Genomic DNA, 230,686 nt, shown 5'->3' with positions numbered 1-230,686 from the left:
CCGTCCTTATCGAGCATCTTCGCCTTGGTGGCAACACCGATCAGCGTGCCCAGAGTATCGAAAATATCGACGAACAGGAACGAGAAGATGACAACGATAAAGTTTACGATGCCGACCGCGCTGAAATCCACGTTGAAGCACTGGCCGAAGGTCAGACCCAGCTTGGAGAAGTCGGTCATGCCCCAGCTCGGGAACAGGGAATAGAAGCCTGCGTCCGGCGTCGGAACGTAAAGGCCGGTCACCTGACAGAGCATGCCGAGGATCCAGGTCAGCAGGATGCCGTACAGGATAGCGCCCTTCATCTTGCGGGTATAGAATACTGCGGTGAAGAACAGACCGATCAGGGTCAGCAGTGCGCAGATGCCTGCGGTGTGGAAATTCTCCGGGAAGCTGATGATGCCGACCAGCGTAGCGGAGTCTACGCACAGACCGGAGTTCTGCAGACCGATGAAGGCAATGAACAGACCGATACCAACCGAAACGCCCTTTTTGAGCGTCAGCGGAATGGCATTGAAGATGGCCTCACGCACATTGGTCAGCGACAGGACGATGAAGAGCAGGCCCTCAATGAATACGGCCAGCAGCGCAACCTGCCAGCTGTAGCCATAGCCTGCAACAACGGTGTACGCCATGAAGGCGTTCAGACCCATGCCGGCAGAGAGCGCGAACGGCAGGTTTGCCATAAACGCCATGCACAGCGTGCCCAGGCAGGATGCCAGGGCGGTTGCCAGCAATACCGCGGTGGTATCCATACCGGTGGAGCCGAGTACGCTCGGGTTTACGGCAAGGATGTACGCCATGGTCATAAAGGTAGTGATACCGGCCATGACCTCGGTCTTGACTGTGGTTTTGTGTTCCGATAGCTTGAATACACGTTCAAACATCGAATAACCCCCTTTTTAATTTTCAGGCTTTCGCCTTGATTACTGTGAAATGTCTTGGGCAACACCGCAAAATTCACTTGCAAATCACTCTTGTTCAATTATGCGGTATTGCCCTTGCTTACTTCCCCTCGTAAGCGACAACCGTCTCCGCCGGACAGGTTTTGATGCGGTCGCGTCCGTGCAGACCCTTGAGCTCCAGCAGGCAGACAACCTTGACGACCTTTGCGCCGAGCTGCTCCAACAGGTGAACAGCCGCCTCAAGCGTACCGCCGGTAGCGATCAGGTCATCGACAACGACGATCTTCATCCCCGGCTTGATGTCATCGCGGTGTACCTCGATGGTCTCCATGCCGTACTCCAGCTCGTAGGACATGCGGGACGTTGCACGCGGCAGCTTGCCCTGCTTGCGGATCGGAATGAATGCCTTATGCAGATTATACGCCATCGGTGCACCGAACAGGAATCCGCGGGATTCCAGACCGGCGATCGCGTCAAACTCCACTCCGTCCAGCAGCGCAGTCATCTCGTCCACCGCCAGATGGAAGCCGTCCGCGTCACCGAGCACGGTGGTAATATCGCGGAAGATAATGCCTTCCTTCGGAAAATCCGGAATGCTGGTGATATACTGCTCAACCTTACTCATGAAACCTCAATTTCCTCCTTGTCCCTGCCGCCCGGCAGAGAATCAATTATTCTGTTTTGTCATTTGGCAAGCAAAACAGCAATACACTTTATATATTATCAAATCGTGTCGTTTGTGACAAGAGATTGATTGTACGAAATGTAGATTTTTTAACATGAAGATTATTGCAACTATACAAATCCTCACCAAATTGTCCACTATCGGATATGGAGCGGGCGCCGTCCGGACGACTGGGCGGTTCGCCGCACCCGCGTCAGCGGGCAACTCGTTGGCCCAGTGGTTACGGACGGCACCTGAGAGTTTTATCTTTAGTACCTCTTACCTTTTATATAACCGCTATTTACTGTAACCATCTGCATCACATTTATTGCGTTCTTCCTATCGCTGTGCTATGCTGTGTATATACCGACTAACCTCGTTTATGATGGGAGGCTACTGTGATGAATCGAAAAAGCGTTATCAATATTCTCTGTGCCCTGTCGGCCATGATTGCTGTCGGAATTGCGGTTTAGATCACTCTGACTGCCCACACACCGCACACGATGGACGATTATATCAACCATCAATACCTGATTGGTGTTTCCAGCGGAATCGCACTCATACTATGTATTATCCGCAGCTATATGCCAAAATAGCAGAAGAGACGCAACTGCGTCTCTTTTTTATTCTATGGAGAGCGGTAAACCGCAAGTCTCTCTTCACTCTCACTCTAATTCTCAATTTTCCATTTCTCTCCTCATCCAGCTCATCAGCATTCCAACGATATAGACCTGCTGCTCCGCCGAAAGCAGCACGCCCTGCGGGATGCCATGCCATTTCGCCAGACAGCCGCGGCAGCAGCAGGCGGTCGCGTGCTGCGCGATGAACACCGGATGCCCGCGCATGGGTGTCTGCTTGCCGTCGTTTTTCGGCGCAGCCGGTGCAAGCCGTTTGGAGACGAAGTCTGCCGCATGGTCAGCAATCGTATTCCATCCCTTATCGCGGATGTACTGCTTGTCCTGCGCCTTCAAATGAAAGCGGCTGCGGAAATTCGAGCGCGAAAGCCGCACGAGCATCTGCGCATAGGTTTCCTGCCGCTGTTGTTCGGTCATAACGGTTCACCTCGCTCTTATTTTACACACGATCCCCTGTCTTAGTCAACGAAAAAAGAACATTTGTTCCGCTCCATATAATATGGTATACTATCTGTGTATCTTCAAACGAAACGAGGAAAACTATGGAACCGACCAAATTTGATATGAAATATGCCGCTGTCCGGCGTGCGATCATCGAACAGCGCTTTTCCAAGTTAAACGACAAGCAGCGCGAGGCTGTCTATCAGACCGAGGGTCCGCTGCTCATCCTGGCGGGTGCAGGCAGCGGCAAGACGACCGTGCTCATCAACCGCATCATCAACATTCTCAAGTTCGGCGACGGACTGGAAAGTGAATTTGCGCCCGACTGGGCGACCGAAGACGATCTTCTGTTCCTGACCGAATACCTGACCGATCCCAAGCCGGAAAACCGCGCCCGCGCGGAGCACCTGTGCGCGATGAATCCCGCCCGCCCGTGGCAGGTGATTGCGATCACGTTCACCAACAAGGCCGCGCGTGAGCTGCGCGAGCGTCTGGAATTTGCCCTCGGTGACGAGGAAGCCGCGTCCGCTGTCTGGGCGTACACCTTCCATACCGCCTGCCTGCGCATTCTGCGCAAGCATGTTGATCTGCTCGGCTTTGAGAGCGCGTTCACCATCTACGATGAGGACGACAAGAAGCGCGTCATTCTCAACGTAATGAAAAAGCTCGATCTCGACCCCAAGGATTTCGATCCGCGAACCGTGATGGGCATGATCTCCCGCGCGAAGGACAAGCTGATGACCCCGCGTCAGTTCAGCGCGGATGCTGCCGGTGACTACTTCCGTGAAAAGGTCGCAGACGTCTACCGCGATTACGAAAAGGCCATGAAAAAGGCCTGTGCACTGGATTTCGACGATATTATCATGAAAACCGTGCTGCTGCTGCAGAACAACCCCGAGGTGCTGGAATACTATCAGCGCCAGTTCCGCTATGTTCTCGTGGACGAGTATCAGGATACCAACTACGCGCAGTATGTGCTCACCAGCCTGCTGGCAGGTTATTATGAGAACATCTGCGTGGTCGGTGATGACGACCAGAGTATCTACAAGTTCCGCGGTGCAACGATCACGAATATTCTGGAGTTTGAAAAGCAGTTCAAGGACGCGAAAACCATCCGTCTGGAACAGAATTACCGCTCGACCGGCAACATTCTGAATGCCGCAAACGAGGTTATCCGCAACAACGTCGGCCGCAAGGGCAAGGAGTTGTGGACCGACCACGGTGACGGTGCAAAGATTCGTCTGCATCGCTCGGACAGCCAGGAGGGCGAAGCCGCCTACATCGCGGATACTATCCGCGATGGCGTGGAGCAGGGCCGGAAATGGGGAGATTTTGCCGTTCTGTACCGCAACAACGTGCTTTCAGACAACATTGCCGCAGCATTCATCCGCGCGGGCATTCCGTACCGCGTGTACAAGGGCCGCGACTTCTTCTCGCGCGCCGAGGTCAAGGACATGTTCGCCTACCTGTGGGTGATCGAAAATCCGGCGGACGAGCTGCGTCTGCGCCGTATTATCAACACGCCTGCCCGCAAGATTGGCGATAAATCGGTCGAAACCGCCATGCAGCTTGCCGTTGAGTACGGCACGACGCTGTATGATGTGGTATGCCATGCCTCTCAGTACCCAGCCCTGTCCCGCGGCGCCGCGGCAATGGAGAAGTTCGGCGAGATGATCGAAAATCTTCGCAAGCTGCGGGAATTTGTTTCGCTTTCCGAGCTGTACGATGAACTGATGGACAAAAGCGGCTACATCCGTGCGCTGCAGCTCAAGGGCGGTGTAGAAGAGGAAAACCGCATTGAGCATATCGAAGAGTTAAAATCTTATATTGTCGATTACGAGGACAAGACCGAAACGCCGTCGCTCGGTGATTTTCTCGAGAACATGGCGCTGTACACGGATGCCGACCAGTCCGGCGAGGACGATGACGCGGTTATCATGATGACCATGCATGCCGCCAAGGGTCTGGAGTTCCCTGTCGTGTTCCTCGCGGGCATGGAAGACGGGCTGTTCCCCGGCTTCCGCGCAATGGAGAAGGACGAGGACATGGAGGAGGAACGCCGCCTGTGCTACGTTGCCGTCACCCGCGCAAAGGAGCAGCTGTATCTCACCTGTGCGGAGCGCCGCCTGCTGTATGGCCGCACGCAGTATTCGCATCCGTCGCGCTTTGTTGATGAGATGCCGGAGGAGCTGCTTGAGAGCAATATCACCGAAAGCCGCCGGTTCTCAAACGCAACTGCACCCGATCCAACGCTTTCCCGTCCGCAGGTGGCGCGCGCGCGGTATGTCTCTGCTGCAAATACTGCGCCGAGCGCGTCGCTGGCCTCGGCAGCTAAAAGCAAGCCGCTGCCGAACTTTGCCGCCGGTGACCGCGTGTTCCATAAGGCCTTCGGCGATGGACTGATCGTATCGGTAAAGCCGATGGGCGGCGATGCCCTGCTCGAAATCGCCTTCGACCAGAAAGGCACCAAGCGGCTGATGGCCAAGTCGGCCGGACAGTTTATGCACAAATTATGACCAAACGACAGGAATTCTGCCTGGCGCTGCACCATCTCGCGCTCACGTTTTTCGTGATATGTGCGCTCCCGCTGTGGTATCTCACGGGGATTTTATCCGATGTTCCACCGGATGTCAGTGCAGGCGCACTGCATGCAGGCCGCCGCCAGCTCGCGATTCTGTTTGCGGTATTTACCGTTATTTTTCTTATCGGTATGATTGTATTCCGATTGGGGCGACTGCCGCGCAGTAAATTTCAGATTGCGGCGCTGATCGTGCTTCTGACACTCGTCAGCTTTCCGTTTCTGCTGTACTGCTCGATTGCAGCTGAATTACGGCTCGGCCGAGTGATACTTGCGGTTTATACAGCGTATCTGGTTGAAATCTGTGTGATGATGGGGCAGATTTTACTGGCGAAAGCAGGTTGATAAGGCTGCCCTCAGCCCGCCGTTTGTAAATCATTTGCAGATGTGTAACCGTAGGGGCGCACAGTGTGCGCCCACAGCATTGTCAACCGAGCGCGGGAGCACACTGTGCTCCCCTACGATTACATCCATTCTCCATCCTCCATTTTCAATTCTCCATTTATCATACCGATATGCACATGCAAAAAGGAGTTCTCTCACGAGAACTCCTTTTTCACTCTCTCAGCATTTCCCTCAGCTTCTCTATGGCGCGTTTTTCGATGCGCGAGACCTGCACCTGCGACACACCGACGATGCGGCTGACTTGCTGCTGCGTCAAATCACGCGAATAGCGCAGACTGAGCACCTGCCGGTCGCGCTCGGGCAAGTCCTGCAGTGCGTCATGCAGCGACAGATGCAGGCAGGTTCTCTCCTCCATTCCCTCGTCACCGACCAGATCACCTAAGCGTCCGCCGCCGGACAGCTCCCGCTCGAACGAGTCCACCGACACGTCCGCCTGCTCGCAGGCCGCTACTTCCTCGACCGTCAATCCGGCGGCCTGTGCCAGTTCTGATACAGTCGGTGACCGTCCGTTCCGGCTCTCCCAGTCGCTTTGCAGGCGGCGCACACGAACCGCGCGTTCCTTGACCGCCCGGCTGACCTTGACCGCACCGTCGTCCCGCAGAAACCGCCGAATCTCACCCGCGATTTTGGGCACCGCATAGGTAGAAAACTCGTTGCCGAGCGACACATCGAAACCGCGCACGGCCTTGATGAAGCCGACACACGCCAGCTGATACAGATCGTCCGGCTCGGTGCCACGCCCGTAATACCGCCGCGTGATCGACCAGATTAAACCGCTGTTGTCCTCGATCAGCCGCGCTTCCGCATCCCTGTCGCCCGAAGCCGCCTGCTCGAGCAGCGTGCGCATTTCTCCGGTCACGTCTGCCGCTCCTTCAGCACCTTGACCATCGCAACCAGCGTTCCCTTCCCCGGCGTGGAGCGCACGCGCATTTTGTCCGTGAATGTCTCCATGATGGTAAATCCCATGCCGCTGCGCGTGTCGTCGCCCGTGGTGAACATGGGCTGGCGCGCCTGCTCGACATTCTCAATGCCGCATCCGGCGTCCTTTACTTTCAGTTCTAGGGCTCGTCCCTCGAACAGCCGCACCGTGACCGTGATAAATCCACATTTGTCCGCGTAGCCGTGCACAATGGCATTCGTCACCGCCTCGGAGACCACGGTTTTGATGTCGCCAAGTTCCTCCATCGTTGGGTCCAGCTGCGCAACAAACGCGCCGACCGCCTGCCGCGCAAACGCCTCGTTGACCGAATGGCTCTCGAATTTCAGGCTCATTTTGTTGATGACCGCCCGCATTATTCCTTCCCCCTTTCAAAAACCATCACCTGCGGCAGACCGGCCGCCTCAAACACCCGCATCGGCTGCGGCGGTGTGCCGCGCACCGCAAATTCGCGTCCGCTGCGGGCACAGGTGCGGTACAGGTGCAGGACGACCGCCAGACCGGAGCTGTCCATAAACGTCAGCTCGGACAGGTCGAGCACCAGCTTTTCGCATGGAAACAGCACCAGCAGATCCTCGGTCTGCTCGATCGCCGCCCGTGCTGCATGATGGTCCAGTTCACCGGTGTACACCGCGATCAACGTGCCCTCCTGCCTTCTCTGCGTGATTTGCAGCATATATGTCACCTCGAAATCAGCAAAATATTACCTCTTATTTCGCATGGTACCCCGCCCTGCGATATACCAAACAATATACCTATTGAAAACAACTGACACAAAAATAAAAGGCTTGTACTTTCAAAGTACAAGCCTTATTTTACCTGTTTATTCCATTTTAATCTGTCGCTTTCGGTCGCCCGCGCAAAATCTTCTCGCACTCACCGATGAGGTACAGCGAACCGCAGATAAGAATACAGTCGTTCATCTTCGCATGCTCCAGCGCAAGCTCAATGGCGTGCTCGGCGGATTCGCATTCGTACACGCGCTTGCACGACTGCCGCGCCAGCTCTGCAATCGTGTGTGCATCCAGCGAACGCTCACCCGCATCCGGCACACAGGCGTAAAAGTCGTCCGCGCGGCTGGCTACCTCGTGAACACAGGTTTCGTAGTCCTTGTCGCGCACCATGCCCATCACAACGTGCAGCCGCTTCATCTTGAGCAGCTCATCCACCGCGTGACACAGGGCATCCGCGCCTGCGGCATTGTGTGCGCCGTCGAGCAGGATGAGCGGCTGATCGACCACGCGTTCCAGCCGGCCTGCGATACGCGCCCGCGCCAGACCGCGCACGGCGGCTTCGGTCGGAATGCTCCAGCCGCGCTCACGCAGTGCGTTCAGCGCCCGCAGAGCCGTCCGCGCATTCTGCAGCTGATGCCGTCCGGGCATGGCAATGGTGTAGCCCTGCGCCTCGTACACGAACGCCGAACCGCCGATGTCACACCGCAGTACGCGGCAGTCCTCCGCTCCGCCGAACCAGACAGCGCCCGCCGCGTCGCAGGCACGGCGCAGCACCCGCTGTACATCGTTCGGCTGACCGTCCGCGCAGACAACCGCCGTACCCGGCTTGAAAATACCTGCCTTCTCGGCCGCAATGACCGCCGTTGTGTTGCCAAGCACCGCCATATGGTCGAGCGAAATCGGCGTAATAACGCAGACCTCCGCATTTTTGATGACATTTGTCGCATCACAGCGGCCGCCCAGACCGGTTTCGAGAACCACAATGTCGCATTCCTGCTCAACAAAGAAGAGGAACGCCAGTGCGGTCGTAAACTCAAACTCGCCGATAGTCTCACCCTCGGGCAGTGTAAGCGATTCACACGCCACCGTTACCCGTTCACACAGGCGCGTCAGATCGTCGTCCGAGATCATCACACCGTCCACGCGGATGCGCTCGTAAAACTGCACCAGATACGGCGAGGTATACAGTCCGGTGCGCAGTCCGGCCGCCTGCAGTGCCGAGGCGATCATGCACGCGGTCGAGCCCTTGCCGTTCGTGCCCGCAAGATGAACAAACTTCAGCCTGTCCTGCGGGTTTCCCAGCGCCTCGCACAGCGCCTTGATGCGGTGCAGACCCGGCTTGCCGGAAAATCTGCCGAGAGAGTGTATGTATTCGATTGCCGTTTTCGGATTTTCGGTATCCATAATAGCTTCTTTCCTTATATTATAATGATACATTTGATTATAACACAGTTTCATCAAATTGAGAATGGAGAATGAAAAATGGAGAATTACCTTTCCGCAAAAGGAGCGGCACTCGCTTCATCTTAACAATCATTTTCTATTCTCCATCCTCAATTCTCCATTAAAACCATAAAAACCACCGAAATTCGGTGGTTTTTATAGTTTTACTTGATCTCCTCGACCGGAATCTGCTTGAGCAGCTCGCTCGGACCGCAGCCGGAGCACTTGGCACAGTCGTGCATGCATGCCATCGGATCGTCCGGATCTTCCTCACGGCCGATCTCGAGGATGGTCGGGTCACCCTGCTTTTCACCGACGAGGAACTTTGCAACCGATTCCTCCGCCGAGCCTTCGCAGCCGGGCACGAGCAGCACGCCGAGCATCTCGAGTGCGTTGCGCGTTGCCAGACCGAGCGAACCGCAGATGAGCACGTCGATCTGCTCCAGACCGGCGAACTTGATCAGGTCGGTCGCGGATGTGCCGGCAATCCCGGCAATGCGCTTGCCGACCGGTTCCCGGCCCTCGGTGGTGATAATGAGCACCTCACGGCAGTCGCCCAGATTCTTGGCGATCCGGCCGTTTTCATATGCTACGCCAATGTTCATAACAGACCCTCCACGGTCTTAAGCGCACCGGAAAGCTCGTCCGGCAGCTTTGCATCCTCGATCTTGCCTGCGTCAACCGCCGCAGCCAGCTTCGGGTCGATCGGCAGCTTGGCCAGAACCGGCAGCTCATAGTGCGCGGCTACCTCGTCAATGTGGCTCTCACCGAACACCGAAATGTGCTTGCCGCAGTCCGGGCACGCCAGATAGCTGTAGTTCTCCACGATGCCGAGCACCGGAATGTTCATCATCTTCGCCATCTTAACCGCCTTGCCGACGATCATGGAGACCAGATCCTGCGGCGAGGTGACAACGATGATGCCGTCCACCGGCAGGGACTGGAATACCGTCAGCGGTACATCGCCCGTTCCGGGAGGCATATCGACAAACAGGAAGTCTACGTCGTCCCATACAACGTCCGACCAGAACTGCTTGACGGTCTCCGCGATGATCGGACCGCGGTAAATAACCGGATCGTCCTCATGCGGCAGCACCAGATTGATCGAGATCATCTGTACGCCGCCTTCGCTGCGTGCCGGAAGAATGCCCTCCTCGCAGCCCTCGAGCTGACCGTGTACGCCGAAAGTCTTGGGGATAGACGGACCGGTGATGTCGGCATCCAGCACACCGCAGGAATAACCCTTGCGCGTCATGCCGACCGCCATCATCGAGGTGAGCAGGCTCTTGCCTACGCCGCCCTTACCGGAAACAACGCCGATAACCTTTTTAACAGAGGCCGCCGGATTGGCTGCAACCTTGAGGCTCTTTTCGCCGCCGCAGTTAGACGAGCAGCTATCGCAATTATGCGAGCAACCCATAAAAAACAACTCCTTACCTATATATCTTGCCTAAAAAACAGTATACCCTAAAAAAGCGTTTTCCGCAAGCATAGCACCGGCTTATTTATTGACAAATGCCAAAAACAGAAAAGCACCGCTGTTTCGTGGGGGAACGAAACAGCGGTGCTTTCGGTTAATAACACAAATTGAAAAAAGGGAAAAAGAGAAATGAAAAAAATCGGATGACGTCAATGCGGGATTTGCGGCTCTCCCTCACTGACAAGTACAGTATACCGTCTTTTTATGCCGAATGTGTGAACGAAATTTGAATATGCTGTGAAGGATATGAAAAGAAAACAGCATATCGTCCAAACCGCAGTTTGGCAGCCAAAAGAGAAACGCCCTGTTTCCCGGGGGAAGGAAACAGGGCGTTCTCGTTGATGCAAATGAAAAGAGTTTAAGAAAAGGTGATAAAATCAAAGAAAAGAGGTTGTCAGCTTGAGAAAAGGGGGAACTCTTACTGACACCTATAGTATATCGCGCAGACACCCTTTAATTGTGAACAAATCGTGAACAGACCTTGAAATATTTTTAACAATGTAAACAAGTACCCTGCTTAACCATTTCAAAGATACTCCGAGACAGGAAAACACCCCGGCTCCGTGGGGGAAACGGAACCGAGGTGTTTTCGATCATTTCACAAAATAAAGGGGGTAAAAGAGAAATAAAAGATTGTAGATGACTATCGATTGGGGATTGCGGCTTCCCTTATCGACAATGTTAGTATACCGCACTTTGCTTCAAAATGTGTGAACGAATTTTGAACAGAATTTGAAAGGTTTGTGTACTGCCGAAAGCCCGGTTTCGGACAGGAAAACACCCTGCCTCCGAGGGGGAACGGAAACAGGGTGTTTTCGGTCATTTCACAAAATAAAGGGGGTAAAAGAGAAATAAAAAAAATCAGTAGGCTGTGTCGTTCGGGATTGCGGCTTCCCTCATCGACAATGTTAGTATACCGCACTTTGCCGCAAAATGTGTGAACGAATTTTGAACAGAATTTGAAAGGTTTGTTTCTAAGGCAACACCGCATAATTGAACAAGAGAGATTTGCGAGTAAATTTTGCGTACTGACAAGACGCGGTGTTGCCTAAAGTTCATAATTTGCCGCTTGATTCCCGTTTTACCGTGTTACAGCTGTGCGACCATGGTTTTCAGGGCATCCGGGTTCATGGCAGGCGTGTCCTTCAGCGGAAACTCCAGACCGAGCCGTTCATATTTTTCCATGCACAGCTTGTGGAACGGCAGAAACTCCAGCTTTTCAAAGTTGGGATAGCTTTCCGCCTTGGCTTTGACGCGGTGTAAATGGTCCATACCATCGGTCAGACCGGGCACGACCACATGCCGAATCCACAGCGGCACGTTTTTCATCGCGGTCAGCTGCAGGAAACGCTCAATCTGGTCGAAATCCGCGCGGCAGTTCTTGAGATAATCCGCTTTAGTGAGGAATTTCAGGTCGCACAGAACCAAATCCGTGTGCGCGAGCACCTTTTCCGCTTTGGAGAGATTGCCCACGCCGGAGGTATCGAGCGCGGTGTGTACGCCGTGCTCATGCAGCTTGGCGAAAAACTCCTCAACAAATTCGGCCTGCAGGAGCGGTTCGCCGCCGGTGACGGTTACGCCGCCGCCATTCTTCCAGTACGGACGAAACCGGAGAGCCTTGCGGACCAGCTCGTCCACGTCGGTCGGTGTGCCGCCTTCGGTCAGCCAAGTATCGGGATTATGGCAATAGACGCACCGCAGCGGGCAGCCCTGCATAAATACGACGTATCGCACGCCGGGGCCGTCCACCGCGCCGAGGGACTGAATGGAATGAATGTTTCCGATCATATTGCCACTTTCCTTTCTATTCGGGAAAAATAAATGGCTCCGTGGCTTTGCCGCGGAACCATACCTCTGCCCGCGCCGCGGCGGCGCGTCCTCGTCCGCTGTGCGGGCGAGAGGGGGTTATCCCAAACGGTTTCGCAAGGAACCGGTTGGGTATCTAAGGGGGACAGCGTCCCCCTTAGAGGTTAAATCGCCTCGTGGAAGGTACGCGAAATAACCTCACGCTGCTGCTCGCGGCTCAGCTTGTAGAAGTTGACCGCGTAGCCGGAAACACGAATGGTCAGGTTCGGGTACTGCTCCGGATGCTCGTAAGCCGCCATCAGGGTTTCACGATTGAGCACGTTTACGTTCAGGTGATGCGCGTTCTGCGCGAAGTAGCCGCCCATGATGGCAACAAGGTTGTTCACCTGCTCCTCATCGGTCTTGCCGAGCGCACCCGGCGTGATGGAGAACGTGTTGGAGATACCATCGCGGCAGTAGGTGTAGCTCAGCTTTGCAACCGAGTTGAGCGATGCCAGTGCGCCGGAAACATCACGGCCGCTCATCGGGTTTGCGCCCGGTGCCAGCGGTTCGCCGTGACGGCGACCGTCCGGCGTGTTGCCGGTCTTTTTGCCGTACATTACGTTGGAGGTGATGGTCAGGATGGACAGCGTATGAATTGCGCCGCGGTACAGCGGGAACTGCGTCAGTGCCTGATAGAACTTCTCGACCTGCTCACACGCGATGCTGTCCACGCGGTCATCATCGTTGCCGAACTTCGGGAAATCGCCCTCGATCTCAAAATCCACGATAATGCCGTTCTCCGGATTACGGATGGGCTTTACCTTGGCATACTTGATCGCGGAAAGCGAATCTGCCATGCAGCTCATGCCCGCAATGCCGAACGCCATCAGGCGGCGAACCTCGGTGTCATGCAGCGCCATCTGGCTCTTCTCGTAGGCATACTTGTCGTGCATATAGTGGATGGTGTTCATCGCGGAAACGTAGGTCTTAGCCAGCCACGGACGGTAGAAGTCCATGCGGCGCAGAACCTCCTCATAATCCAGCACATCGCCGTCCATGACCGGCATCTCCGGGCCGACCTGCTCGAACTTGTTCTCGTCACGGCCGCCATTGATCGCCATCATCATCAGCTTTGCGATGTTGGCACGCGCACCGAAGAACTGCATGTCCTTGCCGACGCGCATCGCGGATACGCAGCACGCGATGGCGTAATCATCGCCGTAGTACGGACGCATAACGTCGTCATTCTCGTACTGCAGGGCATCCGTGTCGATGGATACCTTTGCGATGAACTTCTTCCAGTTCTCCGGCAGGTTTTCGCTCCACAGAACGGTCAGATTCGGCTCTGCGGCAGCGTTCAGGTTGTACAGGGTGTTGAGCATGCGGTAGCTGTTCTTCGTAACCATGTGACGGCCGTCCTCACCGATGCCGCCGACTGCCTCGGTAATCCACATCGGGTCGCCGCCGAACAGCTCGTTGTACTCCGGCGTACGCAGGTGACGCGCCATACGCAGGTGCAGAACGAAGTCGTCCATGATCTCCTGCGCCTCGGACTCGGTCATGAGACCTGCCTTGATATCGCGCTCAAAGTAGATATCGAGGAAGGTGGAGGTGCGGCCAAGGCTCATTGCGGCGCCGTTCTGCTCCTTGATGCCGGCCAGATAGCCGAAGTACAGCCACTGAACGGCCTCCTTTGCGTTCTCCGCCGGACGGGTGATATCAAAGCCGTAGGACGCCGCCATTGCGATCATGTCCTTGAGGGCCTTGATCTGGTCGCTCAGCTCCTCAGCGCAGCGGATTTCCTTCTCGGTGGTCGGCACATCGCCAAGCGCATCCTTGTCTTTCTGCTTCTCCTCGATCAGACGGTTCACGCCGTACAGTGCCACGCGGCGGTAGTCACCGATGATGCGGCCGCGGCCGTAAGCATCCGGCAGGCCGGTCAGCAGACCAACGTGACGCGCTTCACGAACGTCCTTGGTGTATGCGGAGAATACGCCGTCGTTGTGGGTCTTGTGGTACTTGAACTCCTCTTCGATCTTGGGAGAAACCTCATAGCCGTACTGCTTGCACGCATCACGGACCATGCGCATGCCGCCGAACGGATTGCATGCACGCTTGAGCGGCTCATCGGTCTGCAGGCCGACAATTACCTCGTTGTCCTTGTCGAGATAGCCCGGGCCGAACGCCGTGATGGTGATAACGGTCTCGGTGTCGATATTGCGGACACCGCCCTTTTCGCGCTCCTCCGCGAGCAGTGCATCGAACTTCTCACGCAGCGCAGTCGTGCGTGCGGTAGCCGGAGCCAGAAAAGCGCCGTCACCATCATACGGGGTGTAATTCTTCTGGATAAAATCGCGGACGTTGATCTCGTTTTCCCAGTTGCCGCCATTAAAGTTGTTCCATGCGTTCATGTTCTTTTCCTCCTGTTTGTGCTGTCTGCTGTCCTTTTTTATGGTAACAAAAAAGGACAGCATCGCGTATTACTTGCGACACTGCCCAGACGGTCGGCATTGAGATACACTTCACGGTGCATCTGATTACGGAACTCCCTGCTCCCCGGTGGTTTGCGCTCCACCTGTGTCCGTCAGTTGCAGGGAATCTGTCTGGCATTAGCATAACACATCTGCCGCTCAATATGCAACTGCCGAAAGTCACAAAAAATCCATGTGAAAAAACGGTGGAATCTGTGTAAAGTATCTTTTCAATTTACACAAAATAGGGTATAGTAAAAAATATGATACTGCGCATTGTACACATATAGAGTGCGGAAAACAGAGTCAGGAGGCAGACGAGTATGTTGAAGATTGGTATGCTGACCAGCGGCGGCGACTGTCAGGGTCTGAACGCGGCACTGCGCGGTGTAGCGAAAACACTGTATAACGAACTGGGAGATAAAGTAACCATCTATGGTATTCGGGACGGCTACCGCGGTTTGATCGAGGGCGATTACCACGAAATGCTGCCCGAGGATTTTTCGGATATTCTAACCGTCGGCGGCACCATTCTCGGTACATCGCGCCAGCCGTTCAAGGAAATGCGCAAGACCATCGAGGACAGCGAGGAGACCAAGCTGGATAAAATGCTGCACACGGTGAAAAAGGCGGGCTTTGACTGCCTTGTCATCCTCGGCGGCAACGGCACGCACAAGACCGCAAACCTGCTGAGCATGAAGGGTGTCAACGTAGTAACGCTGCCCAAGACGATCGACAACGATCTGTGGGGCACCGAGTTGACGTTCGGTTTCCAGTCCGCGATTGATATTGCGTCCACGGTTATTGATTCCATCCATTCCACCGCATTTTCGCACTCGCGTGTGTTCATCGTAGAGGTTATGGGACATAAAGCCGGCTGGCTGACGCTGTACGCAGGCATTGCCTCCGGCGCGGATGTCATCGTCATTCCGGAGATTCCCTACTCCGCAAAAAAGATTGCCGCAGCGATCGAAAAGCGTGCCAAGGCGGGCAAACGATTCTCGATCATCGCGGTCGCGGAGGGTGCCATCAGTCAAGACGAGGCGAAAATGAGCAAAAAGGAATTCAAGGCGGCGCGCGAGGCGATGACCTATCCGTCCATCTCCTACCGCATTGCGGACGAACTCAAGGAGCTGACCGGTCAGGAAATTCGCGTTACCATTCCGGGCCATTACCAGCGCGGCGGCGCTCCCTGCCCGGCCGACCGTGTGCTGACAAGCCGGTTCGGCGTAGCGGCAGCGCAGCTTATCACGCAGAAAAAATTCGGCTATATGGTCGCGCTGCAGGATAACCATATCGTGCCGGTTCCGCTGACCGAGGTCGCAGGCAAGCTGAAAACCGTTCCGCCCGATGGCGAACTGGTTAAGCAGGCAAGAGCGCTCGGACTGTCGATGGGCGACTGATTGCCGAATTGAGAATTGAAAATGGAGAATGGAGAATGAACGCAGCTATTTAATCCGTTCCAAAAAGGACGCATAATATGCGTCCTTTTTTCGTGCGAAAGCACATATAAAATTCCGGTTTGCTTGCAAACCGCAACTACATGACAGGATTTCGTTCAGAAATCTGAGTCATTGTCCCGTGCCGTGCACGACCGCCGTTTCACGGCGGCATTCAATCGCGTTTGCCGTGCAAATGCAAAAAAACGCAGGACATGCGCGCGCAGCGCGGACATAGCCGCGCAAGGATAGCGCCTGCGTTTTTTTACAAGAAAAAAGGGATTTTGTGTGCCCGCCAAGGCGGACGCGCAAAATCCCTTATAGGACGTATCCGAGCCATTGGCTCGGTACGTCCCTCTCGTCCGAAAGCGTGGTTTCGGACGAATTATTTGATGGTCATAACCTGATCACGAGCAGGGCCTACGCCAAGCATGGTAATCGGGCACTCGATGATGCGCTCCAGTTCCTTGATGTAGGACTGCACGGTTGCCGGCAGTTCCTCGAAGGAACGGCAGTCCGTGATATCCTCGGTAAAGCCGTCGAACTCCTCGTAAACCGGCTCACAGCCTACCAGATCCATGAAGTTTGCCGGGAACTCGGTAACGGTCTCGCCGTTCTTCAGCTTGTATGCAACGCAGACCTTGAGCTTCGGCAGGCCGCGCAGCGGGTCGATCTTGTTGATGACAACATCGGTCAGACCGTTTACACGAACCGCATAGCGTGCAACGACTGCGTCGAACCAACCGGTACGGCGCGGACGGCCGGTAACGGTACCGAACTCGCCGCCTGCATTGCGGATGTAGTCACCGGTTTCATCGAACAGCTCGGTCGGGAACGGACCCTCGCCCACACGGGTGGTGTAGGACTTGAAGATACCCATGATCTCGTTGATGGCAGTCGGGCCGACACCGGAACCGATGCAGCAGCCGCCTGCTACCGGATGAGACGAGGTAACATACGGATAGGTGCCCATGTCGAGGTCGAGCAGCGTGCCCTGTGCACCCTCGAACAGCACTTCCTTGCCGGACTTGATAGCATCATAGGTCATAACGGTGGTGTCGCGCACCATCGGACGCAGACGGTCTGCGTAAACCTTGTACTCTGCAATAACGGCGTCCGCGTCGATCGGCTCGCCGCCGTAAACGCCGGTGATCACGCGGTTCTTGCGGGCACAGGTCTCGCGGATAACCTCCTCGAAACGCTCTGCGTCTACAAAATCGTGCATGCGGATGCCGCTACGCTCGGACTTGTCCATGTAGGTCGGGCCGATGCCCTTCTTGGTGGTACCGATCGCGGTGCCTTCCTTGGCCTTCTCTGCCTCGCTGAGCGCATCCAGCTCAAGGTGCCACGGCATGATGCAGTGGCAGCGTGCGTCGATGAACAGCTTGTCGGTGGAAACGCCCTTCTCGTGCAGGCCGTCGATCTCGCCGAGGACAGCCTTCGGATTGACAACAACACCCGGGCCGATGACGTTGACGCACTCCGGATACAGGATGCCGGACGGAATCAGCTGCAGCTTGTACTTCTCACCGCCGGCTACAACGGTGTGACCGGCATTGTTGCCGCCCTGGCTGCGGACAACCAGATCCGCCTTGCCTGCGAAAATATCAATAAACTTACCCTTGCCTTCGTCGCCCCACTGAGCGCCGAGAATTACCTTACCTGGCATTAGGATTTCCTCCCTTTCTATCTGCAACGTGCTCTTGTCACGCAGTATACTTATAATAGGTAACAGCCATACCCTTAAAATTATAGCATACCCTTTTCTACTTTTCAATGCCGTTTTGCACGTTTTTGTCTTGTAAAAGGCGGCCCGCCGTTGTAAAATATTTTATAATAGCGGGAAGTATGGCCGCACGGCGGTCTGCCCCGATGAAGGAGTTCGTTTTTCTATGCATTATCTTGATAACGCAGCGACGACCCGCGTGCTGCCCGAAGCAGCCGAAGCGGCCGTTCACGCGATGTGCGAGGAGTTCGGCAATCCGTCCAGCCTGCACCGCATGGGTCTGGAGGCCTCGCATCTGCTCGAGGACAGCCGCAGGACGGTCGCGTCTGCGCTCGGCTGTCTGCCCGAGGAAGTATATTTCACCGCCTGCGGCACGGAGAGCACCAACATCAGCCTGCGCGGTACCGCTCACCTCAACCGACATAAAAAGGGCCGTATCATCACGACCGAGATCGAGCACGCGGCAACCGTCAACACCGCAAAGCAGCTTGCTGCGGACGGCTTCGACGTGGTTTTTCTTGCACCGGATGCAACCGGTCACATCACGCCCGAGGTGCTGAGCGAAGCACTGACCGAGGACACCATTCTTCTCTCCTGCCAGCTGGTCAACAACGAGATCGGCACGGTGCAGCCGGTCGAACAGCTCGGAAAGCTGCTCAAGGCCAAGGCACCCAAGGCACTGTTCCACATTGATGCCGTGCAGGGTCTTTGCCGTGTACGCCTGACACCGAAAAAATGGAACTGTGACCTGATGAGCGTTTCCGGCCACAAGATCGGCGCACCCAAGGGCATCGGTGCACTGTATGTCAAGAAGGGTCTGCGTCTGCCGCCGCTGACCTTCGGCGGCGGTCAGGAGCGCGGCATGCGTCCGGGCACCGAAGCCGTGCCGAATATCGCAGCATTTGCCAAGGCGTGCGAGATCCGCATGGCGCATTTTGAAGAGGATTACACCCATGTGCAGGAGCTCGCCGACTACCTCAAGCAGCAGGTCAGCGCCGAGCTGCCGGACGCTGTGATTAACGGCGAAGGCGATATCCCGCATGTTGTCAATCTTTCCATGCCCGGCTGCAAGAGCGAGGTCATGCTGCATGTACTCGAGGGGGACGAGGTTTACATTTCCAGCGGCTCAGCCTGCTCCAAGGGCAAGCAGAGCGGTGTGCTCAAGGCACTCGGTCTGCCGAAGGCGCGCACGGACAGCGCGCTGCGCGTTTCGTTTGCACCGTTCAACACAAAGGAAGATGTGGATGCGTTTGTTGCTGCGGTCAAAAAGGGCGTGAAAATGTTCAGACGTTAACCGTTAGAAACGTGGACGGAGGTGCGAGTTATGAAGAAATCGTATGTTTTCAACACCCTCATCTGCTGCGGCTGCACCGCACTGATTTTCCTGCTGCACTTTATTGTGTATGGCGGCGTGCTGCTGAAAAGTCCGGGCTATACCGGGCTGTTCTGCGCCGTCTGGATCGCGCAGGCCGCCGGCTATTCCGTCACGCTGGAGCCGAAGATTCGTCCGCATACCGCTGTGCGCGTTCGTCTGTGGCAGCTGCTATACTGCATCCTTTTAGGCAACGCTCTGTTCGCCACCATCGTGGACCCGTATAACGTTCTGTGCTGGTTCTGCGTGGTATACGGCGTGGTTTACGTCATTTTCTTCCTGCGCAAAGGAGATAACGGCGCGGAACCGTGGACTGCGACGTTCATGATGCTCTGGATGCTGCTCACACTCGGCGCGTTTCTACTGATCGTGCATCCGATCACGGTGTCGCAGGCACGCAATCTGGTCGAGCAGGCCGGTTACACTGACCTGTACCGTTTTCAGTCCGTTGACTGGGACGCGATCCGGTTCGCGCAGGTGATAAACAATGATACGGAGATTATCGGCTGCACCATGCCGGAGGAAAAAGATCCGCTCGGCTGGTACGGTTTCCGCGCCTTCAAAGACGGAGAAAGATACTGCGTGGTCGTTTCGGCGGCACGCGGACAGATTGAAGTACAGGAAAAACAAGGAGAATAACATGGAATACAAAACCATCACCCGGCCGGACGGCTCGGAGCAGCAGCTCGCCGTATATGACGGAAAATGCCGCTTCTGGATGGAGGGCATTTACGACAGCCTGCCGGACACTGCCGAAAAGCGTGCGGAGGAATGCAGTCTGCCGGTCAAGATTGACCGCCGGGAGGACGGCACGGTCAGCGTCGGCACGCAGTCGCTCGTACCGTGGGAGACCGATTACGGCAAGCTGGAAATCATGGCGGACGTTTACTTAAACTATCTGGCACAGGTGTTCAACCTGCCGGATGATGATTACGTCAAGACCCGCTTGGAGTTCGGCTCGGACAGCGCCGACCGCGACAGCCTGATGACCGCCGAGGAGAAGGAAATCATCAGCGCAAACAAATAAATTTACCATCAAGGAGACAATAAATGAAAGAAGTATTACTGCTCAAGTGCGGTGAGATCGTCCTCAAGGGACTCAACCGCAAAACCTTTGAGGATCGTCTGCTGAAAAACCTCAAGCGCCGCATGGCGCACGTTGCAGACTGCGAGATCACCATGCGCCAGTCGGTCGTTTATGTGGAGATTCCGGACGATACGGACGCAGATGCAGTTATGGAGTGCGCAAGCCGTGTGTTCGGCTTTGCGACCATCTCCCGTGCAGCGGTCTGCCCAGAAAAGACGCTCGAGAGTGTCATTGCGACCGCAAAGGACTATCTGGCACCCAATTTTGCGGCGGCTAAGACCTTTAAGGTCGAGTCCAAGCGCGGCGACAAGAAATTTCCGATGACCTCCACCGAAATCAGCCAGCACGTCGGCGGCGAGCTTGCTGATCTGTTCCCGGATGTTCGTCCGGACATGCACCATCCCGACCTGACCGTACACGTTGAGATGCGCGAGAAGTACGCCTTCGTTCATGCCGGTCCGGTTCCGGGTGCAGGCGGCATGCCGATCGGCTCGAACGGCCGTGCAGCGCTGTTGCTCTCCGGCGGCATCGACTCCCCTGTTGCCGGCTGGATGATGGCCAAGCGCGGTCTGGAGCTGTGCGGCATCCACTTTTTCAGCTATCCGTATACGTCCGAGCGCGCCAAGGAGAAGGTGCTTGAGCTGGGCCGCAAGCTGACCGCATGGTGCGGCCGCATGAGCGTTATGGTCGTGCCGTTCACCCACATTCAGGAGGAGATCCGCGACAAGTGCCACGAGGAGCTGTTCACGCTCATCATGCGCCGCTTTATGATGCGCATTGCCGAGCGCGTAGCTGTTGAGTACGGCTGCGGTGCGCTCATCACCGGTGAGTCGCTCGGTCAGGTTGCCAGCCAGACCATGCCCGCCATGGCCGTTACCGGCGCGGTGTGCGACCTGCCGGTGTTCCGTCCCTGCATCGGCATGGATAAGGAGGAAATTGTGACGATCGCCCGTAAGATCGACACCTTCGAGACCTCTATCCTCCCCTACGAGGACTGCTGCACCGTATTCACCCCGAAGCACCCGAATACCAAGCCGAAGATGCCGAAAATCCTCGAGGCGGAGAGCCACCTCGACGTTGAAGCACTCGTGGACGAGGCGGTTAAGGGTGTGGAGATTATTCATCTGCCGTAAACACAGGTATTCGCTATGCCGCAGGGCGGGGACATCCCGCCCTGCAATATAACCTCTATCACGTTTTCCAAAGGAGGAAAATCCATTGAACGCAGAACTTATCGCAGTCGGCACAGAGATCCTGCTGGGCGACATCGTAAACACCGATGCACAGCTCATCTCGCAGGGTCTGTCCGAGCTGGGCATCAATGTATTCTACCAGACTGTTGTCGGTGACAATCCGGCGCGTCTCGAGCGCGTAGTCCGCGAGGCAAAGGACCGTGCTGACATCATCATCACCACCGGCGGCCTTGGCCCAACCCTTGACGATCTGACCAAGGAGACGCTGGCGACCGTTTTCGACAAAAAGATGGTACTGCATCAGCCGTCCATGGACCGTCTGACCGACTTTTTCAAGACCATCGGCCGCGAAATGACCAAGAACAACGAAAAGCAGGCATGGCTGCCGGAGGGCTGCACCGTATTCACCAACCTGTGGGGCACGGCACCCGGCTGTGCGTTTGAGGCCGACGGCAAGCACGTTCTCATGCTGCCCGGCCCTCCGCGCGAGTGCAACCCGATGTGGAAGGAATGTGCAATGCCGTATCTGTACAAGCTGGCAGGCGGCTGCATCGTATCCCGCAACATCCGCGTATTCGGTCTCGGTGAGAGCAACATGGAGAATATCCTGCATGACATGATGGAAAAAAGCGCAAACCCGACCATCGCGCCGTATGCCCGTACCTCGGAGTGCTTCGCGCGCGTTACCGCCAAGGCGGACACCCCGGCAGAATGCGAGAAGATGCTCGATCCGGTCGTTGACGAAATCCTGAAGCTGCTCGGAGACGATGTTTACGGCGTAGATGTTGACTCTCTCGAGCAGGTAGTCGGCGACGGCCTGCGCGAGCGCAAGCTGACCCTCGCAGTAGCCGAAAGCTGCACCGGCGGTCTGCTGTCCAAGCGTCTGACCGACATCCCAGGCGCATCCGATTACTACCTCGGCGGTGTGTGCTCGTACAGCAACAGTGTCAAGGAAAAGGTGCTCGGCGTGAAGAAGGAGACCCTCGACACGGTCGGCGCGGTATCTCCCGAAACCGCAGAGCAGATGGCTGTCGGCGTTGCAAATGCGCTTGGCTCAGACATCGGCGTCGGCATCACCGGCATTGCCGGCCCGGGCGGCGGCACCGAGGACAAGCCGACCGGTCTGGTCTATATCAGCGTTTGGTACGACGGCAAGTTCTTTACCCGCAAAATGCAGTCCTCGCTCGGCCGCGACCGTGTGCGCATGCAGGCCGCTTCTACGGCGCTTGATCTCATCCGCCGCCACATTTTCTGAACAAATTTATATCGAATTGTACGTTATTTTGTCATTTCCACTCAAATGATGTGGAAAGCAAACAAAATTTCTGTAAAGAAAGTCCAGTAATTGTGCTAAATTGCTGGACTTTTCTATTTATGTGATGTATACTATATCTAACTAAAGTGAGGGTATTCCGCCAAAATTCTGTCGAAGTACACAAACTGTTGGAAAATATTCGTATTTTCCTTCATTTGGCGGCTGTAAAGGGAGAGATGCTGTATGAAGAAAAAATCCGCAGCACCCGCCGTGGAAAAGCGAAGCGAGCTTTTCTATTCTGGCCGGGATTGTCGCGCATTCGATTACATGGGAGCCCACCCTTTCGTGCAGGATGGTGAACAGGGTTATCTGTTCCGTGTTTATGCACCGGAGGCCGAAAAGGTTTCCGTCATGGGTGAGTTCAACGACTGGAACCGCAACGCCGATTATATGACGCGTGATGAACAGGGTATCTGGGAGAAATTTATTCCGAATATTCCGGAATATGCCGCATACAAGTATAGTGTATGGGCCAAGTCCGGCGATGTGTTTGACAAGTCCGACCCGTACGGCTTCCATTTCGAGACCCGTCCGGGCAACGCCACCAAGGCGTATGACCTCGACGGCTACGAATGGGGCGACGCCTCGTGGCTGGACTGGCGCAAAAAGCACCTGCCGTATTCCAATCCGGTCAACATCTACGAATGCCACCTCGGCTCGTGGAAGATGCACGAGGACGGCAACTTCTACTCCTACCGCCAGCTGGCGGACGAGCTTGTGCCGTATGTCAAGGAAATGGGCTACACCCACATCGAGTTTATGCCGCTGACCGAGTATCCGTTCGACGGCTCGTGGGGCTATCAGGTAATCGGCTACTTTGCCGCCACCAGCCGCTACGGCACGCCGAAGGATCTGATGTACCTGATCGACAAGGCGCATCAGGCCGGTCTGGGCATTATCATGGACTGGGTTCCGGCGCACTTCCCGAAGGACGGCTGCGGACTGGTCGAGTTTGACGGCTCGCACCTGTACGAATACGCCGATCCGCTCAAGATGGAGCACAAGGAATGGGGCACGCGCGTATTCGACTACGGCAAGGTCTCCACGAGAAACCTGCTGTTCTCCTCCGCGATGTTCTGGATCGAGAAATTCCACATGGACGGCCTGCGTGTGGACGCGGTCGCTTCCATGCTGTATCTGGACTACAACCGGCAGGGCGAATGGCGGCCGAACGTCCACGGCGGCCGTGAGAACCTCGAGGCCGTTGACTTCCTGCGGCTGCTCAACGAGTACATTCTGACCGATCATCCGGACGTTATGATGATCGCCGAGGAGTCCACCGCATGGCCGATGGTGACCAAGCCGGGTTATGACGGCGGTCTGGGCTTCAACTTCAAGTGGAACATGGGCTGGATGAACGACATGCTGTGCTACTGCTCGGCGGACCCGTTCTTCCGCAAGGACATGCACGACAAGATCACCTTCTCGTTCATGTACGCCTTTTCCGAAAACTACATTCTGCCGCTCTCGCACGATGAGGTCGTGCACGGCAAGTGCTCGCTCATCAGCAAGATGCCGCCTCCGTATGAAAATCAGTTCGGCGGTCTGCGCGCGCTGTACGGCTATATGGCCGCACACCCGGGCAAGAAGATGCTGTTCATGGGCGGCGAGTTTGCACAGTTCTCCGAATGGGCGTACCAGCGCGGACTGGACTGGATGCTGCTGGATTATCCGGCGCACCGCCAGATGCAGGCGTACGTCAAGGCGCTCAATCACTTCTACCTTGCTACTCCGCAACTGTGGGAGCAGGATACCGACTGGCGCGGCTTTGAGTGGATCAGCCATGAGGACAACCGCAACAATATCATCGCCTTCCGCCGTATGGCGAAGGACGGCTCGGATATCGTAGTCGTTGTCAACTTCTCTCCGGAGGAGCAGCAGGAATACCGCATCGGCGTTCCGATCACCGGCACTTATGAAGAGATATTCACCTCGGACAAGACCGAGTTCGGCGGCAGCGGCATGGCAAACGGCAAGCTCAAGACCGAAAACAAGCCCATGCACGGTCAGGAACAGTCCATTGTTCTGAAGATTCCGCGCTTCGGCGTGCTGTTCCTCAAGGGCAAGGCAAGAGCCAAGCGCCGCACCAAGGCAGAGATCGAGGCCGCAAAAGCCGCGGCTGCCAAGAAACCGGTAAAGCGCACCCGCTCGACTAAGGCGGTTGCGAAATCCGGCACCAAGGCCGTTGCCCGCACAACCGAGAAGGCCGTAGCCAAGACCGGCTCCAAATCCGTTGCAAAGACCACTGAAAAGGCGGTGGCACGCACCGGCACCAAGGCAGTTGCGAAAACCACCGAAAAAGCGGTGGCACGCACCGGAACCAAGGCAGTTGCGAAAACCACCGAAAAGGCGGTTTCCGTACCGACAGACAAGGCAGTAACCGCAACCGGCGGTTCTAAATAAGCAAGCGCAAGTTTGCTGCAAAAGAGATACACAGAGGGGATACGCCAGACGGCGTATAGATTGCAGCGATGCAAACTGTGAAAAGGAGAATTTACATGTATCGGAAAAAAGAATGCGTAGCCATGCTGCTCGCAGGTGGCCGCGGCAGCCGTTTGTATGTGCTGACCAAAAAGGTCGCTAAGCCTGCCGTACCGTTCGGCGGTAAGTACCGTATTATCGACTTCCCGCTTTCCAACTGCGTCAACTCCGGCATTGATACTGTCGGCGTGCTGACCCAGTACGAGCCGCATGTGCTCAACGCTTACATTGGTTCCGGCCAGACGTGGGACCTCGACCGCCTGCGCGGCGGCGTCTATGTTCTGCCGCCGTACGAGAGCAAAAAGACCGAGTGGTACAAGGGCACCGCAAACGCCATCTACCAGAACATTCAGTTCCTGGAGGATTACGATCCCGAGTACGTCCTCATTCTCTCGGGCGACCACATCTACAAGATGGACTACAACAAGATGCTCCAGCAGCACAAGGAGACCGGCGCTGACGCGACCATCGCGGTGCTGGACGTTCCGCTTTCCGAGGCTTCCCGTTTCGGCATCATGAACTGCAAGCCGGACGGCACCATCTACGAATTCGAGGAGAAGCCGAAGGAGCCGAAGTCCACGCTGGCTTCCATGGGCATCTACATCTTCACCTGGAAGAAGCTGAAGGAATACCTCATCAATGATGAGGCCAACGAACAGTCCTCCAACGACTTCGGCAAGGACATCATTCCGGCGATGCTGAATAACGGCGAAAAGCTGGTTTCCTACCGCTTCAAGGGCTACTGGAAGGACGTAGGCACCATCGAGAGCCTGTGGGAAGCAAACATGGATCTGCTCTCTCCGAACTCCGGCCTGCAGCTTTCCGATGACAGCTGGAAGATCTACGGCCGCACCACCGGTTCGCCTCCGCATTTCACCTCCAAGCAGGCTAAGGTTACCCATACCCTGCTCTCCGAGGGCTGTGAGATCTACGGCGACGTTTCCGAGTCCGTCCTGTTCTCGGATGTTAAGATTGGCAAGGGTGCCAAGGTGGAATATTCCATCCTGATGCCGGGTGCTGTGGTTGAGGAAGGCGCGACCGTGCGCTACTCCATCGTAGCCGAAAAGGCCGTTATCGCCAAGGGCGCGGAAGTCGGCGGCAGCCCGTCCGACAGCGACGTAGACAACTGGGGCGTTGCGGTAGTAGCCGAAGGCGTTCGCATCGGCAGCGGCGCAAAGCTGGCCGCTAAGGAAATGGCAGACAAGGATCTGCCGGACGTAAAGTAAGGGGGCGGCACAAACATGAACAGCGTTTTAGGCATGATCATTGCATTTGATACCGACAGCGATCTCCGTGAGATCACCGAGCACCGCACGGTCGGTGCGGTACAGTGGGGCGGTCGGTATCGCATTATCGACTTTATGCTTTCCAATATGGTAAACAGCGGCATTTACCGCGTGGGCGTACTGATGAAGGACAAGTACCAGTCCCTTATCGACCACATCGGCAACGCCAAGGACTGGGATCTTTCCCGTAAGAACGGCGGCGTAACCATGCTGCCGCCGTATTCCTACTCCAAGAAGGCGTCTCCGCTGGTAACCGGCGAGTACCGCGGCAAGATCGACGCACTGGCCGGTGCGGTTGACTTCCTGCAGAAGAACCGTGCAGACTATGTAGTCGTAGCGGACGGCGACATTGTTGCCAATGTACCGCTCGACGACGTTATCGACCGCCACATCAAGTCCGGCGCAGACCTGACCATGGTATGCACCAAGAAGCAGAAGGATTCCCCATTTACCACCTATGTGGAGCTGAACCGCAAAAAGGAAGCCGTTGACATCCGCGTTGGAGACTGCAACGAGGGCAAGTGCAAGCATGCGGCACTCGGCATTTACGTCATGAGCCGCCAGTACCTTATCCACATGCTGTCCGACTGCGTAACCCATAACTGCATCCACTTCGAGCGCGAGTTCCTCACCCGTGCCCTGATGGACGGCACGGTAGCCGGCTACCTGTTCAACGAGTACGCCGTCAAGGTCGAGGACACCTTCGACTACTACCGCTCCAACATGGACATGCTCGACAAGGATGTCCGCAACGAGGTATTCAAGCGCACCCGTCCGATCCTGACCCGCATCAAGGACGAGGCTCCGACCTACTACGGCGATGAAGCCGACGTAGAGGACTGCCTCATCGCCGACGGCTGCCGCATCGAGGGCAAGGTAAAGAACTCCGTTCTGTTCCGCGACGTTGTGATTGAAAAGGGCGCCGAGGTCAATAACTGCATCATCATGGAAGGCGGACGCATTATGACCGAGGCTTCGCTCCGTCATGTCATCACCGACCGCAATGTTATTATCCGTGATGGCCGCACCATGATGGGACACGAAAATTATCCGATCACCATCGCAAAAAACGCAACCGTTTGATCCTTTTCTGTTAAATCCGCATAAACTTCTGTTTAGAAGTTTCTATCACAGCAAAAACGCATTTTCCGCAGCGCAAATGTTCGTGAAATATTGCTATATTACATTCAGACAGAAACGAGTATAATAAAATTACAACGGGTGCGGAAACGGTCAGCGCTGTTTCCGCACTCTCTGTTGGGGAGGCTCGGCTTTATGAAAATCATGTATGTTACCAGCGAATGCGCTCCGTTCATCAAAACCGGCGGATTGGGCGATGTAGCAGGTTCGCTCCCGCAGGCACTCGCTGCCAAGGGACATGACGTGCGTGTATTCTGCCCGCTGTATTCTGCGATCGACCAGAGTATGCGCGAAAAGTTCTATTACATCAAAAACGCTTACGTCCGTCTGGGCTGGCGCAACCAGTACTGCGGTATCTTCCGCTATGAGGCAGACGGCGTTACCTATTATTTCATCGATAATGAGTATTACTTCGCACGCGGCCAGATCTACGGCGAGTACGACGACGCAGAGCGCTTCGCGTACTACTCCAAGGCGGTACTCGAGGTACTGCCCGATCTGGAGTGGAAGCCGGATGTGATCAACTGCAACGACTGGCAGACCGCCCTCGTTCCGGTTTACTACAACCTGATGTTCGCTTCCCGTCCGTTCTACGAGAACATCAAGACCGTGTTCACCATCCACAACATCCAGTATCAGGGCCGCTACGGCCGTGAGATCCTGGAGTATGTGCTCGGCATTGACGATGCACACTTCCGCTCCGGCTTTATGGCGATGGACGGCGACGTCAACCTGATGAAGGCTGCTATTGTAGCTTCCACGGCTGTCACCACGGTTTCACCGACCTATGCCAACGAAATTCAGACCGAATACTACGGCTACCGTCTGGATTCCGTGCTGCGCATGAACAGCTACAAGCTGCACGGCATCCTGAACGGCATCAACATGGATGCCTTCAATCCGGAGACCGACAGCAAGATCTTCAAGAAATACGGCCCGAACAATCCGCAGGATAAGCAGGTCAATAAGGCCGAACTGCTCAAGCTCTGCGGCCTCGAGGGCGATGCAAACACGCCTGTCATCGGCATCGTTACCCGCTTTGTTGACCAGAAGGGACTTGACCTCGTCGAAGCAGTCCTGCCGGATATTCTGGCGGATGATGTTCGTCTGATCGTGCTCGGCACCGGCGACTACCGCTATGAGCAGATGTTCATCGAGGCCAAGCGCCGCTGGCCGGATAAGGTTTCCGCGTCCATCATGTTCTCCGGCGATCTGGCAAACCGCATTTATGCAGGCGCCGATATGTTCCTGATGCCGTCCAAGTTTGAGCCGTGCGGCCTGGCACAGATGATCGCACTGCGCTACGGCACTATTCCGATCGTCCGCGAGACCGGCGGCCTCAAGGACACCGTTCACGCCTTTGTCGATTACGCCGGCACGGGCAACGGCTTCACCTTTGCAAGCTACAACGCGCACGACATGCTGCACGTTATCCGCGAGGCCTGCGGCGTATTCCGCTTTAACAAGCCTGCGTGGAGCAAGCTGATTATGCAGGGTATGCAGAGCGACTTCAGCTGGGGCAGCTCTGCCGATAAATATATCGAGGTTTACAAGACCGCGATGGGTCAGTAACCGACCTGTCAGCCCGACCCGTCACCCGATTTGAGGGAGTACGGTGACGGTAACCGGTGATTCCGTAATTTTCATCCCATTGAAATCTACGGCACCCTTAGAGGTGCTGACGAGTAATGCGGCAGCCGCATCGCTCAGCAGTACCTCCAAGGCAGTCCCGCGCGGTTCAGCGGCGAGGGATTGTCGAGCAAATTTTGCGTCCTGACGAGGCGCGGGTTTGCAGCAATACTTTGTGTATTGCAAAAAGCCGCAACGAAATCAGGGCACAAAATTTCCGACAAGCACCGCCGATGCAACCGCGTGGGACTGCCTACCAAAATTATGTGAGGAGATAAGAAAGACCATGCCAAAGACCCAGTACACAAAGACCGCTTTGAAAGAAGCCATTGCAGGTAAACTGCAGCGACATTTCGCCTGCGAGGTAGAGGACGCTACCAAGGATCAGGTATACGAGGCTTGTGCCCTCGTAGTGCGCGATGCACTGACAGAGCACATGATCGAAACCCAGAATGAGGTAGAGCGCGACGGAGAGCGTCAGGTGCATTATCTGTGCATGGAATTTCTTGTCGGCCGCAGCCTGCGCAACAACGCCTACAACCTCGGTATGCTGGATGCACTGACCGCAGCCCTCAAGGATATGGGCTTCGAGATGGCAGACATCTTCGAGGAAGAAGCCGATCCCGGTCTGGGCAACGGCGGCCTCGGCCGTCTGGCTGCCTGCTACATGGACGGCATGGCGACCGACGGCGTGCGCGGCACCGGCTACTCCATCCGCTACGAGCACGGCATCTTCAAGCAGAAGATCGTAGAAGGCCAGCAGGTCGAGCTGCCGGATTCCTGGCTGTCTACCGGCGAGGTTTGGCAGATTCCGGCAATGGATGAGACCCGCGAGGTCAAAATCGGCGGCACGGTTGACACCTACTTCGATGATAACGGCAAGCTGATCGTCAACTACCACGATTACACGCCGGTTCTGGCAGTTCCGTATGATATGCCGATCTCCGGCTACGGCACCAACAACATCGCGCGTCTGCGCCTGTGGAAGGCACAGAGCCCGATCGCACTGGACATGAAGCTGTTCTCCTCCGGTGAGTATCTGAAGGCACTGGAGAAGCACGCACTGGCAGAGACCATCTCCATGGTCCTCTATCCGGAGGATAACCACCGCGAGGGTCAGTCCCTGCGTCTCAAGCAGCAGTACTTCCTGGTTTCCGCAACCCTGCAGGACATCTGTGCAAAGCACAAGGCCAAGTACGGCACGCTCGAAAACTTCGCGCACAAGCACGTCCTGCACATCAACGATACCCATCCGACCCTGGTTATTCCGGAGCTGATGCGCATCCTGATGGACGAGAACGACATGAGCTGGGAGCAGGCCTGGAACATCACCAGCCAGTCTGTTGCTTACACCAACCACACCGTTATGCCTGAGGCCCTCGAGTGCTGGCCGGTATCGCTCGTTCAGGAGCTGATGCCGCGTGTTATGCAGATCATCTACGAAATCAACGAGCGCTTCTGCAAGGAGCTGTGGAACTACTTCCCGAACGACTTCCAGAAGATCTCCAAGCTGGCTATCGTTGCCGACGATACCGTCCGCATGGCGCATCTGGCTATCGCAGGCTCGTTCTCCATCAACGGCGTATCCGCGCTGCACTCCGAGATCCTCAAGGAGCGTGTATTCACCGATTTCTACAAGATTTACTCCTCCAAGTTCTGCAACGTCACCAACGGCATTGCACACCGCCGCTGGCTGTGTGAGGCCAACCCGGAGCTGGCTGAGCTGATTGAGAGCAAGATCGGCACCGGCTACCGCACCCATCCGTCCGAGCTGCAGGTTCTGAACAACTATGCGGACGACAAGGAGCTGCTCAACAAGCTGGGCGAGATCAAGCGCCACAACAAGCAGCGTCTGGCGGACTATATCAAGGAGCACAACGGCATCGAAGTCAACATGGACTCCATCTTCGACGTACAGGTTAAGCGTCTGCACGAGTACAAGCGCCAGATGCTGAACATTCTGCACATTATCAGCCTGTACCACAAGCTGAAGGACAATCCGGATATGGATTTCGTTCCGCGCACCTTTATCTTCGGCTCCAAGGCCGCACCGGGCTACGCAGTTGCGAAAAAGACCATCCAGCTGATCAACTCCATCTCCAAGATGATCGACAACGATCCGGCAGTACGCGACAAGCTGAAGGTCGTATTCCTCGAGGACTACAAGGTATCGCTGGCTGAGATCATCATGCCGGCTGCCGAGGTTTCCGAGCAGATTTCCATCGCCGGCAAGGAAGCGTCCGGTACCGGCAACATGAAGTTCATGATGAACGGTGCTCTGACCATCGGCACGATGGACGGCGCAAACGTCGAGATCTGCGAGGCAGTCGGCAAGGAGAACATCTTCATCTTCGGTATGGAGACGCCCGAGGCTGAGGCACTGGCCGCTTCCGGCAGCTATGAGCCGATGGTCATCTACCAGAACGATCCGGTGATCCGCCGCGTGCTCGATCAGATGATCCACGGCTTCGGTGACGGCGTGGACTACACCGATATTGCCAACCTGCTGCTGCACGGCGGCAACGGCGGTCCGGCTGACCGCTATATGAGCCTGAAGGACTTCGCATCCTACGCAGCCGCTCAGGAGCGCGTAAGCGAGGTTTACCGCGATCAGGATCAGTGGAACCGCATGGCGCTGATCAACATTGCAAACTCCGGCCGCTTCGCAGCGGACCGCTCGATCGCTGAGTATGCACAGAATATCTGGAGAGTTAAGACCAACTTCGCATTCTAAGGCTTCGCCTTCGATAGAAAGGACGTAACCGTCCTTTCTATCGAGAAACACCCTTGCCAGACAAGCCTGTAAGGGCTATTGCAGAGAAATCCCCCGAAAACTTCCCGGTTTTCGGGGGATTTCTCTGTTTGTTAAAAAGTCAGGTACATGTCCTGACTTTTTTGTCGCGCTGCGCGCTCCATTTTATATGCGAACATAGTTCGCAATCTTCCCATTTTCCATTCTCTTCACTCTCCACTCTCCAATCTCAACTCTGTATTCGGGTAGTAATGCGCAAGTATCTCGGTATAATCATATCCCTGCTCCGCCATATATTTCGCACCGTACTGCGACAGACCAACACCGTGTCCGTATCCGATGGTGTGAAACGTAATACTGTCCTCGGTGGTTGTGATGGTAAAATTCGTGGACTGCAGGCCAAACAGCGCCCGCACTGCGGTTCCCTCGACGGTCACGCCGCCGAGCTTCACGGTTTTCACGCCGCCAGCCGCCGAGCGCACCGAGGACGCAAACCAGCGGTCGGGCTTGCCGCTCACATCCGCTTTGGGCAGAGTCTGCGCGACCTTTTCGCGGAACGCATCCGCCGTTAGTGTCACCGCGCTCTCGTATCCGGCGTACTGCGTGCCGCCCGGACTGACCACGCTCTGCAGATACGGAATATCCTCGCCCCAGACATCGGCGGCAGACTCGGTCTTCGGACCGCTGACGCAGTGGAACACAGCCGCAATCGGTGCACCGTCGCAGGTCAGGATCTGCCCTGCCGTGTCCTTGACGGCCTTGCGTATCCGCGAATAGCCGACACTGAACGTCTTGACCGCGTCCGGCTGGTATGCCGCACAATGGCTGTAATCGTCGCAGACGTCCGCATCCGGATGCTCTGCCGGCCGTCCTCTCGACTGCTTATACACCGCGTACGTCCGCGCTGCGACTGCCTGTGCGCGGATGGCTTCAACCGGAAAATCGTCCGCAATCTCTGCCGCCGTCACGCCTTCCACATAGGTCTCCAGCGGCATTTCCTGCGCCTTTCCGTTCACCAGAACCGTGATGTCCGAACCGCCTGTCGCTGCCGCTGTGACGCTTTCTGAGGGTGTCTGCGGCTCTGTCTTGTCCGTTTCCGATGGGTAAAATACCGGCAGCAAATACAGCACCAGCACCAGCCCGACACCGGTCAGCAGCAGTCTGTGCATGGTATCTCCTCCTTCCCTCTCTACCACAGTGTATGATGCGAATTTTAGGAATATAACACAAAATATAGTTTTTCATTGACAACTCATACTTTATGTTGTATTATAAGGGACATAAAGAATCGAACATTTGTTCGTATATCGTAAGGAGGGGCCGCCATGAAATTGTGTGAGATGGCGCAGGAATACCGTGTAAATGTCGCTCTGCTGGAGCTGCGTATCAAGCAGCTTCAGGCGGCACAGAAGCGTACGCGTCAGCCGGAGGTGCGCTACCGGCTCAAGCAGCGTGCAAAATTCCTACAGACGCTGATCAACGAGAGCCGTCAGACCGTATTCCTGATGGAGCACTACCACGACCACAGCGAAGAAGGTGACGCGCATGCGGACTGTCGCGCTGTCTGAGCACACAGCGACACGGCTGGCCTACCGGCAGTATCTCGGTCTGCTCGCGGAGGACGACCGCGGCTTCCGGCAGGCATTCCGCACGGCCTTCTTCCGGGCCATGCGCGAGCAGCTGACACCGCGGCAGTACGAGGTGCTGTGGATGATCGAGGTGGAGGGATTATCCTGCAAGCAGTGCGCCGAACGGCTCGGGATCAGTCCATCGGCGGTATCGCGGCACTGCTCCCGCGGCAAAAAGCGGCTGCGGACGCTGCTTGCGTACAATCTGGAGCTGAGACATCAGTATTTTTCTTAGCTGCAAGCGAAAACCGGCACATACAGAGGTTTTTCTCCTTATGTGCCGGTTTTGTTTGTTTGATTGCCGAATCGAGATCGAACACTTGCGAAGCAAACGGAATCCTGCCTGCAAGGCGCGATTTTTCTTCAGAATTCGACCGAAAGCGTGGTTTTGATCGAGAGGCGGCTCGAAAAACGTTAGTTTTTCGACAGCTTCAAAAAAGAGCGGTCTCCCGACCGCTCTTTTTCATTCCGAAGCATCAGCATGCGCCCTTTTCCGAGCAGAATTTGACTTCTTTGCCCTCAAGAATCATATTTGTGGTACGCACGGCGCACATTTTACCACACATCGAGCAAGTATGACGCTCGGTCGGCGGAACCTGATTATAGAAGCGCTCGGCCTTTTCCGGGTCGAGTGCCAGCGCGAACTGCGCGGGCCAGTCCAGCTTATGACGCGCGTCCGCCATTGCGTTATCGCGGTCACGTGCACCGGGCAAACCGAGTGCGATATCGGCGGCATGGGCCGCGATCTTGCTGGCAACGATGCCCTCGCGCACGTCATTTTCATCCGGCAGGCGCAGGTGCTCCGCCGGTGTAACGTAGCACAGGAAGTTCGCGCCGGCCTGTGCGGCGATGGCGCCGCCGATGGCCGAGGTGATATGGTCGTAACCCGGTGCAATGTCGGTAACGAGCGGCCCGAGGACATAGAAAGGCGCTCCATGGCAAAGGCGCTTTTCCATCTGCATATTGGCCGCAATCTCGTTCATCGCCATATGGCCGGGGCCCTCGATCATAACCTGCACGTCCTTCGCCCACGCACGCTGTGCAAGATTGCCCAGCTCGATCAGCTCGCTGATCTGACCCGCGTCGGACGCATCATCAATGCAGCCCGGACGCAGTGCGTCACCCAGCGAAATGGTAACGTCGTAGCGGCGGAGAATGTCCAGCACCTCGTCGTAATACTCGAAGAACGGATTCTCATTGCCGGTCATCTTCATCCACGCGAACAGCAGCGAGCCGCCGCGGGAGACGATATTCATTTTGCGGCCCTCACGTATAAAGGCTTCGACCGCACAGCGATTGATACCCGCATGAATGGTCATGAAGTCCACACCCTCCTTGGCGTGCGCCTCAACAACCTTGAGGAAATCCTGTGCGGTGATCTCGAGCAGGTCCTTTTCCAGATACCCGATCGCGTCGTACATCGGCACGGTGCCGATCATCGCCGGCGACATGTCGATCAGCTGCTTGCGGAAGGTGTTGGTCTTGCCGTAGTTGGACAGGTCCATGATGGACTCCGCGCCCATGTCAACGGCCATGCGCACCTTGCGCAGCTCCATCTCGTAGTCCTTGCAGTCACCCGAAATGCCGAGATTGACATTGATCTTTACGCGGGTGCCGTCGCCGACCGCCTCTGCGGACAGGCTTTTGTGATTGATGTTCGCCGGAATCGCAATCGTACCCTTTGCGACTCGTTCCATGATGAACTCGACCGGACGGTTTTCCTTTTTGGCGACCGTTTCGATCTCCGGCGTGACGATACCGCGCTTTGCGGCATCCATCTGCGTTGCATAATTTCTCATGGCTTACTGATACTCCTTCGGAATAAAATTTATTGCTTCCGGAGTGCGGTTTTCATATAAATCTGCAGTGGCATGCGGTGCGCTCTGTCCTCAGCAGATTGCCGCACTTCGGCGGCTGACAAGCCTTGTTCTAAGGGGGACTCCGTCCCCCTTAGATACCGAACAAGTTTCCAGGGAAACTTGTCCGGATATCCCTCTCTCGTTTGCACAGCAAACAAGGCCGCGCCGCGGCGGCGCGGGCAATGGTAAGAAAGTCAGGTACACGCCCCGACTTTCTTAGGGAATTTTATGCGGCACACTGCGGTGCGCCTGTTCTGCTTGTTTTGCCTTCGGCAAAATACAGCAGAAATGTATTAAACGTATAAGTAATCTGCCATAACCGGCTGTAAACCGTGATCGCAGATCGCCTGATATACCTCATCGACCGAGCGGCCGTCCGAAATCTCGAACTGCTCATCGCCCTTATCCTCGCCGGAGTGACCGCCGATACCGACGTCTACACCTGCGGAAATCTTGGTGGCGGCGATGCCGATGATATTATCGCGGAAGCCCGCCCGCTCGCGGGTCGAGATAGTGATGGACGCGAACGGCATGAAGATGCGGTAGGCGCAGACGACCTGCAGCAGCTGCGGCTCGTGTACGTCCTTCGGATTAATCTTATCGTTATTGATGATCGGGCGCAGGCGCGGACACGAGAAAGCAATCTCTGCGTGCGGATACTTGCGCTGCAGCAGATACGCGTGCAGACCGGTCGCAAACGCATCCTTGCGGAAGTCGGACAGACCGAGCAGCGCCGCAAAGCCGACACCGCGCATGCCGCCCATCAGTGCACGCTCCTGTGCGTTCAGGCGGTACGGGAAAATGCGCTTGTGACCGCCGAGGTGCAGGGTTTTGTACTTCTGGTCGTCATAGGTCTCCTGAAATACGGTAACGTAGTCCACACCGCACTCATGCAGATAAGCGTACTCATCCACGTTGAGCGGATAAATCTCGATGCCGATGACACGGAAATACTTGCGCGCCAGCTTAACGGCCTCACCGATGTAGGATACCGGCGACATGGCACGGCTCTCACCGGTCAGAATGAGGATTTCCTGCAGACCGGTCTCCGCGATGGCCTTCAGCTCCTGTTCGATCTCGTCTATATCCAGCTTGGCACGGCGAATCTTGTTGTGACAGTTGAAACCGCAGTAAATGCAGTAATTTTCGCAGTAATTGGCGATGTACAGCGGGGTGAACATCTGCACCGAGTTGCCGAAATGCTTGCGCGTTTCGGCCTGTGCGCGCTGCGCCATCTGCTCAAGGAACGGCAGCGCCGCGGGAGACAGCAGTGCGCCGAAGTCCTCCGGCGAGAGAACGTCCTTGCGAAGCGCACGCAATACGTCAGCCGCCGTATAGGCATCCGCGTCATAGGCGTTCATGCGGGAAATGACCTCGTCCTGCACCTCGGAGCCGATGTTGTCCATACCCGGCTGGTACTCCATGTGATTGGTTTGTTCAGTGATATATTTTGCGGAGATGATCTCCGTTTTTTCGTTTTCCATGACAAATACCTTTCTGTTTTCGCGCAAAGCGCGCATTTAATCGAAAATTGCGGCGCAATTTTCATAAAAACGCGGGGCGTGTACCTGCGTTTTTATACAAGGAAGAAAATTTGTGTGCCGTGTAACGACGCGCAAATTTTCTTGCCGGATATGTCCGGGCTTTGCCCGGCATATCCTTTTTCGATTGAAAGCGTGGTTTCAATCGAGAACTTTAATCCTGCAGGAAACCGGTCAGCGGAGAGGATGCCGACGCCGTCTCACGGACGCGGCCCAGACCGGCAAGGTACGCCGTGCGGCCTGCCTCAATCGCCTGCTTGAACGCCTCAGCCATCGCCGGAATATCGCCTGCGGTGGCAATCGCGGTGTTTGCCATGATGGCTGCCGCACCCATTTCCATTGCCTCGCAAGCCTGCGACGGACGGCCGATGCCTGCGTCTACAATGATCGGCAGGTCGATTTCGTCGATCAGGATTTTGATGAACTCGCGGGTGGCAAGACCCTTGTTCGTGCCGATGGGAGCCGCCAGCGGCATGATGGAGGCCGCGCCCGCGTTGACCAGATCACGCGCAACGTTCAGATCGGGATACATATACGGCATGACAACAAAGCCTTCGTTTGCGAGAATCTCGGTCGCGCGGATAGTCTCCTGATTGTCCGGCAGCAGGTACTTGCTGTCGCGCATGATTTCGATCTTGACGAAATCGCCGCAGCCGCACGCACGCGACAGACGCGCAATGCGAACTGCCTCGTCGGCATTGCGGGCACCCGAGGTGTTCGGCAGCAGCGTTACGCCTTCCGGAATATAGTCGAGGATGTTAGCCGTGCCGCCCTCATTTGCGCGGCGCAGCGCCAGCGTGATGATCTGTGCGCCTGCATTCTGCACAGCAGCGTTGATCAGGTCGAGCGAATACTTGCCGGAACCAAGGATAAAGCGGGACTTGAACTCGTGTCCGCCGATTACAAGTGTATCTTTCATGTGAAAAACTCCTTTTTCTTGACCCATTTAAGGGAAACGTATAAACTGATAGTATAAATAAGAAAGGGGAACGTAAAAGTGAAAAAGTTTATCGAAGAATTCAAAGCCTTCGCGCTGCGCGGCAACGTGATGGACATGGCGATCGGTGTTATCATCGGCGGTGCGTTCACCAGCATCGTCACCTCGCTGACCGAAAATATCATCAACCCGATCCTCGGTGCGGCCGGGAGCACCGACCTGAGCGCGTTCGTGCTCAAGATTGGCGGCGTCGAGCTGAAGTACGGTGCATTCATCACCTCGATCATCAACTTTTTGATCATGGCGTTCGTGCTGCTCTGTCTGCTCAAAGCGGTCAATAAGCTGACTGCGCTCGGCAAAAAGCCGGAAGCACCCGCAGAGCCGACCACCAAGGTCTGCCCGTTCTGCTGCAGCGAGATTCCAATCAAAGCTGTCAAATGTGCACACTGCGGTTCCGATCAGCCGAAAGAATAATGGAGAGCGGAGAATGAAAGCTGCGGCTTCTGTTCTCCATTTTCTATTTACGGTTCTGTTTCTCCGATAAGCAGACGCAGCACCATGGTTCCCTCGTGTGCCGAGCAGACCGCTACGCGCGGCGCCATCAGACCGAGACCGTCGGCTACATCGCTTGTACCGTCGCCGCAGAGGTACACATGGCCAAAGCGTTTTTCGGTCTTGATCAGGTTCGCCGAGCCGTAGCCTGCCATGCCGCTGCCCGATACGACCGGCTTTTCCGGCAGTCTGGTAAGCAGATTCTCGAGCAGCATAGCCTTCTGATCCGGCTTGTCGAACGCCTCCACGACCACATCACAGCCGGAGAACAGCCGCTCCACGTTGGACGGAACGACCCGCTCGGTGTAGGTCTCGTAGGTGAGATAGGGATTGATGGCCTCCAGCTGCTCGACAAGTGCGAGCGTTTTCGGAATGCCGAGATCTTTCATCGTGTAATGCTGTCGGTTGAGGTTGGTGATGTCCACCACATCGAAATCCACGAGGATGAGATGACCGACACCCAGCCGCGCCAGAAAAATCGCAAGGTTGGAGCCAAGCCCGCCCAGACCCGCAATGCCGACACACGCCTTGTCCAGCTTAGCCTGAATATCCGCGCCGTGGCGTTCCACCAGTGCGTCATGCAGTTGTTCTTTGGTTAAAATCATGGGAATTCTCCTGTAATCACGCGCAGCGTGCATTTAATCGGAAATTGCATTGCAATTTCCATGAAAACCGGGAGCATGTATCTCGGTTTTCACACCAGTAAGAAATTTGTGTACCGCTCGCAGCGCGCAAATTTCTTTGGGACATATCCGCGTTTTACGCAACATGTCCCCTCTTGCACCAAACTGCAGTTTGGCGCGAAGCGGTATCAGCCGCCGCCCACAAAGCATACGACTTCCAGATGGTCGGCATCGGTCAGCTGCTCTTCCGCGAACTGCGCACGCGGAATGATGGTGCCGTTCTTCTCGACAGCTACACGCTGCGGGTCGTGACCCAGCTCCTTCAGCAGCGCCAGAACCGTGCCCTCTGCGGGAACGGCACGTTCTTTACCGTTTACTTTCATGCAAATATCCTCTTTTCCGCAAGAAAAAATGCTCCGGTCTCACCATGCGGTAAAACCGGAGCATTAAAATTTCAAGTGTATGCGACAGCTTCCCTACGATGGTGCTAACCAACAGGTTCAAAAGGTTAGGCTCTCGCCCTCTCAGCCGCTCATCACGGCACCCTTGCTTGCAAATACAGTATGCACCTCATTCTCCCACTTGTCAAGCACATTTTTTTCGGATATAATGCAGTTATACGATGCAAACATTCGTTCGAGAGGAGATGATGACCGATGGACCGAACCATTCTGCACTGCGACTGCAACTCGTTTTTCGCGAGTGTGGAAACGCTGCTCGACCCGTCGCTTGCCGACGGACCGACCGCCGTCTGCGGTGATCCGGAGAGCCGCCACGGCATCATTCTCGCCAAGAACGAGAAGGCCAAAGCCTTCGGCGTACAAACTGCCGAGACCATCTGGCAGGCGAAACGGAAATGCCCGGATTTACGGCTGGTAGCACCGCATCGGAGCGAATATGTGAAGTTTTCGCGCAAATGCAACGAGCTGTACCTGCAGTACACCGATCTTGTCGATCCGTTCGGCATTGACGAATCCTTCCTTGATGTCACCGGCTCGATGCACCTGTTCGGCTCCGGCGAGCATATTGCGGACGAGCTGCGCCGCCGCATGCGCGAGGAGGTCGGACTGACCATCTCGGTCGGCGTGTCGTTCAACCGCGCGTTCGCCAAGCTCGGCAGCGATTACAAAAAGCCGGACGGCACGACGGTCTTTTCGCGCGAAAATTTTAAGCAGCGCGTGTGGACCTTGCCCGCGAACACACTCCTGTATGTCGGCAAACGCGCCAGCGACCGGCTGAATCGACTGGGCGTGCGCACGATCGGCGAGCTGGCGGCCTGCGATCCGGCATTTATCCACAGCATTCTGGGCAAAAACGGCGATCTTCTGCTGCGTTACGCCAGAGGTGAGGACGATGAGCCGGTGCGCTCGTTTTACGCGGAACGAGAAGTCAAATCGGTCGGCAACAGCATGACGTTCGCACACAATCTGCTCGGCGCGGACGAATGCCGCATGGGCATCACGGCGCTGTGCGACAATGTCGGCAGACGTTTGCGAAAACGTGGCATGGTGTGCCAGACCGTGCAGCTCGGCATCCGCGACCCGGAATTTCACAACCGCTCACGTCAAATAACGCTTGAGCGGCCGACCAATTCCACGCGTGCGCTCATCGACCTGTCCATGCAGCTGCTGCTCGGACATTGGCCGATGGACAAGCCGGTGCGCCTGCTCTCGGTCACGGCAGCCAATCTGCTGCCGGAAAATCAGTCGTGCGAGCAGCTTTCGCTGTTTGACGCCGCCGAGGATATCCAGAAGCGCGACCGTCAGCATAAGCTCGACCAGACGGTTGACGCACTGCGGCAGAAATTCGGTGATAAATCAGTCATGTTCGCGCATTCGGTGAAGAAAAAGGATAAAACGGATAAAAAATGAGGACATATCTGCCGGATATGTCCTCATTTTTGCGTTACTGCGTCAGCCGGAAGGATACCGCCCAGTTGCCGTCCATCAGGTCGCTTGCGGTGTAGATATCACCGGTAAGTGTACAGCCGGCAACATCCTCGTATGCCATCGGGAAAACGTACTCGGTGTAGTCGGTATCGTTGTCAAAATCCTTGTAGGTTACCGTGTAATCGCACATCCGTTCCGTGCCGTCCGCAAGGTGCAAGGTCGAAAAATCTGCGTGATTATCCAGCGTCAGCGAACCATCTGTGCGATAATGCAAATGCAGTTCTCCATTTCGCCATCCGGCAGCAATCAGTGCGCATACCCCATTCTCACTCTGCCACAAAGTGCCCTGCGGAACAAGAAAATCATAGTCGTGCATGGTTTCGTACAGCGAGATATCCGACGCACTCAGACCGTTGATATCGTGGTTCTCGGTCGGTGCATTCTGCGGCACAGCGGACAAATCCGCCGTTACCGGAACGCCTTCCTGTTCCACTTTGCCAATCAGCAGCTTATTAAACGAAAACTCGAACGCGCCTGCCGGAATATCTCCTCCCAAATCGTCAATTTGAAGAAAATACGTTGCCGTGTGGGTACTTGGGTCGTAGTCAACCGTCGAGCAGCCGCAGGACAGCGGTGCAGCTCTGCCCCAGCGCGGATAATCCAAATGCCAGCTGTCATACAGATCCGGCGCGGCATCGCCGAACACGCTGCCGGTGGTGTCGGTCAGCGACAAATAAACCTTTGCCGTGCTGCCTTCCACGTCCGCCGAAACGACCTCCAGCTTGACGCCCCGGTCCTCACAGACCTGCCCGACCGGCTGCAGGTACTCCGCCATGCCGGGCGCGATTTGGTACAGCACCCGCAGAACCGCCTCCTGATTGGCGGCTACGGCGGTGCTCACGCAGGCCAGTGCCGCCGCAACCGCAAGGATGATCTTGAGCGGTTTTCGCGCTCTGTGCGGCCTGCCGCTCTCCATTTTGGCGATCGTCTGCTGCACCAGTGTGTCGCTCGGCGTGATATTCTCATTCATGTCGCGGTACTGCTTGTGAAAATCCATCGTCTAGTTCTCCTTTCATCAATTCGCGCAGCTGTGCCCGTGCGCGTGTCAGCCGTGTGCGTATCGCGGACGGTTTTTCCCCGCTCATGCGCGCAATCTCCTCTGCGGTGTAGCCCTCGCAGTAGAATAAATGCACTGCCGTGCGGTACTTGGGCGTCAGCCGCCGCAGGGCTTCATCCAGTGCGCTGTCCTCCGGCTCGGGAAACGGAATGCAGTCATCGAGCGGTGTGTCATGCCGCCGCCATGCCATGCGCCAGTGGCTTTTCAGGCAGTTGAGCGTCACCCGCAGCAGCCATGCCTTTTCGTGCTCCTCGCTGTCGAAAACCGGCTTTTTACGCACGGTCTGGAGAAAGACCTCCTGAAAAATATCGTCCGCGTCGTGACGGCTGCGCGTCTGCGCATACGCCAATCGGTATACCATGTCGCCGTAGACGCTGACGAGTTGTTCGGGTGTTTTTGCGGTCATGCTCCATCCTCCTTTCACCGGTAATACGAAATAAAAACCCGAAGTGCTACAAATTTTCGCAGAAATTTATCGCACTTCGGGTTGCATTTATTTTGTCCACGCTTGCTTGAGCAGCTTTGCCGCCTCGTCGATCTGCTGTTCGGTCAGACCGGCATAGCCGAGCACGAGTGTTGCTCGCGGCGGCTTGACCGGCGGCGTATAGTACGCCGAAAGCGGGTAAACGCGCACGCCGACCGTCTTTGCGCGCTCAATAAGTTCGTGCTCGAGCATGCCGTTTCGCATGTGCAGCAGCAGGTGCAGACCGGCTTCCGAGCGCGAGACCTCATGCGGCAGGTCGGCCAGCTCGCGATCAAGCGCAGCCATGAGCGCGTCGCGGCGTGCCTGATAGACCTTGCGGCTGCGGCTGATGTGCCGCTCAAAGCCGCCGGTGTGCATAAAGGCCGCCAGCGTGTGCTGGTCAAAGCTCGGCACGGTAGACGAGTACCGCGAAAACCGTTCACGATAACGCGCCATCAACGCATTCGGCAGCACCAGATAGCCGATGCGCAGTCCGGGGGCAAGGCTTTTCGCGAAGGTGTTGACGTACACGACACGGCCTGTCCGATCCAGCTCGCCTAACGCCGGAATCGGGCGTGAGGCATAGCGGAATTCGCTGTCGTAGTCATCCTCGATGATGTAGCGGTCGGGGGCTTCCGACGCCCAGCGGAGGATTTCCAGTCGGCGGGCAGCCGTCATAACCGTGCCCAGCGGGAAATGGTGCGACGGCGTAAGGTATACCACCGATGCGTCACTCGCGGCCAGCGCGTCAGCACGCAGACCGTGCTTGTCCAGCGGTGTCGGACGCACGGTCACACCGTTCACTGCGAAAATCTGATACAGCTTGCGGTAGCCGGGGTTCTCGAGCGCGTACACACGGTCGCGGCCGAGCAGCTGAATGACAAGGTGCATCAGATACTCCGAGCCTGCGCCGATGAGGATGTTGTCCGGCGAGACATTGATGCCGCGGAAGTCGTGCAGGTAGCGCACGATCTCCTCTCGAAGTTCCGCCGCGCCACATGGGTCGGTCGCACGGAGCAGTGCACTCGAGTATTCGCTCAGCACACTGCGCGACAGCCGCGCCCATGTGGAGAACGGAAAGCAGCCGTTATCGACAAAATCCGTGCGAAAATCGTAAGGATAGGTCTCCTCAGAGGCGAAAATCGGCGACAAAGGCGGTGTAAATGGCTCCTGCGGCTCGGAGACTGGCACGGCAAGCTGCTCCTGCACAAAGTAGCCGCGCCTTGGCGCAGAGGCGATGTAGCCTTCGGCGGCAAGCTGACCGTAAGCGGTTTCCACGGTGATCTGGCTGACGCGCAGATTGGCCGCCAGCTGGCGTTTGCTCGGCAGGCGCGTGCCGCCGGGCAAGGCGCCGGACATGATGTCCGCGCGGACAGCGTGGTAGAGCTGCTCGTAGAGCGGCTGTTGGTCGTACGGTTTGAGATGGTAAGTCAGCATGGCCGGATGCTCCTTTCTTTGCGTCTTTTGCAAAATCTGTGCTGATTTTATGAGTTATCGCTTGCGAAGCGAACGAAATCTGCGCTGACGCCGCGCGGGCGCACAAGAGGGTAGACACCAAGGTTTCTACCCTCTTGTGAATCACCCGTTTCCTGTCATAGTCTGGCGCAGACCAGAGACCGGCGACCGCTGCGAAAATAGGGGTACGGCAGTCGGGTTACTCTTGCGTTTGTTTCGTAAAATATTCGCAGTTCCCGGATAGCTTACTGCTACACAGACCGGCTACTTCCAGCAGGCGCGACATACCCGTGTCGCGCAATTCGTTAGCGTGTTATCACAGACGGCACCTACGAAGATAAATGTTACCAAGTGTCTATATTCGCAGGTGCTGTCTACAATCTCCAGACTAACGATTCGTGCGGCACTGTTATGCCGCACCCAGCGTAGAGCCGCCGATCTGTGTAGCAGTCAGAAAACAGCTTGAGCATCTGCGGTTGAGAAATGGGCGGCCATTGGCCGCCCCTACGGAAGATGAACAGTACGGCCGTTCCCCCATAGTCTCAGCTCTGCAAATTTCGCCGTGCTCTCCCAAAGGGAAACGGGAGTCCCAAGAGGGTAGAAACCGCAGGTGTCTACCCTTTTGGTTTCCCCGGCGAAACCGCCGGGGAAACCGCCGGCGTTCCCCTCGCCTCAAAGGCGAAAACCTTACGTTAAATAAGCGCCATCGAACGCAGAATGAACAGCGTCAATGTCAGCGTAACCGCACTCAACGCCGTGCTGAGCACAATAATCGACGATGACAGCACATGATCACCGCCCATATTTTTCGCCATAACATAACCGGACGCTGTGCTCGGCGCACCGCACAGGATGACGATGGCCACCAGTGTCTGCTCGCGGAAGCCGAGCGCCACGCCCATCGGCAGAAAGATAGCACTCAGCAGCACCAGCTTGATAAACACGGCTGCACAGGTCGGGCCGAGCTTTTTGATAGCCTTTGCGCCCTCAAAGCCCGCGCCGATGCTCAGCAGCGCCATAGGCGTTGCGCAGTTGCCCAGCATGGACAGACCTTTGTCCAGCATCGGCGGAAAGTCGATTGCCAGGAGCGAGAACGGCAGACCCGCGAAAATACCCAGTATGATCGGGTTGGTGATGATGCCGCGCAGCGTTTTGCCGACCAGACCGCGGTGGTCCGCCTGCTGTGCGTCCGGCGCGGTGACAGTCAGCACCAGCACCGAAAAGATGTTGTACAGCGGCACACTCGCCACGATCATCAGCGGCACAAGACCGGCATTTCCGTACAGATTCTGCACAAAGGCCACGCCCAGAATCGCCTGTGAGCCGCGGAAAGCGCCCTGTGTGAACGCGCCAACCATGCTCTTATCCTTGAGAAAGAGGGACGCGCCGATCCAGACGGCAAAAAAATACACCGTCGTCGCACCCGCGCAGAAAAAGAAAAACACGGGGTCGAACTGCTCGGTGATGCGTCCCTGCGCGATATCGCGGAACAGCAGGATCGGCAGCAGCACCTTGAACGACAGACGGTCGATGTCGGTCAGCGTCTGCTTGGTGAAAAAGTTTTTGCTGCGCAGCCAGCGGCCAAGCACGATGATCGCAAAAATCGGCACGGTGGCATTCAGACAGAATATCAGGTTATCCATTGGTTTCTCCCTCCACAGCTGCTTCCTCGTGGCGGAAGAAGTCCTGCAGTTTCTCCAAGCTCTGCGCTAAAAGCGCGGTCTGCTCGGGTGAGAGCGTGTCCACCAAAGACGCGATCATGCGCTCGTGAAAGTCCTTGTGGTACTCGTAGGCGGCTCTGCCCTTGTCGGTGAGCATGATATTGACGACGCGGCGGTCCTCCTGGCTGCGCACGCGGCGCACCAGTCCCTTGGAGACCAGCTTGTCGCACGCAACAGTCAGCGTGGCCAGTGTTACGCCGATTGACCTGGCAACCTCGCTCATACGCACAGGTTCCCTGTCACCGATCTTCTCGATGATATGGATTTCGGTGATGGACACCGCGCTGCCCAGTCCGCCGGCCATAGCACGTTCTTCGATTTTGTTGATCCGGCCGAACACATCGACCAGAAAGGAATTGAGCTGCTCTGCGTCTTCCATGTTCGTGCTGTCCCTCCGTTAGTTCGTTAATCTAACTAAATATTAGCATAAAATTGTCGAGCTTGCAACAAAAAAGGCGCAATCGAATGATTGCGTCAATGGATATAGGATTTTTCGAGCTAAATAATGAAGAATGGAAAATCGACGTGGTCGTGAATCGGTTTGGAAAACGGCGGGGTGAGGGCAGCCCGCCCTCACCCCGCCGTCTATCGGATTGGCACCATTGATAATGAACAAATGAAACCGTCACATACGCAGCACAAACGAAACTTGCGCAAGGATAGGGCATTTTCAATTCTGCATCATTTCACTGTGCATTTGTGCATTTTTATACAGACTTACACATTGCACAGTGCCGCTATCGCGGCCCTCAGGAGGGCGCTCAGCACGGCGAGCGTAATACACAGGAAATACGGCATCCTGCACGTTCGAAGCGAATACCGTCCGGTGGCTTCACCGCCCTGCCAGACCATAGAGCATGCGGCAAGCAGCGCGGAGACGCTCAGCACGGCGGGTACGCCGGCCGCTCCGATGATGAGGACGCTTCCTTCTCCCACGCTGACCGCGACGGTCATGGCAAGTACGAAGCCGCGTGCCGCGGCAACCGCACTCAGCAGCAGCTCTCTCGGGCGCAAAAATGCGCACACGAGCGGCAGCAGCACCCAGATGAGCGCGCACAGCGTGCTCTGCACCACATGCGCGGGCAATTCAGCCAGCAGACCGGAAAGCACTGCCGCGCCGTCCCCTTCGCCGGCCCGCAGACCGGTCAGACCGCCCGCCGCTGCACCGCACAGGAACATCGCACACAGGAACAGGAACACCGGCGTCCGCACCAAATCGTCAAAAAAACCGAGAATATGCTGTTTGTTCATACGTCTTCCCCCTTGGAAAAGTCATAGAACAGCATATTCCCGGTTTTATCTTTTTAGAACAACAGACGGACTTAGCCTTCCTCGTTGATCATCTCGCACATCGCGTCCACCATGTCCTTGCAGGGCTGGCGCAGGAACGGGCGTGCCTTTTTGTTGATCTCGTAGGTTGCATACAGCTTGCCTTCCTCGTCACGGTGCAGCACGGCCGCGATCAACTCGGTTGCAGCGGCGATGCGGTCAGCCAGGTACGCAAGATCCACCTTTTCGCTGTCGCACACGGAAACTACCACGCGCTTTTGCGAACTGCTGGAAATCTTGGCAAGCTCGGTCGGCATTTCACGCTTGGAAGCGGTGAGCAGCACGATCTCACTCTTGATCACGGCAGCAAGTTCGTCCTCGCAGATACGAACCTCGTCGTAGCCCTCTGCAGCCTTGCAGGCCGCCGCATTCTTCGCGGACAGGAACAGATTGCGCTGCGGTATGACCTCCTTCTCCAGGATGGCGCGGATCAGCTTCTGAAGATATTCACCTTCACCAAGCACGGAAACCAGTACATTCTGCGGCATAATATCATCTCCTTCACAGGGCAGTACAAATACAAGAGCAATTATACGCACAAACAGCCCGTTTCGCAACGGATTTTACATATTCTTTTTGCAATTCATCACTTCGACTGATTTGCACAAATTTTATCCATTGCCTTTAGGTAAATTGCACATTCCAGACGCTTACGTTCCATCTCGCAGCCGAGGTCGTAGGAGTCGTTCATGTCGTGGTTCATGTTGTAGTTTGCTGCCGAGCAGCCACCCGAGCAGTAAAACTTTGCCCAGCACTTCTGGCACTTCGGACGAGAATAGATGTTCATGCCGGCAAACTTCTGCGCGATGTCCATATTGAAGGACTGGTCGAGCACACTGCCCTGCTTGAACTCATCCTTGCCGACAAACTGGTGGCAGGGATAGATGTCGCCGTCCGGCGTTACGGCCACATACTCGTAGCCTGCACCGCAGCCGCGCAGACGCTTGACAACGCACGGACCCTGATCCAGATCGACCATGAAGTGGAAGAAGGTAAACGGCTTGCCTTCCTTCTTACGCTCGAGCATGATATCGGTCAGACGGTCGTACTCGGCCTCAATCTTCGGCAGATCGTCCTCGGTCAAGTCGTAGCCGCAGCCCGGGTCTGCCGTTACCGGCTCAACGGACAGACGGTCAAAACCTGCATCTGCAATGCTCAGCACATCCTCGGCAAAATCGAGGTTGTGCGAGGTGAACGTACCGCGTGCGTAGTAATCGAGGTTCGGGTCGCGCTCGTCCACCAGCGCCTTGAACTTGGGCACGATGGTGTCATAGCTGCCCGTACCGGCTACCGTCTTGCGGAACTCGTCGTTGACCTCACGGCGACCGTCGAGCGACAGCACGCAGTTGTCCATGTTCTCGTTGATGTACTTGCGCTTGTCCTCATCGAGCAGCAGACCGTTGGTAGTGATGGTAAAGCGGAACTTCTTGTTATACTTCTCCTCCAGGCTGCGGGCATAATCGACCGTCTGGGTAACGGTATCCCACGCCATGAGCGGCTCGCCGCCGAAGAAATCGACCTCGATGTTGTGACGCACACCGGAACGCGCGATAACAAAGTCGATGGCCTTCTTGGCGATCTCGGGCGGCATGATCTTGCGGCCCTGACCAAAGTCGCCGGTGGATGCGAAGCAGTACTTGCAGCGCAGGTTGCAGTCGTGCGCTACGTGCAGGCACAGAGCCTTAACCGGTGCATTCACCGGAATGTAGCGGCTTACGTCGATGTAGTCATCCTGCGCGAACAGCTGACCGGCCTTTTTCAGCTCGTACAGCTCGTCATATGCCTCGCGGATCTCGTCCGCAGTGTAGTCCGGCAGGGCGTCAATGATGCTCTGCGGACAGGTATCACCCATGTTTTCATCCAGCAGTCCGGACACTGCATAGCTGATATCATCAAGCAGATGTACCGCGCCCGAATTGACATCGAGCACGAAATTCAGCCCTTTTTTCTGATAACGATGAATCATTTATTTTCCTCCGATATACAGGAACAAGGCGCACCCGCAGGCGCGCCTTGCATATTCCTTTTAAGCGTGATTACTTTGCGTGCTCGCACTTCTGGTTTGCCACGGTGCAAGAGGTCTTGCATGCGGACTGGCAGGAAGTCTGGCACTCGCCGCAGCCGCCGTGTGCTGCAGTCTGCTTCAGAGTTGCAGAAGTCAGGGTAGAAATATGCTTCATTTGATTTCCCTCCTATTTTTTGATGTGGCTGTAACGCTTCTTTTTCCGCATATTGGCACCGGCGTAACCGCCCAGTGCCGAGGCGATCAACGAGCAGAGCAGGCTGATCACCGTGCGTACAAAATGAATGGATTGACCGAGCGGCAGCACCGCAACGATCAGCAGGATCAGAAAAACCGCAAAACCTGCGCCGAGCGACCAGTAAAACTGTTTTTCGCCTGCGCGCTTTGCAGCGACCAGTGCGGCAAGCGCACTGCCGAGTGCAAGGAACACCAGCGCACAAGGCGCTATTGCACCCTCTGCCAATGTGCCGCGGTGAACGAGCACCGCACCGAGCAGCATCAGCAGCAGAGTACCGAGCAATCCGGCAAGCACCGACGGTAAAAGGATACCGACCGGTGACTGACCCTCATTGGTTTTTCTCATCATTTCATAGCCTCCCGCCGAATTTTATTTATATGTCATGCTATTCGGCAAGAAATGGGGTTATTACTTTGCGTCCTTCTTTGCTTCCTTGGGCGCCTCGACCGTCTCGGTCGCCGGAGCCTCCTTACCGCGGATCGCCCAGCGGTAAATCTTGAGCTTCGTGCGGTCGCTCGAAGACTCGATGACCAGAACGTCGTCCTTGATGCTGACTACGCGGCCGATAAAACCACCGATGGTGGAAATCTCATCACCGATCTCGATGGAGTTACGCATATCGCGCTCCTGTTTGTCGCGCTTGCGCTGCGGACGGATCAGGAAAAAGTAGAATACGACGATCAGAACTACAAACGGCAAAAACTGCGCGATGATCGCGCCATAATCCGACAGAGCCGGCATTTTGTCCAATGCCATAACCATGGTTACACCTCCCTATGCAATTTGCTGTAAATACTCACTATATTATACTGGATATTCTGTCAAATTACAAGTCCTTTTTGGAGGCAATACCACATAATTCAGCTGCGGCGCTTTACGGAAATTTTGTATCCTGATATCGGCCTCGATTCCTTGCGCGAGTTCCATCCGCGCTGCCGCAATTTCTTGCAATACACAACGTATTGCTGCGAAACCGCGCCTAATCAGTGCGCAAAATTTACTCGTAAATCGCCCTTGCTGTATTATGCGGTACTGCCTCTTTATTTGTGCTACTCAAGCTATTCGCAGCATAAAATAGCAGTATCTTATCGAAACGAGGTGCTGACCATGCTTTTCCCTGCTTTATTTGCGCTCGGCGGCGCATTTTTCTTCTTTGTGCTGCGTGTACAGGGCGCGGACGGGTCGTTTCCCAAGCCGCTCACGCCCGATGAGGAGGCGGTTCTGCTGCGCCGCATGCAGCAGGACGGGGACGCCGAGGCACGGGAAAAGCTGATCGAGCACAATCTCAGACTGGTAGCACATATTGTGAAAAAGTATTACGCCGTAAGTACGGAGCAGGACGATCTGCTGTCCATCGGCACGATAGGGCTGATTAAAGCCGTGAACACCTTTAAGGCGGATAAAAATATCCGCTTGGCGACATACGCCTCCAAATGTATCCAGAACGAGCTGCTGATGTATTTCCGGCAGAAGCGCAAGAGTGCGGGCGAGCTTTCGCTCTCGGACACGCTCGAATCGGACGGCGACGGCAATGCGCTTGCCCTGCAGGATATCATCTGCTGCGAGGACAGCGGTCTTTCTGCCGTTGAAGAGCAGGACCGATACCATGCCATGCACCGCGCGCTGGCAGGCTGTCTCTCTCCGCGGGAACGCGAGATCATCCGCCTGCGGTACGGCATCGGTCTGGCATCTCCCCTGCCGCAGCGTGAGATTGCCGCACGGCTGGGTATTTCGCGCAGCTATGTTTCGCGCATTGAAAAGCGTGCGCTCGAAAAGCTGCGGGAGGCTCTCGAACGCGAGGGACGGCCGCCGTAAAAGCGACGGTTGTCCCCTTCCGAAAAAATTTTTAATTTTTTTCGAAAAAAGGGTTGACGAATCCCGGATTCTGATATATACTAAACAAGTCGTCAGCGATGAGTCATCAAAACGACAGCAAAACTTAACAAATAGCCGAATTGTGTAAAGGTAGCACGACAGACTCTGACTCTGTTTGTGAGGGTTCGAATCCTTCTTCGGCTGCCACCGAAAACCGTCTTTTTTGAAAAGACGGTTTTTCTTTTTCCTTTTCGTGGTTTTCCTGTGACGGCTATTTGACAGACGGTCTCTCTCCCGATATACTAAAGTATATGTAAAGGAGCGATTACCATGTTTTGCATGAACTGCGGCACGCAGCTGCCGGACGGCGCAAAATTCTGCATGAACTGCGGCACAAAGGTCGGTGAGGTCGGCGCAGGTGCTGTCCCCTCCGGCAAAAAATATCCCTCGTACGCGATGCTGTATCCGAACAGTATGGCTTATCTCGAGTCCCCTGCCTATCAGCGCGAGCGCGGTCTGATGAAGCAGTCCGAGCTTGGCGCGACGCCGTATGCGGGCTTTGATTTTACCAACTATGTTTCTCTGGACGACGGCACGATGGTCGGCTTTGTGTTCGGGCACACCGCGCGTTACCGCGCTGCCGAGGACTTCGGCTACAATCTCTATCGCCTGAATCCGGACGGCACAGCTGTTTTTCTGAACGCCGGCTGCAAACGCGGCGGCGCCGAGCTGTATGTGCAGGACGGAAAAGCGCACTGGACGGTGAATGGAGAAGCGTTTTCCGCATCTATTTGAGCATTAAGGCAATACCGCATAATTGAACAAGAGTGATTTGCGAGTAAATTTTGCGTACTGACGAGGCCCAGTTTTGCGGTAATACTTGATGTATTACCGTGAAACTGCAACAAAGTCAGGACACAAAATTTCCGCAAAGCACCGCCGCTTTAATTGTGCGGTGTTGCCTTAGGGCACCTGGGATCAGGTGCTTTTATTTTTGCATAATTTTTCGTAAAACCGCTTGACTTGGAGCACACTCCAAGTGATAGAGTGAGTCTAGAAAAAATATTCAGGAGGAAAACTATGTATATCGAGAACATCAACGGTCCCGCTGACGTGAAGAAGCTGAACATTAAGCAGATGACCGTGCTTGCGTCCGAAATACGTGATGCACTGCTGACCAAGCTGAGCCGTCACGGCGGCCATTTCGGCCCGAATTTCGGTATGGTAGAGGCAACCATCGCACTGCACTATGTCTTCGAGTCCCCGAAGGACAAGTTTGTATTCGACGTTTCCCACCAGTCCTATCCGCACAAGATGCTGACCGGCCGCAAGGACGCTTTTCTCTACGAGGAGCACTACGACGACGTTTCCGGCTACAGCAACCCGCACGAGAGCGAGCACGACCATTTCACCATCGGCCACACCTCCACCTCGGTCAGTCTGGCCTGCGGTCTGGCCAAGGGCCGCGACCTCAAGGGTGAGGACGGCAACGTGGTCGCTATCATCGGCGACGGTTCGCTCAGCGGCGGCGAAGCGCTCGAAGCACTCAACTATGCGGCAGAACTGGACGGCAACCTGATCATCCTCGTCAACGACAACGATATGTCCATCGCGGAGAATCATGGCGGTCTGTATCAGAACCTGCGCCTGCTGCGCGAGACGGGCGGCAAGGCCGAGTGCAACCTGTTCCGTGCGATGGGTCTGGATTACCGCTTTGTAGCCGACGGCAACGATATTGCTTCGCTGATCGAGGTATTTAAGGCCGTAAAGGACAGCAGGCAGCCGGTTATTGTGCATATCGTCACCCAGAAGGGCAAGGGCTACGCGCCTGCCGAGCAGCACAAGGAGGCATGGCACTACTGTGCGCCGTTCCATCCGGAGACCGGCGAGCCGCTGATGGACATGAGCGGCGAGTGCTATGAGAGCATTACGCTCGACTTTATGATGAAGAAGATGCAGGATGACCCGTCTGTGTGCATGATCACCTCGGGTACGCCGACCGTGCTCGGCTTCACCGAGGTGATGCGTAAGAAGGCAGGCAGGCAGTTCATCGACGTAGGCATTGCCGAGGAGAACGCGGTTGCACTGGCGTCCGGTATCGCAGCAAACGGCGGCAAGCCGGTCTACGGCGTGTACAGCACGTTCATTCAGCGCGCTTATGACCAGATTTCGCAGGACCTGTGCATCAACAGCAACGCAGCTACCATTACCGTTGCGTGGGGCTCGGTTTACGGCATGAACGATGTAACGCATCTCGGTCTGTACGACATTCCGATGCTGGCGAACATCCCCAATCTGGTTTATCTGGCGCCGACTACCAAGGAAGAATATCTGGCGATGCTCGACTGGAGCATTGAGCAGAACGAGCACCCGGTCGTTATCCGCATGCCGGGCGGCGCACTGGTTTCGGACGGAAAGGCTGTTACCAAGGACTTCGGCAGGCTGAACACCTACGAGGTTAAAGAGAAAGGTACCCAGGTTGCCGTAATCGGTCTGGGTTCGTTCTACCCGCTCGGCGAGCAGGCGGCGGCGCTCATCAAGAAAAAGACCGGCGTACAGCCGACCCTTATCAACCCGTACTATATCACCGGCGTGGATACTGACCTGCTCGAGAGCCTCAAGGCGGAGCACGATGTGGTCATCACCCTCGAGGACGGCGGCTTCGGTGAGAAGATTGCGCGTTTCTACGGTGACTCTGACATGAAGGTACTGAACTTTGGTCTCAAGAAGGAGTTCCTCGACCGCTATGACGCAGACGAGGTACTGAAGGACAATCACCTCACCGCAGAACAGATTGCGGAGGATGTGGAGAAGGTTCTCTAAAAATCGCGCGTAAGCGCGCATAAAATAGCATTTGCTCTGCAAATGCAAGAAAACCGAGGACATGCGCCACGCAGCGCGGCCAAAAAAAGCCGCGCAAGGATAGCGTTCGGTTTTTTTACATCTGGAGGGAGAAAGTTTCTGAATAGGAACTTTCGGACGACTTTGGAACGGCTCACGGTCCGTTCCTGCTTGTCGGCGGAACCGTGGTTCCGCGACAGCCCAAACGTGAAAGGCTTCGGAGCAATGCTCCGAAGCCTTTCGCGCTGTATGTCAAGTTTGGGGAGGTTTATGCCAGTCCAAGCTCCTTTACGCGAGCCTGTGCCGCTGCCAGACGTGCGATCGGCACGCGGAACGGCGAGCAGGAAACGTAATTCAGACCAACATTGTGGCAGAACTCGACGGAGGACAGGTCGCCGCCGTGCTCGCCGCAGATGCCGAGCTTGATGTCCGGACGGGTGCGCTTGCCTTCTGCAACAGCGAAGCGGATCAAGCGGCCTACGCCGTTCTGGTCCAGACGAGCGAACGGATCGGACTCGAGGATCTTCTTGTCGAAGTAAGTCTCCAGAATGCGGCCCACGTCATCACGGGAGAAGCCGTAGGTCATCTGGGTGAGGTCGTTGGTGCCGAAGGAGAAGAACTCCGCTTCCTTGGCCACATCGCCTGCGGTGACTGCGGCACGCGGCGTCTCGATCATCGTGCCGACCATATACTTCATCTTCAGACCGGACTGCTCGATCAGCTCGTCAGCCTTAGCCTTGATAACCTTCTTTACAAAGCGCAGCTCATTGACCTCGGATACCAGCGGAACCATGATCTCCGGCGTGATATGCAGGTCGTCTTCCTTCCAGACGTTGATAGCTGCGGATACGATAGCCTCGGTCTGCATCTCGGCGATCTCCGGATAGAGAACGTCCAGACGGCAGCCGCGGGTACCCAGCATCGGGTTGAACTCGTGCAGGCTTTCTACCTTGCCCTTGAGCTTGTCGAAGGATACGCCCATCTCATCGGCCAGCTCCTTGATCTCGTCATCCTCGTGCGGGAGGAACTCATGAAGCGGCGGGTCAAGCAGACGGATGGTAACCGGCAGGCCGCCCATCGCGCGGTAAATTGCCTCAAAGTCGCCGCGCTGCATAGGCAGGATCTTGGCCAGAGCCGCCTTGCGCTGCTCGAGCGTATCGGAAATAATCATCTCACGAACCGCCTTGATGCGGGCCGGCTCGAAGAACATATGCTCGGTACGGCAGAGGCCGATGCCTTCTGCGCCGAACTTGCGGGCCTGCGTTGCATCACGCGGGGTATCGCCGTTGGTGCGAACGTGCAGGGTGCGAATCTCGTCAGCCCAGCCCATGAAGCGGCCGAAGTCGCCGGTCAGCTCAGCCTCCTGCGTTGCGATCGCGCCGAGGTATACGTTGCCGGTGGAGCCGTCGAGCGAAATAACGTCACCCTCGTGCACTACCGTGCCGTCGGCAAAGGTCAGGGTCTTATCCTCTTCGGAAACCTTGATGCCGTTTACGCCTGCTACACAGCAGGTGCCCATGCCGCGGGCTACTACGGCTGCGTGCGAGGTCATGCCGCCGCGGGCGGTCATGATGCCTTCGGATACGGCCATGCCGTCGATATCCTCCGGAGAGGTCTCCTGACGGACAAGGACAGCCTTGATGCCGGTCTTGTGGGCCTTAGCTGCATCATCTGCGGTGAAGTAAACCGCGCCGCAGGCTGCACCGGGCGATGCCGGCAGACCGGTGGTGATCGGCGTAGCTGCCTTGAGAGCTGCCGGATCGAACGTCGGGTGCAGAAGTGCGTCAAGCTGCTTTGCCTCGACCTTCATAACCGCCTGCTCCTTGGTGCAGACGCCTTCGTCCACCAGATCAACCGCTACCTTGAGCGCTGCCTGTGCGGTGCGCTTGCCGTTACGGGTCTGCAGCATGTAGAGCTTGCCGTTTTCGATGGTGAACTCCATATCCTGCATATCGCCGTAATGCTTCTCAAGACGGCTGGAAATGTCAACAAACTGCTGATAAACCTCCGGCATGGTATCTGCCAGCGCAGAGATCGGCTGCGGGGTGCGGATGCCGGCTACAACGTCCTCGCCCTGTGCATTCATCAGGAACTCGCCGTACAGCTTCTTTTCGCCGGTGGCCGGGTTGCGGGTGAAGGCTACGCCGGTGCCCGAGGTCTCGCCCATATTGCCGAATACCATGGACTGTACGTTTACAGCAGTGCCCCAGCTGTGCGGGATGTCGTTCATACGGCGGTAGGTGTTCGCACGCGGATTATCCCACGAGCGGAATACCGCGCGGACAGCCTCCATCAGCTGCTTCTTCGGGTCCTGCGGGAAATCTTCGCCGAGGGACTTCTTGTAGTGATCCTTGAACAGAACGATCAGCTCGGACATATCGTCCGCGTCCAGTTCATTATCCATCTTAACGCCCTTTTTGTCCTTTACCTGGTCGATAAACTGCTCGAAGGTGGACTTAGGCAGCTCCATAACAACGTCAGAGAACATCTGAATGAAACGGCGGTAGGAATCGCGTGCGAAACGCGGGTTATTGGTCAGCTTGGCAACTGCTTCGCAGATCTCGTCGTTCATGCCGAGGTTAAGGATGGTATCCATCATGCCGGGCATGGATGCGCGCGCACCCGAGCGAACGGATACGAGCAGCGGGCGCTCGGGATCGCCGAGAGTCTTGCCGGTGGTCTTTTCGAGCTTATCGAGGTACTCCAGAATCTGATCCTGAATATCCGGATAAATAGTCTTGCCGTCCTCATAATAACGGGTGCAGGCCTCGGTGGTGATGGTGAAACCCTGCGGCACAGGCATGCCCAGTCCGGTCATTTCAGCCAGATTGGCACCCTTGCCGCCAAGCAGCTCACGCATTTTTCCGTTGCCCTCCGGGAACATGTAAACATACTTTTTCATTTGGGTATTTCCTCCGTTTCGATTGATGCTCTCTCTAATACTCATTCTCTTTATCACGCAAGCACATTATAGCACGTTAGCGGTGAAATATTCCATTGTAGTATTATACCGATTTCCCACGAATATATTGTGCACTTTGACCAATTATGTATTTTTAACCAAAACTCAAACGTTTGCGTAAAATCCATCTTTTTAATTTATCAGAAATTTTGTCCGATTTTTATTTTATCTTTTCCTGTTTTTCTCGATTTTTACGGTGTTTTGGGCGTAAATACGTTTCATGCCCATCAGCCTTCATTTCATTAGGCGTAATGCACAAATTCCTGCAAAGAAAATCGGCGGTCTGAGGCAGACCGCCGATGGAAGCGAAGGAATTGCTGGAAACCACGACACTGATCGCAGGGATGCCGTCGTAGCTGGTCTCGTAGAGCTTGACCGAATACGGATACGTCGAGGACGAGGTGAACGAGCCGCCGGTGAACTGGTAGAAGGTATTTTCGCCCAGTGCGGCATAGTAGCGGAGCAGAATCTTGTCGCCGGCTTCTACCTCTCCCCTGTCGTAGTAGTAGGTGGTCGTGGTGCCCTCCCGGATGGTGCCAAGCAGCGCAACACCGGTCACCGTGCCGAAATCCGGCACCGGATAGTGCTTGCTGTAGCAGCGCGACGCATCCGGCTTGTGGTTGCGGTTATACTCGCCGGGAGAGTACGCCGTACCGTCTCCGATCAGGTTGTTCAGGTAGCGGATCGGCACCGAGTAAGACGGTACGCCGCCGGAATGGCTGCTGACCGTAATGCCGACAACCTTGCCCTCATCGTTGATGAGCGCACCGCCGGAATTGCCGCTGATGACCTGCGCCGTGCTTTCGATCATCGGTGCAAGGTAATCGTCGTTTTCCGGGTCGGTCACCTTACCGGTCGTGACCGTTGCGGCGCCGCCGCCCGGGTAACCAAGCGCGTAGACCGTGTCGCCTTTCTCGACCTCGGTGGTAACACCGAGGTACGGCAGCGTGCTGCCGACTACACGGATATGCGCGATGTCCGCGTCCGCGTCAAAGTTGTAGATCGTGACCTCACGCTTGGTGCCGTCGTACATCTCGGCCACAAGGCGGTAAACGCCGTTGACAAGGTGTCCGCAGGTCACCGCGTCGCCGCGTGCGCTGAGCACAACGCCGCTGCCGATGCCGAGGATGTTGTTCTTGTAATCGTAGGCGTACAGCTTGAAAATCGCCGGTACACAGGCACTGAACACCTCGTCCGCCGTCATGCCGATATGTGCTTCCACAGTAAATCTCTGCCGCAGATCCGGCTTTGCCATACGAGTGACGATAGCCGCAACCTCGCTGCGGCGAATGTTGGTGTTCGGCTTGAAATCATGCGCGTTGTTGCTGCCCGTGAGCACGCCCGCCCGGTACAGACGGTACACATCAGCGGCATAGCCTGCCGACATGTCCACATCCGCAATCGCACCGTCCGCAATGTCGTTGATCGCGGTCAGGGCGTCCTCCGGCAGCGCGTTTGCAAAGATGGACGCAAACTGTGCTCGGGTCGCCGGCTGATCGTAATCCGCATAAGTCGTGTTAATAATACCATTTTCCAATGCATACGTCACATACGGCTGATACCACGGACGAACTTTGTCAAAATCCGCACTGCCGCTGACATAGGTGCTGTGCAGACACGCCGCCAGCTTGATCGCCTGTGCGATCGTCAGGTTGCTGTTCGGCTTGAACTGGGTGGCGTTTACGCCGTCCACCAGCTTGTATTCATACGCCGCCTGAACATTCTGCGCGTACCACTCGGTTGAGGGCACGTCGGTGAACTGTCCGGCAGGATATGTTGTTTTCGAGGTAAAGTTTTCATATCCCGCAAAAGCCGCAGGCAGCATGCCGACCATCAGCGCAGCCGCTGTGATCAGACTGAGCAATCGTTTTTTCACGAATTGCATTCCTCCCTTTTGAGGCGTGGGTTTGTGGATTGGGATACAGGGCCGCAGAGCGACCCTGTACTTCTTTCTTGATGATACACCAAAACCGTGAGGAATTGGTGAATTTTCTGTGAAATCAGTTCTCGTAAGCGGCTACGATCTCGCCGATATACATGGTGTGGTAGTCGTGATCGCCGTACCACTTGTCCTGCACTTCCTGAGCCATATCGTCCGGTGCGATGTCGGTCACACCGCGCTTGCGGCAGATGAGTACCAGCTCAGCCTCCTCGAAGGTCGGCTGACCCTCTACGAATACCGGCGTCAGGCCGCTCTCGTGCATCTTATCCATATCACGGCCGGACTTGGAGCCGAGGGTGTTCAGTGCCTGACGGTTGCCGTCCTTGAGCACGGTCAGGGTGAAATACTCGCCTGCGTCTACAAACTCCTTGGTGAAGCGGCTCTTGCGGATATAGCAGGTCGCACTCGGCTTGCCCCACATAACGCCTACGGCGCCCCAGCTTGCAGTCATGGTGTTCCACTTGTCCTCGGTACCTGCGGAAATCAGCATCCACTTCTGACCGATCAGGTCGAACGGATTGAAAGACTTTTCGGCAATGTTGATCTTCTTCATGATATGTTACCTCCTGAGAGATTTGTTTAGCAAATTGAGCATTGAAAATGGAGAATGAAGAATTATGGAACGGCACAAAGTGCCGGATTCAATACGCGCTTCGCGCGCAAAGATAGCGTTCATTTTCCATTACTGCTGCTTGTCGAGCGGCATTGTGCGGCGCAGTTTCATCTCCTGCCAGTCCTCACGCGAGATGAGGATCTGACGCGGCTTGGAGCCTTCGGATGGGCCGATGATACCGCGGTCCTCGATCTGGTCGATGATACGCGCGGCACGCGAATAGCCCAGCTTCAGACGGCGCTGCAGCATGGATGTGGATGCCTGACGGCAGTCCATGATGACCTCGATGGCTTCCTCGATGAGTTCATCCTCATCGTCGCCCAAATCGTTCGTGCCGCTGCTGCCGCCGCCCTTGTTATTGCCCACCTGCTCGGCCTGCTGCTCGATGTGCTCAAGGATCTCCTCGCTATACTCGGCGGTGCTGGTCTCCTTGATGCGGGCAATAACAGCTTCGATCTCCTCGTTGGAGATGAAGCAGCCCTGTACACGGGTCGGCTTGCCCTCACCGAGCGGCGCATACAGCATATCACCCTTGCCGATCAGCTTTTCTGCGCCGGTCGTGTCCAGAATGATACGGGATTCGATCTGGCTGGCTACCGCAAACGCGATACGCGACGGGATATTTGCCTTCATAATACCGGTGATAACGTCAGCCGACGGACGCTGCGTTGCTACAACAAGGTGCATGCCTGCGGCTCGTGCCTTCTGTGCGATACGGCAGATGGAGTTCTCGACTTCCTTGGCGGCGACCATCATCAGGTCAGCCAGCTCGTCGATCACGATGACGATCTGCGGCAGCACCTGATACTGCTCGGGATGACCGTCCTCGGTCTGCTCGGCTTTGGCCTTTTCGGAACGCATGAGGTCGTTATAGCCGACCAGATTGCGCACCTGATGGTCTGCGAACAGCTTGTAGCGGCGTTCCATCTCACCGACTGCCCAGTTGAGCGCACCGGCGGCCTTTTTCGGATCGGTAACGACCGGAATCAGCAGGTGCGGAATGCCGTTATAGTTGCCCAGCTCGACCATCTTCGGGTCCACCATGATCAGGCGGACTTCCTCCGGCGTGGACTTGTACAGCAGCGAGATCAGCATGGAGTTGATGCACACCGACTTACCGGAGCCGGTGGTGCCGGCAATCAGCATGTGCGGCATCTTGGCAATGTCACCAATGACCGGCTTGCCGGTGATGTCCTTGCCAACGGCAAAGGACAGGCGGCTTTTCGCATTCGCGAACGCCGGAGAGCCGATACACTCGCGGATAAAGACGGTATTGACCGTCTTGTTCGGCACCTCGATGCCGACCGCGACCTTATCCGGGATAGGCGCGATACGCACGTTCGCCGCGCCGAGCGACAGCGCAATATCGTCCGCCAGTGCGGTGATGCGCGAGATTTTGATGCCGCGCGGGATGGTCAGCTCAAAGCGGGTGACCGACGGTCCGCGGACAATGCCGATGATCTGTGCCTCGATGTTGAACGAGTCGAGCGTATCGAGCAGGCACGCCGAGCTTTCGCGCAGCTCGGTCTCCGCACCGGCTACCGAAGCGTGCCTGCCCTGCGTCAGCAGGTCGATCGGCGGGTAGTCGTACACCGGCGCGGGAGCCTTCTGGCTCTCGTCGATCTGCTCGTTCATGGCCGCCTGCTCGATTTCCGAGATGTTCTCGGTCTTTTTCGGCTTGGATGCCGGTGCGGGAGCCGCCTCATGCTCGGGCTCCGGCTCGGAAACGTGCGCCGGTTCTTCCTCCGGCTGCTTGTTTTCGACCAGATCCATAATACTTCCGGCCTTTTTCTTCACGTTATCGCGCAGTGAGCGCAGATATTCGTCCGGCGCGATTGCCTTGCCGTGACGCTTGTTCGGGTCGATCAGTTCCTCGCCCGGCTTATCCTCTCCGGGCGGATCGGCGTCGATCGGGATGTCAAAGTCGGATTTACGGTGCGCACGGCGCTCTTCTCGGCGCTGTGCATGCGCAGCTGCCGCTTCGTGGATGTTCGGCAGCTGAACAGGCGCTTCGTAGCGCTCACGCTCCTCCTCATCCTCGTATTCATACTCAGGCGGACGAACCATGTCGTACAGCGCCTGCGGCGTGATGCGACAGGCCACCAGCAAAGTCACGATGAACAGCACCAGCAGGATGAGCAGTGCGCCGATGGACGAGAGCGCCCACTCGAGCAGGATGTACAGACCGCCGCCCAGCAGACCGCCGGACGAGCCTTCCATACCGGTAGAGAGCAGACCGCTGAGCGTGCTCATGGACAGGTCGTACTCATTTGCACACGAAAAGGCGTGAATGATACTGCCGATCAGCAGCGGCATGAGCGCGATACACGTTCCGCGCAGACGCACAGGACCCTTGGGACGCGCAAACAGCAGCACGGCGATGCCGATCAGCGCAAACGGCATGACATACGCGCCCTTGCCGATGAGCGCACCGATGCCGCGGTGCAGCCACTTGAGCAGCACGCCGTCGATCGGCAGGATCGACAGCAGGCACAGCAGACCGACAATGCCCCAGATCGCGCCCCAGACCGGACGGGACAGGATCGGGCCGAGTTCCTCCGGCTGCGGCTGTGCCGCACGCTTGCCCTTGGGTGCGCTTTTCGTCGATTTTTTAGTTGTGGTTTTCCTTGCAGCCAAAACTTTTATCCTTCAACTTTCTTTGTGATTCAATCTGACGGCGTTCTGCGCCGTTTTTCCGCTTTCTGCGGATACTCTGCAAGTATATTATAGCATAGAAATCCGATTTTTACCACTGTTTTTCCGGAAAACAGCGGCCGGTCTGCTCGTTTAGCCGTTCTCCGCGATGATGCGGTCGATGGCTGCTGCTACGCCGTCCTGTGCGTTGGTGAGCGTCTCGCGCAGGCACAGATTTTTAACGGCTGCGCTTGCGTTTCCCATCGCAATCGGGAGGGCTACGGCGTTCAGCATTTCGAGGTCGTTTTCGCTGTCGCCGATGGCCGCGGCGTGGTCGAGGTCGGTGCCCAGCTCTCGGCACAGCATGCCGAGAGCAACGCCCTTGTCCGCGGCCGGCGTGATGACCTCGAGGTTGTCAGCCGCGCTGCTCATCACGCGGATACCCGGAATCTGTTCCAGTTGCGCACGGGCGCGCACGAGCATGACCGGGTCATGGCTGCGGATGAACATTTTATCGACCGAAACATGGTTTGTGGCAATATATTCCGCAACAGACGGCACAACCTTTTTCGAGCTTAAATAGCCTTCATTCGACTTATATTTGCCAAATTCAATATCATCATACGGGGTAATGAGCAGCGTCTCTCCTGCATACACCATTGTGATCATGCCGATGCGCTCCACCACGGCAGACGCACGCACAGCAGCTTCCCACGGCATGGACATGCGCATGGTGCAGCGCTCCTGCGACACGCTCGACAGCGTCGCGCCGCCCGAGGTGACCATCTGGTCATCCGTGCCGAGCATGAGTGCAAAGTCGCGTGCCTCACCGCAGATTCGTCCGGTGGAGACCACAACATGAATACCGCTCTCGCGGGCACGGCGCACGGCATCGGCGGTCGCCGGAGAGACCTGATTCTGCGGATTGAGCGCGGTTCCGTCTAAATCGAGCGCGATAAGGTCGATTTTTTTCATCTTCTTTCCTCCTGATACTGGCGCTGCTGCGCCGCATATTTCCCATCTTATTCAGCATACCGCAGCTGGGCAAAAATTGCAAGCAAATAAAAAATCGAACATTTGTTCTTGACAAATTCGGATTTTGCTCCTATTCTATGGCTCATCGAAAGGAGGTGAGGCCATGTGCAGCGAAAACGAAAAGCCGGATCAGCTGATCCGCATGCTGTACGACATCGCAGACGATGCGGAAGCACCCGCGAACAGCCGGCTCAGCGCGATCAAGGAAATCCTCGACCGGACGGTCGGCAAGGGCGTGATGCTGGGCGGCGAGCAGACCGAAGCTCAGCCAGTGGAGATCGTGTTTCGGATCGTAGACGATACGAATTCCCCGTAACACGGCGGCAGGCGGCGTTCATGCAGTCGGACACGCTTGAAACGCTGTTCGGCGGCGCGGCAGGCGGCGGCAAAAGCCACGGTCAGCTGCTCGATGCTTTGCGGTTTGCGGTGTGCTATCCGGGTTCACGGCAGCTCATGCTGCGAAGGACCATGCCGGAGCTGGAGCGCTCGCTTGTACCGGCGGCTTTGCGGCTGTATCCGCAGTGCATTGCAAAGTACAAGGTGAGTGAGCACCGGTGGGATTTTGCAAACGGTTCAGCGCTGGAATTCGGGTACTGCGACGCGGAAAGCGACGTGACCAGGTACCAGAGCGCGGAATACGATGTCATCCGGTTCGATGAGCTGACACATTTCACCGAAAGCCAGTTCACCTATCTGCTGTCGCGTATCCGCGGCACGAACGGATTCCCCAAGCAGGTCAAGGCGACGACCAATCCCGGCGGTGTCGGTCACCAGTGGGTGAAGAGCCGTTTTATCGACTCCATGCCGCCGGACACCGTGCGCGAGTTCGACGGCGGCACGCGGCTGTTTCTGCCCGCAAGACTGGGTGACAACCCGTTTCTCCGCAAGGCGGATGCAGGCTACGAGAAACGCCTGAAGCTGCTCTCTCCCACCGATCGGAAAGCACTGCTCGACGGCGTGTGGGAACTGAACGAGGGACAGTATTTCAGCGAATTTTCGCGCGACCTGCATGTTGTAAAGCCGTATGCCATCCCGCATGACTGGCGGCGCTGCCTGACCATTGACTACGGTCTGGACATGCTGGCAGCGCTATGGATTGCGCAAAGTCCGGACGGACACAGCGTGGTCTACCGCGAGCTCTACCGTCCGGGACTCATCATTTCGGATGCAGCGGCGCAGATACTTGCCTGTGAGACGGCCGGAGAACACATTGACTGCCGTCTCGCGCCGCCCGATCTGTGGAACCGACGGCAGGAAACCGGCAGAAGCGCGGTAGAGCTGTTCGCGGACAGCGGACTGGATTTTGTTAAAAGCAGCAATGAACGCGTCGCCGGATGGCTGGCGCTGCACGAGCTGCTCATGCCGCGCAAGGATACGGACGGCGCCGTTCGTCCCAGACTGACGATTTTCGACACCTGCCGCAATCTGATCCGCACGCTGCCTGCACTGCAGCACGACAAACGCAATCCGTCCGACACAGCGAACACGCCGCACGAGCTGACCCATGCGCCGGATGCGCTCCGCGGGTACGCCGCGACCGTGTACGAGCCGGTTAAGGCTGTCCCTCAGTCAGCGTATGACTGCGAGGTAGGCGAATTTCTCAGGTTTTAGCACAGCAAAGGAGGATTTGATGGAAATTTTATGTTACACGCTGTCTGCGGCGATACTGGTCCTGACCGGTGCAATCATCTCCGGCGGTGTGGTTCTGCCGCGGCGTTTGCCAAAGGAGCACACGGCAGAATCTACGCCGGAGGATACGCTCAGCCGCGATCTGGCGGCGCTGATGAACTACGGACGAGAGGAGGACAACGATGAAATTTGATCCGTCACCGACGGCAATCTGGAAGAAATATGAGCGCGACCGCGACTACAAGCGCTCAATCGGTTTATACGACCGTGTTCGGCGCAACGAGGCGTTTTACCTCGGCAGGCAGTGGGAGGGGCTGCGCGTGCAGTCGCTCGACCCGCTGATCTTCAACGTGCTGCGCCGCTGCGTCAACCTGTTTGTGGCCATGCTGGTCTCCGACGATGTGGCGGTACGCGCCCAGCCGTTTGACATGGATGAGGACGGGCGGCAGACCGCGCATGTGCTCGAACGCGCGTTTGCATCCGCGATCGAGCGTTCGGGTGTCAAGGCACTCGGCCGCCCGCTGCTGAAAAACGCCTGTGTGGACGGTGATGCTTGCTTCTACATGCACTTTGATCCGGCGCTTGAGACCGGTCAGGCGGTTAAGGGCGATATTGCGGTGGAGCTGATCGATTCCACGAACATCTGCTTCGGCAACGCCGCCTGCGATGAGGTACAGCGCCAGCCGTACATTATCATTGCCATGCGGCGCGATGCGGACGAGGTGCGCCGCGAAGCGCGGGAGAACGGACTCTCCGCGGACGAGATCGAAGCCATCCGGCCGGATGACAGCGGCGAATACCACCGTTACCGTACCTCGGCGGACGGCGAGCGCGTGACCTTACTCCTGCACATGCGCAGGACCGAGAACGGCATTGCCTTCTGCAAGACCACGCGGAATGCCGTTGTCATGCCCGAAAAGGTGCTTCCCTATCGGCTGTATCCGGTGACGCATCTGTGTTGGAACCGCGTGCGCGGCTCGTGCCACGGCGAAAGTCCGCTGACCGAGGCCATTCCGAACCAGATCGCCATCAACAAGCTGTACTCGATGTACGTCCAGTGCATCAAGCAGGTGGCGTTCCCTAAGATCGTGTACGACATGACGCGGTTCCCGAACGGCTGGTCGAATGACGTCGGCAAGGCAATCGGCATGCGCGGCAACCCGAACGACGCCATCGCGGCGGCGTTCCGTGCACCGGATATCTCGGCGCAGGTGCTGCAGCTGCTCAAGCAAATGATGACCGATACCGCGGAACTCATGGGCGCAAGCGAAGCCGCACTCGGCACGGTCAATCCGGACAACACCTCGGCAATTATCGCGGTGCAGAACGCAACGGCGGCTCCGCTCGAGCTGACAAAAATGGAGTTCTACCGCTTTACCGAAGACTGGGCGCGCGTGTTTCTCGATCTGATGGGCGCTCACTACGGTGTGCGCACGCTCGTTCTGCCGAACGAGGACGGCGGCGAACCCGAAAAATGCACGTTCGACTTCTCCGCACTCGCCGGACAGGACATGCGCCTGCAGGTGGATGTCGGCGCGGCAAGCTACTGGTCCGAAACCATGCAGACGATGACAAACGATCATCTGCTGGAGAGCGGCGTTATTTCCGACCCGCTCGTATATCTGGAAAACGTACCGGATTATCAGGTACGCGGCAAACACGACCTGCTGCACGCACTCCGCGTACAGCAACAGCAGCAAAAGGAGGCAAACAATAATGCAGAAAACCACAGTGAATCCCAATCCTGAGCAGGAAATGACGGTCAATCCGTTCGCGCAGGAGCAGGCGGCGGAAATCCAGCCGCAGGAAAATGCACAGACCTATCCGGTCGAGGTGGATGGCGATATCGTCGAACTGACGCTCGAAGAGCTGATTGACGCAGCCGCACAGGGACTTTCCAAGCGCAACGCGTACATTCGCCGCAACCGCGCGGCAAACGCCATGCCGAACGGCCAGATCTACGCCGCATTCGTCGAGGAATATCCCGATGTCCGTCCCGAGGACATTCCGCAGCAGGTATGGGAGTGGGCGCAGCAGGAAGGCTCGCTCGTATCCGCGTACCGCAAGTGGGAGATTGCCGAGTTGAGAGACGAACTCGCCGCCCTCGAGATGAACCAGAAGAACCGCCGTGCGGCGGTCGGTCCGGCGCAGTCGGACGGGGAACCCACGGGAGCGGATCCGGTCACCCTCGCTTTGCTCGGCAAGTAACATTCTCATTACTTCACGATTTAACATTTATATAGGAGGTAAATTTTTATGGCTATCAATCTCGCAAGCAAGTATTCCGACCAGATTGCGGAGGTATTCACCCGTGCGTCCTTCATCAAGGGCAAAACCGCGGAGACGTATGACCTGACCGGCGTGAAAACGCTCAAGGTTTACACCCCGATCACGGTGGAGGAGGTCGATTACGACCGTGACGGCGGTCTCAAGCGCTACGGCGATGTGACCGAAATGCAGGACGTGGTGCAGGAACTGACCATGACGCAGGACAAGGCGTTCACCCTGACCATCGACAAGGGCAACAACCTCGATCAGAATCTGGTCAAGAACGCCGCCGACATGCTGCGCCTGCAGCTGAATGAGAAGTCCACGCCGGCGGCGGACAAGTACGCATTCAAGCGCTTTGTCACCATGGCGGGCAGCATTGTGGAAAGTGCAAAGCCGACCAAGGCGAATATCATCAGCAAGATTGCGGATGCGTCGCAGGCACTTGACGATGCGCTTGTGCCGGACGACAACCGCTATCTGTACCTGACCAGCGAAATGTACAAGCTGGTGTGCACCTCGGACGAGTTTGCCGGTGTGGACGTGCTGGCGCGTCAGTCCATCGCCAAGGGCGTGTGCGGCGAGGTATTCGGCATGAATGTCGTCCGCGTTCCCAAGAGCTATCTGCCGGAGGACGTGTACTTCCTCGTTGCACACAAGGATGCCGTGCTCATGCCGTACAAGATCGCGGATGCCAAGGTGCACGAGGACCCGGTCGGCGTATCCGGTGCGCTGATCGAGGGCCGTCACTACTACGACGCGTATGTGCTCGGCGCAAAGTGCGGCGGCGTATATGCACTGGTCGATGAGGACTGCCGCTCGAGCGCACCGACCATCAGCCAGGGCAAGATCACCGCGTTCGGCAAGGTGCGCTACACCCTGGACGGCTCGGATCCGCGCTACTCGGATTCCGCGAAGGATTATGTTGCCGGCACCGTGCTGACGCCTGAAACCGGCTGCAAGATCCGCGCATACTGCGTGCAGTCCGGCGCGTATCCGTCCGAGGTAGCGGAAGGCTAAATTCAAATAGCAGATAAGAGTTAGGAGTGAGGATATAGGAGTTTTTCTTCGTTTACTTCTCACTCCTTCTCCTAACTTCTCACTGTATCCAATGAACCCATCACAAAGGAGGTAACCCTATGACCGGAACCGAATGCTTTCGTGCAGCGCTGAATATTTTATCCGAAACACCGGACAGCGGCGTGTATTACGAGCAGTTTGCGCTCGGTGCGCTCAACCAGCTGTTAGCGAACAGCCTGCGCGAGATGAACGCAGAACGTGCGTCTGACGGCAAAGACGTGCTGCTTGTGCCGCCGCGCATGACGGCGCTGACCGAGGAGCTGCCCGCCGGCGACTGGCTGGCGCGCGAATGTTTTCCGTACGGACTGGCGGCGCTGCTTGTCGCGGATGACGACAAGGCCAAGTTTAACTGGGCGGCAACCGAGTACAGCGAACGCCTGCTGAGTCACTGTCCCGCGCAGTTTACCGCCGTGCAGGAGATGATTTAATGCGAAGCTATGAATTTCCCTATCCGGAGGCCGAGCAGCAGACCGTGGTCAGCCGGTTCGGCGGCATCGACTGCCGCACGCATCCGACCAAGGTTTCCCTCTCCCGCTCGCCGGATATGCAGAACATGATCTGCGACCAGAACGATTTTCTGGTAAAGCGCACCGGATGGCGCACACAGGCGCAGTTTAACGCACCCATCTACGGGTTATTCGCCATGCCGGACGGTGTGGGCTGTGCCGTTCATGCGGGTGCAAAGCTGTATTTTCGGGCGCCGGACGGCACGCAGACCGAGCTGTGCGCAGACATGAACGAGGCGTTTTCCCAGTCGTTTACGATGAAGGGTGTACTCTATCTGATGGACGGCAAAACCTATCGTGCGGTGCGCAAAAGCAGCAAAAATACGGCCTGGGAAGCCGTTTCCGTATCCGGCACAGCCTATGTGCCGACCACGACCATCTCTGCGGCGCCGACCGGCGGCGGCACCAGCTACGAGGCAGTAAATCTCTTGACGCCTAAGCGCATCAACACCTTTATCGGGGACGGCACGGCGACCCAGTTCAAGGTGGACGCGACCGACCTCGACGCAACAGCTGTCACGGCTGAGGTAAACGGCTCGGCGGTTACCGTTTCGGCGGTCAACCGCTCGACCGGTCTGGTAACGCTGGCCGCTGCTCCGGCAAACGGAAACGGTCTGGCAAATGTGTCCATCGCGTTTGCCAAAACCGTCAGCGGGCATGCGGACAAGATCAACAAATGCCGCTTTGCCGGGCTGTACGGCGGCAAAAACGACACGCGCGTGTTCCTCTCCGGCAACCCGGACGAGCCGGACTGTGACTGGCAGAGCGGCCTATACGACCCGACCTACTTTCCGGACACCGGCTACACCCGCATGGGCACGGACGCATCTGCGATCGTCGGCTATCTCAAGCAGTACGAAAGTCAGGTCGTGGTCAAGTCCGGCGGCGCACAAGAGGCGACCAGCTATCTGCGCACCTACATGATGGCGGATGACGGTTCCGCGCTGTATCCGCTCAAGCAGGGCGCGCAAGGTGAAGGCGCGATTTCGAGCCGCTGCTTCGCCGTGCTGAACGACCTGCCGCTGTATCTCTCGGCAAGAGGTGTGCAGGGCGTGTACGGCACCGCCGTTGCCGAACAGCGGACGATCCGCTCGGTATCCGATGCCATTGTGCCGAAATTATCGCAGGAGGCCGACCTCCAAAACGCCTGTGCGGTGGTATTTGAGGGCAAATATTATCTGGCAGTAAACGGACACATTTATGTCGCGGACGGCTCTCTGACCGAGGAAAACGGCGATCCGGCGTGGTTTTTCTGGGTCAATGTGCCTGCACAGTGTCTGGCGGTGCTGAACGGTCAGCTGTGGTTCGGCACGGCAGACGGCCGGCTGTGCCGCTTTGCCAAAAGCGAGGAGGAGCACGCCTATCTTGATGACACGGCGGCGATTGCCGCGTACTGGCGCACGCCTACCCTGCCGCTCTCCGACTGGAGCCGCTTCAAGACCGTGCGGGACGTGATTCCGACGCTCATGCCGCATTCGCGCTCGGGCGCGACCGTGCAGTACGAGAACGAAAACGGTGCCCAGCTTGCGCTTTCCCGCAATATGGACCTGTTTTCCTTCCGCACACTGGATTTTTCGCGGTTCTCCTTCCGGTGCATTCCGGGTGCGGTGACGTACCGCACCCGATGGAAGCAGCACCGCAGTCCGCTGTTTGCCGTGCGCATCGGCAACGACCGGCCGGATGAGCCGTTTGGTCTGCTCGCGCTCACCATCCGCTGGACACAGGGTCAGACCGTAATTTAGAAAGGAGGATTCCCCTTTGGCAATCATCAAATCAACTTCCACACGCCGAACATCAACGATAAAGTCAACCGCATCCAAGTCCACTTCGACTAAGACGGCGACAAGCAAATCGACGTCGAGCAAGTCCTCCGGCACGCTCAATTCCAATGGCTACCGCGACAATTTTGACTACTCGGCGGCGATCGCCGGCACGACTGATTCAGCGAAACGCCAGCAGCTGCTGAGCGAACGCCAGAACAAGATTGACTCACTCGGTCTCGGCGGCAAGGTTGCATCCAACGACGCGGTTTCGACGTGGAACGGCACCTACCGTCCGTACTCGGTTTCAAGCACAACAACCGGTGCAAACCGCGTCAGCAGCCTGTATGATGCGGCGGAAAATGCCCGTTTCAAGCGATTTGAGACCGCCCGCAGCCGCATTGCAAGGCAGCTGGAGAGCAATCTCGCATCCATCGAGAACGACTACGCCGCCGGTATGCGTCAGACCGATATCAATGCCCGACAGTCCGCAGTGAATAACGAGGAAAAGCTGGCGGCGCTCGGACTTAACATGGGCGCACGAGAGCAGGCGACCACCAGCGGCATGGCGGAGACCAGCCGTATCGCGGTGGACAACCGGTACCGCAGCGACCTGAATGCGCTCGGCCAGGCGCGTCTGTCCGCGCGTGCGGCGGCGCAGAATGCTGCCGATGAACAGACCGCAGCCGCCGAGAGCAGCTACTATACCGCATCGGAAAATGCAGCGCTCCAGCAGGCACAGGCGGCGCTGAGCCAGTTTAACGCCGACCGCGATTACGGCTTGTCCGTAGCCGGTCTGACCGGCTTCCTGAACGGCACGCCGACACTGAACTGGCGCAATTATCAGCTGAATGTCAGCAGTGCGGCGGCGAATGCACAGACCCGTGCCTACGAGCAGGCGCTTGAGCGCTGGAAAACCAGCGGCTACGTACGGCAGGGTGACGCGGCGATCCTCGGTGTGCCTGCCGGAACGCCGACCGCCGATGTCAGCTACAAGAACGCAGCACTTGCGCTGCAGCGATGGAAGAACGGCTACGGCGGTTGATTTTCTCAAGTCGCGTCTATCCGAAAAAACAAATCACCTCTGCACACAAGGTGCAGAGGTGATTTATGATAAAGAAATGAAAATGTGAGCAATTTTAACCAAAACAGCCAGATTCTCCGTTTCAGCACAGAGAATTCGCTATGTTACTGCAGTTATGATAGCACAGGTTTGTCCGTCCGTCAACCCAAGCGCAAGAATTTACTATATATTCGCAAGAAATTTCTATATAAAAAGGCTCAATCATTACATCAGAAATCCTTCATCCCACAGCTTTTATGATTGAGCCATAAAAAAACCGCACGCAAAAGCGTGCGGTTTTCTCATATTGCAGTAACGGTAAGGACGGAGACTTACTTGTTCTTCAGGTTGAAGAAAGCCTTCTTGCCCAGGAACTGTGCAACATCCTCGCCCAGCTCTTCCTCGATGCGGAGCAGCTGATTGTACTTTGCAACGCGGTCGGTACGAGACGGAGCACCGGTCTTAATCTGGCCAGCGTTCAGTGCAACAGCGATGTCAGCAATGGTAGCATCCTCGGTCTCGCCGGAACGGTGGGATACAACTGCAGTGTAGCCGGCACGGTTAGCCATCTGGATAGCATCCAGGGTCTCGGTCAGGGAGCCGATCTGGTTAACCTTGATCAGGATGGAGTTAGCAACGCCAAGCTCGATGCCCTTGGACAGACGAGCGGTGTTGGTTACGAACAGGTCGTCGCCAACCAGCTGGATCTTGTCGCCCAGAGTCTTGGTCAGCATAGCCCAGCCTTCCCAGTCTTCCTCTGCCATGCCGTCCTCGAGGGAGATGATCGGGTACTTCTCAGCGAAGTTCTTCCACATCTTAACCAGCTGCTGCTGAGTCAGCTTCTTGCCGGACTTCGGCTGGATATAGCACTTCTCCTCGTCGTTCCACCACTCGGAGGAAGCAGCGTCGATCGCGATCATGAAGTCCTCGCCCGGCTTGTAGCCAGCTTCTTCGATTGCCTGAACGATAACCTTCAGAGCATCCTCGTCCTTCTTCAGGTTCGGAGCGTAGCCGCCCTCATCGCCTACACCTGCTGCCGGAGTGCCGTTCTCCTTCAGGGTGGTCTTCAGCTGATGGAATACCTCTGCACAGCGGCGCAGAGCCTCGCGGAAGGACGGAGCGGAAACCGGCATGATCATGAATTCCTGAATCTCAACGTTGTTGGTAGCGTGTGCGCCGCCGTTCAGGATGTTCATCATCGGCATCGGCAGGGTCTTAGCGTTGCAGCCGCCGATGTAGTTGTACAGCGGCAGACTCAGAGCCTCTGCAGCAGCCTTGGCAACAGCCAGGGATACGCCGAGGATAGCGTTTGCGCCGAACTTGGTCTTGTTCGGGGTGCCGTCAGCCTCGATCATAGCCTTGTCGATTGCCTGCTGGTCGAGAGCGTTCATGCCGATAACAACCTCAGCGATCTCGCCGTTTACAGCGTCAACAGCCTTGAGTACGCCCTTGCCGTTGTAGCGGGACTTGTCGCCGTCACGCAGCTCGCAAGCCTCGAAGATACCGGTGGAAGCACCGGACGGAACAGCAGCGCGGCCCATGTATGCGCCGGTGTCGCCCTCAACGTAAACCTCAACCTCAACGGTCGGGTTGCCGCGGGAGTCCATAACTTCGCGGCCGATTACATCAACAATTTCAATGTAGCCCTTCATAATTCTTTCTCCTTCTTATTATAAAATAAAATGGTTGGCTAACGAAACAGCAAAAATCACATTTTTGCTGCGCCGCGCGCACGCGGCGATAAAATTCCCCATAAAAGTCCAGCTCTGCCGGACTTTTATACCACTGCTCCGGGACGCGTGTCCCGAACCGTCTTTGCCGTGCAAAGATGAGGGGGATATCCGAAAAAGTTTCCTTGGGAACTTTTTCGGTATCTAAGGGGGACAGCGTCCCCCTTGGAGACTTACTTAACAAGCAGACTGTGACCCGTCATCTCTGCAGGCTGCGGAATGCCCATCATATCCAGCATGGTGGGAGCCAGATCAGCCAGTACGCCGCCGTCTGCCAGCTTGCCCTCGTGACCGACCATTACAAGCGGCACCGGGTTAGTGGAGTGTGCGGTGAACGGAGTCACACCATCAGCGTCGAGCATCTGATCGACGTTGCCGTGGTCGGCAGTGATCAGGCACTGGCCGCCCATCTTGAGGATGGCGTCAACGACCTTGCCTACGCCGTCATCGGTAGCCTCAATCGCCTTTACGGCAGCCTCGAATACGCCGGTGTGACCTACCATATCGCAGTTTGCGAAGTTGAGGATAACAACGTCGTACTTGCCGGACAGGATGCGCTTTACGCACTCCTCGGTAACGGCAGGCTCGCTCATCTCCGGCTGGAGATCATAGGTTGCAACCTTCGGGGACGGGATCAGAGCGCGATCCTCGCCCGGATACTCCTTCTCAACGCCGCCGTTGAAGAAGAACGTAACGTGTGCGTACTTCTCGGTCTCGGCAATGCGGAGCTGGGTCATACCCAGATCGGAGATATATTCGCCGAACGTGTTCTTCAGGCTCTGCGGCTTGAAGGCGATTTCCACGCCCGGAATAGTAGCATCGTACTGCGTCATGCAGACGTAGTGAATCTTAGGCTGTACGCGCTCAAAGCCGGTGAACTCCGGATCAACGAATGCACGGGTGATCTCACGTGCACGGTCGGGACGGAAGTTTGCGAAGATGATCGCGTCGTCATCCTTGACGGTCGCGCCCTCGGTAACGATAACCGGAACAACGAACTCGTCGGTTACGCCGTTTGCGTAGGACTGCTCCATGGCCTCGTGTGCGGTAGCAGCGTGCTCGCCCTCGCCGAGTGCAATGGCGTTGTACGCCTTCTGCACACGATCCCAGCGGTTATCACGGTCCATTGCATAGTAACGGCCGGATACGGTTGCGATGCAGCCGACCTCGACAGCGTCGATCTTGGCCTGCAGGCGGTCGATATACTCAATACCGGACTGCGGCGGCGTGTCACGGCCGTCCATGAAGCAGTGGAAGCAAACCTTGCGCAGACCATTGCGGCGTGCCAGCTCGAGCAGCGCGAACATGTGGTCAATGTGGGAATGCACACCGCCGTCAGACAGCAGACCGAAAATGTGCAGGGTGGAATCGAACCACTTGCACTGGTTGATAGCGCTCATCAGAGCCGGATTCTCGAAGAAATCGCCGTCCTGGATGGCCTTAGTGATGCGGGTCAGCTCCTGATATACAATGCGGCCTGCACCGATGTTGGTGTGGCCAACCTCGGAGTTGCCCATCTGGCCGTCCGGCAGACCAACGTCCAGACCGGATGCACCGATATAGGTGAGCGGGTTCTCTGCGAAAATCTTATCGAGATTCGGCTTTTTAGCAGCCTCGATGGCGTTGCCCTTGGTCTCCTCGCGGTGACCGAAGCCGTCCATGATGATCAGAGCGGTCGGCTTCTTCGGGCCCTCTGCCTTCTTGGCAGCAGCGGTGGCTGCCTTGGGCTTGCGGCCGCGCTTTGCTGCCGGCTTTTTCTCCTCGGCAGTCTTAGCAGCGGTCTTGCGAGTACGCTTTGCCGCCGGCTTTTTTGCAGGAGCCGGATCTGCCAGAACATTAACCGGTGCGGAAGTCTTGATCTCGACTACCTCTACCTCCGGCATGCCCGGCATAGTGGTTTTTTTCATACTGATAAAACTCCTTTACAGAAGCGAACGATAAGAGAATAAAAGGGGACACGATATGCACCATGTCCCCCTCCGCAAAACGGTGAGGGAGCGTTTCCCTTTCCCGTATCCTTATCTTACTGGTTAGCTGCTTCTACGATGGTAGCGAAGTCAGCGCTCTTCAGGGAGGCACCGCCGATCAGGCCGCCGTCAACGTCCGGCTGAGCCAGCAGCTCGGAAGCGTTCTTCGCGTTCATAGAACCGCCGTACTGGATGGTGATGCCGCGTGCAGCGCGTGCGCCGTACTTCTCGCGCAGGCAGTCACGGATAGCGGAGCAAACCTCGTTAGCCTGCTCTGCGGTAGCGGTCTTGCCGGTACCGATTGCCCAGATCGGCTCGTAAGCGATAACGACCTTCTTGATGTCCTCAACAGCTACGTTCTGCAGAGCGATCTTGATCTGCTTGCGGATAACTTCCATGGTAACGTCCTGCTCGCGCTCGGTCAGAGACTCGCCTACGCACAGGATCGGGCGCAGACCGTTCTCAAGAGCGACCTGAACCTTCTTGCCGCAAGCCTCGTCGGTCTCGTTGAAGTACTGACGGCGCTCGGAGTGGCCGATGATAACGTACTTAACGCCCAGCTCCTTGAGCATGTCAGCGGAGATCTCGCCGGTGAACGCGCCGGACTTCTCGAAGTGCATGTTCTCAGCGCCGATTGCAATCTTGGAGCCCTTAGCAGCCTTTACAGCAGCCTGAATATCGGTAAACGGTACGCAAAGAACCATCTCGCACCACTTGGTCTTGGACAGGAGCGGCTTCATCTCTTCGATCAGAGCCTTTGCCTCTGCCGGAGTCTTGTTCATCTTCCAGTTGCCGGCGATAATGGTCTTACGATATCTGCGATTCATGTTGGTTTTACCCCTTTCAAACATTCGGACGGACATTTCCGTCTTAAATCTTTATGTATTTATACGGAGCGCTCAACAGAACGCGCTCCGATATAAAGCGTTCCTAATGGACTTACTTGTCCTGCAGGCATGCGATGCCCGGCAGCTCCAGACCCTCGAGGAACTCCAGAGAAGCGCCGCCGCCGGTGGAGATGTGGGTCATCTTGTCAGCAAAGCCCAGCTTCTCAACAGCAGCTGCGGAGTCGCCGCCGCCGATGATGGAAACAGCCTTGCTCTCAGCGATTGCCTTGGCAACAGCCTTGGTGCCGACTGCGAAGGTGTCAAACTCGAATACGCCCATCGGACCGTTCCAAACAACAGTGCCTGCGTCCTTGACAGCCTCGGAGAACAGCTCTACGGTCTTCGGGCCGATGTCCATGCCCATCATGTCAGCCGGGATCTTGCCAGCCTCGTATACGACCGGAGCAGCGTCCGCGCCGAAGTGATCTGCACAAACGGTATCAACCGGCAGAAGCAGCTTAACGCCCTTGTCAGCAGCCTTCTTGAGCAGGCCAAGTGCCAGCTCGATCTTGTCTTCCTCACAGAGAGAGGTACCGATCTCGCCGCCCTTTGCCTTGGAGAAGGTGTAGGCCATGCCGCCGCCGATGATGATGGTGTCGCACTTGTCGATCAGGTTCTCGATAACGCCGATCTTGTCGGAAACCTTAGCGCCGCCCAGGATTGCAACGAACGGACGAGCCGGGTCGCTCAGAGCCTTGCCCATGATGGAGATTTCCTTCTTGATCAGGAAGCCGCATACAGCCGGCAGGTAATCTGCGATGCCTGCGGTGGAAGCGTGTGCACGGTGTGCGGTGCCGAATGCGTCGTTGACGTAAATGTCAGCCATGTCAGCCATAGCCTTTGCCAGTGCAGCGTCGTTCTTGGTCTCGCCCTTTTCAAAGCGAACATTCTCAAGCAGAACGACCTCGCCCGGCTTAACCTCAGCGGCCAGCTTCTTAGCGTCCTCGCCTACAACGTCCTTTGCCAGCTTGACTTCCTTGCCAAGCAGCTCGCTCAGGCGCTTAGCGACCGGAGCCAGCGAATACTTCATGTTTACTTCGCCCTTCGGACGGCCGAGGTGCGAGCACAGGATTACAGCAGCGTTGTGATCCAGCAGGTAGTTGATGGTCTCCAGCGAAGCACGGATGCGCTTGTCGTCGGTGATGTTGCCGTTCTCGTCCTGCGGTACGTTAAAATCGCAGCGGGCAATTACCTTCTTGCCGGATACGTCGATATCCTCAACGCTCTTCTTGTTATACTGCATAAATATCCCTCTCCTTTAAGATGTATTATAAAGTTACGATAAGGAACAAAAGCACGGTTGTTATTACTACAATAATTCCGTTTCCAATACAGAATTATACTCGTAATTCGTGTCATTCGCAAGCAAAATTGTGAAAATCATCACATTCCAACTCGCTTTTAGAGGATTTTTGCGTTTTTCGCCAAAAAGTTGCGAAATATTAAACAACATTCACAATTTTTGCATCAATCCCGCGGCGTTCCATAATACGCTACAGCCATCGCCAGCGGACCAGTATTTGTCAGAACCGAGGGACCGATCACTACGCGTTCCACATCGCGGAATCCAATTTCGGTACGCAGACGCTTTTCCATTTCATCCAGACGCTCGGCAGGTACGTCGCCGTAGAGCAGGATAGCCGTCTGCTTATCCGGCTGCACCACACGGGCGGAGACTTTTTTGCTCATTCCGGCAACGAGTGCCTTCTCACCGCGCACCTTGTCACACACCTTTACCGCACCGTCATACACATGGCTGATGGGCTTGAGACCGAGCGCCTCACCCACGAAAGCCGCGCCGCCCGAAATACGGCCGGACTTCTTGAGGAACTTGAGGCTGTACACGCCGAGGTAAGCTTCCACGCGGTTAAGACGGCTCTTTACCACGCTGACGATCGCGTCGAAGCTCTCGCCCTGCTCGCGCATTTCGGCAGCCTTGACAACAATGTGTCCGTAAATATAGGTGTATGTCTTGGAGTCGATGACCTCGATGGTCATTTTGCCCTCGCCCTGCTCCTCCTCAAACATGGATTTTGCAAGGCAGGCCGCCTGATAGGTACCCGAGCCGCCGCCATTGATGAGCACTGCCAGCAGATGCGTGCAGCCGCGCTCAAATGCACGGTTGTAGGACTCGAGGAATACGGTCGGCGTAGTCATGGCCGTGCCGGGAATCTCGCTGCTGGTCTCGAGCAGCCTGCAGTACTCTTCGGACGTAATGTCATAGTATTCGCGGAAGCTGCGTCCCTCATGCGTCAGCATGATCGGAACGATCTCGATTCCGTGGGCTTCCACCAGCTCGTGTGGGATATCCGACGAGGAATCGGTCAAAATATGAATCTTTTCCATGCTTTACTCCTTTATGCCTGCGGAAACGGTCCCGCAAGTCTCAGATTTTCAAAGCCGGTCTGCCGCAGTGCCTCAAACACAATAACAGCGACCGAGTTAGACAGATTAAGGCTGCGCGCGCCCTCTCTCATGGGAATGCGAACGCAGCGTTCCGGGTGCTCGATGAGCAGCGCTTCCGGCAGACCGCGGGTCTCTTTGCCGAACATCAGGTAGTCGCCGTCGCGGTATTCCACCTCATGATAGGCGTGCGGCGCCTTTGTTGTCGCATAGAAGTAGCGGCCGTCCGGATTTTTCTCAAAAAATTCATCCAGATTTTTATACATACGCACATCGAGCAGGTGCCAGTAATCCAGACCGGCCCGCTTCATGCGCTTATCGTCGATAGCAAAGCCGAGCGGCTCGACCAGATGCAGCACACAGCCTGTCGCCGCACAGGTGCGGGCAATGTTGCCGGTGTTCTGCGGGATCTCCGGCTCGACCAAAACAATGTTGAGCATACTTTCGCCTCATTTACGAACTAAACTTCTTCTATTTTATGCGATAACACCGTATTTTTCAAGGTATATTCCCATTTTTTCGCAAAAAAGTTTCCTCTGAACACAAGATTCAGAGGAAATTTTCATGCACTATGCTAATTTTCTGATGATTTTGGATGAACGGCACATATCTTCAATTACTCAATATCCGCATAGACGCCATAGATATAGCCTTCCGCTGCGGCCTGCTCATCGGTCAGCACTTCGCCGGTAAGGCTCGGACCGGACGTATCGTCCTTGTATTCCACGCCCAGCTTGCCGGTGTGCAGCGTCATCGAGCGGGTCTGCTCCGAGCCGTCAGTAAAGGTGATGGTAACGGTCAGCTTTGCGCCCTCAAAGCCGTCCACGGCCGCGTGCCACGAATCCTGCAGATCATCGTCCGTGGTTTCCGGCATGCTCGACAGCCACAGACCGTAGCTGGCGTCCGGGTCGTACGCGTCGGTGAAGCCGTTGTCCAGCTTCCAGCACAGGTCGGCGTACATATGCATCTCGTCACTGCCCCAGACCATGATCCGGTCTGCGCCGTCGAGTTCGGGGTTTGTGCCCTGATGCATCGAGCGCACCCACTCGTCGCGGTCGGCCGATGTATCCTTGACGGTTTTCGTGCGGTAGACTGCGCCCTTGTCAATGGTTGCGGATACGGTCTTGATATCCTCACCGGTGACTTTGAACAGACAGCCGGAGTAGAAACCCTTTTCCGGATCGTCTGCGCCGCTGCCGGTATCGAACACGATTTTGCTGTCCTTCGGCTGACGCAGCTCGCCGGTATCGGCAGCATAGGCTGCAAAGCCGAATGTGTGACTGATGGCATCCGCTACGACTGCACTGCCGGTCTGCGCGGTGCCATTATGCGTGCGATAAACCGCCGTACCGCCCAGCACAATACCGAACGCGCAGGCTGCCGCCAGAAGGCGCTTTGCCATTCCCCACGGATGGCGCGGCACCGCATGCAGCGGTTCGTTCGTCAGCTTACGCGCTTCACGAGCTGCTGCCAGCGTGCGCTCCTTGAGCTCCTGCGGAGCCTTGATGTCCTTCAGTTCGTTCCAGTTGTTCTTCATCGTAAGATCCCTCCAAATCCAGCTTTAATTGCTTTCTTGCGCGATGCAGCCGCGTGCGTACCGTTGCCGGACGGCAGCCGACCATTTCCGCGATCTCCTCTGTGCGGTAGCCCTCCACATAGTGCAGCCACACCGCGATTCGCTGATCGTCCGGCAGTGCGTGTACCGCCTGCCACAGCTCGCTGCTGCTTTCCGGTTCCGGAGCGGCAGCATCCGCGGCAGCTTCCATCGGTGCGGTGCGCTTAAACCACGCCGACCGGCGAAGATCGGCGCACCGGCTGAGCGTTACGCGCAGCAGCCATGCTTTCAGGTGTTCGGTGTCGCGGAAATCGGTGTCGTCCCGCAGCAGCCGGAGAAAGACTTCCTGATAGACGTCCTCTGCGTCCGCGCGGCTGTTCAGTCTGCACAAAGCTAAGCGATAGACCGCGTCGCCGCAGGTGACCATCGCCTGCTGCAGAAATGCGTCTGACCTGAGTGTTGTCTGCATTGCTCTCTCCTCCTTTCACCACCAACACGTTTTGCAGCGGCAAATCGTTCCCGCTGCCGCCGGATTTTTTGAGATTTCGGCCTATTTTCCCTTTGCTTTGTGTTTGCCTACAATTTACAGAGGTTATTCTTGTGATATATGCACAAAAACTTTCGCGTTTTCTCTGGAACATTAAACAAAAAATCTATTGCATTTTTATCTAAAACGACTATAATAATAATTGTTCTAAGGAACACAACAAATCGACAATAACCAACAACCACATTGGTTTTTATATTTCATTTGCTCTCTTTTTTTCTTTTTTCTTTCTTTACTCTTTACCTGCTCTTTGAGGGAAAATCGCCGTCTGATTCATCAGGCGGCTTTTTTCCGCCTTGCGGCAAAAAAGCTGCGGTTTAACCGCAGCTTTCAGTCTGTCGATAAAGTCAATCTATCGTTTTTACTTTTCGTGCGGCAGCATGCATAAAATAGAATTTGCACAGCAAATTCATAATTCCCGGGGGCGTGTACCTCGGGAATTATACAAGGGACGAAAAATTGTGCCCGTAGGGCGCGGCTTTTCGTCAAGATTCGATTGAAAGCGTGGTTTCAATCGAGAGGCTGCTCGAAAAACGGAGTTTTTCGACAGCCTCAAAGCTGCGGTTTAACCGCAGCTTTTTTAGTTTGTTCCGACAGTATGCGTTACAGCGCTGCCTGTGGTATCATACGGATACAGGGTATTCAGAGCCGCCGCAAGCGCCGGACTCTCCAGCGTATACCATCTGTCCTTGCCATGTAGTTCTGTTTTCAGCAGCAGCAATTCTTCCGAATCATTCCTGCACAGAAAGAGCATATAATCTGCTTCCGCGCTGTCTATTTGCACTGCAACGACGCACGGAATCCTGGTATTCGTGCCGTACGGTGTCCATCTGCCCGGAAAGCGCCGCTTGCCCTTACTGTCTGCAAGCAGCTGCACGATCGTCTCCCGATTTTCCGCAGAAAGTGTAATTTCTTCGGACGGGAACGCATAGTTATAAATCGTTTTGCTCGTCACCGGCGTATAGCTGTACGCCTTCCACGAAAACGAATCATCGACTGCACAGCCGATCTTCCGTGGTGCAAAGAATATGCCATAGATCCCAACCGCACAAAGCAGAAGGAGCAGCGCCGCTGTCACTGCACATTTGACCGATTTCTTCATATTGTCTTCCTCCCGATTCTCTATCCTTATTCTTGTACCTTGATGATACCGAACGATCCCTTGATTGTCAACCAAATTGTTCCCTGAGATACAGAAAGGCGGTACCGCTATGCAGCGATACCGCCTTTTCTTATTTCTCTTTGAAAAATTCTCTGGTCTGCTGCACATTTTCCTCGATGGCGGTCTTGAGCGCCTCCACCGATTCAAACTGCATTTCCGGACGCAGGAACTTATGCAGCTCCACATGGATCATCTTGCCGTACAGATCGCCCGCAAAGTCAAGCAGATGCGGCTCGATGGTCGGTGCACCGCCGTCTAAAAATGTCGGCTTTACACCGATATTGGTCGCTGCGATATAGCTCTGTCCGTCCACCAGAACGCGGGTTGCGTACACACCGTACGGCGGCAGCGCCATTTCGGTCGGCAGACGCAGATTGACCGTCGGCACCTGCAGCACGCTTGTGCCGACACGCCGTCCGTGCTCCACAATACCGGAAACCGTATACGGATGACCGAGAAACTTAGCCGCACCTTCCATATCGCCCTGCGAAATCAGCTGACGAATATAGGTGGAGGACACCACAATGCCGCCAATCTTGACATCCTCAATGCAGTCATAGCCGATGCCGGCCTTTTCACACTCAATAGCCATGCCTTCTGCGTTGCCCTGCCCCTTATAGCCGAAACGGTTATTGCGCCCCGAGATGATCCAGCCCGCGTTAAAGCGGCCGATGAGCAGCTTGTGGATAAAGTCGCGCCAGTCCATGTGCTGCATTTCATGGTCAAAGTGGCCGAAAATAACCTCGTCCACACCGCCGAGCTTTTTGATCTCCTCGGTGCGATATGCATTTGCGGTCAGCAGCGGCACCTGACGGCCCATAACGACCGAATCCGGATGCACATCAAACGTAAAAACCGCACTCGTGCCGCCGATTTGCTTGGCACGCTCGACCGCACGCTGCATGAGCGCCCGATGGCCCAGATGCACACCGTCAAAGTAGCCGAGCGCGATGGCACGCGGCTTTGTAACTTCTATCATAAGGGAATCCCCCTGAAAAAATTGATAATTGAAAATTGAGAATTGAGAATGAATGTGGCGCTTCGCGCTTATTAAATCATCGCGCAAGGCGCGATACCTTCATTATCCATTTTCCATTTTCAATTCTCCATTTCTGCTTGTATGCAAAAACTTATCGGAAGTTTTTGTATACAAACAGACCTAAACCGCCCTTATCCAGCTCTCTCACCTGACCGAGCATAAGGAACCTGTCCTGATGGTACACACGGCAGATGGTATCTGCGGTCTCCGGCAGACTGTCGGTCTGGCGCGGAAACACAACTGCACCTCTCGCAATGCGCTCCGCGCCCTCGTCGGTGAGCGAAACAGCGAGTCTATCGGTAAACAGGCTGTCGGTCGGCAGCAGAAGCTGCTGCATGGTGCCCTCTGCCATTGCCTGCTCACACTCGGCAAAGGTATGGCACTGCGCCAGCTCATATGCGCCCGAACGGGTGCGCTCCAGACTGTGCAGCACGGCCAGCGTGCCCAGCTTTTCGCCAAGGTCATTGACCAGTGTGCGGACATAGGTGCCCTTGCTGACCTTACACCGCAGCGTGCCCTTCTGGGCATTCTCGTCGAAGTCGAGCAGGTCCATTTCGTGCACAATGATATCGCGTGCCGGACGCTCGACTTCCCTGCCCTTGCGGGCCAGATCGTACAGCTTCTGGCCGTTCACCTTGACCGCCGAATACATGGGCGGTACCTGCTGCTGTGGGCCGACAAAGCGCCGTACCATCTGCTTTACTGCGTATTCCGCGGCGTAGCGTTCGCTGGTCTGGAGCATTTCGCCGGTGACATCCTGTGTATCTGTGCAGTAGCCGAGCGTAAACCCGGCAACGTATTCCTTATCCTGCGCTGCGGCAAAATCTGCCGCCTTGGTCGCACCGCCGACAAATACCGGCAGAACACCGGTCGCCATTGGGTCCAGTGTGCCGCCGTGACCGATCCTGCGCGTATGCAGAATGCCTCGCAGCTTGGCTACCACGTCATGTGAGGTAAAGCCCTGCGGCTTGTTCATCAGCAGGATGCCGTTCAGGTCACTTTGCTGCATGAAACTGCTCCTCTGCCGCCTTCAGCATAGCAGCCTTGGCTTCCGCCATGCCGCAGGTGAAGCTTGCACCTGCCGCACGGACATGACCGCCGCCGCCGACCTTCTTGCAGATAGCAGCCGCGTCCATCTCCTTGGTGGTGCGGACGGAAACGCGAACCGTACCGTCCGGCTTCTCGGTCAGCGTGATGCCGATCTGTACGCCCTCAATCTGGCGCGTGAGCGATGCAATCGAGTCCAGATCGTCCATATCCGCGCCTGCATGGTCGATATCCCTGCGCCAGAGCACGGCAACCGCGATCGCGCCGTTCTCATGGAACTCCATCGTATCAAATACAATGCGCTCCATCTCAAACCGCGGACGCGATTTGGTCTCAAACAGCACGCGGTTGATCTCACCGCCGTCGATACCGGCAGTCAGGCAGGCCGCCGCTACCGCATGCGAATGCGCGGTCGTATTCGAGAACTTAAAGCAGCCCGTATCGGTCGAAACACCGATATAAATGCTCTCTGCAATGTCGGCCGTGAACTTAACACCGAGCGCCGTCAGCACATCGTACAGCACCTCGGCACAGCCGCCTGCATCCGGCCGGATGAGGTTTTTTTTGCCGAAGCCGTCGTTTGAGCCGTGATGGTCAATGACCAAATCGACCTTGCCCTTGTACGGCTCGGCCGTGTCCGGAAACAGCTTCTCCTCAGCGATATCGGTCGAAACCACATACGCCGGAACGAAATCCTCCGGCGGATAATACGGCACGATCAGCGGCGCATAACGCCTGGTGATCTCCGGATTTTCCAGAATATATGCGCGCTTGCCAATCTGCTGCAGACCGCGGCAGAGCGCACCGGCACAGCCTGCCGTGTCGCCGTCCGGTCTGCGGTGAGTCAGGATGAGAATGTCGTCCGCTGCCTGCAGCGCAGCAGCAGCGCCAGCAACGTCAACGATCATTCTGCGTCCTCCTCGCCCAGCTTGCCTTCATTTTTCAGCTCGTGCAGCACCTCGGAGATGTGTGCACCGTGGGTGATGGACTGATCCAGCTCAAATACCAGCTCCGGCGCGTAGCGCAGCTGTACCTTGTGGCCAACCTCGCGGCGCAGCCAGCCTGCCGCAGACTTCAGGCCCTTCATCACGTCCTTGGTCTGCTGCTCGCTGCCGAGTACGGAAATATAGCACTTCGCATAGCGCAGATCGTTGGTAACATCGCAGTGTACCACGGAAACCATAGCCTCCTGTACACGCGGGTCCTTGACAGAGCGCATCGCCTCTGCCAGAGCCTTCATCACTTCTTCGGAAATACGATCAATTCGAGTAGACATAACTTTCCTCCTTTGAGGATTGATTAAAATCTGCTTGTACAGAAAATGCGATACGCATTTTCACACGCACCGCAGTGCGTGATTCAATCCCCCATAAAAGTCCAGCTCCGCCGGACTTTTATACCACTGCTTCTGGACGCGTGTCCAGAACCGCCTTTGCCATGCAAAGGCGAGGGGGATATCCGCCAAAGTTTCCTCGGGAACTTTGGCGGTATCTAAGGGGGACAGCGTCCCCCTTAGAAGAAGCGCTTTACCGCTTCACTTCTTCCATAACAAAGCACTCAATGATATCGCCTTCCTTGATATCATTGTAGTTCTCGATGCTCATGCCGCACTCATAAGAGGTTGCAACTTCCTTCACATCGTCCTTGAAGCGCTTGAGGGTATTCAGGTGGCCCTCGTGGAATACGATGCCGTCACGGACTACGCGAACCTCAGCGTTACGCTGAATCTTGCCGTCCTGTACATAGCAGCCTGCAACCGCGCCTGCGCCGGTGATCTTGAACACCTGACGAACCTCTGCGTGGCCGAGAACAACTTCCTTGAACTTCGGCTCGAGCATGCCCTTCATGGCCTGCTCCATCTCCTCGATGGCATCATAAATAACGCGGTACATACGCATATCAACGCCCTGCTGTGCAGCGGAGTCGGTAGCGGTGCGGTCCGGACGAACGTTAAAGCCAACAATGATCGCGCCGGAAGCAGCAGCCAGCATAACGTCGGACTCGTTGATGGCACCAACGGCACCGTGGATAACGCGCACGCGAACCTCTTCGTTGGTCAGCTTCTCGAGAGAGGAACGAACCGCCTCGACAGAGCCCTGAACGTCTGCCTTGACGATGATATTCAGCTCCTTCATCTCGCCCTGCTGGATGGAATCGAACAGGTTATCGAGCGTTACCTTGTGGAACAGCTTGTTGCGCTCTTCCTTCTCCTTGTCCTTGCGCTGCTCAACCAGCTCACGAGCCATCTTCTCGTCGTCTACGGCATCAAAGATGTCGCCTGCACCCGGAACCTCAGCCAGACCGATAATCTCGACCGGAACAGACGGGCCTGCGGACTCAATCTTCTTGCCGTCGTCGTTGGTCATTGCGCGAACGCGGCCGACAGAGGTACCCGCGATAACAGTATCGCCTGCATGCAGGGTGCCGTTCTGTACCAGAAGGGTTGCAACCGGACCGCGGCCCTTATCCAGCTTTGCCTCGATGACGGTACCGTGCGCCTTGCGGTTCGGGTTTGCCTTGAGATCAGCCATTTCAGCGGTCAGCAGTACCATTTCGAGCAGGTTGTCAATGCCCTGACCGAACTTTGCGGAGATGTTGCAGACGATGGTCTGACCGCCCCACTCCTCCGGTACCAGTTCGTACTCGGTGAGCTGCTGCAGAACACGATCCGGGTTTGCACCCTGCTTGTCGATCTTGTTTACGGCAACGATGATCGGCACGTTTGCTGCCTTGGCGTGGTTGATCGCCTCGATGGTCTGCGGCATAACGCCGTCATCGGCTGCTACGACCAGAATAGCGATATCGGTTACCTGAGCACCGCGTGCACGCATGGAGGTAAACGCAGCGTGACCCGGGGTATCGAGGAAGGTGATCGGCTTGCCGTCAACCTCAACGCGGTATGCGCCGATATGCTGGGTAATGCCGCCGGCCTCGCCCTCGATGACCTTGGTCTTGCGGATCGCGTCGAGCAGAGAGGTCTTGCCGTGGTCAACGTGACCCATAACAACAACGACCGGATCGCGCGGCTGCAGCTCCTCTTCCTTGTCCTCGTGCTCGTCGAACAGCTGCTCCTCGATGGTAACGTGTACTTCCTTCTCCACCTTGCAGCCCATTTCCTCTGCAACGATGGCTGCGGTATCGTAGTCGATCACCTCGGAGATGGACGCCATAACGCCCAGCTTGATGAGGCCCTTGATAACATCCGCTGCGGTGCGCTTCATACGGGAAGCCAGTTCACCGACGGAAATCTCCTCCGGAATCATTACCTTAACCGGAATCTTCTTAAGTGCTGCCATCTGCTGCTGACGCTGCAGGCGGCGCATCTTCTCCTGCTCCTCCTGACGGCGCTTGTTGCCGAACGGCTTGGAGCGCTGGTCGGACTTCTTGGTCAGCTTCTGCTTCTTGCTGCCCTTGGACTCCATTCGCTCGGCCTTTGCGTCAACCAGCTTATCTACATGATCATCATATTTTGCAAGGTTTACGTCGCCGGTGCCGCGGGTATCAATGCGGTGAACCTGCTTTACCTTGCTCTGTGTCGGCTGCTGCTGCACGATAGGCTCCTCTCTCTTGGACTCGGTCTGCTGTTTGGTTTCCGCCTTGGACTGCTCCGGCTTCTTGCGGGATGCGCCCTGTGCGTTCAGCGTACCTTCCATGTCTCTTACTTGATTATGCTGGGTGAGATACTCGAAAATGACCGACAGGTCGGTATCGTCAAGCACCTGCATGTGATTCTTCGGTGCAGAGCGATACTTCGTCAGGATTTCGGTGATCTCCTTGGTGGATACGCCGAAGTCCTTTGCAACCTCGTGTACCCGATATTTATTGTCTAATGCCATGGGCAATAACCTCCTTACACACTTCGTTCAAAACCACGGTTTTGAACGAGAGAGGACGTACCGAACAATGTTCGGATACGTCCAAAGCTGCAAAAAGTTCCTCCTGTGTCGAAACTTTTCTCCGCTCTGGTATCAAATGCACGGGCAAAGCTCGCACATTTGATGCAAAGCTATGCTTTGCTATTGGAATGCGCGCTGCGGCGCGGGAAATTACGTTTTATTGCGGAAGCTGCGCTTGCCGCTGTTGAAGCTCGGCTTGCCGGCACCGCTTTTACGGTACGGGCGGCGTTCGCCGTCCTTGCGGAACGGACGCTTCTCACCATCGTTCTTACAATACGGACGGTATTCGCCGTCCTTGCGGAACGGGCGCTTCTCGCCATCGTTCTTACGATACGGACGATATTCGCCGTCCTTGCGGAACGGGCGCTCCTCGCCGTCATTCTTGCGATACGGACGGTCGCCGTCCTTGCGGAACGGGCGCTTCTCACCGTCGTTCTTACGATACGGACGGTATTCGCCGTCCTTACGGAACGGGCGATCGCCGGCCGGCTTACGGTAGGTGCGCTTGGGCTTCTCCTCTGCCGATTTTTCGGTCTTGACCGGCGCTTCCTCGGTCTTTTCCGCCTTATCCTTATGCTTTTTGACGCCCCTGCGGGACTGGATCTTTGCGTTTTTTTCGCTAAGCTGCTGCGCCACTTCGGTGTATGCAGGATCCTGCTCCGCCAGCTTGTTTACAGCTGCCGCCGCCATACCGATGTCCGCTACCGCGCACATCGCGCAGCCTGCCTTGCCGATCGCGCTGCCGAGTTCCAGCTTGCCGTGCGGCAGCGTCACGCACGGAACATTGGCCTTATCGGCGTAAAATGCGGCCTTTTTCGCTGCATTTGCGCCTGCGTCGCCCGCGATGAACACACAGCGGGTCTTGTGGTCGAAGCACGCTTCACGCACCAGCTCGTCACCGTAGGCCAGCTTGCCGGCACGGCGTGCCAGACCGAGCATTCTCAGAACCGGATCAGTTGCCATTTGCACCCTCCTGTTCCATCTGCTGCTCAAGCTGATCGTAAACCGACTCGGGCACCTCTACACTGAGCGCACGCTCGATCGCACGGCTCTTGCGGGCCTTTTTCAGACATTCCGGCTTGCCGCACAGGTATGCGCCGCGGCCGGGTGCCTTGCCCTTGAAATCCAGCGAAAGCTCACCTTCCGGCGAACGCACCACGCGGATCAGCTCCCGTTTCGGGAACATTTCACGGCAGCCGAGGCACTGCCGCATGGGAATCTTCTTCTGTACCATATTCTGCCGCACCTCCGCTTGCTTATTCGCCCTGAGACTCAGGAGCGATATCGATCTTGCAGCCGGTCAGCTTGGCAGCCAGACGCGCGTTCTGGCCTTCCTTGCCGATGGCGAGGGACAGCTGATCATCCGGAACGATGACGCGGCAGGACTTGTTGTCCGCCTGCATGGTGGCATTGATAACATCAGCCGGAGCGAGTGCCGCAGAAACGAACTGCGCCATATCCTCGTTCCACTTGATGATATCGATCTTCTCGCCGTTCAGCTCGCCGGTGATGTTGGCAACACGCGCACCGCGGGTACCAACGCATGCACCGATCGGATCGACGTTCTCATCGTGAGAAACAACAGCGATCTTGGTGCGATTGCCTGCCTCACGCGCGATGGACTTGACCTCGACGATACCGGAGTGGATCTCCGGCACCTCCAGCTCAAACAGACGCTTAACCAGACCCGGATGGGTGCGGGAAACAACGACCTGCGGGCCGCGGGTGCCGCGGCGAACCTCGATGAGGTAAACCTTCAGGCGCTGACCCTCGGTCAGAACCTCACCGCGCACCTGCTCGGAAGCGGCCAGAACAGCCTCGCTCTTCTCGCCGCCGGAAACAACATCCAGATAAGCAGTGCCGGAGCGCGGATCGATGCGGGCAACCACGCCGTTCAGGATCTCGTGCTCCTTGCTCTCGAACTCGGAGATAACCATGCCGCGCTCTGCCTCGCGGATGCCCTGGATGATAACCTGCTTTGCAGTCTGGGCAGCAATGCGGCCGAAGGACTTGGTCGGGATGTCGATATCAATGATATCGCCTACCATCGGGTTATTCTTGTACTCAGCAGCCTCCTCGAGAGTGATCTCCTCGTACGGCTCGTACAGGTCCTCCGCCTTGACAACCGTCTTGCGGACAAACATGTGAATGGTCTTCTTGTCGCGGTCCGGCTCAACGTAAACATTGTCGGTCATGCCGTCGTTATCGCGCTTGTAGGCGGTGATCAGCGCCTGACCTACACGGTCGAGCATATAGTCTACCGGAATGCCTTTTTCCTTTTCCAGCTGTTCCAGCGCGTCAAAAAATTCTGCGTTAACCATTTTTTCCTATTCAGCTCCTTCTTATATCTCTACCGCCAGTCGAACTGCGGCAATGTCTTTGGGTTCGTATACGGTCTGCTCGCCGTTCACTTCCAGCGTTACGGCACCGTTGTCATAGCCGGCGAGTGTGCCCTCGATCTGCTTCATGCCGTTCATCGGCTTGTAAAAGCCTACTTCGACGGTCTGACCCATAAACGCCTGGAAATGCTCCGGACGCTTAAGGCGGCGCGACATACCGGCCGAGGAAACGCACAGCGTGTAGGACGGCATATCGTCAAATTCCTTTTCATCCAGCATGGGATCGAGTGCGCGCGAAACCTGCTCGCACTGGTCGATATTAACGCCTTCCGGACGATCCACGGTGACGGTCAGCATGTACTGTCCGCCCTCTTTTTCAAACTCCACATCCCACAGGGAAACACCAGCCTGTTCACACAAAGGCTTTACCAGTTCCTCTACGCGGGCTACGATCTGCTTTGCCTGCAAAGCCGTCCCTCCTTACTGAAAAATTTTCTCCGAGCAAAGCGTAAGGAGTGGCACTTGGCCACTCCTTACGGTTACTTATCATCTTACACTGATAGTATATCACGCATTGCCGTACATTGCAAGCGTTTTTGCAATAAAAATATCCGTTTTTACCGTGAAAATGCACAAATTTAGGCGTGTGAGCCGCAAATTTTGCGGATTAGCGGCTGCTGCCGTGTCTCAGCTCATGCAGGATGCACAGTCCCATGGCCAAGATGGGAAACAGGATGCGCAGACTGAGGAAACCCATTGGGTCACCGAAATCGATGTTTGCATCCATCAGCAGGCCGATGAACCAGCCTAATATAGTGAGTGCGGTTGCTTTTAGGTACATGATCTCTATCTCCTTTCATCAATAATCGCTTTAGAAACCTAAATCTCTCCACAGCGAATATTCTTCAAACACATCAGAAATCGCTGTTTGTGCTGCCGCATAGTCATCAACTACAACATGAAAATTATCAATGAACTTGTTAGCATTATAACTATTCTGATTACCAACAAATGTCTCGTATGACTGTGTAGCTGTAAGGCAAGACATAATAGCAGTATGATATTTGTTAATCGGCTCACTCAAAAGGTTAAAATTCGTATTACTGCCATCTTCCGAATTAAGATATATGAATGTATCATACATGTTATCAATACGTGTATCCAATTCTGCAACAGCATCTTTCATACTATTTGCAGCGTTTTCATTCGCCACACCTGTCAGTTCCATTAGTACAATACTATAATAATCAGAAAGAATACTACTCATTTCATGTGCAACTGCACATACTTCAGAGAAATCATCATAAATCGAAATCGTCTGCGTATTACGGTCGTAACCGATATCCGCGCCGAACGCATTGGACACCGCACGAATCGGCACATAGGTCGTGCCGTTGTAGATAAACGCCTCGACCGCTTTGCCGTTGGCGTCTGTCATGTCGATCGCTTCGTTGTTAAATTCCACATTGACGCCGGACGTGACGGCAATCGTCTTACGATAGGTGTTCGCCGCATAGGATGTGGTCAGAAACAGGGCAAACATCAGGATGATTGCGGGGATTCTCTTTTTCATATTGTGACCTCCCTTTATTTATTTGTTACAGTATACCAAACAATTCCTTATATTTCAATGCTATATTATCTAATCAGCACAAAAGCCGTCCGGCATTTCTGCCGAACGGCTTTGCTATTCCGTTTATATCTCAACCGACTGCACACCCGGAATGTCCTCCTGCAGCCGCAGGAAATCCACTTTATCAAAATGCCGCGGCATGGCGATAAACAGCACGATTTTTACCGAATTGCCTTCCTTCCGCTTGAGATTGATCTCGCGCACGGTGATTTTCCTCTGTGCCAGCCAGTCGTACAGACGCACAAGTTCGTCTTTGCCGTCTGTCAGACCGACCGCAAGCTCGGTCACCTGCATTTTTTCTCGCCGCTCGACACCGCGCAGCAGACCGCAGACAGCCGCACCAAACAGATTATTTGAATATTTTCCGGCATACGCAGGCCCCTCTCGAATAAAAACTATCGCTCAAACGACAGATACCGCGTCCCTTGGAAGGTCAGTCTGCCGGTATCACCCTCTGCAAGCATACCATATTCCGAGCCGGAAACATGGAACTCCATCCGGTCCCCGCTTTCCACCTGAAACGTGACATAATAGGTCGTGCTCGACGTTGTGTGGAAGCCGTGCGCTCCGCTCATGTCGCCTGCATTGGCATGCTGGTGATGTGATACATCTGTCCGCTTTGCAACGATCACCGCCGGTACGGTCAATCTGGGCGAATTGTTGTTCTTATGCCATGTGCTTATCCCCTGTATGATAGAAAAAATGATGATGCCAAATACGACAATAAACATGATGGGGACGATGAAGCTCAATATATCAAACATTACAAACATCTTCCGGCCCTCCTTCGGCGTTCCAATTTTCGATCGGACAATTTACGTTCTACCTACATAGTATCATAGGTATTCCAAAAAGGCAAAAAGAAAAAGGTTATCCAATAAGCACGCTACTGGATAACCTTTTTAGGATCATTTTTCTGTTTTGGAACAGATCGAGTCGTCAGAAGTTAAAATTTAACTTACTTAACCAGCTCGATGATCGCCATTTCAGCTGCGTCGCCACGACGCGGGCCGGTCTTGATGATGCGGGTGTAGCCACCGTTGCGGTTAGCGTACTCCGGAGCGATCTCAGAGAACAGCTTCGCAACAACAGCTTCCTTGGTTACGAAAGCCATAGCCTGACGGCGGGATGCCAGGGTGTTCTTCTTGCCCAGGGTGATCATCTTCTCAGTCAGCGGGCCTACTTCCTTGGCACGAGCGAGCGTGGTCTCAACCTTGCCGTTCTCCAGCAGGTAGGTTACCAGCGCACGCAGCATAGCCATACGGTGATCCGTAGCACGGCCGAGCTTGCGATTGTTAGCCATGTGAGTTTACCTCCAAATTAAAGTAAAGCGGCGGCGCGGTAATCGTACCGCCGCAACAGTTCAAGTAATTCCTCTTTGAAATAATCAAGTATTTTCGTTCACAGCAAGGAAGAAGCGCGTGCCGCGTACAAAGGTACGCAATCGTGCTTCTGACGAAGCTGCGGGCGGAAAGACGCAGATTATTCTTCGGACTTGGCGAGGTGGAGACCCATTGCCTCCAGCTTGCCGATAACCTCTTCCAGGGACTTGCGGCCCAGGTTACGAACCTTCATCATGTCCTCCTCGGAGGTGTTGATGAGGTCCTCAACCGTGTTGATGCCTGCGCGCTTGAGGCAGTTGAACGAACGCACGGAGAAGTCAAGCTCCTCAATGGTCATTTCAAGCACCTTATCGTGCTGCGCTTCAGCCTTTTCAACAACGGTGGACTTGGAGCCGATTTCCTCGGACAGGTCTACGAACAGATCGAGGTGGTCGCGCAGAACCTTCGCACCGAGCGAAACCGCGTCGCGTGCGTTGATGGTTGCATCGGTCCATACCTCGAGCGTCAGCTTGTCATAGTCGGTCAGGTCGCGTACACGGGTGTTTTCAACCGTGTAGTTTACCTTGTAAACCGGCGTGTAGATCGAATCCACCGGAATGACGCCGATGGAGGTCTGATGCTGCTTGTTCTTCTCAGCCGGAACATAGCCGCGGCCGGAAGTCATCGTAATCTCCATGGACAGACGCGCGTCGCTCATCAGGGTAGCGATGTGCAGATCCGGGTTGAGGATCTCAACCTCGCCGTCTGCATGAATATCGCCAGCCTTGACCTCGCCCTCGCCGGCGGCCTCGATGTAGACCGTCTTGGGACCATCACAATGCAGCTTGGCAATAATGCCCTTAACATTCAGCACGATTTCGGTAACGTCTTCCTTAACGCCCGGAATCGTAGAAAACTCATGCTGCACACCAGCGATCTTGATGCTGGACGCTGCCGTGCCAGGCAGAGACGACAGCAGGATGCGGCGCAGAGAGTTGCCCAGCGTGGTGCCGTAGCCGCGCTCAAGAGGCTCTACAACAAACTTGCCGTAGGAACCGTCCTCCGCGAGCTGTTCACAGTCAATACGCGGTTTTTCGATTTCGATCATGTGGTACCCTCCTTCACGTTGGTTGGAAACTTAAGATAGAACAGGCGAAGCAGACGCCGCGCCTGTTCCAAAAGCGAGGGTCTATTATTTCGAGTACAGCTCGACGATGAGGTGCTCGGCAACATCATAGTCGATGTCGTCACGTGCAGGCATCGCAACGATCTTGCCCTCGAAGGAATCGTTAGCCTTCTCGATCCACTTCGGGCAAGCCTTCTTGCCGTTCTCTTCCAGCAGAGACTTGAACTTGGTGGTAGAACGGGACTTCTCGGAAACTGCAACTACGTCGCCCGGCTTAACCTGGTAAGACGGAATGTTAACGCGCTTGCCGTTTACGGTGAAGTGTGCATGGTTAACCAGCTGACGAGCCTCACGGCGGGTGTTAGCAAAGCCCATGCGGAAAACTACGTTGTCCAGACGGCGCTCGAGCTCCTGCAGCAGGATCTCACCGGTGATGCCCTGCTTGCGCTCAGCCTTCTCGTAGTAAGCATGGAACTGCTTCTCGAGTACGCCGTAGATGAATTTTACCTTCTGCTTTTCGTTCAGCTGCATGCCGTACTCGGACTGCTTGCGGCGGCTCTGCTTGGGCTGACGCTTCGTGGACTTGGAGTAACCAAGTACCGCAGGGGAAAGACCAAGCGTCTTGCAGCGCTTGAGAACGGGCTGGGTATTCTTAGCCATTTATTGGTTCCTCCTCTATTAAACTCGACGACGCTTGGGCGGACGGCAGCCGTTGTGCGGGATCGGGGTTACGTCCTTGATCATGGTAACCTCGAGGCCAGCGGCCTGCAGTGCACGGATTGCAGCCTCACGGCCGGAACCCGGGCCCTTAACGTATACTTCAACAGTCTTCAGACCGTGCTCCATTGCAGCAGCAGCAGCGGTTTCAGCCGCAGTCTGAGCAGCGAACGGAGTGGACTTACGCGAACCGCGGAAGCCCATTTCGCCGGAGGAAGCCCAGGAAATAGCGTTACCGTTCAGGTCGGTAATGGTAACGATCGTGTTGTTGAAAGAGGAACGGATATGTGCCGCGCCCTTTTCAATGTTCTTGCGCTCACGACGACGAGTACGGGTCGCAGCGCCCTTCTTCTGTACCTTAGCCATTTATACGTTCCCCTCCTTACTTCTTCTTGTTCGCAATGGTCTTCTTCGGGCCCTTGCGGGTACGAGCATTGGTCTTGGTGCGCTGACCGCGAACCGGCAGGCCGCGGCGATGGCGCAGGCCGCGGTAGCAGCCAATCTCAACCAGACGCTTGATATTCAGGCCGATCTCACGGCGCAGGTCACCCTCGACGTTGTAGTCGCGCTCGATGACTTCACGCAGCTTAGCAGCCTCTTCTTCGGTCAGGTCCTTAACGCGGGTATCCGGATTGATACCGGTCTTAGCAAGGATCTCGTTGGACGTTTTGCGGCCAATGCCGAAAACGTAGGTCAGGCCGATCTCCACGCGCTTCTCGCGGGGAAGGTCAACACCGGCAATACGTGCCATACTATTATAACCTCCATAGTTACACACTGAGGCGTGTTTGCAAACACAGTATAGGAGCCGCCTCCGCTCCTGCAGCGCCGCACTCGCCGTGCGTGCTTGTCGTGCTCGCGTAAACCATGATCCGCACCCCAAGGTGCGCATTTATTCGATGACTGCTTGCAGTCATCATAAAATGGACGAGATTTGCCCGTTCATTTTATACCTTGACTCAGCGATCTTGGATCGCGTCATTTCGGTATCGAAAATCAGTTTCTACTGGAACTGATTTTCGTATATAAGGACTTTTTGAAAGTCCCTATAAGCACCGTCAGGTGCTCTTAGCCCTGCTTCTGCTTGTGCTTCGGGTTCTGGCAGATAACCATAACCTTGCCCTTACGGCGAATAATCTTGCACTTCTCGCAGATCGGCTTTACAGACGGTCTTACCTTCATGTTATTTTACCTCCATCAAGATTTTGCGGAACCGTAAACGGCTCCTCTTTTGGTGGGATGGGACACCGGAAACCTGTCCGGCGACCACTGGCGCGCAGGTCACATGCGTACCTCCGCCCGCTTTTTATCTTACTTGGAACGCCAAGTGATACGACCGCGGGTCAGGTCGTAAGGCGACATCTGAACGGTGACCTTGTCGCCGGGAAGAATGCGGATAAAGTTCATGCGGAGCTTGCCCGAGATATGCGCCAGAATCTTATGGCCGTTGGGAAGCTCTACCTGAAACATTGCATTGGGCAGCGCCTCTACGACGGTACCCTCGAGCTCAATCACATCATCTTTTGCCATTGTGGTTTATCCTCCTCGGTCAATTTGCGTTCTCGTCCCCTGTCCAGAGGGCGAGCGCCTTGCGGATCTCGCTGTTTGTCAGCCGGCTTTCGCTTTGCAGCTTAAGCCGTGTGCGCTCGTCGCATGGGCCCTGCAGGCTCACATGCTTGCGGCGCTTGCGCTTCGGGTTTTCGGCCCGGCGCGCACGTCCGTTCGCCAGCAGAAGAAAATCCCCCTCCTCTGCGACGACCAGCATCAGCTGTCCTCTGTCCCTTCCGGTCAGCGACAGCACAATGTCGGCGGTACGAATCTCTGCCATTACAGCACTTCGCCGTCGATATTCGTAAGAATCTCCGGCTCTCCATCCGTAATAGCGATGGTGTTTTCGTAGTGAGCGGACAGCTTGCCGTCCTTGGTCTTAACCGTCCAGCCATCCGGCAGGACCTTGACCGTGTAAACACCCACATTGACCATCGGTTCTACCGCGATGACCATACCGCGCTGCAGGCGAATGCCGTGGCCCGGTTTGCCGTAGTTCGGAACCTCCGGGCTCTCGTGCAGCGCAGAGCCTACGCCGTGACCGACGTAGTCGCGCACGACAGAAAAGCCGTTGGCCTCGACGTAAGCCTGAACGGCTGCGCCGATATCCGATACGCGGTAGCCCTCACGGGCAAATTTAATGCCTTCAAAGAAGCTCTGACGTGTTACAGCGATCAGCTTTTTTGCCTCTTCGCTTACCTCACCGCACGGAACCGTGCAGGCGCAGTCGCCGTGGAAACCGCCGATGTACGCACCAACGTCAACCTTAACGATATCGCCTTCCTTGACAACTGCATGCTTGGAAGGAATACCGTGGATGACCTGGTCATTCAGCGATACGCAGGCGCTGCCCGGGAAGCCGCCGTAGCCGAGGAAGGACGGCTTGGCGCCGGCATCCTCAATCGTCTTGCGGACGATGCGGTCGATCTCCCAGGTGGTAACACCCGGCTTTACGGCGTCTGCCGCCGCCTTACGCGCAATAGCGGTAAGGCGGCCGGCAACACGCATTTTTTCAAGCTCTTTTTCCGTCTTGATATGAATCATATTACAGACCCAGCGCCTCTACTGCAAACTTTTCGGTAGCGGTGATGCCCTGAGCACCATCGATGCTCTTGAGCTTGCCCTGGGCTTCATAGTAGCCCTTGAGCGGCTCAGTCTGCTCATGGTAGGTTTCAAGACGATGACGAACGACCTCAGCCTGATCATCGCTGCGGATGACCAGCTTATCGCCGCAGATGTCGCAAACGTCCTTCACGCGCGGCGGATTTGCCTCAACGTGATAGGTTGCACCGCAGCGCAGGCAGACACGGCGGCCGGTCATGCGCTTTTCGATGACGTCGTCTGCAACCTCAAGGGACAGAGCGCAGTCGATGTGAGCAATCTCGTCGAGTGCTTCCGCCTGCGGAATCGTACGCGGAAAACCGTCGAGGATGAAACCGCTCTTGCAGTCGCGCTTAGCGATACGCTCCTTCAGCATGCCGATAACCACTTCATCGGGTACCAGCTTGCCGGCATCCATATACTCCTTAGCGGACTGGCCGAGCGGAGTATTGTTCTTAATCGCTTCGCGCAGGATGTTACCGGTGGAAATGCTCGGTACACCCATCTGCTCGATCAGGTAAGAAGCAAGCGTGCCCTTACCGGCGCCCGGAGCGCCCAGCAGAATTAAATTCATTTGAACACAGCCTCCAGAATTATTCCAGGAATCCCTTATGATGACGCATCAGCATCTGTGCTTCCATCTGCTTCACCGTATCAAGCGCAACGCCTACTACGATGATAACCGAGGTGCCGCCCAGGGCTACGTTACTCAGGCTGGAGTTTACTGCGCCTACGATCAGCGGGAGCAGTGCTACAACAGCGAGGAACAGCGCACCAACGAAGGTGACCTTGCCGAGTGCCTTGGTGATGAAGTCGCTGGTCGGCTTGCCGGGACGGAAGCCCGGGATGAAGCCGCCGTTCTTCTTCAGGTTGTTGGCGATCTCGATCGGGTTGAACTGGATGGATGCATAGAAGTATGCAAATGCGAGGATCAGCAGTGCGTACAGTACAATGTAGAACACGCTGGTCTGAGAGAACAGGTTAAGAATGTGCGCACCAACCGAGCCGCTCTCCGGGTGCCAGAACATCGAAATGGTCTGCGGCAGGGACAGGATGGACGATGCGAAGATGATCGGCATAACGCCGGACGCATTGACCTTGATCGGCAGGTGGGTGGACTGACCGCCGTACATCTTGCGGCCAACTACGCGCTTTGCGTACTGAACCGGGATGCGGCGCTCTGCATTCGACATATAAACGATGAATACAACGATCGCAAGACCGACGATAATCATTGCAATGCCGGAAACGATGCCGCTCGTGCCGGTCTGGAACAGATTAACCAGCGTACGCATGAGCGACGGACCGCGGGAGACGATACCTGCGAACAGGATGATCGAAATGCCGTTGCCGATACCCTTCTGGGTGATATGCTCGCCCATCCACATGATCAGCGCGGTGCCTGCGGTGAAAGTTACGATAATGGTTACGGCTGCAAGCGCGCCGGTGTTGGACAGCATAGTCTTGCCGCCGAAACCGTTGCGGAGCAGTGCGTAGTAGGACAGGCCCTGGAGCAGACCAAGCAGAACGCCGAGGTAACGGGTCCAGCTTGCGATCTTCTCGCGGCCTTCCTCGCCGCCGTCCTTTACCATGCGCTCAAGAGCGGGGATGGCAACAGTCAGCAGCTGAAGGATGATGGATGCGTTGATATACGGGGTGATGGACATTGCGAAGATGGTCGCACGAGACAGACCACCGCCGGTGAACATATCCAGATAACCAAGCATCGAACCGTTCACCGATGCCTGCTCAAAGTACTGAGACAGGAGCGCGGTATCAATAAACGGAACCGGAATGCACGAACCAAAGCGGAAGATCAGGATGATGAACAGAGTGTACAGCATCTTCTTGCGCAGTTCGGGCATAGACCAGGCGTTTTTAAGGGTTTGAAACACCTTAAACCACCTCGGCCTTTCCGCCTGCGGCTTCGATCTTCTCCTTTGCGGAAGCCGAGAAAGCAGCTGCCTTAACGGTCAGCTTCTTGGTCAGCGTGCCGGTGCCGAGGATCTTGATGCCGTCGAGAGCATTCTTAACGATGCCGGCATTGCAGAGGATCTCTGCAGTTACCTCAGCGCCGTCTTCAAACTTCTCCAGTGCGGAAACATTGACCGGTGCGTAAGTGGTGCCGAAAATGTTGTGGAAACCACGCTTCGGCAGACGACGTGCCAGAGGCATCTGGCCGCCTTCAAAGCCCGGACGGACACCGCCGCCGGAACGGGCCCACTGGCCCTTGTGACCGCGACCTGCGGTCTTGCCATTGCCGGAACCAGCGCCGCGGCCCTTACGGTATGCCGGCTTGGTAGCGCCTGCGGCAGGCGTCAATTCATGCAGCTTCATGGGTTACGCCTCCTCTACGATTTCGAGCAGGTAACCGATCTGCTTTACCTTGCCGCGCGTCTGCGCGTTGTCCGGCTGAACGGTTACGTCATTGATCTTCTTAAGCCCCAAAGAATGAGCCGTTGCGATGTGCTTCTCCAAGCGACCAGCCAGGCTCTTTTTCAGGGTAATCTTCATGTTAGCCATTGTCAGTTACCCCTTTCTTACAGTTCTTCTACGGCTTTGCCGCGTACAGCAGCTACCTGAGCTGCGTCGCGCAGGCTCTTCAGGCCTTCCATCGTTGCGGTAACAACGTTCTGCGGGTTGTTGGAACGCAGGCACTTGGTACGGATGTCCTTGATGCCGGCAGCCTCAACTACTGCACGAACAGCGCCGCCGGCGATAACGCCGGTACCGGGAGCAGCAGGCTTGAGCAGAACGCGGCCTGCACCGAACTCGCCGATAACCTCGTGCGGGATGGTGGTGCCCTTCAGAGAAATCTTAACGAGGTTCTTCTTGGCGTCCTCGATGCCCTTGCGGATAGCGTCCGGAACCTCGGAAGCCTTGCCGAGGCCAAAACCAACGGTACCCTTGCCGTCGCCTACTACGACCAGAGCTGCGAACTTGAAGATTCGGCCGCCCTTAACGGTCTTGGCAACGCGGTTCAGCGCTACGACGTTCTCGGAGAACTCGTCCTCACGCTTATCGTTTCTGTTAAACTGAGCCATGTTTTACCTCCTCCCGATTAAAACTGCAGGCCGCCCTCACGGGCGCCATCTGCGAGCTCCTTCACGCGGCCGTGGAACACATAGCCGCCGCGGTCAAACACGACAGCCTCAATGCCCTTAGCCTTGCAGCGCTCGGCAACGATCTGACCAATCTTCTTGGCTGCTTCCTTGTTGCCGCCGTACTCGGTAAAGCTCTTCTCTGCAGTCGAGGCGGATACGAGGGTTACACCGGCTACATCGTCAATAACCTGTGCATAGATGTTCTTTGCAGAACGGAATACGTCCAGACGGGGACGCTCAGCGGTGCCGCTGATCTTAGCGCGTACGCGCTTGTGGCGCTGAAGGCGCGCCTTGTTGGAATCCTTCTTCGAAACCATTTATTTTCGCCTCTCCTTTCCTTACTTCTTCTTAGCGCCGGTCTTGCCTTCCTTGCGGCGGACATACTCATCAGCGTAGCGAATGCCCTTGCCCTTATAGGGTTCCGGCGGACGCTTCTCGCGGACTTCCGCTGCAAACTGGCCAACCTTCTGCTTGTCAGGACCGGAGATGATGATCGTGTTCGGGTTCGGAACGTCGATCGTGATGCCCTCTACCTCGCTCATGGTAACCTGATGCGAGTAACCGAGGTTCATAACCAGATCCTTGCCCTGCTTAGCGACACGGTAACCAACGCCCTGAACGCTCAGCTCCTTCTTGAAGCCATCGGTAACACCAACAACCATGTTGTGAACCAGGCTGCGGGTGAGGCCGTGCAGTGCGCGGTTGTGCTTGTCGTCGTTCGGACGGGTTACGAGGATTTCGTTGCCCTCTACCGCGATGGTCATGTTCGGATGAAATTCGCGGGTAAGGGTTGCCTTAGCGCCCTTCACGGTAACAACGCTGCCGTCAATCTTGACTTCAACGCCGGCCGGGATGGCAATCGGCATTCTACCAATACGAGACATTGTTTATACCTCCCTTACCATACAAATGCGAGAACTTCACCGCCGACATTCAGCTCGCGAGCCTTCTTGTCGGTCATGACGCCTCTGGAAGTGGAAACGATGGCAATACCAAGGCCGCGGAGTACCTTCGGCAGCTCCTGTGCGCCAGCGTATACACGCAGGCCCGGCTTGGACACACGCTTGATGCCGGTGATAGCCTTCTGGCGGTTATCAACGTACTTCAGTGCGATGCGGATAATGCCCTGGGTGTTGCCCTCTACAACCTCGAAAGACTTGATGTAGCCTTCATCGAGCAGGATCTGGGCAATAGCCTTCTTCATCTTGGATGCGGGTACATCCACACTGGCATGACGAGCATTGCCAGCGTTGCGGATACGAGTCAGCATATCCGCGATAGGATCAGTGATCTGCATAAAATGCTCTCCTTTAATATAAGAAGTTTGGGGGTAGTGCAGCAATCGAGCGCCGGTGGGTTAATCCGGTTCTGATTTGTCTGTTTGCCCTCCACTTTTCTTTACACTGTTCGTGGCCCTTCCACGGACAGCGGCGGGGATAAAAAATCGCCGGTCCAGTACTCAACCAGACCAGCGTTAATTATAGCACGAGAAACCAATGGCTGCAATCGGAAAAAGTGCTGATTTTTACGCAGTTTTAGCCTGTTTTGCAGTCAAATTGCTTGATTACCCGGTATAACGGCAGGTCGGCCGTTTTTGGACCGCACCAGGGACCACGCCGGGAAAATCCGGTTGATGGCCGATGGGCGTGCGCAGGAGAAACTCCTTTGCGCGGCAATTCGGTTACGCATTTGCGCAACTGTAATTAGTATACACTACACCGGGTGTATCGCGCAAGTGTTTTTTTCAAAATTTCTTATTTTTTTGAAATTTCTTTTTCGATGGGATTTCGCCTGCGAGGCGAACGGAACTGCGCTGACGCCGCGCGGGCGCACAAGAGGGTAGACAACCTGCGGTTTTCCACCCTCTTGTAAATCTCCCCTTTTCCCTTAGAGGGTCTGGCGCAGATTGCCGACATGTGACCGCTGCGAAAATGGGAAACGGCAGTCGGGTTACCACAGCGTGTCTTTCTCCGCCTTTTCGCAGTTCACAGATAGCGTACTGCTACACATACGGTTAAATCTACGCTGAGTGCGGCATAACAGTGCCGCACAATTCGTGAGCGCGTTGTTACAGGCAGGGCCTGCGAAGATAAATTGTCCCAGATAGCCAAATTCGTAGGTGCCGTGCGTTACAACGCACCAAAGGGTTGCGCGACACGGGCATGTCGCGCCTGCGTAGATTTAACCGTATGTGTAGCAGTACATTATCTGACACTGCGAATAGGGCAAGAAATGGGAGCACACTGTGCTCCCCTACGATAGAAAGAATCCTCTGCCGTTCCCCTTATTTCGAAGCAGTCGCCGCTCTCCGATTTTTGCCGGGCTAAGAAACAAAGGGAAACGGGAGTTAAGAGGGTAGAAACCGTAGGTGTCTACCCTCTTGCCCCGCCGCGGGGCGCGGCAGTCTCCCACGCTCCGCAGAGCGCATTTCATTCTTTAGGAAACCGCAAAGTAATGCAAGTCCCCTCGCCGAGCGCACTCTTCAGCTCAACCTCCGCATGATGCAGCACCGCACCATGCTTGACAATCGAAAGCCCCAGTCCGGTGCCGCCGGTCATCTTGCTGTGGCTTTTATCCACGCGGTAGAACCGCTCAAACACACGCTGCTGATCCGCCGGCGCGATACCGATGCCGGTATCCGACACCTGCACGAACGGCCGGCCGTTCTCCGTACCGGTCGTAAGCGTCACGCTGCCCTGCGGCTTATTATAATTGATGGCGTTATCCGTTAGATTGAAGATCATCTGCTCAAGCGTGCGGCGCTGACCGGAAACCGCAGCCGGTTCTCCCTCGATGCGCAGCGCGATGCCCTTGCCTGCTGCCTTGCTCTGCAGGCGGTCGCGCACAGTATCACAGAGTGCGGACAGCTCCACCGGCTCAAAGGACACCGTTTCTCCGCCTTCATCCAGCCGGGACAGGTGAATGATATCCTCGATGAGCGCCAGCAGCCGCTGCGCTTCCGTGCGGATCTTGCCCGCAAACGGCGCCACGTCCTCCGGCTTGGCAATGCCGCCCGCGATGATCTCCGCGTAGCCCATGATGCTGGTCAGCGGCGTTTTCAGCTCGTGCGACACGTTGGCTGTAAATTCCTGCCGCTGCTGCTCGGCACGCTCGCGCTCGGTAATATCCACGATCAGCAGCACGGCGGCATGCCATGCGCTGTTCTCCTCCACCGAGCTTGCCGTAAGTTCATAAATGCGGCCGTTCCGCTCGAGTTTTCCGTGCGCGCCTTTGCCGTCGAGCGCCTGCTCGACCACCTGAATGTAATTCGCATCGCGGCACAGCGTCAGATAGCTTCCTTCCGCACTGTCATGCGGGAACAACGCCCGCGCAGCGTGATTGGCGAACAGAATCATGCCCTTGCCGGAAAACAGTACCAGACCTTCATCCATACGGGCCGTAATGTCGTCAAACTCAGCCTGACGGCGCTGCAGCTCGTCCATCTGCGCCTGAATTTTGCGGTTCTGCTTGTCCATGCGGTGCAGCAGCGGCGACAGCTCGTCATAGGCTTCGCCCTTCATCGGATCATGCAGGTCGAGCGCTTCGATTGGCTTGAGGAACAGACCGGTCAGCCAGCCTGCCAGCAGCGCCGCGACCAGCAGCGCCAGCAGGATGATCAGCACAATCCACGGCGATGCGCTCGACAGTGCGCCGAACACACTGTCCGCAGTTGCGGAAATACGCAGAACATCGCCGTTTTTCAGGCGCACCGCGTAATAAAACGTCTGCTTAGCGAAGGTTTCGGACAGACGGTTGTCCTCGCCCGTGCCGTTCTGCTCTGCCGCCGCAATCTCCGGACGGACGGCGTGGTTCTCCATCTCGGAGGCATTCGTGCGGTTGTCGTACAGCACCGTGCCGTCCTGCGCGACCAGCGTCAAACGGTCGGCATATACCGAGCCGAACTTCTCCAGCTTCTCCCGGATATTATCCACCGCAGACAGGTAGCTGCTCTCCGTCACCAGCCGCCGCCGCATGTCATTGGTCAGACCGGCGTGAACTGCCAGCAGCAGCAGCCCGGTCGTCAGCAGCAACGTGACAAGCGATGTGAGGAAAATGCTGCCGAATACACGCTTTCTCATGTATGCTCTCCCATGCGGTAGCCGACACCGCGGACAGTTTCGATCAGCGCACCGTCCGCGCCCAGCTTTTGCCGCAGCGTGCGGATATGTACATCGACCGTGCGGGTTTCGCTTTCATTATTATAGCCCCAGATATTCTCGAGCAGCACATCGCGCGTGAGCACGGCACCGCGGTTTTTCATCAGCAGGCACAGCAGCTGGTACTCCTTGAGCGTCAGCTGCACCTCCTGCTTGTTAACGAATACAGTGTGAGCACGCTCATCCACACAGATGCCGCCGGCTACCAGCGGACGCGGCTCATCCTTGTCCTGCATATCCTCGGTGCGGCGCAGGACCGCACGAATGCGCGCGATCAGCTCCATCATGCCGAACGGCTTGGGAATGTAATCGTCCGCACCGGTGTCCAGACCGACTACCTTGTCGTACTCCGTGTTTTTCGCAGTCAGCAGAATGACCGGAATCTTCGCCGTATCCGGCGCTGCGCGCAGACGACGCAGAATGGTGATGCCGTCCTCGCCGGGCAGCATGATATCCAGCAGAATCAGCTGCGGCTTGCATTTTTTCAGAGCAGCGGTCAGCGCCGCACCGTCCTCGAAGCCGTCAGCCTCAAAACCGGTGTTGCGCAGTGTATACACCACCAGTTCGCGGATACCCGCATCATCTTCCACACAGTATATCATATATTACACTCCGATTTCTGTCAGCGTGCCGCCGCTTCCGCGCCGTGCATTGCACTTTTATGCGAGCCGGTGATGGAAAACTCCACCCATTCGGCAATATTGGTCGCGTGGTCGCCGATACGCTCCAGATACTTGGCGATCATCAGCACATCGAGTACGCGCTCGCCGTCCTCCGGGTTCTGCGCGATCTCCGCGATGAGGTCGCTCTTGCACTCGTCAAACAGGCGGTCTACCACGTCATCATATTCAATAACGCTCCATGCAAGGGTCAGGTCACGGCGGACAAACGCGTCCAGGCTGTCGGTCACCATTTTAATGGTTGCCTGCGCCATCTGGTCGATATGCGTGTTGTGACCGCACGCACCGGACAGATACGTTACAATCTCCGCAATATCGCTTGCCTGATCACCGATACGCTCGATATCCGTGATCATTTTCAGCACGGAGGAGATCAGACGCAGATCACTTGCCACCGGCTGCTGCTGCAGCAGCAGCTTGAGGCACATGGACTCGATTTCGCGTTCCTTGCGGTCGATCTCCTGATCAATGCGGATGGCGGCAGCCGCCAGCTTGATATCGCCCTCAAGCAGGGCCTTTACCGCACTGGCGATTGCGTTTTCGCACAGTGCCCCCATCGAGATCAGCTCATTGTTCATCTCCGCAAGCTGATTGTCAAAACGGTTTCTCATCAGCCGAACCTCCCCGTAATGTAGTCTTCCGTACGCTTGTCCGACGGCATGGAGAACAGCTTTTCGGTGTCATCCACTTCGATCATGTCGCCAAGCAGGAAGAATGCGGTCGTATCCGAAACACGGGTGGCCTGCTGCATATTATGCGTTACCATAACGATAGTATAATCCTTTTTGAGCTCGAGCACAAGGTCCTCGATCTTCGCGGTGGAGATCGGATCAAGCGCAGAGGTCGGCTCGTCCATCAGCAGCACCTCCGGGTCTGCGGCAAGCGCACGCGCGATGCAGATACGCTGCTGCTGACCGCCGGACATGGACAGCGCGGATTTTTTGAGGTTATCCTTGGTCTCCTCCCAGATAGCGGCACGCTTGAGCGAGGTTTCAACAATCTCGTCAAGCTGCACACGGCTCTTGATGCCGTGCGTGCGCGGACCATAGGCGATGTTATCATAAATCGACATCGGGAACGGATTCGGCTTCTGGAATACCATGCCGACACGGCGGCGCAGCAGATTGACGTCACAGTTCTTGTAGATATCCTGACCGTCAAGCATGATATCGCCCGTGATACGGCAGTTTTCCACCAGATCGTTCATGCGGTTGAGCGAACGCAGCAGCGTAGACTTGCCGCAGCCGGACGGTCCAATGAATGCAGTGATCTCCTTCTCCTTGATATCCAGATTGATATCGTGCAGGGCGTGAAAATCACCGTAATGCAGATTCATATTGTGAATTTCGATCTTATTTTCCATGTTCATTCTCCATTTACTTCTTGGTCAGCTTTTTCGCTGCCAGAGCGGAAAGCGTATTCATCAGCAGGACCACCAGCAGCAGAACGACTGCGGTAGCATTTGCCTCGTTCATGTGCAGCGCCTCACCCGAGAGCACATACATGTGGATGGCCAGCGTACGGCCGGACTGGAACAGACCGGGAATCTGGGCCATAGTGCCTGCGGTAAAGATGAGCGCCGCGGTCTCACCGACGATGCGGCCGATACCAAGGATAACACCGGACAGAATGCCGGGACCCGCAGCAGGCAGCACGATGCGGAATACCGTGCGCAGACGTCCGGCGCCCAGACCGAACGAGCCTTCGCGGTAGGAATCCGGAACCGCTATCAGTGCTTCCTCAGCGGTACGCATGATGAGCGGCAGGATCATGATCGCCAGCGTCATCGCACCGGCCAGCAGCGAGTATCCCCAGTGCAGCCTGGTGACGAAGAACAGCATGCCGAACAGGCCGTATACGATGGATGGAATGCCGGAAAGCGTCTCGGTCGTGATGCGGATGACGTTTACCAGCTTATTGCCGCGCTTGGCGTACTCATTCAGGTACACGGCGGTGAACAGGCCGAGCGGCACGGCCAGCAGCAGTGCCAGCGCGGTCGTTTCAACCGTAGTGAGGATGGCAGGCATCATCGAGACGTTCTCAGAGGTATAATTCCACTGAAACAGCGACGGCTTGAGATGCGGGATACCCGTCACCAGAATATAGCCGAGCAGGAACAGCAGCACCGCAAAGGTCAGCACAGCCGCGCCGTACACCAGACCCTTGAGCACAGCCGCAGATGCGGCGCCGTGCACCTTTCCGGTCTTTGCCTGTACGCGCACTGCCGGTTTTGCAGCAGAGACAGCTTCTCTTGTCATGCTTCCTTCCTCCTTTTGAGAACCGAGAATGCCAGATTGATAAGCAGAATGAATACGAACAGCACAACGCCGGTCGCAATAAGCGCCTCACGGTGCAGGCCGGTGGCGTAGCCCATCTCAAGCACGATGTTTGCCGTCATGGTGCGGATGCCCTTGAGCATACTGCCGGTCAGTCGCGGCTGGTTGCCCGCTACCATGATAACCGCCATGGTCTCGCCGATGGCACGGCCGATGCCGAGCACGATGCCAGCCAGCACGCCGGACTTGGCAGCCGGTACCATAACCGTGAATATGGCACGCTCATGCCGTGCGCCCATGGCGACGGCGCCCTCATAGTAGCTCATCGGAACCGCACGCAGCGCCGCTTCGGACACACCGATGATGGTCGGCAGAATCATAATGCCGAGCAGGATGGACGCCGCCAGAATGGATGAGCCGGAGATATCCGCACCGAACACGCCTGCCACCGCACGGACTGCCGGTACGATAATGACCATGCCGAAGAAGCCGTATACGATGGACGGAATACCGGCCAGCAGCTCGGTACACGGCTTGAGCAGACCGTACAGCTTTTTCGGACAGTAGAATGCCATGAATACTGCGGTCAGCAGACCGATCGGTACGCCGATAACGATCGCACCGGCGGTGATGTACAGGCTGCCGAGGATCATCGGCAGGATGCCGTAAATGTCGTTGCCCGGCTTCCACTTTGCGCCGGTGAGGAAGTCCAGCAGGCCAATCTCCCTCATGGCAGGCACACCGTTCGCAAACAGGAAAATACAGATGAGCACCACCGCGAAGATGGAGGTCAGCGCACAGAGAAAAAATACCATGTGCATCAGGTTTTCCCGAAGATTCTTCATAAATCTATCTCCTATACAGGCACAGGGCGAATCACTTCGCCCTGTTTTATCAGTCTGTGAATTCGCTTACGCGAGGTCGCCCCAGTCGGTGATGTCGCCGACATAGATACCCTTGATCTGATCCATAGACAGGTCGTCAATGGTGTTCGCCGGGTTTACGACTACTGCGATGCCGTCAAGTGCGATGGCGGTGCCGGTAAGCTGTGCAGCCTCGTCGTCCTTCAGCTCGCGGGATGCCATGCCGATGGCAAAGGTGCCGTCCATCGTGCCGGTCATGCCGGAGGTGGAGTCAGAGGTCTGCAGGTCGATGCTTGCGTTCGGGTTTACAGCCTTGTACGCCTCGATCAGCTTCTCCATAACCGGGGATACCGAGGAGGAACCGCCGACTGCGATCTGTCCGGAAGAACCGTCGGAAGTAAAGGCTGCTGCATTGTCGTCAACAGCGATGTACTTGTTATCAGTTACAACAGCCTGACCTTCCTTGGAGAGGATGAAGTTGATAAAATCCTTGGCTACGCCGGTCGGCTCGCCCTTGGTTGCAATATTGAACGGACGGGACAGCTTGTAGGTGCCTGCCTTTACGTTATCTACGGTAGCTTCTGCGCCGTCTACCTTGACAGCCTTTACGGTGTCATTCAGCGCACCGAGGGAAATGTAGCCGATAGCCTTCTCGTTGCCTGCTACGCTGGTCAGTACAACATCGGTCTTGTTGGCGATCTCGGCATCCGCGGTGGTATTGTCGATCTTCTCGCCTGCGTCGTTCTTCTCCTCTACACCAGTCAGTTCGATGAACGCGCCGCGCGTACCGGAACCATCCTCACGTGAGATAACGGTGATCGCACCGGATACGCCGCTGTCATTACCGCTTGCCTGGGAATCCGAAGAATCGGAAGAGGAGCTGCCGCCGCAGCCGCTCAGTGCACCGGTCAGCATCAGTGCTGCCAGAAGCATGGAAATGCTCTTTTTCATAATTTGTTCTCCTTTTACATTCGTCTTCATTTTTTGTTACAAGATTATCTTACGGAAGTTTTGTAAAATGCAAAAGCGAGAGTTCGTTAAGTTTAGGTAAAGTGTGTGTTTTCGAGTAAAATCTATGTTAAATCGAGGTTTTCGCCTGCGATTCAGTGGGATTTGTGCTCTGCGGAACGCAGGAACGTGCGGCATCCGCCGCAGGGGCAAAAAGGAAGGACAACCTGCGGTTTTCCTTCCTCTTTGGACTCCTACCTTTCCCTTGCTTCCTAATTTGACGCAGATTACCGACATGTGACCGCTGCGAAACAGGGGAACGGCAGAGGATTTTTTCTTCCGTGTTTTTCGTGACCTGTTCGCAGGGTCGGATAGTGTTCTGCTACACAGGTCGGCTACTTCCAGCAGGCGCAACATACCCATGTCGCGCAATTCGTTAGTCCGGAGGTTACGGACAGCACCTACGCAGGATAAATGATACCAAACATCTAAATTCGCAGATGCCGTGCGTTACAACGTGCCAAGGATTTGCGCGGCACGGTTATGCCGCGCTCTGCTGGAAGTAAACCGTCTGTGTAGCAGTACGCTGTCTGTGAACTGCGAAAAGGCGGAGAAAGGCACGCAAGAGTAACCCGACTGCCGCATCCTTTTCCTGCTTACGCAGTCTACCGTCTGCACCCAAGCTATCCCAACAAGGGAAAGGTAGGAGTTCAAAGAGGAAGGGAAACCGCAGGTGTCCCTTCCTTTTTGCCCCCGCGGCGGGCGCCGCAACGTCCCCGCCGTCCGCAGACGGCGTACTCCCCTTGCTGAGGTTCAGCGAAAAACTCCCCGCCCGTTAGGAGCGAACCGCCTGCGCGGTTCGTGTGCCCCGCTGAGTCGGTGCCGAGAAAAAAAGAGAACCCTCTCACGAAGGTTCTCTAAAAAATCAGGTTTTTCGTTTTCGGAAGTACCCGAGGTACATAACCGCTGCCGCCATGCTCCAGAAATACGCCATCATATACGGCACCTCGAAGATATTCTCGAAGTAGCAGTGCACCAGCACGCCGCACATACCTGCGAACATGGGAACCGCCAGCACGCGCGTGCGGTCGCCCTTGGTGTAGCCGGTACGGCCGATCGAGCGCAGGCTCCACAGCGCCAGACCGAACAGCAGCAGGATGAAGAACGCCAGACCGAGATAACCCATCTCGACCAGCGTTTTCAGATAATAGTTATCCATGTAGAAGTAGGAGAAATCCTTGGTCTCCTCGATGACCTTGTTCTGCATGGCAACCGCGCCGCCGAAGCGGCCGAGGCCGAAGCCGAGCACCGGATCGCTTTCCTGCAGCAGCTTAAGACCCTTGGACCAGCGAATAACACGACCTGCACGGCGGCTTGCCGCAAGGTAATCCGCGGTAAACAGATAAGTGATGCGGTTCGCAATAGACGGGATTGCCAGCAGTGCACCGACACCGGCCACGCCCATCAGAGCGATCAAACGACGGTCCAGAAAGATGGCGAAGATCACAACGGCTACTGCCAGACCGCCCCAGGCACCCTTGGAAAAGGTGAAAATGCAGCTCAGGCACATCATGCCGGTCGCGCAGATAGCCAGCACCTTGACCCACATTTTACTGCTGTAATATGCAAGTCCTGCCACCATCGGGGCAAACAGCACCAGCAGACTGCCCATGATATTCGGGCTGCCGGTGAGCGAGTACACACGCGTACGCACGCTGGCCTCGGTCTGAGAGACCCAGCTCGACGGGATCGGCGCGGCTACGATATACTGATAAATGCCGTGCGCCGCAATGCAGAGTGCCATCACGACGAGCGCACCGTAGAATACCGCGAAATCGCGGTCGTTCTCAATCAGGCGGGTGACGAGGAAGAACCAGAACAGGTACTCCACAACCGCACGGTAGCCCGCTACCGCGATATGCGTATTCGGAGAAACCGCACACATCAGGAAAAAGCCGACCGCGATGAACAGCAGCAGATATGCGTCCACCGGCGTAGCACGCGAGCCGAGCGGCGCACGCTTCATCGCCATGTGCCACAGGATGTACGCAAATGCAGCAAGCATCAGACACTCATCCCACACGGATGCCACAAACGACGGCAGATAACCGGCGTCCGACACCCAGCGGACAGCGGAATCGAGCGGCAGATACATCGCCAGACAAATCAGCAGCAGACCGCGCATGCCTACGAACCTGCAGGCTCTGCCGATCAGGCCGCCGCCTGCGACACGCTCGATTGGCCGCCAGACGGCAAGGCAGATGCGGTAGATCAGGCTGTTTGCCGCAATTCCGCCCAGTTTTTCGACAAACCGGCGCAGCGCTGCCAGAATCCGCGCATAGGTGCTGTTCGCCGCTGTACATATCGGTGCCGCACAGAATTTATTCCACAGACGGCAGAATACCGAGCCTGGGTACGCCTGCCGGATACGGTTAAAGAATCCCGCGATAGCGCCCTCGTGGTACCATGCGCGCAGACACATCAGCAGCCGCACGAACAGACTGTTTTCAAATAACGCTTTCATAGGCTTTAATTATCCGCAATATCGACCGAATCAATGTTGCCGGTCGTCTCAAAATCGTTGGTCTTTACAATGAATGTACGGCCTGCACGCACCTCCTGCGTACCGATGGCCGGTGCAGGCGTGCCCTTGGAAACCTTGGTCGTGATGGTGAATACCAGATCCTTCTTCTCCGGATCGGTTGCCGTTACAATGCGGCCGTCAGCGGTGGTAACCTGCTGATTGTAATCCTCGATCTTCATATCAGTGATCTGCGCATTGACATAGCTGTTGCCGTTTACCAGCGACTTGCCTACCTGACTGTTGCGCTGCACCTCGTTTACCAGAAACGGCGTTGCACCGCGTACGCGGACGGTCATCGTCAGGGAGACCTGCGGAGACGCAACCTCCTTGATCTGCTTGGCAAACAGCTTGTAGCCGACACCGGCTACGACAGCGATCGCAGCGACCAGCACCAGCAGATCGACAACATTGATGATGCCGAACAGCTTGCCCTTTTCGTTAATGATCTTCATAAATTTCCTCCGTTGGCAAATGAATTTCGTGTTTCACTGTGTCATTATACCATAGAGCGACTGAAAAGTTAAGTGTTATCTTTGTGAAGCAGCAAGTCTGCCAGAAGTGACCGAAATTCCACCCGGTCGCTGCCTGTTCTGCTCTCACTTGCCGCCTCCTCGCAGGTGATGGAAAACGCCGTACACCACCATGCCGCACGAGGACTCTGCGGCGCAAGCGCCGACCAGAACAGCACATAAACCGCCGTCAGCACTGCCGCAAGCACCTTTCTATCCTGTTTCTGCATAACAAAACCGCCTTTCTGCATCCGGTGTACCCAGTATGCCCGAAAGGCGGCTTTCTATACCCGTTTAATTGCAGGTTTCCGTCAGGAATGTATCTGCGAAACGGCGGCGCAGCATTTTCGCTGCCGTTTTGGCGCGGCTCTCATCCGAGAACAGGCCGTACACGGTCGGGCCGGAGCCGCTCATCAGCGTACCGTCCGCACCGTTTTCTGCGAGAAACGACTTGATTTCGCCGATCTGGCGGCGTTTTGCCGCCGTAACGGTCTCCATCACGTTGGACAGGTACGCGCACACGCCCTCGTAATCTCCCTGATTGAGCGCGGCCATCATGCCCTTGTTGTCCGGATGCTCGAGGATATCCACGCTGTCGATCTCCTGATAGACCTCCTTGGTCGGCACCGCAAACGGCGGCTTGCACAGTACGACCCAGCAGTGCGGCATATCGGGCAGCAGACTCAGCTCCTCGCCGATGCCCTGCGCCAGCATGGTGCCGCCGCGCAGGCAGAACGGCACATCGGCACCCAGTTTAAGTCCCATCTCGCACAGCTCGTCGTCGGTCAGACCGGCTGTATGCAATGCGTTGAGCGCACGCAGCACAGCCGCCGCATCCGTCGAGCCGCCCGCCAGACCTGCCGCAACCGGAATGCGCTTTTCGATGTGAATCTCGCAGGTTTCGAGCAGTGCGCCGGTCTCCTTGTAGAACAGCTCCGCCGCACGGTACGCCAGATTGCGCTCGTCGGTCGGCAGAAACGGCAGGCTGCAGCTCAGCACGATGCCGCGCGGCTTTTTCTCGCCGTGGATGGTGGTAACGCGCACGGTATCGTGCAGCGCGATCGACTGCATGACCATCTCCACCGTGTGGTAGCCGTCCTCCCGCCGTCCGGTGACGTCAAGCGTCAAGTTGATCTTTGCACGGGCACGAACAGTCGTATCCGCGTGTGTAATTTCCTGTTTTCGTCTAAAAAGCATGTTGTTTCAGCCTCTACATTTATTTCAGTGCGATCTGCACCGGTTTGCGCTCACGGAACACGGTAACGTGGGTAAAGCCTGCGTCGAGTGCATTCTTCACGCAGTCGTCTACGCCGCGCGCCACGGTGTCCAGCGTGTGCGAATCCGAGCCGATCGAGATGCGCTCGCCGCCCATGCGCTTGTATTCGTACAGAATATCCTGCGGTGGACCGACCTTTTTCTGCCAGCCCGCAATGCCGGCAGCATTCAGCTCAAGCGCATAGCCGTGGTCGATGCACGAGCGCAGCACCTGCTGGACGCGGTCCATATAATTGTCAAACGACGGGATATAGTCGCCGTGCTTCATCACGCGCAGCGGATAGTCAATGTGCGCCAGCACATCAAAGCCGCCGTGCTCCTCGAGCAGCAGCAGCTGATCGAAATACTCGTGCAGGAACTTGTCGCAGTCCATATTGGGAAAGTCATGAAAGTAGATATCCAGATCGTTCGGCATGGCATGCAGCGAGCCGATGACCATATCGAACGGATGCGTGCGGACAAAATCGTCCGCATCCGGTGTGGCGTGCAGCTGGCCGATCTCCATACCCGCCAGAACCTCAATACCGCCGTTCCCTGCCGGACGGCGCTTTTCCCATACCTCGCGCGCACAGGCTTCCGGGTCACGGTTGTCGCGCGTGCCGCCCGAACGCAGAAAATCCAGATGATCGGTAATGCCGATGATATCCAGTCCGGCCTGCTCGCAGGCGTGAATTTTATCGTCGATGGACTGCGGATACTGGGCATCGGCCGAATATCCGGTGTGCATATGCAGGTCTACCCGCATGGACGTTCCTCCTTATAGATAATTGAACACGGTCTGCACAAAGCAGGCAACGATCAGCAGAAACATGCCTGCATTCTGCAAAACGGCTTTGAGCGACGGCGCACAGGGTCCGTGCAGCCAGACCTGCTGTTTTCTGCCGCGAACGAGCAGAATTATGCCGATCACCAGCATTGCCATCCAGAACAGACCGAGCGCCGACTGCGCGGCTATGGTATCCGGCAGCAGCATGGGCACCACCGAGCCGATGATGTTGAACAGCATGTGCAGCAGCACCGAGGTGCGCAGCAGTCCGGTGCGGTAGTACGCGTAGGACAGCAGCAGACCGAGCGCAAAGGCATAGAAAAACTGCTCCAGATTGGCGTGATACAGACCGAACAGCAGCGCAGAAATGAAGGCGCCCGGCTTCTGCCCGTACCGCGCGAGACGGCCGGCCAGCAGGCCGCGGAACACCAGCTCCTCACACAGCGGACCGATAATGCAGGCACCGAGAACGATGGCCGTCATGGACATCTGCGAAAAGCTCTCGTCCACCATGCCGACCGGATCGCGTCCGGTCAAGGTGTAGACCATGTCGTTGATATTCGTGCCGATGAGCGAACCGAGCCACATCAGCGCACAGCCGATGACAAACCACCGGCCCATGCGCTTTGCGCCTGCCCGCTCCCTGCAGAACGGCATCGGCGGTGTTTTGCGCCACAAACAGAACACAATCGGCAGCGATACCGCATAATGTCCGACGAGCAGCAGCAGATAATACAGCGTTTCCGGTATGCGGAACGGCAGGATACAGCCATCCAGCCAGTACAGGCCGAACTGCCAGAGAATCGACCACAGCATGATCGCCAGCACGGAAAATCCCAGCTTCGAGCAGTAGCGGCGCTCCTGCGGGATATCAATTTGCTCCATAAAAGTTTCCTCTCCGGGCAAAAACAGAGGCGGAGCCTATGCTCCGCCCCCATATTTGTCTAATTGACGAAAGGCTTACTGAGCCTTGGCCTCGTTTACCAGACGCTCGGTATCCTTGGCGATCATAAGCTCCTCGTTGGTCGGAATAACCAGAACGCGAACGCGTGCCCAGTCGATGGAGATATCCATCTGCTTGCCGCGGTACTTGTTCTTCTCCGGGTCGATCTTGATGCCGAGGTACTCGAGGTGCTCGCAGACATCCCAGCGAACCGAACGGTCGTTCTCACCTACGCCTGCGGTGAAGATGATAGCGTCTACGCCACCCATCTCAGCAACGTAGGAACCGATGATCTTCTTAACGGACAGGTTGAACATATCCTTCGCCAGAGCAGCACGCGCGTTGCCGTCAGCAACTGCAGCGTCCAGATCACGGAAGTCGGAGGATACGCCGGAGATACCCAGCATACCGGACTTCTTGTTCAGGATATTGATGACCTCGTGTGCGTCCATGTGCTCGTGCTCAGCCAGGAACTCGATGATAGCCGGATCGATGTTGCCGGCACGGGTGCCCATCGGCAGACCGTCCAGCGGAGTGAAGCCCATGGAGGTATCGAAGCTCTTGCCGCCGTTGATTGCGCAGATAGAAGAACCATTGCCGAGGTGGCAGGTGATCAGGCGCAGCTCCTCGAGCGGACGACCGAGCATCTCAGCAGCCTGCTGAGAAACGTACTTGTGGCTGGTGCCGTGGAAGCCGTAACGACGGATCTTGTACTTCTCGTAGTACTCGTACGGTACAGCGTACATGTAGTGGGACTGCGGCATGGTCTGGTGGAATGCAGTATCGAATACTGCAACCATCGGAACGTCCGGACCCATAACCTCGCGGCAAGCCTCGATGCCGGTCAGGTTAGGCGGATTGTGAAGCGGTGCCAGCGGTACGCAGTCCTCGATAGCCTTGATGACCTTCTCGGTGATGATAACGCTGTCCGAGAAGAACTCGCCGCCGTGTACAACGCGGTGACCAACTGCGTCGATCTCGCTCATGGAGGAGATTACACCCTTTTCCGGATCGAGCAGAATGTTGATAACAGACTGGATCGCTTCCTTATGGGTGGGCATTGCGATGTCAAACTTGAACTTCTCATCGGACTTGTTGCCGGTGTGGGTCAGCACACCGTCGATGCCGATGCGCTCGCACAGACCCTTCGCCATTACCTCGCCCGACTCGGTGTCGAGCAGCTGGTACTTCAGCGAAGAACTGCCAGCGTTGATTACCAATACTTTCATTTGTGAAAACTCCCTTATGCCGTATTTGGCGGCTTGCATAAAGCCGCGGAAGCCTATATAATAATGCTATATTTTTATTCTACACGATTCTTTGCAAATGTACAACCCCTTTTTCGAGGTTTTTACCTTGCAGACCGCTGTCATCTCACTGAAAGGAGCACCGCCATGACTGTATGCGGCATCACCGCCGAGTATAATCCGTTTCACACGGGCCATCTGCACCATATTGCCGAAACCCGGCGCAGCCTCGGCGAAAACGCCGTGATCGTGTGCGTGATGAGCGGCAATTTCGTCCAGCGCGGCGATTTTGCCGTGCTGGATAAGTACGCGCGTGCCGAAATGGCCGTGCGCTGCGGCGCTGACCTCGTGGTTGAATTGCCGCTTGCGGCGGCGCTGTCCTCGGCGGAGGGCTTCGCCAAGGGTGCGGTGCAGACGCTGCACGCACTCGGGTGCGGCACGGTATCGTTCGGCGCGGAGACTGCGGATGCGGATTTGCTTTTACAGGCGGCAGAACTCCTGAACAGCCTGCCGATGGAGGGTGAATCCGGCTCTCCGCACCTGTCCTACGCCGCCAAACGGCAGGAGGAATTAGCGAAAGTTCACAAGCAGGCGGCAGCTCTTTTAGACAACCCAAACAACACGCTTGCCGTTGAATACTGCCGCTTCCTGCTCCCGCTCGGGATACGCCCGCTTGCGGTGCTCCGGCAGGGCGCGGCCCACGATGCATACGCGCCGCACAGCGGCTTTGCCTCGGCGAGTCTGCTGCGAGCGCATTTGCGAAACGGCGATTTCGCGTTCTGCGCACCGTTCCTGCCGCCTGCGGCTCGCGCCGTGTGGAAGAAGGCCGCAGATTGCGGTGAAGCGCCGGTCGCTCTGCCGGAGGACACGCTGCTCGCGCTGCTGCGGACGGCACTCTACCAAGGCAGACTGCGGACCGGCTCGGCAGACGGCTTTGACGAGCGGCTGTGCAAGGCGGTCTATACGGCACATTCGTTCTCGGATGCTGTAGAAAAGGCTCGAACGCGGCGGTTTCCGGCGGCTCGTGTGCGGCGAGCGCTCCTGCGGGCTGTGCTCGATGTGGAGGCAGACGCGCCCGTCTCCCCTGCTTATCTGCGCGTACTGGCACTCGGCGTGCGCGGACGCTCTGTGCTGAAAACCGCCTCCCTGCCCGTTATCGTCAAGCCGGCAACGGAAAAACGGCTGCCCGAAAATCTGCAAGCGGCACTCTGCCGCGATGCCTTCGCGGACGACCTGTTTGCGCTTGCACTTCCCGATCCCGAACGGAGAATCGGCGGCGGGCATTTCCGTAAAACGCCGTTCTGTCTGCGCTGAATTGACAATCCTCTCATTTTGCTTTACAATAAACTTTAGCGTTGTAAAGTGAAACGAGGGGATTTTATGATTGGTCTTGGAACCATTGTAAATGTCGGCACGGTGCTTATCGGCACTACTATCGGTATACTGTTAAAAAACGGTCTGCCGAAACGCTTTGAAAAAACGGTCATGCAGGGACTGGGACTAACCACCTGCTTTATCGGTATAGGCGGAACACTCAGCGAAGTATTGACCATACAGGATGGCGAAATCGGCACCCAGCATACCATGCTGCTTATACTCTGTCTGGCACTCGGCGCTGTCATCGGTGAAGCGCTGAATATCGAGCAGCGACTGGAGGATTTCGGTGCATTCTGTCAATCACACTTTGCTGCCAAAGGGGACAGCCGATTTGTTGAAGGCTTCGTTACCGCATCTCTTCTGTTTTGTGTCGGTGCAATGGCAATTGTCGGTGCATTAAACGATGGTCTGAATGGTGACCCAACCATGCTGATTGCCAAGGCTATTCTGGATGGTGTTGCCTCGATTCTCTTCGCCGCATCTCTCGGCAAGGGCGTATACCTGTCTATTGTGCCGATTTTCTTCTATCAAGGCGGCATTACATTGATGGCACGATTCATCCGTCCCTGGCTGACCGATGTCTTGATTGGTCAAATGTCGTGTGTCGGCTCCGTGCTGATTTTTGCCATTAGCTTGAATCTTATCTTCAACAGCAAGCTGCGTGTCGGCAATCTGCTGCCTGCGATCTTCCTGCCGGTGCTGTTTTTCTTTCTGGCGCGGTTTTTCCCGACTCTCGGCACCTTATAAAATCGACACCGTTTGACTTTCTTTTCGCCCTCCCGTATAATGGATACAACATTTAACGAAACGGAGCCGTAAACTATGCTCGCTTACACTTATCGAAAACAGGGTGAGTTTGCCCTGCAGAACAAGCCGGAACCCGTTCTCACGCATGCAGGAGACGCGGTGGTGCGCGTTACCATGTCGAGCATCTGCACGAGCGATCTGCACATCAAGCACGGCTCGGTGCCGCGTGCCGTACCCGGTATTACGGTCGGCCATGAGATGGTCGGCGTAGTCGAGCAGGTCGGTTCGGCAGTCAAAACCGTCAAACCCGGCGACCGTGTAGCCGTCAACGTGGAGACGTTCTGCGGACACTGCTTTTTCTGTCAGCACGGCTTTGTCAACAACTGCACCGATCCCAACGGCGGCTGGGCACTCGGCTGCCGGATTGACGGCGGTCAGGCGGAGTACGTCCGCGTGCCGTATGCCGATCAGGGTCTGACTGTCATTCCCGACCGGGTTTCCGACCGGCAGGCGCTGTTTGCCGGCGATGTGCTCGCCACCGGCTACTGGGCCGCCAAGATTTCCGAAATCAGGCAGGGCGACACCGTGCTTATCCTCGGTGCCGGGCCGACCGGTATCTGCACCATGCTGTGCGCCATGCTGCATCACCCACACAGGATCATCATCTGCGACCCCGATCCGGCGCGGCTGCGCTTTGTGCGCGAGCGCTATCCCGATGTGCTCACCATCACGCCCGACCACGCGCAGGAGTTCGTGCAGCTGAACAGCCCGCACGGCGGTGCGGATGTGGTCTGCGAGGTGGCAGGCTCGAACGAAAGCTTTCGTCTTGCATGGGAGTGCGCCCGTCCGAACGCCGTTGTCACCGTTGTTGCACTGTATGACAAGCCGCAGGTGCTTCCCCTGCCCGATATGTACGGCAAAAACCTGATCTTCAAGACTGGCGGCGTGGATGGCTGCGACACCGCAGAAATCCTGCGGCTGATTGAAAATGGTCAGCTGGATACCACACCGCTCATCACGCATATTTTCCCGCTGAATGAGATTGAAGCGGCGTACGATCTGTTTGAGAAGCGCCGCGACGGTGTAATGAAGGTGGCAATTACACCTCCGGAGAAGTAAAAACAAGCGGCAGAGGCACAGCCTCTGCCGCTTTTGCATTTTATTCGCAGTCGATTCTCTCGATTTTGAAGGTAACCGGCCGCGCTTCGTCCGAACAGCAGGTTATCATCTCGTTTTCGCGCTTCCTCCAGCCTTTCATAATCGAGCCGCCCTGCAGTCCAGTATAGATACAGCACGAAATCGCATCCCAGACCTCGGAGCAGAACGGCAGTTTCGGACCGCCTGCAACGGCATCAGCATCACCGATGGTTTGGGTCAGCGTGTTGATACCCATGTGCCAGAAATCGTCCCGCACATCATCGCGGTAGAATGCAAATTCATCTCCCACGTTGTAACGGGGGCACACGCCAGAGGACGGGTCGGCGCAATACTGCTGCTGCAGCTCCGGATACAGTTTTGTTGTTCAGAACAGTCGCCTTTTCATCACCATTCACCTGCTCTATTCAAGAGAAAGCCACCATATCAGTCGATACAGTGGCTTTTATAGCATTATTTTTTAATCAACCAGCTTATCCAGCTCGGCAACATGATGCGTGCCGGTTGCAGTCTGGTGTTCCGCCTGCTTGGCATACATGCCGACTACCGCAGCGGATTTCTTGATGGACTGCATCGTGCCCGCACCGGCTACACAGCCGCCCGGGCATGCCATGCCTTCGAGCAGATAGCCGTTGTACTTGCCGGCCTTGGCGGCCATCAGCAGCTTGCGGCAGTCGCGCAGACCCTCGGCGTTTGCCACCTTGATCTCGCGGTCCGGGTGTTTCTCGTTGATGACGTTGACAACGGCCTTGGCTACGCCGCCGGATACCGCAAAGTTACGGCCGTCCGTGGATGCATCGTTGATGCCGTGCGGATCCTCCTTGAGATTTTCCACGTCGATATGGCGTGCGGCGAAAATACCGGCCATCTCCTCGAACGTCAGCACGAAATCGACCTCGCTTCGTACGTCCGAACGCATTGCTTCGAGCTTCTTTGCCGCGCACGGTCCGATAAACGCAACCTTTGCGCCCGGCTGATGGTGCTTGACCAGTCGAGCGGTCAGCGTCATCGGGGTGAGGGCCATCGAGATGCAGTTTGCCTGATCCGGGAACAGCTTTTTCGCCATTGCGGACCATGCCGGACAGCAGGATGTTGCCATGAACGGCAGTTTTTCCGGTACTTCCTTAACGAAGTCCTCGGCCTCCTGTGCGGCGCACAGGTCCGCGCCGATCGCGACCTCAATAATATCCGCAAAGCCGAGGCGCTTCATCGCGGCACGCAGCTTGCCCGGTGTCATCTTCGGGCCGAACTGGCCGACAAACGCCGGTGCGACAGCGGCGTAGACACGCTCGCCCGCCTGAATGGCGCGGATCATCTGGAAGATCTGCGACTTGTCTGCGATCGCGCCGAACGGGCAGTTTACCAGACACTGACCGCAGGAAACGCACTTCTCGTAATCAATATCTGCTCTGCCATTGCAGTCGCTGTGGATGGCATCCATGCCGCAGGCTGCCGCGCACGGGCGCTCCTGACGGATGATGGCGTGATACTGGCAGACATCCATGCAGCGGCCGCACTTGATGCACTTCTCCTGATCGATAACAGAACGGCCGTTGAAGCGATCGAGCGATACTGCGCCCTTGGGACATACCTCAACGCACGGATGCGCCATGCAGCCCTGACAGCCGTCCGTGACCATGACCTCATTTTCCTTGCAGGCATGGCATGCGAACTTGATGACGTTGATCAGCGGCGGCGTGTAGTAGGTCTCCTCGCGGGTGGCAGCCTCGATGTTGTCGGACAGCGGCGCGTGCTCGGCGGCGCTGCGGCACGGTAGACCCATCGCCAGACGCAGGCGTTCGCCTACGATAGCGCGCTCGAGGAAAATATCATTGCGGATGTTGCCAACCTCACCCGGCATGATATCGTACGGCAGTGCTTCGATACGGCGGTCGGTCGGCCACTCGGTATGGTACGCCATACGGGCAACCTCGGTGAAAATGCGGTGGCGGATCTCCTGAATACGGGTTTCTACACCTCTCATAGCCATAGCTTGTTTTATCCTCCTAAATTCCTTTGCGACCCATTGAGCGGGTCTTCCCTTTATACTATCTTATGAGCGCTCCCGGCAGAGCGCATGTGCTCTTTTAACAGGATACCATAAACAGGGCTTTCTGCAAAGAGTATTTGTAGATTTTTTAACAATTACTTTGTTACAATTTTACCTGCATTTTTTGGGCATTCTGTTGAAAAACAACGCGCAGACGGACAGGTGTCTTTCTATCCCTTGCAAAATCGAAGGTTTTACGCTTGACGAAAAGCGGGCGATGTACGCTGCGGCGCGCGGGAACGGTACCCGCTAACGAATTATGTTATAGGCAACACCGCACAATTCAATCAGAACACAAAATGTATTCGTAAATCGCTCTTGTTCAATTATGCGGGATTACCTATAATAAATTTATCCTCTCTGTCAGGATACGCAATCCTCAATCGTATTATAGGTGAAACAACGTTGCTTTCCAAAGGAGCTGAGACCAATGAAACAATTTAACAGGGCGGACGCCGAACGTCTGGTGCAGACGTACTCCGACCTAATCCTGCGGCTGGCTTACACCTATTTGAAGTCCACGCACGATGCCGAGGACATCTGCCAGAATATCTTCCTCAAGCTGCTGACCGGCGGTCAAACCTTTGACAGTCCGGCGCACGAAAAAGCGTGGATCATCCGCGCGACCGCCAACGCCTGCAAGGACAGCTTGCGCGCCGCGCACCGGCGCAATGTCGGTCTGGAAGCCGCTGCCGCGACACCCACACCTGCCGCACCGGATTCCGATGTGCTCGATGCGGTGATGGCGCTGCCGCGCAAATACCGTGAAGCGGTCTATCTGCACTACTACGAGGGCTATTCCGTGCGCGAAATCGCGTCTCTGCTCGGTCAGAGCGAGTCTGCCGTTTCCGCACACCTGAGCCGCGGGCGCAAAAGCCTGCGCACCACCTTGGGAGGGGATCTTTATGAACAGAGAGTATAATGATAACAAAATGTATAATTCTGCACTGGACGAGCTTTGCTTCTCCGAAGAAGCGAAAAGCCGCATGGTTGATCGCCTGATGACTGCCGCCGAGCAGCCGGAGCATCCGGTTGCCATTCATCGTGTACGCCGTTTCCCGCGCATTACGGCGGTCGGCGTGGCTGCCGCTCTGGTGCTGAGCATCGGTGCGGGTGCAACAGGCGTATTCAAGTCCGCGAGCGACGCATTTGCCGGCGTATTCGGTCCAACAGCAGACACCGAAATCATCGACCAGATCGGCCGCCCAATCGGCGCGAGCGATACGGCGGGCGGCGTGACCGTCACCGCGGATGCGATTCTGTTTGATGGCTACAACTACCTTATCTCCTACACGCTCGAAAAGGAGGACGGTTCGGCGTTCGACTGCACGAAAAACCCGGATACCGGTCTGCTGAATGTGTACTGGAATCGTGCAGACAGCAATATCGGCCTGAATGCGCAAGGCGCAATCGGCAGTAGCTATTTCTATGACGAAAATCCGAATGATAATGCCATTCAGTATGTTGAAACCATGTCGTACACTGACGCAGTTACGACCGGTGGTACAGCAAAGATTATGCTCGGCGACCTGACAGCAGTAACTGATAACGGCGCTGAAACCAAAACCATCGCCGACGGTACCTGGCATCTCAAGTTCAAGCTGGAGGCCGATAACAGCGCGGTTGAACTGCCTGCCGGTCAGTCTATTCAAGTAGGTGGCAAAACCGCAACGATCAATAAAGTCCTGCTCTCGCCTATCGGCTATAACTTTGTCTACACGGTTGATGGCAAAGCACCGTTTGAGAATGCCGAAAGCGGTCAGGAACCCGCCAGCCACCGCGATACATGGGACGCATTTTCCGCAAAACTGCTTATCAATAAGAAGGACGGCACTGTAATCGACGTGCCAGGCAACGGCGGCAGCATGGACCCGCATGACGGCAACACCGTCTGCACCCGCCAGGGCACGTTCGATACCATTCTCCCGCTTGATGAAGTGGCGTCCGTCACCATCGGTGATACTACAATTCCGGTAGAATAATCGGCGGAGTGCTTGCATTATCGCAAGATCGGTGCGATACTATATTCAAACGATAACACATTATCCATAGGCGTAGAAAACCCCGGAGGGTACATTCTCCGGGGTTTTCTCATCCTAAACAAAATGGAGAATGGAATGCTGCATGAGCATTTTCCATTCTCCATTCTTCATTTTCAATCAAATCGTCGTCAGCAGCTTTGCGAACTCCGCACGAGTGAACGTACCCTGCGGTTTGATCGTGCCGTCGCTGAAGCCCTGCACCAGACCCTTCTGCATACACAGCGCAACCGCATTTCGGCGGTCTGCCGAGATGGAGTCTGCATCCTTGACAGACGCCAGCGTCTGTGCCGTTTCCGCATCACTCATGGCTGCTGTGCCGTCCGCCTGCAGCAGATTTGCAAAAAGCTGCATCGCGTCCTCGCGGGTCATGGCAGCCGTCGGCCGGAAGTCATTCAGGCCCTCGAGCAGACCGTTTGCGTACACCGCGCTGACCGCCTCCGAGTACCACTCGCCTGCGCGAACGTCTGCGGGCAGTGCGCCGCTGCCGGACAGACCGCGCTGACGCGCGATGGTCGTGCAGACCTCAGCCGCCGTGATCTTATCGTTCGGACGGAATTTACCGTTCGCGCCGGTCATCAGCTTGCGCTCGGTCACTGTATTGATATACTGCAGTGCCCAGCAGGTACTGCTCACATCGCTGTAGCCGGTCGCAGCAGCCGAAACTTTGGGCGAATACGGTGTCAGCAGTGCCTTATAGCATGCGCTGTTCCGGTTCAGCACATCGGAAAGCTGCTCAAACGTCAGCAGATATTCCTCTGTGTATGCTCTGCGGGAAGCGCTCTCGTATTCGTTGTAAAAATAGGTTACGCCTTTCGTGCTGATGCGCGGATAGCTGTACAGATAAATCGCATGATCGTCCGGCAGCAGCTGCTTGACCGTCTCGATGTAGTCACCGGTCAGCAGGTCGTTCAGTGTGTACTGCGTGCCGGTGTGCAGATCAAACGCCAGACAGTTATTCCAGACCGACGAACCGGCGCCTTTGCCGCTCACGCAGTTGGCCCAGACAACGAGCACCGAGCCTTCCACGGACGCACCGTAGCTGCCCTCGAGCGCATCATACTCGGCGGTAACGGACGGTCCCTTGAGGAAGAACGAGCGGATTTCGCTGTTGATGGTGCTCTGCACCTTTTTGTCGCTCAGACCGCTGATCTCCGGAAAATCGACATCCCAGCCATGCTCCGTGCCGTCCTGCTGATAGCCCATGAACTTTTCGTAATGCACAGTCCTTGCGGTGATGCCGCCGCCAAGGTCGAACGACTTCGGCTGCTCGAACAGCGTTTTGCCGCTGCGCAGATCAATATATTTGCGGGTGTCGTCCTGCGTGACGCAGACCACGTTTTCGGTCAGAATGGTCGGGTTCTCCGCCTCTTTAACGGACGCTGCAAAGCCGCCGTTTTTGCGGAAGAAAATCAGTGTGCCGTCTGCGGTGTTGTGCCACGACAGACCGTAGCGCAGCTCGGAGAAGCCGCTGATGTAGCTCAGTGTGCGGTAAGACAGGCTGCCGCCCGCATCCACCGCGGAAACCGAACCGTCCTCGCTGCGGGCCGCGTACAGGCCCTCGCCCATGTAGGACAGATAGTAATACGTCGGCGCCGTCAGCAGCTTGCCGGTGGTATCCATAATGCCCCAGCGGTTGATCTGACGAACCATGGCTTCGCCATCGTGAAACTCCGAGATGGTGTTGTACAGAAACTCGGTCAGCAGTTTGCCCTCCGAAAGCGAATACAGCGCCTGATTGGTGCCGTTGGTGACGACCACCGTGCTCTCGCCGTAAATCGCCATGTAGGAAGGCGTTACGTCATTCGGCAGAGTGTACAGCACCGTGCCCTCGGTGTCGATTGCCTGATAATCGCCGTCCTGCGTCTGCACAAGCGTTCTGCCGTTTGAGAACGCGCCAGCCTTACGGTAGCTGCCCGAAAAGGCAGTCGAACCATCCTGCTTGACATAGGAATACAGACCGGTATCCGCATTTCTGCACAGCAGCAGTCCGTCCTCAAAGAAGCCGACCGCGCCCGGATATGAGCCAATGCGCTTGCCGTCAGTCGCATAATACACGCTGTGGTCAGTGTAACGATACGCAACTATCGTATCCGAAAAATCCACCGAAACCGGCGAATCCGTGTATGCAATGACGAGCTTTCCCGTGCGGTCGATCACCGCCGTCTGCCACTGCTCGTTTTCTACGGCAGCGAGTCCGCAGTCCGCGAAATCTCCTGCCTGTGCGTAGGCAAACGGAAGAACGGTCATGCCGTCCTCATCTAGATAGCCTGCGCGTGTCACGCCGTCAATGTCGGTGTACTCTGCCGGAAAAATGGTGCCGGCCGCAGCCGCACTCACCAGCATCACACACGCAACCGCCAGCGCGGAAAGTGTTTTTTTGAACATATGCTTCACCTGTATATTGTGTAAAGTTCTCTATCCTTGTTATTCTTATACAATATACATTATAAGCACTCACGCACTCTCATACAAGGTCAGGCGGCAAAGTGTAACAATGGTGAAACAACCCGCCGGAATGTTACGATTATGTTACATTCCCAGAATGCACATCAGTTGCCGATAATCGGTGTTGCGCTCTTGGCGATGGATACCTTTTCCACATACGGCACATGTGCGTAAACGTTGGCTGTGGTCGAGATGTCGGAATGCCCCAGCCAGTCCTGAATCTGCTTGAGCGAAAAGCCCTGCTGCAGCAGAATCGTTGCAACCGAATGCCGTAAATCGTGAAACCGGATGCGCGGCAGGCACGCGCGGCGGCACACCCGCTCGAACTCACGCGAAATGTAATCCGGCCGGAGCGGCGAACCATCTTCACGGCAGCAGACGTAATCGCTCTGGCAGTAGGCTTTGCCGTACTTTTTGCGGTTGGCGTTCTGTCTGCGGCGCAGATCGGTCAGATACCGCCGGAGCGAGTCGGACAGCGGCAGCGTCCGATAGCTGGATTTGGTCTTTACACTGTCCGCGTAGATCACACGTCCGGAGGACAGCACCGCCGTATGATTGATGATCATGCTCCGTGCCCGAAAATCCACGGCACACCAGCGCAGACCGGCGCACTCGCTGCGGCGCAGACCATAGGTTGCCGCCAGCACGAACGCCGCCTCTGCCGGCGACTGCAGCGCCGCTGCCAGAAAAATGTTGATCTGCGTCCGGTCGTACACCTGTCCTCGAAAGCGCGTCCGCTTGGGCAGCATGACATTATCCGACGGATTCGTCGGGATAATCTGCAGTGCTACCGCGTATTTCAGGCACTTGTGCATAATGGAATGGAACTTAACGATCGAAGTCGGTGAAAGCCCCTGATCGAATTTCAGGTTGACAAAATCCTGAAAATCCATCGGCCGTGCCGTAGCAAGCGTTGTCCCTCGTGCGGTGAAAAACGGCTTGATATGCTTTTCAAATGCGTAGCGGTAGCCGTCCATCGTGTTTTCGCGCACCTGCGTTTTCATCTGGGTCAGCCAGCGGTCCATGAAGTCTGCAAACGGCGTTTTCGCTTCGGTCGAGTAGCGCAGCCGCATCAGGTCCTCCGGACGCATAATAAAGTGAATGTAGCCGTCCTCCTCGTAAATGCGTATGTTCTCCATTGAGAAGCCTCCTGTAAAAATAGTCATCCTGCAGTATTCGGCAGCACTGCACAATGAAAGCTGCGGTGCTGTCTTGTCCTGCATTTCCATATTTTACGAAAATTCGACCAAATTCGACAATATTCATTTTGCACAGAAAAGCAACAAAAAACCGCTCTGAATCTGCATTCAGAGCGGTTTTATCAGTTTTATGGCAATCAGATCGTGCGGACAGAGATCATGCCTTCGATCGCGCGCAGCTCGTCGAGGTTGGCCTCGGTCGGAGCCTCTGCGGTGTCGATGATGGTGTACGCATAGTCACCCTTGGAACGGTTGCCCATATTCTCGATGTTGCAGCGAACAGCGGAGGTGATGGACGCGATCATGTTCGGGATGTTCTTGTGGATCATGCAGATGCGGTAGCCGCCTTCGTACGGAACCTTGAGGTTCGGGAAGTTGACAGAGTTGCGGATGGTGCCCTTCTCGAGGTACTCGGTGATCTCGTAAACGGCCATCTTAGCGCAGTTGTCCTCGCTCTCCGGCGTGGACGCACCCAGATGCGGGAGCGTGATGGCATTCTCCTGCTCGAGGATCTCGTCGGAAGCAAAGTCGGAAACATATGCTGCAACCTTGCCGCTCTCGAGTGCCTTCGCCATTGCCTTGGTGTCAACCAGCTCGCCGCGCGCGAGGTTGATGACGCGAACGCCGTCCTTCATCTTCTCGATCGCCTCTGCGCTGATGGTGTTCTTCGTGTCAGCGTTCAGCGGAACGTGGATGGTGATGTAGTCGCAGTTTGCGAAAATCTCGTCCAGCTCGGTAACGTGCTTGACCGAGCGGTCGAGCTTGAGTGCGCCGTCAACCGACAGGTACGGGTCATAGCCCCAGACCTCCATATCCAGGCCAACAGCCGCGTTTGCAACCTTAACGCCGATCGCACCCAGACCGATGATGCCCAGCTTCTTGCCGGCGATTTCCGGGCCTGCGTAGGTGGACTTGCCCTTCTCTGCAGCAGGACCGATATCCGGCGTGCCCTTGAGGCCCTTAACCCAGTTTGCGCCCTGTACCACCTTGCGGGAAGCCAGCAGCAGTGCACAGATAACCAACTCCTTAACGGCGTTAGCATTTGCACCCGGCGTGTTGAAGACTACGATGCCTTCCTCGGAGCAGCGGTCGATCGGAATGTTGTTGACACCGGCACCTGCACGCGCGATGCAGCGCAGGTTCTTCGGGAACTCGACGTCATGCAGCTTGGCAGAACGAACCAGAACGGCGTCATAATCGGTGAAATCCTCAGAGCAGGTGTACTTTGCCGGATCGAGATCGTCCAGACCTACCTTCGAGATCTTGTTGTAGAGTTTTACGTTATACATGGGATTATCCTCCAATAGAAAATGGAGAATTGAAAATGGAAAATGTCGCTATCCTTGCTCGATACCGCAATTTTCCATTCTCCATTATCAATTCTCAATTATTGTTACTTGTTTTCTTCAGCGAATTTCTTCATGAAGTCGATGAGCTTCTCAACACCTTCGATCGGCATTGCGTTATAGATGGAAGCACGCATGCCGCCTACCGAACGGTGGCCCTTCAGGTTGGACATGCCGGCTGCCATGGACTCCTTGGCAAACTTTGCGTCCAGCTCGTCGTTGCCGGTGCGGAAGGTTACGTTCATGTGGCTGCGGGAATCCTTTGCGGCTACAGTCTTGTAGAAGTCCTGCGAATCGAGGTAATCGTACAGCATGGAGGAACGCTTTTCAGCACGCTCCTGCATAGCCTTTACGCCGCCCATGTCTTCAACCCACTTGGCAACCAGACCGAGTACATAGATGCCGTACGTGGGAGGCGTGTTGTACATGGAATCCTTATCAGCCATGGTCTTCCAGTCCAGCATAACCGGGTATTTCTCGAGCGGATAGTTGCCGAGCAGATCCTCGCGGACGATGACAACGGTAACACCGGCCGGGCCCATGTTCTTCTGTGCACCGGCGTAGATAACGCCGTACTTGGAAACATCAACCGGCTTGGACAGGATGTTGGAGGACATATCCGCTACCAGCTCAACGCCTGCCGGGGTCTCGGGATCGTACTGATACTCGGTGCCGTAGATGGTGTTGTTGGCGCAGATGTAGAAGTAGTCGGCATCCGAACGGATATCCAGCTCATCCTGCGTCGGAACGTGGTCGAAGTTGGTCTCCTTGGAGGAGAATGCAGCGTGCATGTCGCCGAACTTCTGCGCTTCCTTGTAAGCCTTGGAAGCGAAGCTGCCGGTCAGCGCGTAGTCAGCCTTGCCGGTCTTCAGCAGGTTCATCGGGATCGCTGCAAACTGGGTGGTAGCGCCGCCCTGCAGGAACAGAACCTTGTAGTTATCCGGAATGGAGAGTACGCGGCGCAGCGTAGCCTCGGTCTCCTTGATGATGCCGTCATATACCTTTGAACGGTGACTCATCTCCATGACTGACATACCGGAGCCCTGATAGTTCAGCATGTCGGCTGCACAGCGCTCAAGCACCGGAACCGGAAGCATGGAGGGGCCTGCGGAAAAATTGTAGATACGATTGTCTGCCATAGTGAATAGCCTGCCTTTCAAATATAAGCGTAAAGACGTTCCCGGTTTACATATCACAGTCTGTTGCGGTGATATTACTTTTATGAATGGAACGTATTATTAATTATAATACAAAGCTCTGCCGTTGGCTACCGAAAAATGTCCCAAAAAATCCGTAATGAATAAACGAATGTCTGCACATTGTGGACAGTTCATGAAAATTAGTAATGCGTAATCAAAAATCAGTAATTTTTTGTGATAGGTGAATGCATACCTGTGAATCACGGCAATTCCTAATTCCTAATTCCTAATTATGTGTTATACTGTATTATAGCACAATAATGTAAGGAGCCAACTCAACTATGCACCACCGCCGACCGGCTGCGCCGCACAGCCACCGTCCCAATCACAGACAGATCAACCGCCTGATGCCGTTCACAACGGCGCCGCTGTTCCATGCTCTGCAGCTGCTCGAGACCGGCGACTCCGCGCGGTTTCACATGCCCGGGCACAAGGGTGAGCCGGTTTTCAACACCTATGCGGATATTTTTGCCATCGACTTTACCGAAACCTACGGTACCGGCAACCTGTACACCGGTGAAGGCCCTATCCGCGATGCGGAGGTTGCCGCCGCGCGGTATTTCAGCGCGGAGGACTGCTTTTTCCTGACCGGCGGCTCGACACAGGGCATTCTGACCATGCTCGGCACTGCGGTCGGACGCGGCGGCGCTGTCCTGCTCGACCGCGAGGTACACAAGTCCGTCTGCTACGGCTGCGCGCTGCTCGGCATTACGCCGTATTTCTTTTCTGCACCGCTGATCGAGCCGTTCGCGGTTTCCGGTGCGCTTCCGGTCAAGGATGCGGAAGCACAGCTGATCGCGCATCCGGAGATCAAGGCAATCCTGCTGACCTCCCCGACGTATTACGGCATCTGGCGGGCGATTCCCGAGTTTGCCGATCTGTGCCGCGCGCACGGCAAGCTGCTGCTCGTAGACGGAGCACACGGTGCGCACTTCCCTGCTGTCGGCCTGCCGACACCGGTCGCGGAAGGTGCGGATATGGCCGTGCTCTCCATGCACAAAACGCTGCCGTGCATGGGACAGGGCGCCGTTCTGCTCTCCGCGGCAGGCGTGGACCGCCGCGCACTGCGCGAAAACACCATGCTGTTCGGCACGTCCAGTCCGTCCTACCCCATTATGGCGTCCATTGACCTTGCGCGTGCCTACACCGAGGGTCCCGGTCACGCGGAGTACCACCGCTCGGCGGAAACCTGCGCCGAACTGCGTACCTATGTGCAGCACCGGACCATGTTCACCGCACTGACCGAGGATCATTTTCCGGCGCTTGACCCATGCCGTCTGACGGTGTGCACCGCCGGAACCGACATCACCGGTCACCAGCTGGCCGATACGCTGTGGAGCGAATGCGGCGTGGCGTGCGAGATGGCGGACGACCGCAATGTTGTGTTCATCCTCACCGGCTCCGACCCGAACGGTGCGATCAGCCGTCTGAAACGCGGCCTGCGGCGCATTTCCAAACGGCGCCAGCCGCTTCCCCTGCCGTCCCTGTCCGCACCGTTTCCGCCCGCCGAGCGCGTGATGAGCGTGCGCGACGCATGGTTCTCACAGACTGGCAGAGTCCAGCCTGCCGCTGCCGAGGGTCTGGTCTGCGCCCGTCCGGTCACGCCGTATCCGCCCGGTGTGCCGCTGCTCTGGCCCGGCGAGAAAATTACAGGAGCGCACATTGCACTTATCCGTGAAAGATGGTACAATACAATAGATGAAATAACCGTTGTTGTCCATCAATAACGCATCTCATCCAAGCAAACGATATGTTTCCGCGCAGCAATGCGTATAGGGGGTTACTATTATGAAAATGGTACTGGCTATCATCAATTACGATGATTCGCAGGATGTTATCTCCAGCCTGATGAAAGCAGGCTTCTCCATCACCAAGCTGGCGACCACCGGCGGCTTCCTCAAAGCAGGCAACGTCACGATCCTGATCGGTCTGGACGAAAGCAAGCTGGATGAGTGCTTTGACATCATCCGCGAGCACTCCTCCTCCCGCAAGCAGATCATGCCGGCAACCGCTGAGCTCGGCATGGGCTTTTTCCCGTCCACGCCGGTGCAGGTCGAAGTCGGCGGCGCAACCGTATTTGTACTCAACGTCGAGCGTTTTGAAAAGCTGTGATTTCATTTGACGCACTTGCAGGCAACAATGCGCTCAAAAACAGCCTGAAGCATGCGCTGAACGAGCGGTTTCCGCAGACTGTGCTGCTGTCCGGTGACGATCCGGCGGCGCTCAAAACCCTTGCGACTGTACTCGCGGCCGGTATTTTATGCGAAGGCACGGGCAGTCATCCGTGCGGAAACTGTCTGCCGTGCCGCAAGGTGGAGCAGGGTGTGCACCCGGATCTGATGATCGTGGACGAAGGAGAGGCCGAACTCAAGGTCGATCTGGCGCGTCAGCTCAAGGCGGAAAACGCCATTATCCCGAACGACGGAGAACGCCGTGTGACAGTCATTCACCATGCACAGAATCTCAATCCCATGGCGCAGAATGCGCTGCTCAAGGAGCTGGAGGAGCCGCCTTCGTATGCGTTCTTCATTCTGACCGCCGAGCAGCCGGATTCGCTGCTGCAGACCGTGCGCTCGCGCTGCACTAAATTTGCGCTCGAGCCGTCGCATGCGGCGGTGTCGGACGAGGAGGCGGCAAGCCTGCTTGCACCCTATCTCTCTGCGGTTGCCGAACGGCGTGAGGACCGCATGATGCTCGGTGCAATGGGTCTGGAAAAGACGCCGCGCCGTGCACTGTTAGGCGTGCTCGGCATTCTGCAGGCCGCTGTCCGGGACGCGATTTTCGTCTCGAAGGCTCTGCCGCAAAAGCCGCTGCAGCCTGCACTCCGCAAACAGACGCAGGCACTCGCCGGCGCCGTCAGTACGGAACGTCTGTTGGCGGTCTACGATTTTATCGATGTGCTGATCGACCGTGTGTCGCGTAACGCGGCATCCGCGGCTGTCACCTGTGCATTAACGAGCGATATCTACCGCATCTGTTACGCTTCCTAAGCGTTTCCATCATACAGGAGGAAAACTTTTTGACAACAATAATCGGAGTTCGTTTCAAATCGAACGGAAAAATGTATTATTTCGACCCGCAGGGTCTGGAAATCGCACCCGGTACGGGTGTGATCGTCGAGACGGCACGCGGCGTGGAATACGGCGACTGCGTGCAGGGCAACACCGATGTGCCCGATCAGCAGGTCGTGCAGCCGCTCAAGCGCGTGGTCCGTGTGGCAACCGAGGCCGATATGAAAACGCTCGAGCGCAACAAAAAGCGTGCCGATGAGGCGTTTATTATCTGCAAGCAGAAGATCGAGGACCGCGGTCTGGAAATGAACCTTGTCACCGCGGAATGCACCTTTGACATGAACAAGCTGCTGTTTTACTTCACCGCAGACGGTCGTGTGGACTTCCGCGAGCTGGTTAAGGACCTTGCGAGCGTGTTCCGTACCCGCATTGAGCTGCGCCAGATCGGCGTGCGCGATGAGGCAAAGATGATCGGCGGTCTGGGCTGCTGCGGCCGCGAGTTGTGCTGCAGTTCGTATCTCGATGATTTCCATCCGGTCTCCATCAATATGGCAAAGGATCAGAACCTGTCGCTCAATCCGGCGAAGATTTCCGGTGTGTGCGGCCGTCTGATGTGCTGTCTCAAGTATGAGCATGAGGCCTACGCCGAGCTGCAGAAGGTCACGCCGCGTCAGGGCAGCGTGGTCGATACGCCGGAAGGCCGCGGCAAGGTAGTTTCCACCCAGATGCTGCGCGGCACCTGCAAGGTGCAGCTGGACGACAGTCCAGAGCACTCGCTGACCGAGTTCCAGTGCACGCAGTGCTGCATGGTAAAGGGTGCGTGCCGCAACCGTCAGAATGCCGCCGCTATGGCCGAGGAACGCCGTAAGCGCGAGGAGCAGGAGGATGCTGCCGCTCCCGCACCCAAAAAGGATGCACCGAAAAAGAGCGAGGCTCCGCATCAGAAGCCGCAGCAGCCGCGTTCGCCGCGCAAGCCTGCCCCGCAGCAGACTGCCGCAGACGAACTGCCCGAAGATGCTCAGAATGAGCTGTCTCCGGACGGTGAAGGTGCGCCGCGCCGTCGCCGCCGCAGAGGCGGAAGACGCCGCCGCAAGCCGAATGGCGAAAACGGTGCTCCGGAACAGAATTCCGGCGAAGAATGAGAAAAAGAGCGAAACCGCATGGTTTCGCTCTTTTTTTGCGCAAATACAGCCGCTCCCCTATCTGCAAGCTCAGTGAAGAAAATCGGCTTCAGTGAATCATGCTTTCTATCATTCTCCTGCTTATTTTGCCGTGGCAGCGTACTTATCAACCAGCGTCTGTGCCATTTCCATCGCCGTCTCGCCCTTATTCAGACGCAGCGACAGATACGGTGTCGAACCGGCGTTGAGCAGCAGGCGGCCCTTGAATTCACTGTCACCGCAGAGCGAGGACAGGCGCGCGAAATCGGTCTCGGAAAAGGTGAGCAGCAGCCGTCCGTCCTGCTGCTTGATCTCCGCAATCCCCTGCTCGCTGGCCTTGGCACGCAGCAGCGCAATATCCAGCAGCGCGATAGCCTCCGCAGGCGGCTCACCGAAGCGGTCGATCAGCTCGTCAAGCATATCACTGCGCTGCTCGTCCGTTCGGATGAGCGCAATACGGCGGTACAGATCGACACGCTGCCCCGCATCCGCAACATAATCGGCGGGAAGGTTGGCAGAAATCAGCAGTTCGGCCGCACAATCGACACGCGGCTTGGGTGTTTCTCCCTTCTCCTCCTGCACAGCCTCTTCGAGCAGCTTGAGGTACAGATCATAGCCGACACTCATCATGTGGCCGGACTGCTCGGGACCGAGCACATTGCCGGCACCGCGAATTTCCAGATCACGCATGGCAATCTTGAAGCCCGAGCCGAACGCTGCAAACTCACGAATCGCACCGAGCCGCTTCTGCGCGATCTCGCTCAGCGCCTTGCCGTGCCGGTAGCACAGGTAGGCGTAGGCGTGGCGCGACGAGCGGCCTACACGGCCGCGAATCTGGTGCAGCTGCGCCAGACCCATATTGTCTGCGTTCTCGATAATGAGCGTGTTCGCGTTCGGGATATCAATGCCGGTCTCGATAATGGTGGTGCAGACCAGAATATCGATCTCGCCGTCTGCCATCTCGTTCATAACCTTTGCAATCTCTTTCTGACCCATTTTGCCGTGAACGATGCCGATTCGCGCATCCGGAAGCCGCTGCTGCCACAGGTTCGCACATCGCTCGATGGACTCCACACGGTTGTGCAGGTAGTACACCTGCCCGCCGCGTCCCAGCTCACGCCGGATGGCATCGAGCAGCACGCCGTCGTTCTGCTCAAGCACGAACGTCTGCACCGGATGGCGGTTCTGCGGCGGCTCCTCGATGGAGGACATATCGCGGATGCCGGACAGCGCCATGTTGAGCGTGCGCGGGATCGGCGTTGCCGACAGCGTGAGCACGTCCACGTTTTTGCTCATTTCCTTGAGCGTTTCCTTGTGCCCGACGCCGAACCGCTGTTCCTCGTCCACGACGAGCAGACCGAGATCCTTGAACTTGATCTTTTTGTTGAACAGCTTGTGCGTGCCGATAACCAGATCGACCGAGCCCGCCTCCAGCTTTTTGAGCAGCGCAGTCTGCTCCGAGCCGGTCTTGTAGCGCGTGAGCAGCTCGATCGTGATCGGGTGACCCTGAAAACGCTGCATCGCGGTCAGGTAATGCTGCCGCGCAAGCACGGTCGTCGGTACGAGGATAGCCGCCTGCTTGCCCGCGAGAATGCACTTCATCACGGCACGCAGCGCGACCTCGGTCTTGCCAAAGCCGACATCGCCGCACAGCAGGCGGTCCATCGGGCGGTCGGACTGCATATCGTCCTTGATCTCGGCAATGCAGCGCAGCTGGTCGTCGGTCTCCTCGTAGGGGAAATCCTCCTCGAACTCGCGCTGCCACGCGTCATCCGGCGGGAAGGCGTAACCCTTGACCTTGGCGCGCTCGGCATACAGCTTGATGAGACCCTCGGCCAGCTCTTTTGCCGCCGCCTTGGCGCGTGCTTTCGCCTTGCTCCAGTCCGCGCCGCCGAGCTTGTTCAGCCGCACGCGCTCGTTGTCGCCGCCGCCGATATATTTGGAGATGAGGTCGAGCGAGGTTGCCGGAACATACAGAAAATCCGTGCCCGCAAACGCAATTTTGATGAAATCGCGCTCGGAACCGTCCACCGTCATGCGCTCCATACCGATAAACCGACCGATACCGTGGTGCTCATGCACGACCAGATCACCCGGTGTCAGGTCGGTGTACGACTTCACCTTATCACGGTTGGACTTCTTGACCTGCGTTTTCTTCCGCCGGGCAAGAACCTGTCCCTCGGTCATGACAACAAGACCGAGATCGGGATACTCAAAGCCGGCGGACAGCGTGCCCTCCATGATGTTGACACAGCCGCCCTTGGGCAGCAGATCGCTGATTTTTACGTTGAGACCGGTGTCGGTCAGCGCATCCAGCATGTTCCGGCAGCGCAGCGCACTGCCGCACACGACCGCCACCGCGCGTCCCTGCTCGGTATAGCTGCGGATGTCGGCAGACGCCATGTCGAGATTGCCGCCGTAGGCGTTCATCTGGTTGGCGATAAAGTTTTCCAGATGCTGCGGTGTCAGTTCGGCTACGTTGTTGAGAAAGCTGTCCAGACGCAGAATCTGGCGCTTCACGCTGCATACGCCGACAAAATCGAGCGCATACTCACCGAGGGCGGGCGGCATTTCGCCGCGCTCGAGCAGAGCAGTTACGTCGTCGGCTACACGCGCGTGGAAATCGCGCACCGCGTCGCGCAGACGGGGCGTGTCCTCGATGATGACGATGGCATTTTCGGGTAGATAGTCGAACGCGGTCGCCATCTCGGGACAAATGAGCGGCATATACTTGTCCGCTGCGGGCAGCGAACCGGTCTCGCGCAGACGTTCCGCGTCCCGTTCGAGATTAGCCTGCAAATCTGCGTGCTGCTTCTTCCGGCGGGTCGAGGTGAGTGCCAGAACAGCCTTTGCCAGTCCTGCCGCACCGCCCTTCGCCAGTGCCGGAATGGATTCCATACACGGCAGACAGCGCAGGCACTCGCACTGCTCCAATCGGCGCTGACTGCCGACGTCGAACGTGGAGATCGAGTCAATCTCATCATCCCAGAATTCCACGCGGTACGGGTGCTCCGCCTGCGGCGGAAACACATCGAGGATACCGCCGCGAATGGAAAACTGACCGGTGCCTTCGACCTGTACGCAGCGCTCGTAGCCTGCGCGCGTGAGCGACTGCGCCAGTTCGTCCAACGGCGCAGTTTCACCGGCCGCGAGGGTGACAACCGACTGCACGAGCAGTTCGGGCGGCATGGTGCGCTGTGCTGCCGCCTGCACGGACGCGACCGCGAAACGCGCCTCGCGCATTTCGTCCAGTACGGCAAGTCGGCGCTGTTCGTAGCCGCGCGACACTCCGACCACGTCCGCCATAACTAGCTCGCGCGAGGGAAGGAGCACGACGTCACGCTCGGCAAAGCCGCGCAGGTCGGCGGCAAAGCGGTTCGCGGCGTTATCGTCATCGGTCAGCACCAGCACCGGACGGCCGGTGTCCAGACCCAGAGCCGCCGCGAGGTGCGCCTTATGGATGGCAGATAGACCGACCGCCAGCACCGGAGATTTGCCCTCATCAACGGCTTGTTTTAACTGTTTGTATTCTTTTAGATAAGTTATACTTTTTGTAATTTCGTTCAAGAGGTTCACCTCCCTTTCATAATGGAAAATGGAGGAGTCCGCCTGTAAAGGCGGTTATTTGAATAATTGCGCAAAGCAAGATACCAGCGCAGCGCGACTGAAGTCTGCGCAAGGATAGCGCTAATTCTCAATTCTCCATTCTTAATTATTGAGACACCAAAAGGGCAGATTTCTCAATCTGCCCTAATGTTATGCGTATTTTTTGCGAAATATGCGTGTTAGTCTGCCTTGTGGCAGGTCTCGCAGTCTGCATCGCAGCCGAGAATCTCAGACGGATCCTTGCCCAGACGCTTGTAATAGTCGGAAATTGCAGAGCGCAGCGCTTCCTCTGCCAGCACGGAGCAGTGCATCTTTACCGGCGGCAGACCGTCCAGAGCCTCAGCAACGGCCTTGTTGGTCAGCTTGAGCGCTTCCTCCAGGCTCTTGCCCTTTACCATCTCGGTAGCCATCGAGCTGGTTGCGATCGCTGCACCGCAGCCGAAGGTCTTGAACTTAACGTCCTCGATGATGCCGTCGTCCGACACCTTGAGGTAAATCTTCATAATATCGCCGCACTTTGCGTTGCCGACCTCGCCGACACCGTTTGCGTCCTCAATCTCGCCAACATTGCGCGGATGCGTAAAGTGGTCGAGCACCTTTTCACTGTACTGCATAAAATCTATCTCCTTTTTGTCCAATCAAATGAATATATTGCAGGAAAATCAATCGTAGGGCGCGACGACCCCGGCGCGCCGAGTCGTCGCGCCCTACGGGATACGTTTCCGTTTATCTTAATGTGCGTGCAGCTCGGTTGCAGCGGTCAGGTTAGGATGACCGTTCTCCCAAACCGGGCTCATCGAGCGCAGGGTCTTAACAACATCGGTAACCGTCTCGATGATATAATCAACGTCCTCCTCGGTGTTCTGTTCACCCAGGGTCAGGCGCAGAGAGCCATGCGCGATCTCGTGCGGCAGACCGATCGCCATCAGAACGTGAGACGGATCGAGCGAACCGGTGGAGCATGCCGAACCGGTGGAGCCGCATACGCCTGCGTTATCCAGTCGCAGGATCAGGCCCTCGCCCTCAATCGCCTCAAAGACGAACGAAGCGGTGCCCGGCAGACGGTTTACCGGATCGCCGGTATAGTGGGAGTACGGAATGTTTTCCATAATGCCCTTAACGAGCTTGTCCGTCAGCTTCTTGACGTAGCCCATCTTCTCATCCAGACCTTCAACGGCCTCCTTCATCGCTGCTGCCAGACCGATGCAGCCTGCGGTGTTCTCGGTGCCGGAAACCAGACCGCGCTCCTGGCCGCCGCCGTATACCAGCGGCTCAAGGGTGATGCCCTTCTTCACATACAGCACGCCGGTGCCGCGTGGACCGCGGAACTTATGACCGGACAGGGACAGCATGTCGATGCCCATCTCCTGTACGTCGATGTGCATATGGCCGACAGCCTGAACCGCGTCGGTGTGGAACTTTGCGCCAACCGAATGCGCCAGCTCGGCAATCTGCTTGATCGGCTGAATCGTGCCGATCTCGTTGTTTGCCGCCATAACGGAAACCAGTGCGGTGTCCTCGGACAGCTCTGCCTTCAGCTGCTCAAGATCTACACGGCCTTCCTTATCCACATTCAAATAGGTAACGCGGTAGCCCTCCTTCTCAAGCGCCTCACAGGTGTACAGCACTGCATGATGCTCGATCTTGGAGGTGATGATGTGCTTGCGGCCCTTGGAGGACGGACCGTGCATAAAGCCGCGAATCGCAAGGTTGTCCGCCTGCGAACCGCCGCCGGTGAATACGATCTCACCCGGTGCATAGTCGTTCTTCTCGTTTACCGGCTCTGCCGCGTTCAGGCACTTGCCGACAACGGTGCGCGCATCGTTAAGCGCTTCCTTTGCCGCACGGCCGATGCGGTACAGCGAAGACGGGTTGCCGTAGTTCTCGGTCAGCCACGGCTTCATAGCGTTGAACGCAGTTTCGGACATCGGGGTCGTCGCCGCGTTATCCGCATATACGAATCTCTTTTCCATAGTATATCTGCCTTTCTTTGTCCAAAAAGGTTGTCTTAAATACAAGCTGAACAGGCGGTTTTCGACGCGCGAAAACCCGAGTAAAATGATAGGTTCAGCGGGTACTACTAATATACACCCGAAACGGGTATTTTAGCAAGTGAAAAACTGACGAAACAGCAAGCATATCCTGCTGCATTTTGCATTAGTTTGTGCATTTTGTGTAGTTTTATAAGGAAGTTAGCTGTGTTTTACCGGTGCGTGTGTGTATCGAGGCGTTTTTTCAGCCGTTCGAGCACCTCAGTGTAACGCTCGGAGCGGGCGGTCGGGTTGCCGCGCAGCAGGCTCTTGCGGGTACGGCCGAGTGCGGCTGCCCGCTCGTCAAAGCGGCGCTGCAGCTCGTCGAGCTTAGCCTGCAGCTGCTCGCGTGCAGCTGCGGTCTGCGCCCTGCGCTCGTCGGAGCGCATCTCATGCACGGCGGCAAGCTGTTCCTTTGCATCGTCCATTTTTTCGGAGAGCTGCGCTTTTGCGTCGGCAAGCTGTTCCTTCGCATCATCTATTTTCTCGGAGAACTGCGCCTTCGCCTCGCCCACCTTCTCGGTGAACTCGCCGTGCGCTTCCTCTACACGGTAGGACAGGTTGGTCAGACCGACAAGCGCAGTCTCGGACAGCTGCTGACGCAGCTCGGCTCCCTGCTCGCGCAGACGGTCAAGTTCCTCGAGCACCTTGGCGAGATCGAGTGCGCTGCGTACGGATACGATCACATCGCTGATAAATGCCGCCGAAAACAGCACGTCGATCACGATCAGTCCGATAAACGGCAGACCGAGCACCAGCTTTTCAATCGGCGGATGAATGACGCTCGTCAGGATCAGGCCGAGAAAGCCCCAGCATAGCGACGAGCGCAGGCAGATATAGCCCTGAAACTGGAATCTCTGCTTGGAGTAATCCCAGTATTTTACCTTGAATATCTTCTCCATCACCACGCCGACGATGTATTCAAACACGGTCGCCGCGATCATGCTCGCCAGATACAGCCACACCGGATGCTGTTTTAACGGTAGCGAAACATGCAGCAGGATCACGGCGCCGAAGCCGTAAATCGGCAGCATGGGGCCGCGCAGGAAGCCGCGGTTGACCAGTCTGCGCTGTCCTACCGAGACCACGGTGGACTCAAAGCACCAGCCGAGCATACAGTACAGGTAGAAAACCAGCAGCCACTGGGCGGCGGAATAACTGTAATACACGCTCTCACTCCTCACGATTCGGATTTCGTATTTATCTATTTTATCGAATTTTTTGACTTTTTGCAAGGGGAACGATATAATAGAATCATACTATTTTAATAGGAAGGGCAGGAACGCCTAATGCTGAATTTTAATCTGCACACCACGACTGAGATTGTATTTGGTAAAGATATTGAGGAACAGATCGGCCCGCGTCTGAAAGAGCTGGGAGTGCACCGCATTTTAGTGCACTTCGGCGGCTCGAGCGCACGCACGACCGGTCTGCTGGACCGTGTGGAAAAGAGCCTGTTTACGGCGGGTCTTGCCTTTGTTGAACTGGGCGGTGTATCGCCGAACCCGAAGGTATCGCTTGTCCGCAAGGGCATTGCACTGGCAGAGCGAGAGGGCATCGACTTTGTGCTGGCAGTCGGCGGCGGCTCGGTAATCGACTCGGCGAAGGCCATCGCCATGGGCGTTGCCACCAAAACTGATCCGTGGCAGTTTGCATCTACCGGCACAAAGCCGGATACCACCCTGCCGGTCGGCACTGTACTGACGCTGGCAGCCTCCGGCTCGGAAAGCAGCAACTCCTGCGTACTCACCAATGAGGAGACCAAGGAGAAGCGCGGTATCACGAGCGAGACCAACCGTCCGCGCATCAGCTTCCTTGATCCGGAGAACACCTATACTGTGTCCAAATTCCAGACCGGCTGCGGCATTGTGGACATCATGATGCACACGCTCGAGCGTTACCTCACGCCGGAAGGCGGCGAAAGCGACATGACCGACCGCATTGCCGAAGGTCTGCTCATTGCCGTGCGCGATGCCGGCCGCCGGGCAATCGCCAATCCGCGCGATTATGAGGCGCGTGCGTCCCTGATGTGGGCCGGCAGCGTTTCGCATAACGATTACACCGGCTGCGGCCGCAAGCGCCTGTTCCCGGTGCATAAGCTTGAGCATGAGCTGTCCGCGTTCCGCGATGAAATTGCACACGGTGCCGGTCTGTCCGTGCTGTTCCCAGCCTGGGCGCTGTACGAGATGAAGAACGATTTTCCGCGCTTTGCTCAGCTGGCGAACCGCGTATTTGGCGTGGAGATGGATTTCCACCATCCTGAGCGCACCGCACGCGAAGGCATCCTGACCATGAAGCGCTTCTTTGAGGAGATCGGCATGCCGACGCATCTGTCGCAGCTTGGCATCAAACCGGAGAATTACGCACAGCTGGCCGCAAATACCGTCCGCACGGTCCAGGGTCCGGTCAAGAGCTATTCCGCACTTGATGAACAGGCTATCATCGAGATTTATAAGCTGGCGGAGTAAAACCGCCTGTGACAAAGGCAGCGCAATAAGCGTAACAGCTGCGAAGGGAAGGCTGTGCAGCAGCCGCCCCCTGTATCTCATCGCTATCGAGACCAAATGAAAGCAGGGATTTTATGCAAATTGTAGATACCGGCGTACTGACTCCGTCCTTCATGGACTTCTCACTGCCGTCCGAATTTGCGAAAAGTGCGCTGTATTACTGCCCGCAGTTCGGTCAGTTCATCTGCAACAGCGATTACCGGATCGAACGAAACGGCATTGACCAATACCTGCTGATCTACATCAACAGCGGCTCGCTCTGCATCCGCACAGACGGTATGACCGCTGAGGCGCATGAGGGCGAAATAGCGCTGTTCGACTGCCGCAAGCCGCACTGCTACTGGTGTCCGGACAAGGTTGACTTCTACTGGTTTCACTTCAACGGTGCAAGCAGCAAGCAGTACACCGAATATCTGACCGAGCGCTTTGGCCTTGTGCACGAAAAGCAGCCGATGCTGTCGCTCAAGGACCAGTTCCGCACGGTTGTGCACTCGGCGCAGTACGGCATGAGCACGCAGTTTGCCTCCATGAACGAGCACCAGATTTCCATTGCCGTCCACAGCATTCTGGGCGGTCTGGCATCGCAGACCGTGCGAACCACCGTCATCAGTGAGCTGCTTGCACCGGCACTGGCGTACATTCACGGTCATTTTGCCGATGACATTTCGCTGAACGACCTTGCCGAGATGTGCGGCATCAGCAAATCCCACTTTATCCGCAGCTTCAAGCGATACGTCGGCTGTACGCCGCATGAGTATCTGCTGCAATACCGTCTGCGTCAGTCCAAGCGTCTGCTGCTGTCCAGTGACCTGACCGTTGAGCAGATTGCCGAGGACTGCGGCTTCAACAGTGCGTCGCACTTTGCGCGGGCATTCCGGCAGGAAACCGATATCTCTCCAACGGCATTCCGCGCAATTTCCTTCTAAACGCACAAAAAAGACAGACCGCAAAACGGTCTGTCTTTTCTTCTTGTAAATCGTAATTCCGGCTGTCCGCAATGTGCTTCGTGCGGCAGCACGCATTCAATCGAATTTGCGAAGCAAATTCATAAAAAGGCGAGGCGTGTACGCGCAGCGCGACCGAGAAGTCGCGCAAGGATAGCGCCTGCCTTTTTATAAAGGGACGAAAAAATGTGTCCGCAGGACGCGGTTTTTCGTCGAAATTCGATTGAAACCGTGGTTTCAATCGAGGCGAAGCCTTTAGCCGCCCAGACCCAGAGGAGAGAACAGCACATGAATGCCTACCAGCAGGATGAACGTAACTGCAATGACCGGCTTGCGATACTTCCACGGGGTCATATCAACAACCTCAAGATCAGGCAGTACATATGCTTCCTTGCGCGGTGCAGCCTTGGTCAGAATCGCCATCAGGATCAGGTCAATTACGAATGCGCCTACTTCAAAGTACAGGAAGTGGAACGGCAGAAGGTTCATCATCAGGCCATAGCATACGATATGGACAATGATGGCAGCCCTCGGCGCAAAGCTCGGCATGCGCGGAGCCAAAATACCCATAACAACGATGACCAGAACCGGAACGCCGTAGTAACCCCACATCTGATTGAGGAAGGTGCTGATGCCGGCCGGCAGATACAGCAGAAACGGTGCGATGACGATGGACGCCAGACACAGCACGATGCCGAAGCGCTTTGCAATGGTGATCAGCTGCGCGTCCGTGCGCTTTTTCTTGGAGATAACCGGAAGGATGTCCAGGGTGAACAGCGTCATGGAGCTGTTCAGTACCGAGTTAAAGGAGGACAGGATCGCACCGAACATGACTGCTGCAAAGAAGCCCAGTACCGGAGTCGGCAGGATGTCCTTGATCAGAGACGGGTACGCCATATCGAAGTCGGTCAGTACACCGCCGTCACGGATGAACTGGATAACGCCGGGCGCTACCAGAAAGATCGGGCAGAATACGCAGGTAAGACCGGTCAGCAGAGAGCCCTTCTGTGCTTCCTTCAGGTTCTTAGCGCCGAGTACGCGCTGCATGATGGACTGGTTGGTGCACCAGTAAGAGATGTGGTTGATACCACAGCCAAGTACGATCATCGGCCACGGAATGTACGGCGGCTGTGCGTCAGCAGGCTGGATCGCATTCAGGTGCTCCGGAGAGGATGTAGCGAAAATGCGGATGCCTTCTGCGATGCTGCCGTCGCCCAGTGCGATAAATGCCAGAGCCGGGATCAGGATGACCGCGCCGATGATAAAGATGATGCCGTTCAGAGAGTCCGATACGGCTACGGCCTTCAGGCCGCCGAAGATTGCATAGATACCGCCGATTATGCCGAGTGCAACGCACATTACGGTGGTTGCCATGAAACGGTTGCCGCCCATCAGTGCGGTAATGCCGAAGATACGCTCCATCGCTACCGAGCCTGCGTACAGCACCAGCGGCAGCATGGTTACAATATAAGCGACAAGGAAAATGAACGATACAATGACGCGGGTTGCGCGGTCAAAGCGGCTTTCCAGAAATTCCGGGATAGTGGAAATGCCGAGCTTGAAATACTTCGGGATGAAGAACAGTGCCATCAGCGTCAATGCGATCGGGCACATGGTCTCCCAGCCCATTGCAGTCATGCCGGCTGCATAGCCCTGACCGTTGCGGCCTACCAGCTGCTCCGCGGACAGGTTGGTCATCATCAGAGAACCAAAGATAACCAGACCGCTCAGGCTTCGGCCTCCAAGGAAGTAACCGTCTTTGCTGGTCTCGTCCGTTCCCTTGGTTTTAAGCCAGCTTACGAATGCCACCGCTACGGTGACAAGCACAAATGAACCCAGTGTAAATACCATTTTCTTAAACCCCCTCTTGTTTGCTGTGTAAATACGCTGCCACGGGTGTTTGCAGCAGCGTGTCCCTCTTTTTCTCTGCAGCCTGCAGGATAACCTGTACGGAATTGCCAATTTTGTCTATCTCATCCAACTTCATTCCATAGCAATGCCCACTAATCCTGCTTGGGCAGGATCAGGGGGCACCACCATACAGAGAAATAGAATGAGAGAAAGGATCTTTGAAATTTGCGTTTGTCCATAACGGATTGGCAGAACGTTGGAGCGTTTTCCTGCCGATCCGGAGAGAGGATCTTACGCATGAACATTATCGCACAATCTGCGTTTGTGCGAAATGCAGTTTTCTTAGTGGAGCTGCGTCTTCAGGGTATCCAGACGCTCCTGCGCGTTGTCCGGGGTAACTACGTCAGAACCGGAGTCAACGAACTCGTCAACGGTCTCGCCGTCCAGAACCTGAACCATGGTCTCAACAGCCTTGTAGCCCATCTCGTAAGCCATCTGGGCGACAGACATCGTCATCTGGCCGGCCAGGATTGCTTCACAAGCAGCGCGGTCACCATTGAAGCCGAGGAAGATGGTGTTCTTGTATGCGTCATGGCCCTGCGCTGCACGGGCTGCTGCCATAGCCATATCGTCGTTGTTTGCGCAAATGATTGCGATGCCTTCCGGATGTGTCTGCATGATAGCTTCCATAGCGGTGGTAGCGCGGTCAGCAGTTGCGTCTGCGTACTGTACTTCATCGCTCAGGAAGGTGCCGCCTGCTTCTTCAACGCCAGCCTTGTAGCCGTTCATGCGAGCGGTGTTGGTCTGGTCGCCCTGTACGCCTGCGATCTCAATGCACTTGATATCGGTCCAGCCGGCAGCCTTGGCAGCCTCTACAGCAGCCTCGCCGCCCTTCTTGGCAGCAGCTTCGTTACCGGTACCTACGAAGGACTTAACCTCCGGCGCCGTGAAGTTGGTGTCTATCGCAACAATCGGCAGCTTGGTGCCGCTGACGAGCTGCGCCGCGGTATCCGACTGCAGCGGAGAGATAATAACGCCGTCATAGCTGCCGGAGCTGAGGTCGGTCTCGATCATGTTCTGCATTTCATCGAAAGCGGTCTCAGAGCTTGGACCCTTAACCTCTACCGTAACCTTGTCCGAATGCTCGGAAGCATAGTCCTCAGCGCCCGACTTTACATACTGCCAGTACTCGGCAGCCAGGGTCTTCAGGATAACGCTGACCTTGTAGCTGCCGCCGGAAGCGGATGCGCCACCGTCATTACTGCTGTCATCGGTCGAGGCAGAATTGCCGCCGCATGCGGTCATCGACAATGCCATCGCGCCTGCCAGCAACATCGCTAACACTCTCTTCTTGTTCATAATTTTTCTCCTCTCTTTTTTCCGGGCCCTGCTCTCTCAGCGCCCTTTTACGCTTGTGTATTTCACACTTGCGTGTACTCTTTATCAGCAATCCCTCTTGATTTTCTGTTGGATGAAATTCAAGAGGGACCGGATAACAAAATAATGAAAACGGGAATAGTGTAGATGCGATTGTAAAATGGGTATTGCGATTACTACTTCATTAGAAACCCGCCTTGCGGAGGTTCTCACGACCGATGGTCGCCTTTTCGAGCGGTACGTCGAAGGACTTGACCGGGAACAGATCCTGCTCTACGACGCACCAGCCGTCATAGCCGCACTCGTCGAGTGCCTTATGCATTGCAGCGAAGTCAATGCTGCCCTTGCCCGGCTCAACCATGATATCCTCGGTAACAGCCTTGGCAAAAGACCACTTGTTTTCGTCCATCTTAGCCTTGACTGCCAGATCGCAGTCCTTGAAGTGGATGTACGGGATGCGCTTCGCCCACTTCTTGTAGAAGGAAATCGGCTCGCCGCCGCCGTATACATGGTGGCCGGTGTCGAAGCACAGATCTACATTGGTGTCGTTCAGGAAGCGCTCAATCTGCTCCTCAGTCTGAACGTGGCTGTCAACATGCGGGTGGAACAGACCGATAAAGCCGTTCGCTGCGCAGCGGTCCGCGCACTTCTGCACGTTCTTGCAGTAGATTGCCCACTCCTCGTTGGTCAGCTCGGGGTTCATCTCCAGCTCGCCCGTAGCGAGGTTGGTGTACATCGGAGGCAGCAGAACGATATACTTCGCGCTCGGGAAAGCCTTCAGCAGCTTGGAGATATCGTCGATGTCCTTGAGCATGCCTTCAACAGCCGCGTCATCAAGGAAGTTGCCGCCCTCGGTAGCGCCTACGAGGGTCAGGCCGCGCGCGTCCATTGCGTTCTTGAGAACCTTGGGATCGTCGTTCGGCATATAGCCCCACGGACCAATCTCGCAGCCCTCATAGCCGGCGACCTTCATTTCGTCCAGGCAGCGCCACCACTGGGGCTGCTTTGCATTGTTCGGATCACTTGCCGGGAACCAGACGCCCCAGGAGTCCGGTGCAATACCAATCTTGATAGCCATAATTATATCCTCCCTGTCAAATTATTCAGGAAACTGTCAGCCTTTCCGGTCTCGGCGGAATCACTCCCGCCGGAGACCGTTTCGGCATTATGTTTTAATTGATGTAAACGGGCAACTTACTTAACGTCAACCCACTCGTGAGTCTTGGAGGACTCGATAACAGCAGCTACGGTGCGGTCGATCTTGTAGCCGAACTCGAAGTCGGTTACATAGTCAGCGCCATTGGTGATAGCGTCGAACAGAGCGTGAACCTCGAGGATCTTCATGTCGTTGTAAGCGATGGAGATGCCGCCTGCCGGCTGGAATGCGGAGTAACCCTTCATCAGCGGGTTGAGCAGTACGGTGCGGAAGCCGCGGTCGCGCTCGTTGTCAGACTGGAAGTAAACCTGAACTTCGCCCATGCGCTCCAGATCGTAACGAACAGAACCCTTGGTACCCTGAATCTCGTAGGTCAGGTAGTTCTTGCGGCCGGTAGCAACACGAGAGCAAGCAATCTGGCCGATAGCGCCGTTAGCGTACTCAGCCATGAAGGTCATGATGTCTTCGTTCTCAACGTCAACCATCTCGGTGGAGCCTGCGGACTTCGGACGCTTCGGGAATACGGTGGTAGCAACTGCGTTTACCTTGGTGATGTCGCCCATGATGAACTGAGAGATGGACAGCAGGTGGGAACCGAGGTCGCCCAGAGCACCGCAGCCAGCCAGCTTGTTGATGTGGCGCCAGGTGATCGGGAGGGACTCGTCGAGCAGCTGGTCCTGATCGTAGGTGCCGGTGAAGCGCATGATCTTGCCGAGAGCACCGGACTGAACCAATTCACGAACGTAAGCGTTTGCCGGGTTCTGGGTGTTGTTGAAGCCAACGTAGTTAACTACGCCCTTCTTGGCAGCCAGCTCAGCCAGCTCTCTGGACTCCTCAGCGGAGATGGACAGCGGCTTCTCGCAGTATACGTTCTTGCCGTTCTCCAGAGCAGCCTTAGCAACTACATAGTGGAAAGCGTTCGGGGTAGCGATATCAACCAGGTCTACGTTCGGGTCGGTAACTACATCGTGCCAGTCGGTGGAGATGCGCTTGAAGCCGATCTTCTTCTGCGCGGACTTTGCAGCCTCTTCGTTAGCGTCAGCTACGATCTCAAAAGATGCGGTGCCGTAGTCAGGGCCAAACAGCATCTCAGCGTCAGCCAGTGCAGAGGAATGAGCCTTGCCCATCCAGCCGGAACCTACCAGACCAATACGGATTTCTTTCATAATAATTTCCTCCTTGACATTTAAGTCTTAGACATACTCTTTTCACGATTTACCAGAAGTTTTTGTTTGGTTTTAACTTTCGGTGTTTTCGTTCGTTTGACTATATTATAGCCGTGAATGGGTTATGTCACAATGCACTGTGTAACTCTGTTCTATACAAAAATTACTCTTTTATTCTCCCTCTTGTACAGCTTGCACAGAGCCGGATGTGTGCGTTTGCACACCTTGAACGAATACCGATTTAGCGTAGAAAAGTCTTTCAAAATAAGAAGATTTTCACATTTATCCTGTTCCCGCACCAGAGAAAATAATAAAAAAGAGGTGCACCGAAGTGCACCTCTGAGGCTGAAACAGTATGCGGTTTTACTTTGCCTTTACCGCGCCGTCCTTGATGAGATCCCAGTTCTTCTTGAGATAATCATAGCCGGAGTAAATGGTAACCAGCGTTACCACCCAGCCGACGATAGTCAGCAGCAGCGGCATACCATTCGCATGAGGGATGAACATAACAGCGGTAACACCATCGCCGTCCGCGAAGGCGATACCGTTTGCCAGCGCACCCATGATGATATAATACAGATAAATGACGATGATGCCGCCAATCTGCACACAGGTTTTGACCTTACCCGTCCACGTTGCGGCGAGCACGCGGCCCTTATTGGCTGCAACCACGCGCAGAGACGTGATGATCAGCTCACGCGCGAGGATAACGCAGACCATCCAGCCTGCCATCGCCTTCTGCTCTACGAACAGGATGAGCGCAGAGGCCACGAGCAGCTTGTCCGCGAGCGGGTCAACAAACTTGCCGAAATCCGTCACCTGATTGTACTTTCGCGCCACATAACCGTCCAGAAAGTCGGTAAACGAGGCTACACAGAACAGAATGAGCGCAATCAGCGTGCAGGTCGGGAACGGATAAATGCCGCGTGTATATTCCGCTGTATTCAGCATGGGCTGCGCCGCAAAATAGATGAAAAACGGAATCATCGCAATGCGGGTCAGCGTGATTTTATTTGCGGTTGTCATAGGAAATTATGCCTCCTTCTGACGGACACCGAGTAGGTCGGGTCCAAGGCTTTCGGTGATGAGAACGGACACGAACTCGCCTTCCGCCGGTTCGTTATCCGCCGCGTCAAAGTAGACGTGGCCGTCTACCTCGACCGAATCCGCGTAGGTACGGCCATACCACAGGCCCTGCTCCTCGTCAAAGCCCTCGCAGAGCACCTGCATGACCTCACCGTGGCGGGAGGTATTGTAGTCGTCGAGCACACCGGACTGCAGCTCTTCGACGATCAGACGGCGGTTCTGCTTGGTCTCGTCGTCGATCTGGTCGGGCAGCTCTGCGGCCTCCGTGCCTTCCTCCGGCGAATACTCGAACACACCGACACGCTCAATGCCGACATTCTGCAGGAACTCACACAGCTCGGCAAACTCGTCCTCGGTCTCGCCCGGCAGACCGACGATCAGGCTTGTACGCAGTACAAGACCCGGAATACGCTCGCGCATATTCTCGATCAGCCTGGTAAATTCCGCGCCGTCACCCGGACGGTGCATGGCACGCAGAATGCGCTTAGAGACATGCTGCAGCGGAATATCCAGATACTTTACGATTTTCGGCTCATCCGCAATCACGTCGATCAGCTCGTCCGTAATCTGGTCGGGATAGAGATAGTGCAGACGAATCCAGGTAAAGTCCATCTTGCACAGCTCGCGCAGCAGCTCGGGCAGCAGACGCTTGTGCTCGGGCAGGTCCATACCGTACTTGGTGATGTCCTGCGCGATGACGATGAGCTCCTTAACGCCTGCGTCAGAGAGTGCACGCGCTTCCTCGAGCAGTGATGCCATCTCACGGCTACGGTAACGTCCGCGCAGCTTGGGGATGATGCAGTACGCGCAGGTGTTCGAGCAGCCCTCCGCAATCTTAAAGTATGCGGTGTAGGACGGTGTCAGGCGGTCGCGGCTGCCGTCGAGTGCAGCAGAGGTCATATCTGCCATGTACGCCGCCTGCTGACCCTTGAGCGCCGCATTGGCCGCGTCCACGATGTTATCATAGCTGCCCGTTCCGCAGAATACGTCGATCTCGGGCAGCTCAGCGCGCATCTCGTCAGCATAGCGCTGCACCAGACAGCCGGTCACGACCAAGCCCTTCATATTGCCGGTCTGCTTATTCTGGGCGGTCTCCAGAATGGTTTCGATAGCCTCGGTCTTAGCGGCTTCGATGAAGCCGCAGGTGTTGACAACGCCAACGTCTGCTTCGGTCATATCCTCGGTGATCTCCCAGCCTGCGTCCCGCAGCCGGGCCAGCATGTGCTCGCTGTCCACGAGGTTTTTCGCGCAGCCGAGCGAAATAAGTCCTAATTTCGGCATGAGATTCTCCTTCTTGTCCACATTATTATTCTATTTTATTATACCGCACAATTTCGGGTTTGTCACCACTGACTGCGGAAAATTTGGCATAGAAAAAGACGCAGAGCAAACACTCTGCGTCTTTGGAATTGCTTGATTGCAAGCAGTTGGTTCGGTAAGGAAACCTTACTTCAGCTCAACCTTAGCGCCAGCAGCCTCGAGCTTCTCCTTGATCTCGTTAGCCTCAGCCTCCGGAGCAGCCTCCTTGATGGTCTGCGGAGCGGAGTCAACCTTCTCCTTAGCTTCCTTCAGGCCCAGGCCGGTGATCTCGCGAACAGCCTTGATAACGTTGATCTTGGAAGAGCCAGCGTCAACCAGAACTACGTCGAAGTCGGTCTTAGCGTCAGCAGCAGCTGCGCCGTCGCCGCCTGCTACAGCACCTGCAACAGCTACCGGCGTAGCGGATACGCCAAATTCTTCCTCGAGAGCCTTTACCAGCTCAGAGAGCTCCATAACCTTGAGCTCTTTTACAGCTTCCATAATCTCAGCGATAGTCATGGGATTAAACCTCCAATTTTAGATAATTTTTAAGTTAAAATGTGTTCCTGACCGAATAAATCAGTCAGTGCGGGGAAATTACTCAGCAGCTTCTTCTGCTGCAGCTTCCTTCGGGGCTACCAGTTCAGCAACCTTCATTTCCTCATTGCCCTCTGCCTTCTTAACGATAGCATCGCAAGCAATAGCGAGCTGCATAATGGGGTAGTTGAAGCTGTACAGTACCTGAGCGATAAGGGTTTCCTTGCTCGGCATAGCAGCCAGCTTCTTGACCTCGTCCTCACCGATGGCCTTACCTTCCAGGTAACCAGCCTTCAGGGTGAAGTTCTCGTGGGTCTTAGCAAAGTCAGCCAGGATCTTCGCCGGAGCGACAACGTCGTCGGTGGTGGAGATTGCCAGAGCGGTGGTACCGTGCAGGCACGCATCCAGCTCGTCAAAACCCAGTTCCTTAGCTGCAAAGCGGATCAGAGTGTTCTTGATGACAGCATACTCAACGCCAGCTTCACGGAGCTGCTTGCGGAGCTTGGTATCATCCTCTACGTTGATGCCCTTGTAGTCGACCAGTACACCTGCCGGAGAATTCTTGATCTTCTCTACCAGGGAAGCGACCAGAGCCTTCTTCTCTTCCAGAATCTTTGCGTTCGGCATCATTTTCACCTCCTGTAAAATAAAAATACCCTCCCGGTGCAAAGACACAGGGAGGGTACACAGAAAACATAATCAAATATGATAATAAGCATGTCCGTGTTGACCTCGGCGGGCGGCGAACAAATCGCCATTTAAGCCTTGCGGCGCCAGCTGTCTTTGACCAAGCTCATTTAGTATAACGCATATAGAGCGGGTTGTCAACACTTTTTTTCAAAAAAAAATTTATCAAATATCAGTTCTTTAGGATTAGCGGTGCGAAACCGGCTTTCGCTGTCCCCTGTTCCGCAGCATCAGCAGGGATACTGCCATCGTTTTCAACTGTAAGGGTAAATTCATCGCCGCACATAAGCCGTTCAACGGGATCATCCGATACATATTCCTCCGGAAACGCAGCACTGGCCAGTGAAATAATATGAGATTCAAAGGAATGTTCCTCAATAGTCACCAGAATGGTTTCCTGCTTTATAAATCTGTTATACAGCGATTGGATGTGCTCCTTGAACGCCAGGTTCACTTCCGCATTCACCTTAAAATATATAATAATGCGGTTTTCTTTATAAGATACCTGCGCATCTGTTAATAGGATATCTGCTAAGCTGAGCATTCCCATATAATTATCCTCTGCACAATATAAATAGAGCGGAGAGCACTATACCCTCCACTCCAATTACTAACTACTGATTACTAATTAAAAATCAGTCGTTGATCGGACCGTCATTCCGCTCATCAATATTAACATACTCGATATTCTTCGCAACAGGCTTATACGCCGGACGGATGATCTTACCGCCGGTGGTAACTTCCTCAAGGCGGTGTGCCATCCAGCCGACAATACGCGCGGTAGCGAACAGCGGCGTATACAGCGACTTGGGCAGTCCGAGCATTTTGTAAACAAAGCCGGAATACATATCGACGTTCGCACACATCGGCTTGTCGCTGCCCTTGATCTCGGCAAAGACACCCGGCGTCAGCTTTTCTACCAGCTCGATCAAATCCATCTCGTCCGAATAGCCGGTCTTTTCCGCCAGCGGACGAGCAGCCTTCTTCAGTGCAACGGCACGCGGGTCGCTCAAGGTGTAAATCGCATGGCCCATGCCGTAGATCAGGCCGGAGCCGTCACCGGCTTCCTTATTCAAAATCTTACGCAGATAATTGCCGACCTCGGTCTCATCCTTCCAGTTGTGGATATTCTCCTTCATCTCCTCAAACTGCTTGACGACGCGCAGGTTTGCACCGCCGTGGCGCGGGCCCTTCAGCGAGGAAACCGCAGCCGCGATCGCCGAATAGGTATCCGTACCGGACGAAGAAGTAACACGCACGGTGAAAGACGAGTTGTTACCGCCGCCATGCTCGGCGTGCAGGATCAGACAGCGGTCGAGCAGCTTAGCCTCGTCATCGTTGAATTCGCCGGTCGGACGGATGAGGTGCAGAATATTCTCTGCGGTCGAACGGTTTGAATCCGGCACATGCAGGAACATGGAATCATTATCAAAGTAGCGGCGTTTTGCCTGATACGCGTGCGAAATGATAACCGGGAACTTAGCCATCAGGCTGATGCCCTGACGCATGATGTTCTCGACCGTGGTTTCATCCGGGTTCGCATCATAGGAATACAGTGCCAGCGTTGCGCTTGCCAGCTTGTTCATGATGTCGCGGCTCGGCGCACGCATGATCATATCCTCGGTGAAGTTGTCCGGCAGGGCACGCTCCAGACCAATGGTATGCTGAAATTCCGCCAGTTGACGGCGGCTCGGCAGCTTGCCGCACATAAGCAGATAACCGATTTCCTCAAAGCCGAAGCGGTTTTCTTGCTCCAGACCGTGAATCAGGTCATATACATTATATCCGCGATAGGTCAGGCGGCCTTCGATCGGCTCACGCTCGCCCTCATTGACGATATAACCGTGTACATTGCCCAGATGAGAAGCACCGACCAGAACACCGGTACCGTCCGCGTTACGCAAGCCGCGCTTGATGCGGTAGCGCGTAAACAGATCGGGTGGGAGCTGGTTGTGCATACGAAAGCTCTCACTCAGTTCATGCAAAAGTTCTTCCTTTACATAATCAGGCTGAATCGTCATTCCGCCTTCTCCTTTCCGTCCCAATAAATCAGATAATGAATATATTGTACCGCAATCCTGCAAAAATGTCAATCAACGACACTTGTATAAACCGACAAAAACCGCTTTTTTGCAGGTTTTCCGCTTGTTCATCCTGATATCACGCAAGATTTTTATTTGCAGCGTGCAAAGATTTTATCAATTTGAAGCGAAAAAGTCGCCTGTAGTGTTGCCTTAGCACCGGTTGACCGGTACACGCGGGCTGCGTCAGCAAGATGCTCTGCCCGTGCGGAAACACGCAAAAAGTCCTCTATCCACACACGAACAGAGGACTTTCTCTATCAAATAGTCAGGATTTGCGATTTAATTGCGGCTCCACTGCGTGCCCTGACGGGTATCCTTAATGGTAACGCCCATATCAGCCAGCACACCGCGGATACGGTCTGCCTCAGCGAAGTTCTTCTCCTTCTTAGCTGCGGCGCGCTGTTCGATCAGCTCCTCGATCTTCTCTGCGTCCGGATCAACCGCATCGTCACGGTTCTGCACCAGATTGAGCACACCGGTCAGTTCCATGAACAGATCATGCGCTGCGGTCAGGAATGCCTTGGTGGCATCCTGATGTGCACCGTTGTACGCATTGATCTCACGGGTCAGCTCGAAGATAGCGGACAGTGCGTCAGCGGTGTTCAGGTCGTCGTCCATTGCGTCGATGAACTTCTGCTTGTAGCCCTTAAGAGCCTCCAGCTTCTCGGTCTCCTCGGCGGTCATGGTGTCGCCGGATGCCTTCTCGATGCGGAACTCCATATTATTGCGGGCCTCGTACAGACGGGCAAGGGAGGCCTTGTTCATCTCAAGCGACTCAGCGGAGTAGTTAAGCGGAGTGCGGTAGTGCGCGCTCAGCATAAACATGCGGATGGTCTCATAGCCGAACTGCTTTGCTGCGTCGCGGACCATGAAGAAGTTGCCCTTGGACTTGGACATTTTCTCATTGTCGATGGTCAGGAAGCCGTTGTGCAGCCAGTAATGCGCGAAGGTGCAGCCGTTTGCACACTCGGACTGTGCGATCTCGTTCTCGTGATGCGGGAAAATCAGATCAAGACCGCCGGAATGGATGTCGATGGTCTTGCCGAGGTACTTGTTCGCCATAGCCGAGCACTCAATATGCCAGCCCGGGCGGCCCTTGCTGCCCCACGGCGTATCCCAAGCCGGCTCACCCGGCTTTGCAGCCTTCCAGACCGCGAAGTCCATCGGATCTTCCTTGACCTCGCCGACCGAGATGCGGGCACCGGCCTGCAGTTCCTCCATCGGCTGGTGGCACAGCTTGCCGTACTCCGGGAAGGACTTGGTGCGGAAGTATACGTCGCCGTTCTCAGCAACGTAAGCGTGGCCGTTCTCGATCAGGCGCTCAACAATATCAATAATAGCGTCCATGGTCTCGGTCGCACGCGGGTGCACGGTCGCCTTCTTGACGCCCAGACCCTGTGCATCAACGAAATATTCCTTAATATAACGCTCAGCGATGGTGTTGAAGTCCACGCCTTCCTCGTTCGCCTTGTTGATTACCTTGTCGTCAATGTCGGTGAAGTTCTGAACGAACTCAACCTTGTAGCCGCGGTACTCGAAGTAACGGCGCAGCAGATCGAAAATGATGAACGGACGTGCGTTGCCGACATGGAAATAGTTGTATACCGTCGGACCGCAGGAATACATCTTTATCTCGCCCGGCGTGATCGGAACGAATTCCTCCTTCTGACGGGTCAGCGTGTTGTAGAGTTTCATGATTTTTATCTCCTTTTGATGGTTTTCAGGAAAACTATGCGGAGTTTCGGGAATAAAAAAGCCTCCCACGGGATATTCTTCCCTCGGGAGGCGTACAAACGCGGTTCCACTCCGATTTTTCGCTCGTGCAGTGCGGTAACGGGCACTTTCCGCAGGGCGTTTGACCCTGTTGCTCGGCAGGCGCACTTCACCGTTTCCCGCGCAAAGCCCTTTCAGCCGAGGAGCTTCTCTCTTTCGCGCAAGGCGAGCCGGTTACTTTTCCTGCGTCATCGCATGAATAACGATTATAATGATTTTATTATAACCATTTTATGAGGAGAAGTCAAGCCGACCGGTGCAGACCATAGCTTTCCGCAAAATTAAATACACCGCAGAGAGCACCATCTTGACGAACAGCGCTTTCCGCGGTATACTATGGATATACAGGGACGCTGTCTATGCAGTCAGCCCTTTATCGAATCAAAAGTTTTATGCTAATGACCGTTCGGGGACCAGCCGAGCGGTCATCGCGCTTTTACGAAGAAAATGTACAGTACAATGACCGCACAAATAAAAAGCTGAAGTGCTTTCTTCTTCATCTGCGCCTACCTCCTTTCCACCGCAGACCGCGGGGAAAGAAAGGGCTGACCGCCATACAAAAACAGCGTGTATATATCCTTAAACAACAGTATAGCAGATTAAGGCGTATTTTGTCTATGCGCTGTATGACTATAAAAACACCGCAGCGTGCACGATTTTAACAGTTCGTGCACCTGCGGTATATTTTTACACATGATGAAACGCGGTCAGAAAATCATACGCATCGAGCAGATTGCCGATATGAAAATCCATAACCTGTGCATCCACCGGCGAGCACCGGCAGTAATCCTTAAGGTTTTCCGGCGCGGTAAGACCATGTGCCTCCAGCCGCTCTATACTCTCCTTTCCGGGTGCCGGATTGGAGTCCATATTGCACAGCGCCGCCAGCTCACCGCACATTTTGGCAAGCAGCTGCTCGCAGCCGCGCAGATAGGCGGCCTCCTGCCGTCGGGCGGCAACACGCACGGCATGCTGCCACAGCGCTACCGGCTGCTTCTCGAAAATACGCAGCTCGGACGCAAGCGAGGTCATTTTCTCAGTCAGCGGCGTCAGATCCGGATAACGATGCTCGAGCACACGCGACTGCAGCAGCGGCAGAAACATTTTCTGAATCTCATCCATCGTATTGATGATCTTCTGGCGGTTGTTATACGGCCGAATCACCACATTGACGAGCAGCGCCACCACCAGACCGACCAGTGTATCGGTAAATCGGTGGAAACCGTACACGATTGAATCTCCGCCGGTATACAGGCACACATCCGCAAACACAATGCTCGCCAACGGAATCGCAAAATTCAGCTTGAGACCGATACACAGTGAAATCACACACAGCACGCCGAGCGCCATCCACACGAAAAACGTTGGATTGGGCAGCACGGTAACAAACACACATGCGATCAGATAGCCGAGAAATGTACCCGCTATCTGATTAAGGCTCTCCTTGAGTGAATCCACCCAGGTACGGCTCATCACCGAGATCGCACCAATAGCTGCAAAAATAGGCAGGCTAGAACCCAGCACCATCGCCAGTGCAAGCGCCAGACCGACCGATACCGCAGTCTTGATGGCACGCTGACCTACCCGAAACCGTTTGATAAACTGCAACGTCCTATCCCCTTTACCCCTGAATACCGTATGTTTTTAAGTGTACCACATTCTATCGGTAAAAGCCAACACAATCCTGTCACACAAAGAAAAAGGCTTCCCGGCCATCTGTTCCGGGAAGCCTTTATAAATTCGGTTTGATTACCGCTTACTTAGCAGTGCGCTCTGCCTTGCGAGCCTTAGAGAAAGAACGGCCGTTATCCAGCTCCATCATGCGTGCGCTTACCAGACCATTAAAGAAACCCTTCATCATGATATATACAACTCCTTAAAAGTTAATGACTAAATTACGTTTTTGTGTTTGGATCATTTCCTGATCACAGGTATTATAATACACGATAACCGCCTCTGTTACAAGAGCCATATTTTATGAATCTTCACCAATCTAAGCGCCATCTTTTTGTGCACATTTAACACCATCTGTTTGCGAAGTGTACAAATCAAACCATTTCAGCTTGTACGTTTTACATAACAAAGCTGGCAAATCCTCCAAACCGAGCATCCTCCCCTCGAATTTCCCTGCTTTTTTGCGAGCAGAATCTGCGTATCACCTTGACTTTTACGGCATTTCCCTATACTATTTATATGATAAAAATTATTTGCTACAATATAGATACAGCGCGACCCCAAACCGAGCCTGACCCGCTCGGTTTGGGGCTGCTGACTGTTTTGGGAGAGTGATGAGGATTGAATCAAAATCTGGTCGATCTGCAAAACCTGAAAAAAGAATTTGACGGAACGCCTGTGCTGCGCGGCATTTCGCTGTCCATCAAGCGCCGCGAGTTCGTGACCCTGCTCGGTCCGTCCGGCTGCGGCAAAACGACCACACTGCGCATCATCGGCGGCTTTGAGCAGCCGGATTCCGGCGATGTATTCTTCGACGGCAAGCGCCTGAACGACGTACCGCCGTATCAGCGCGAGATCAACACCGTATTCCAACGCTATGCGCTGTTCCCGCACCTGAATGTTGCGGAGAATATTGCATTCGGTCTGCACATCAAAAAGCTGGACCGCGCAGACATCAAGCGCAAAACCGCAGAAATGCTCGAGCTGGTTGGTCTGCGCGGCTTTGAAAACCGCGATGTGACCAGTCTTTCCGGCGGTCAGCAGCAGCGTGTTGCCATCGCGCGTGCGCTGGTATGCGAGCCGCGTGTGCTGCTGCTCGACGAGCCGCTCGGCGCCCTCGACCTCAAGCTGCGCAAGGACATGCAGATCGAGCTGAAGCGTATTCAGCAGCGCACCGGCATCACCTTTATCTACGTCACACACGACCAGGAAGAAGCGCTGACGATGAGTGACCGCGTTGTCGTTATGAACCACGGCGTTATCCAGCAGGTCGGCAGCCCGACCGATATCTACAACGAGCCGGTCAACGCCTTTGTTGCGGATTTCATCGGCGAATCCAATATCATTGACGGCGTGATGCTCGAGGACTGCAAGGTCGAGTTCTGCGGCCGCACCTTCGAGTGCGTGGACAAGGGCTTCGGCCGGAATGCGCCGGTCGATGTCGTTATCCGTCCGGAGGATCTTAAAATCGTTTACGCCGGTGACGGTCTGCTGCAGGGCGTTGTTGAGTCCATCGTATTCAAGGGCGTGCACTACGAGATGATGGTTCGCACCCAATTCTTCACCTTCATGGTGCATTCCACCATGGCGGAGTCGGTCGGCAAGACGGTCGGTCTGTCCGTCATTCCGTTTGACATCCACATCATGCACAAGAGTGCGGAGGCGCAGGCGTGAAAAAGTCCTTTGCCTATCCCTACGGCGTATGGCTCGCCGTATTTATCCTTGCCCCGATTCTGATGGTCGTGGTCTATGCGTTCCACAATGCGGACGGCGGCTTTACCCTGCATAATTTCAGCTATCTGCCCGGCTACCTGCCGATTTTCGGACGGTCGTTCTGGCTGGCGTTTCTCTCAACGGTGGTGTGCCTCGTGCTCGGCTACCCGATGGCGTATCTGATGAGCCGCCTGTCCGCCAGCCGCCAAAGCCTGTGCATGATGCTGATTATGCTGCCGATGTGGATCAACTTTCTGCTCCGCACCTACGCATGGATGTCCATTCTGGAGAACAACGGCTTTATCAACCAGTTTTTCCGTTCCATCGGCTTAATATCCTTCCTGCAGAGCCATTTCGGCTATTCGCTGGATTATATCCCGCTCATCAACACGCAGGGCGCTATCGTGCTCGGCATGGTGTACAACTTTCTGCCGTTCATGGTGCTGCCGATCTATACCGTTCTCATCAAGCTCGACCGCAAGCTGATCGAAGCCGCGCAGGACCTCGGCGCGCCGACCCATCTGGTATTCCGCCGCGTCATCTTCCCGCTGAGCATTCCCGGTGTGATTTCCGGCATTACAATGGTATTTGTGCCGTCTGTCTCCACCTTCGTTATTTCGCAGATGCTCGGCAGCGGCAAGAATCTTCTCGTCGGTGACCTGATCGACCTGCAGTTCATGGGCGGTGCGTACAACCCGCACCTCGGCTCGGCTATCGCGCTCGTGATGATCATTCTCATCTTTATCTGTATGTGGATCATGAACAAGTTCGATGACGGCTCCTCCGAGGAAGGAGGTCTGCTGCTGTGAAAAAGTTTTTCAAAAACTTCTATCTGCTGCTGATTTTCCTGTTCCTGTACGCGCCTATCGTTGTGCTGATGATCTTCTCGTTCAACGATTCCAAGTCGCGCCGCCTGTGGAACGGCTTTACCACCCGCTGGTATGTCGAGCTGTTCCGCGATGCGGATATTCTTCATTCACTGTATGTCACGCTGCTCGTGGCTGTTGCCGCTGCCGTGATTGCAACCGTGCTCGGCACGATTGCCGCCATCGGCATCCACAACATGAGCCGCAGAGCCAAGGCGGCTTACCTGACCGTCAACAACATCCCGATGTCCTCCTCGGATACCATCATGGGCGTGACGTTCATGCTGCTGTTCGCCGCCATCGGTCTGGACAAGGGCTATCTGACGCTTATCCTCGCACATGTTACGTTCTGCACACCGTATGTCGTTCTCAACGTCATGCCCAAGCTGCGCCAGCTGGACAAAAACGCCTATGAAGCCGCGCTCGACCTTGGCGCTACGCCGCATCAGGCGCTGCGCAAGGTCATCCTGCCCGAGATTATGCCGGGCATCGTCACGGGCGCTATCATGGCGTTCACCATGTCAATCGACGATTTTGTGGTGTCCTACTTTACCGCCGGCACGACCAGTCAGCCGCTGTCAGTCGTTATCTACTCCATGACGCGCCACCGCATGACACCGAAGATCAACGCCATCTCGACTATTCTGTTTTTGATCGTGCTGGCGCTGCTCATCGTCATCAATATGCGCCAGTCCCGCGACGAAAAGCGCCGCGAGGCCGCCCGCCGGAAAGGAGCGATGCAGCCGTGAAAAAACGTATGCTTTCCCTGCTGCTGTGCGGCACGATGTGCGCCGGGCTTCTCTCCGGCTGCGGCAATGCGTCCTCGGCAGAGGTGCTCAACGTATACAACTGGGGTGAGTACATCGACACCGACCTCATCGACCAGTTCGAAGAGGAAACCGGCATCAAGGTTATCTACAACACCTTCGATTCCAACGAAAACCTGTATTCGCGCATCCAGACCACGAGCTACGATGTCATTATCCCGTCCGACTACGCGATTTCGCGCTTTATCGACGAGGATATGCTCCAGCCGCTCAACTACGACCACATTCCCAACACGAAGCTGATCGATGAGAAATACACCCATCTGGACTTCGATCCGGAGCAGAAGTATTCCGTGCCCTATACCTGGGGCGTGGTCGGCATCGTGTACAACACCAAGTACGTCAATAAAGCGGATATTGGCTCGTGGGATTTGCTGTGGAACCCCAAATACACCAACCGCACCGCGATGTTCAACAACTCGCGTGATGCGCTCGGCATTGCGCTGATGTACCTTGGCTATTCGCTCAACACCACCGACAAGGACGAGCTTCGGCAGGCAGCCGACCTCATTATCGCCGGGAAGCCGGTGTATCAGGGCATCTGGATGGACCAGATCCTCGAAAAGCTGCCGAGTGAGGAAATTGTGGCTGCACCGTACTATAATGGCGATGCCGTCACCATGATAGACGAAAATCCCGATCTCGCATTCTACGTTCCGAAGGAGGGCACCAACCTGTTTGTAGATGCCATGTGCATCCCGAAGAACGCGAAGAACGTTTCGGGCGCGGAAAAGTTCATCAACTTCATGTGCTCGACCGAGGCGGCGATGGCAAACTGGGAGTACATCGGCTATTCCAGTCCGCAGACCGAGGTCTATAACGAACTGGACGAGGAAATCACCAGCGACCCGCTGTATTTCCCGGATATTACGCAGTATCCGACTGAGGCGTATACCAATCTGCCGACGGAAATCAACCAGTACTATAATGATTTGTGGGTTGATATCTTAACGTGAGAAAAAGAGTGAAGATATTGTAACCGATGGATTCGCATCCAAGGCAAACCATCGGATAATCTCCACTCTTCACTCTCAACTCTCCACTCTGTCCCCAATTTTACAGTAAAAAAGAACGTATCCGATCGGATACGTTCTTTTTGCATGCTTATTTCTTCTCCATCGCTGCCATCGCAATCTTTTCCGGTGTGATGGGAAGCTCATAGAACCGCTTGCCTACGGCATTTCGGATTGCATCCGAAATCGCCGGCAGCGGTGTATTGATAACAACCTCGCCGATGGATTTTGCGCCGAACGGGCCTTCGCCCTCGTAGCTGTTCTCGAATTCCACGCGAATCTTGCCGATATCCACGCGTGCAGGAATCTTATACTGGAAAAGCGAATTCTCCATCGGATAGCCGCGGTCATCATAGGTAACGCTCTCAGTCAGCGTCATGCCGATGCCCTGCGCAATGCCGCCCTCGGCCTGCACGCGCGTCAGGTTCGGGTTGATGGGCGTACCGCAGTCCACCGCCGCAGCGTAATCCAGCAGAGTTACCTCGCCGGTTTCGGTATCCACCTCGATCTCAGCCGCACCGACCATATACGGCGGAGGCGAAATCTCGGACGAATGCGTAACCGTCGCCTGCAGCTCGATGCTGTTGCCGTTCATGGAAGCCGTCGCAATATCACTCAGGCTAATGGTCTTGCCTGCATTTTCGCCTTCCTCTACGCGGACTTCCCTGCCGTCGAAGCTGACCTGCTCCTTATCGCAGCCGAGCAGCTTTGCGCCGAGCGCACAGATTTTGCCGCGCAGCTCGAGCGCGCACTTCTCGGTCGCCTTGCCGGTGACGTAGGTCGTACTCGAGGCATACGAGCCGGAATCATACGGCGACCAGTCGGTGTCCGCACTCAGCGTGGTAATGTTGTCAAGCGGACACTCAAGTACCTCTGCCGCGATCTGCGCAAGCGTGGTATCACAGCCGGTGCCCATATCCGCCGCGCCGATGAGCAGCGTGTAGAAGCCCTCATCGTTGACCTTGAGCGTCGCACTGCCGACGTCCATGCTCGTGATGCCCGAGCCCTGCATTGCCATGCCCATGCCGACCGCACGAATCCTGCCGTTTCCCATATCCCGGCACGGATACTTGTTATCCCAGTCGATCATGTCGTGCACGCGCGCCAGACAGCGATCGAGCGCACAGCTTGTGTTCAGCTGACCATAGTACGCGGGCATAATCTCACCCTCGTGCGTAATATTCATCTCACGGATTTTGAACGGGTCCATGCCGAGAATGTTCGCCAGCTCGTTCACCGCGCTCTCCACCGCGAACAGGCCCTGCGTCGCGCCATAGCCGCGGTACGCGCCCGCCGACATGTGATTGGTGTACACAACGTCGCTCGTAAAGCGGAACGCCTCGGCCTTGCCGTACAGCGGAATCGACTTATGACCGGACAGACCGACCGTTGTCGGGCCGTGCTCGCCATACGCGCCGGTGTTGGACAGCGTGTGCAGGTCGATGCCGCGCACGATGCCGTCCTTGTTTGCGCCCAGACGGACGTGCATTTCCATCTCGTGGCGCGGCGAAGATGCAATCTGGCTCTCCACGCGGCTGAAGATGATCTTGGACGGCTTCTTGGTCATCCAGGTGACAAACGCCGGATACACCGCGCTGACTGCGGTCTGCTTGGCGCCGAAGCCGCCGCCGATACGCGGCTTGGTGACGCGCACCTTGCTTTTCGGGATATGCAGTGCGTTCGCCACGATTCGGCGAGTGTGGAACACGATCTGCGTTGAGCTGATGATGTGCAGACGGCCGTAGGTGTCGATCTCGCAGTAGGTGCGGAAGGTTTCCATCATCGCCTGCTGACATGCCTGCGTGTGGTACACGCGGTCGATAACAACATCGCAGTCCGCGAGGACCGCATCGATATCACCGTTGCCGCACTCGTCATGCGCGCACAGGTTGCGCCTGTTATCCGCGCCGACCGGCGCAAGGCTCTCCCAGTTGTCCTCCGGATGCACAAGCACCGGATTGTCCTTTGCCGTGTGGAAATCGAGCACCGGTTCGAGCACCTCGTACTCCACCTTGACCAGCTTCATTGCCTTATCCACGCATTTTTCGTCCACACCGGCAAGGATGGCAACCACATCACCGACAAAGCGCACATGACGGTCGATAACAAGGCGGTCATACGGACTCGCCTCCGGATAAGTCTGGCCAGCCTGCGTGTAGCGGCGGCCGTTCTGGTCTACGTCCTCCCAGGTGAAGATGGCCTCCATGCCGGGGACTTTCATCGCGGCGGTCTTGTTGATAGACTTGACGATGGCGTTCGCGTGCGGCGAGCGCAGCAGCTTGACGCACAGGCAGTCGCGCGGCGTTACATCGTCCACATACACCGGCTGACCGGTCACAAGCTGCATTGCATCCTTTTTACGGAGCGGCTGATTGACTACCTTCACTGTGCGTCCTCCTCTCTCTGCTTTTTCCAGTCGAGATATGCGCGGATACCGCGCAGCTGTCCCTCATATCCCGAGCAGCGGCACAGGTTGCCCGCCAGATATTCCTTGATCTCCTCGTCGGTCGGGTCCTGCTTTTCGCGGAACAGCGCGATCGCGTTCATCATAAAGCCGGGATTGCAGAAGCCGCACTGCTCCGCCCCCTGATCCGCGATGAACGCGCCGAATTCGGCGGCTTCGCCCTGCAAGCCCTCCAAGGTCGTGATCGTATGTCCGCTTGCACGCGCTGCCAGCACCGAGCAAGACAGCACCGGCTTTTCGTCCATAAATACGGTGCACAGACCGCAGTTTGCAGTCTCACAGCCGCGCTTGACGCTCAGGCAGCCATGCCCCCGCACAAAGTCGATGAGCAGCGTATCCGCCGCCACATCGTCTGCTACTTTCTTTCCATTCAATGTCATTGTGATCAGCATATCCGTTCCCCCTTACTCTGCATCGAGCGCCTGTGCCGCACGGCGCACCAGCACACCCGCGAGGTGTCTGCGGTACTCCGCACTGCCGCGCAGACTGCTGCCGGTCTTAATTTCCGCCCGAACGACTTCTGCCATCTGCTCTGCCGTTCTATCCACAGGCTGTGCATAAATCTGTGCGCGTGCCGGACGGGCACCGATGGCGAACCGGTAGCCGTTTTCGTCCTTGACGGACGCACAGGTCAGCACCGGAATATCGGTCTGGCTGATGCGCACAGACTGGTAATTGAACTTCGCCTTTCGCTTGGGAACGATCACGCGCACCAGAATATCGCGGTCCTTGGGTCTTTCGGCGTACTCGGAAAGCGGCACAATGCCGCCCTTGTACAGCTCTACCTGTGCATCCAGCACGAGGAACATGGTCAGCACATCGGAAAAGCCGAACCGGCTGTACAGGCTGCCGCCGACCGTCGCAAGATTGCGCAGCTGCACGCCGACAATATGGCGCACAGACTCGCGCATCGCACCGTTCGTGTAGGCTGCCAGTCCTTCGTGCAGCTCCAGCGCGCGCAGCGAGGCCATTGCACCGATCCGGAACTCGGTGTCGGTCTCCTCGATAGTGTCCAGTCCCAGACCGGACAGGTCGATTGCCGTGCCGACATTCAGCGTCTCCATTTTGAGCCAGATCATGCCGCCGATCACGCGGTTGGACTTTTTCTGGTTGAGCGTATACGCTTCCTCGAGCGACTCGGCTTTTTTGTATTCCCGTATCGTCAACATACGTTATATCCTCTCTCTTTCAGGGGAATGTGTTATCTTTTCAGTATACTACTTTTATTTTACCACAAAATCTGCTATAATGCCGTTGTGAATATCAAAATACAACGGAAAAGAAAAAGTTGTGGGAAAGGAGCCGCCATGCAGCCAAATATCCGCGTGATGCTGTTCGATGAGGACGGCGAGCGCTTTTTCGGTGAGGGACCGTGCCGCCTGCTGCATGCCATCGAGCAGACCGGATCGCTTCGCGCCGCCGCGCAGTCTATGCAGATGGCATACACCAAGGCGCTCGGACTCGTTCGTCATGCTGAGCAGGTGCTCGGTTTTGCGCTCACCGAGCGCAAAATCGGCGGCAAAGGAGGCGGCGGCAGCGTACTCACCGACGAGGCAAAGGAGTTTCTCTATCGCTATGAGCAGTATCGTGACGCCTGCAAACAGGCAGGAAAACAGCTCTATCCGCAGTTTTTCCCCGATGAAACGTGAAATCGGATGTGTGATCATGGCATCCGGACTGGCAAAACGGTTTGGCTCCAACAAGCTGCTTGCCGAATTCGACCGAAAACCACTGCTCTGCCGTGCGTTTGCCGTGACAGAGGGGTTGCACCGCGTAGTCGTTACCCGCTCAACCGAGGTGCAGGCATTGTGTGAAAAATACGGCATTCCCGTCCTGCACCATGCCCATCCACTTCGCAGCGACACCGTGCGGCTTGGACTGGAGTACCTGCTGCCGCGGTTTCCTGCCATGTCCGGCTGCGTGTTTCTGCCGGGTGATCAGCCGCTGCTGACGAGGAAAACGCTCTGCGGTATGGTGTCGGCGTTCTGTGTGCAACCGAGGAAACGATCACGGATTTTTCGTCTATGCGAACCGCAAAGCGGTACGCCGGGCAGTCCCGTGCTGTTCGGCGCGGATTATTTTGAGGAATTGCGTTCTCTTCCCGAAGGCAAGGGCGGCGGCGTAGTTGTCAAACGGCATGCGGAACAGGTTGCGCTGTTTCCCGTAAAGCATCCGGCGGAATTGATGGACGCGGATACGCCGGACGTTCTCGCAGAATTAAAAATGATTTTTCAAAACGATTCATTTTATCGGTAATGCCAACCATTTGATGTGACATTACATGGGCGCACCTTGTGCGCCCCTGCGGTTACGTTTGTGCAGTCGGTTTACACGGTGCGCCGAGGTCGTCGCACCCTACAGTATCATTTTACGCCTCTCTCAATCGGAATGGCGAATGGTTGACCGTTACAATCATTTTCCATCCTAAATTCTCCATTCGCAGTTAAAAACCCCGGAAAGAACTTCTTTCCGGGGTTTCAGTCTGTCAAAAAAGTATTATTTTAATTTTTACGCTTCGTGCGGCAGCACGCATAAAATAGAATTTGCGAAGCAAATTCATAAATTCCGGGAGCATGTATCTCGGAATTTATACAAGGGAAGAAAAAATGTGCCCGTCAGGGCGCGGTTTTTCTTCGGAATTCGCTCGAAAGCGTGGTTTCGAGCGAGAGACTGCTCGGAAAACGTTAGTTTTTCGACAGTCTCAAACCCCCGGAAAGAACTTCTTTCCGGGGTTTTGCATTATGCTTCGGTTTTCTTATCCTTCGGGAGCACGATATTCAGCAGAATCGCAACAAACGCTGCCGGTACGATACCGGAACCGCCGAAAATCAGCTGAACCGCCTGCGGCGCCTGTGCCAGAATGGTCATATTGGCACCCATGCCGTAGCCGACACCCAGAGCAACCGACACGATGGTCAGGTTGCGCGGCGTCATCTCCTCCTTGGTGATCAGCTGAATACCGCTGATAACGATGGACGAGAACATCATAACAGCCGCACCGCCGAGCACGGACTGCGGCATAATGGACACGATCGCGCCCAGCTTCGGAATCAGGCCGCACAAAATGAGGAAGATTGCGCCGACGGACAGGGCACCGCGATTGACAACCTTGGTCATGGTAACAAGGCCTACGTTCTGGCTGAACGAGGTATTCGGCAGTACGCCGAACAGCGCCGCAAACGACGAACCGATACCGTCGCAGGCTACGCCGCCGGACAGCTCCTTGTCGGTTGCCTCACGGCCCATGCCGCCTTCCATAACGCCCGAAATATCGCCGACGGTCTCGACTGCGGTAACAATAAACATAACCAGCACCGGCAGGATGGCGCGCAGATCAAACACCGGCTTGACCGGCATCAGCTTCGGGATGGCAAACCAGCCGGCCTGTGCTACCTTGTCCCAGTTGAGTACCCATGCCTTGGTGAATTCTACACCGTCCGCGTCAACTGCGGTGGTCGGCAGAACAAAACCCATGATGATTGCCGCAATGTAGCCTGCAATAATGCCGACAAAGATCGCGGACGAGCCAAGGAAGCCCTTGCAGCCGTGCTTGACGACCAGAATAACCACCAGCACGAACAGCGCCAGCAGCAGATTTTCCATCGAGCCGAAATCCTTCGCAGAGTTGCCGCCGCCGAAGGAATTGATGCCGACCGAGATCAGCGACAGACCGATACTCAGCACGACCGTGCCGGTAACGACCGCCGGGAAAAACTTGCGCAGCGGCTTGAGGAAGAAGCCGAGAACGGTTTCAAACAGACCGCCGAGAATGGACGCGCCCATAATCGCGCCATACGCAATTACACCGCCGCCCATGGTAGCTGCAACGCTGTTGAACACGCCGATAAAGCCCGAGCTTGTACCCATGATGATCGGCACCTTGCCGCCGATCGGGCCGATGGAAAACAGCTGCACCAACGTTACCACGCCGGCTACGAACATCGCGTTCTGCAGAACGCTTACCTGCAGGTCCGCGAACTCGCCGCCTGCAATGCCGCACGCACCCATAATGATGAGCAGCGGCGTCAGGTTGCCGACGAACATCGCAAAAACGTGCTGCAGTCCCAGCGGAATCTTGCGCGATAGAGGCATTTTTGCCTCAAAATCGTGCGCCGCGTCCATAGAAATTTTCTCTTGCATACCCACACTCCTTTGTGTTGTCCTGTAAAGTGCCGTGCCATTCATTCCCCTTAGCAAAACACTTTCTGATTTCATGCAAATAAATTATAACAAAAACAAATTCCTATGTAAATGGATTGCGCGGACAGTTGCAGGATTTTGGAGGTATGCGCAAAAATTTACGTTCTGCGACCTGTTTCCTTAACAATTTCCCGAATCCGCGCAAAAGGAAAGGAACAACGCACACAGGCATTGTCCCTTTCGTATCGTTCCGAATTCCTGATTAACCCAGTCTTTCCTTGCGCTCACGTCCGTCTCTCAGCAGAATGGTCAGTTCCTCGCGGTCTCCTGCACGGATGGCCTTGCGGTATTCGTCAAGGTGCTTGATGACCTCATCAATCTCCTGCGCAAGCGGCTCTGCGTTGCACAGGAACAGCTCGCTCCACATGGTCTCATTCAGCTTGGCAACACGCGTCAGATCCTTGTAGCTGCCCGCCGAGTAACCGTTGTGCTTGTCCGCCTCCGGACTTTTGATGTACGCCGAGGAAACCACATGCGCCAGCTGCGAGGTAAACGCGATCATGTGATCGTGCTGCTGCGCCGTGCAGCGCACGGTCTGACCGAAGCCGAGCGACATGAAGTACGCTTCCAGCTGCTCAAGCACACGCTCGGTGCTGCTCTTGGTCGGCACAAAGATCATGCTCGCACCGTCAAACAGGGTCGACAGGGCAAAATCCAGACCGGAGAACTCACGGCCCGCCATCGGGTGACCGCCGACGTAGTGCACACCGGCGTCAAGCGCCGCCTGTTCCAGATGATCGACCATAAACTGCTTGACGCCGACCATATCGACGATCACGCAGCCCTTTTTCATCTTCGGCATGTTCTCGAGCAGCCAGTCCACCGTTGCCTGCGGGTACAGACCAATGATAACAAGGTCAGCCTCCTTGTACAGCGCTTCAGTCGCAATCGCGTCAATTGAGCCGTCAGCCAGTGCCTGCTCTGCGGTCGCGCGCGTGCGGTTCCAGCCTAAAACGCGGCTGAGTGTGCGCGCCTTGATGGTTTTCGCCATCGAGCCGCCCATCAGGCCCAGACCGGCGATGAGTACGGTATCAAACATGAATGGATTCCCCCTGTCTTTTGTTTTTTATTCAATTAAAGTTTATAACGGCAGACAGGGTTTGTCAATGAAAAACCGACTGCGCTTGCAGTCGGTTGTCATTTCATCATTTCTTCGGTCTTGGATTAACGCTGCAAATCCGGTGCCAAAGCGGTGTCACTCTGCACACGATAAAAACGAGCAGCGCACCCGCGAGATTGAGGATAAGATCATCCACATCGCACGAGCCCGTTCCGGTGTACACCTGCAGCACCTCCACTGCCGTGATGCTCAGCGTGAGCGACGCCGTGAAGAAGAAAATGCTTCTCTGCCAGCGGAACAGTGCGGGCAGAAATACGCCCATCGGCGCAAACGCGATCAGGTTGCCTGCCAGATTGAGCACCACAAGCCGCAGCGAGATATTGCCGTAGCCGTAGGCCAGCAGGTAATTTTTCACCGTACGGAGCGGCTCCAGATTCACCATATCGAGCGAGGTATGGCCGAAGCCGCGCCCGAATGCGTTATCGAAAAACAGCACATTCAGCAGCACCCATATGTAGTACAGAAACAGCGCCAGCATGTACAACCGCCGCCGTGTCGGACGCGTATTGTCCGGCACGCCGCAGAACAGCGCAGCACGCAAAAGTACCGCAAAAATCGCTGCAAACACGAATTTCTGCTCGGGTGCAACGGTGATTCCGGGTGCTAACTCATAATAGATGTTGAAGCACAGAAATACCGCTGTCAGCAGTACCGCTATGCCGCGAATCAAATTCTTCAAAAGGAGATTCTCCTTTGTATTGGAATATCATAGGGCGGGAGTACCCGCCCTATGTCAAAAATTCTGTTACAGGCTCTCCGCTTCTCTGAGCCACAGCGCGGACACTGCGTCCGACGGCATACGCCAGTCGCCGCGCGGCGAAAGCGTTACGGTGCCGACCTTCGGGCCATCCGGCAGGCAGGAGCGCTTGAACTGCTGCGTAAAGAAGCGGCGCATAAAGGTCGTCAGCCACTTCTTGATGGTCGCGTCGTCATACACGCCCTCGAAGGTCTTGTGTGCAGCACGGAAGATCTTGCGCGGCGGATAGCCGAAACGCAGCATATAATACAGGAAAAAGTCGTGCAGCTCATACGGGCCGACCAGGTCCTCGGTCTTCTGGCTGATCTCGCCGTCCTTCGGCGGCAGCAGCTCGGGCGATACCGGGGTATCGAGCACATCCTGCAAAACGTCGGACAGCTCGCCGAGCGTGCGGTCTGCCTCATAGGCAACAAGGTAGCGCACCAGCGTTTTCGGGATAGAGCCGTTCACGCCGTACATGCTCATGTGGTCGCCGTTGTAGGTCGCCCAGCCGAGCGCCAGCTCGGACAGGTCGCCCGTGCCGACCACCATGCCGCCGTTCTTGTTGGCAAGATTCATCAGCACCAGCGTGCGCATGCGCGCCTGACCGTTCTCAAAGGTGACAGACAGATCGTCCTTGGACTGGCCGATGTCCATGAAATGCTGATCGACCGCCGCCTTGATATCCACGGTCTTGAGCGTAACGCCGTAGGCTTCCGCCAGCTTTTCTGCGTTGCCCTTGGTGCGGGCGGTCGTGCCGAAGCACGGCATGGTGACAGCCAGAATGCCCTTGCGGTCGAGTTCGAGCATATCAAACGCATGTACGAGCACGATGAGCGCGAGTGTAGAATCCAGTCCGCCGGACAGGCCGACGACCGCCGTTTTCGCGTGCGTATGGCGCAGACGGGTCGCCAGACCGGTTGCCTGAAGCGTGAGAATCTCCTCACAGCGCTCGTCGCGCAGTGCCTTGTTCGCCGGAACGAACGGCGTGCGTGGGAATGTACGGTCAGCAAGGTCGTTCTCCACCGGCTCGAGCGAGAACGAGAACACGCCGCCCTCGATAGACTCGAACGTGTTCATACGCTGACGCTCGTGCGCCAGACGCTGGAGGTCGATATCCGCGTAAATGATGCCCTGCGTGAACATTTTGCTCTCGGCCAGCAGTGCGCCGTTCTCCGCGATGAGGTCGTGACCCGCGAACACAAGATCCTGCGTGGACTCACCGAAACCGGCATCTGCATACAGGTACGCACACAGCAGTCGGCCGGACTGCTGACGAACAAGGTCGCGGCGGTAGCCTGCCTTGCCAATGATCTCATCCGAAGCAGACAGGTTGACGATAATGTGCGCGCCCATCTGCGCCAGCGTAGTAGACGGCGGATTCGGCACCCACAGATCCTCGCAAATTTCTACGCCGAAGGTGAACAGCGGCTGCTCATCGCACTGAAAAATGCTGTCGGTCACAATCGGTACATAGCGCGGCTCACCGGCTGTATCAGTAAGCGTTACGCTCTCGATCGAACCCAACGCATCTGCCGATACGAAATGGCGCTGCTCGTAGAACTCGGAGTAGTTCGGAAGATGGGTTTTCGGCACGAATGCCAGCACGTCACCGGCGTTTACGACAGCAGCCATATTGTACAACTTACCGCGCACGCGCAGCGGCAGACCGACTACGATGACAGCCGCAAGCTCTGCGGTCTCGCGGCAGACGGTACCAAGCGCCTGCATCGCGCCCTCAAGCAGCGTTTCCTGCAAAAACAGGTCGCCGCAGGTATAGCCGGTCAGGCACAGCTCAGGGAACGTGATGAGCTTCGCGCCTTTGGCAGCGGCCTCCTTCGCCAGCTTTACGATCTCAGAGGTATTATATGCACAGTCCGCGACGTGCAGATCAGGCGTTGCCGCGGCAATTTTGATAAATCCATCTCGCATCGGTGATGCTCCTTCCAGTGGAATAGTCCAGATAGAGTTAGTATACCTCTTTTTGCGCGTTTACGCAAGGGAAATGCCCTCAGAAGAAAACTTGTGCACCCACAAGACTGGGTACGCGAAGCGCGCAAGCGGTATGTTGTTTCCGAGCGAAGAGTTACCGCCTGCGGGCGGCGGGAGTTCGTCGTACCCACGGCGTGGGGGCAAAAGGGTAGACACCTACGGTTTCTACCCTCTTGACTCCCGTTTCCCTTTATTTCTTAATCTGACGCAGACCAGAGACCGGCGACCGCTTCGAAACGGGGAACGGCAGAGGAGCTTTTCTACCGTAGGGGCGCACAGTGTGCGCCCATTTCTCTACCTATACGCAGTGTCAGATACCATTCTGCTACACATATCGGCTACTCCACGCAGGCGCGACATACCCGTGTCGCGCAACTCGTTTATCTGGATATTACGGACGGCACCTACGAATTGCATTTGTCCATGTTATTCATTCGTACATATGGTGGGCGAAAACGAATCGCAAAACGAAAAAATGGAGAATGAAACCATTTCATTCTCCATTTTCCATTACTTACCGATCGACAACCGGAATCTCGGACTCATCCTTTTCATCCAGATGCTTCAGATAATGCTTTGTCTCTGCCGCGATCACGCCGGAGAGCAGCAGCACAGCGATCAGGTTCGGGATGGCCATGAATGCATTCAGCACGTCCGCAATAGTCCACACAAGGTCGAGCGCAAGCACGGGTGCACACACAACGACCGCGATAAACAGCACCTTATACGGCAGAATCGCCTTTTTGCCGAGCAGATACTCGGCGGCACGCTCGCCGTAGTACGACCATCCGAGGATGGTGGAGTACGCGAACGTAATGATGCTGATCATCAAAATCAGCGGACCGATATACGGAATCTGTGCGAATGCTGCGGTGGTCATCTGACCGCCGTTTGCCATGTTTTCCACGCTGACCGCCGGATTTTTCATCATCGAGGAGATGAGCACCAGACCGGTCATCAGGCACACGACAACCGTCGTCCAGAAGGTGCCGGTCGCAGAAACGAGCGCCTGCCGCACCGGATTGCGCGTCTGTGCCGCGCTGGCAACCAGCGGCGCCGAACCCATGCCGGACTCATTCGAGAACAGGCCGCGTGCCACGCCGTACTGCAGCGCCAGACGGATGCCGCCGCCGACCAGTCCGCCGGTCACGGCGCCCGGCTTGAACGCCAGCACAAAAATGGCCTTGAGAGCCGGCAGCAGAAAATCGTAGTTGGCGCATAGAATAACGATGCAGCCGACCACATAGAACAGCGCCATCAGCGGCACCAGTTTTTCGCACACAACTGCAATGGATTCAATGCCGCCAATAATGATAATCGCGGTGATAATGCCGAAAATAATGCCGATTGCGATACGCGGCAGGCTGATGGGAAGGTTGGTCTCCAGCACCTCGGCAATCGCATTGATCTGCGTGCCGCAGCCGATGCCGAACGAGGCGAGCATGGCGAACAGCGCAAACAGCACCGCCATCACCTTGCCGAACTTCTTCCACTTGAGTCCGCGCTCAAGCGCGTACATCGCACCGCCCATCATGCGGCCGTCCGCGGTCTGCACGCGGTACTTGACCGCGATCAGGCTCTCCGCGTACTTTGTGGCAATGCCGAACACGCCGGTCAGCCAGCACCACAGCACAGCACCCGGTCCGCCGAGATAGATGGCCGTGCCGACACCGATGATGTTGCCCGTGCCGATGGTCGATGCGAGTGCAGTCGTCAGCGCCTGAAACTGACTGACGTCACCCGGTGAATCCGGGTCCTTTGTCACCGACAGGCGGATGCCGGTTAAGGTCTTGCGCTGGATGAAGCCCGTGCGGAACGTCATAAAAATATGCGTACCGCACAGCAGCACCAGCATGGGCAGACCCCAGATCCAGCTGTCGATTTTGTTCATTAATGCAACAAATACTTCCATGTATCCGATTCCTTCCTCACTTTTCTTCTCTTGCGGACAAGAGAAGGCGCTTACCCGCCATTTTTTGTTCGGATAAGCGTCGCAGGCTTATATTATATCGAATTTTCCGGAAATATGCAAGCATATTCGTGCGTATTCGACACTTTTCCGACATTTGACGGGATATTGCGCGTTCTCCTATCGTATGCTATAATCGTATCGAATTAAAAACTATCGAGGTGTTCCCTATGAACTCTGTGAATTATAAACGGCTGGAAAAGAGCCTGACCGACGTCATCCAGGAAGCACAGCTCAAGATTGGCTACGACCACCACCCGATCACGCTGTATTATCCCACGGAATCCGTGGCGCGTCTGCTCGGCACACCGGAGGAGGACGCGGACAACACCGAGCATGCGCTCGCTTCCCTTTCCGCGCACACCGCCGACACACTTGGCGCAATCGAAGTCACCCGCGATGACAAGCGCTTCTGCTTCCACATTTCCGCAGAAGGCACACAGTATGTGCATGAACAGCTGCCGGATCCCGCGTTTCTGCGTGCATTTCTGCAGGTAATGCGCGGTCTGACGGTCAGCTTTGACGATATTCTTGCGGTGTTCCATCAGTTTTCCAACAAGGTACACTGTGAGAAGCTCGAGGGCAACGAGGAGTTTGACTACCTCGTATACTTCGAGGACGGCACTCCGGACAGCTACCGCTACTGCATCAAGCTGGATGATGACGGTGACGCCGTCTATCACCGCTTTACGCCGGAGGATTATGCGGCGTTTGGGTTCTAAATCCCCATATAAGCATGAAAAAAGGACGCTCAAAGAGCGTCCTTTCTGTTTTGCAGTTTTACTGAGCGGCTTCAGTATCAGCCGTCTGGGTCTCGTCCGTCGAGGACTGGCTGTCGGTCGCGGACTGGTCTTCGCTCTGCGCGTCCTCAGTCTGCGCATTGCCGTCATCATCCGATGTATCGCTGTTCAGAACAGTCTGCACGTCAGCCGGCAGATAGTCCTTAGTGTTATCATAGGTGATCTCGTCGTAAGCATCGGTGGTCTGGATGTCAGCCTCGTCGATCCACTGCTGCATCATCTCGTCGATCGAGCCGGCAGTGCCCTTTTCGGAAGCAACAGCTGCGATGATCGCGTCGCGCATGTTCTCGAACTCATCCTGATTCAGCTCACAGCGCTTGATGATATGGTAGCCGTACTGGCTCTTGACCAGGCCGGAAACTTCGCCTTCCTGCAGAGCCTTGGCAGCGTTGTAGAACTCGTCTACCATCTGACCCTCGGTGAAGGTATAGCCCTTGGCATACTGTGCTTCGCCTGCATCCTCGTTCTTCTCGGTCAGCAGCGCGTCAAAGTCCTCGCCGTTGTTCAGGCGATCCAGAACAGCCTGTGCTTCCTTCTTTGCTTCCTCATCGGTGCGGGTGGTCTCGCCGGTGGACGGATTCTTAGTCAGAATGAGGATGTGCTTTGCAGTGATGTAGTTGTCATCAAAATACTTCTGCAGCTCGTCATCACTCGGAACATTTACGCCGTTCTCACCGAAGTAGTAATTCTTCAGCACCTGTGCGCATGCGCTGACATACTGGTAGTTATTGTAGTTGTCCATGTCAAAGCCAATCGAAGCCAGGCGCTGCAGATAAGCGTCCTCGCCGCCGAGCTGCTCCGCATTCTGCTTGTTTGCCGTAACAATGTTCTTCTTCTGGCTGTACGACAGGGACAGGCCCAGCTCATCCATCTTCTGCTTAACGATATGGATCAAAGCGACCTGCTGCTTTGCGGACTCCTTTGCGGCATCGCCGAATGTAGATGCCATATTCTTCTCAGAGAGGCCGTACATAGAGTACATCTGCTGATAATTGATGATCTGGCTCATCATATAGCTTGCATACTCATCTGCGTGGATTTCCTCACCGTTGACCGTCATAACGACCGGTGCATCGCTTTTCAGCTCCTGATAATCCACCACAAAGGTGGATGCGCCGTATGCAGTTGCGCTCATAACGACAGCCAGCATAACGACCAGCGCAACGATGCGCTGCACTAACTTGCTCATATTACTATGCTCCCTTTTCTGTATTTTACGAACGCTATCAGTATAACACTATTTCGGAACAGGCACAAGCGAAAACACAGAAACATCACAAATTTCGCTGCCCGCTGGGGACGGCGTACCACGCCGCGGGGGCAAAAGGGTAGACACCTGCGGTTTCTACCCTCTTGACTCCCGTTTCCCTTTGTTTCTTAACCCGGCGCAGACCGGAGACCGGAGACCGCTTCGAGAAGGAGAACGGCAGTCAGGTTACTCTTGCGTATCTTTCGTGAAATATTCGCGGTTCACAGATAGCTTACTGCTACACAGGCGGTTTACTCTCCGCAGACGCGACACGAGGTGAATTGCCCGAAAGGCAAGAGAAGGTCCCCTGGGGGATACCCGTGTCGCGCAACTCATTGGCCTGGCAGCTACAGACAGCACCTACGAATTTCATCTGATGATAAATGTTATACCGTAGGGTGCGCCGACTCGGCGCACCTTTTCTAACGAAAAAACACCCGTAAAATGCAAAAATGGAGAATGAAAACCATCTGGTCAATTCTCCATTTTCCATTCTCAATTACTGCAAACAAAAAGAGAACCGCTTCCGCGGTTCTCTTTGTTCATTTCGCGTCAAACCCTTGACAGATAACCTCAAACAGCGCATTGATACGCTCATAGCGTCCCTTGAGGTACAGCCAGCCGAACAGCGCCTCGAGTGCGGTCGCGTAGGCATACTCTGCCACGGAGGCCGACTTCGGCACGGATTTCGGCTTTGCGTTGCGTCCGTGACGCAGAACGGTCTGCTCGTCTTCATCGAGCATAGGCTGAATGCGCTTTACCGCTTCCGCCTGCGCGGACGCACGAACGAGCTGGATCGTACGGCTGTGCAGGTTTTTCGCGGTCTGAGTGCCGCCGCACGCCAGATGCGTGCGCACGAGTATCTCATAAACAGCGTCGCCCACATGGGCGAGTGCAAGACTCGTCATGCGGGCGATCGCAGCGTCATCCAGCACAGGGTGCAGATGATCGGTCATTACTTGTCCTCAGCAGCTTTTGCTTCAGCGGCCTGCTTTGCAGCCTCAGCCTTAGCCTTGGCAGCAGCAGCCTGCTTAGCCTGCATTTCCTTGAACTTGGCTTTCTCTTCCTCGGTCGGAACCGGCTCGATGCAGCCCTTCGGGCAAACCTTGGTGCACATCTTGCAGTTCTTGCACTTGTCGTAGTCGATCTTGGCAACGCCGTCTACTACGTGAATTGCATCGAACTTACAGGTCTTCTCGCACATCTTACAGCCGATACAGCCGTTGGAGCAAACCTTCATAACCTCCGGGCCCTTGTCCTTGTTCACGCAGTTAACGTGAACCTTCTTGACCTCGGATACCAGGTTGATGATCTTCTTCGGGCAGGTGGAAACACACTTGCCGCAGGCAACACACTTGTCGGTATCAACCTTTGCAACGCCGTCCACGATGTGGATTGCGTCAAACGCACAGGCCTTTACGCAGGAGCCGAGACCCATGCAGCCAAAGGAGCAAGCCTTCGGGCCGCTTGCTACACGCATTGCAGCGTTGCAGTCCTGCAGACCCTCGTAGTTTGCCTTATCCTTTGCGTTGCAGCCGCCGTTGCAGTAAACGTGTGCAACCTGACGGTCGCCGGCAGCAACCTCAACGCCGAGTACCTTTGCGACCTTCTCAGCCGCAGCAGCACCGCCGACCGGGCAGCCGTTTACCGGCGCACGGCCCTCTACGATTGCAGCAGCCAGACCATCACAGCCCGGGAAGCCGCAGCCGCCGCAGTTAGCACCCGGCAGGCACTCACGTACCAGCGGGATGCGCTCGTCAACCTCTACGGCGAAAACCTTAGCGGCTACGCCGAGCAGGATTGCGAAAACGATACCCATGATGAACAGTACCGCTACCGCGTAAATAACATTTTGCATATCCATTTCTTGTGTCCTCCCTTACCAAATCGACAGGCCGGAGAAGCCCATGAAGGACATAGCCAGCAGCGCTGCTGCAACCAGCGAGATCGGGAAGCCTTCAAAGCACTTCGGGCACTTGGAAGTAGCGTCCAGACGCTCACGGATGGAAGCGAACAGCACGATTGCCAGCGTGTAGCCGACACCGGCTGCAACGCCGTATACCAGAGAGCCGATGAAAGAATAGCTGTTGGAAATGTTGGTCTTAGCTGCGCCAAGTACCGCACAGTTGGTGGTGATCAGCGGCAGGAAGATACCGAGCGCAGAGTACAGCGACGGCATAGCCTTCTTCATGAACATCTCGACGAACTGAACCAGCGTTGCAATTACGAGAATGAACGCGATGGTCTGCATATAACCCAGACCCAGAGGTTCGAGAATGAAGTACTGTACAGCCCAGGATGCTGCGGAAGCGATCGCCATAACGAAGATAACCGCCATGCCCATGCCGAGCGCGGTGTCGGTCTTCTTGGATACGCCGAAGAACGAACAGCAGCCGAGGAACTGAACGAGAATGTAGTTGTTGACCAGGATTGCCGCAATTGCGAGCGACAGGATATCGGTCAAACCCATAGAGGCAGGTAAATTAAACACTTACTTGTCCTCCTTTCGAGCCATGATCTTCTGGATCGCAGCCAGGATGAAGCCCATCATGAGGAAGCCGCCGGCCGGCAGGATCATCATGACCATCGGGTTGGAGTTGAAGAACGGAACTGCGATGCCGTTAACACCGTTAACGTAACCGGACAGGATGGTGCCTGCGCCGAGCAGCTCACGGAAGAAGCCCATGAGTACCAGAGCGAAGGTGAAGCCCAGACCCATTACAACACCGTCGAGTGCGGACGGCAGAACCTTGTTCTTGGAAGCATACGCCTCGGCACGGCCGAGGATGATGCAGTTTACTACGATCAGCGGCAGGAACAGACCAAGGGACGATGCCAGCGACGGCAGGAATGCCTGCATGGACAGGTCGATCATGGTTACGAAGGTTGCGATGATCGTGATGAATGCTGCGATACGGATCTTATCCGGGATAATTCTGCGCATCGCGGAAATAACGATATTGGAGCAGATGAGAACGACGGTAGCCGCCGCGCCCATGCCGATCGCATTCTGCAGAGAAGTGGTGGTTGCCAGCGTCGGGCAAAGACCGATCGTCTGCATGAAAACCGGGTTATCGAGGATAACGCCCGATTTCAGCTGTTCAGAAAATTTCATAGTGGCTTTTCCTCCTTAACCCAGAGTAGCGACATATGCTGCCGCAGTATTAACGCCGTCGGTTACAGCACGGGAGGTGATGGTAGCGCCGGTGATCGCATTGATCGTGCCGCCGTCCTTGGTCACCTTGAGCTGACCGTCAGCAGTCTGACCTGCAAACTGGGTGATCCAGTTCGGGTCTGCCTGGCTCTTCGCACCGAGGCCCGGGGTCTCAGCGTGAGAGGTTACCTTTGCGCCTGCAACGGTGCCGTCCGCGTTGATGCCGACGATCATCGTCAGGTTGCCGCCGAAGCCCTTCGGCTCTACCTGTACGCAGTAGCCGATCTCTTCGCCGTCCTTGGTTGCCTTGTAAACGCCGTCAATCTGAGCAGCGGTACGGCCTGCCGGCAGGGTTACGCCAGCGGCTGCAACGTCCTCAGCGGACAGTGCGGTGCCGAGATCCTCGAAATCAGCGTCCGGGATGATCTCTGCCATTGCTGCGTTGCGGGTTTCGATACCGTTCTGGGTGATCTTATCCGCGGTTACGCCGTTGATAACGCCCAGCAGCAGTGCACAGATGAACGTGATGAGGCCCAGTACGACGACAAGCTGTACGATGCCGCCTTCCTTTTTGCTGTTATCCATGATTTACTGCGCCTCCTTCTTAGCCTTGTCAAGCTGATAGCCGAACTTGCGCGGATGGGTCTTCTTGTCGATTGCCCAAACCAGCGTGTTCATGATCAGAATGGAGTAGGATACGCCCTCCGGCAGACCGCCGAAGTAGCGGATGAATACCGTCAGCAGACCGCAGCCAACGCCGAAGATGATCTGGCCCTTCGGGGTAACCGGGCTGGTAACGTAGTCGGTAGCCATGAAGATCGCGCCGAGCATCAGGCCGCCGGACAGTACCTGGCTGAGCATCCACTGTACGCGGGAAACATCGCCGGACAGCGGGAACAGGAAGGTGATGACAGCAACAGTAAGGATGTAAGCTGCCGGAATGTTGATGGTGATAACCTTGCGCCACAGCAGGTAAACGCCGCCTGCCAGCAGAGCCAGCGCGGAGGTCTCACCGATAACGCCGCCGGTCTGGCCGAGCAGCATCTCCAGCAGGCCGGTATCAGCCGGTACAGCACCGGTCTTAAGGGTAGCCAGCGGAGTTGCGGTGGAGATTGCGTCGGTAACGGTTACGTTGCCGAACAGCGGCAGGTTTGCATGCGGAGCAGTCCAGGTGGTCATGAAACCGGCCCAGGATGCCATCATGAACGCACGGGCACCGAGTGCCGGGTTCATAAAGTTCTTGCCGATACCGCCGAACAGCATCTTAACAACGATGATGCCGAACAGAGCACCGAAAGCGCTCAGCCACAGCGGAGCTGCAACCGGAATGTTGAATGCGATAAGTACGCCCGTAACCAGGCAGGACAGGTCGCCTACGGTGTTCGGGTGATGAACGATTTTGTTGTAAATGGTCTCAAACACAAGGCTTGCCACCATTGCGATAACAACATGGATCAGCGCACGAGCGCCGAAGGTGTAAACTGCAACCGCCAGTGCCGGAACAAGTGCGATGAGCACATCGAGCATAAGGCTCCGGGTGTCATCATCCGCCTTGATATGCGGCGAGGAGGTTACGACTACTTTGCTAAGATCATAAGCCATTTTCGTTTTCCTCCTTACTTGTTCTCTGCGGGCTTTTCAGCCTCTGCCTTTGCAGCAGCCTCCGCCTCGGCCTTTTTCTTCTCAGCCTCAGCCTTGGCGCGCTCTGCAGCACGCTTAGCCTGGATCTTGCCCTTGGTCAGACGGAACTGTGCAACCAGCGGGATACGAGCCGGGCAGACATAAGCGCAGGAGCCGCACTCGATGCAGTCCATCATGCCGCAGTCAACGGCGTTGTCCAGATCCTCCTGCTTGCCGTATACATTCATGTAGATCGGCAGGAGATGCATCGGGCAGGCGTTGATGCACTTGCCGCAGCGGATACACTGGGGATCCTTAACGCGCTTATCCTCATTGCCTGCAAAGGCGAGGAATGCGTTGGTGCCCTTGACAACCGGGGCATCCAGAGAGAACTGGGCGTTGCCCATCATCGGGCCGCCGGCAAGGAGCTTGTTCGGAGCTTCCTTGAAGCCGCCGCAGGCATCGATCAGCTTTTCGATCGGGGTGCCGATGCGTGCTTCGAGGTTCTTCGGCTCGGCAACAGCGGAACCGGAGATGGTAACGATACGGCGGATGACCGGCATGCCGGTGGTGAAGCGGCGGTAAACCGCACCTGCGGTATCTACGTTGAATACCGCGCAGCCGGCGTCTGCCGGCAGCTTGCCGGACGGAACTTCACGGCCAGTGCAGGCATTGATCAGCTGCTTCTCAGCGCCCTGCGGGTACTTGCAGGCCAGCGGATACAGCTTGAGGCGGGAATCGTCCGCGATCAGCTCCTCGATCTTGGCGAAGGTATCCTTCTTGTTTTCCTCGATCGCAATGATTGCGGTCTGTACGCCCATGATGTCGGCCAGCATCTTCAGGCCGCCGATGGTCTCTTCCGGACGCTCGAGCAGCAGGCGATGGTCGGACGTGATGTACGGCTCACACTCTGCAGCGTTGATGATGACCGTGTCGCACTTGCCGATACCGGACTGAATCTTGACATGGGTCGGGAAGGTTGCACCGCCATGGCCGACGATACCGGCAGAACGGATGCACTCGATACGCTCCTCATTGCTCATGGAAGCGAAGTCGTAGGGATGCACGGACTCGTGCTTGCGGTCCTCGCCATCATTTTCAATTACGATGGACAGAACCTTGCTGCCGTTCGGATGCAGGCGAGGCTCGATTGCCTTTACCTTACCGGAAACGGTAGCATGGACAGGAGCGCTGACAAAGCCGCCGGCTTCCGCGATAGGCTGTCCCAGGTCCACGGTGTCGCCAACCGAAACGATCGGCTTTGCCGGTGCGCCGATGTGCATGGAAACCGGCAGGATTACCTCATCAGGCAATGCCAGCTTCTCGATCGGCTTGGTGTTTGTCGCGGATTTATAGCCCGGGTCTGCGTGAGTACCCGGGTGTATGCCGCCACGGAACGAATACGCCATTTCTTTCACCTCTCTAATATTTTGCGCAAGAAGAACCGGACGCGCGCCCGGCTTCCTCTTCTTCAGAAATTGGCTGGCTACGCATGAAGCATAGCCTTACAGTATAGATTATACTGGTTTTTGTACAGTATTGGCAAGACCAAAAGCAAAAAAAAATCGAATAAAATACAGGGAAACTTTGTACATCTTGTTAAGTCTATCATTTTTATCCGCTTTTTCTTTGTGAATAACGCTCGGGTTCGGTCAGTTTAGACGGATGCAGGTATTCTCTTTCCGGCTTGCATTTTTCGCAAAACCGGCTGAAATGCGCGCAAAATGCGAAGTTTTGCCCTCTGCCTTTTGTGCACATTTTTCGTATACCGCTATTGACTTTCCCGTTCTTCGGTTATAATATGAATACATGAACATATGAGCAATCGTTCATATGTAATTGACTATCACCGACAGGAGGCGATCCGAAATGGCAGACGAACACAAGCATGAGGATACCTTATTAAATGAAGAAGTGCATGAGCACGAACATCATCATCACGAACACGATGAAGATGAATGCGATTGCGGCTGCGGGCATCATCACCACCATGACGAGGATGAGGAGCACGAGCATCATCATCACCACGGCGATGACTGCGGCTGCGGCTGCGGTCACCATCACCACCACGATGAGGATGAGGAGCACGAGCATCACCATCATCATCACGACGATGACTGCGGCTGCGGTCACCATCATCACCACGACGAGGATGAGGAGCACGAGCATCACCATCATCACCACGATGACGAGGATGAGGAGCACGAACATCACCACCATCACCACGATGACGATGACTGCGACTGCGGCTGCGGTCACCATCACCACCACGATGAGGACGAAGAGCACGAGCACCACCATCATCATGACGATGACTGCGACTGCGGCTGCGGACACCATCATCACCACGATGAGGACGAGGAGCACGAGCACCACCACCATCATCATGACGATGACTGCGACTGCGGCTGCGGACACCATCATCACCACGATGAGGACGAGGAGCACGAGCACCACCACCATCATCATGACGATGACTGCGACTGCGGCTGCGGTCACCATCACCATCACGATGAGGACGCGGAGCACGAGCATCACCATCACGAGCACGCCGCCGGCGCGCACAGCGTCAAGCGCGTTTACATGCTGCAGAATGTCGGCTGCGCACACTGCGCGGCAAAAATGGAGCAGCGCATCAGCGAACTCGAGGGCGTGGAGGACTGCGTTCTCGTATTTGAGACCAAGCAGCTGCGCGTAACCGGCGAAAATCCGGATGCGCTCCTGCCTGAAATCCGCAAAATCTGCTCCAGCATTGAAAGTGAAGCCAAGGTCATTGCACCCAAACCCAAGCACTACGGCAAGGACGGTCAGCGCGTTTACACGCTCGAAAACCTCGGCTGTGCGCACTGTGCCGCGAAAATGCAGCACCAGATCAGCCAGCTCGACGGTATCGATGACTGCGTACTGGTTTATGAGACCAAGCAGCTGCGTGTCAAGGGTGACAATCCTGATGCACTGCTCCCCGAAATCCGTAAAATCTGCTCAAATATCGAGAGTGACGTCAAGGTAATCGCTCCCGAGGAGGAAAAGGAAGAGAGCAGCAGCCATCCGCTTGCCGAAATGCTCATCGGTGCAGCGCTGTTCGTTGCCGGTCTGCTCATTCCGGTCATGGCTGTCAAGCTGGTGCTGCTCATCGCGGCTTACCTGCTGCTCGGCCGCCATGTCCTGCTGACGGCTGTCAAGAACATCGGCCGCGGTCAGGTATTTGACGAAAACTTCCTGATGGCCGTTGCAACCATCGGTGCATGGGCGGTCGGCTCGTTCGACGAGGCTGTCGGCGTTATGCTGTTCTACCGAGTCGGCGAATACTTTGAGGATCGTGCGGTTGACCGTTCGCGCAAGCAGATCATGGACGCGATCGACCTGCGTCCCGAGACGGTAAATCTGGTCAAGGACAACGGCAAAATCGAGGTTATTCCGGCCGAGGACGCACAGGAGGGCGACATTGTTCTGGTACGCCCGGGCGACCGCGTTCCGCTGGACGGCGAGGTTGTCGAAGGCGAAAGCCGTCTGGATACCTCGGCTGTTACCGGTGAGCCGGTTCCGGTTCGTGTCGCTGCCGGCGACAAGGCAACCTCCGGCTGTGTCAACACCGACGGCGCGATCAAGCTGCGTGTCACCCACATTCTCGCTGAGAGCATGGTACAGCGCATTCTCGACAGCGTGGAGAATGCAGCGGCCCGCAAGCCGAAGATCGACCGCTTTATCACCCGTTTCTCCCGCGTTTACACCCCGGCAGTTGTTGCAATCGCTCTGCTGACCGCCATTATCCCGAGCCTTGTTACCGGCGAGTGGCACAAGTGGGTCTACACCGCGATGACCTTCCTTGTAATTTCCTGCCCGTGCGCACTGGTGCTCAGCGTACCGCTGACCTACTTCTCCGGCATCGGCGCAGGCTCCAGACGCGGTATCCTGTTCAAGGGCGGCGCTTCTCTGGAAGCACTGAATAACGTTAAGACCATTGTTATGGATAAGACCGGCACCATCACCAAGGGCAACTTTGTGGTACAGAAGGTCGTTCCGGCGCAGGGCGTTCCGCTCGATGAGAATGAGCTTCTGTGGCTGGCTGCCGCCTGTGAAGGCGCTTCCACCCACCCAATCGCCAAGTCCATCATCAACTCCTACGAGGAGCGCAAAGCGTCCGCGGCAAAGGCCGGCGACTTTTCTCTTGTTGCCGTTGGTGCAACGGTTGAGAACATCCGCGAACAGGCCGGCGAAGGCGTTTTCGCCGAGCTTGAAGGCAAAACTATACTCTGCGGCAACGTAAAGCTGATGGAGCGCAATCATATCGACCTTTCCGGCTACCACGGCACCCCGGGCAGCACGGAAGTGCTGCTGGCGATGGACGGTCACTTCCTCGGTCATGTTGACATTTCCGATACCATCAAGGCAGATGCCAAATCCGCAATCAGCCGCATGAAGGCGCAGGGACTCACCACCGCCATGCTGACCGGTGACGGTCAGGCCAGTGCGGACGCGGTTGCGCAGGAAGTCGGCATTGACGAAGTGCGTGCCCGCCTGCTCCCGCAGGATAAGCTGTCGGCGCTGACCGATATCCGCGAGAAGCGCGGTGCGGTTATGTTCGTCGGTGACGGCATCAACGATGCTCCCGTACTCGCCGGTGCAGATGTCGGCGCGGCAATGGGCAGCGGCGCAGACGCGGCAATCGAGGCCGCAGATGTGGTGTTCATGAAGGCCGACCTGACTTCCATCCCGATCTCGGTCAAGATCGCCCGCAAGGCGAATATCGTCTCCAAGGAGAACATCGTGTTTGCACTCGCGATCAAGATCCTCGTTATGATCCTCGGTCTGTTCGGTATCGCATCCATGTGGCTGGCCGTATTCGCCGATACCGGCGTGGCTATGCTGTGCGTGCTCAATTCGATCCGCATGCTGTATATGAAGACCGAATAACACATACTCTTTGCACCTCTTATATAGAAAGGCTCCCGTTCCGGTTGGAATGGGAGCCTTTTGTATACCATATAGTCTGTGCTGATACGCAGGGTTTCCGCCTGAAAGGCGAACGGAACTCGCCTGCGCAACGGTTACTTATGAAAAACATACTCTTTTCTGAAAGTCCTCGGCGCCATACCAACCGCCTTTGAAAACTGCGCATTGAAATGGCTCGGGTTGTCATACCCCACCTGCGATGCAATCCGCGTTACCGGCAAATCAGTTGTGATGAGCAGCGTCTGCGCTTCGCCAATCCTGCGGCGCAGAACATACTGCAGCGGCGAATATCCGGTCACTTCCTTGCAAATATGCGCCAGATAGTACGGACTGACGTGCAGCGCATCCGCCATCTGCTGCAGAGAAAATTCGTCCGCAAAATGCTTGTCGATGTAATCCTTGATACGCTGTGCAAAGGCATTGCCGCTGTGCGTGCTGCCCTCGGCTGCGGTCGCGCGGAACTGCTGCACGAGCGTCAGGATCGCAAGCAGAAGATGATGTGCACCGTCGTCGTTGCCCTCGGTCAGCTCATCGTAAAGTACGTCGTACAGATGCTCCAGCCGCACGGTCTGCGGCTCGGTCAGGCGGCACACCGGACACGAATCCTCCGCGATCAGCGTATTTTCGCGCAGTCCGGGCACAGCCAGTCCGCCAAGCGCCAGACTCGAGGTTGCCACCGGCCGATCCGGTCCGGACGGCTCATCGTGCACGACGCGGCTGTTGAAGATGAACAGATCGCCGCGGCGTGCCTCATACGGCGTGCCGCCGACAAAATAGCGGCTCTCGCCGCCTCGCACGAGTACAATTTCCACTAAATCGTCATGCGCGTGCATAACACGCGGATGCGCCGACGCCTTCTCATCTGTGCGGCTGACCGAAAACAGACGCGGCATCTGCGTCAGGCCGAATGGCGCTTCATATTCCTTTTTCACAAAGCATTGAATCATAAAAACGCTCCTTTTCCCTCAATTCCGCGGCAAAAGCGCCTTTCTGCGGTGGAAATAGTATCCGCGAAAAACCAGCCGGTCGGGATAGCAATCCGGATACCGACCTCACCGACCGGCCCTGCCAGCGCAAACCAGATCAAGCCTTTGGCGATACTGCTTTTTGTCAGATCGCGGTACATATAATCAGATAAACTTATTATAGCGCTCCTGCGATGAAAATTCAATGCAGCGCTTCGCCCGCTGCAGCCCGGCAGGGCTGCGGATAACAGAAAGCCTGCCACCTATGGTGACAGGCTTTCTCTATGCTGATTTTATCGAATCGGCAGCATCTTGCCGGTCTCGAAGGACTCCTTGCAGCGGTAAGCAGCCTCGGAAACGGCGGTGCCGTCATAAACGGTGAGGTCAGCCGGCTTGGTGTTGTCGCGGACATGGCCGGTGAAGGCAACCATCTCGGCTACGAAAGCCTCGTGCCAGCGGCTCATGAAGTCCGGATAATACTCCTCGCGGGAGCCGTGCTCATCCACGATATTCAGCAGGTTCTTTGCGCCGACGTTTGCAATGCGCAGCGTGCCGTGGGTGCCGATGATCTCGGTCTCGACATTGGAGCCTGCGGCATGGGTGCGGTTGGTGAACATGAAGCCCATTGCGCCGTTCTCCATCTGGATGGTAGCAGCTGCGTTGTCCGCATCGTTCAGCTCCTTGTACAGGTCGAACTCGAATACGCCGCCGATTGCCCATACATTCTTGACATCCGAGCCGGTAAACCAGCGGATGAGGTCGATATCATGTACGCACATATCGAGGTACTGACCGCCGGAGTGCGGTGCAAACTTGAGGGTAGACTCGATGGTGGAACGCGGGTCCTGCGTGTAGGAGCGAACCAGAACAACCTTGCCGATATCGCCGTTGTCAATCTTGCGCTTTGCCTCGGCGTAGGACTTGTCAAAGCGGCGCATGAAGCCAAGCTGGAAGATCAGGTCGGGATGTGCTTCGATGACCTTCTCGGCAGCCTTGCACTGTGCAACATCGGTGCCGAGCGGCTTCTCGCAGAACACATGCTTGCCGTGGTTCATGGCAATTTCAATCTGCTGGCAGTGCAGGAAGGACGGGGAAACGATAACGATCGCGTCCAGCTCCGGATTCTTGCACATTTCCTCAAAATCGGTGTAAGTATTCGGCACGCCGAGCTCTGCCGCAACTTCCTTTACGCGGTTTGCATCTACGTCGCAGATGGCTGCCAGTTCGCAGCCCGGAACCTGCGTTGCAAGGTTCTTCGCGTGCTCATAACCCAGACGACCCAGACCTACCGAACCAACCTTAACAGTTTTCATGGTATATTCTCTCCTTTTATATGTAACTCTCTCTCTTACGCGGCGGTTTTGCCGCTCTCCATTTGATGATTCTATTGTAGCGTTTCGGGGGCTGAAAAAACAGAGCATTCTTGCGAAAAGAACGCCCCTATCTGCGGGATATGAGCGGGGCTCTCGGGCAAACTTTCAAATTCTTGCGGTCGATGCAAAAAGGCAGACCCGACGGTCTGCCTTTACGCTTACGTTCTCAGCTGACATGAATGACGGCCACCGGGCAGCCGCCTGCGGCCTCCTGCGCGCCCGCCTGCTCCTCTGCGGTTTCCGGCTGATGATGGACTTCGGCAAGGCCGTCCTCCGCAATGCGGAACACGGAAGGACAGGTTCCTTCACACAGACCGCAGGAAATACAGCCGTCTCGTTCGATTGTGATGTGCATACCGATACACTCCTTTCGGAGATTCAGTTTGCCCCGTTTCCGATGATTTATGCGTTCCTGCGCGCGAGACAGCGATCGCGGATGCCGCCGAAGCCTCCCGCAGCTACGGCGCAGTCCTTCACGGTGATGGTCTGTCCCGGCCGGACAAACTGCTCCGCCCGATATACCTTATCTATATTCAGCGAACCGAAATTGATGATACGCACAGCTTTGCTCTCCTTCTCTTTTCTGGCAGTATAGCATATCCGTCCTCCAGCTGCCACTGCAAGCAGCTTTTTATTGGTATTTTCTCCAAAATCACTGAGTTGCAATTGACTTACCCGCCCAAAAGTTCTATTATTTTTTATATGTTTTTACAAGAAAGGGAGGGGACTTTTTTGAGTCGTTTATCCATTGAAACGCCGGGCAAGGCTGAGACCGTCATTGCCGGCTTGTACCGCGATATCGAGCGGCGCATCAGCGCCAGTCCTCCGGGTCTGTGTCCGGTGGATATGTCGCTGTCGTTCCTGCGTCTGTGCCATGCACAGACCTGCGGCAAATGTGTTCCGTGCCGCATCGGTCTGGGGCAGCTGACCACTCTGCTCGAGCAGGTGCTGGACTCCACCGCAACACCGGAGACCATTGACCTGATCGAGAAAACCGCCCGTGTTATTCAGGATACGGCGGACTGCGCCATCGGCTACGAGGCTGCCCGCATGGTTCTGCAGGGCGTGCAGGGCTTTCGCGATGACTACCTCTCCCATGTGGAGAGCGGCCGCTGTCTGTTCGGCTGGGATCATCCGGTGCCGTGCGTGGCGCTGTGCCCTGCCGGTGTGGATATTCCGGGCTACATTGCACTCGTGCGTGCCGGCCGTTACAATGACGCCGTGCGCCTGATCCGCAAGGACAACCCCTTCCCGACCGTATGCGGCTATGTCTGCGAGCACCCGTGCGAGGCACACTGCCGCCGCAGCATGGTGGACGATGCGGTCAACATCTGCGGCATCAAGCGCTTCGCGTGCGACCACGCGGACAACACCACGCCGCCGGACTCCGCACCCTCGACCGGCAAGCGCATCGGCATCATCGGCGGCGGACCGGGTGGTCTGTCGGCGGCGTATTTCCTGTCGCTGATGGGACACCAGGTCGTAGTCTATGACCAGCGTCCCAAGCTCGGCGGTATGCTGCGCTACGGCATTCCGGATTATCGTCTGCCGCAGGACAAGCTGGATGCGGATATCGACTTCATCCTGTCCACCGGCATTGAGGTGCACACCGGCGTTTCCATCGGCCGCGATATTTCGTTCGCTGAGATTGAGAACCAGTACGACGCGGTTTACATCTCCATCGGTGCGCATAACGACAAGAAGATCGGCATTCCCGGCGAGGACGCAGTCGGCGTACACTCCGCGGTGCAGCTGCTCCGCGACATCGGCGAGGGCCGCGTGCCGGACTTCAAGGGCAAGCGCGTCTGCGTCATCGGCGGCGGCAACGTGTCGATGGATGCAACCCGAACCGCAATCCGTCTCGGTGCCTCCGCAGTAACGTGCGTCTACCGCCGACGCGTGACCGATATGACCGCACTCGCAGAGGAGATCGAGGAAGCACAGAGCGAAGGCTGCCAGATTCTCTCGCTGCAGGCACCCGATCACATTGAGACCGATGAAACGGGCCGCGTTACCGCTCTGTGGACGCGTCCGCAGGTCATCGGTGCCTACGGCAAGGACGGTCGTCCGCGTCCCTACGATGCCGATCAGCCGCTGCTCCGCACACCGTGCGATGTCGTTATCGTAGCCATCGGCCAGTCCATCGACGCAAAGCCGTTCGAGCAGATCGCTCCGGTCGTGCGCGGCAAGATTCAGGCCGAATCCGACGCATTTGTGCCGAACACCCCGCATGTATTCGCGGGCGGCGATGCCGTTACCGGTCCGGCGACCGTTATCCGCGCGGTAGCCGCCGGCAAGGTGGCTGCGGCCAACATTGACGCACACCTCGGCTTCCGTCACGTTATCAAGAGCGATGTTGAGATTCCGGCACCGCATCTGACCAATATGCCGGCCTGCGGCCGCATCGAGCTGCGCAGCAGACCCGCCGAGGAGTGCGTCGGCAACTTTGATCTGGTAAAGTGCGGCATGACCGAGCAGGAGGTTCATCAGGAGACCTCCCGCTGTCTGCGCTGCGACCACTTCGGCTACGGTATTTTCAAGGGAGGGCGTTCTTCTAAATGGTAAATCTGACGATCAATTCTATCCCGGTGACTGTACCGGAAGGCACCACCATTCTGGATGCCGCCGCCTCTGTCGATATCGAAATCCCCAGCCTGTGCTACTTAAAAGAGCTGAACGAAATCTCCGCCTGCCGCGTCTGCTGTGTTGAGGTAGAAGGCGAGGGCAAACTGGTTCCCTCGTGCAACAACGTTGTGCGTGAAGGCATGGTCATCCACACCAATTCTCCGCGTGCACTCGAGGCGCGCCGTGTCAATATGGAGCTTATCCTCTCGCAGCACGACAACAAGTGCGCGACCTGCATCCGCTCGGGCACCTGCCAGCTGCAGAAGATCGCAAACGATATGGGCATTCTGGGTGTTTCCTACCCCACCGACCTCGCACACGGCAAAAAGGCCGACTGGACGACCACGTTCCCACTCTACCGCGATGTAAATAAATGCATCAAGTGCATGCGCTGCATTCAGGTATGCGACAAGGTGCAGTCGCTGTCCGTCTGGGATATCAGCGGCTCTGGTGCGCGCACCACCATTGATGTTTCGGAAAACCGCGTGATCAAGCAGGCGGACTGCTCGCTGTGCGGTCAGTGCATTACGCACTGCCCGACCGGTGCTCTGCGCGAGCGCGATGACACGCAGAAGGCGTATGCTGCGCTCGGTGATCCGGACCGCGTGACCATTGTGCAGATTGCTCCGGCTGTGCGCGCTGCATGGGGCGAAGCCTTCGGCATGCCGACCGGCAAGGCAACCGTCGGTCAGCTGGTGTCCGTTCTGCGCAAATTAGGCGCGGATTATGTGTTTGACACCACGTTTTCTGCCGATCTGACCATCATGGAGGAAGGCACCGAGCTGCTCCAGCGCCTGCAGGCAGGCGATCTGGACAACCAGCCGATGTTTACCTCGTGCTGCCCGGGCTGGGTGCGCTTTTTGAAGTCGCAGTTCCCGGAAATGACCGGCCGCCTGTCCACCGCCAAGTCGCCGCAGCAGATGTTCGGCGCGGTCGGCAAGACCTGGCTGGCGCACAATCTCGGCGTGGACGCGGACAAAATTTACAGCATCTCCATCATGCCGTGCATCGCAAAAAAGGCCGAGCGTGAGCTGCCGAGCATGGATTCGGCCGGTCACGGCAGCGATGTCGATCTGGTCATCACCACCCGAGAGCTGGCGCGCATGGCGCGTGCCGAGCACCTCGATGTGGAAAATATCGCGGAATCCGCGTTTGATTCTCCGCTGGGCGACGGCACCGGCGCAGGCGTTATTTTCGGCGCGACCGGCGGCGTTATGGAGGCTGCGCTGCGTTCGGCGTACTTCCTCACCACCGGCGAAAATCCGTCTCCGGATGCGTTCCGCGAGGTACGTGACGACGGCACGATCTCTCCGCTGCCGTGGCGCGAAGCGACGTTTGAGCTGGCAGGCCGGACTGTGCGCTGTGCGGTAGCGAGCGGACTGGGCAACGCGCGTCAGCTTCTGCGCTCGCTGCAGCGCCGTGAGGTACACTATGAGTTTGTAGAGATCATGGCATGCCCGGGCGGCTGTGCAGGCGGCGGCGGTCAGCCGGTGGACGGCACCGACCGCGAAAAGGCCGCCGACCGCGGCAAGGTCCTGTTCCGACTCGATCAGAATGCACCGCTGCGTTTTTCGCATGAAAATCCGGCGGTTCAAGCGCTGTACCGTGAGTATCTGGATGAGCCGTGCTCGCACAGAGCGGAGGAATTGCTGCATTGCGACCATTTCGCATGGCAGATGCCGCAGAATCCGCGATAAAAGCCGGTTCTGCAATCCCGTAGGGCGGGCTGCCCTCAGCCCGCCTCATTTGGCGGAGTTCTTATCGCATAACGGCAAAAGCACCCCGAACAAGCAAAAAAGACGCTGTATCAGCTTGATACAGCGTCTTTTTTGCGTTATTCGATATTCTGTGCGCAGATAATGGAAATTTCCGACCCCTTATTACTGTTTTCCGGCTGAATATTCTTCTGCAGCAGGTCTGCGAGCAGGCGCAGCGGCTGGCTGCCCTGCCGGAACATATCCTGTGTGATGGTCAGATCAAGCGAGCCGTCGAGCAGCATTTGCTTGCGGCGCAACGACATATCATGTGCGATTACACGCACCTGCTGATCCATGCCTGCAGCTTTGAGCGCGTCCACGCAGCCGGTAACGCTGCGGTTTGCCATATAGATGGCCGCCGGCGGATTGTCCGACTGCAGTGCTGCCGTGACGCGGTTATAGGTCAAACGGTAGTCGTTATAGGTCTCCTCAATCTCGATCTGCGAGGAAGAGAAGCCCTTTTTCTTCAGATGCTCGCAAAAGCCGTCTAAACGGGTGCGGTGGCCGTCGTACTCCAGATTGCCCGCCATCGCCAGCACACGCGCGTTTTTCGGCACGCACTTGCTGAGCAGCTCGGCGGCGATACGGCCGCTTTGTGCGTAATTTTGACCCACAAAGCACAAACGGCGGCTGTTCGGCAGATCCGAGTTGAACGTGATGCACGGAATGCCCTGTTCGGCCAATTCTCCGATGCGTGCTTCGATCGAAATATCATTTAATGCACACAGTGCGATGCCCTGCGCGCCCCAGCTTACCAGCTCGTCCAGCAGTTCGATGGTCTCGCGCGGAATATCTGTATCACAAGTGCACACACGCACCTCGACATCGCGCTTTTCCAGCTCAGAACGCGCAGCCTGAATGCCTCTCGGGACGTCCTCGTGGAACGGGCCGCTCCAGTTTGGCAAAAGCACACCCAAACGCACAGGTTTGAGCGGCAGCTTTGCCTCTGCAGCCTGCCGATGCGCCTCCTTCGGAGAAAGATAACCGGTCTCCTGAATGGCATTCAGCACGCGCGCACGCACATCTGCGCGCACATACGAACGATTATTTAATACACGGTCTACCGTGCCGCGGGAGACGCCCGCAAGCTCGGCAACCGTTTGAATGGTTGGTCTTTTGTTCATAATCCTTCACCTTTTCGTAATTGCTCTTTATACTATCCTGCATCTCTCTGCAATGTTTCTTTTCTCTGTGCTTATTATACCATATTTCTGTGCTTTGTGAAGACGCAATCTGTGCTTCCCCTCTTTCCGTGCATTTGCACACACAGCTTTCGGTGCAGATTTTCCGATATATCCGGTGTTTTATGCTCCATTTTTTCATTTTTTCAAAACCATGTGCGATATTCTGTGTTTTTCACAGAATGTGTGCTTTGTGCGACATATACAATTGCACACACCAAACCTTGTGACCACCCTCGCTTTCCACATATTTGTTTTGTATTTCTCAGTTTATACGCATTTACACGCATTTTATCCATTTATTTTGACGTTATTTCCATTTTAACGATTTTCACACAGGCAAATTGCTTGTTGACATTCCCGTACCCGCTCGCTATAATAAGCACATAAACGGCACAGAGCACACAAACGCACAGTGCTGAAAGAGAGACACGAGAAGAAAAACGAGAAAAGAAAGGGAGACTCACTATGAAAAAGAGACTGTTAGCAGCCCTGCTCACCAGCGCCCTCGCACTCAGCCTGACCGCTTGCGGCGGCAGCACCGATTCTTCTGCAGCACCCGACGGCGGCGACACCGCCTCCACCCATGACGGCCCGTACAAGATCAGCATGGTGCTCAAGACCAACGCTGCCGAGTTCTGGAACATTGTTCAGGCAGGCGCAGAGGCTTATGAGGATGAGCATCCGGATCAGGTCAGCCTGGACATCAAGGGTCCTCCGGCTGAGACCTACTACGAGGAGCAGCTCAACACCATCCAGACCGACCTTGCGGTTGAGTCCTACGATGGCTACCTGATCGCTCCGCTGCAGTCCGAGGCTGTTGCAACCGCTATCGCAAACACCGACAAGCCGGTCGTAGCATACGATACCCGCATTGATTCCGACAAGTGCCTCGCATTCGTCGGCACCGGCAACAAGGAAGCAGCCAAGGAAGGCGGCAAGGCCGCTGTTGAAGCTGCAAAGGCAGCCGGCTGGACCGATATCAAGTGCATCGAGATCGCAGGCGTACAGGGCGACGCGACCAACACCGCCCGCATGGAAGGCTACCGCGAAGGCGTAAACGAAGCCGGCGGCGAGTTCCTTGATAACGAAACCCAGTACGCAAATGCAACCGCTGACCTCGCTGTAACCGCGATGGAAGGCATCATGAGCAAGTATCCGGAGGGTGTTGCCATCATCTGCTCCAACAACGACGATATGGCACTGGCCGCAGCCCGTACCGCAAAGGGCAATCCGGCTTACGCCAACACCATTTTCCTCGGCTTTGACGGCCAGAAGTCCGCAGTAGAAGCTGTTGCAAGCGGCGAGCTGACCATGACCGCAGCCCAGAACAACTTCGACATCGGCTACAAGGCGGTCGAAACCATCGTGAAGATCCTGAACGGCGAGGACTACGGCGACGTTGACACCGGCACTGAGATCATCACCAAGGACAACGCTTCCGAGCGCCTCCAGAAGTTCGATGAATGGCTGAAATGATTCCTTGAAATGCACGCATTTCAAGGGGATGGGAAACACCGCGGCTTTGCCGCGGATGCTTCCCGAACAGAAATCAGCGCGCCGCACAGCGGCACACTGATTTCCTTACCTGTATAAAAAGTCAGGTACACGCCCCGACTTTTTATGAGAATTTCTTCGAAATCCTCAATTTTATACCGCCTACGGCGGTCTTTCTGCAAGGAACCGCGCTCCAACGCTTCTTACAGAATGAAAACCTCTCTTTATACCCCATTTTGTTTCATTTAAGGAGGAACATCCATGAAAGTAGGTATCATCGGTGCGGGCCGCATCGGTAAGGTACACGCGAAGAACATTTCCATGTTCGTACCGGAGATGGAGATCAAGACCATCGCTGACCCGTTTATGAATGAGCAGACCGAGGCATTTGCCAAGTCCTGCGGCATCCCGAACACCACCAAGGATGCAAACGACATCCTGAACGACCCTGAGATCGAAGCAGTGCTCATCTGCTCCTCGACCGACACCCATTCCAAGTACATCATCGAGGCTGCTCACGCTGGCAAGCACATCTTCTGCGAGAAGCCGATCGACTATGATCTGTCCAAGGTTCACGCTGCCATTAACGCAGCCAAGGAGGCTGGCGTAAAGCTGCAGATCGGTTTCTGCCGCCGCTTCGACCACAACCACCGCGCAGTATACGACATGGTTCGTGACGGCAAGGTCGGCAAGGTAAATATCATCAAGATCTCCTCCCGCGACCCGGAGCCGCCTCCGGTATCCTACGTTAAGGTTTCCGGCGGTATCTTCTATGATATGATGATCCATGACTTCGATATGGCCCGCTTCCTCGCAGGCAGCGAAGTTACCGAGGTAAACGCAGTTGGTTCCGTACTGGTCGATCCGGGCATCGGCGAGGCCGGCGACGTTGACACCGCACTCGTTACCCTCAAGTTCGCAAACGGCGCAATCGGCGTGATCGACAACAGCCGCAAGGCAGTTTACGGTTACGACCAGCGCGTTGAGGTATTCGGCTCCGAAGGCTGTGCCGAGGACCAGAACGACACCCCGAACACTGCTGTTCTGTCCACTGCGGACGGCGCAGTTCACGGCGTTGCCTACAAGGTCATGTGGGATCGCTACACCGGCGCATTCGTTGCCGAGATGCAGGCATTCGCGGATGCCGTTATCAATGACAAGGAAACCCCGGTTACCGGCGAGGACGGCCTGTATCCGGTACTGATGGCCGCAGCTGCTACCCAGTCGCTGCATGAGGGCCGCCCGGTCAAGATCTCCGAGATCGAGGCTTGATCACGGTTTAATTTCATACCACGCACACAGTCTAAGCAATGTGCTCAAACCGTTGGTGCGCTATGCACCAACGGTTTTTCTATGCAAATTTGAGGGAGTTTGAACAGAGAAAATGGTATTCACTTGCGTAACCTTTGTATTTTTTACGATTTTAGTTGCGGTCATCTCCTATGTAAAGACCAAGGGTGATGACCAGACCACTGCCGATGGCTACTTTCTGGCGGGACGCGGTCTGCCGGGCATCGTTATCGCGGGCTCGCTGCTGCTGACCAACCTTTCCGCAGAACAGCTCGTCGGCACGAACGGACAGACATGGGCGATCGGCATGAGCCCGATGGCATTCGAAGTCATGGCAGCCACCGCGCTGATCGTGCTGGCGCTGTTTGCCGCGCCGCGCTATCTGAAAAGCGGCATTACCACCATTCCGCAGCTGCTCGGCGAACGCTACGACCGACCCACCAAGCTGTGGTTCTCCATCGCGTACATTATTCTATACCTGTTCGTGCAGATTCCGGTCATTCTGTACTCCGGTTCGCTGGTATTTGAAAACATTTTCAACCTGTCCGGCACGCTCGGCATTACCAAGTTCCAGTCTATCATTATTCTCTGCATTCTGATCACCATCATCGGTTCGATCTACGCCATCTTCGGCGGTCTGAAGGCGGTTGCGGTATCGGATACCATCAACGGCGTCGGTCTGCTGATCGGCGGACTGATGATCCCGTTCCTCGCGCTCAACGTGCTCGGTCATGCCTCCGGCAGCGACAGCGGCGTTGCCATCATGGACGGCGTGCGCTACCTGATCCACAACCACGCCGATATGCTCAACTCCATCGCACCCGCGCAGAGCGAAGCACCGGCCGTTCCGTGGCCGACCGTTTTCCTCGGTCTGGTATTCCTCGGCTTCCAATCGTGGTGCACGCATCAGTCGTTCATCCAGCGCGTGCTCGCTGCTGAAAACCTCAAGGAAGCACAGAAGGGTGCACTCTACTGCGCGTTCCTGAAAATCCTCGGCTTTATGTTCCTTGCGTTGCCGGGTGTTATCGCTTACGCGATCTTCAACATCGAGGGCACGCAGGTATCCATGATGGATGACGCATATCCGGCACTGATCACCCGCGTTGTTCCCCAGCCGGTCATGGGCTTTTTCGCAGCCGTTATGTTCGGCGCGATCCTGTCCTCGTTCAACTCGGTGCTCAACTCGGTCAACACCATGTTCACGATGGACATCTACAAGGAATTCATCAACAAGAACGCCAGCGATAAAAAGCTGGTCTCGGTCGGCAAGAATATCGGCATTGTGTTCGCAATCTTCTCGATGATCGTCGGTCCGATGGTCTACTTCTTCCCTGCCGGACTCAAGACCTTCCTCGATTCGTTCGTTATGCTGGTCGGTCTGCCGGTCCTGTCCGGTGTATTCGGCGGCTTCTTCTTCAACTGCCTGCCGAAGTACAGCGCACGCTTCATCATGGTATTCCACATCATCTGCTATGGCGGCTTCATGCTCCTGTCTCCCAGCTATTCGCTGTTCGGCGGCAACGAGGGCACCATGCACTATCTGTACGCCGTATCCGTTCTGTGGCCGCTTGAAATGCTGATCATGTACCTCATGCACCGTCACAATAAGCGCAAGGGTGCTGAGGTTTGGGTACAGGAGGACGTCGGCGCGGTAGACCTGACGCCGTGGAAGTACCGCAATATCGTCAGCGTGATCGTTATCGTGTGCGTGCTGCTGGTTTATCTGGCATTCTCTCCGCTCGGCATCGGAGCATAATTTTTGGAAAGCAGCGTTGCATATCCGCTGCGCTTGATGTATCATCAATTTAAAAGAGTAAGACAACCGAAACAAGAAAATTTGGAGGTAATTTATTATGGCACTGAGAAAATGCGCTTGCATTGATACCCTTTACACCGAGCTGGACTGGCTCGACCGTTTCCAGGCTGCAAAGAACGACGGCTTTGAGGCCGTAGAGTTCTGGGACTGGCGTATCCGCGATCTGGATGCGACCCGCGAGGCTGCTGAGAAGGCTGGCATCGCCATCTCCGGCTTCAACGGTGATGCGGATTTCTCGCTGGTAGATCCGACCCACAAGCAGAAGTACCTCGACTACCTCAAGGAGTCCATCGCGGCTGCAAAGAAAGTCGGCGCTTCGAGCGTTACCATCCACTCCAACGCACTGGGCGATGGCGGCATTGTAGTAAACCACTACGATAACCTTTCCCACACCGTAAAGCTGTGCTCGATGTACGACACGCTGCTCGCCTGCGCTGAGCTGGCCGAGAAGGAAGAGATCAACCTCAACCTCGAGGCGCTGAACATCACCACCGACCACGTCGGCAACTTCCTCGCTACCACCCAGATGGGCGCTGAAATCGTTCGTCTGATCGGCTCTCCGCGTCTCAAGCTGCTGTATGATGTATACCACATGCAGATCAACGAGGGCTGCATCTGCGATACCATCTCCAACTACGGCGACACCTTCGGCCACATTCACGTTGCTGATGCTCCGGGCCGTCATGAGCCGGGCACCGGTGAGATCAACTATAAGAAGGTTATCCGTCACCTCGAGGAGTGCGGCTACACCGGCCGTGTCGGCTATGAGCTGTTCCCGCTGACCGATACCGCAACCGCCGTTAAGGCCATCATGGAAAACGCCTAAATCTCTCTTTCTTTCAAGTCCCTGTGCTGTATGGTACAGGGACTTCTGTTATGCTATGAGGCAGGCATATCGAACCCGCAAATCAAAATCTTTGACCGCATCCTGCATTTTCATGCTATAATAAAACCGCAAAGATAAAAACGCAACGTGCACTCCGTGCACCAGAGCCGGTAGGTAGCCCGGCCGTCCTGCTTTTGCAGGGTAAGTAACCTGCCCCTCCGGGTTGTCCATTCTTTGTTCATTTATTTTTCAGGAGGGAAAAACAATGGACAAAGTAATTGGCAGACTGACCGTATTTTTTGAGGACCCATTCTGGGTCGGTGTATTCGAGCGGATCGAAAACGGCAGGTTATCCGTGGCAAAGGTAACCTTCGGCGCAGAGCCGAAGGAGCCGGAGCTGCTGATTTACCTGCTGCGGCACTACTACCGATTGCAATTCAGTCCGGCTGTTGAGACTGCCGTAAAGCCTGCGCACCGCAATCCCAAACGGGCACAGCGGGAAGCCGGACGGCAGACTGCGCCAATCGGCATCGGCACCAAATCGCAGCAGGCGCTGCAGCTCCAGCAGGAGCAGAACAAGCAGGCGCGCAAGCGCCGAAGCCGTGCGCGCAAACAAGCCGAGGCCAAACGGCTTTATGCACTCAAACAGCAGCAAAAACGCGAAAAGCACAAAGGACATTAGTCCTTTGTGCTTCATCCTGTCGAAAAAGCTGCATTTCGACTCTTTTGCTTCGTGCGGCAGCACGCATAAAATAGAATTTGCGGAGCAAATTCATAAATTCCGAGAGCATGGTCCAGACCACCCTCTCTTGCCGCTATGCGGCAATTCACCTTGTGTATCTCGGAATTTATACAAGGGAAGAAAAAATGTGCCTGCAAGGCGCGTTTTTTCTTCGGAATTCGATCGAAAGCGTGGTTTCGATCGAGAGGCTGCTCGAAAAACGTTAGTTTTTCGACAGCTTCAAGCACAAAGGACATTAGTCCTTTGTGCTTTTTCATTCCACTTAGAGAAAACCAAGCAAATGCTGCATTGCAATGCTGACGCACGCAATAGCGACCCAGCAGCAAAAGCCCATGAAAATCGGCTTGCCCCCGGTCTTGACCAGCTTTACGATATTGGTATTCATGCCGATAGCCGCCATCGCCATAACGATGAAGAACTTGGACAACGTCTTGAGCGGCGTAAACACGCCTGCCGGTACGCCGACCGTGGTGCACACCGTGGTGATGATGGACGCGAGCACGAAGTACAAAATAAACATCGGGAACGCGCGCTTGAGCGAGAAGGCTTCGCCGCCCTTGCTCTGCTCGGTCTTGGCCTTGTGGGTGCGCCACAGCGCCAGCACGAGCGTAATCGGGATGATCGCCAGCGTGCGCGTCAGCTTGACGATGGTGGCGATTTCCAGCGTGTTGCTGCCGTGAATGCCGTCCCACGCGGAAGCGGCTGCCGTTACGGACGAGGTATCGTTGACCGCCGTGCCCGCAAACAGGCCGAAACCGTGATCGGTCATGCCGAGCATGCCGCCGAGCGTCGGGAAGGTCAGCGCCGCGATGACGTTGAACAGAAAAATGACCGAAATCGCCTGCGCGATCTCCTCATCGTCCGCACCGATGACCGGAGCGGTTGCCGCGATTGCCGAGCCGCCGCAGATGGACGAGCCGACACCGACCAGCGTCGAGATATTGGACGGCACCTTCATTGCCTTGCACAGCACGAACGACACGATCAGCGAGGTACCGATCGTCGAAACGATGATGGGCAGCGACTGTGCGCCGACCTTTGCAATCTCGGACAGGTTAAGACCGAAGCCGAGCAGGATAACCGCGTACTGCAGCACCTTTTTCGAGGTAAAGCCGATGCCCGGCTGCACCTTGGTCTTGTCCTTCCAGAACAGTGTGAGCACCATGCCGATCAGGATGGAGAATACCGGTCCGCCGACAACCGGCACCGCCTGTCCCAGCAGCCATGCCGGAATCGCAATGCACAGGCACAGCAACAGTCCGGCGCCGTTTTTCTTAAGAAATTCCATTGTTTTACCCCTTTCATAAGCCGAATACCAGTATACACTATCTCGGCGGTGCAGTTCAATACTTAGTTTCGGCAAAGGGCAAAAGAAATCAGCCTGTACGCTGTGTACAGGCTGATTCAGAGGGTTTCAGCAGATTTTAGAATTCATACGGCGGATTTCCGGAGAAATCAGCGATACTGCCGTGTGCATCCTCGAGATAGAACACCTCGAAGATCGGGTTGGTCGCCTCGCCGTACTGGCTCTTGACGATCGGATTTGCGATGCACATCTCCTTGGCAGCCATGTTGTTCTCGAAAACAGCCTTGCCGTGCAGGCGAATCCATGCGTACTCCGGGCTGGAAACCGAGATTTCGATCTCCGGGTTGCTCTGCATGTCCTTGTAAACGTCCTTCGTGTTGTTCGTGCAGAACCACAGCTTGCCGTCCATCTCGCCCGAGAACATGAACGGGCGGCACTTTGCCTTGCCGTCACGGCCTACGGTTGCCAGATACTGTACCGGATTCGCCTGCAGAAATTCTACGACCTTGCTCATGATAAATACCTCCATGAAAATTTTATTTTCTTTTTCTATATTGGGATTGCTTTTCCCTTTCGGTGATTCTATAATAAAGCCGTAGTGACAATCTGTAAAGTAAGCACAATATTGTGGTGTAGTTACCCAAAAGATACTATTGGCGCAAATCGCGTTAACAAGGAGGTTTTTCTCATGGAACTGACCGAATCGACCGCAAAACAGGAACTGCCCGCCTGCCCTGTCGAGACCACGCTGACGCTCATCAGCGATAAATGGAAGGTGCTCATCCTGCGTGACCTGATGAACGGCACCCTGCGTTTCGGCGAACTGAAAAAGTCCATCGGGCACGTCACGCAGAAGGTTCTGACCGCACAGCTGCGCCAGATGGAGGCCAGCGGTTTGCTGACGCGCAAGGTCTATGCCGAGGTGCCGCCGCGCGTGGAATACACGCTGACCGAACTCGGGTACAGCCTGAAACCCGTGATGGACGCCCTGTGGAAATGGGGAGAAAATTATCAGGCACAGTGCCGTTAATCCGGCTTTCTATCCGTAAAAACAACTTTCAGGAGGAAAATCATGCCTCATATTTTAATGATCGCCACCGGCGGCACGATTGCGTGCTGCGAGACCGAACGCGGTCTTTCCCCCGCTCTGGACAGCGCCGCACTGCTCGGCGCACTGCCCGAACTGTCTGCGCTGTGCACAGTTGAAACGCTCAATCTCATGCAACTGGACTCGACCGACGTGACCGCCGCCGACCGTCAGCGCATGGCACAGGCGGTCTGGCAAAACCGTGAGAAATTCGACGGCTTTGTGCTCACGCACGGTACGGATACGCTTGCGTACACCGCCGCGCTGCTCACCCACCTGCTGCCGCATTTCGACAAGCCGCTCGTGCTGACCGGCTCCATGCTGCCGATGGGCGTGCCGGACTCGGATGCGCCGCGCAATCTGCTGGATGCGTTCCGCACTGCGGCAGACGGACGCGCAGGCGTGTACGCCGTGATGAACGGTCAGATTCTGCACGGCATCCACGTTTTCAAGCAGCATTCGACTGAGATTAGCGCATTTCTCTCGGCAAATGCCGCACCGGCAGGCGAAATCCGTGAGAGTGAAGTACACTGGAACACACCTGCGCCTGTCCCCTCCGGTGAACCGAAACTTGTAGAACAAATCGACACCCACATCCTTCCGGTGCGCCTGACCCCCGATCTCGACCCGTCATTCTTCTCCGTGCTGCTCGGCTACCCCAAGGTCGTACTCGAAGCCTTCGGCGCAGGCGGCGTACCCGCCCGTTTGGAAGCCGCCGTGCGTGATCTGATCCAAAGCGGCACGCGCGTGTATATCACCACGCAGTGCCCGGAAGGCGGCGTACACCTGCACAAATACGAGGTTGGACGCCGTGCCGAAGCACTCGGTGCGATTTCTCTCGGCAGCCGTACCTTCGAGGACGCGCTCGGTGCACTCATGTGCGGTGAATTGTAAGATGTTCTGCCCGCAAAGTACAATAGAGTCAGAATAGCCAGCCGTATAGAACGACTTCGCCTGTCCAACGGGGCAGCCTGTCCGAAATCACACAAAAATCCCGCCTTCTCACGCGAGAAAGCGGGATTTTTCTTTACTGTGCATTCTCCTTGCTGAACGGCAGAATGTGCATCCGATACTTATGCTTATCAACCAGCAGCGTTCTATCCGCGATCGGCATGATATCCGAAACCTTATCCGGCGGGGTGCAGATGATCGCCTGCAGACCCATTTTGCGCAGCAGACGCACGCTTTCGATGATGCGTTCGCTGTCCATCTTGTTGAATGCCTCATCGAACACGACCAGACGCACCGTGTTGCCGAAGCTGGACGTATCGCTCACGCGGTACAGCTGCGCGAACGAGGCCAGAACCGCAATATAGAATGGCGTCTGCGTCTCCCCGCCCGACTTGGTGTTGAGCGTCTGCGACAGCAGCTGCTTGGAGCCGTTCTGATCGGTGGTCTCCAGATCAAACTTCAGATAGGTGCGGAAGTCGGTGTACCGCTCGATGTTCTCCTGCAGCTCACTCTGCTTGCGGGCGTTGAGCTGGGTATCGTCCGCCATGGTGATCTGGCTGAACAGCTTGTCGATCAGCGGACCGTATTTCTCCTGAAACTGTGCGGAAAACAGCGTAATATCGCCTTCCATCAGCTCCGGCGCCATAATCATGTCGTAATATTCGGCATAATCCGGATTGCGGTCCACGCGGAACTGGTAGCTGTCCGTACCGAACTGCGCCTGCCGCAGTGCCCGATTGAGGTTCTTGACCTGATCCTGCACCTGCTCGATGCTGCTTTTCAGCTTGGACAGGAAGTCGTTCTGGAACTGCTCCATCGCACTCTCGCGTGCGGCACGGATTTTGGTGCGGTACTGCGGCAGCTCGCTTTCCTCGAGCACACGGCGTTCCGCATCGAACTCCGCATTGTCGTCTGCCTCCACGCAGAACGAGCACGGCCCCAACCGCTCGACATATTCTCGGCGTGCCCGCAGGAGTGCCGCGCGGGCGTTCTCCATCTCGTTGACAACCTGTGCATGGTGATTGCTGAAATTGCGGTACACGATGTCCGGCCGGTGCAGACGCTCCAGCTCCTGCCGGTAGCGCGGCAGACCGATATCATCGCGGTAGGTCTCCGAGAAGCTTTCCGCCAGCCTGCGCTCCATTTCGGTGCGGCTGCGGTACTGCTCGGGCAGGATTTCCTCGTCCAGCTGACGAATACGCTCCTCCAGTCTGGCCTTGTGTGCGATCTGCACCTCGCGCTGACGACTCAGCGCCGCAATCTCGTCGCTGATTTCGGCGATCAGCTGCTTCTGCTGCTCCAGCCACAGCAGGTCGAGATGGGAAATCTGCTCGTCGATCGCGTTGATCTCCTCCTCCAGTTCCGCGCGGTACAGAAAATCCGCCTGCCGCTGCGGTACGATATTTCGCACATAATATGGCGTCAGCATGGGCGTTTTCTGCTGAGAAACTGCCTGCCAAATGGGTTTCCTGTGCGAAATATTCTCCTGCAGACCGGCGGCTTCCTCTTCCAGACGAGAGATACGCAGCGTGACCGCATGACGGCCGATGAACGCATCCTCCATACGGTCTCTGCGGAGCGCACGCGCCACATAGCCCTGATACAGCATGCCCTCATCTGTGATAGCGGTTCGATGCCCGCGCAGCTGCTCAACCGTGTCACAGCACATCACACGTCCGAGCAGATAATCCATGTAGGTTCGCGCAAGCGCGTTCCCGGTCTCCACCTTTTCCGCAAGACTGCCGCTCTGCGGGTCAATATGCTCACGCTCGCGCAGTGTGCCGATATCGACCAGACCGTAGGCGTTCAGGCTCTTTTCCCACTTAAGTTTGTTGTAAATACGCAAAGCCTGTTCGTAATATGCCGGTTCGACCAGAAAATAAAACTTCTGGTTGTTGAGATAGCCTTCCACGGCTCCGCGCCAGCGCTCATCCTCAATTTCCAGCACATCCGCAAGAATATCTACCGCAACCGGCGCTCCCGCCTGCTGCTCCAGTTTCTCCGCCAGTTTGGCACGGAACAGCAGCAGTCCGCGCGGATAATCCTTGATATTCCTGCGCAGATTGGCAAGCGCAGTCTGCTTTTCGGTCAGCTGCTGCTGCAGCTCTGCAACCTTATCGCCAAGCTGATGCGCCGCCTTCGCCAGCGCGTCCGACAGGGTCGCTGCCGCCTGCCGGGCGTCCTCGAATACGGTCTGCTCCTGACCGAAGATCGCGCATTCGCCGCTCGACAGCCGTGCGTAGGTGCGCTGCACCTGCTCTGCCGCCTGCTGCACCGGAACGAGCACATCCTCGGCGTCCCACGCAAGCGCGGTCTCACACAGGTGCGTCAGCCGCAGCGCCTCCCGCTTGATCTCAAGTGCGTCGCGCTCCATCTCCTGCACCAGCTTGCTCTGCTCGGTCAGCAGCGACTGCTTCTGATTTTCCAGCCGCTCGCGCTCCTGATAGGTGTCGCTCTGCGCATAATCGCGGTCCAGCTGACGGCGGCGTTCCTCCTTCGCCTGCACCTGCCCGGCCAAATCCTCAATCGCGGTGTCCGCCGCGGTCAACTCGGACAGGCAGTTTCGCTTTTCCTGCTCGCGGCTGTCGATCTGCGCCTGCATGTCCTCCTTCTGCGCCCACTGCACAAGGAAGGACTGCACGCGCCAGCGGTCCACCGAGCGCGTCATTTCGCGGTACAGAGTGCTGATCTCCTGCAGCGCGGTCAGCTTTTCCTCCTGCTGCTGCGCCAGCTGCTCGTGCCGCTTGTAGTTGCGGATATTCTGCTGCATGGCTTCGATGTCCGGCTTATCCGGAATATCGCAGATATTTTCGGTGATAAACTGCTGAATATCCACGATTGGACGGAACGACACCGCCTTTTTCATCATGCGGAGCACCTGCTCGTTGTGTACGTTCCACCGCGAGAGCATGTTGCGGCGGTACTCCCACTGGGTATCGTACACCTCGGCGCGGGAGAAATTCTGCTTGAGGAATTTGCGCAGATCGTGAATATCCATCGCCTCGCCGTCCTCGACAAAGCAGTTTTCCGGCAGTTTTCCGACGTAGATAAAGAAATGGTCGTGGCGGCTGCCGTCACTGCGGCAATCGAACATCACGCCGCACACGAAACTATTGTGTTCCACATCGTCCTCAAACTCGCAGACAATATAGGTCGAAAAGTCCTTGCCTCGGCGGGAATACGGGTTATTCTCGTCCATATCGGCACGCAGATAGCCGTCCAGCGTGCGCTGTGAGCGCTCATTCGCCGCCAGATTAAAGTTGCGCGCATTGGTCTCACCCAGGAGAACGATCTGCAGCGCGTCAATCACCGTGGACTTGCCTGCGCCGTTTTTGCCGGTCAGAAAGTTCACGTCGCCGACCTCGATGACCTCCTTGCTGAAATACAGCCAGTTAATCAGCAGAATCTTCTTCAGTTTCTTCATCGGCGGTCTCCTCCTTTCGCAGCACGGCTGCGACCTCATTCAATCGTTCGCTCGAAACAGCGGTCTGAATGGTCGGCAGAATGGCAAATCTGCAGTCAGCCTGATTAAATTTCCCCTCGATGCGCTGCAGGATCGAGTGGTTTTCAAACACGGTCAGCGCCCGCTTGACCTCCTCCATATTCGGCTTAGCCGGCAGGATAGCGTAGTCGGTTACGATCTTTTCGAGCACCTCGCGCACGCTGCAGAGCGCGTCCTGCTCGAGTCCCAGTCGCTCCTGGCTTTCGTCGTACAGCATGCGCAGAGCGAGCAGAATCGCGGTCTCGCGCTTGGACAGGATGCACCGGTTGGCTTCATCTGTGTTCAGCACATAAAAGTAGCCGTTTATGTCGTCGCGCCGCAAATCCCAGTCAAGCAGGTTGAGATACTCGCGCACGGACTCATAATGAATGGATAAAAAAGTGTAGTCCGGGTTGCTCACCCGTCCCCTGCCCGGACGGTACAGCGTGCGCACCACATAGGTGCGGCTGAGCAGCTGATTGCACACCGCTTTGAACTGCTCCAGTTCCTTTGCGGTAGCGGTATTCAGAAATTCCAAATTCATTCGTTGTTCTCCTTCCGGCTGATCTGCAGTTCCGGAATAGCATAGCCGTTTTCCCGGCGTTCGCCGTCCAGCTCCTGCACCGTGAAATCCGCCGAGCGGTCGCCGCCGGTCAGCACCGCCAGCAGGCTCATCACATAGTCCTTATCATTCTTGAGCGGAATATCCTCCGAGCGGCACACATCGCTTTCACCGAGCCATCCCTGCACATACGCCGCGATGGCGCCGCGGCCATACTCCGAGCGCAAAAGTGCAGCCGCCTTTGCGGCTGCTGCCGTATCCGCTTCGGTTTCCTGCACGAGCACAGGCGCGGCCTTTGTCCGCTTGCCCGGACGCTTGCGGTACCACAGGCTGCTCTCGGACAGATAGGTCTGCTCGCACAGCCGGAACACCGGCTGAATCGTGTCCACCAGATCGGCGGCTCGCCGGTTGCGCGACAGCGCGGTCAGCACCGTGTGCAGGTTGCCGCGGATATTCTGATCTCGGTTGGTCAGGTTTTCGATCTTCTGCGTAGCCGCACGCGTGTAGCGGCGCACCTGTGCGTCGATCTCATCCAGATAATCACGCTCGAGATTGTCGTAGCACTCCTGTATCCAGTAAATTTTGCGAAGAAGATCGGCACGGCAGTCCTCCGGCGTGTCCCCTCGGCGGTCAGCCAAAGCGGCATTCGCCATGGCGATGAGCAGTTCATCATTCTCCGCCCAGTCTGTCAGCACATTTTGTATCGGCACACGGTATTTCGGCACGGAATCCTTGATCTTGAGCGGACGGATGTACGCCTCCATCACCTTCTGCCCGAAATCATCAAAGTGCGATGCGAGCACGTCCCCGACATTGTGCATGTCGATCTGCATCTGGAAATAATGCTTGACGTTATGATACACCATCTGCAGCAGGTTGATGAGCGCGCGCGTGTTGTCATATGCGCCGTAGACAGCAGCCATTTTGTCATACACGCTGTCCGACTCATGTGCGACCTTGAGCGTGGAATAGGTGCCGAACACATACGAATAGCCGCGTGCAGGCGTGTCCTCGCGCAGCGCGTGGAACAGCTCGAGCAAACGGCTGCTGTGGCCCGGAACCGTAATATATTCCCGAAAGTCTGTGCCGCGCTCCTTTTCAAACCAGCCCTTGCTGCCCAGCTTGCGAATGAGGAAACGGGCACGGCCGGAAATATCGCGCAGCTCGTCCTCGTCAATGTCCTCGCCCTCGAAGGTAGCCTCGGCCAGCTGCTGCTCCAGTCTGCTCCGCAGCATGGAATACAGCATATCCTCGGGCAGCTTCAGCTTTTCGCGGTACGCCGTGTACAGCACATCGAGCGCATCCGCGTACAGCGCACGGTTCGGTGACGCCAGCGGTGAAAACAGCTCGTCCGGCACGGCTTCAAAAAATTTCATGTCCTCTATCCTCCTCTGCGGCGCAAAACGATAGATTCGGCACGCAAATTGCTTTTCTATACAAAAATATTATACAATTTTCAAGGAAAAATTACAATGATGAAATCCGTTCCCCGCGTATTGCACCGCTGTCCGCCGCATGATAAGATAATGCCGCAGCTCTCATGCAAGGAGAATCATCGTTTCATGGCACAGACAAAGCACAAGGGCGGTCTGGCAGACAAGCTGATTTTATTCGCGCTGCAGCTTGGTGTGGCCGGTGTGCCGATTGCGACCGTTATCTCCAATATGCTGAGCGCAGGCATGGTTCTCACTCACCTTGCCCGCCGGAATGACGATTTTGCGTTACAATTAAGGCAACACCCGACAGGAATATCCTATCGGGTGTTTTTCTATGTCTAAGAGAGATTTTATCGCAGGTTCGGTGTTGAACACGCGGATATCCATCCGTTCACCTTTCGGGGCAGCGCGCCAAGTCTGAGACGCACCCTTCTTCTCAACGGCAGCACTGCGAATCGGCTTGTCTACGTTCTTTTCTCCGAAAGTCATGGTAAATTTTCCTCTGCCGTTCCCTATATGGAAGCGGTCGCCGGTCTCTGACCTGCGGACTAAGAAATAAAGGAACCGGGATTCACAAAGGCGGAAACCTTGGTGTCCACCCTTGTGCCCCTGCCGGGCAGGCAAGAGACCGCGATACCTTATCGCATAATAAGATACACCGTATAGACAGCATACATTGCCACCATGGCGATACCCGGCACACGTCCGAGCTTGCCCTTGCGCGCCGGCAGATAAAATACCGCGCTGATGGCAATCAGGAACAGGCAGTCAACGATAGAGGTCGCCTGCACCGGAATCGGCGTGATAACCGACGAAACGCCGAGAATCAGGAAAATATTAAACAGGTTTGAGCCGATAACATTGCCCATTGCAATGTCGTTCTGTCCCTTGCGTGCAGCCACGATAGAAGTGACAAGCTCAGGCAGGCTGGTGCCCATGGCCACAATGGTCAGACCGATGAGCGTTTCACTCAGGCCGAACATACGAGCAATGCCGGTCGCGCCGTTTACGGCCAGCTGACCGCCGATCACGATGCACGCCAGACCGAGCAGGATATTCACCCAGATCATCGCAGTGGACATGGGTGCTTCCGCTTCCTCGGCCTCAGCTTCTGCAGCTGCGGCAGCAAGCTGCTCGCGGTTCTGCAGTGCGGTGCGGATCTGGTGCGTCAGAATGAATGCGAATATAATCAGCAGTACAACGCCTTCCCAACGGGCGATGGTCAGGTCGGGTGCGATGGCGCCCAGCAGCAGCACAGCCGCGAGAATGGACAGCGGCCAGTCACGGCGGAGCAGCGTTTTATCCATCACAAGCGGACAGACAGCGGCGGACAGACCGGCCACCACCAGCAGATTAAAAATGTTCGAGCCGACAACATTGCCGACCGCAATCTCGTTTGCACCGCGCAGGGCTGCGGTGACACTGACCGCCAGCTCCGGCATGGACGTGCCGAACGCAACGATGGTCAGACCGATCAGCAGCGGTGATACGCCCAGCTTGCGCGCCAGTGCGGATGCACCCGCAACAAACTTATCCGCACCCCAGATCATAAGTGCAAAGCCGATCACCAGAAATACAAATGACAGCATACAGTTTCCTCCTTCGTTTCCGGAAAATCTCGGGCAGCACCGCACCTTCACGGCAATGCCCTTGTCCCCAACAGTGTACATGCTTACGAGGGAGTTTTCGCTCGATTTCCGGCTGCAGAGCACAAAAAAAGACTTTTACCGCATACTGCGGTAAAAGTCTTGCTGCTTACGGCTCGGTACGGATTGACTTTTCGTCAATCGGGCTTGTCGGCACCGACCACGCGCTCTCGCGTGAGCTACTCCCTTTTACAGTAACTATCATATGGGAAAAAAAGCGATTAGTCAAGCCGAACTTGTGGAAATGTACACAATCTTTACGGGACAACCCCTTATAGCAGTTCAGACAAATACTGCAACAAGTGCGCGCATACAGCACGCAAATAGCATCGTCAATTTCATTCGCCATGCGCCCAGCATGGCTTCATAAAATTTCCTTGCTCTTTGCGCGCTTTATACGCTACTTTTGCCGCATTATTTATCTAAACTGCTATAATTCACGAAAAAATCTTTACAAGTCCCTCGTGAACCTATATACTATAAGGTACTGAAATTTTGAACAATCTGAAAGTGAAGGAGCATTTTCATGCTGGAATTTGAGGAATACAAGGTCAAGCTGAACAACCTCAAGCCCGAGCTTGAGGAGCTGTACACCTCGCTCGGTCTGGAGCAGGCGAAGCGTGAGGTAGAGGAGCTGGAGATCAAGTCCTCTCAGCCGGGTTTCTGGGATAATCCGGAGGAGAGCCAGAAGATCGTCTCCCGCATGGGCTCGCTCAAGGGCAAGGTTGAAGCGTATAATAAGATGACCGAGCTGTGCGATGACCTGCTCACCATCTGCGAGATGGCGATTGAAGAAAACGACGAATCCATGCTTGAGGAGCTGGAAAGCGGCTACAAGGAGCTGGAGGACGGTATTGCCGAGCAGAAGCTGGGCACGCTGCTGACCGGCGAGTACGACAGCCACAACGCACTCGTATCCTTCCATGCCGGTGCAGGCGGCACCGAGGCACAGGACTGGTGCGCGATGCTGTACCGCATGTACACCCGCTGGGCAGAGCGTCACGGCTTTACCTATAAGATCATGGACTACCAGGATGGCGATACCGCGGGTATCAAGTCTGCCGATATTCTCATCGAGGGTGAAAACGCCTACGGCTTCCTCAAGGGTGAAAACGGCGTACACCGTCTGGTCCGTATCTCTCCGTTTGATGCATCCGGCCGCCGTCAGACCTCGTTCTCGGCGGTAGAGGTCGTTCCGGATATTCCGGATACCTCCACGGACTTTGAGATCAAGCCGGATGATTACGAAATGCAGGTTTACCGTTCGTCCGGTGCAGGCGGTCAGCACATCAATAAGACCTCGTCTGCGGTTCGACTGATCCATAAGGCGACCGGTATTGTTGTAGCCTGCCAGACCGAGCGAAGCCAGCTGCAGAATAAGGAGAACTGTCTGCGCATGCTGCGTTCCAAGCTGGTTGAGATCAAGGAGCGCGAGCATCTTGAGAAAATCTCGGACATCAAGGGCGTTCAGCAGAAGATTGAATGGGGCAGCCAGATTCGCTCCTACGTTTTCATGCCGTATACGCTCGCCAAGGATACGCGTACCGGCTTTGAAAATGCCAATATCAACGCTGTAATGGATGGCGATATTGACGGTTTTATCAACGCATACCTGTCTGCACTCGCCACCGGCGTGTGGGAAGGCAGCAAGGGCGGCAGCATGTAATTTACCGCACTTCGCGTTACCGCCGTACCCACGGCGGTGGGCACAAGGATGGACACCAAGGTTTCCACCCTTGTGAATCCCGTTTCCTTTATTTCTTAGTCTGGCGCAGACCAGAGACCGGCGACCGCTTCGAAAAAGAGGAACGACAGAGGATTTTTCCTCTCATAAGGACGGACCTACTTCGGGTCCGTCCTTTTCTTTTACCTATTCGCAGTTCGGTTACCCTACTGCTACACATACGGTTCAGTCTACGCTGAGTGCGGCATAACAGTGCCGCACGATTCGTTAGCGCGTTATAACAGACAGCACCCGCGAAGATAAATTGTGCCAAACAGACAGATTCGCAGGTGCCTTCTGGTATAACGTGCCCAAAAATTGCGCGACACGGTTATGTCGCGCTCTGCGTAACGTAGCCGACATGTGTAGCAGTACGCTGTCTGCGAACTGCGAATATTTCACGAAAGACACGCTGTGATAACCCGACTGCCGTTCCCCTTTTCGAAGCGGTCGCCGTTCTCTGGTCTGCGCCGGACTACGAAATAAAAGGAAGTGGGAGTTAAGAGGGTAGAAACCTTGGTGTCTACCCTCTTGCCCCGCCGCGGGGCGCGGCACGTTCCCGCCGTCCGCAGACGGCGAATCCCCGCACAGTCGGTGCTGAAAAGGTTCCACCCGGAAAATCCCGCTTGCTGAAATTACCATTTTGACAAATCCCGCGCATTCCGCGTGATACAATAACACTCCGCGGCACCGGCATGGAGTCATCTAATTATCCACAAGTCTGTGGATAAATCCGTGCAAAATCACGCCGCAACGGAGGAGTTTTTACGCAGACAGCAGTTTTCACCGCAGCGGCTAAAACAAACGCGCTTCCGCTGCGATTTTACCCGTTACGCAACAATATCGCGCTGTGCACGCTCGGTGCAGACGAACGGCCGCTGACCGGTCACGATGAAGTCACCTCGGTGGACCGCAGTCTGGTGCTGAGCAGCACCGCCGTCCATCTCGGTGAGCACGGCAGCATCCACGACCTCGCCGAAAGCGAAATCTACCGCTGGGCCAACGTGCGCGGCTACGTTGCACTGCACCGCACCCAGCCCATCTATCTGAGCGAAAACCGCTGCATGATGCACCTGCGGCTGACCGGTGTGCGGCTCGGCATGGAGCAGGTGGTAGTCTACACCCGGCTTTCCGGTGGCATGGCGCGTGTAGACCGCCTGTGGCATCCCCTGTCCGAACGGGAAAACGACCCGTCCGCCGCCGTGTTTGCCGCCACAGCCGCCGCTTTAACAGCTCTATAATATCAGCAATTTGCTTATTCACAAAAAATTTATTTATATCCTGTCCACTTTATGCTATAATACTATCGTATATGTAACAAATGGGGCTATTGCGCCCTTTTGAAAGGCTGAAGAAAAGTAATGGCTAATTTTTTGACCAAAATTTTCGGCACGCACTCGTCGCACGAGCTGAAAAAGATCTACCCCATTGCGGATAAAGTGGACGCACTCGAAGAGCAGTTCAAAAAGCTGACCGACGACGAGCTGCGCGCCAAGACAGACGAATTCAAGCAGCGCTACCAGAACGGCGAAACGCTCGACCAGCTTTTGCCGGAGGCATTTGCCACCTGCCGTGAAGCCGCATGGCGCGTACTCGGTATGCGTCATTACCGTGTACAGGTCATCGGCGGTATCGTCCTGCATCAGGGCCGTATCGCAGAGATGAAGACCGGTGAAGGCAAGACCCTTGTGGCTACCCTTCCCGCTTATCTGAACGCACTGACCGGCAAGGGCGTACACATTGTCACCGTCAACGACTACCTCGCCAAGCGAGACAGTGAGTGGATGGGCAAGGTATACCGCTTCCTCGGCCTCAAGGTTGGCCTTGTCATTCACGAGGTCCCGCCGCAGGCCCGCAAGGCGATGTACGCCGCTGACATTACCTACGGCACGAACAACGAGTTCGGTTTCGACTACCTGCGCGACAACATGGCGATCTACAAAAATGCAATGGTTCAGCGTGACCATGCGTTCGCCATCGTCGATGAGGTTGACTCCATCCTGATTGATGAGGCGCGTACGCCGCTGATCATTTCCGGTCAGGGCGAGAAGTCCTCTCAGCTGTACGAGATCGCGGACCGCTTTGCCGCTCAGCTTTCCTGCCTGCGCGTCAAGGAAGTGGATGCCAAGGAGGAGCAGGACGACATCGATGCCGATTACATCGTCGATGAAAAGGCCAAGACCGCGACGCTGACCCCGCACGGTCAGAAGCGCGCCGAGGCTTACTTTAAGGTGGAAAACCTGTCCGACCCTGCGAATACCACGCTGCAGCACCACATTAACCAGGCCATCAAGGCACGCGGCGTTATGCAGCGCGATGTAGACTACGTTGTCCGTGACGGTCAGGTCATTATTGTTGATGAGTTTACCGGCCGTCTGATGTTCGGCCGCCGCTACAACGAGGGTCTGCATCAGGCGATCGAGGCCAAGGAAGGCGTAAAGGTCGAGCACGAGAGCAAGACGCTGGCAACCATCACCTTCCAGAACTACTTCCGTCTGTACGGTAAGCTGTCCGGCATGACCGGTACCGCGCTGACCGAGGAGGAGGAGTTCCGCCACACCTATCAGCTGGACGTTATCGAAATCCCGACCAACAAGCCGATCGCCCGTAAGGACAATCCGGATGCGGTTTACAAGAACGAGCGCGGTAAGATCATGGCGACCATTGCCCGCATTGAGCAGTGCCACGCAAAGGGTCAGCCGATTCTGGTCGGCACGGTTTCCATCGAAAAGTCTGAGGAACTGAGCAAGATCCTGAAGGCCAAGGGCATCAAGCACACCGTCCTGAACGCAAAGTATCACGAGCGCGAGGCAGAGATCGTTGCACAGGCCGGCAAGCCGGGCGCAGTTACCATTGCAACCAACATGGCAGGCCGTGGTACCGATATCATGCTCGGCGGCAACGCTGAGACCATGGCGCTGGATGAAATTAAGAAGTATCTCCGTCACGAGGTCGAGGACCGTGTGCAGAAGGGCGAGATGGACGAGCGCGTTGCGCACGACTACATCGACCACATGATCTACGAGGCAAACGGCCATGCCGACACCGACGATCAGGAGGTTCTGGCTATCCGTGCCAAGTTTGAGGAACTGTACAGCAAGTTCAAGACCGAGACCGACGCGGCAGCCGAAAAGGTTCGTGCGGCAGGCGGTCTGTATATCCTCGGCACCGAGCGTCATGAATCCCGCCGAATCGACAACCAGCTGCGCGGCCGTGCCGGCCGTCAGGGCGACCCCGGCGAATCCAGCTTCTACATTTCACTGGAGGATGACCTCATGCGTCTGTTCGGCTCCGAGCGTATCCAGAACATGATGGACACCCTCGGCATTGCCGATGACGAGCCGATCGACCAGAAGATTCTGTCCGGCGCGATTGAAAATGCCCAGAAGAAGATCGAATCCCGCAACTTCGGCGTTCGTAAGCACGTCCTTGAGTATGACGATGTGCTGAACACCCAGCGTCAGACCATCTACGCACAGCGTCTGCAGGTGCTCGAGGGCAAGGACGTTAAGGACAACATCGTCAAGATGATTGACGAGACCATCGCCCATGCGGTTCATGCCGCCATTGGCGAGCATAACCTGATTTCGACCGAGATGGTTGAACAGGCGCGCCGTCCGTTCATCGGCGTATTCCTGCGTCCGGAGGACTGCACCTTCACGCCCGAGGAGTGCGACGATCTGACCGCTGACCAGCTGACCAACATTCTGGCAGATCAGGCGCACAAGGTTTATGACGCTAAGGAGCAGGCCCTTGGCTCGCCCATCATGCGTGAGCTGGAGCGCGTTGTACTGCTCAAGAACGTAGACAGCAAGTGGATGGACCACATCGACGCTATGACCGAGCTGCGCAACGGCATCGGCCTGCGTGCATACGGTCAGTACGATCCGGTGGTCGAGTATAAGCGCGAGGGCTTTGATATGTTCGACGCGATGATCGATTCCATCCGTGAGGATACCGTCCGCATGATTTTCCTTGCACAGGTTCGCACCCGTGAGGAACCCAAGCGTGAGCAGGTAGCCAAGGAGACCGGCGCAGCAGGCGCAACCGACGGTTCTGTCAAGGCAGAGCCCAAGCGTGCCGGCAAAAAGCCCGGCCCGAATGATCCGTGCCCGTGCGGCAGCGGCAAGAAGTATAAGAAATGCTGCTACCTCAAGCCGGACGACCCGTATAAATAACTGTCGCGAAACCGGACTTTATTGACAGACTGAAACAGGAGAGAACCGAGGTTCTCTCCTGTTTTTATTTAATTGAACGCTTCATCATTTTGTTCGGCGAACATACGCTGCACACGGTCAAGCAGGATGGGATATCCGGCGAGTGTTGGGTCGGCGACCAGCAGCGCTTCCGCTTCCTCGCGGGCGTTCTGCATGAGCGCAAGGTCAGCCGCTAAATCCGCAACGTGCAGTGCGGGCAGACCGTGCTGCCGCTGACCGAAAAAGTCACCCGGACCGCGCTGCGCGAGGTCTGCGCGTGCGACCTCGAAGCCGTCGCCGGTCCTGCACAGGATGCGCAGGCGCTCCCGCGCGACCTGTCCCTTGTCCGCGCCGAAGAACACGCAGTACGACTGCCGTGTGCCGCGGCCGACACGTCCGCGCAGCTGGTGCAGCTGCGACAGACCGAACCGGTCTGCGTCCTCGACCACCATCAGATTGGCGTTCGGCACGTCCACACCGACCTCGATAACCGTTGTTGCGACCAGAATATCGTATTTCTGCGCTGCAAAATCGCGCATGATCTGATCTTTTTCCGCGTTTTTCATGCGTCCGTGCAGTACAGCCACGTGCCGGTGCGGAAGCAGCTTCTGCAGGTCTTTTGCATGCTGCTCCGCGCTTTTCAGCTTTGTTTCCGCATTTTCGCTGTCCTCGATGAGCGGACACACAACGTAAGCCTGTCCGCCGAGACCGACCTGCTTATCAATGAAGGCAGTAATACGCTTGCGCATGTTTTCGCCCACGGCGTAGGTCTCGACCGGACTTCTTCCGGGCGGGATCTCGTCCAGCACGGATACATCCAGATCGCCGTACATGATGAGTGCGAGCGTGCGCGGAATCGGCGTAGCCGACATGACGAGCACATGCGGCGAGCCGCCTTTCGCGGACAGCGCGGCACGCTGCGCCACACCGAACCGGTGCTGCTCATCCGCGATAACGGCACCCAACCGATGAAACTGCACACCCTGCTGAATGAGCGCGTGCGTGCCCACGACCACCTGCGCCGCACCGGTCTCGATGGCGGCGAGCGCCGCCCGCTTCTGCGCGGCAGTCATCGAGCCGGTGAGCAGCGTGCACGAGATGCCCAGCTTGTCCAGCATAGGGGCAAGCGTCTCCGCGTGCTGCGCGGCGAGGATTTCGGTCGGCGCCATGAAAGCCGCCTGCCAGCCGTTCTGCGCGGCCAGCGCACACAATCCGGCCGCTACCACTGTCTTGCCCGAGCCGACATCACCCTGCACCAGCCGGTTCATCGGCCGTCCGGAGGCGCAGTCTGCCGCGATCTCCATAATCGCACGCCGCTGTGCACCGGTCGGCGTAAACGGCAGGGCTTCAAAGAACGAATCCAATCCATTCGAGGTAAAAACAATGCCGGAATCCGCTTTTCGGCGCTCCTTCAGCTGCTGCAGACCGCAGCAGAGCAAAAACAGCTCCTCGAATACCATACGTCGGCGTGCCTGCGCCACATCGTCCTTGGTTTTCGGCCGGTGAATTGCAGAAAGTGCGTCTACTGCGTCCGGCAGGCGGTATTTCGCCCGCAAAAGTTCGGGCAGCGGATCGGGCCATTCACCGGTCAGCGTGTCGAGCGCGGCAGCGGTTACACGCTCGAGATCGCGCTGGGTCAGTCCCGCCGTCAGCGGATAGACCGGCACGATGCGTCCCGGGTGGTCAGCGTCCGGTGCGACCTTCTCCGACTGCGGGGAGACCATCGTGCGGCCGCGCCCGAATCCTTGCACCTTGCCGTAGAACACATACTCCTGTCCCACGCGGAGCTGCGCCGCAGCATATGGATTGTTGAAATAGGTGACGTTCAGCGTGCCGGTTTCGTCGTAAATCGTGCACTTGACCAGCGTCAGGCCCTTGCGGATACGGTTGACCCTGGGTTCGGTGCCGACCACAGCGCGCACGGCGTACTTGTCCTCCATGTCGATTTCCGCAATCGGCGTGATGTGAGTGCGATCCTCGTAGTCGCGCGGGTAGGTCTCGAGCGCGTCACGAAGCGTGCGGATATGCAGTTTTTCGAGCAGCTTCGCCTTTTTCGGGCCGATGCCCTTGACGAACTGGATGCTGTCATCAACCGATGGCATGAGGATTCTCCTTTGGGAATTTTGATTTGCAAGGCACCCGCTTTACGGGGCGCACGAACCGCGCAGGCGGTTCGCCCATTCTGGGCGGCGCCCTTTTTTCTGCACCAATTGACCGGGGCGCACGAACCGCGCAGACGGTTCGCCCTAACGGGCGGAGCGTTTTTCGCTGAAGTTCAGCGGGGATTCGCCTACGCGGCGGGCGCATAAGAGGGATGGACACCAAAGGTTTCCACCCCTCTTATGAATCTCCCCGTTTCCTCTTAGCACGGCGAAATTTGCAGAACTGAGACTATAAAGGAACGGCAGAGGATTTTTTCTTCCGCAGGACGACTGATAGCCGTCCATGTATCCGCGTATTCGCAGGGTCAGATACCTTACTGCTACACATACGGGCAACTCTACGCTGGGTGCGGCATAACAGTGCCGCACAATTCGTTAGCGCGTTACAATAGACAGGGCCTACGCAAGATAAAAGGTACCAAACGCATAAATTCATAGGTGCCATGCGTTATAACATGCCAAAGGGTTGCGCGACACGAGTATGTCGCGCTTGCGGAGACTGAACCGTCTGCGTAGCAGTACGCTATCTGTGAACTGCGAACAGGTTGCGAAAGACACGCTGTGGTAACTCGACTGCCGTTCCCCTTTTCGAAGCGGTCGCCGCTCTCTGGTCTGCGCCAAACTAACAAACAAAGGGAAACGGGTGAAAATCAGAGGGTGGAAACCGCAGGTGTCTACCCTCTTGTGCGCCCGCGCGGCGTCAGCGCACGTCCCCCGCTCAGCCGGTACTGAAAAAGGCTGCTCTTAATACTCGCGGTAAACCGCCTTCACCACGCCTAAAATCTGGCACCCGGTGCCGTTGATCGGCGGATACGCCGGATTCTCCGGCATGAGCCATACGCCGTCCGGCGTGATGTTGAGCGTCTTGCAGGTAGCCTCATCCTCGAGCAGCGCGATCACGATGTCGCCGTTGCGCGCCTGTATATCCTGCCGGATAATGACCAGATCATCATCCATAATGCCCACGCCGATCATCGAATCGCCGCGAATGCGCAGCGCGTAATACTCGCCGCCTCCCGCTGCCGGTTCGAACGGCACATAGCCGATATGCTCCTCCACCGCGAGGATCGGCATACCGGCGGTGACACGGCCCAGAATCGGCACGCGCGGCACCATGGAAGGGCCGCTGACCGGCGTCAGCGCACGCGATTTATGCTCATTCGGCTCCAGATAACCGGCCTCCTGCAGCTTTTTCAGGTGCGCATGCACGGTGGACGGCGACCGCAGTCCCATCTCTGCACCAATCTCGCGCACCGAAGGCGGATAGCCGTGTTCGAGGGAATAACTGCTTATATAATCCAGTATCTGCTGTTGTTTGGCGGAAATCTTCTTCATTTTCGGCACTCCTCGCTGTTTCCGTCGGAACATACGTTCGTAATTTTATCCTTATTATACCGCAATCCGCCGCAATAAGCAAACATTTGTTTGCATTAACCTGCACGAATTTTCCGCGTTATTCGACACTATCCTTCAATTTATCCATTTTCTGCCGCTGTGTTGAAAAATAACGCAGTTTCATCACCGCATTGCTTGTATTTTACATGATTTTGTTATATCATATAAACAGCAAAAGTATTGATTATTGCAAGGGGACCCGCATTCTGCACCCCTAACTCGCAGGGAGGTTTTTATATGACCATCAAGACCGATCTCGGATATATCGACATTACCAACGAGGTGCTGGCTGGCATTGCCGGTTACGCAGCATCCTCCTGCTTCGGTGTCAAAGGCATGACTATCCGCTCCATGTCGGACGGACTGGCGCACCTGCTCGGACTGGAAAACCAGTCGCGCGGCGTAAAGGTCACCGAGGCTGTGGACGGCGGTGTCAACATCGACCTGCACATTGCAGTCGAGCACGGTGTGAATATTGCCACCGTCTGCCGCTCTATCATCGGCGAGGTACGCTACAACGTTGAGCGCCTGACCGGTGTGGACGTGAAGAACGTCGATATCTATGTAGAGAGTATTAAGGCGGACTGACCTATAGGGGACTTCGCAAGTCCCCTATATACGGAAGTCAGTTCCGGAGAAACTGACTTCCGATACCCGAACGTCGCCGTCCAGGACGGCTGAGTCGGGGTAACAAAACCCACGCACATGTCGCGGGTTTTGTTGCGGCGAAATACGCCGCTGATTGCATGCCGCGGCGTAACCGCGGACGTCTGCGGACGGAGCCAATGGCTCGGATTGCCCGAAGGAAATCCTGCCATGCGGTTACGGTTTGCAAGCAAACCGAAATCTTATTACGCGCAACTGCGCGGTTACTTTTTTTAGGGAGAGATTAAATTAAATGGCAGATCAGAAAATCAACGGTGCGCTGTACCGGTCCATGGTGATCGAGGGCGCACTCGCCATTGCCGAAAAGAAGGAACAGGCAAACGAACTGAACGTATTCCCGGTGCCGGACGGCGATACCGGAACGAATATGTCCATGACGATGGGTTCCGCGATGGCTGAGATGGAAAAGCTCGCTGAGCCGACCCTCGCCAAAGCGGCGGATGCGACCGCTTCCGCGCTGCTGCGCGGCGCACGCGGCAACTCGGGTGTTATCCTGTCGCTGCTGTTCCGCGGCATGGCGAAAAAGCTGCGCGAGACCGAGGAGGCTGACGGCCGCACCCTCGCGCTTGCGCTGCGCGAAGGCGTAGACACCGCCTACAAGGCGGTTATGAAGCCCGCTGAGGGCACCATCCTGACCGTATCGCGCGTTGCAGCACAGCACGCGGTCGAGCTGTGTCAGGCCGAGCCGACGCTCACCGCAGAGCAGGTTCTGGCAGCGATCCTCGAGCAGGGCCACACCGCACTTGAGGAAACCGTTCACCAAAATCCGGTGCTCGAAAAGGCAGGCGTGGTTGACGCCGGCGGCTTCGGCTTTATCACCATCTTCGAGGGCATGCTGGACGCGCTGCGCGGCATCCACAAGGAACGTGCTGTTGCGGCAGAGCCGACCAAGTCCACCGCAGACTTCGCTGCGATCAACGACGAGGACATCACCTTCACCTACTGCACCGAGTTCATCGCATCCCGCAAGGACAAGGCACGCAATGTTGCCCGTCTGCGCTCTATCCTGAACGAAATCGGCGATTCGCTGGTTGTTGTCGAGGATGATGATATCGTCAAGGTACACGTTCACACCGACCAGCCGAACAAGGCGCTCGAGGAGGGTCTGAAATTCGGTCCGCTGCTGACCGTTAAGATCGAAAACATGCGCGAGCAGCACACCGCCAAGGTAATCGAGGGCACGGCAGACGCGCCCAAGGAGCGCGTGATCGTTCCGGCAGAGAAGAAGTTTGGCTTTGTAGCCGTTGCTGCCGGTGAGGGTCTCAAAACCCTGTTTACCGACCTCGGTGCGGACGTTGTCGTACAGGGCGGACAGACCATGAACCCGTCCACCGACGACATTCTGCACGCTGTCGATGCCGTTCCGGCAGAGATCGTTTTCGTGCTGCCGAACAACAAGAACATCATCATGGCTGCCGAGCAGGCGGTTCATCTCTCCGAGGAGAAAAAGGTGATCGTCGTGCCGACCAAGACCATCCCGCAGGGCATTTCGGCTATGCTGGCAGTCGATCCGGAAGCTGAGCAGGACAGCGAGCTGGCGCTTGCCATGCTGGACGCGACAAAGCACGTCCGCAGCGGTCAGGTGACGTATGCGGCCCGCGACAGCGAGTTTGACGGCAAGAAGATCAAGCAGGGCGAGTATCTCTCTCTGTGCGAGGGCAAGCTGTGCGCCAACGGCAAGGAAACCTCGGTCCTCAAAAAGCTGGCTCGTGAGATGGTCTCCGACGACAGCGCGTTTGCAACCGTTATCTTCGGCGAAGGCGTTACCGAGGAGCAGGCCGCTGAGGTTGAAAACCTGCTGCACAAGGAAAATAAGGAGATGGAGATCAACGTCATCAACGGCGGTCAGCCGGTTTACTACTACATCATTTCGGTGGAGTAAACCATCTCTCTAAGCATAAAAAAGCATCGGAAACTGCGTTTCCGATGCTTTTTTCGTGAAATTTCGTCTGCTGCGATTTACTTTACAAGCTCAGCTGCCATATCGAACATGGTCTGTGCGTCCAGACCGGTATCAAAGCCGCTGATGAGGTACGTTGCGCCGTCCTGCTCCCAGAGTACGGACTGGAACATCTTATCCTCCACCTCGTCCGAGCCATAATAGCTGATAACGAGTTCGCCGTTCTTCTCCTGCTGCTTTTCCTCGTCAGACTTCTCGTAGTCGTCCGGTACGAAGCGGTAGTGCGCATCGCGATAGGTCAGCGTAACGCCGTTTACCTCGGCAGTCGTTGCCGGAACCGGATTCTCCATCTCGTCCTCGCTGAACACGGTGTAGCTCTTGTGCGCGGACAGATTCAGCTCCGCGCCATCCTTCGTGTAGGTCGCATCCACCTCGGCGATTTTCTCCGTTTCACCCACACCATTCCGTGCGGTGGTATCCACATCAGAGCCGTAGCTGAACGTATACTCGCCAATCTTGTCCGGCAGCGTGAGCGCTACACCGGCATCCGCCAGATGCGCCTGCGTGCTCGACAGATCCAGCCGCTGGTCAGACCAGCCCTTACTGAAAATGCCGCCCATTCCACCTGCCGCAAATGCGCCGGTCACCGCAATCGCAGCGACAGCGGCAACCGCCACAAAGCGTTTGCTCCACAGATGACGCTTGCGTGCCGGTGCATTGTTCAGTGCGAATTTGACGCGCGCCTGCATCGAATCCGGTGCATGCAGCTCATCTGCACACTGATGCAGCATTTCCTTGATTTCACGTTCCATTTTGATTTCATCCATGATTTGCAGCCTCCTTCGGCTTCCGTTCTTCGGTCAGCGCCTGCCGCAGATGGCGGCGAGCGGAAAAAAGGCGGGATTTCACCGTTCCCTCGGTCACGCCGGTCGCCTGCGCGATCTCACGCACCGAGCGATCATCGAAGTAATACAGCACCACGGTCACGCGGCGTTTTTCGTCCAGTGTGTCGAGGGCGGCATACAGGCGGCGCTGCTCATCCGTCCGCAGCACGGCGGACAGTGCGCTTTCGCTCTCACCTGCATCGAAAAATTCGGATACCGGCGTTTCCCGCTTGGCTTTGCGGCAGTACTTCCATGCCGCGCGGGACAGCGTTCTGAGCAGCCACGGCCGGAATTTGCTGCCGTCCCGCAGGGATTTGATGGACTGCGCACAGGTGACAAAGGCCTCCTGCGCCAGATCCTCGCCGTCCGTCCTGCTGCCGGTGATCAGGCACGCAAGGCGGTATGCATCGTCCTTGTAGCGCTCGTACAGCTCATCGAACGCCTGCATATCGCCGTGCTGCATGCGGCTGACAAGCTCTTTATCGTTCATAACTTTCTATCCTTTCCCTGGGTGCGTCTGTATATAAGAGCAGCCACTCCGGATTCGGTTCATTTTATTTTCGGTGAAACCCGCGTCCTTTGACGCACCCGAGTATAAGAGCCGCGAAGCGGCGGGACGGTTCATTTTTATTTAACGGACACTTTGTACAGTTTTGACGGTTGCGTTTAACGTGGATGTATTCTATACTGGATGTATGAATATGCCAGTGCCGCTGACTCCAGCGATGGTGTCGCCTGCCCGGCGAGGGCACAAGAAGGAGACAACCTGCGGTTTTCTCCTTCTTGTGAATCTTCCGCTTTCCCTTGGAGGGTCTGGCGCAAACCGGAGACCGGCGACCGCTGCGAAATTGGGGAACGGCAGAGGATTTTTTCTTCCGTAGGGGAGCACAGTGTGCTCCCATTCCCCTGCCTATACGCAGTGCCAGATACTCTGCTGCTACACATGCGGTTCCGTCTCCGCAGGCGCGACATACCCGTGTCGCGCAACCCTTTGGCACGTTGTAACGGAAGGCACCTGCGAATTTAGGTATTCGCTACAATTTATCTTCGTAGGCCCTGTCTATCATAACACGCTAACGAATTGTGCGGCACTGTTATCCCCCAGGGGACCTTCTCTTGCCCTTCGGGCAATTCACCTTGTGCCGCACCCAGCGTAGATTTAACCGCATGTGTAGCAGTAATCTATCTGACACTGCGAATATGCGAATACATGGACGTGCAAAGCACGTCCTGCGGTAGAGAAAATCCTCTGTCGCGTCCTTATAGTCTCAGTTCACTAATTTTCGCCGTGCTATCCCCAAGGGAAACGGGAGTCCCAAGAGGGTAGAAACCGTAGGTGTCTACCCTTTTGGTTTCCCCGGCGAAACCGCCGCAGTTCTTTCGCTTCGCAAGCGACCATCCCCCGTTAGGGGAAAAGAAAGGAAGTGCTTCCATGAATCAGCACCAATTCTTCACAGGAGAAATTTTCGACGCCTACCGCTGGTTTGGCGCTCACATAGAGCAAAACGCTGTCGTTTTCCGTACATTTGCACCCAATGCCAGCCGCATTACGCTGACCGGCGCGTGCAACGGCTGGACCGAAACCGATCTGGTACAGGACGGCCGCAGCGGCTTCTGGTCGGTCTCTGTGCAGGACGCCCGCGCAGGTCAGTTTTACAAATACCGCATCTACGGCCCGGACGGCTCTGTCACCGAGCACTGCGATCCCTACGGCTTTGCCATGGAGCTGCGGCCTGCCTGCTGCTCGATTATCACCGACCTTGACGAGTACCGCTTCACAGACGAGGCGTGGATGGCTGACCGCACGGCTTCGCCGGACGCACCGCTGAGCATCTACGAGATGCACCTCGGCTCGTGGATGCGTAATCCGGATGACGCAAACGGCTGGTACACCTACGATGAAATCGCCCGCCGACTGATTCCCTATCTGCAGGAAAACGGCTACACGCATGTGGAGTTTCTACCGCTGTCCGAGCACCCTTTTGACGGCTCCTGGGGCTACCAGAACACCGGATTTTTTGCCCCGACCTCGCGCTACGGCACGCCGGCACAGCTGAAACTGCTGATTGACAAGCTGCATCATGCCGGTATCGGTGCGATCATGGATTTTGTACCGGTACACTTTGCCGTGGACTCCTACGGTCTGGCGAAATACGACGGCACGCACCTGTACGAATACCCGCACAGCGCGGTCGGTGAAAGTGAATGGGGCAGCTACAATTTTATTCATTCCAGACGGGAAGTACGCTGTTTTCTGCAGTCTGCAGCCGATTACTGGCTCACCGAGTTTCATTTTGACGGTCTGCGCATGGATGCGGTCTCGCGCCTGATCTACTGGCAGGGCGATCCCGCGCGCGGCATCAACGGCGACACGCTCGACTTCCTTAAAAATATGAACCGCGGTCTGAAAGCCCGCCATCCCTCGGCCCTGCTCATCGCTGAGGACTCGACTGCCTATCCCGGTATCACCCGTCCGGTGGACGAGGGCGGCTTGGGCTTCGACTACAAATGGGATCTCGGCTGGATGCACGACACGCTCGAGTTCTGTCAGACCCAGCCGGATCTGCGTCCGCGCGATCATGGCAAGCTGCTCTGGTCGATGCATTATTTCGGCAACGAACACTATCTGCTGCCGCTCTCGCACGACGAGGTTGTGCACGGCAAGGCGGCAATCGTGCAGAAAATGTGGGGCGCGGACGAATGCGACAAGTATGCGCAGGCGCGTGTGATGTATCTGTATATGTTCACACATCCGGGTAAAAAGCTGAATTTCATGGGCAACGAGCTGGGTCAGCTGTACGAATGGAGCGAAGCCGGTACACTGGACTGGGCACTGGCAGAACGTCCGTTCCACCGATTTTTCCACAGCCTGTGCATAACTTATGTGGAGAATCCCGCGCTGCACGCAGATTATGCGCCGGATAATTTCCGGTGGGCGAAAAATCATGCGGATGCGCCCTGCGTATTCGGCATGGAGCGCCGCGCAAATGGAGAAACGCTGCTCGCCCTGTGCAATTTCGCAGACAGCGAACAGGAATTCACCGCTTCCCTGCCGAAGTTTACGATTCTGCTTGACAGCAATGCTGCAGAGTTCGGCGGCACCGGAGAGACACTTGCCGTCTCCCGCAAGGATAGTCTGTGTACGGTTGCACTGCCGCGATACAGTGCGGTTCTGCTCAAGCTGTAAAATCAAAAGCGCTCTGCCAAAAACAGAGCGCTTTTCCTATTTATTCGACCGAAATCGGCTTTATCATCTGATAATGCAGTCCGTTCTCATCGCGGTACTCGCCGCGCTGCAGGAAACCGAATTTATGATAAAATCCCTGTGCACGCATGTTTTTCTCGGCGACACGAGCACACAGCTCGCGCTTGCCGAGCGCACGGTACACGCTGATGGCCTGACCGAGAATCTGTCCACTCAGACCGCAGCCGCGGTAGTCACCGGCAATGCAGAAGCCGCCGACCAGACCGATCTCCGGCTGCTCCTCCCACCAGGTTTTCAGGTAAACGAGTGCGGCCTCTTCCCCGCCTTCCAGACAGCCGAAGGTACACGCCCGCGGCGAAACCTTCTGTGCCCGCTCTACATCGCGGATGAGCGCATCCGGATCGAGGTTTGCATCCGTACCGTAGGCATTCTTGTGCAGTTCGCGCATGAATCCCACGATTTTATCCACATCCTGTGGATTCTTTGGGTCAGCGCGGCGGAACCAGATCTGCGGAGACGCCGGAATGCCCTTGGTATTCGTCCATCCAATGGACGCAAACGTGGAGTATTCCTGCGGCAAATGCGAGGCATCATTCTCGTAAACCACGTCGATATTGCCGTTTTCGTCAAATTCCAGCTTGGCAACACAGGTGTTGTCACCCCAGCCGATTTCGCCCATCTGTTCGGGTGCAAAGCCGTGTGCAATCGTCAGCATGCCGCGAATCGCACTGCCGTGCGTCACTACCGCAACCTCTTTGCCCTCATTTTCACGCACAATCGCGCGCACGCCGTCCAGCATGCGCTGACCGGCCTGCATGACCGTCTCGCCGTGCGGCGGCGCTGCCTCCCACGGACGGGCACACCACAGCGCATACTGCTCAGGCCATGTGTGCGGCAGCTCGGCCCACGGAATGTCCTCCCAGTCTCCCATATCAATCTCGCGCAGCACCGGTCGGGTCTCCACCGAAAGATGATGCGGCTCTGCCACAGCCTGTGCCGTTACGCGTGCGCGGAACAGGTCGGACGAGTAAACCGCCGCAAGCGGCACATTCTCAAACCGCTTTGCCAGATACGGCAGCTGCTTGTATGCCCGCGTGGTCAGCAGCGCGTTGTACTGACCATGACACCGGCGGTATACATTGCCCTCTGCCTCAGCGTGACGGATGATGTAGACCGTGGTTCTCATCAGCCTACCTCAACTGCACCGGACAGCTCAGTGACAGACTTCACGCCGTGTGCATCCAGCCACTCGTTCAGCTCGGCAAGCGCCTTGACCGGAGCGGTCGGGTCGTTGAACATCACCGTACCCATGGCAACCGCGTCTGCGCCCGCAAGCATCATTTCGACAATATCACGTCCGGTTCGGATGCCGCCCATGCCGAGAATCGGCACGGAAACCGCCTTACGCACCTGATATACCATGCGAACCGCAACCGGGAACACCGCCGGACCGGACAGACCGCCCATTACGTTGGACAGGATCGGCTTGCGCTTTTCGATATCAATGCGCATACCGAGCAGTGTATTGATGAGCGAAAGCGCGTCCGCACCTGCGGACTCCGCCGCGCGTGCAATCTCCGCAATATCGGTGACATTCGGGGACAGCTTGACGATCAGCGGCTTCTTCGCCTTGGCCTTGGCTGCCGAAACGACCTCCTCGACCATCTTCGGCTGGGTGCCGAATGCCATGCCGCCGCATTTTACGTTCGGGCAGGAGATGTTCATCTCGATGAGGTCAACATCCGCGTCCGAAATCTTCTCGACCATGCCCTCGTACTCCTCGACCGTGTTGCCGGAGACGTTGGCGATAATTTTGGTGTCGTACCGGCGCAGGAACGGAATCTGCTCCTCGATGAAACGGTCAATGCCCGGGTTCTGCAGACCGACACAGTTGAGAATACCCTGCGGGGTCTCCGCGATGCGCGGCGCCGGATTGCCGAGACGCTCGGTCGGTGTCAGACCCTTAACGCCGATGCCGCCAAGCTGAGACAGGTCAAAAAATTCGCCGTACTCATGGCCGAAGCCAAAGGTGCCGGATGCGGTCGTGATCGGGTTTTTCAGCTCAACGCCGCAAAAGTTCACTCTTAAATCTGCCATTACCACTCGACCTCCTCAGCATTGAACACCGGACCGTCCTTGCAGACATGACCGTAACGGGTTTCGCCATTTTCCGACTTGAGTGCGCACGCACACACCAGACAGGCACCGATGCCGCAGCCCATACGCTCCTCCATCGAAACCTGACAGGGCACGCCGGCTTCCTTTGCAATCGCCGCAATCGCCTTCAGCATAGGCTTGGGACCGCAGGCAGCCACACCGGTCGCACCTGCCACCTGCTCCTTCAGCACATCGGTGACAAAGCCGTGACGCGCGTAGGTGCCATCGTCGGTGGTGACAAAGGTCTCGCATTCATCACGGAAGTCGCCCTCCAGGATCACCGCACCCTTGTTGCGGAAACCGAGGATTGCGGCAGGCTGTGCCCCCTTTTCTACTGCCGTGCGTACACAGCCAAGCATCGGCGGTACGCCAATGCCGCCGCCGATAAAGATCGGACGGTCGCCCAGTGCCTGTACGTCAAAGCCGTGTCCAAGCGGTCCAAGCACGTCGAGCACATCGCCAACCTTGCGTTCGCTCAGCCACTTCGTGCCATCGCCCTTCACCTGAAAAACAATGCGCAGATGGCTGCCCTGCCAGGTGCAAATCGAGATCGGGCGGCGCAGCAGATGGCCCTCGCCGCATGCAATGTGGACGAACTGACCGCACTGCGTCAGTTTAACAATTTCCGGTGCGTCCAGCACCATCAGATACAGACCCTCGCCCAGCCGTGTATTTTCTACAACACGGCAGTTTTCCTGAATCGACATAACATTTCTCCCTCCGTTGATCGGTCTGCCGACGAAACAGTGGATTTTTCGACAGCAGGCGAAAAATTTTTCGATAGTTCTATTGTACAGGAAAATCGGGAAAAAGAAAAGATTCTCCTGCATTTTATGCAAAAGAAAAAGCAGCAACTTTCGTTGCTGCTTAGATGTAGGCGT

General features: G+C 56.1%; 206 protein-coding genes, 1 tRNA gene, 1 pseudogene, 2 riboswitches and 1 other annotated feature (1 of these 211 cut by a window edge). Of the genes and pseudogenes, 65 read left to right on the top strand and 143 right to left on the bottom strand.

Features of this window, described 5'->3' with window-relative positions; translation table 11 throughout:
- The 3 genes from DWZ82_RS01040 to DWZ82_RS01030 all read right to left on the bottom strand — a co-directional run.
- Positions 1-884, bottom strand: partial view of an NCS2 family permease gene (locus tag DWZ82_RS01040; protein WP_118478151.1) — the 5' portion only. 478 nt of this gene lie to the left of the window's left edge; 884 of the gene's 1,362 nt are visible here — the first part of the coding sequence; its start codon is at positions 882-884; its stop codon lies off the left edge, out of view.
- A 118-nt stretch (positions 885-1,002) separates the two neighbouring features.
- Complete coding sequence (locus DWZ82_RS01035) at positions 1,003-1,527, bottom strand: adenine phosphoribosyltransferase (protein WP_110435309.1); 525 nt, start codon at positions 1,525-1,527, stop codon at positions 1,003-1,005.
- Between the two features lie 716 nt (positions 1,528-2,243).
- Positions 2,244-2,618, bottom strand: coding sequence for a DUF4186 domain-containing protein (locus tag DWZ82_RS01030; RefSeq protein WP_118478148.1), 375 nt, complete (start codon positions 2,616-2,618; stop codon positions 2,244-2,246).
- A gap of 125 nt (positions 2,619-2,743) precedes the next feature.
- Between DWZ82_RS01030 and DWZ82_RS01025 the strand changes: the two genes are divergently transcribed.
- Both DWZ82_RS01025 and DWZ82_RS01020 read left to right on the top strand, forming a co-directional pair.
- Positions 2,744-5,158 carry an ATP-dependent helicase gene (locus DWZ82_RS01025; RefSeq protein WP_118478146.1) on the top strand — a complete coding sequence of 805 codons (2,415 nt, stop codon included), beginning with the start codon at positions 2,744-2,746 and terminating at the stop codon, positions 5,156-5,158.
- Positions 5,155-5,565: a hypothetical protein gene (locus DWZ82_RS01020; protein WP_118478144.1), complete on the top strand. Its 411-nt coding sequence runs from the start codon at positions 5,155-5,157 to the stop codon at positions 5,563-5,565. Before DWZ82_RS01025 ends, DWZ82_RS01020 begins: the two co-directional genes overlap by 4 nt.
- A gap of 211 nt (positions 5,566-5,776) precedes the next feature.
- On the opposite strand, the gene DWZ82_RS01015 is transcribed toward DWZ82_RS01020, so the two are convergent.
- From DWZ82_RS01015 to pflB, 8 genes are all read right to left on the bottom strand, one after another.
- Positions 5,777-6,484, bottom strand: a complete 708-nt coding sequence (locus DWZ82_RS01015) for a sigma-70 family RNA polymerase sigma factor (RefSeq protein ID WP_243022852.1) — start codon at positions 6,482-6,484, stop codon at positions 5,777-5,779.
- Positions 6,481-6,918 carry an anti-sigma F factor gene (gene spoIIAB / locus DWZ82_RS01010; RefSeq protein ID WP_118478142.1) on the bottom strand — a complete coding sequence of 146 codons (438 nt, stop codon included), beginning with the start codon at positions 6,916-6,918 and terminating at the stop codon, positions 6,481-6,483. Before spoIIAB ends, DWZ82_RS01015 begins: the two co-directional genes overlap by 4 nt.
- Positions 6,918-7,238 carry an anti-sigma factor antagonist gene (locus DWZ82_RS01005; protein ID WP_110435314.1) on the bottom strand — a complete coding sequence of 107 codons (321 nt, stop codon included), beginning with the start codon at positions 7,236-7,238 and terminating at the stop codon, positions 6,918-6,920. The genes spoIIAB and DWZ82_RS01005 overlap by 1 nt, the downstream gene beginning before the upstream one ends.
- Before the next feature lie 157 nt (positions 7,239-7,395).
- Positions 7,396-8,700, bottom strand: coding sequence for a bifunctional folylpolyglutamate synthase/dihydrofolate synthase (locus DWZ82_RS01000; RefSeq protein ID WP_158575046.1), 1,305 nt, complete (start codon positions 8,698-8,700; stop codon positions 7,396-7,398).
- A 203-nt stretch (positions 8,701-8,903) separates the two neighbouring features.
- Positions 8,904-9,344 carry a NifB/NifX family molybdenum-iron cluster-binding protein gene (locus tag DWZ82_RS00995; RefSeq protein WP_110435316.1) on the bottom strand — a complete coding sequence of 147 codons (441 nt, stop codon included), beginning with the start codon at positions 9,342-9,344 and terminating at the stop codon, positions 8,904-8,906.
- Positions 9,341-10,159, bottom strand: coding sequence for a P-loop NTPase (locus DWZ82_RS00990; protein WP_117751035.1), 819 nt, complete (start codon positions 10,157-10,159; stop codon positions 9,341-9,343). Before DWZ82_RS00990 ends, DWZ82_RS00995 begins: the two co-directional genes overlap by 4 nt.
- 1,149 nt (positions 10,160-11,308) lie before the next feature.
- The gene (gene pflA, locus DWZ82_RS00985; RefSeq protein WP_118478138.1) at positions 11,309-12,007 is read right to left on the bottom strand and encodes a pyruvate formate-lyase-activating protein; all 699 of its coding nucleotides are present in this window, start codon (positions 12,005-12,007) and stop codon (positions 11,309-11,311) included.
- 182 nt (positions 12,008-12,189) lie between these two features.
- Positions 12,190-14,418 carry a formate C-acetyltransferase gene (pflB, locus tag DWZ82_RS00980; protein ID WP_118478762.1) on the bottom strand — a complete coding sequence of 743 codons (2,229 nt, stop codon included), beginning with the start codon at positions 14,416-14,418 and terminating at the stop codon, positions 12,190-12,192.
- A gap of 76 nt (positions 14,419-14,494) precedes the next feature.
- A riboswitch (ZMP/ZTP riboswitch) is annotated at positions 14,495-14,609 on the bottom strand.
- 192 nt (positions 14,610-14,801) lie between these two features.
- Between pflB and DWZ82_RS00975 the strand changes: the two genes are divergently transcribed.
- Positions 14,802-15,881 carry a 6-phosphofructokinase gene (locus DWZ82_RS00975; protein ID WP_118478136.1) on the top strand — a complete coding sequence of 360 codons (1,080 nt, stop codon included), beginning with the start codon at positions 14,802-14,804 and terminating at the stop codon, positions 15,879-15,881.
- 421 nt (positions 15,882-16,302) lie between these two features.
- On the opposite strand, the gene DWZ82_RS00970 is transcribed toward DWZ82_RS00975, so the two are convergent.
- Positions 16,303-17,586 (bottom strand): adenylosuccinate synthase, encoded by a 1,284-nt coding sequence (locus tag DWZ82_RS00970; protein WP_118478134.1) that lies wholly within the window; start codon positions 17,584-17,586, stop codon positions 16,303-16,305.
- A 223-nt stretch (positions 17,587-17,809) separates the two neighbouring features.
- Here DWZ82_RS00970 and DWZ82_RS00965 point away from each other — a divergent pair, with 223 nt between their 5' ends.
- The 10 genes from DWZ82_RS00965 (at position 17,810) to DWZ82_RS00920 (ending at position 31,880) form a co-directional block, all read left to right on the top strand.
- The gene (locus tag DWZ82_RS00965; RefSeq protein WP_118478132.1) at positions 17,810-18,937 is read left to right on the top strand and encodes a cysteine desulfurase family protein; all 1,128 of its coding nucleotides are present in this window, start codon (positions 17,810-17,812) and stop codon (positions 18,935-18,937) included.
- 30 nt (positions 18,938-18,967) lie between these two features.
- Positions 18,968-19,654: a hypothetical protein gene (locus DWZ82_RS00960; protein ID WP_118284664.1), complete on the top strand. Its 687-nt coding sequence runs from the start codon at positions 18,968-18,970 to the stop codon at positions 19,652-19,654.
- Position 19,655: 1 nt separating this feature from the next.
- Positions 19,656-20,042 carry a hypothetical protein gene (locus DWZ82_RS00955; RefSeq protein WP_118478130.1) on the top strand — a complete coding sequence of 129 codons (387 nt, stop codon included), beginning with the start codon at positions 19,656-19,658 and terminating at the stop codon, positions 20,040-20,042.
- A gap of 23 nt (positions 20,043-20,065) precedes the next feature.
- Positions 20,066-21,235 (top strand): tRNA uracil 4-sulfurtransferase ThiI, encoded by a 1,170-nt coding sequence (thiI, locus tag DWZ82_RS00950; protein WP_118478128.1) that lies wholly within the window; start codon positions 20,066-20,068, stop codon positions 21,233-21,235.
- Positions 21,236-21,320: 85 nt separating this feature from the next.
- Entirely contained in the window at positions 21,321-22,550 is a 1,230-nt protein-coding gene (locus DWZ82_RS00945; protein WP_118478126.1) for a competence/damage-inducible protein A, read from the top strand.
- A 243-nt stretch (positions 22,551-22,793) separates the two neighbouring features.
- Complete coding sequence (glgB, locus tag DWZ82_RS00940; protein ID WP_118478124.1) at positions 22,794-25,013, top strand: 1,4-alpha-glucan branching protein GlgB; 2,220 nt, start codon at positions 22,794-22,796, stop codon at positions 25,011-25,013.
- A gap of 95 nt (positions 25,014-25,108) precedes the next feature.
- Positions 25,109-26,317 (top strand): glucose-1-phosphate adenylyltransferase, encoded by a 1,209-nt coding sequence (locus DWZ82_RS00935; RefSeq protein WP_118478122.1) that lies wholly within the window; start codon positions 25,109-25,111, stop codon positions 26,315-26,317.
- Positions 26,318-26,332: 15 nt separating this feature from the next.
- Positions 26,333-27,460 (top strand): glucose-1-phosphate adenylyltransferase subunit GlgD, encoded by a 1,128-nt coding sequence (glgD, locus tag DWZ82_RS00930; protein WP_118478120.1) that lies wholly within the window; start codon positions 26,333-26,335, stop codon positions 27,458-27,460.
- A gap of 192 nt (positions 27,461-27,652) precedes the next feature.
- The gene (gene glgA, locus DWZ82_RS00925; protein WP_118478118.1) at positions 27,653-29,089 is read left to right on the top strand and encodes a glycogen synthase GlgA; all 1,437 of its coding nucleotides are present in this window, start codon (positions 27,653-27,655) and stop codon (positions 29,087-29,089) included.
- Positions 29,090-29,432: 343 nt separating this feature from the next.
- On the top strand, positions 29,433-31,880 hold the full coding sequence (locus DWZ82_RS00920) for a glycogen/starch/alpha-glucan phosphorylase (RefSeq protein WP_118359952.1): 2,448 nt from the start codon (positions 29,433-29,435) through the stop codon (positions 31,878-31,880).
- Between the two features lie 227 nt (positions 31,881-32,107).
- On the opposite strand, the gene spoIID is transcribed toward DWZ82_RS00920, so the two are convergent.
- Positions 32,108-33,067, bottom strand: a complete 960-nt coding sequence (spoIID, locus tag DWZ82_RS00915; RefSeq protein ID WP_118478116.1) for a stage II sporulation protein D — start codon at positions 33,065-33,067, stop codon at positions 32,108-32,110.
- Positions 33,068-33,223: 156 nt separating this feature from the next.
- Here spoIID and DWZ82_RS00910 point away from each other — a divergent pair, with 156 nt between their 5' ends.
- Positions 33,224-33,466, top strand: a complete 243-nt coding sequence (locus DWZ82_RS00910; RefSeq protein WP_118359956.1) for a hypothetical protein — start codon at positions 33,224-33,226, stop codon at positions 33,464-33,466.
- Positions 33,444-33,761, top strand: a complete 318-nt coding sequence (locus DWZ82_RS00905; protein ID WP_110435333.1) for an RNA polymerase sigma factor — start codon at positions 33,444-33,446, stop codon at positions 33,759-33,761. The genes DWZ82_RS00910 and DWZ82_RS00905 overlap by 23 nt, the downstream gene beginning before the upstream one ends.
- 241 nt (positions 33,762-34,002) lie before the next feature.
- On the opposite strand, the gene thiC is transcribed toward DWZ82_RS00905, so the two are convergent.
- The 3 genes from thiC to DWZ82_RS00890 form a co-directional block, all read right to left on the bottom strand.
- Positions 34,003-35,325 (bottom strand): phosphomethylpyrimidine synthase ThiC, encoded by a 1,323-nt coding sequence (gene thiC / locus DWZ82_RS00900; RefSeq protein WP_118478114.1) that lies wholly within the window; start codon positions 35,323-35,325, stop codon positions 34,003-34,005.
- A 353-nt stretch (positions 35,326-35,678) separates the two neighbouring features.
- Complete coding sequence (gene thiH, locus DWZ82_RS00895; protein WP_442861201.1) at positions 35,679-36,869, bottom strand: 2-iminoacetate synthase ThiH; 1,191 nt, start codon at positions 36,867-36,869, stop codon at positions 35,679-35,681.
- A gap of 211 nt (positions 36,870-37,080) precedes the next feature.
- Complete coding sequence (locus DWZ82_RS00890; RefSeq protein WP_118478112.1) at positions 37,081-37,845, bottom strand: thiazole synthase; 765 nt, start codon at positions 37,843-37,845, stop codon at positions 37,081-37,083.
- 78 nt (positions 37,846-37,923) lie between these two features.
- On the opposite strand from DWZ82_RS00890, the gene mscL reads away from it, so the two are divergent.
- On the top strand, positions 37,924-38,337 hold the full coding sequence (mscL, locus tag DWZ82_RS00885) for a large conductance mechanosensitive channel protein MscL (protein ID WP_118478110.1): 414 nt from the start codon (positions 37,924-37,926) through the stop codon (positions 38,335-38,337).
- A gap of 47 nt (positions 38,338-38,384) precedes the next feature.
- On the opposite strand, the gene thiF is transcribed toward mscL, so the two are convergent.
- Entirely contained in the window at positions 38,385-39,020 is a 636-nt protein-coding gene (gene thiF / locus DWZ82_RS00880; RefSeq protein ID WP_117751049.1) for a sulfur carrier protein ThiS adenylyltransferase ThiF, read from the bottom strand.
- A 206-nt stretch (positions 39,021-39,226) separates the two neighbouring features.
- Positions 39,227-39,421, bottom strand: coding sequence for a sulfur carrier protein ThiS (gene thiS, locus DWZ82_RS00875; protein ID WP_199667346.1), 195 nt, complete (start codon positions 39,419-39,421; stop codon positions 39,227-39,229).
- 72 nt (positions 39,422-39,493) lie between these two features.
- A riboswitch (TPP riboswitch) is annotated at positions 39,494-39,596 on the bottom strand.
- Between the two features lie 98 nt (positions 39,597-39,694).
- Here thiS and dinB point away from each other — a divergent pair.
- Positions 39,695-40,909, top strand: a complete 1,215-nt coding sequence (dinB, locus tag DWZ82_RS00870) for a DNA polymerase IV (RefSeq protein WP_118478106.1) — start codon at positions 39,695-39,697, stop codon at positions 40,907-40,909.
- 34 nt (positions 40,910-40,943) lie between these two features.
- Here the strand turns inward: dinB and DWZ82_RS00865 are convergent, their stop codons facing one another.
- From DWZ82_RS00865 to yajC, 11 genes are all read right to left on the bottom strand, one after another.
- The gene (locus DWZ82_RS00865) at positions 40,944-41,984 is read right to left on the bottom strand and encodes a hypothetical protein (protein ID WP_118478104.1); all 1,041 of its coding nucleotides are present in this window, start codon (positions 41,982-41,984) and stop codon (positions 40,944-40,946) included.
- Positions 41,950-42,450, bottom strand: coding sequence for an RNA polymerase sigma factor (locus tag DWZ82_RS00860; RefSeq protein WP_118478102.1), 501 nt, complete (start codon positions 42,448-42,450; stop codon positions 41,950-41,952). Before DWZ82_RS00860 ends, DWZ82_RS00865 begins: the two co-directional genes overlap by 35 nt.
- 87 nt (positions 42,451-42,537) lie before the next feature.
- Positions 42,538-43,944 carry a MocR-like pyridoxine biosynthesis transcription factor PdxR gene (pdxR, locus tag DWZ82_RS00855; RefSeq protein WP_118478100.1) on the bottom strand — a complete coding sequence of 469 codons (1,407 nt, stop codon included), beginning with the start codon at positions 43,942-43,944 and terminating at the stop codon, positions 42,538-42,540.
- A 710-nt stretch (positions 43,945-44,654) separates the two neighbouring features.
- Positions 44,655-45,605, bottom strand: coding sequence for an AEC family transporter (locus DWZ82_RS00850; RefSeq protein WP_110435343.1), 951 nt, complete (start codon positions 45,603-45,605; stop codon positions 44,655-44,657).
- Positions 45,598-46,062, bottom strand: a complete 465-nt coding sequence (locus tag DWZ82_RS00845; protein ID WP_118359970.1) for a MarR family winged helix-turn-helix transcriptional regulator — start codon at positions 46,060-46,062, stop codon at positions 45,598-45,600. Before DWZ82_RS00845 ends, DWZ82_RS00850 begins: the two co-directional genes overlap by 8 nt.
- A 338-nt stretch (positions 46,063-46,400) precedes the next feature.
- Positions 46,401-46,934 carry a hypothetical protein gene (locus DWZ82_RS00840; protein WP_118478098.1) on the bottom strand — a complete coding sequence of 178 codons (534 nt, stop codon included), beginning with the start codon at positions 46,932-46,934 and terminating at the stop codon, positions 46,401-46,403.
- Between the two features lie 71 nt (positions 46,935-47,005).
- Positions 47,006-47,500, bottom strand: a complete 495-nt coding sequence (locus DWZ82_RS00835) for an NAD(P)-binding domain-containing protein (RefSeq protein ID WP_118478096.1) — start codon at positions 47,498-47,500, stop codon at positions 47,006-47,008.
- A 98-nt stretch (positions 47,501-47,598) separates the two neighbouring features.
- Positions 47,599-48,978, bottom strand: a complete 1,380-nt coding sequence (gene scfB, locus DWZ82_RS00830) for a thioether cross-link-forming SCIFF peptide maturase (RefSeq protein ID WP_118478094.1) — start codon at positions 48,976-48,978, stop codon at positions 47,599-47,601.
- Positions 48,979-49,048: 70 nt separating this feature from the next.
- Entirely contained in the window at positions 49,049-49,192 is a 144-nt protein-coding gene (gene scfA, locus DWZ82_RS00825) for a six-cysteine ranthipeptide SCIFF (RefSeq protein WP_110435348.1), read from the bottom strand.
- Positions 49,193-49,204: 12 nt separating this feature from the next.
- On the bottom strand, positions 49,205-49,621 hold the full coding sequence (locus DWZ82_RS00820; RefSeq protein ID WP_117751058.1) for a TIGR04086 family membrane protein: 417 nt from the start codon (positions 49,619-49,621) through the stop codon (positions 49,205-49,207).
- Positions 49,622-49,681: 60 nt separating this feature from the next.
- Complete coding sequence (yajC, locus tag DWZ82_RS00815; RefSeq protein WP_242988051.1) at positions 49,682-50,035, bottom strand: preprotein translocase subunit YajC; 354 nt, start codon at positions 50,033-50,035, stop codon at positions 49,682-49,684.
- Positions 50,036-50,380: 345 nt separating this feature from the next.
- On the opposite strand from yajC, the gene sigK reads away from it, so the two are divergent.
- The 4 genes from sigK to DWZ82_RS00795 all read left to right on the top strand — a co-directional run bounded on the left by sigK (position 50,381) and on the right by DWZ82_RS00795 (position 53,911).
- Entirely contained in the window at positions 50,381-51,088 is a 708-nt protein-coding gene (gene sigK, locus DWZ82_RS00810) for an RNA polymerase sporulation sigma factor SigK (protein WP_110435350.1), read from the top strand.
- 133 nt (positions 51,089-51,221) lie between these two features.
- Positions 51,222-51,295, top strand: a tRNA-Gln gene (locus tag DWZ82_RS00805).
- A gap of 123 nt (positions 51,296-51,418) precedes the next feature.
- Positions 51,419-51,883: a zinc ribbon domain-containing protein gene (locus DWZ82_RS15310; protein WP_199667344.1), complete on the top strand. Its 465-nt coding sequence runs from the start codon at positions 51,419-51,421 to the stop codon at positions 51,881-51,883.
- A 285-nt stretch (positions 51,884-52,168) separates the two neighbouring features.
- Positions 52,169-53,911 carry a 1-deoxy-D-xylulose-5-phosphate synthase gene (locus DWZ82_RS00795; RefSeq protein ID WP_118478092.1) on the top strand — a complete coding sequence of 581 codons (1,743 nt, stop codon included), beginning with the start codon at positions 52,169-52,171 and terminating at the stop codon, positions 53,909-53,911.
- Between the two features lie 286 nt (positions 53,912-54,197).
- On the opposite strand, the gene ppdK is transcribed toward DWZ82_RS00795, so the two are convergent.
- The 5 genes from ppdK to DWZ82_RS00770 all read right to left on the bottom strand — a co-directional run bounded on the left by ppdK (position 54,198) and on the right by DWZ82_RS00770 (position 63,055).
- Positions 54,198-56,831, bottom strand: coding sequence for a pyruvate, phosphate dikinase (ppdK, locus tag DWZ82_RS00790; protein WP_118478090.1), 2,634 nt, complete (start codon positions 56,829-56,831; stop codon positions 54,198-54,200).
- A gap of 220 nt (positions 56,832-57,051) precedes the next feature.
- Positions 57,052-58,767, bottom strand: a complete 1,716-nt coding sequence (locus DWZ82_RS00785) for a trypsin-like peptidase domain-containing protein (RefSeq protein ID WP_158575045.1) — start codon at positions 58,765-58,767, stop codon at positions 57,052-57,054.
- A gap of 124 nt (positions 58,768-58,891) precedes the next feature.
- Positions 58,892-59,386, bottom strand: a complete 495-nt coding sequence (locus tag DWZ82_RS00780) for a flavin reductase family protein (RefSeq protein WP_118478086.1) — start codon at positions 59,384-59,386, stop codon at positions 58,892-58,894.
- A gap of 129 nt (positions 59,387-59,515) precedes the next feature.
- Entirely contained in the window at positions 59,516-62,083 is a 2,568-nt protein-coding gene (locus DWZ82_RS00775) for a DNA translocase FtsK (RefSeq protein ID WP_118478084.1), read from the bottom strand.
- Positions 62,084-62,233: 150 nt separating this feature from the next.
- A complete protein-coding gene (locus tag DWZ82_RS00770; RefSeq protein ID WP_118478082.1) occupies positions 62,234-63,055 on the bottom strand; it encodes a Cof-type HAD-IIB family hydrolase in 822 nt (273 codons plus the stop codon).
- 163 nt (positions 63,056-63,218) lie between these two features.
- Here DWZ82_RS00770 and DWZ82_RS00765 point away from each other — a divergent pair, with 163 nt between their 5' ends.
- From DWZ82_RS00765 to DWZ82_RS00725, 9 genes are all read left to right on the top strand, one after another.
- A complete protein-coding gene (locus tag DWZ82_RS00765) occupies positions 63,219-63,431 on the top strand; it encodes a hypothetical protein (protein WP_118478080.1) in 213 nt (70 codons plus the stop codon).
- A gap of 20 nt (positions 63,432-63,451) precedes the next feature.
- A complete protein-coding gene (locus tag DWZ82_RS00760) occupies positions 63,452-64,726 on the top strand; it encodes a phage terminase large subunit (protein WP_117489716.1) in 1,275 nt (424 codons plus the stop codon).
- A 19-nt stretch (positions 64,727-64,745) separates the two neighbouring features.
- Entirely contained in the window at positions 64,746-64,937 is a 192-nt protein-coding gene (locus tag DWZ82_RS00755; RefSeq protein WP_117489718.1) for a hypothetical protein, read from the top strand.
- A complete protein-coding gene (locus DWZ82_RS00750) occupies positions 64,927-66,492 on the top strand; it encodes a hypothetical protein (protein WP_118478078.1) in 1,566 nt (521 codons plus the stop codon). The genes DWZ82_RS00755 and DWZ82_RS00750 overlap by 11 nt, the downstream gene beginning before the upstream one ends.
- Complete coding sequence (locus DWZ82_RS00745) at positions 66,461-66,952, top strand: hypothetical protein (protein WP_118478076.1); 492 nt, start codon at positions 66,461-66,463, stop codon at positions 66,950-66,952. The genes DWZ82_RS00750 and DWZ82_RS00745 overlap by 32 nt, the downstream gene beginning before the upstream one ends.
- 48 nt (positions 66,953-67,000) lie before the next feature.
- Positions 67,001-68,032, top strand: coding sequence for an FN3 associated domain-containing protein (locus DWZ82_RS00740; RefSeq protein WP_117751069.1), 1,032 nt, complete (start codon positions 67,001-67,003; stop codon positions 68,030-68,032).
- Positions 68,033-68,151: 119 nt separating this feature from the next.
- A complete protein-coding gene (locus DWZ82_RS00735; RefSeq protein WP_110435363.1) occupies positions 68,152-68,520 on the top strand; it encodes a hypothetical protein in 369 nt (122 codons plus the stop codon).
- Positions 68,520-70,340, top strand: a complete 1,821-nt coding sequence (locus DWZ82_RS00730; RefSeq protein WP_118478074.1) for a hypothetical protein — start codon at positions 68,520-68,522, stop codon at positions 70,338-70,340. Before DWZ82_RS00735 ends, DWZ82_RS00730 begins: the two co-directional genes overlap by 1 nt.
- Before the next feature lie 16 nt (positions 70,341-70,356).
- Positions 70,357-71,403 carry a hypothetical protein gene (locus DWZ82_RS00725; RefSeq protein WP_118478072.1) on the top strand — a complete coding sequence of 349 codons (1,047 nt, stop codon included), beginning with the start codon at positions 70,357-70,359 and terminating at the stop codon, positions 71,401-71,403.
- Positions 71,404-71,753: 350 nt separating this feature from the next.
- On the opposite strand, the gene eno is transcribed toward DWZ82_RS00725, so the two are convergent.
- From eno to DWZ82_RS00465, 53 genes are all read right to left on the bottom strand, one after another.
- Positions 71,754-73,073, bottom strand: coding sequence for a phosphopyruvate hydratase (gene eno / locus DWZ82_RS00720; protein WP_117489732.1), 1,320 nt, complete (start codon positions 73,071-73,073; stop codon positions 71,754-71,756).
- A 251-nt stretch (positions 73,074-73,324) separates the two neighbouring features.
- Entirely contained in the window at positions 73,325-75,058 is a 1,734-nt protein-coding gene (gpmI, locus tag DWZ82_RS00715) for a 2,3-bisphosphoglycerate-independent phosphoglycerate mutase (RefSeq protein WP_270554891.1), read from the bottom strand.
- 116 nt (positions 75,059-75,174) lie between these two features.
- A complete protein-coding gene (gene tpiA / locus DWZ82_RS00710) occupies positions 75,175-75,945 on the bottom strand; it encodes a triose-phosphate isomerase (RefSeq protein WP_110435367.1) in 771 nt (256 codons plus the stop codon).
- 112 nt (positions 75,946-76,057) lie between these two features.
- Positions 76,058-77,248, bottom strand: coding sequence for a phosphoglycerate kinase (locus tag DWZ82_RS00705; protein ID WP_118360006.1), 1,191 nt, complete (start codon positions 77,246-77,248; stop codon positions 76,058-76,060).
- A gap of 224 nt (positions 77,249-77,472) precedes the next feature.
- Entirely contained in the window at positions 77,473-78,351 is an 879-nt protein-coding gene (locus DWZ82_RS00700) for a DegV family protein (protein ID WP_118478070.1), read from the bottom strand.
- 11 nt (positions 78,352-78,362) lie between these two features.
- A complete protein-coding gene (trmL, locus tag DWZ82_RS00695; protein ID WP_118284636.1) occupies positions 78,363-78,848 on the bottom strand; it encodes a tRNA (uridine(34)/cytosine(34)/5-carboxymethylaminomethyluridine(34)-2'-O)-methyltransferase TrmL in 486 nt (161 codons plus the stop codon).
- A 176-nt stretch (positions 78,849-79,024) separates the two neighbouring features.
- The gene (locus DWZ82_RS00690) at positions 79,025-79,945 is read right to left on the bottom strand and encodes a hypothetical protein (protein WP_118478068.1); all 921 of its coding nucleotides are present in this window, start codon (positions 79,943-79,945) and stop codon (positions 79,025-79,027) included.
- Positions 79,866-80,432 carry an RNA polymerase sigma factor gene (locus DWZ82_RS00685; RefSeq protein WP_118478066.1) on the bottom strand — a complete coding sequence of 189 codons (567 nt, stop codon included), beginning with the start codon at positions 80,430-80,432 and terminating at the stop codon, positions 79,866-79,868. The genes DWZ82_RS00690 and DWZ82_RS00685 overlap by 80 nt, the downstream gene beginning before the upstream one ends.
- 658 nt (positions 80,433-81,090) lie before the next feature.
- Entirely contained in the window at positions 81,091-81,612 is a 522-nt protein-coding gene (locus DWZ82_RS00680; RefSeq protein ID WP_118478064.1) for a hypothetical protein, read from the bottom strand.
- Positions 81,613-81,742: 130 nt separating this feature from the next.
- Positions 81,743-82,651, bottom strand: coding sequence for a riboflavin biosynthesis protein RibF (ribF, locus tag DWZ82_RS00675; RefSeq protein ID WP_118478062.1), 909 nt, complete (start codon positions 82,649-82,651; stop codon positions 81,743-81,745).
- A 151-nt stretch (positions 82,652-82,802) separates the two neighbouring features.
- Positions 82,803-83,720 (bottom strand): tRNA pseudouridine(55) synthase TruB, encoded by a 918-nt coding sequence (gene truB / locus DWZ82_RS00670; RefSeq protein ID WP_118478060.1) that lies wholly within the window; start codon positions 83,718-83,720, stop codon positions 82,803-82,805.
- Complete coding sequence (locus tag DWZ82_RS00665; protein ID WP_118478058.1) at positions 83,707-84,666, bottom strand: DHH family phosphoesterase; 960 nt, start codon at positions 84,664-84,666, stop codon at positions 83,707-83,709. The genes truB and DWZ82_RS00665 overlap by 14 nt, the downstream gene beginning before the upstream one ends.
- The gene (gene rbfA / locus DWZ82_RS00660) at positions 84,663-85,034 is read right to left on the bottom strand and encodes a 30S ribosome-binding factor RbfA (RefSeq protein ID WP_110435377.1); all 372 of its coding nucleotides are present in this window, start codon (positions 85,032-85,034) and stop codon (positions 84,663-84,665) included. The genes DWZ82_RS00665 and rbfA overlap by 4 nt, the downstream gene beginning before the upstream one ends.
- A 250-nt stretch (positions 85,035-85,284) precedes the next feature.
- Entirely contained in the window at positions 85,285-87,594 is a 2,310-nt protein-coding gene (gene infB, locus DWZ82_RS00655) for a translation initiation factor IF-2 (RefSeq protein WP_118478056.1), read from the bottom strand.
- A 210-nt stretch (positions 87,595-87,804) separates the two neighbouring features.
- On the bottom strand, positions 87,805-88,617 hold the full coding sequence (locus DWZ82_RS00650) for a ribosomal L7Ae/L30e/S12e/Gadd45 family protein (protein WP_118478054.1): 813 nt from the start codon (positions 88,615-88,617) through the stop codon (positions 87,805-87,807).
- On the bottom strand, positions 88,607-88,888 hold the full coding sequence (rnpM, locus tag DWZ82_RS00645; protein WP_117489855.1) for an RNase P modulator RnpM: 282 nt from the start codon (positions 88,886-88,888) through the stop codon (positions 88,607-88,609). Before rnpM ends, DWZ82_RS00650 begins: the two co-directional genes overlap by 11 nt.
- A gap of 22 nt (positions 88,889-88,910) precedes the next feature.
- Positions 88,911-89,975 carry a transcription termination factor NusA gene (gene nusA, locus DWZ82_RS00640; RefSeq protein WP_110435381.1) on the bottom strand — a complete coding sequence of 355 codons (1,065 nt, stop codon included), beginning with the start codon at positions 89,973-89,975 and terminating at the stop codon, positions 88,911-88,913.
- Between the two features lie 21 nt (positions 89,976-89,996).
- The gene (rimP, locus tag DWZ82_RS00635) at positions 89,997-90,461 is read right to left on the bottom strand and encodes a ribosome maturation factor RimP (protein ID WP_192924391.1); all 465 of its coding nucleotides are present in this window, start codon (positions 90,459-90,461) and stop codon (positions 89,997-89,999) included.
- A 199-nt stretch (positions 90,462-90,660) separates the two neighbouring features.
- On the bottom strand, positions 90,661-90,834 hold the full coding sequence (locus DWZ82_RS15035) for a hypothetical protein (protein ID WP_158575044.1): 174 nt from the start codon (positions 90,832-90,834) through the stop codon (positions 90,661-90,663).
- A 30-nt stretch (positions 90,835-90,864) separates the two neighbouring features.
- Positions 90,865-91,566 carry a copper amine oxidase N-terminal domain-containing protein gene (locus DWZ82_RS00630; protein WP_118478052.1) on the bottom strand — a complete coding sequence of 234 codons (702 nt, stop codon included), beginning with the start codon at positions 91,564-91,566 and terminating at the stop codon, positions 90,865-90,867.
- A 123-nt stretch (positions 91,567-91,689) separates the two neighbouring features.
- Positions 91,690-91,920, bottom strand: coding sequence for a hypothetical protein (locus DWZ82_RS00625; RefSeq protein ID WP_118478050.1), 231 nt, complete (start codon positions 91,918-91,920; stop codon positions 91,690-91,692).
- 101 nt (positions 91,921-92,021) lie between these two features.
- Positions 92,022-92,399, bottom strand: a complete 378-nt coding sequence (locus DWZ82_RS00620; protein WP_442861200.1) for a DUF2500 domain-containing protein — start codon at positions 92,397-92,399, stop codon at positions 92,022-92,024.
- 185 nt (positions 92,400-92,584) lie between these two features.
- On the bottom strand, positions 92,585-92,929 hold the full coding sequence (rplQ, locus tag DWZ82_RS00615; RefSeq protein WP_110435384.1) for a 50S ribosomal protein L17: 345 nt from the start codon (positions 92,927-92,929) through the stop codon (positions 92,585-92,587).
- Positions 92,930-93,108: 179 nt separating this feature from the next.
- The gene (locus DWZ82_RS00610; protein ID WP_110435385.1) at positions 93,109-94,056 is read right to left on the bottom strand and encodes a DNA-directed RNA polymerase subunit alpha; all 948 of its coding nucleotides are present in this window, start codon (positions 94,054-94,056) and stop codon (positions 93,109-93,111) included.
- Between the two features lie 84 nt (positions 94,057-94,140).
- Entirely contained in the window at positions 94,141-94,734 is a 594-nt protein-coding gene (gene rpsD, locus DWZ82_RS00605; protein WP_110435386.1) for a 30S ribosomal protein S4, read from the bottom strand.
- An 18-nt stretch (positions 94,735-94,752) separates the two neighbouring features.
- Positions 94,753-95,157: a 30S ribosomal protein S11 gene (rpsK, locus tag DWZ82_RS00600; RefSeq protein ID WP_031472201.1), complete on the bottom strand. Its 405-nt coding sequence runs from the start codon at positions 95,155-95,157 to the stop codon at positions 94,753-94,755.
- 16 nt (positions 95,158-95,173) lie between these two features.
- Complete coding sequence (gene rpsM, locus DWZ82_RS00595) at positions 95,174-95,542, bottom strand: 30S ribosomal protein S13 (protein WP_031472203.1); 369 nt, start codon at positions 95,540-95,542, stop codon at positions 95,174-95,176.
- Positions 95,543-95,859: 317 nt separating this feature from the next.
- The gene (gene rpmJ / locus DWZ82_RS00590) at positions 95,860-95,973 is read right to left on the bottom strand and encodes a 50S ribosomal protein L36 (protein WP_031472205.1); all 114 of its coding nucleotides are present in this window, start codon (positions 95,971-95,973) and stop codon (positions 95,860-95,862) included.
- 129 nt (positions 95,974-96,102) lie between these two features.
- Entirely contained in the window at positions 96,103-96,321 is a 219-nt protein-coding gene (infA, locus tag DWZ82_RS00585) for a translation initiation factor IF-1 (protein WP_110435387.1), read from the bottom strand.
- A 19-nt stretch (positions 96,322-96,340) separates the two neighbouring features.
- A complete protein-coding gene (locus tag DWZ82_RS00580) occupies positions 96,341-96,619 on the bottom strand; it encodes a KOW domain-containing RNA-binding protein (protein ID WP_110435388.1) in 279 nt (92 codons plus the stop codon).
- Entirely contained in the window at positions 96,619-97,383 is a 765-nt protein-coding gene (map, locus tag DWZ82_RS00575; RefSeq protein WP_118478048.1) for a type I methionyl aminopeptidase, read from the bottom strand. Before map ends, DWZ82_RS00580 begins: the two co-directional genes overlap by 1 nt.
- A gap of 1 nt (position 97,384) precedes the next feature.
- On the bottom strand, positions 97,385-98,014 hold the full coding sequence (locus tag DWZ82_RS00570) for an adenylate kinase (protein ID WP_110435390.1): 630 nt from the start codon (positions 98,012-98,014) through the stop codon (positions 97,385-97,387).
- Positions 98,015-98,033: 19 nt separating this feature from the next.
- Positions 98,034-99,335: a preprotein translocase subunit SecY gene (gene secY / locus DWZ82_RS00565; RefSeq protein WP_118478046.1), complete on the bottom strand. Its 1,302-nt coding sequence runs from the start codon at positions 99,333-99,335 to the stop codon at positions 98,034-98,036.
- A 1-nt stretch (position 99,336) separates the two neighbouring features.
- Positions 99,337-99,777: a 50S ribosomal protein L15 gene (gene rplO / locus DWZ82_RS00560; protein WP_110435392.1), complete on the bottom strand. Its 441-nt coding sequence runs from the start codon at positions 99,775-99,777 to the stop codon at positions 99,337-99,339.
- Positions 99,778-99,780: 3 nt separating this feature from the next.
- A complete protein-coding gene (rpmD, locus tag DWZ82_RS00555; protein WP_110435393.1) occupies positions 99,781-99,963 on the bottom strand; it encodes a 50S ribosomal protein L30 in 183 nt (60 codons plus the stop codon).
- A gap of 17 nt (positions 99,964-99,980) precedes the next feature.
- The gene (gene rpsE, locus DWZ82_RS00550; RefSeq protein WP_054326956.1) at positions 99,981-100,484 is read right to left on the bottom strand and encodes a 30S ribosomal protein S5; all 504 of its coding nucleotides are present in this window, start codon (positions 100,482-100,484) and stop codon (positions 99,981-99,983) included.
- Between the two features lie 17 nt (positions 100,485-100,501).
- Positions 100,502-100,861: a 50S ribosomal protein L18 gene (gene rplR, locus DWZ82_RS00545; protein WP_117489843.1), complete on the bottom strand. Its 360-nt coding sequence runs from the start codon at positions 100,859-100,861 to the stop codon at positions 100,502-100,504.
- Between the two features lie 21 nt (positions 100,862-100,882).
- Complete coding sequence (gene rplF / locus DWZ82_RS00540; protein WP_117489841.1) at positions 100,883-101,428, bottom strand: 50S ribosomal protein L6; 546 nt, start codon at positions 101,426-101,428, stop codon at positions 100,883-100,885.
- Positions 101,429-101,442: 14 nt separating this feature from the next.
- A complete protein-coding gene (rpsH, locus tag DWZ82_RS00535; protein ID WP_110435396.1) occupies positions 101,443-101,841 on the bottom strand; it encodes a 30S ribosomal protein S8 in 399 nt (132 codons plus the stop codon).
- 1,132 nt (positions 101,842-102,973) lie between these two features.
- Complete coding sequence (locus tag DWZ82_RS00530) at positions 102,974-104,623, bottom strand: sensor histidine kinase (RefSeq protein ID WP_118478044.1); 1,650 nt, start codon at positions 104,621-104,623, stop codon at positions 102,974-102,976.
- Entirely contained in the window at positions 104,620-105,303 is a 684-nt protein-coding gene (locus DWZ82_RS00525; protein ID WP_118478042.1) for a winged helix-turn-helix domain-containing protein, read from the bottom strand. The genes DWZ82_RS00530 and DWZ82_RS00525 overlap by 4 nt, the downstream gene beginning before the upstream one ends.
- Positions 105,304-105,323: 20 nt before the next feature.
- Positions 105,324-105,992, bottom strand: a complete 669-nt coding sequence (gene phoU / locus DWZ82_RS00520) for a phosphate signaling complex protein PhoU (protein ID WP_116704734.1) — start codon at positions 105,990-105,992, stop codon at positions 105,324-105,326.
- Entirely contained in the window at positions 105,992-106,744 is a 753-nt protein-coding gene (pstB, locus tag DWZ82_RS00515) for a phosphate ABC transporter ATP-binding protein PstB (protein WP_442861199.1), read from the bottom strand. The genes phoU and pstB overlap by 1 nt, the downstream gene beginning before the upstream one ends.
- 13 nt (positions 106,745-106,757) lie before the next feature.
- On the bottom strand, positions 106,758-107,639 hold the full coding sequence (gene pstA / locus DWZ82_RS00510; RefSeq protein WP_118478038.1) for a phosphate ABC transporter permease PstA: 882 nt from the start codon (positions 107,637-107,639) through the stop codon (positions 106,758-106,760).
- Positions 107,636-108,502, bottom strand: a complete 867-nt coding sequence (gene pstC / locus DWZ82_RS00505; RefSeq protein ID WP_118478036.1) for a phosphate ABC transporter permease subunit PstC — start codon at positions 108,500-108,502, stop codon at positions 107,636-107,638. Before pstC ends, pstA begins: the two co-directional genes overlap by 4 nt.
- 66 nt (positions 108,503-108,568) lie before the next feature.
- Positions 108,569-109,471 (bottom strand): substrate-binding domain-containing protein, encoded by a 903-nt coding sequence (locus DWZ82_RS00500; RefSeq protein WP_118284620.1) that lies wholly within the window; start codon positions 109,469-109,471, stop codon positions 108,569-108,571.
- A 922-nt stretch (positions 109,472-110,393) separates the two neighbouring features.
- Positions 110,394-111,992: an O-antigen ligase family protein gene (locus DWZ82_RS00495; protein WP_118478032.1), complete on the bottom strand. Its 1,599-nt coding sequence runs from the start codon at positions 111,990-111,992 to the stop codon at positions 110,394-110,396.
- A gap of 5 nt (positions 111,993-111,997) precedes the next feature.
- Entirely contained in the window at positions 111,998-112,504 is a 507-nt protein-coding gene (locus DWZ82_RS00490) for a DUF4330 domain-containing protein (protein WP_116704737.1), read from the bottom strand.
- A 68-nt stretch (positions 112,505-112,572) separates the two neighbouring features.
- Positions 112,573-112,791, bottom strand: a complete 219-nt coding sequence (locus DWZ82_RS00485) for a hypothetical protein (protein WP_118478030.1) — start codon at positions 112,789-112,791, stop codon at positions 112,573-112,575.
- Between the two features lie 64 nt (positions 112,792-112,855).
- Entirely contained in the window at positions 112,856-113,758 is a 903-nt protein-coding gene (gene ispE / locus DWZ82_RS00480; protein ID WP_110435407.1) for a 4-(cytidine 5'-diphospho)-2-C-methyl-D-erythritol kinase, read from the bottom strand.
- Positions 113,759-113,777: 19 nt separating this feature from the next.
- The gene (locus DWZ82_RS00475; protein ID WP_117751097.1) at positions 113,778-114,581 is read right to left on the bottom strand and encodes a PHP domain-containing protein; all 804 of its coding nucleotides are present in this window, start codon (positions 114,579-114,581) and stop codon (positions 113,778-113,780) included.
- A gap of 12 nt (positions 114,582-114,593) precedes the next feature.
- Positions 114,594-115,487 (bottom strand): CPBP family intramembrane glutamic endopeptidase, encoded by an 894-nt coding sequence (locus DWZ82_RS00470; protein WP_118478028.1) that lies wholly within the window; start codon positions 115,485-115,487, stop codon positions 114,594-114,596.
- Between the two features lie 75 nt (positions 115,488-115,562).
- Positions 115,563-116,774, bottom strand: coding sequence for an acetate/propionate family kinase (locus tag DWZ82_RS00465; RefSeq protein ID WP_110435410.1), 1,212 nt, complete (start codon positions 116,772-116,774; stop codon positions 115,563-115,565).
- Between the two features lie 165 nt (positions 116,775-116,939).
- Between DWZ82_RS00465 and DWZ82_RS00460 the strand changes: the two genes are divergently transcribed.
- From DWZ82_RS00460 to DWZ82_RS00450, 3 genes are all read left to right on the top strand, one after another.
- On the top strand, positions 116,940-118,106 hold the full coding sequence (locus tag DWZ82_RS00460) for a tRNA(Met) cytidine acetate ligase (RefSeq protein ID WP_158575043.1): 1,167 nt from the start codon (positions 116,940-116,942) through the stop codon (positions 118,104-118,106).
- A gap of 66 nt (positions 118,107-118,172) precedes the next feature.
- Positions 118,173-118,916: a DUF554 domain-containing protein gene (locus tag DWZ82_RS00455; RefSeq protein WP_118478024.1), complete on the top strand. Its 744-nt coding sequence runs from the start codon at positions 118,173-118,175 to the stop codon at positions 118,914-118,916.
- Between the two features lie 75 nt (positions 118,917-118,991).
- Positions 118,992-120,035: an alcohol dehydrogenase gene (locus tag DWZ82_RS00450; RefSeq protein ID WP_118478022.1), complete on the top strand. Its 1,044-nt coding sequence runs from the start codon at positions 118,992-118,994 to the stop codon at positions 120,033-120,035.
- A 40-nt stretch (positions 120,036-120,075) separates the two neighbouring features.
- Here the strand turns inward: DWZ82_RS00450 and DWZ82_RS00445 are convergent, their stop codons facing one another.
- Positions 120,076-120,417: a TIGR04076 family protein gene (locus DWZ82_RS00445; RefSeq protein ID WP_270554895.1), complete on the bottom strand. Its 342-nt coding sequence runs from the start codon at positions 120,415-120,417 to the stop codon at positions 120,076-120,078.
- 114 nt (positions 120,418-120,531) lie between these two features.
- Positions 120,532-122,055, bottom strand: coding sequence for a 4Fe-4S dicluster domain-containing protein (locus DWZ82_RS00440; RefSeq protein ID WP_118478756.1), 1,524 nt, complete (start codon positions 122,053-122,055; stop codon positions 120,532-120,534).
- 496 nt (positions 122,056-122,551) lie between these two features.
- Here DWZ82_RS00440 and DWZ82_RS00435 point away from each other — a divergent pair, with 496 nt between their 5' ends.
- Together DWZ82_RS00435 and DWZ82_RS00430 are read left to right on the top strand one after the other, a co-directional pair.
- Entirely contained in the window at positions 122,552-123,043 is a 492-nt protein-coding gene (locus tag DWZ82_RS00435; RefSeq protein WP_118478018.1) for an RNA polymerase sigma factor, read from the top strand.
- Positions 123,027-124,103: a DUF4179 domain-containing protein gene (locus tag DWZ82_RS00430; RefSeq protein ID WP_118478016.1), complete on the top strand. Its 1,077-nt coding sequence runs from the start codon at positions 123,027-123,029 to the stop codon at positions 124,101-124,103. The genes DWZ82_RS00435 and DWZ82_RS00430 overlap by 17 nt, the downstream gene beginning before the upstream one ends.
- Positions 124,104-124,280: 177 nt before the next feature.
- Here DWZ82_RS00430 and DWZ82_RS00425 read toward each other — a convergent pair whose 3' ends face one another.
- The 4 genes from DWZ82_RS00425 to serC form a co-directional block, all read right to left on the bottom strand.
- Positions 124,281-126,548, bottom strand: coding sequence for an S-layer homology domain-containing protein (locus DWZ82_RS00425; protein WP_118478014.1), 2,268 nt, complete (start codon positions 126,546-126,548; stop codon positions 124,281-124,283).
- A gap of 164 nt (positions 126,549-126,712) precedes the next feature.
- Complete coding sequence (locus DWZ82_RS00420; RefSeq protein WP_158574617.1) at positions 126,713-127,747, bottom strand: tyrosine-type recombinase/integrase; 1,035 nt, start codon at positions 127,745-127,747, stop codon at positions 126,713-126,715.
- Between the two features lie 197 nt (positions 127,748-127,944).
- Complete coding sequence (locus DWZ82_RS00415; RefSeq protein WP_118478010.1) at positions 127,945-129,096, bottom strand: 3-phosphoglycerate dehydrogenase family protein; 1,152 nt, start codon at positions 129,094-129,096, stop codon at positions 127,945-127,947.
- Between the two features lie 104 nt (positions 129,097-129,200).
- On the bottom strand, positions 129,201-130,292 hold the full coding sequence (gene serC / locus DWZ82_RS00410) for a 3-phosphoserine/phosphohydroxythreonine transaminase (protein ID WP_118478008.1): 1,092 nt from the start codon (positions 130,290-130,292) through the stop codon (positions 129,201-129,203).
- Between the two features lie 341 nt (positions 130,293-130,633).
- On the opposite strand from serC, the gene DWZ82_RS00405 reads away from it, so the two are divergent.
- The 4 genes and pseudogenes from DWZ82_RS00405 to DWZ82_RS00390 all read left to right on the top strand — a co-directional run.
- On the top strand, positions 130,634-132,079 hold the full coding sequence (locus DWZ82_RS00405) for an aminotransferase class I/II-fold pyridoxal phosphate-dependent enzyme (RefSeq protein ID WP_118478006.1): 1,446 nt from the start codon (positions 130,634-130,636) through the stop codon (positions 132,077-132,079).
- A gap of 61 nt (positions 132,080-132,140) precedes the next feature.
- The gene (locus tag DWZ82_RS00400; protein ID WP_110435421.1) at positions 132,141-132,464 is read left to right on the top strand and encodes a cyclic-di-AMP receptor; all 324 of its coding nucleotides are present in this window, start codon (positions 132,141-132,143) and stop codon (positions 132,462-132,464) included.
- Positions 132,461-133,342, top strand: coding sequence for a hypothetical protein (locus DWZ82_RS00395; RefSeq protein WP_118478004.1), 882 nt, complete (start codon positions 132,461-132,463; stop codon positions 133,340-133,342). The genes DWZ82_RS00400 and DWZ82_RS00395 overlap by 4 nt, the downstream gene beginning before the upstream one ends.
- Positions 133,343-133,371: 29 nt before the next feature.
- Positions 133,372-134,244: pseudogene (locus DWZ82_RS00390) on the top strand (PSP1 domain-containing protein); the annotation flags it as partial.
- A gap of 381 nt (positions 134,245-134,625) precedes the next feature.
- On the opposite strand, the gene mfd reads toward DWZ82_RS00390, so the two are convergent.
- From mfd to DWZ82_RS00370, 4 genes are all read right to left on the bottom strand, one after another.
- Positions 134,626-138,090 (bottom strand): transcription-repair coupling factor, encoded by a 3,465-nt coding sequence (gene mfd, locus DWZ82_RS00385; RefSeq protein ID WP_118478000.1) that lies wholly within the window; start codon positions 138,088-138,090, stop codon positions 134,626-134,628.
- Positions 138,091-138,308: 218 nt separating this feature from the next.
- Complete coding sequence (gene nifU, locus DWZ82_RS00380) at positions 138,309-138,743, bottom strand: Fe-S cluster assembly scaffold protein NifU (protein WP_118477998.1); 435 nt, start codon at positions 138,741-138,743, stop codon at positions 138,309-138,311.
- Positions 138,744-138,860: 117 nt separating this feature from the next.
- Complete coding sequence (locus tag DWZ82_RS00375) at positions 138,861-140,102, bottom strand: cysteine desulfurase family protein (protein WP_110435446.1); 1,242 nt, start codon at positions 140,100-140,102, stop codon at positions 138,861-138,863.
- 230 nt (positions 140,103-140,332) lie between these two features.
- The gene (locus DWZ82_RS00370) at positions 140,333-141,328 is read right to left on the bottom strand and encodes a putative ABC transporter permease (RefSeq protein ID WP_118477996.1); all 996 of its coding nucleotides are present in this window, start codon (positions 141,326-141,328) and stop codon (positions 140,333-140,335) included.
- 120 nt (positions 141,329-141,448) lie between these two features.
- Here DWZ82_RS00370 and DWZ82_RS00365 point away from each other — a divergent pair, with 120 nt between their 5' ends.
- Both DWZ82_RS00365 and DWZ82_RS00360 read left to right on the top strand, forming a co-directional pair.
- The gene (locus DWZ82_RS00365; RefSeq protein ID WP_118477994.1) at positions 141,449-142,627 is read left to right on the top strand and encodes an iron-containing alcohol dehydrogenase; all 1,179 of its coding nucleotides are present in this window, start codon (positions 141,449-141,451) and stop codon (positions 142,625-142,627) included.
- Between the two features lie 113 nt (positions 142,628-142,740).
- Complete coding sequence (locus DWZ82_RS00360) at positions 142,741-143,592, top strand: AraC family transcriptional regulator (RefSeq protein ID WP_118477992.1); 852 nt, start codon at positions 142,741-142,743, stop codon at positions 143,590-143,592.
- Positions 143,593-143,865: 273 nt separating this feature from the next.
- On the opposite strand, the gene DWZ82_RS00355 is transcribed toward DWZ82_RS00360, so the two are convergent.
- The 12 genes from DWZ82_RS00355 to DWZ82_RS00300 form a co-directional block, all read right to left on the bottom strand.
- On the bottom strand, positions 143,866-145,461 hold the full coding sequence (locus tag DWZ82_RS00355) for a solute:sodium symporter family transporter (RefSeq protein WP_118477990.1): 1,596 nt from the start codon (positions 145,459-145,461) through the stop codon (positions 143,866-143,868).
- Between the two features lie 342 nt (positions 145,462-145,803).
- The gene (locus DWZ82_RS00350) at positions 145,804-146,820 is read right to left on the bottom strand and encodes a sugar ABC transporter substrate-binding protein (protein WP_118477988.1); all 1,017 of its coding nucleotides are present in this window, start codon (positions 146,818-146,820) and stop codon (positions 145,804-145,806) included.
- A 202-nt stretch (positions 146,821-147,022) separates the two neighbouring features.
- On the bottom strand, positions 147,023-147,916 hold the full coding sequence (locus tag DWZ82_RS00345; RefSeq protein ID WP_118477987.1) for a TIM barrel protein: 894 nt from the start codon (positions 147,914-147,916) through the stop codon (positions 147,023-147,025).
- 116 nt (positions 147,917-148,032) lie between these two features.
- Positions 148,033-149,160, bottom strand: coding sequence for a Gfo/Idh/MocA family protein (locus DWZ82_RS00340; RefSeq protein WP_118360053.1), 1,128 nt, complete (start codon positions 149,158-149,160; stop codon positions 148,033-148,035).
- A 363-nt stretch (positions 149,161-149,523) separates the two neighbouring features.
- The gene (pgsA, locus tag DWZ82_RS00335; RefSeq protein ID WP_118477985.1) at positions 149,524-150,186 is read right to left on the bottom strand and encodes a CDP-diacylglycerol--glycerol-3-phosphate 3-phosphatidyltransferase; all 663 of its coding nucleotides are present in this window, start codon (positions 150,184-150,186) and stop codon (positions 149,524-149,526) included.
- Positions 150,187-150,192: 6 nt separating this feature from the next.
- Positions 150,193-151,527: a 30S ribosomal protein S12 methylthiotransferase RimO gene (rimO, locus tag DWZ82_RS00330; protein WP_118477983.1), complete on the bottom strand. Its 1,335-nt coding sequence runs from the start codon at positions 151,525-151,527 to the stop codon at positions 150,193-150,195.
- 165 nt (positions 151,528-151,692) lie between these two features.
- Positions 151,693-152,064 carry a 50S ribosomal protein L7/L12 gene (gene rplL / locus DWZ82_RS00325; protein WP_118360056.1) on the bottom strand — a complete coding sequence of 124 codons (372 nt, stop codon included), beginning with the start codon at positions 152,062-152,064 and terminating at the stop codon, positions 151,693-151,695.
- Positions 152,065-152,142: 78 nt separating this feature from the next.
- On the bottom strand, positions 152,143-152,709 hold the full coding sequence (rplJ, locus tag DWZ82_RS00320; protein WP_110435457.1) for a 50S ribosomal protein L10: 567 nt from the start codon (positions 152,707-152,709) through the stop codon (positions 152,143-152,145).
- A gap of 13 nt (positions 152,710-152,722) precedes the next feature.
- Positions 152,723-152,887 (bottom strand) — a sequence feature (ribosomal protein L10 leader region).
- Between the two features lie 54 nt (positions 152,888-152,941).
- Complete coding sequence (locus DWZ82_RS00315) at positions 152,942-153,319, bottom strand: hypothetical protein (RefSeq protein ID WP_118477981.1); 378 nt, start codon at positions 153,317-153,319, stop codon at positions 152,942-152,944.
- A gap of 85 nt (positions 153,320-153,404) precedes the next feature.
- On the bottom strand, positions 153,405-154,790 hold the full coding sequence (locus DWZ82_RS00310) for a citrate/2-methylcitrate synthase (RefSeq protein WP_118477979.1): 1,386 nt from the start codon (positions 154,788-154,790) through the stop codon (positions 153,405-153,407).
- Between the two features lie 342 nt (positions 154,791-155,132).
- Positions 155,133-156,548 carry a cysteine--tRNA ligase gene (gene cysS / locus DWZ82_RS00305; RefSeq protein ID WP_118477977.1) on the bottom strand — a complete coding sequence of 472 codons (1,416 nt, stop codon included), beginning with the start codon at positions 156,546-156,548 and terminating at the stop codon, positions 155,133-155,135.
- Positions 156,549-157,313: 765 nt separating this feature from the next.
- Positions 157,314-158,234 carry an FUSC family protein gene (locus DWZ82_RS00300; RefSeq protein WP_118477975.1) on the bottom strand — a complete coding sequence of 307 codons (921 nt, stop codon included), beginning with the start codon at positions 158,232-158,234 and terminating at the stop codon, positions 157,314-157,316.
- A gap of 687 nt (positions 158,235-158,921) precedes the next feature.
- Between DWZ82_RS00300 and potA the strand changes: the two genes are divergently transcribed.
- Genes potA through DWZ82_RS00280 form a run of 4 tightly spaced genes read left to right on the top strand, consistent with a single transcriptional unit; the run spans position 158,922 to position 162,662 of the window.
- Complete coding sequence (gene potA / locus DWZ82_RS00295) at positions 158,922-159,974, top strand: spermidine/putrescine ABC transporter ATP-binding protein (RefSeq protein WP_118477973.1); 1,053 nt, start codon at positions 158,922-158,924, stop codon at positions 159,972-159,974.
- A complete protein-coding gene (locus tag DWZ82_RS00290; protein WP_243022849.1) occupies positions 159,971-160,822 on the top strand; it encodes an ABC transporter permease in 852 nt (283 codons plus the stop codon). Before potA ends, DWZ82_RS00290 begins: the two co-directional genes overlap by 4 nt.
- Positions 160,819-161,628, top strand: a complete 810-nt coding sequence (locus DWZ82_RS00285) for an ABC transporter permease (RefSeq protein ID WP_243022848.1) — start codon at positions 160,819-160,821, stop codon at positions 161,626-161,628. The genes DWZ82_RS00290 and DWZ82_RS00285 overlap by 4 nt, the downstream gene beginning before the upstream one ends.
- Positions 161,625-162,662: an ABC transporter substrate-binding protein gene (locus DWZ82_RS00280; RefSeq protein ID WP_118477971.1), complete on the top strand. Its 1,038-nt coding sequence runs from the start codon at positions 161,625-161,627 to the stop codon at positions 162,660-162,662. Before DWZ82_RS00285 ends, DWZ82_RS00280 begins: the two co-directional genes overlap by 4 nt.
- A 148-nt stretch (positions 162,663-162,810) precedes the next feature.
- Here the strand turns inward: DWZ82_RS00280 and DWZ82_RS00275 are convergent, their stop codons facing one another.
- Genes DWZ82_RS00275 through DWZ82_RS00265 form a run of 3 tightly spaced genes read right to left on the bottom strand, consistent with a single transcriptional unit; the run spans position 162,811 to position 166,352 of the window.
- On the bottom strand, positions 162,811-165,105 hold the full coding sequence (locus DWZ82_RS00275; protein WP_118477969.1) for a xanthine dehydrogenase family protein molybdopterin-binding subunit: 2,295 nt from the start codon (positions 165,103-165,105) through the stop codon (positions 162,811-162,813).
- A complete protein-coding gene (locus DWZ82_RS00270; protein WP_118360063.1) occupies positions 165,102-165,575 on the bottom strand; it encodes a (2Fe-2S)-binding protein in 474 nt (157 codons plus the stop codon). The genes DWZ82_RS00275 and DWZ82_RS00270 overlap by 4 nt, the downstream gene beginning before the upstream one ends.
- 12 nt (positions 165,576-165,587) lie before the next feature.
- Positions 165,588-166,352 carry an FAD binding domain-containing protein gene (locus tag DWZ82_RS00265; protein ID WP_118477967.1) on the bottom strand — a complete coding sequence of 255 codons (765 nt, stop codon included), beginning with the start codon at positions 166,350-166,352 and terminating at the stop codon, positions 165,588-165,590.
- A 138-nt stretch (positions 166,353-166,490) separates the two neighbouring features.
- Here DWZ82_RS00265 and DWZ82_RS00260 point away from each other — a divergent pair, with 138 nt between their 5' ends.
- Both DWZ82_RS00260 and DWZ82_RS00255 read left to right on the top strand, forming a co-directional pair.
- Positions 166,491-166,832: a winged helix-turn-helix domain-containing protein gene (locus tag DWZ82_RS00260; protein WP_117751015.1), complete on the top strand. Its 342-nt coding sequence runs from the start codon at positions 166,491-166,493 to the stop codon at positions 166,830-166,832.
- The gene (locus tag DWZ82_RS00255) at positions 166,822-167,439 is read left to right on the top strand and encodes a nucleotidyltransferase family protein (protein WP_243022847.1); all 618 of its coding nucleotides are present in this window, start codon (positions 166,822-166,824) and stop codon (positions 167,437-167,439) included. Before DWZ82_RS00260 ends, DWZ82_RS00255 begins: the two co-directional genes overlap by 11 nt.
- 483 nt (positions 167,440-167,922) lie before the next feature.
- Here the strand turns inward: DWZ82_RS00255 and DWZ82_RS00250 are convergent, their stop codons facing one another.
- From DWZ82_RS00250 to DWZ82_RS00230, 5 genes are all read right to left on the bottom strand, one after another.
- The gene (locus DWZ82_RS00250; protein ID WP_117751014.1) at positions 167,923-169,323 is read right to left on the bottom strand and encodes a uracil-xanthine permease family protein; all 1,401 of its coding nucleotides are present in this window, start codon (positions 169,321-169,323) and stop codon (positions 167,923-167,925) included.
- A 262-nt stretch (positions 169,324-169,585) separates the two neighbouring features.
- Positions 169,586-170,422, bottom strand: a complete 837-nt coding sequence (locus DWZ82_RS00245) for a prephenate dehydrogenase (RefSeq protein WP_117488142.1) — start codon at positions 170,420-170,422, stop codon at positions 169,586-169,588.
- A 106-nt stretch (positions 170,423-170,528) separates the two neighbouring features.
- Entirely contained in the window at positions 170,529-171,182 is a 654-nt protein-coding gene (locus DWZ82_RS00240; RefSeq protein WP_118477965.1) for a VanZ family protein, read from the bottom strand.
- Between the two features lie 66 nt (positions 171,183-171,248).
- The gene (locus tag DWZ82_RS00235) at positions 171,249-173,171 is read right to left on the bottom strand and encodes an NAD(+) synthase (protein WP_118477963.1); all 1,923 of its coding nucleotides are present in this window, start codon (positions 173,169-173,171) and stop codon (positions 171,249-171,251) included.
- A 574-nt stretch (positions 173,172-173,745) separates the two neighbouring features.
- Positions 173,746-175,143: an alanine/glycine:cation symporter family protein gene (locus DWZ82_RS00230; RefSeq protein WP_118477961.1), complete on the bottom strand. Its 1,398-nt coding sequence runs from the start codon at positions 175,141-175,143 to the stop codon at positions 173,746-173,748.
- 227 nt (positions 175,144-175,370) lie between these two features.
- On the opposite strand from DWZ82_RS00230, the gene DWZ82_RS00225 reads away from it, so the two are divergent.
- A complete protein-coding gene (locus DWZ82_RS00225; RefSeq protein ID WP_118477959.1) occupies positions 175,371-175,922 on the top strand; it encodes a DUF3877 family protein in 552 nt (183 codons plus the stop codon).
- 58 nt (positions 175,923-175,980) lie between these two features.
- Here DWZ82_RS00225 and DWZ82_RS00220 read toward each other — a convergent pair whose 3' ends face one another.
- The 8 genes from DWZ82_RS00220 to rsxC form a co-directional block, all read right to left on the bottom strand.
- On the bottom strand, positions 175,981-177,189 hold the full coding sequence (locus tag DWZ82_RS00220) for a peptidylprolyl isomerase (protein WP_118477957.1): 1,209 nt from the start codon (positions 177,187-177,189) through the stop codon (positions 175,981-175,983).
- A gap of 602 nt (positions 177,190-177,791) precedes the next feature.
- Complete coding sequence (locus tag DWZ82_RS00215) at positions 177,792-178,205, bottom strand: Mini-ribonuclease 3 (protein WP_118477955.1); 414 nt, start codon at positions 178,203-178,205, stop codon at positions 177,792-177,794.
- Positions 178,205-179,113: an RnfABCDGE type electron transport complex subunit B gene (locus DWZ82_RS00210; RefSeq protein ID WP_117488130.1), complete on the bottom strand. Its 909-nt coding sequence runs from the start codon at positions 179,111-179,113 to the stop codon at positions 178,205-178,207. The genes DWZ82_RS00215 and DWZ82_RS00210 overlap by 1 nt, the downstream gene beginning before the upstream one ends.
- Positions 179,114-179,128: 15 nt before the next feature.
- The gene (gene rsxA, locus DWZ82_RS00205) at positions 179,129-179,719 is read right to left on the bottom strand and encodes an electron transport complex subunit RsxA (protein WP_110435485.1); all 591 of its coding nucleotides are present in this window, start codon (positions 179,717-179,719) and stop codon (positions 179,129-179,131) included.
- A gap of 21 nt (positions 179,720-179,740) precedes the next feature.
- Positions 179,741-180,364 (bottom strand): electron transport complex subunit RsxE, encoded by a 624-nt coding sequence (rsxE, locus tag DWZ82_RS00200; RefSeq protein WP_118477953.1) that lies wholly within the window; start codon positions 180,362-180,364, stop codon positions 179,741-179,743.
- A gap of 15 nt (positions 180,365-180,379) precedes the next feature.
- Positions 180,380-180,988: an RnfABCDGE type electron transport complex subunit G gene (locus tag DWZ82_RS00195; protein WP_118477951.1), complete on the bottom strand. Its 609-nt coding sequence runs from the start codon at positions 180,986-180,988 to the stop codon at positions 180,380-180,382.
- A gap of 3 nt (positions 180,989-180,991) precedes the next feature.
- Complete coding sequence (locus tag DWZ82_RS00190; protein WP_110435488.1) at positions 180,992-182,005, bottom strand: RnfABCDGE type electron transport complex subunit D; 1,014 nt, start codon at positions 182,003-182,005, stop codon at positions 180,992-180,994.
- Between the two features lie 14 nt (positions 182,006-182,019).
- Positions 182,020-183,432 (bottom strand): electron transport complex subunit RsxC, encoded by a 1,413-nt coding sequence (gene rsxC, locus DWZ82_RS00185; RefSeq protein ID WP_118477949.1) that lies wholly within the window; start codon positions 183,430-183,432, stop codon positions 182,020-182,022.
- Positions 183,433-183,892: 460 nt separating this feature from the next.
- Here rsxC and DWZ82_RS00180 point away from each other — a divergent pair, with 460 nt between their 5' ends.
- The gene (locus tag DWZ82_RS00180) at positions 183,893-186,937 is read left to right on the top strand and encodes a heavy metal translocating P-type ATPase (protein ID WP_118477947.1); all 3,045 of its coding nucleotides are present in this window, start codon (positions 183,893-183,895) and stop codon (positions 186,935-186,937) included.
- Positions 186,938-187,071: 134 nt separating this feature from the next.
- Here the strand turns inward: DWZ82_RS00180 and DWZ82_RS00175 are convergent, their stop codons facing one another.
- The 4 genes from DWZ82_RS00175 to DWZ82_RS15030 all read right to left on the bottom strand — a co-directional run bounded on the left by DWZ82_RS00175 (position 187,072) and on the right by DWZ82_RS15030 (position 189,875).
- Positions 187,072-187,923 carry a helix-turn-helix transcriptional regulator gene (locus tag DWZ82_RS00175; protein ID WP_117491843.1) on the bottom strand — a complete coding sequence of 284 codons (852 nt, stop codon included), beginning with the start codon at positions 187,921-187,923 and terminating at the stop codon, positions 187,072-187,074.
- A gap of 311 nt (positions 187,924-188,234) precedes the next feature.
- Positions 188,235-189,254, bottom strand: a complete 1,020-nt coding sequence (locus DWZ82_RS00165; protein WP_117750994.1) for a Gfo/Idh/MocA family oxidoreductase — start codon at positions 189,252-189,254, stop codon at positions 188,235-188,237.
- A 226-nt stretch (positions 189,255-189,480) separates the two neighbouring features.
- The gene (locus tag DWZ82_RS00160) at positions 189,481-189,669 is read right to left on the bottom strand and encodes a ferredoxin (protein WP_110435494.1); all 189 of its coding nucleotides are present in this window, start codon (positions 189,667-189,669) and stop codon (positions 189,481-189,483) included.
- Between the two features lie 47 nt (positions 189,670-189,716).
- Positions 189,717-189,875: a hypothetical protein gene (locus DWZ82_RS15030; RefSeq protein ID WP_158575042.1), complete on the bottom strand. Its 159-nt coding sequence runs from the start codon at positions 189,873-189,875 to the stop codon at positions 189,717-189,719.
- A gap of 171 nt (positions 189,876-190,046) precedes the next feature.
- Between DWZ82_RS15030 and DWZ82_RS00155 the strand changes: the two genes are divergently transcribed.
- On the top strand, positions 190,047-191,879 hold the full coding sequence (locus DWZ82_RS00155; protein ID WP_110435496.1) for an NAD(P)-binding protein: 1,833 nt from the start codon (positions 190,047-190,049) through the stop codon (positions 191,877-191,879).
- Complete coding sequence (locus tag DWZ82_RS00150; protein ID WP_118477943.1) at positions 191,873-193,636, top strand: [FeFe] hydrogenase, group A; 1,764 nt, start codon at positions 191,873-191,875, stop codon at positions 193,634-193,636. Before DWZ82_RS00155 ends, DWZ82_RS00150 begins: the two co-directional genes overlap by 7 nt.
- Before the next feature lie 137 nt (positions 193,637-193,773).
- On the opposite strand, the gene DWZ82_RS00145 is transcribed toward DWZ82_RS00150, so the two are convergent.
- Positions 193,774-194,820, bottom strand: a complete 1,047-nt coding sequence (locus tag DWZ82_RS00145) for a LacI family DNA-binding transcriptional regulator (RefSeq protein WP_118477941.1) — start codon at positions 194,818-194,820, stop codon at positions 193,774-193,776.
- A 525-nt stretch (positions 194,821-195,345) separates the two neighbouring features.
- Here DWZ82_RS00145 and DWZ82_RS00140 point away from each other — a divergent pair.
- The 5 genes from DWZ82_RS00140 to DWZ82_RS00120 all read left to right on the top strand — a co-directional run bounded on the left by DWZ82_RS00140 (position 195,346) and on the right by DWZ82_RS00120 (position 200,988).
- Entirely contained in the window at positions 195,346-196,356 is a 1,011-nt protein-coding gene (locus DWZ82_RS00140) for a sugar ABC transporter substrate-binding protein (protein ID WP_118477939.1), read from the top strand.
- 279 nt (positions 196,357-196,635) lie between these two features.
- Positions 196,636-197,646 carry an inositol 2-dehydrogenase gene (gene iolG, locus DWZ82_RS00135; RefSeq protein ID WP_118477937.1) on the top strand — a complete coding sequence of 337 codons (1,011 nt, stop codon included), beginning with the start codon at positions 196,636-196,638 and terminating at the stop codon, positions 197,644-197,646.
- Between the two features lie 112 nt (positions 197,647-197,758).
- Complete coding sequence (locus tag DWZ82_RS00130) at positions 197,759-199,420, top strand: solute:sodium symporter family transporter (RefSeq protein ID WP_118477935.1); 1,662 nt, start codon at positions 197,759-197,761, stop codon at positions 199,418-199,420.
- Positions 199,421-199,517: 97 nt separating this feature from the next.
- Entirely contained in the window at positions 199,518-200,306 is a 789-nt protein-coding gene (locus tag DWZ82_RS00125; protein ID WP_118477933.1) for a TIM barrel protein, read from the top strand.
- Between the two features lie 265 nt (positions 200,307-200,571).
- Positions 200,572-200,988: a YjdF family protein gene (locus tag DWZ82_RS00120; protein WP_118284574.1), complete on the top strand. Its 417-nt coding sequence runs from the start codon at positions 200,572-200,574 to the stop codon at positions 200,986-200,988.
- A 322-nt stretch (positions 200,989-201,310) separates the two neighbouring features.
- On the opposite strand, the gene DWZ82_RS00115 is transcribed toward DWZ82_RS00120, so the two are convergent.
- Entirely contained in the window at positions 201,311-202,336 is a 1,026-nt protein-coding gene (locus DWZ82_RS00115) for a YeiH family protein (RefSeq protein ID WP_118360084.1), read from the bottom strand.
- Positions 202,337-202,472: 136 nt separating this feature from the next.
- Positions 202,473-202,868 (bottom strand): pyridoxamine 5'-phosphate oxidase family protein, encoded by a 396-nt coding sequence (locus DWZ82_RS00110; RefSeq protein WP_118477931.1) that lies wholly within the window; start codon positions 202,866-202,868, stop codon positions 202,473-202,475.
- Between the two features lie 174 nt (positions 202,869-203,042).
- Here DWZ82_RS00110 and DWZ82_RS00105 point away from each other — a divergent pair, with 174 nt between their 5' ends.
- The gene (locus tag DWZ82_RS00105; protein ID WP_110435506.1) at positions 203,043-203,384 is read left to right on the top strand and encodes a winged helix-turn-helix transcriptional regulator; all 342 of its coding nucleotides are present in this window, start codon (positions 203,043-203,045) and stop codon (positions 203,382-203,384) included.
- Between the two features lie 42 nt (positions 203,385-203,426).
- Entirely contained in the window at positions 203,427-204,335 is a 909-nt protein-coding gene (locus tag DWZ82_RS00100) for an asparaginase (protein WP_118477929.1), read from the top strand.
- Positions 204,336-204,468: 133 nt separating this feature from the next.
- Here DWZ82_RS00100 and DWZ82_RS00095 read toward each other — a convergent pair whose 3' ends face one another.
- From DWZ82_RS00095 to DWZ82_RS00085, 3 genes are read right to left on the bottom strand one after another with little or no spacing between them, the layout of a single operon-like run.
- Positions 204,469-207,816 carry an ATP-binding protein gene (locus tag DWZ82_RS00095; RefSeq protein WP_118477927.1) on the bottom strand — a complete coding sequence of 1,116 codons (3,348 nt, stop codon included), beginning with the start codon at positions 207,814-207,816 and terminating at the stop codon, positions 204,469-204,471.
- Complete coding sequence (locus DWZ82_RS00090) at positions 207,785-208,417, bottom strand: DUF4194 domain-containing protein (protein WP_118477925.1); 633 nt, start codon at positions 208,415-208,417, stop codon at positions 207,785-207,787. Before DWZ82_RS00090 ends, DWZ82_RS00095 begins: the two co-directional genes overlap by 32 nt.
- Positions 208,414-209,811 carry a Wadjet anti-phage system protein JetA family protein gene (locus DWZ82_RS00085; RefSeq protein ID WP_118477923.1) on the bottom strand — a complete coding sequence of 466 codons (1,398 nt, stop codon included), beginning with the start codon at positions 209,809-209,811 and terminating at the stop codon, positions 208,414-208,416. Before DWZ82_RS00085 ends, DWZ82_RS00090 begins: the two co-directional genes overlap by 4 nt.
- Positions 209,812-209,997: 186 nt before the next feature.
- Between DWZ82_RS00085 and DWZ82_RS00080 the strand changes: the two genes are divergently transcribed.
- Positions 209,998-210,213 carry a hypothetical protein gene (locus DWZ82_RS00080; RefSeq protein WP_147356894.1) on the top strand — a complete coding sequence of 72 codons (216 nt, stop codon included), beginning with the start codon at positions 209,998-210,000 and terminating at the stop codon, positions 210,211-210,213.
- A 296-nt stretch (positions 210,214-210,509) separates the two neighbouring features.
- Here the strand turns inward: DWZ82_RS00080 and DWZ82_RS00075 are convergent, their stop codons facing one another.
- Positions 210,510-211,460, bottom strand: coding sequence for a calcium/sodium antiporter (locus DWZ82_RS00075; RefSeq protein WP_199667342.1), 951 nt, complete (start codon positions 211,458-211,460; stop codon positions 210,510-210,512).
- 583 nt (positions 211,461-212,043) lie between these two features.
- On the opposite strand from DWZ82_RS00075, the gene prfB reads away from it, so the two are divergent.
- The 3 genes from prfB (at position 212,044) to secA (ending at position 217,418) form a co-directional block, all read left to right on the top strand.
- On the top strand, positions 212,044-213,183 hold the full coding sequence (prfB, locus tag DWZ82_RS00070; protein ID WP_118477919.1) for a peptide chain release factor 2: 1,140 nt from the start codon (positions 212,044-212,046) through the stop codon (positions 213,181-213,183).
- Positions 213,184-214,145: 962 nt separating this feature from the next.
- Complete coding sequence (locus DWZ82_RS00065) at positions 214,146-214,481, top strand: hypothetical protein (RefSeq protein ID WP_116704759.1); 336 nt, start codon at positions 214,146-214,148, stop codon at positions 214,479-214,481.
- A 120-nt stretch (positions 214,482-214,601) separates the two neighbouring features.
- A complete protein-coding gene (secA, locus tag DWZ82_RS00060) occupies positions 214,602-217,418 on the top strand; it encodes a preprotein translocase subunit SecA (protein ID WP_118477917.1) in 2,817 nt (938 codons plus the stop codon).
- A 68-nt stretch (positions 217,419-217,486) separates the two neighbouring features.
- On the opposite strand, the gene recG is transcribed toward secA, so the two are convergent.
- Together recG and lexA are read right to left on the bottom strand one after the other, a co-directional pair.
- Positions 217,487-219,538, bottom strand: coding sequence for an ATP-dependent DNA helicase RecG (recG, locus tag DWZ82_RS00055; protein ID WP_118477915.1), 2,052 nt, complete (start codon positions 219,536-219,538; stop codon positions 217,487-217,489).
- 804 nt (positions 219,539-220,342) lie between these two features.
- The gene (gene lexA / locus DWZ82_RS00045) at positions 220,343-220,933 is read right to left on the bottom strand and encodes a transcriptional repressor LexA (protein WP_110435517.1); all 591 of its coding nucleotides are present in this window, start codon (positions 220,931-220,933) and stop codon (positions 220,343-220,345) included.
- A gap of 297 nt (positions 220,934-221,230) precedes the next feature.
- Here lexA and DWZ82_RS00040 point away from each other — a divergent pair, with 297 nt between their 5' ends.
- Together DWZ82_RS00040 and DWZ82_RS00035 are read left to right on the top strand one after the other, a co-directional pair.
- Positions 221,231-221,581, top strand: a complete 351-nt coding sequence (locus tag DWZ82_RS00040; protein ID WP_118360094.1) for an Asp23/Gls24 family envelope stress response protein — start codon at positions 221,231-221,233, stop codon at positions 221,579-221,581.
- A 310-nt stretch (positions 221,582-221,891) separates the two neighbouring features.
- A complete protein-coding gene (locus DWZ82_RS00035; RefSeq protein WP_117752083.1) occupies positions 221,892-223,541 on the top strand; it encodes a DAK2 domain-containing protein in 1,650 nt (549 codons plus the stop codon).
- Positions 223,542-223,618: 77 nt separating this feature from the next.
- Here the strand turns inward: DWZ82_RS00035 and DWZ82_RS00030 are convergent, their stop codons facing one another.
- Together DWZ82_RS00030 and DWZ82_RS00025 are read right to left on the bottom strand one after the other, a co-directional pair.
- Positions 223,619-224,386: a hypothetical protein gene (locus DWZ82_RS00030; RefSeq protein WP_117752082.1), complete on the bottom strand. Its 768-nt coding sequence runs from the start codon at positions 224,384-224,386 to the stop codon at positions 223,619-223,621.
- Complete coding sequence (locus DWZ82_RS00025; protein WP_116704761.1) at positions 224,379-224,933, bottom strand: RNA polymerase sigma factor; 555 nt, start codon at positions 224,931-224,933, stop codon at positions 224,379-224,381. Before DWZ82_RS00025 ends, DWZ82_RS00030 begins: the two co-directional genes overlap by 8 nt.
- Positions 224,934-225,875: 942 nt before the next feature.
- Between DWZ82_RS00025 and glgB (DWZ82_RS00020) the strand changes: the two genes are divergently transcribed.
- Entirely contained in the window at positions 225,876-227,630 is a 1,755-nt protein-coding gene (gene glgB / locus DWZ82_RS00020) for a 1,4-alpha-glucan branching protein GlgB (RefSeq protein ID WP_118477910.1), read from the top strand.
- 40 nt (positions 227,631-227,670) lie between these two features.
- Here the strand turns inward: glgB (DWZ82_RS00020) and DWZ82_RS00015 are convergent, their stop codons facing one another.
- From DWZ82_RS00015 to DWZ82_RS00005, 3 genes are read right to left on the bottom strand one after another with little or no spacing between them, the layout of a single operon-like run.
- A complete protein-coding gene (locus DWZ82_RS00015) occupies positions 227,671-228,834 on the bottom strand; it encodes a bifunctional histidine phosphatase family protein/GNAT family N-acetyltransferase (protein WP_118360098.1) in 1,164 nt (387 codons plus the stop codon).
- Positions 228,834-229,745: a dihydroorotate dehydrogenase gene (locus DWZ82_RS00010; protein ID WP_110435524.1), complete on the bottom strand. Its 912-nt coding sequence runs from the start codon at positions 229,743-229,745 to the stop codon at positions 228,834-228,836. The genes DWZ82_RS00015 and DWZ82_RS00010 overlap by 1 nt, the downstream gene beginning before the upstream one ends.
- Positions 229,745-230,512, bottom strand: coding sequence for a dihydroorotate dehydrogenase electron transfer subunit (locus DWZ82_RS00005; RefSeq protein ID WP_118360099.1), 768 nt, complete (start codon positions 230,510-230,512; stop codon positions 229,745-229,747). The genes DWZ82_RS00010 and DWZ82_RS00005 overlap by 1 nt, the downstream gene beginning before the upstream one ends.
- Positions 230,513-230,686: the final 174 nt, after the last annotated feature.

The sequence above is a fragment of the Butyricicoccus sp. AF35-5AC genome (assembly GCF_003477715.1).
Taxonomy (GTDB): Bacteria; Bacillota; Clostridia; order Oscillospirales; family Butyricicoccaceae; genus Agathobaculum; species Agathobaculum butyriciproducens.
The sequence above is the reverse complement of the archived record's forward strand: the minus strand, read 5'-3'. Positions and strand labels throughout refer to the sequence as shown.

Bases quoted from the DNA above. Each gene is read 5' to 3' on its own strand.
- DWZ82_RS01035 (WP_110435309.1), bottom strand. From the start codon at position 1,527: ATGAGTAAGGTTGAGCAGTATATCACCAGCATTCCGGATTTTCCGAAG.
- DWZ82_RS01030 (WP_118478148.1), bottom strand. From the start codon at position 2,618: ATGACCGAACAACAGCGGCAGGAAACCTATGCGCAGATGCTCGTGCGG.
- DWZ82_RS01025 (WP_118478146.1), top strand. From the start codon at position 2,744: ATGGAACCGACCAAATTTGATATGAAATATGCCGCTGTCCGGCGTGCG.
- DWZ82_RS01020 (WP_118478144.1), top strand. From the start codon at position 5,155: ATGACCAAACGACAGGAATTCTGCCTGGCGCTGCACCATCTCGCGCTC.
- spoIIAB (WP_118478142.1), bottom strand. From the start codon at position 6,918: ATGCGGGCGGTCATCAACAAAATGAGCCTGAAATTCGAGAGCCATTCG.
- DWZ82_RS01005 (WP_110435314.1), bottom strand. From the start codon at position 7,238: ATGCTGCAAATCACGCAGAGAAGGCAGGAGGGCACGTTGATCGCGGTG.
- DWZ82_RS01000 (WP_158575046.1), bottom strand. From the start codon at position 8,700: ATGGATACCGAAAATCCGAAAACGGCAATCGAATACATACACTCTCTC.
- DWZ82_RS00995 (WP_110435316.1), bottom strand. From the start codon at position 9,344: ATGAACATTGGCGTAGCATATGAAAACGGCCGGATCGCCAAGAATCTG.
- DWZ82_RS00990 (WP_117751035.1), bottom strand. From the start codon at position 10,159: ATGGGTTGCTCGCATAATTGCGATAGCTGCTCGTCTAACTGCGGCGGC.
- pflA (WP_118478138.1), bottom strand. From the start codon at position 12,007: ATGATCGGAAACATTCATTCCATTCAGTCCCTCGGCGCGGTGGACGGC.
- pflB (WP_118478762.1), bottom strand. From the start codon at position 14,418: ATGAACGCATGGAACAACTTTAATGGCGGCAACTGGGAAAACGAGATC.
- DWZ82_RS00975 (WP_118478136.1), top strand. From the start codon at position 14,802: ATGTTGAAGATTGGTATGCTGACCAGCGGCGGCGACTGTCAGGGTCTG.
- DWZ82_RS00970 (WP_118478134.1), bottom strand. From the start codon at position 17,586: ATGCCAGGTAAGGTAATTCTCGGCGCTCAGTGGGGCGACGAAGGCAAG.
- DWZ82_RS00965 (WP_118478132.1), top strand. From the start codon at position 17,810: ATGCATTATCTTGATAACGCAGCGACGACCCGCGTGCTGCCCGAAGCA.
- DWZ82_RS00960 (WP_118284664.1), top strand. From the start codon at position 18,968: ATGAAGAAATCGTATGTTTTCAACACCCTCATCTGCTGCGGCTGCACC.
- DWZ82_RS00955 (WP_118478130.1), top strand. From the start codon at position 19,656: ATGGAATACAAAACCATCACCCGGCCGGACGGCTCGGAGCAGCAGCTC.
- thiI (WP_118478128.1), top strand. From the start codon at position 20,066: ATGAAAGAAGTATTACTGCTCAAGTGCGGTGAGATCGTCCTCAAGGGA.
- glgB (WP_118478124.1), top strand. From the start codon at position 22,794: ATGAAGAAAAAATCCGCAGCACCCGCCGTGGAAAAGCGAAGCGAGCTT.
- DWZ82_RS00935 (WP_118478122.1), top strand. From the start codon at position 25,109: ATGTATCGGAAAAAAGAATGCGTAGCCATGCTGCTCGCAGGTGGCCGC.
- glgD (WP_118478120.1), top strand. From the start codon at position 26,333: ATGAACAGCGTTTTAGGCATGATCATTGCATTTGATACCGACAGCGAT.
- glgA (WP_118478118.1), top strand. From the start codon at position 27,653: ATGAAAATCATGTATGTTACCAGCGAATGCGCTCCGTTCATCAAAACC.
- DWZ82_RS00920 (WP_118359952.1), top strand. From the start codon at position 29,433: ATGCCAAAGACCCAGTACACAAAGACCGCTTTGAAAGAAGCCATTGCA.
- spoIID (WP_118478116.1), bottom strand. From the start codon at position 33,067: ATGCACAGACTGCTGCTGACCGGTGTCGGGCTGGTGCTGGTGCTGTAT.
- DWZ82_RS00910 (WP_118359956.1), top strand. From the start codon at position 33,224: ATGAAATTGTGTGAGATGGCGCAGGAATACCGTGTAAATGTCGCTCTG.
- DWZ82_RS00905 (WP_110435333.1), top strand. From the start codon at position 33,444: ATGCGGACTGTCGCGCTGTCTGAGCACACAGCGACACGGCTGGCCTAC.
- thiC (WP_118478114.1), bottom strand. From the start codon at position 35,325: ATGAGAAATTATGCAACGCAGATGGATGCCGCAAAGCGCGGTATCGTC.
- thiH (WP_442861201.1), bottom strand. From the start codon at position 36,869: ATGGAAAACGAAAAAACGGAGATCATCTCCGCAAAATATATCACTGAA.
- DWZ82_RS00890 (WP_118478112.1), bottom strand. From the start codon at position 37,845: ATGAAAGATACACTTGTAATCGGCGGACACGAGTTCAAGTCCCGCTTT.
- thiF (WP_117751049.1), bottom strand. From the start codon at position 39,020: ATGATTTTAACCAAAGAACAACTGCATGACGCACTGGTGGAACGCCAC.
- thiS (WP_199667346.1), bottom strand. From the start codon at position 39,421: ATGAAAGTAAACGGTAAAGAACGTGCCGTTCCCGCAGAGGGCACGGTT.
- dinB (WP_118478106.1), top strand. From the start codon at position 39,695: ATGGACCGAACCATTCTGCACTGCGACTGCAACTCGTTTTTCGCGAGT.
- DWZ82_RS00865 (WP_118478104.1), bottom strand. From the start codon at position 41,984: ATGGATTTTCACAAGCAGTACCGCGACATGAATGAGAATATCACGCCG.
- DWZ82_RS00860 (WP_118478102.1), bottom strand. From the start codon at position 42,450: ATGACCGCAAAAACACCCGAACAACTCGTCAGCGTCTACGGCGACATG.
- pdxR (WP_118478100.1), bottom strand. From the start codon at position 43,944: ATGCTGACTTACCATCTCAAACCGTACGACCAACAGCCGCTCTACGAG.
- DWZ82_RS00850 (WP_110435343.1), bottom strand. From the start codon at position 45,605: ATGGATAACCTGATATTCTGTCTGAATGCCACCGTGCCGATTTTTGCG.
- DWZ82_RS00845 (WP_118359970.1), bottom strand. From the start codon at position 46,062: ATGGAAGACGCAGAGCAGCTCAATTCCTTTCTGGTCGATGTGTTCGGC.
- DWZ82_RS00840 (WP_118478098.1), bottom strand. From the start codon at position 46,934: ATGAACAAACAGCATATTCTCGGTTTTTTTGACGATTTGGTGCGGACG.
- DWZ82_RS00835 (WP_118478096.1), bottom strand. From the start codon at position 47,500: ATGCCGCAGAATGTACTGGTTTCCGTGCTTGGTGAAGGTGAATATCTT.
- scfB (WP_118478094.1), bottom strand. From the start codon at position 48,978: ATGATTCATCGTTATCAGAAAAAAGGGCTGAATTTCGTGCTCGATGTC.
- scfA (WP_110435348.1), bottom strand. From the start codon at position 49,192: ATGAAGCATATTTCTACCCTGACTTCTGCAACTCTGAAGCAGACTGCA.
- DWZ82_RS00820 (WP_117751058.1), bottom strand. From the start codon at position 49,621: ATGATGAGAAAAACCAATGAGGGTCAGTCACCGGTCGGTATCCTTTTA.
- yajC (WP_242988051.1), bottom strand. From the start codon at position 50,035: ATGGTTATGGCATTGGACAAAATGCCGGCTCTGTCGGATTATGGCGCG.
- sigK (WP_110435350.1), top strand. From the start codon at position 50,381: ATGCTTTTCCCTGCTTTATTTGCGCTCGGCGGCGCATTTTTCTTCTTT.
- DWZ82_RS15310 (WP_199667344.1), top strand. From the start codon at position 51,419: ATGTTTTGCATGAACTGCGGCACGCAGCTGCCGGACGGCGCAAAATTC.
- DWZ82_RS00795 (WP_118478092.1), top strand. From the start codon at position 52,169: ATGTATATCGAGAACATCAACGGTCCCGCTGACGTGAAGAAGCTGAAC.
- ppdK (WP_118478090.1), bottom strand. From the start codon at position 56,831: ATGAAAAAGTATGTTTACATGTTCCCGGAGGGCAACGGAAAAATGCGT.
- DWZ82_RS00780 (WP_118478086.1), bottom strand. From the start codon at position 59,386: ATGAAGAAGATCAACATTGCCGAAAAGTCTTTCAATCCGTTCGACCTG.
- DWZ82_RS00770 (WP_118478082.1), bottom strand. From the start codon at position 63,055: ATGAAAAAAATCGACCTTATCGCGCTCGATTTAGACGGAACCGCGCTC.
- DWZ82_RS00765 (WP_118478080.1), top strand. From the start codon at position 63,219: ATGTGCAGCGAAAACGAAAAGCCGGATCAGCTGATCCGCATGCTGTAC.
- DWZ82_RS00760 (WP_117489716.1), top strand. From the start codon at position 63,452: ATGCAGTCGGACACGCTTGAAACGCTGTTCGGCGGCGCGGCAGGCGGC.
- DWZ82_RS00755 (WP_117489718.1), top strand. From the start codon at position 64,746: ATGGAAATTTTATGTTACACGCTGTCTGCGGCGATACTGGTCCTGACC.
- DWZ82_RS00750 (WP_118478078.1), top strand. From the start codon at position 64,927: ATGAAATTTGATCCGTCACCGACGGCAATCTGGAAGAAATATGAGCGC.
- DWZ82_RS00745 (WP_118478076.1), top strand. From the start codon at position 66,461: ATGCAGAAAACCACAGTGAATCCCAATCCTGAGCAGGAAATGACGGTC.
- DWZ82_RS00740 (WP_117751069.1), top strand. From the start codon at position 67,001: ATGGCTATCAATCTCGCAAGCAAGTATTCCGACCAGATTGCGGAGGTA.
- DWZ82_RS00735 (WP_110435363.1), top strand. From the start codon at position 68,152: ATGACCGGAACCGAATGCTTTCGTGCAGCGCTGAATATTTTATCCGAA.
- DWZ82_RS00730 (WP_118478074.1), top strand. From the start codon at position 68,520: ATGCGAAGCTATGAATTTCCCTATCCGGAGGCCGAGCAGCAGACCGTG.
- eno (WP_117489732.1), bottom strand. From the start codon at position 73,073: ATGAAGGGCTACATTGAAATTGTTGATGTAATCGGCCGCGAAGTTATG.
- gpmI (WP_270554891.1), bottom strand. From the start codon at position 75,058: ATGAAAAAAACCACTATGCCGGGCATGCCGGAGGTAGAGGTAGTCGAG.
- tpiA (WP_110435367.1), bottom strand. From the start codon at position 75,945: ATGAATCGCAGATATCGTAAGACCATTATCGCCGGCAACTGGAAGATG.
- DWZ82_RS00705 (WP_118360006.1), bottom strand. From the start codon at position 77,248: ATGCAGTATAACAAGAAGAGCGTTGAGGATATCGACGTATCCGGCAAG.
- DWZ82_RS00700 (WP_118478070.1), bottom strand. From the start codon at position 78,351: ATGGAAAAGATTCATATTTTGACCGATTCCTCGTCGGATATCCCACAC.
- trmL (WP_118284636.1), bottom strand. From the start codon at position 78,848: ATGCTCAACATTGTTTTGGTCGAGCCGGAGATCCCGCAGAACACCGGC.
- DWZ82_RS00690 (WP_118478068.1), bottom strand. From the start codon at position 79,945: ATGAAGAACAACTGGAACGAACTGAAGGACATCAAGGCTCCGCAGGAG.
- DWZ82_RS00685 (WP_118478066.1), bottom strand. From the start codon at position 80,432: ATGCAGACAACACTCAGGTCAGACGCATTTCTGCAGCAGGCGATGGTC.
- DWZ82_RS00680 (WP_118478064.1), bottom strand. From the start codon at position 81,612: ATGAAGAAATCGGTCAAATGTGCAGTGACAGCGGCGCTGCTCCTTCTG.
- ribF (WP_118478062.1), bottom strand. From the start codon at position 82,651: ATGATAGAAGTTACAAAGCCGCGTGCCATCGCGCTCGGCTACTTTGAC.
- truB (WP_118478060.1), bottom strand. From the start codon at position 83,720: ATGCAGCAAAGTGACCTGAACGGCATCCTGCTGATGAACAAGCCGCAG.
- DWZ82_RS00665 (WP_118478058.1), bottom strand. From the start codon at position 84,666: ATGATCGTTGACGTTGCTGGCGCTGCTGCTGCGCTGCAGGCAGCGGAC.
- rbfA (WP_110435377.1), bottom strand. From the start codon at position 85,034: ATGTCTACTCGAATTGATCGTATTTCCGAAGAAGTGATGAAGGCTCTG.
- infB (WP_118478056.1), bottom strand. From the start codon at position 87,594: ATGGCATTAGACAATAAATATCGGGTACACGAGGTTGCAAAGGACTTC.
- DWZ82_RS00650 (WP_118478054.1), bottom strand. From the start codon at position 88,617: ATGGCAACTGATCCGGTTCTGAGAATGCTCGGTCTGGCACGCCGTGCC.
- rnpM (WP_117489855.1), bottom strand. From the start codon at position 88,888: ATGGTACAGAAGAAGATTCCCATGCGGCAGTGCCTCGGCTGCCGTGAA.
- nusA (WP_110435381.1), bottom strand. From the start codon at position 89,975: ATGGTTAACGCAGAATTTTTTGACGCGCTGGAACAGCTGGAAAAGGAA.
- DWZ82_RS15035 (WP_158575044.1), bottom strand. From the start codon at position 90,834: ATGTACCTAAAAGCAACCGCACTCACTATATTAGGCTGGTTCATCGGC.
- DWZ82_RS00630 (WP_118478052.1), bottom strand. From the start codon at position 91,566: ATGAAAAAGAGAATCCCCGCAATCATCCTGATGTTTGCCCTGTTTCTG.
- DWZ82_RS00625 (WP_118478050.1), bottom strand. From the start codon at position 91,920: ATGCAGGTGACCGAGCTTGCGGTCGGTCTGACAGACGGCAAAGACGAA.
- DWZ82_RS00620 (WP_442861200.1), bottom strand. From the start codon at position 92,399: ATGTTTGTAATGTTTGATATATTGAGCTTCATCGTCCCCATCATGTTT.
- rplQ (WP_110435384.1), bottom strand. From the start codon at position 92,929: ATGGCTAACAATCGCAAGCTCGGCCGTGCTACGGATCACCGTATGGCT.
- DWZ82_RS00610 (WP_110435385.1), bottom strand. From the start codon at position 94,056: ATGATCGAAATCGAAAAACCGCGTATTGACTGTGAACAGCTCGCGGAG.
- rpsD (WP_110435386.1), bottom strand. From the start codon at position 94,734: ATGGCTAAGAATACCCAGCCCGTTCTCAAGCGCTGCAAGACGCTTGGT.
- rpsK (WP_031472201.1), bottom strand. From the start codon at position 95,157: ATGGCTAAGGTACAGAAGAAGGGCGCTGCGACCCGTACTCGTCGTCGT.
- rpsM (WP_031472203.1), bottom strand. From the start codon at position 95,542: ATGGCACGTATTGCCGGTGTTGACCTTCCCCGCGAGAAGCGCGTGGAG.
- rpmJ (WP_031472205.1), bottom strand. From the start codon at position 95,973: ATGAAGGTAAGACCGTCTGTAAAGCCGATCTGCGAGAAGTGCAAGATT.
- infA (WP_110435387.1), bottom strand. From the start codon at position 96,321: ATGGCAAAAGATGATGTGATTGAGCTCGAGGGTACCGTCGTAGAGGCG.
- DWZ82_RS00580 (WP_110435388.1), bottom strand. From the start codon at position 96,619: ATGGCAGAGATTCGTACCGCCGACATTGTGCTGTCGCTGACCGGAAGG.
- map (WP_118478048.1), bottom strand. From the start codon at position 97,383: ATGATTCATATCAAGACGGAAAAAGAGCTTGAAAAAATGCGTGTTGCC.
- DWZ82_RS00570 (WP_110435390.1), bottom strand. From the start codon at position 98,014: ATGAATTTAATTCTGCTGGGCGCTCCGGGCGCCGGTAAGGGCACGCTT.
- rplO (WP_110435392.1), bottom strand. From the start codon at position 99,777: ATGAAGCTGCATGAATTGACGCCTGCCGCAGGCGCTACCAAGCCGGCA.
- rpmD (WP_110435393.1), bottom strand. From the start codon at position 99,963: ATGGCTAACATGAAGATTACCCTGAAAAAGAGCCTGGCTGGTCGCTTG.
- rpsE (WP_054326956.1), bottom strand. From the start codon at position 100,484: ATGGCTCAGTTTAACAGAAACGATAAGCGTGAGGACGAGTTCTCCGAG.
- rplR (WP_117489843.1), bottom strand. From the start codon at position 100,861: ATGGTTTCGAAGAAGGATTCCAACAAGGCGCGCCTTCAGCGCCACAAG.
- rplF (WP_117489841.1), bottom strand. From the start codon at position 101,428: ATGTCTCGTATTGGTAGAATGCCGATTGCCATCCCGGCCGGCGTTGAA.
- rpsH (WP_110435396.1), bottom strand. From the start codon at position 101,841: ATGCAGATCACTGATCCTATCGCGGATATGCTGACTCGTATCCGCAAC.
- DWZ82_RS00530 (WP_118478044.1), bottom strand. From the start codon at position 104,623: ATGAGAAAGCGTGTATTCGGCAGCATTTTCCTCACATCGCTTGTCACG.
- DWZ82_RS00525 (WP_118478042.1), bottom strand. From the start codon at position 105,303: ATGATATACTGTGTGGAAGATGATGCGGGTATCCGCGAACTGGTGGTG.
- phoU (WP_116704734.1), bottom strand. From the start codon at position 105,992: ATGAGAAACCGTTTTGACAATCAGCTTGCGGAGATGAACAATGAGCTG.
- pstB (WP_442861199.1), bottom strand. From the start codon at position 106,744: ATGGAAAATAAGATCGAAATTCACAATATGAATCTGCATTACGGTGAT.
- pstA (WP_118478038.1), bottom strand. From the start codon at position 107,639: ATGACAAGAGAAGCTGTCTCTGCTGCAAAACCGGCAGTGCGCGTACAG.
- pstC (WP_118478036.1), bottom strand. From the start codon at position 108,502: ATGAAGAATCTTCGGGAAAACCTGATGCACATGGTATTTTTTCTCTGT.
- DWZ82_RS00500 (WP_118284620.1), bottom strand. From the start codon at position 109,471: ATGAAAAAGAGCATTTCCATGCTTCTGGCAGCACTGATGCTGACCGGT.
- DWZ82_RS00495 (WP_118478032.1), bottom strand. From the start codon at position 111,992: ATGAAAGCGTTATTTGAAAACAGTCTGTTCGTGCGGCTGCTGATGTGT.
- DWZ82_RS00490 (WP_116704737.1), bottom strand. From the start codon at position 112,504: ATGAAGATCATTAACGAAAAGGGCAAGCTGTTCGGCATCATCAATGTT.
- DWZ82_RS00485 (WP_118478030.1), bottom strand. From the start codon at position 112,791: ATGCAGAAACAGGATAGAAAGGTGCTTGCGGCAGTGCTGACGGCGGTT.
- ispE (WP_110435407.1), bottom strand. From the start codon at position 113,758: ATGCTTTTTAGACGAAAACAGGAAATTACACACGCGGATACGACTGTT.
- DWZ82_RS00475 (WP_117751097.1), bottom strand. From the start codon at position 114,581: ATGCGGGTAGACCTGCATATGCACACCGGATATTCGGCCGATGCCCAG.
- DWZ82_RS00470 (WP_118478028.1), bottom strand. From the start codon at position 115,487: ATGGAGCAAATTGATATCCCGCAGGAGCGCCGCTACTGCTCGAAGCTG.
- DWZ82_RS00465 (WP_110435410.1), bottom strand. From the start codon at position 116,774: ATGAAAGTATTGGTAATCAACGCTGGCAGTTCTTCGCTGAAGTACCAG.
- DWZ82_RS00460 (WP_158575043.1), top strand. From the start codon at position 116,940: ATGACTGTATGCGGCATCACCGCCGAGTATAATCCGTTTCACACGGGC.
- DWZ82_RS00455 (WP_118478024.1), top strand. From the start codon at position 118,173: ATGATTGGTCTTGGAACCATTGTAAATGTCGGCACGGTGCTTATCGGC.
- DWZ82_RS00450 (WP_118478022.1), top strand. From the start codon at position 118,992: ATGCTCGCTTACACTTATCGAAAACAGGGTGAGTTTGCCCTGCAGAAC.
- DWZ82_RS00440 (WP_118478756.1), bottom strand. From the start codon at position 122,055: ATGAGAGGTGTAGAAACCCGTATTCAGGAGATCCGCCACCGCATTTTC.
- DWZ82_RS00435 (WP_118478018.1), top strand. From the start codon at position 122,552: ATGAAACAATTTAACAGGGCGGACGCCGAACGTCTGGTGCAGACGTAC.
- DWZ82_RS00430 (WP_118478016.1), top strand. From the start codon at position 123,027: ATGAACAGAGAGTATAATGATAACAAAATGTATAATTCTGCACTGGAC.
- DWZ82_RS00425 (WP_118478014.1), bottom strand. From the start codon at position 126,548: ATGTTCAAAAAAACACTTTCCGCGCTGGCGGTTGCGTGTGTGATGCTG.
- DWZ82_RS00420 (WP_158574617.1), bottom strand. From the start codon at position 127,747: ATGGAGAACATACGCATTTACGAGGAGGACGGCTACATTCACTTTATT.
- DWZ82_RS00415 (WP_118478010.1), bottom strand. From the start codon at position 129,096: ATGTATAACGTAAAACTCTACAACAAGATCTCGAAGGTAGGTCTGGAC.
- serC (WP_118478008.1), bottom strand. From the start codon at position 130,292: ATGGCAGACAATCGTATCTACAATTTTTCCGCAGGCCCCTCCATGCTT.
- DWZ82_RS00405 (WP_118478006.1), top strand. From the start codon at position 130,634: ATGCACCACCGCCGACCGGCTGCGCCGCACAGCCACCGTCCCAATCAC.
- DWZ82_RS00400 (WP_110435421.1), top strand. From the start codon at position 132,141: ATGAAAATGGTACTGGCTATCATCAATTACGATGATTCGCAGGATGTT.
- nifU (WP_118477998.1), bottom strand. From the start codon at position 138,743: ATGCAGTACAGTGAAAAGGTGCTCGACCACTTTACGCATCCGCGCAAT.
- DWZ82_RS00375 (WP_110435446.1), bottom strand. From the start codon at position 140,102: ATGGAAAAGAGATTCGTATATGCGGATAACGCGGCGACGACCCCGATG.
- DWZ82_RS00365 (WP_118477994.1), top strand. From the start codon at position 141,449: ATGCTGAATTTTAATCTGCACACCACGACTGAGATTGTATTTGGTAAA.
- DWZ82_RS00360 (WP_118477992.1), top strand. From the start codon at position 142,741: ATGCAAATTGTAGATACCGGCGTACTGACTCCGTCCTTCATGGACTTC.
- DWZ82_RS00355 (WP_118477990.1), bottom strand. From the start codon at position 145,461: ATGGTATTTACACTGGGTTCATTTGTGCTTGTCACCGTAGCGGTGGCA.
- DWZ82_RS00350 (WP_118477988.1), bottom strand. From the start codon at position 146,820: ATGAACAAGAAGAGAGTGTTAGCGATGTTGCTGGCAGGCGCGATGGCA.
- DWZ82_RS00345 (WP_118477987.1), bottom strand. From the start codon at position 147,916: ATGGCTATCAAGATTGGTATTGCACCGGACTCCTGGGGCGTCTGGTTC.
- DWZ82_RS00340 (WP_118360053.1), bottom strand. From the start codon at position 149,160: ATGAAAGAAATCCGTATTGGTCTGGTAGGTTCCGGCTGGATGGGCAAG.
- pgsA (WP_118477985.1), bottom strand. From the start codon at position 150,186: ATGACAACCGCAAATAAAATCACGCTGACCCGCATTGCGATGATTCCG.
- rimO (WP_118477983.1), bottom strand. From the start codon at position 151,527: ATGCCGAAATTAGGACTTATTTCGCTCGGCTGCGCGAAAAACCTCGTG.
- rplL (WP_118360056.1), bottom strand. From the start codon at position 152,064: ATGACTATCGCTGAGATTATGGAAGCTGTAAAAGAGCTCAAGGTTATG.
- rplJ (WP_110435457.1), bottom strand. From the start codon at position 152,709: ATGCCGAACGCAAAGATTCTGGAAGAGAAGAAGGCTCTGGTCGCTTCC.
- DWZ82_RS00315 (WP_118477981.1), bottom strand. From the start codon at position 153,319: ATGGGAATGCTCAGCTTAGCAGATATCCTATTAACAGATGCGCAGGTA.
- DWZ82_RS00310 (WP_118477979.1), bottom strand. From the start codon at position 154,790: ATGACGATTCAGCCTGATTATGTAAAGGAAGAACTTTTGCATGAACTG.
- cysS (WP_118477977.1), bottom strand. From the start codon at position 156,548: ATGAAACTCTACAACACGCTGACCCGTCAGAAGGAGGAATTCGTTCCG.
- DWZ82_RS00270 (WP_118360063.1), bottom strand. From the start codon at position 165,575: ATGCTGATCACAATGACATTGAATGGAAAGAAAGTAGCAGACGATGTG.
- DWZ82_RS00265 (WP_118477967.1), bottom strand. From the start codon at position 166,352: ATGTTGACGATACGGGAATACAAAAAAGCCGAGTCGCTCGAGGAAGCG.
- DWZ82_RS00260 (WP_117751015.1), top strand. From the start codon at position 166,491: ATGCAGCCAAATATCCGCGTGATGCTGTTCGATGAGGACGGCGAGCGC.
- DWZ82_RS00255 (WP_243022847.1), top strand. From the start codon at position 166,822: ATGAAACGTGAAATCGGATGTGTGATCATGGCATCCGGACTGGCAAAA.
- DWZ82_RS00250 (WP_117751014.1), bottom strand. From the start codon at position 169,323: ATGCAAGAGAAAATTTCTATGGACGCGGCGCACGATTTTGAGGCAAAA.
- DWZ82_RS00245 (WP_117488142.1), bottom strand. From the start codon at position 170,422: ATGTTTGATACCGTACTCATCGCCGGTCTGGGCCTGATGGGCGGCTCG.
- DWZ82_RS00235 (WP_118477963.1), bottom strand. From the start codon at position 173,171: ATGCGAGATGGATTTATCAAAATTGCCGCGGCAACGCCTGATCTGCAC.
- DWZ82_RS00230 (WP_118477961.1), bottom strand. From the start codon at position 175,143: ATGGAAGTATTTGTTGCATTAATGAACAAAATCGACAGCTGGATCTGG.
- DWZ82_RS00225 (WP_118477959.1), top strand. From the start codon at position 175,371: ATGAACTCTGTGAATTATAAACGGCTGGAAAAGAGCCTGACCGACGTC.
- DWZ82_RS00220 (WP_118477957.1), bottom strand. From the start codon at position 177,189: ATGAGCAAGTTAGTGCAGCGCATCGTTGCGCTGGTCGTTATGCTGGCT.
- DWZ82_RS00215 (WP_118477955.1), bottom strand. From the start codon at position 178,205: ATGACCGATCATCTGCACCCTGTGCTGGATGACGCTGCGATCGCCCGC.
- DWZ82_RS00210 (WP_117488130.1), bottom strand. From the start codon at position 179,113: ATGGATATGCAAAATGTTATTTACGCGGTAGCGGTACTGTTCATCATG.
- rsxA (WP_110435485.1), bottom strand. From the start codon at position 179,719: ATGGGTTTGACCGATATCCTGTCGCTCGCAATTGCGGCAATCCTGGTC.
- rsxE (WP_118477953.1), bottom strand. From the start codon at position 180,364: ATGAAATTTTCTGAACAGCTGAAATCGGGCGTTATCCTCGATAACCCG.
- DWZ82_RS00195 (WP_118477951.1), bottom strand. From the start codon at position 180,988: ATGGATAACAGCAAAAAGGAAGGCGGCATCGTACAGCTTGTCGTCGTA.
- DWZ82_RS00190 (WP_110435488.1), bottom strand. From the start codon at position 182,005: ATGGCTTATGATCTTAGCAAAGTAGTCGTAACCTCCTCGCCGCATATC.
- rsxC (WP_118477949.1), bottom strand. From the start codon at position 183,432: ATGGCGTATTCGTTCCGTGGCGGCATACACCCGGGTACTCACGCAGAC.
- DWZ82_RS00180 (WP_118477947.1), top strand. From the start codon at position 183,893: ATGGCAGACGAACACAAGCATGAGGATACCTTATTAAATGAAGAAGTG.
- DWZ82_RS00175 (WP_117491843.1), bottom strand. From the start codon at position 187,923: ATGATTCAATGCTTTGTGAAAAAGGAATATGAAGCGCCATTCGGCCTG.
- DWZ82_RS00165 (WP_117750994.1), bottom strand. From the start codon at position 189,254: ATGAAAACTGTTAAGGTTGGTTCGGTAGGTCTGGGTCGTCTGGGTTAT.
- DWZ82_RS00160 (WP_110435494.1), bottom strand. From the start codon at position 189,669: ATGCACATCACAATCGAACGAGACGGCTGTATTTCCTGCGGTCTGTGT.
- DWZ82_RS00150 (WP_118477943.1), top strand. From the start codon at position 191,873: ATGGTAAATCTGACGATCAATTCTATCCCGGTGACTGTACCGGAAGGC.
- DWZ82_RS00145 (WP_118477941.1), bottom strand. From the start codon at position 194,820: ATGAACAAAAGACCAACCATTCAAACGGTTGCCGAGCTTGCGGGCGTC.
- DWZ82_RS00140 (WP_118477939.1), top strand. From the start codon at position 195,346: ATGAAAAAGAGACTGTTAGCAGCCCTGCTCACCAGCGCCCTCGCACTC.
- iolG (WP_118477937.1), top strand. From the start codon at position 196,636: ATGAAAGTAGGTATCATCGGTGCGGGCCGCATCGGTAAGGTACACGCG.
- DWZ82_RS00130 (WP_118477935.1), top strand. From the start codon at position 197,759: ATGGTATTCACTTGCGTAACCTTTGTATTTTTTACGATTTTAGTTGCG.
- DWZ82_RS00125 (WP_118477933.1), top strand. From the start codon at position 199,518: ATGGCACTGAGAAAATGCGCTTGCATTGATACCCTTTACACCGAGCTG.
- DWZ82_RS00120 (WP_118284574.1), top strand. From the start codon at position 200,572: ATGGACAAAGTAATTGGCAGACTGACCGTATTTTTTGAGGACCCATTC.
- DWZ82_RS00115 (WP_118360084.1), bottom strand. From the start codon at position 202,336: ATGGAATTTCTTAAGAAAAACGGCGCCGGACTGTTGCTGTGCCTGTGC.
- DWZ82_RS00110 (WP_118477931.1), bottom strand. From the start codon at position 202,868: ATGAGCAAGGTCGTAGAATTTCTGCAGGCGAATCCGGTACAGTATCTG.
- DWZ82_RS00105 (WP_110435506.1), top strand. From the start codon at position 203,043: ATGGAACTGACCGAATCGACCGCAAAACAGGAACTGCCCGCCTGCCCT.
- DWZ82_RS00100 (WP_118477929.1), top strand. From the start codon at position 203,427: ATGCCTCATATTTTAATGATCGCCACCGGCGGCACGATTGCGTGCTGC.
- DWZ82_RS00095 (WP_118477927.1), bottom strand. From the start codon at position 207,816: ATGAAGAAACTGAAGAAGATTCTGCTGATTAACTGGCTGTATTTCAGC.
- DWZ82_RS00090 (WP_118477925.1), bottom strand. From the start codon at position 208,417: ATGAATTTGGAATTTCTGAATACCGCTACCGCAAAGGAACTGGAGCAG.
- DWZ82_RS00085 (WP_118477923.1), bottom strand. From the start codon at position 209,811: ATGAAATTTTTTGAAGCCGTGCCGGACGAGCTGTTTTCACCGCTGGCG.
- DWZ82_RS00080 (WP_147356894.1), top strand. From the start codon at position 209,998: ATGGCACAGACAAAGCACAAGGGCGGTCTGGCAGACAAGCTGATTTTA.
- DWZ82_RS00075 (WP_199667342.1), bottom strand. From the start codon at position 211,460: ATGCTGTCATTTGTATTTCTGGTGATCGGCTTTGCACTTATGATCTGG.
- prfB (WP_118477919.1), top strand. From the start codon at position 212,044: ATGCTGGAATTTGAGGAATACAAGGTCAAGCTGAACAACCTCAAGCCC.
- secA (WP_118477917.1), top strand. From the start codon at position 214,602: ATGGCTAATTTTTTGACCAAAATTTTCGGCACGCACTCGTCGCACGAG.
- recG (WP_118477915.1), bottom strand. From the start codon at position 219,538: ATGCCATCGGTTGATGACAGCATCCAGTTCGTCAAGGGCATCGGCCCG.
- lexA (WP_110435517.1), bottom strand. From the start codon at position 220,933: ATGAAGAAGATTTCCGCCAAACAACAGCAGATACTGGATTATATAAGC.
- DWZ82_RS00040 (WP_118360094.1), top strand. From the start codon at position 221,231: ATGACCATCAAGACCGATCTCGGATATATCGACATTACCAACGAGGTG.
- DWZ82_RS00035 (WP_117752083.1), top strand. From the start codon at position 221,892: ATGGCAGATCAGAAAATCAACGGTGCGCTGTACCGGTCCATGGTGATC.
- DWZ82_RS00030 (WP_117752082.1), bottom strand. From the start codon at position 224,386: ATGGATGAAATCAAAATGGAACGTGAAATCAAGGAAATGCTGCATCAG.
- DWZ82_RS00025 (WP_116704761.1), bottom strand. From the start codon at position 224,933: ATGAACGATAAAGAGCTTGTCAGCCGCATGCAGCACGGCGATATGCAG.
- glgB (WP_118477910.1), top strand. From the start codon at position 225,876: ATGAATCAGCACCAATTCTTCACAGGAGAAATTTTCGACGCCTACCGC.
- DWZ82_RS00015 (WP_118360098.1), bottom strand. From the start codon at position 228,834: ATGAGAACCACGGTCTACATCATCCGTCACGCTGAGGCAGAGGGCAAT.
- DWZ82_RS00010 (WP_110435524.1), bottom strand. From the start codon at position 229,745: ATGGCAGATTTAAGAGTGAACTTTTGCGGCGTTGAGCTGAAAAACCCG.
- DWZ82_RS00005 (WP_118360099.1), bottom strand. From the start codon at position 230,512: ATGTCGATTCAGGAAAACTGCCGTGTTGTAGAAAATACACGGCTGGGC.